Below are 227,779 nucleotides of genomic sequence, written 5' to 3'. Positions count from 1 at the left end.
CCGTCCCGGCCGCCTCGACGAGCAGGGCGACCCGGTTCTGGAGGAGCTCGGTGTGCTCGCCGACGGTGGCACACCCACCGCGTGCCCGGTCCACCACCTCGTCGAGGGAGGCCTGTTCGCGGTCGAGGCCCTCACGCGCGGAGGTACGGGCGGCCGCCCGGTTCTCCGCCTGCTGCCGGTCCTCGGCGCGCCGGCGCTGCTCGCGCTCGGCGGCCGCGAGGGCCTCACGGGCGGCGTGCGTCCCGGCGGCGACGCGGTACGCCTCGGTGTGTTCGCGGGTCAGCGTGTCCACGAGTGCGGCCAGCTCGTGGGCCGTCGGGCCCGCGGCCCCCGCGTCCGACGCGGTCTCGGCGCCGGTCGCTTCGGCCGCCTCGGCGCGGGCCGCAGCGTGCCGCTCCCGTACGACCGCGAGGGCGTGTTCCGCTTCGGTCCGGGCCTGTTCGGCGCGGCGGTGGGCCGCCTCGGCCGCCTCCTCCGTCGCCTGGTCGACGTGCCCGTCGCCGGGGCGGGCCGGTGCGGGGTGGTCCTTTGAGCCGCAGACCGCGCAGGACAGGCCCTCGACCAGTCCCCGGGCAAGCTCCGCCGCGATGTCCCGCAGCCGTCGTTCACGCAGGTCGAGCCAGTGCTCGCGGGTGGAGAGCGCACGCTCGCGGGCCTCGCCGAGCCGGGCCTCGGCGGCCGTCGCCTCGGCTGCCAGGGCATCGCGGCGCCGGGCGGCGTCCAGGCGGCGGCGGGCCGGGTCGAGACGGCCGGCCAGCAGTTCGGCACGGGTCGCGGCCTCCTGCGCCGCCTCGACGCGGGCCAGCAGCCCCTGCCGGGTCATCTCCCAGCCGGCCAGCCAGCCCTCGGTGTCACGCACCAGGTCCTCGTCGGCGGCGGCCTGGCGTTCCAGTTCGGCGCGCTCGCTGCGGATCTCGGCGCTGCGCCGTTCGGCGCGGCGGGCGGCGTCCAGGCCGCCCAGCTCCTCGCGGAGCCTGCGTTCCAGGGCGGCGAGCTGTTCGGCGCCCGCGTCGGCCAGGGCGGCGGGCAGCCGCGCGCGGGAGCGGTCCCGGGCCGCGCTCGCCCGCTCGTAGGCGCGCTCGGCCTCCTCGCGGAGCTCCAGGGCGGGGGCGACGAGGTCGGCCTTGCGGGCGCGCTTCAGCCGCGCGTGGGCCTCGTCGTACGCGGGGCGGCTCTCCTCGATGGCGGCGGCGCGGTGCCGGGTCTCGGCGTACCGCTGCTGGAGGGCGGCCAGTTCGCGTTCGGCGTCGAGGGCGAGCCGGGCCGCCGCCTGGCGGTGCTCTGCGCCGGCCAGCACCGAGGCGGCGATGTCGAGCCGTTCCCGGGCGCTGCTGCGGGCGGTCGCCGCCCATCCGAGGACGGCGTCCGCGAGGCCCGGGTCGCCGGGCTGGGCGTCGGGCAGCGGGCATTCGCGGGCGGCGGGGCCGGCCGCCTGGGCGAGGCGCTGGGCGATGGCGAGGATCTGTTCGTCGCCGGCCCTGACCTGTGACTCGGCGGCGCGGCGCAGCTCGGCGAGGCGCTCCTCGACGGCGGCGAAGCGGCGGGTGTCGAAGAGCCGGCCGAGGAGCCGGCCGCGTGCTTCGGCGTCGGCGCGCAGGAAGCGGGCGAAGTCGCCCTGCGGCAGCAGCACCACCTGGCAGAACTGGTCCCGGCTCATCCCGATGAGCTGGGTGATCTCCTCGCCGATCTCCTGGTGCGAGCGGCTCAGCGCCTGCCAGCCCTGCTCGGGGTCGTGCTCGCGCAGCCAGCTCTGTGCCTTCTCCGTGGTGTGGCCGCCGCCGCGCTTCTTGGGGCGGGGCTGGGCGGGCCGCCGGGTGATCTCCAGGCGCCGCCCGCCGACGGTGAGTTCGAGGCGGACCTCGGTCGGCAGGTCCGCCGGGGCGTGGTCACTGCGCAGGGAGGTGCCGGGGCTCTGCCGGGCGCCGGGGACGGCGCCGTAGAGGGCGTAGCAGACGGCGTCGAGGACGGAGGTCTTCCCGGCGCCGGTCGGTCCGTGGAGCAGGAAGATCCCGGCGGCGGAGAGCGTGTCGAAGTCGATCTCCTGGCTGGCGCCGAAGGGCCCGAAGGCGGTGATGGTGAGGGTGTGGAGCCTCATCGGTTCACCTCGCGCACGCTGTCGTCGACCCGGACGTGGTCGAAGGCGCTGCGCAGCACGGACCGCTCGTGTGCGTCGGTTCCGGTCCCGCCTCGGACATGGGCCACGAAGTCCTCCGCGATGCTCTGGTCGTCGCGGCCGCGCAGCCGCCGGGCGTACGAGGTGTGCGGGTCCTCGGGTGCCCTTTCCGGTTCGAAGACAAGGCTGAGGGTGTGCGGGAACCGCTCGGTGAGGCGGGCCATCGGTTCGGCCGGGCGGACCGGATCGGTGAGGGTGGCCTCCACCCAGGCGTTCTCGTGCCGGTCCAGCGCCGGGTCCTCCAGGAGGGTGTCGAGGCGGCCCCGGAGCCGGGCGAGCGGGCGGGGCACCGGGCAGTCGATCCGCTCGGCGGCGACCGTGCCCGCCGCGTCGAGGTCGATCAGCCACATGGTCTTGCGGTGATCGGCCTCGGAGAAGGAGTAGGCGAGCGGGGAGCCGGAGTACCGGACGCGTTCGGTGACGGTCTGGCAGCCGTGCAGGTGCCCGAGCGCGGCGTAGTCGACCCCGTCGAAGACGCCGGCGGGGACCGCGGCGACGCCGCCGACGGTGATGTCGCGTTCGCTGTCGCTGGGCTCGCCGCCGGCGACGAAGGCGTGGGCGAGCACCACGGACCGGGTGCCCTCCGGCCGCTCGGCGAGGTCGGCGCGGACGCGGTCCATGGCGGCGGTGAGCACGGCCTCGTGCCCGGCGCGTTCCGCCTTGAACACGTCCTTGACCAGCGCGGGTTCCAGATAGGGCAGCCCGTAGAACGCCACGTCGCCGTGGGTGTCCGCGAGGACGACGGGGGTGGCGCAGTGGGCGGGGTCGGTGCGCAGATGGATGCCGGCCCGGCCGATGAGGCCCGCGCCGACGCCGAGCCGCCGCGCCGAGTCGTGGTTGCCGGAGATCATCACCGCGGGTACGCCCTCGGCGGCCAGCCGGTGCAGTGCGTCGTCGAAGAGCTGGACGGCCACCAGCGGCGGCACCGCCCTGTCGTACACGTCACCCGCCACGAGGACGACGTCGACCGCGTGCGCGCGCACCGTGGCCACGAGGTGGTCGAGGTAGGCGGCCTGGGCCTCGATCAGGGGGACCCGGTGGAACGACCGCCCCAGGTGCCAGTCCGATGTGTGCAGAATTCTCAAGACCCGGCTCCGACCCGCATGTTTCGTCTCCTCCGCCCTCGGGGCCGCGCCCGTCGTACCCGCGCACCACAGTACTCAGGCGTCGCCGTACGCCTCGCCGCCCAGTTCCAGTTCCGCCTCGCCCGCCGTGGCGTCGGCCAGCCAGCGGCGGAACTCCTCGACATCGGCGTCCGGCAGCCCGATCTCGATGGTCACGGCCTCCGCGTACCGGACGTCGCGCACGGTCCTGCCGGTGGCCCGCAGCTCGTTCTCCAGCCGCCCGGCCCGCTGGTGGCCGACGGTGACGGTGGCGAGCCGGAACCGCTGCCGGGTGCGGGTGCCGATCGCGTCGAGCGCCTCGCCGACCACGCCTCCGTAGGCCCGGATCAGCCCGCCGGCGCCCAGCTTCACCCCGCCGTAGTAGCGGGTGACGACGGCGACGACGTACCGCATCTCGCGCCGGGTGAGCATCTGGAGCATGGGGACGCCGGCGGTGCCGCCGGGCTCGCCGTCGTCACTGGCCTTCTGTACGGAGGCGTCGGCGCCGATCACGTACGCGAAGCAGTTGTGGGTGGCGGTGGGGTGCTCCTTGCGGACGCGGGCGACGAACTCCTGCGCCTCCTGCTCGGTGGCGGCGGGGGCGAGCGCGCAGATGAAGCGCGAACGGTTGATCTCGCTCTCGTGCACGCCCGCTCGGGCGACGGTCCGGTACTGCTCCTGCATCCGGCCACCCTATGCGCCCGGCGGGAATGGTCGGGAATGGCCGGGACGGACCGCCGGTTGTGCGGATCATGTACGCAGACACGGAGACGATCCGCAGGATTCTTCAGGACACCGGCGACACCTGGGCCGTGGTGGGGCTGTCCAACAACCGCTCCCGCGCGGCCTACGGGGTGGCAGGGGTGCTCCGGCGCTTCGGCAAGCGCGTGGTGCCCGTGCACCCGAAGGCCGAGTCGGTGCACGGCGAGCAGGGCTACGCCTCGCTGGCGGAGATACCGTTCCCCGTCGACGTGGTGGACGTCTTCGTCAACAGCGAGCTGGCGGGCGCGGTCGCCGACGAGGCCGTCGCGGCCGGGGCCCGTGCGGTCTGGTTCCAGCTCGGCGTGATCGACGAGAAGGCGTACGCGCGCACGAGGGCGGCCGGGCTCGACATGGTCATGGACCGCTGCCCGGCGATCGAGATCCCCGCGCTCCCCCGGTAGCCTCCGCTGCCCTGCGCGCTCAGGCCTGGATACCGAGTCCTTCGAGCACCACCGCGCCGGGCAGTGCGGCCAGCGCCTTGCCGGGCATGATCAGCTTGCCCCGGCGGGAGCCGCTGCCGATCAGGACCCAGTCCTCGTCCGCGACGGCCGCGTCGATCAGCAGCGCCCAGGCGGCCGGGAGTCCGACGGGTGTGATGCCGCCGTACTCCATGCCGCTCTCGCCGACCGCCGTGTCCATCGGGGCGAACCGCGCCTTGCGGGCGCCCAGGTGCTTGCGGACGACGCCGTTCACGTCGACGCGGGTGTGGGAGAGGACGAGGCAGGCGGCGAGTGTGACGTCCTCGCCACGCTTGCCCGCCACGACCACGCAGTTCGCCGACCGCTTCAGCAGGTCGGCTCCGTGGTGCTCCACGAAGGCGGCGGTGTCGGCGATCTCCGGATCGGTGTCGACGTGGATGATCTGCTCGGCGGGAACGCCACCCCAGCCCGCGGTGACCGCCGCCGCCACGGGGGCGGTGAGCAGCTCCAGGCGTTCAACTGCTGGGCGGGCGTTGTCGAAGGAGCCGATGGGTGCGCGCATGCGCGTCACGCTAACAGCGTGCCGGGCGGAGCCGCCCGGACATCTCATCTGGCGGGCGGGATGGAGACGGCCATGGTGAGTTCGACCGGCTCCTCGCCCTCGTTCCGGTAACCGTGCGGGTGGTGGGCCTCGAAGGTGGCCGAGGTGCCCGCCGGCACGGTGTACGGGGTGTCGTCGACGACCAGCGTGAGGGTGCCCGCGGTGACATGCAGCAGTTCCACGGTGCCCTCGGGGTGCGGGTCCGACGCGCTCCCGTCGCCGGGCATCAGCCGCCAGGACCAGAGTTCGAGCGGCCCCCGGGCCTCCGTGCCGACCAGCAGGGTGGTGGCGCTGCCCGCCTGTGTGGACCACATGCGGACGGCCTGGGCGGCGGGGACCAGACGGACCGGGGTGCCCTGGTCGTAGTCGAGCAGCGTGGTGATGCTGACGCCGAGGGCGTCGGCGAGCTTGACGGTGGTGCCGACGCTCGGGTTGGTCCGTGCCTGCTCGATCTGGATGATCATGCCGCGGCTGACGCCGGCGCGTGCGGCCAGCGCGTCCAGGGTGAAGCCCCGCTCACCGCGCCAGCGCTTGAGGTTGCGCGCGAGGGACTGGGTCAGCTGGTCGAGATCAGTCACATTCCGTCCAATATTTTGGATGACACGGTAGAAGATACTGAACTACGGTGTGGTGTACCCACCCGTTCACCGCACTGTACTGCGAGGCCTGCCATGACAGCACTGTTCGCCCTGGCCACCAGCCTGTTGTGGGGGCTGGCCGACTTCGGCGGCGGCTTGCTGACCCGGCGTACGCCCGCGCTCACGGTGGTGCTCGTCTCGCAGGTGATCGCCTCAGTGGTACTCGGCGTGATCGTGGTCGCGACGGGCGGCTGGAGCGAGGCGGGCGGGCAGCTCTCGTTCGCGGTCGCGGCGGGGGCCGTCGGGCCGGTCGCGATGCTCAGCTTCTACAAGGCCCTGGCCCTCGGCCCGATGGGCGTGGTCTCCCCGCTCGGTTCGCTGGGCGTCGCCGTGCCGGTGGCCGTCGGCCTGATCGCCGGTGAGCGGCCGGGGCTGCTCCAGTTCGCCGGGGTCGCCGTGGCCGTCGCCGGCATCGTGATGGCGGGCGGTCCGCAGCTGCGCGGGGCGCCGGTGCAGCGCCGGGCCGTGCTGCTGACCCTGGTGGCCGCCTTCGGCTTCGGGGCCGTGATGTCCCTGATCGCGGAGGCGTCCACCACGGTGACCGGGCTGTTCCTGGCCCTGTTCGTGCAGCGCGTCACCAACACGGCCGTGGGCGGGCTGGCACTCTGCGTCTCGCTGCGGCGCGGCGGCCGTGCGCTGCCGGAGGGCGGGGGCGTCGCCGCCGTGCGCGCCGCACTGCCCGCCCTGGCCTTCGTGGGCCTGGCGGACGTCGCGGCCAACGGCACCTACTCGATCGCCGCGCAGAACGGGCCGGTGACGGTCGCCGCGGTGCTGGCCTCGCTCTACCCGGTGGTCACGGCGCTGGCCGCGCGCGGCTTCCTCGGCGAGCGGCTGCGCGGGGTGCAGGCGGCGGGCGCCGGGCTCGCCCTGGTGGGCACGGTGCTGCTGGCGACGGGGTAGAGCCCCGCGCGGCGGCGCCTCAGGCCTCGTCGAGTTCCGCCACGGCCAGGAGCTGTTCGGGCGTCACGCCCGCCGGGATCGGCACCGGGGCCGGCGTGCGCAGGGGCGGCTGCCAGCCCTTCTCGGGATCCCAGCTCCGTACGACGCGGGCGGGCGCACCGGCCACCACCGCGTGGTCCGGGACCTCGCCCCGCACCACCGCGCCCGCCGCCACGACCACGTTGCGCCCGAGGCGCGCGCCGGGCAGGACCACCGCTCCGGTGCCGATCCAGCAGCCGGGCCCGATGGCGACCGGCTCCATCCGGGGCCACTGCTTGCCGACCGGCTGCTGCGGGTCGTCGTAGCTGTGGTTGGTCGAGGTGATGTAGACGTACGGCCCGCAGTACGTGTCCGAGCCGATGGTCACGGTGGTGTCGGCGACGACATGGCTGCCGCGGCCCAGCACCACTCCGTCGCCCAGGGTCAGGATCGGTTCGGAGCCGAGGTCAAGGTCGGGCATGAGCCCCGCCGTCAGGGTGACCTGTTCGCCGATGACGCAGTGGTCGCCCAGCTCGATCCATGGCTCCCCGAAGACGGTGCCCTGCGGAAACGCCAGCCGGGTGCCCTCGCCGATCCGCGCGAACCGGAGGCCGCCGGGGTGCGCGGCGGTGACCGCGCCCGCTTCCCGCACCCAGCGCCAGCAGCGGTGGACGGCCCCGGACAGGGCGCGCCGCCGCCAGGCGGTCAGGGAGGAGAACGCGTTTCTGTTCTTCGGCACGCGCACACGGTAGTCGGCGGGCCGGGGGCCGATCGCCGCACCGGCCTGTGATCTTCACCCCAACGGGCCGCGCGGCCGGATCGGCGTGGCATACCGTTTCCCCGGCGGAACCGGCCGGACGCGATCGGACCACCGCGACCCAGGGCACCGGAGCACGGAGGAACGCGCGATGGCACAGCAGGCTTTGATCAAGGGCATCGGCGGCAAGGAGCCGTCCATCGACGCGGACGCCTTCGTCGCCCCGACCTCGGTCGCGATCGGCGAGATCACGATGGCCGCGGGCTCCAGCCTCTGGTACCAGGCGGTGCTGCGCGCGGACTGCGGTCCCATCGTCATCGGCGCCGACTCCAACATCCAGGACAACTGCAGCGTCCATGTCGATCCCGGCTTCACCGTGACGGTCGGCGAGCGGGTGTCGGTCGGGCACAACGCCGTGCTGCACGGCTGCACCATCGAGGACGACGTCCTGGTCGGTATGGGCGCCACCGTGCTCAACGGTGCGCACATCGGCGCCGGTTCGCTGGTCGCGGCCCAGGCGCTCGTCCCGCAGGGGATGCGGGTGCCCCCGGGCTCACTGGTCGCGGGCGTGCCGGCCAAGGTCAGGCGGCAGCTGACCGAGGAGGAGCTCGAGGGCATCAGGTTCAACGCGGTCGGTTACGTGGAGCTGGCCAAGGCCCACCGCCAGGTCTGCGAGGACTGAGCGCGCGGGCCGGGCCGGCATCCGGTCAGTCGGCGACCGGCACGGTCCCCGGCTCGGGCTCGGCGGCGGCCGTGGACTGCGCGGCCGCCTTCTTGGCGCGGTTCTTCAGGACCAGCATGGAGGCGAGGCCGATGAGGACGGCGATGGCCAGGCCCAGGTAGGAGAACCGCTTGAGCCAGGCTTCGGCGACGACGCCGACCGAGTAGATGACGGCGGTGGTGCCGCCGGCCCAGGCGATCCCGCCCAGCACATTGGCGATCAGGAACTTCCAGTACGGCATGTGCAGCACACCGGCCAGCGGGCCGGCGAAGATCCGCAGCAGGGCGACGAAGCGGCCGAAGAAGACGGCCCACATGCCCCACTTCTGGAACGAGCGCTCCGCCATGGCGATATGGCCCTCGCCGAAGTGCCGGGGGAACTTCCGGCCGAGCCAGGCCAGCAGCGGACGGCCTCCCTTGCGGCCGATGGCGTAGCCGATCGAGTCACCGATCACCGCACCGGCCGTGGCGCAGGCGCCCAGGATCCACGGGTTGATGCCGTCGTGCCCGGCGGCCAGCAACGCCGCGCTGATGAGCACGATCTCGCCGGGCAGCGGGATGCCCAGGCTCTCCAGCCCGATGACACCGCCCACCAGGGCGTAGACGATGATCGCGGGGACGGTCTCCAGCCACTCCTGGATGTGCAACGCCGGTTCCTCCGTAGTGATGTCCTTCGCCCGCCGGACAACTCCTCGGCGCACCGCGGGAAGCCTACCCGGCGGGTCACCGGGCCGGACAGCGCGAAGGGCCGCCCCGCACCCCGACCGGTGCGCGACGGCCCCCGCGGGCCCGGGGTCAGGCGTTCGGACGCAGCGTCCAGACCACGGTCATCTCGCCGGTGACGGCGCCGTCCGCGCGCTGGATCTGTACGGCCACCGGGAATTCGGGGCGCTTGCCCTCGTCGAGTTCGGCGACGACCTCGGCGGCCGGGCGGCCGAGGGTGGCGGTCGCGGTGACCTCGCCCATGGCCAGCTTCTTGTAGCCGATCTCGGCGCTCACGGCGAGCGGGACGGCGCGGGCCAGCTGGTTGCCGAAGGCGGCGATGACGATGGCACCGCTCGCCGACTCGGCCAGCGTGAACATGGCTCCGGCGTGCGGTCCGCCGACGTGGTTGTGGAAGTCGGCCTGGTCCGGCATGCGGACGACCGCGCGGTCGGCGGTGGACTCCAGGAATTCGAGGTTGAGGGTCCGGACCATCGGGACCGTCGCGGCGAGCATCTCGCCCGCGGTCATCTGTTCAGCGCTCATGGACCCGATGTTACTCACGAGTAGAGCGGTTTGACCATGCCTCGCGAGCCACTCCCGTCACTCCTGGCCGCATCCTTCACCGTCCGCTCACGGGGGCGGCCGTAGCAGCCCCGGCGGTACCCCTCTATCGTTACTCGCCATGTGGCCAGGACAGCAGCCGCCCGGGGGCGAGCAGAACCCGCAGGACCAGAACCAGAACCCGTACCAGCAGCCGGGGTACCAGGCGCCGAATCCCTATCAGCAGCCGGCTTCCGGGCAGCAGCCCGGTTACGGCTACCCGCAGCAGGGCCAGCCGGGATACCAGCAGCCCAACCCGTACCAGCAGCCGACCGTTTCGCAGTATCCGGCGCCCGGCCCGCCCGGCGGTCCGCAGCCCGGCGACGACAAGAAGAAGACGACCGTGATCGCCATCGTGGCGGCGACCGCGGTCGTCGTGGCCGCGGCGGTCACGGGTGTCGTCGTGCTGAACAAGAAGGGCGACGACGACAACGGCAAGAACGTCGCGGACGACAAGAAGACCTCCGCGCCGGTCAAGCCGTCGGAGTCGGCGTCCTCTTCCGAGGCCAACCCGCGTGGTGACGCCGACGACCCCAAGCCGCTCGTCGCGGGCTGGAAGGTCGTGACCAACCCCAAGTGGGGCACGCAGTTCGACGTGCCCGGCGACTGGGAGGTCGCGTCCCCCGGCACGTTCTCGTTCTTCGAGGACGACAAGAAGGGCGACGGCTCGCCGCTCATCGGCTTCTCGGCGCCGGCGGACTACAAGAGCAAGTGGTGCGTCGACGACAACGACAAGGACGGCACGGACGAGAACTACAGTCTCGCCGGTACCGGGACGCGCGGCGCCGAGGGTGCCACCGACGCCGCCGTGAACGCCCGCAACGAGGCGGGCACCTGGGCCTGGGGCGCCTATGCACAGCACATGCCGAAGAGCACCATCAAGATCAGCAAGGCCCAGCAGTACACCACGCAGTCGGGTCTGACCGGCCAGCTGGTCACCGCCACGGCCCCCAACGTCACCAAGAAGAAGAAGTGCGACAGCGACGGCAAGACCTTCGCCTTCACCTTCAAGAACAGCAACGGCGCCTTCTCCTCCTGGGTGCTGTACGCGGCCGCCGGCGTCAAGGACGAGCTGCCGGACGCGACGATCAAGAAGATCCTGAGCACCGTGCGGCTGGTGAAGATCACCGAGTCGTGACCCCGGGGAATGCATTTGGCATCGCGGGGTCCGGCCAGCGATAGTCCCTGAGTGACTGCCGCAGCCGACCCCGCACTCCCCTCGGACCGCCCCTTCCCGGCGGGCCGCAATTACCGGCTGCTGACCGCCGCCGCGATCATCACCGCCCTGGGTACCCACGGTGCGCTGATCGCGGCGGCGTTCGCGGTTCTGCAGGCGGGCGGGGACGGCGGCGACGTCGGTCTGGTGGCCGCCGCCAGGACCGTGCCGCTGGTCCTCTTCCTGCTGATCGGCGGGGCGATCGCGGACCGGCTGCCGCGCCACCGGGTGATGGTCGCGGCCAACGCCCTGAACTTCGTCTCGCAGGGCGTCTTCGCCTGGCTGGTGCTGGCCGGTGATCCCCAGCTGTGGCAGATGATGCTGCTCACCGCCCTGTGCGGCACCGGGCAGGCGTTCTTCAACCCCGCGGCCGAGGGCATGCTGATGTCCAGCGTCAGCGGCGAGCAGGCCGGCCGCGCCTTCGCCCTCTTCCGGATGTCCACCCAGGGCGCGGCCATCGGCGGGGCCGCGCTCGGCGGCGCCATGATCGCGGCGATGGACCCGGGCTGGGTGCTGGCCGTGGACGCCGCCGCCTTCGCGGTGGCCGGGGCGCTGCGCGCCTTCCTCGATGTCAGCCACATCCCGTCGCGGGAGCCCGGCGGCGGACTGCTCGCCGATCTCCGCGACGGCTGGCAGGAGTTCACCGGCCGCCCCTGGCTCTGGGCCGTCGTCGCCCAGTTCTCCGTGGTCGTCGCCGCGGTCGGGGCCGCCGAGGCGGTCTACGGGCCGCTGGTCGCACGGGACGAACTGGGCGGCGCCCGGCCCTGGGGCTTCGCGCTCGCGGCGTTCGGCGTGGGCACCCTGGCCGGGGCGCTGCTGATGATGCGGTGGAAGCCCCGGCGGCTGCTGCTGGCCGGAACGCTGTGCGTCTTCCCCCTGGCCCTGCCGTCGGCCGGGCTCGCCGTACCGCTGCCGGTGTCCGGGCTGTGCGTGGTGATGTTCGTCAGCGGGGCGGCCATCGAGGTGTTCGGCGTCTCCTGGATGACCGCCATGCACCAGGAGATCCCGGAGGAGAAGCTGTCCCGGGTCTCGGCGTACGACTGGTTCGGCTCGGTGGCCATGGTGCCGGTCGCCACCGCACTCGCCGGACCGGTCGAGTCGCTGGTCGGACGCGGTCAGGCGCTGTGGGGCTGCGCCGGGCTGATCGTGCTGGTCACCGGGGCGGTGCTGTTCGTGCCCGACGTACGCAACCTGACCCGCAGGACCGCCTCCGTCGAGATGGTCGCGCAGGCCGTGCCCGTGTCAGCCGATGCCGAAGGCGCCGTCGGGCGGCTCGGGTGAGGCGACCGCCTCGTCGTCGCCGACCGGCCGGGCGCCCTTGACGAACGCGGCCGCCGCGTCGCCGTGCTCCACCCGGGCCGGGAACGCGTCACCGGCGCAGCGGCGGATCAGGGCCGCCGTGTCGACCGGTGTCCGGGAGGCGACAAGGACGACATTGCCGAAGCGCCGCCCGCGCAGCACGGCGGGCTCGGCGATCAGCGCCAGCTCCGGGAAGACGGTCGCGAATGTCGCCACCTGCGAGCGCAGGAAGCCGAACGGCGCCCCGTCGGCGAGGTTGGCGGCGTAGATCCCGTCCGTCCGCAGCGCCCGCGCGGCGGCCTCGGCGTAGGGGACCGAGGTGAGGTGGGCGGGCACCCGCGAACCGCCGAAGACGTCCGCGATCAACACGTCCACCGAACCGGGCCGGGTCGCCTCCAGCAGGGCGCGGGCGTCCGCGCCGTGCACGGTGATCCCGCTGTCGTCCGGGAGCGGCAGATGTTCGGTGACAAGCGCGAGCAGCCCCCGGTCCGCCTCGGCGACCACCTGCCGGGAACCCGGCCGGGTCACGGCGACATAGCGGGGCAGGGTCAGGGCGCCACCGCCGAGGTGGAGCACGTCCAGGGGCTCCCCCGGCCCGGCCGCGCAGTCCACGACATGGGCGAGCCGTCGCGTGTACTCGAATTCGAGATGCTCCGGTGCGTCCAGGTCCACATAGGACTGGGGTGCCCCCTCGACCGTGAGCAGCCAGGCCCGCTCCCGGTCCACGTCGGGGAGCAGCCGGGCGGTTCCCTGGTCCACGTCACGGATGACGGGTATCGACTCGTTCACTCCCCCATTGTCCCCTCGCACACCGAGGCCGTGGCCGCGGTCAGCCGTTGACGACCGCGGCCGCGGCCTCGGTGTGCGCCGCCGACTGGGCGAGACCCGCGCGGGCGGCCGCGGCACGGCGAGCGGGGTCGAGGGGATTGCGGCCGAACGCCTTCTTCGCGGCCGCGTCCGGGGTGATGACGACGGTCCGGGCGCCCTGCGCGGCGAGGGCTTCGGCCTGGGCGCGGGGCGAGGCGATGACCTTGCTGCCGGACGCGGTCGGCGCGATGACGACGACCCGCTCGTAGCCGGCGGCCAGATGGGCGTTGGCCGGGGAGTGCACCCCGCCGTCGATCCAGGACCGCCCGCCGAACGCGGCGACGGGCCAGACGGCCGGGACGGCGCAGCTGGCGGTGACGGCGTCGGCCAGATCCACCCCGCTGTCCTTGTCGAACGTGTGGAGTTCACCGCTGAGCGCGTCGACGGCGGTGACGCGCAGCGGGCGGTCCGGCCACCGCGGTGACAGGAGCCTGCCCGCGACGGCCGCGCGGCGCTCGTCGGGGGTGGGGCCGATCCGGGCTTCGCGGGCGAGGCGGCCCAGCCTCCGTCCGTACGCCTCGGGGGTGCGGGAGGACAGCACGGCGCGGGCGTAGCGGAGGAAGGTGACGGCGCCGAGCTTGCCGCCGCGCTCCCCGCCGGCATCGGTCAGCTGGAGTTCGTACAGATCCGGCAGGCTGATCAGCCCGGAGGCGAGCTGCGCCCCGACGACCGCGCCGGCCGAGCTGCCGATGATCACATCGGCGGTGGACAGGTCCAGGCCCGCCTTCGCGAGGCCGTGCAGGATTCCGGTTTCCCAGGCGCTTCCGGTGATGCCGCCGGCGCCGAGTACCAGTGCGGTGTCTGCCATGCCGTCAGTCTCGCGCACGGCTGCGGGCCCGCCTCCCCCGGGGTGCGGGAGACGGGCCCTCAACTGCCTTTTCCACGGAGGCCGTACGGCTCAGAGCAGCCCGGTGACCGTGCCCGCGCCGACCGTGCGGCCGCCCTCACGGATCGCGAAGCCGAGCCCGGCCTCCAGCGGGACGTCCCGGCCCAGCTCCACGGTCATGGTGACCGTGTCGCCGGGGCGCGCGACCGCCGCCTCGCCGAGGTCGACGTCACCGACGACGTCCGCGGTGCGGATGTAGAACTGCGGCCGGTAGCCGGTGGCCACCGGGGTGGTGCGGCCGCCCTCGCGCCCCGACAGGACGTACACCTGCGCGGTGAAGCGCCGGCTCGGGGTGACGCTGCCCGGCGCCGCGACCACATGGCCCCGGCGCACCCGGTCGCGCTCGACGCCGCGCAGGAGCAGCGCGACGTTGTCGCCGGCCTCGGCGGACTCCATCGGCTTGCCGAAGGTCTCCAGACCGGTGACGACCGTCTCGATGTCCGCGCCGAGCACCGAGACCCGGTCGCCGACGCGGACGGTGCCGCGCTCCACGGCACCCGTGACGACCGTGCCCCGGCCGGTGATGGTCAGGACGTTCTCCACGGACAGCAGGAACGGCGCGTCGGTGTAGCGCACCGGCATCGGTACGTACGTGTCGACGGCGTCGAGCAGCGCCTCGACGGCCCCGGTCCAGCGCGGGTCGCCCTCCAGTGCCCGCAGGCCCGAGACGCGCACGACGGGCACGGTGTCGCCGCCGTAGCCGTGCGCGGACAGCAGCTCGCGGACCTCCAGCTCGACCAGGTCGGTCAGCTCGGGGTCGCCGGCGTCCGCCTTGTTGAGGGCGACGACGATGTGGTCGACGCCCACCTGGCGGGCGAGCAGCACGTGCTCCGCCGTCTGCGGCATGATCCCGTCGAGCGCGGAGACGACGAGGATCGCCCCGTCGAGCTGGGCGGCGCCCGTGACCATGTTCTTGATGTAGTCCGCGTGGCCCGGCATGTCCACGTGCGCGTAGTGCCGGGTACTCGTCTCGTACTCGACGTGCGCGATGTTGATCGTGATGCCGCGCTGCGCCTCCTCGGGCGCCCGGTCGATGCGGTCGAAGGGGACGAACGTGCCGGTGCCCCGGTCGCTGAGGACCTTGGTGATGGCCGCGGTCAGGGTCGTCTTGCCGTGGTCGACGTGGCCCATGGTGCCGATGTTGAGGTGCGGCTTGGTGCGCACGTATGCCGTCTTGGGCATGGTTCATTCCTTGGGATGCGAAGCTGGGAAAGAGGACCCCGGGGCCCGGCCGACCCTCCCCTTGCGGGGTCCGCCGGACAGTCGGGGGAGGGTCAGCTTCGGGCGCCGCCGAGGGGCGCTGCGGCAGCGGCGAAAGCCGCTGCGGCTGCTGCGGTGGCAGGGCTCACGGCAGCCTTCGGCGTGGCCGCGACTGCGGACCGCGCTGCGAGGAAGGCGTACCGGAACATGTCCCGATCATCGCCGACCCGGGTCGGCCCGTCGAGCGAATTTCGGCGGGCGGTACGGGGGTTGGGCCCCGGCCCGATCCCAGGCCCCGGCGGCGTCGGGGGGTGTTCCGGACGGATGCGGCTCCCTGGCTCATAACGGTCGCATTACGGCGATCACACACGGGTGTCGGTTAGTCTCCCCGAATGCTCGACCACGCCCCCTCCACCCGGCCCGCCGCCGGCCTCGCCGTGCGCTGCACCCGGGTGCTGCTCTCGCCCTGGTCGCGTCTGTCGCTGCTCGTGGCGGTGCTGCTGGCCGCCGCGACGACGATGCTGCTCCTGGAGCCGCAGCGGATGCTGGCCTCCGGCTGGCCCTCGCAGATGAGCGGCGGGACGGCGGCGGTCCTGCTCTTCGGCCTCGGGTACGGCGTCTGCACGGTGGCCTTCGTACCGAGGCCGCTGCTGAATCTCGCCGCCGGCGCGCTGTTCGGCTCGCAGGCCGGGCTGGCGGCCGCGCTGGCGGGCACCGTGCTCGGTGCGGGGATCTCGTTCGCCCTCGGCCGGGTGCTGGGCCAGGACGCGTTGCGCACCCTGCTGCGCGGGCGGTGGATGCGGGCGGCGGACGGGCAGCTGAGCCGGCACGGCTTCCGCTCGATGCTGGCGCTGCGGCTCTTCCCCGGGGTCCCGTTCGCCGCCGCCAACTACTGCGCGGCCGTGTCGCGCATGGGCTACCCGCCGTTCCTGGTGGCGACCGGTCTGGGTTCGATCCCGAACACGGCCGCGTACGTCGTGGCGGGCAGCGAGGCCTCGTCGCCGACCTCGCCGGCGTTCCTCGCAGCGATGGGCTTCATCGTGCTGACGGGTGCCGGGGCGGCCGTGGTCGCCTGGCGCAGGCGCCACCGGCTCGGCGCCTAGCGCCCGGGGCGCGGGGGTTGTCGTCACCGTGTTCATCCGGGGGCGATACGCTGCCCGCGACCGACAGACGATCTCCGGGCCCGACGGGGCCCTGTCCTCGCACGACCGCAATCCGCACGCCGCCGACGGCCGATGCCGTCGGCCGATGCATGATCACTCCGGGATGGCCCAAGCCCCATGAGCTGGTTCGAATCGTTCGTCCTCGGCCTCGTTCAAGGACTGACCGAGTTCCTGCCGATCTCCTCCAGCGCGCATCTGCGGCTCACCGCGGCATTCGCCGGCTGGCACGATCCGGGCGCGGCGTTCACCGCGATCACCCAGATCGGCACGGAGGCCGCAGTCCTCATCTACTTCCGCAAGGACATCGTCCGGATCGTCTCGGCGTGGTTCAGGTCGCTGACGAACCGTTCGATGCGGAGCGACCACGACGCCCAGATGGGGTGGCTGGTCATCGTCGGCTCCATCCCGATCGGCGTGCTCGGCGTGACGTTCAAGGACCAGATCGAGGGCCCGTTCCGCGACCTGCGGCTGATCGCCACCACCCTGATCGTGATGGGCATCGTCCTCGGGATCGCGGACCGGCTGGCCGCCCGTGACGAGACCGGCGGCAAGCACCGGGCCATCAAGGAGCGCAAGTCCCTCAAGGAACTGGGCGTCAAGGACGGCCTGATCTTCGGGTTCTGCCAGGCGATGGCCCTGATCCCCGGCGTCTCGCGCTCCGGCGCCACCATCAGCGGTGGTCTGCTCATGGGCTACACCCGCGAGGCCGCGGCGCGTTACTCCTTCCTCCTCGCCGTCCCCGCCGTCCTCGCCTCGGGCGTCTTCGAGCTGAAGGATGCGGGCGAAGGCCATGTCTCCTGGCCGCCCACGATCTTCGCGACCTTCATCGCGTTCGGCGTGGGGTACGCGGTCATCGCCTGGTTCATGAAGTTCATCACGACGAAGAGCTTCATGCCGTTCGTCATCTACCGGGTGCTGCTCGGCATCGCCCTGTTCGCCCTCGTGGCGGCCGGCGTCCTGAGCCCGCACGCGGGTGAGTCGGCGGGCTGACCGCCCCTCAGCGGCGGGCCGGTACGAACTCCCGGACGGCCCGGGCCAGCTCCTCGGGCCGGTCCAGCGGGATCAGCGTGCGACTGGCGGAGATCTCGGTCAGCCGTCCCTGCGGGAGCAGCGCGGCGAGGCGTCGGCCGTGCTCGGGCGGCATCACCCGGTCACCGGCCGCCCAGACGACGAGTGCGGGGCGGTCGAAGTCCCGCAGGGACCCGGCCGCTGCCGCCAGTCTGTCCGCGTCGGACCGGGCCGCGCGCAGGGTCCGTACGGTGTCGCGGCGGATGCCGGGGTCGGTGAGGACGGGGTCCATCCAGCGGCGGGTGGCCGCGTCGCCGCGCGCGGTCAGCAGGCCGAACGCGACCGGGAGGCGGCGCGCCGGGCGCAGCCGCATCTGCTGCATGAACAGGCCGAACAGCGCGGGCGGGAGCCGGCCCGCGAGCGCGAGGGTCGTACCCGTCACCCGCGCCGGGTAGTTGTCGAACGCCTCGCAGGAAGCGAGCACGATCCGGCCCACCCGTGCTGCCCCGTCGGCCGCGACCAGCTGGACCAGTGCGCCGCCGGTGTCGTTGCCCACGAGCGTGACGTCACTCAGGTCGAGGCGGTCGAGGAATTCGCCCACCAGCCGGGCCGCAGCGGACAGGGAGAGATCGGCGTCGGCCCGCATCGGTCTGCGGTGCGCGCCCAGCGGCAAGGTCGGGACGAGGCAGCGGTGGCCGGGGGACAGAGCGGCGACCACCTCGTCCCACAGCGAGCCGTCCATCATCAGCCCGTGCAGCAGGACGAGCACGGGGCCCTCGCCACCGGTGTCCTCGTACTCCAGGGTCCCGGCGGAGAGCTCGATCTCCTTCATGACCGTGCGGCCCGGGGCGTCTCGGCGCGGTCGTCCGCCGGGGCGAGCAAATGGCGGCGCAGGAACGACAGCTCGGCCTCGACGGCCTGCTCGTGCTGCTCCATGAAGGGGGCGTAGTGGCCGCCGGGCAGCCGGACCAGCTCACCTCTGGGCGCCCGCCCGGCCGCGCGCACGGCCGGCTCGGCGAGCACCGAGCGGTCCTGGTCGCACACCAGCACCAGCAGTGGGGGCCGCACCCGCGGGGTGTCGCGGCCCGGCCGGTAGAGGGCGATGCCCGGGATCGAGCGGGCGGCGATCTCCTGCTGCCATTCCGGGTACCTGTTGCCCGGGTTGAGGGCGCGGTCGCCCTGAACGCCGTCCGGCGTGGTGAGCATCGCGACGGTGCCCGGCTCGCCGGCGAGCGGCACGAGCAGGGGGCGCCGGCCGAGCAGCCCGCCGAGCGCGTCCAGGAGGATTCTGCCGGTGAGCCGGAGCGTCGCCACGGGCTTCTGAAAGCGGGACGCGCTGCGTGAGGCGGTGGGCCCGTCGGTGTTGGCCGTCTGGGCGACCGCTGCGGCCAGCCGGGGATTGCGGGCCGCGACGCGCAGGACGTGCCCGCCGGAGAGGGAGAAGCCCCAGACGGCGATCCGCGCCGGGTCGGTCTCCGGGAGGGACGCGGCGAAGGCGATCGCCGCCTGCCAGTCCTCCAGCTGGTCCTTGATCCGCACGGTCTGGCGGGGGCCGCCGCCGCTCTCCCCGAGACACCGGTAGTCGAAGGCGAGGACGGTGAACCCGGCGGCGTGGAACCGGGCGGCGAACGGGTCGGTGCCCGGCTCCTTCGTCACGCCACCGCCGGCGGCCATGATCACGCAGCCGCCGTTCGTCCCCGGGTAGTGCCAGGCGGCGCAGTGCGTGCCCCCGACGGTGAAGCGGACCTTCTCGCGCTTGACGGACGTGTCCATGCCGACCTCCCGGTGGGCGTGCGCATGCCTCGCACCTTCGTGCCTCGTTCATGGCTCACGAAGTCGTGCCTCACCAAAAGTGAACCACGTGGTTCACACGCTGTCCATGGCCGCCCCTGCGGGTACGGAGGAAAGCGCGGTGCTACGCGTCGGCCGCCTCCTCCCGTTCCAGCGCGCGGACCAGTGCGTCGAATCCGGCGGCCACGCCCTCGGTGTCGCCACTGGTACGGGCGTCGACCAGGAAGCCGCGCAGTGTGGCGAGCACCATCTCGGCGACCTCCAGCTTGCGGCGGTCGCTCCAGTGAGCGGGGCAGACGGACAGCAGGGTCGGCAGATACTGCTGGGACGCCTCGCGGCCGAGCGCGGCGTAGCGGTCGGAGTCGTACATCGCGAGGCCGATGGCCTGGTCCAGCACCCGCGCCTCCTCGCCGACCAGGACGGGCCAGATCGCGCGGACCCAGTCCCCCAGCGAGCGGCGGACCGGTCCCTCGGTCGCGGCGGCCAGCGCAGCCCGGATGCGCCGCTCGCGCAGCCGGACCACGGCCTGGACGAGCAGGTCGTCGGCCCCCTCGAAGTGGTAGAGCAGCACCTTGTGGGTGGCACCGGCGGCCCGTGCGGCCCGGCGCAGCGAGAAGTCCACGAGCCCGTTGGCCGCCAGGTCCTCGGTGACCCGTTCCAGCAGTTCCCGGCGCCGGGCCTCACCGCGCGGCGATCCGGCCGATCGCCGGTAGCCGATACGGGCCGCTGCGTTCTCGTCGGCAGAGTTGTCCATGGCGACAGCTTCCCCGATGTGCCGCCCGGCCACCGTCGCGGGCCGTCCCGCGCCCCCCGGACGCCGCACTGCCCCCGGCCCGCCGGAGCGGGACAGGGGCAGTGCGGCGTCGGACCCGGGGTGCGGGCGGTCTCACTCGGTCTCGACGAAGGGCGGAAGGTCGGGTTCGACGAACAGCCCCTGGTAGCGCGGTGTCGGTACGGCCTCGACACGGCCCGGGGCCTCGGGCGCCGAGCCCGTCGCGCTCTCGTCCGAGCGCCGCTGAACCTGGCGCGTCGGGGTATCAGCCATCGGGGTCTCCAGTTGCTTCGCAGTTGGTTGTGAGGGCCCCGAGGCGCCGTCCGGTCCTCGGACCACTGCGGCTTCGGGGTGGGGCGCCGTCCCGGTCCCACACCCACCAGGGCACCGGTGTATCCGACGAGGCCTGCTGAGACTATCCGTTGGCGCGGGCCCGGCCGTCGGCGCCGTCGCCGTATCCGCCCGTCATTCGCCTTCCCGGACGCATCGCCGGGCGGCACACCCCGCCGGACGGCCCCTCAGGTCCGCGTCCCGGCCGCCCTCAGACCTCTGTCTCGCCCGGCCCCTCGGAGCCGAACTGCTCGGCCCGCAGGGCGAGATCCTGCAGCACGTCGGCTGAGGTCACGTCCGTCTGCCCCGCGTCATGCACTTGCGCCAGCATCGCGAAGGCCAGCGTGAACGCTCCGACGAGCTGCTCCACCGCTCCCCCGACCTCACGGCCTACCAGGACCACCACGTCCTCGATCGTGGCGTCCTCGGGGATCGCGATCCTCGGCATCGTCTCGTTGAGGAGGGCGGTCACCACGGTCGAATCGGTGCTGGGGTCGTCGCGGTCGGGGTTCTCCTCCAAGAGCCGGCGCATCTCGCCCGCTTCGGTGAGGATGCCGACCACACGCTTCACGACTTCGCTCTGCTCCATCCCGCGAGCATAGGCGCAGCCGCCCCGGCCGACGAGGAGAACACCGTGGGGCGGCATGCCGTGCCGGGGCCCCGGGCGGGCGCCTCCGCCTCGGCACCGGGGCGCGGGCGGCCGTAACGTACGAAGCGGGCCCCGGCCCAGCTCCCGGGCGCGCAGCACAGCCGGGACACGTACACCCGGACTCCGGAGGCAGCCATGAGCACCACCGAGCTTCCCGTCGTCGCCGCGGTCGACGGGTCATCGCACAGCGGCGACGCGCTGGAGTGGGCGGCCCGGGAAGCGGTCCGGCGGGCCCTTCCGCTGATGATCACGCACGTCCGGCTGCTCACCCGGCGCACCGGGCAGGAGGCCCAGCAGCGCGAGGCCCAGGAGCTGCTGGCCCGGTCCGTGCGACGGGTGGACGAGATCGCACCCGGACTGCGCCCCACCACCCTCGCACCGCTCGACTTCCCGTCGGCGGCGCTGGTCTCGCTGAGCCGTGACGCGTCGCTGGTGGTGGTCGGCTCGCGGGGCCTGGGCGGCTTCCGTTCGCTGATGCTGGGGTCCAACAGCCTGGCGACGGCGTCGATGGCGAAGTGTCCCGTGGTCGTCGTCCACGGCGGGCAGCGCGACGAGGACCCCGAGGAGGCCGCTGCGGACGCCTTCCTCGACGTCGTCGCCGGGGTGGCCGCCGACGAGAGCAGTGAAGGGGTGCTGGAGTTCGCGTTCGAGACGGCGGCGGCGCGCCCCGGGGCACGGCTGCGGATCGTGCACGGCTGGACGATGTTCTCGTCGATGCTGTCCGGCGGTCCGGTCTTCGACCGGGAGGCGGCGGCCGGCGCGGCCGAACGCTCCCTGGCCGAGCTGACGGCGGGCTGGCGTGCCAGGTATCCGCAGGTGGAGGTCATGAAGGAGCCTGTCAACGGCTCTGCGGCGCGCACCCTGGTCACGGCGTCGGCGACCGCCGCCCTGACCGTGATCGGACGGCGCAAGGGCGGCGAGTCCCTCGGGCTGGGCCTCTCACCGGTGGCGCAGACGACCCTCACACATGCCCTGGGCCCGGTGGCGGTCGTCCCCTGCTGACGCCCGCCACCTCGTCGCGGGTGCACGGGACTTGGCCCCTGACGCCCATGGGCACACACTGACCCGATGACGCAGCGTGTGGATCTCTCGACCGTGATGGACCGGCTCGCCATCGATGCAGTGATCACCGGCTACGCCGTGGCGGTGGACGACGGCGCGTGGGAGGACTACCTGGCCCTGTTCACCCCGGAGGGCCGCGCCGACTACCGCACGGCGGGCGGCGTCGAGGGGCCCGCTGCCGAGGTCGCCGACTGGCTGGAGCGGACCCTCCGGCTCTTTCCCGTACGCCAGCACCTGATCGTGAACCGCCGGCTGGACCTCCAGGACCTCGGCGGCTACCCGGGCGACCGGGCCCAGGTGCGGGCCGACTACCTCAACCCGATGCGGCTGGAGAGGCGGCCGCAGGACGGCGCCGGGGCGGACGGCTCGACCGCCCCCGATTTCGTCGCGGGCGGGCGCTACGCCTTCGAGCTGCTGCGCACCGACGCCGGCTGGCGCGTCCAGCAGGTCACGGTGCAGGAGAAGTGGCGCAGCCTCACAGGCGGTCTCGCCACCGGCTGACCGGCCCCATCCGCTTGTGCTGCCCCACACTGGGGGAAGAACAGCGGGAACGGATCACCGAGGCATCGGGTCACGAGCGGGTACGAGGAGGCGCGGCATGCGGACCGGGGCAGAGCTGCGCGAGCGGGGCGGACGGATACTCGGCTCGCCCCTGGGGCGCGGCGTCGCCGCACTGACGGCGGGCGCGCTGCCGGCGCTCGCCTTTCCCGCCCCCTCGCTGTGGTGGTTCGCCTACGTCGCCCTGGTCCCCCTGATGCTGCTGATCCGGTCCGCCGGTACGGGGCGCAGGGCGGCGCTCGACGCCTGGCTCGGCGGGACCGGCTACATGCTGGCCGTGCACCACTGGCTGATGCCGAGCCTGCATGTGTTCATCGTGGTCCTGGCTGCCCTGCTCGGGCTGCTGTGGGCGCCGTGGGGTCTGCTGGTGGCGCGGCTGCTCCGGGGGCAGGTGTCCGGCGCGGCGGCGGCCGCCGCCATGGTGGTGGTCCCGTGCGGCTGGCTGATGATCGAGCTGGTCCGCTCCTGGGAGGGGCTCGGCGGGCCCTGGGGGCTGCTCGGGGCGAGCCAGTGGCAGGTGACGCCCGCGCTGCGGCTGGCCTCGGTGGGCGGGGTGTGGCTGGTGAGCCTGATGGTGGTGGCGGTGAACACCGCGCTCACCCTGCTGCTCGTGGCCTCCGCAGCCCGTACGGCGGCCACCGTCTCGCTCGTGGTGGGGGCGCTGGCACTGGGTTCGGTGTGGGTGTGGGCGCCGCAACCCGAGCGGTCGGGAACGGCCCGGATCGCCGTCGTGCAGCCCGGTGTGGTCGAGGGGCCGGGCAGCGTGCAGCGGCGGCTCGCCCGCAGCGAGGAGCTGACGCGCTCGCTGGCGGGGCGGGACCTCGACCTGGTGGTGTGGGGCGAGAGCAGCCTCGGCGTCGACCCGGTCCGGCGGCCCGATGTCGCCGCCCGGATCGCGGCGCTGTCGCGGCTGGTGGGCGCGGATGTGCTGGTGAACGCGGACGCCCGGCAGACGGACGGCTCGGGCCGGACCGGCATCTTCAAGCGGGCCGTGCTGGTCGGACCGCAGGGGCTGACCGGGGACCGCTACGACAAGATGCGGCTCGTCCCCTTCGGCGAGTACATCCCGGCCCGCTCGGCGCTCGGCTGGGCCACCTCGATGGGGAAGGCGGCCGGTGAGGACCGGCTGCGCGGCACCCGCCAGGTGACGATGAGGCTGCCGGGCGCGGACGGCCTGCGCGTCGGCCCGCTGGTCTGCTTCGAGTCGGCGTTCCCCGACATGAGCCGGCAGCTCACCCGGGACGGTGCGCAGCTGCTGATCGCCCAGTCCTCCACCGCGTCGTTCCAGCACGGCTGGGCCCCCGGCCAGCACGCCTCGCTCGGAGCGCTGCGGGCCGCCGAGAACGGCCGCCCGATGGTGCACGCCACGCTGACGGGCGTCAGCGCGGTGTACGGCCCGCACGGCGAGTCCGCCGGGCCCCGGATCGGTACGGACACGAGCGGCGCGGCCGTCTTCGACGTTCCGCTGGCCCGTGGCACGACGCTGTACGTCCGGCTGGGCGACTGGCCGCTGTACGGGGCGCTGGGCGTGCTGGCGGCGTTCTGCGCCGCCGAGGCGGTGCGTTCCCTGCGCAGGCGGGCCGCACAGCCGGCGGGGGCGGTCGCGGCGGTGGTCCCGGCCGGGGAAGCGGAGGCGGTGGGCGAGGCCCTCAGGCGGTCCGGCCAGGTCCGTTGACCGTGACGATGTCGCCCATCGCGTCAACGGTGAGCGCCACGCGTTCGACCTTGTTGGTCACGGCGAGCACCAGCCAGGCCACGCCCCACAGAAAGCAGCTGAACACCGTCAGCAGGGCGTGCAGCACATGGTTGAGGGGTTTGCCGCGCACCATGACGACCTGCGTATCGGAGCGGGACTCCACGCGCCAGCCGCTCGCGATGCGCTGGTTGACGGCCCAGTCGAGGATCAGGGCGCGCTGCATGGCGTCCGGCGGGCGCCCGTCCGCCGAGTAGTAGCCCGGCGGGGGCTGGAGCGCGCCCCAGCCCGGTGGCTCGCGGTGGGGTTTCATCAGGTCACCTCCACGGGGCGGCGGTCCGTCCCACCCAGCCTGCGTCGGCCCCCGTCCGGACGCATCCGGAGGAGCCGGGACCCCGCACACGCCCTAGGCGCAGTCGAGGTCGCGCAGGACGCGCTCGCACAGCTCGTGGGTCTCCAGGGCGTCCCGGGCGCTCGGCGTCCTTCCGGCGCGCACGGCGTCCAGGAACTCCAGCACGCTCTGCTCGATGCCGCGCTGCCGGGCCACCGACACCCAGTCGCCGCGCCGCCGCAGGCTCGGCTGGCCCTTGTGGTCGATGACCTCGGCGAGGTTGACGACCTCGCGCTTGGAGTCCTGGCCGGAGACCTCGAGCCGCTCCTCGGTGGACCCGCTGAGCCGGTTCATCGCCCCGATGGCCGTGAAGCCGTCGCCGGAGAGCTGGAGCACGACGTGGTGCAGCAGCCCGTCGCGGACCCGGCCGCGCACGACGGTGTGCTCGACCGGCCCGGGCACCAGGAAGCGCAGGGTGTCGACGACGTGGATGAAGTCGTCGAGGACCATGGTCCTCGGGTCCTCGGGGAGCCCGACGCGGTTCTTCTGCAGCAGGATCAGGTCGCGCGGGTGCTCGACGCACTGCGCGTACCCCGGCGCCAGCCGGCGGTTGAAGCCGACGGCGAGGCCGACGCCCCGGTCCTCCGCGAGCTCCACCAGCCGCTCGGACTCGGCGAGCGTGTAGGCGAGCGGCTTGTCGACGTAGGTGGGCACGCCCGCCTCGATCAGCCGGCCCGCGATCTCCGGGTGCACCGCCGTCGGGGCGTGCACGAACGCGGCGTCGAGCCCCTGGGCGAGCAGCGAGTCGAGGTCGGTGTGGCGCTGCCCGGCCGGGATGCGGTGGGCCTCGGCGACCGCGGCGAGGGTGGCCGGGGTGCGGGTCTGCAGATGCAGTTCGACCCCCGGCAGGGTGCCGAGTACCGGCAGGTACGCCTTCTGCGCGATGTCGCCGAGCCCGATGCAGCCGACCTTCACAGGGTCTTCCTCTCGCTGGTCAGCGCCGTGCGTCGCGATCCTCGTCGGTGTGGGTCCGCTGCGGTGCCGCCGGCGCGTCCGTCGTCCGGGCAGCATACGTGTGCTGCGGGGGCCGCCAGTCGGCGATCCCGTCGAAGGTGCGCAGGACGAGACCGGGCCCGAGCCGGGAGACTGCGGACATCACGACGTCGCGCATCTTCACGGCCGGCGGGCTGGTCAGCCGCATGAGCCGGGAGACCTGTTCCGCCTTGCGGACGACGGCTGCGGTACGCGGAAGCCGGTCGGCGGTGTACGCGGCGAGCCCGGCGCCCAGGTCCCCGCCCGGGGCAACATGGTGGGCGAGCACGATCCCGTCCTCGATGGCCTGGTTGCCGCCCTGGCCGAGCGTGGGCGCCATGGCGTGGGCGGAGTCCCCGACGAGGACCGTGCGGCCCCGGTGGAAGGCGGGCAGCGGATCGGTCATCTGGTACACGTCGTTGCGCAGGACTCCCTCGGGCCGGGCGGCGGCGATGATCTCCGGGACCGGGTCGTGCCAGTCGCCGAAGCGGCGCAGGAGTTCGGCCTTCTCGTCGTCCGCCGCCCGTGCCCCGGCGGGCGCGACGGCGGCCCCGTAGGCGTAGATCCTGCCGTCCTTGAGCGGCTGGGTGCCCCAGAGCGCGCCGCGCCCCCAGGTCTCGTGCGGGGCGAAGGGGCGGTCAGGTGCCGGGACGACGACGCGCCAGGTGGTGAATCCCGCGTACGCCGGGCCGGGGCTGCCCGGGAAGAGGGCGTCGCGCACGGCGGAGTGGATGCCGTCCGCGCCGACGACGAGGTCGGCCTCGACCGTTCCGTCCGGGGTGGCGACCACGGCGGGGCCGCCACCTGCGGTGCCCGGGTCCACGAGGCGGGCCGGGCAGCCCGTGCGGACGGCGGAGGCGGGGAGCCGGGCGGCGATGCGGTCGATGAGGGTGGCCCGGTGCACCAGGACGAGCGGTCCGCCGAACCGTTCGGCGGCGGCGGTGGCGTCGGTGCGCGAGAGCCAGCGGCCGTCCGGGGTGCGCATCCCGCCCTCGCCCTGCCAGGCGGCCAGGGACCTGATCTCGTCGCCGAGCCCGATGACGTCCAGGGCGCGCTGGGCGTTGGGAGCGAGACCGATTCCGGCGCCGACGGGCTCCAGGGAGCCGGCCCGCTCCAGGACGGTGACCTGCCAGCCCGACCGGTGCAGGGCCGCGGCGGCGGTGAGACCGCCGATTCCGCTGCCGATGACGACCGCACGGGGCATGTCCATGGGAATCCCTCACTCCGCCGCAACTACACCTGTAGTGACACGGCCACCGTACTACAGGTGTAGTTGCGGCGGTAGGTTGGCCCCATGGCCACACGCACCCCCGCTTCCGTCCGGGGCGACCTGATCACCGATGCCGCGCTCGACCTGCTCGCCGAGCGCGGCATGCGGGGGCTGACCCACCGCGCGGTGGACGAGCGGGCCGGCCTTCCCCAGGGGTCGACGTCGAACTACGCCCGCACCCGGCAGTCCCTGCTGGAGGCGACCGTGCGGCGCCTGGCGGAGCGGGAGGCCCGGGTCCTCGCCCCCGACGAGCTCCCGGCCCCCGGGGCGTCCCCGGACGCCTCAGCCGGCCCGGACGGCCCCGCCCTCCCCGGCCCGCTCGACGCCGACGCACTGATCGCCGGACTCGCGCTCGCCCTGCACCGTTATCTGACGCACCACCCGGAGCTGCTCGTGTGCCGGTACGAACTGGCCCTGGAGGCCACCCGGCGCCCCGAACTGCGCACGTTCTTCGACGAGACGGGACGGCAGTTCCGCGAGCCCCTGGTGGCGCTGATGACGGCGGCCGGGTCCCCGGAGCCGGAGCGGCACACGCTGTCCCTGGTGGCCTGGTGCGAGGGGCTGATGTTCTCGTGCGCGGCCGGCTCCTACCACCGCTCCGTGCCGACGGAGGCGGAGCTGCGCACGGGCTTCGGCGAGCTGCTGCGCGGGATGCTGGGGCGCTGACGCGGCGACGGGCGCATCACCCGTGCGGGGCAATCAGGCCCCTCGGACCCACCCGACGGCGGCCCGCACCGCAGAGTTGATCAGGTGCATCGAACCAGAACCACTGTGAAGCTCCTGGTCGCCGTGGCGGTCACGGCCCTGTCGGGCTGTGTCTCCGTCCAGCCGCAGCCGGGCGCCCCGCCGCGTCCGGAGACCAGCCGGCCGGCCCCTGGCCCGGCCCCGCAGAGCGTCGGTCCGCCGGTCCACGACACGCTGGAGGCCGAGGCGAAGCCCTCCTCGCCCCCCGCACCGGCCGCATCCCGCCGGACGGCGCCTCCCCCGGCCGCGCGCCCCGGCGAACCCGGCGTTCCGCACGGGCGCGAGCGGCAGGGGCCCGCTCGTCCGCGGTCGCGTCGGGTCGTGCCCGCCGCCCCTGCCCCGGCCCTGCCGAAGCCGGTCACCGGGGCCGATGTGTGCGCGCTGGGGCGGGGATACGGGCACTGGCCCGCGGGCAGCCCGCAGTCCCGGATCTGCGACCGCGCCTACGGCCGGTAGCGGGACGGACCCGGCGTCCGGGAGGACCGCCCGCCGGACCCGGCACAACGGGCGGCGCCGGGTGCGAGCCACTTCCCCCGCGCGGCCCGCACCGCCCACCGCTCCCGGCTCACCACTCCCGCAGCCGCCGCTCCAGCCGCCCGATCGCCGCCCGGACCCCTCCCCCGTACCCGTCGTCCATGCCGTCGTCGGCCAGGACACCCGAGGCCTCGCGGGCGCGGTCCAGATGGATGCGGGCGGCCACCGGGCGGTGGAGCTTCACATAGTCCGCCGCGAGATTGAGGTGCAGCGACGGAAAGAAGGCCCGCACCGCGAGCGCGTCCTCGTGTCCGGCCGCGCGCGCGTCGGTCAGCGCCTGGGCGGCGGTCAGCGCTCTCAGGTCCCACGCCAGTTCGTCACCGGGGTCGTCCTGGGTGTCGGCCATGTAGTGGGCGAGGGTGCAGCGCTGCAGGGCGTCACCCTCGTCCCCGATCTCCGACCAGAGCGCCCCGAAGCGGTTGCGGGCCTCCTCCCGGTCACCGCCGTGGAGCAGCATGATCGCCTGGCCGATTCTGGTCATGAAGACGTCCCCCGACGTCTCCTGCTGCTCCGTCACCGCGGTCTCCCTCGTACCCGTCCGTCCGCGTCCGGTCGATACGGATGGATTCCGGACGTTCCCACCGGTTCCGAATGGTTCCGGCCGGTTCGACGCTAACCGTCGCGGCGGGCAATCGCACTCAGGCTCGGGCGCGCCCTCAGCCCAGGTCGGGGATGCGCCAGTCGATCGGCTGGTGCCCCTGGTCGGCGACGGCCTTGTTGATCTGCGTGAAGGGGCGCGATCCGAAGTACTTCTTCGCCGAGAGGGGCGAGGGGTGCGCGCCCTTCACCACTACATGGCGCTCCTCATCGATGAGCGGGAGCTTCTTCTGCGCGTAGTTGCCCCAGAGCACGAAGACCGCCGGGTCGGGCCGGGAGGCGACCGCGCGGATCACGGCGTCCGTGAACTTCTCCCAGCCCTTGCCCTTGTGCGAGTTGGCCTCGCCCGCGCGCACCGTCAGCACGGCGTTGAGCAGGAGCACGCCCTGCTGGGCCCACGGCATCAGATATCCGTTGTCCGGGACGGGCAGACCGAGCTCCTCCTGCATCTCCTTGTAGATGTTGCGCAGCGAGGGGGGCGTCTTCACCCCGGGCCGCACGGAGAAGCACAGGCCGTGCCCCTGGCCCTCGCCGTGATACGGGTCCTGGCCCAGGACCAGGACCTTCACCTTGTCGTACGGAGTCGCCTCCAGGGCCGCGAACACCTGCTCCCGGGGCGGGTAGACCGGTCCGGCGGACCGCTCCTCCTCGACGAAGGCGGTGAGCTCCTTGAAATACGGCTTCTGCAGCTCGTCGCCGAGGACGCCGCGCCAGGACTCGGGCAGCAGGTCGGTGTCGGTCACGTGAACAACCTCCGGTAAGCAATCCGTTCTTGATCCCAGAACCTACCGGGGGCCACTGACAACGGGCTCCGGGAGTCCGCTGCCAGTGGCCCGCACCGCTCCTACCAGCTCGCCTTTCGGTACAGCTCCCACATCTGCATGACGGTCTGCGGATCCAGGGCGCGCTCGCCGCCGCCGATGTCCTCGCCCGCGGCGACGTACAGCTTGCCCTGCCACAGCGGCAGCAGCCGGACGTCGTCGACGAGGATCTTCTGGGCCCGCTCGAACTCCTTGCCGACCGCGCCCCGGTTGCTCTGCTTGCGGGACTGGGGCAGCAGCTGCTTGGTGATCTCGTCCTTCACGTACGGCCGGCCCGTGACGCTGTCCTTGCCCACGAACGGCGCGATGAAGTTGTCCGGGTCCGGGAAGTCCGGGAACCAGCCTCGGCCGAAGACGGGGTACTCGCCCTTGGTGAAGCCCTCCTGGAAGGTCTTCCAGGGCCGGCTCTTCAGGGTGATGCGGAACAGCCCGGAGGACTCCAGCTGGCGCTTGAGCTCGTCGAACTCGGGGGCCGTGGAGGAGCCGTACCGGTCGGTGGTGAACCAGAACGTCATGGAGACCGGCTTGGTGATGCCGGCGTCGGTGAGGATCTTCTTCGCCTTGGCCGCGCTCGGGTTGCCGAAGGTGTCGAAGAAGCTGGTCGTGTGGGCGGCGATGCCCTTGGGGACCATGGAGTAGAGCGGCTCGGCGGTGCCCTGGTAGACCTTGGCGACGAGGGCGTCGCGGTCCACCAGCTGGGCTATCGCCCGCCGGACGGCCGGGTTGCCGGCGGCGGGGTCCTCCGGATTGAAGACGAGGAAGCGGATGTCGGCGCCGACGGACTCGACGATCTGGAGATCGCTGTCCTTGTCCTTGTTGTCCTCCAGGCCGACGACGTCCTCGGCGGACAGACCGCGGTAGGTGGCGTCGATCTCACCCTTCTTGAGGGCCGGGACCAGGTCGGAGGACTTCTTGAAGTACCGGATCGTCACGGCGTCGTTCTTGCGGTCGGCGAAGCCCTTGTAGTCGGGGTTCTTCACCAGCTCGGAGCGGTCCCCCTGCTTGTACGCGTCCAGCAGGTAGGGGCCGGATCCGGTGACCTTGCCGTCGGTGCGGATCTTGTGCTTGGAGTAGGCGCTCGGCGCCACCAGCGACATGGCCGGCGTGGCCAGGATGAAGGGGAAGGTGGCGTCGGGCTTCGACAGGTGGAAGATGACGATGTCGTCGCCCTTGGTCTCCACCCGGTCGAGCGAGCCGAGCATGCCCACGGGGCCGCCCTTGACGCCGATCTCCGTGATCCGGTCGATGGAGTACTTCACGGCCTCGGCGTCGAGCTTGTCGCCGTTGGAGAACTTCAGGCCCTTGCGCAGCTGGCAGCGGTAGGCGGTGCTGGTGTTGTCGGTGAACCGGCAGTTGTCCGCCGCGTCCGGCTCGGGTGTCGTACTGCCGGTGGGGAAGCTCACCAGGGTCTGGAACACATTGCGCATCAGCTCCCAGGAGCCGTCCCACGCCGCCGCCGGGTCGAGGGTCGAGGGCTCACTGGTCGTCCCGACGGCAAGCTTCTGGTCCACGTCCGAACCGCCGCCGGGCAGCAGACCGCAGCCGGCCAGCAGAGTCAGGGAAGCAAGGGCTGCAGCGGCCTGCAGACTGGCCCGGTAGAACACGTGCACGCTCCTCGATCAGCCATGGGTCGGCAGACCATACCGCAGCGCCCCGCCAGGTCAATCCGCAGGCCCGGCGGGGCACTTGAGGCAATCGGGGCCAAATGGGATCAGGTGGTGTCAGCCCACTCCGGCATTCAGGAAGATACCGCCGTCGACGACCAGGGTCTGCCCGGTGATCCAGTCGGACTGGCTGGACGTGAGGAAGGCCGCGGCACCGCCGATGTCCTCCGGCACACCGAGCCGGCCCAGCGGGTAGGCGGCGGCCGCCTCCGCCTCGCGGCCCTCGTACAGGGCCTGGGCGAAGCGGGTCTTCACGACCGCGGGCGCGATCGAGTTGACCCGGACGACCGGCGCGAACTCGTGCGCCAGCTGGAGGGTCAGGTTGACCATGGCCGCCTTGCTCATCCCGTACGCGCCGATGAAGGGCGAGGCGGAGACACCGGCGACGGAGGCGATGTTGACGATCGCCCCGCCGTTCTCCTTCTGCCAGGCCTTCCAGGTCTGCTGGGCGAAGCCGAGCGCCGAGATCACGTTCGTCTCGAAGACCTTGCGGGCGACGTTGAGGTCCAGCTCGGCGATCGGACCGAAGACCGGGTTCGTACCGGCGTTGTTGACCAGGAAGTCGACCCGGCCGAACGCCTCCATCGTGCGCTCGACCGCCGCCGCCTGGTGCGCCTCGTCGTGCGCCTTGCCGGCGACGGCGATGACCCGGTCGGAGCCGAGCGCCTCGACGGCTTCCTTCAGCGCGTCCTCGCCCCGGCCGGTGATGCACACCCGGTCGCCGCGGGCGACGAGCGCCTCCGCGATGCCGTAGCCGATGCCCCGGCTCGCGCCGGTGATCAGCGCGACCTTGCCACTGTCCTGCACAGTCATGATGTCCGTAGTCCTTCGGGTCAGTTGAGCGGTCCGCCGGCGACGTACAGGACCTGGCCGGAGACGAAGCCGGCGTCGTCGCCCGAGAAGAAGGCGATGGCGTTGGCGATGTCCTCGGGGAAGCCGACGCGCTGCACCGGGATCTGGGTGGCGGCCGCCGCCTGGAACTCCTCGAAGCCCATGCCGACCCGGGCCGCGGTCTGCGCCGTCATCTCCGTGACGATGAAGCCGGGGGCCACGGCGTTGGCGGTGATGCCGAACTTGCCCAGCTCCTTGGCGAGGGTCTTGGTGAAGCCCTGGAGGCCCGCCTTGACCGCGGCGTAGTTGGCCTGGCCGCGGTTGCCGAGGGCCGAGGAGGAGGACAGCGACACGATCCGGCCGAACTTGGCGTCCACCATGTGCTTCTGGACGGCCTTGGCCATCAGGAACGCACCCTTGAGGTGGACGTTCATCACGATGTCCCAGTCGGACTCGCTCATCTTGAAGAGCAGGTTGTCGCGGAGCACGCCCGCGTTGTTGACGAGGATCGTCGGGGCGCCGAGCTCGGCGGCGACCCGCGCCACGGCGGCCTCCACCTGGGCGCTGTCCGACACGTCGCAGCCCACGGCGAGGGCCCGGCCGCCGGCGGCGGTGATCTTCTCGACGGTGTCCTTGCAGGCCGCCTCGTCGAGGTCGAGTACGGCGACGGCGCGGCCCTCGGCCGCCAGACGTACCGCGGTGGCGGCACCGATGCCCCGCGCCGCTCCCGTCACGATGGCTACGCGCTGCTCGCTGGTGGACATGCTTGGTTCTCCTCGCCCTTGGATCGCGGCTCAGCGGACGTCAGGAAGTTCCCGATAACTGAGCAACCGCTTAGTACCTTCAGCAGACGAGACGCTAGAAGCCCTGGCACCCGGTGTCAACGGCCCACGGGCGCAGCGGCGCATGTCACACCCGGCGGCGCCGCCGCCACGCGGTGTGCGGGCGGCGGCGCGGTGGCCGGATCAGCGCACCAGCAGGTCGAGCAGGCGCTCGACCTCGGCCTCGGGGTCGGTGGTGAGGCCGCTGTGGACGGGGCTGGGCTGGACCACGGTGGAGCGCGGGGCAATCAGCCAGCGGAAGCGCCGTCCGGCGTCGTCACCGGCCGCCTGGCCCGCGTACGGACCGCCGCGGCAGACGCCCTCGACGGCGTGCAGGGCGGCGCGCACCCCGGTCACATCGGCCGCGGGGTCCAGCGCCCGGAGTTTCGCCTCGTCGAGTTCGGTCCGGGCGGCCACGAAGCCCTTGGCCCGGCAGTAGACCACCACTCCGGCGTTGAAGAACTCCCCGCGCTGGACGCGGGGCACCACGCGCACCAGCGCGTACTCGAAGACATCGCGCTCACTCATGCCCGGCCGCCCTCTTCGCTGTTCGCGCGCTCGTGCCTCGGGGCGAGGCGTTCGGTGATCCAGCCCGGGGCCTGGGAGGGCTTGTCGGGGGTGGGGGCGTCCAGCACGATCCGCTCGTGGATGGACGCGGCCCTCGGCAGCAGCGCCTCCACATAGGCGCGGCGGAGCCGGTCGGTCGAGTCGAAGCCCGGCTCGTCCACCAGCCATTCGTCGGGGACGTCGGCCGCGACCTCGGTGAGGAGTTCCTCGGTGACCAGCGGGGCGAGTTCGGCGGCGGCCGCGGCGACATCGGGCCGGAACGGGGCCAGCGCGTGGTCGGAGGCGTTGTACGGCTTGGCGGCGGAGGCCCGGGCGCCGGGCCAGTTGTGGTGCCAGATCATGGTGGCGCCGTGGTCGATCAGCCAGAGGTCGCCGTGCCAGACCAGCATGTTCGGATTGCGCCAGGACCGGTCGACGTTGTTGATCAGCGCGTCGAACCAGACGACCCGCCCGGCCTCGCGCGGATCCACCTCGTAGGCGAGCGCGTCGAAGCCGAGCGAACCGGGGAGGAAGTCCATCCCCAGGTTGAGCCCGCCGCTGGCCTTGAGGAGCTCCTGCACCTCCTGGTCGGGCTCGGCGAGTCCGATGACCGGGTCCAGCTGGATCTGTACGAGATCAGGGACGCGCAGCCCGAGCCGGCGGCCGAGCTGCCCGCAGATCACCTCCGCGACCAGCGTCTTGCGGCCCTGTCCTGCTCCGGTGAATTTCATGACGTACGTACCCAGGTCGTCGGCCTCGACGATCCCAGGGAGCGAGCCGCCCTCACGCAGGGGCGTGACGTAGCGGGTCGCGACGACCTCTTCCAGCACTTTCCCAGGCCACCAATCTCTTCAGCCTCACATTTCGCGGAGGGCTCCTACGGGGCGTAGCGGCTGAAGTCACCGGTCAACCGTGCTGGGGGAATCCGGGGAGTTCCGGCCGGCAGGCCGGAACTCCCCGCTCCCCAGCAGACCGTCAATGCCGCTGCGCCCCTTGCTGCCGGCCTCCGGCATGAGGTGAGCATAGTAACCGAGGGTGATCACCGGCGAGGAGCGCCCGAGCCGCCGGGCCAGAGTCACAACGGACCCGCCGGCTTCCGACATGATCGAGGCGTAGGTGTGCCGCAGCACGTGGAATCCGTCCTTGGGGACGCCGCCCACTGCCAGACGGCCCTGCATCTGCTGCACCGAGACCCCCGCGGGCCCTGACAACGGTTCGCACCACCATGTACCACAACGACGACAGCCAGAGCTTCCTGCTCAGGGTGGCCGTCCCGGCCCCTGCGAGCCGGCCGGCAGGGGTCCTGATTCCTGAGCCCCACAGCTGAGCTCGTGCGTTCTTTCGGTACCCGGGCCGGGACTTGGCGTTCTGGCGTCTCGCGGGGCCCGCCGGTCAGGTGACGGTGGCGACGAGGAGCATGTGGGCGGACATGTCGGTGGTGTCCGGGTGGGGATCGGCGAGAAGTGCTGCTTCAGGGCGGCGGTGAAGAGGCCGGTGGGACCAGCTCACCTCCTGCACGCCCCTGCGCGGGTCCGGACGCGGACCCCAGGTCCTGCTGGGCCTGAAGCAGGTGCACCGCATCGCGCGGGAGGTCGCGAGCAGCCGTCGCTTCCCCCGCGACCCCGATGTGCCGGGCGCCTACCGGTCGCGCGTGGGCCTGCTCGGGCTCGGCCACATCGGCCGGCTCGTCGCGGACCGCCTCGGCCGCTTCGACGTCGAGATCCTCGCATCCGACCCCGTGACCTCCCCGGAAACCGCCGGGCGCGCGGGCGTCCGGCTCGTCGGCATCGAGGAGCTCTTCGCCACCTGTCACGTCGTCAGCCTCCACGCCCCGCTGCTGCCCGAGACCCGGGGCACGGTCGGGGAACGGCTGCTGAACTCGCTGATGCCGGGTGCGACGCTGATCAACACCGCGCGGGGCGCACTCGTCGACGAGACGGCCGCCGCCCGGGTGCTGCGGGCCAGGCCCGACCTCACCGCCGTACTCGACGTCACACACCCCGAGCCCCCGGCGCACGACTCGCCACTCTTCACTCTCCCCAACGTGGTCCTGACGCCCCATCTCGGCGGCGCCCTGGGTGCCGAACGCCACCGCCTGGGGCAGCTCGTGCTCGACGAGCTGCACCGCTTCACCCGGGGCCTGCCGCTCCGGCATGCCATCGACCCCGGCCGCGCCGCCTCGCTGGCCTGACACCCGCCCGGGAAAACGACGCGAGGCGGCCATGCTGTACCCGGAATTCGCTTACGGGCAAGCCTGGTTGTCCGACGTTTCCGAGGACACGCCGCCCCGAGCCGCGACGCAAGCGAAACGTCAGCGAAACGTGAGTGAGACGTCAGCGGGACGTAAGCGCGAAGGAGGAGCGTGAGGCGCGAGCATCAGGATCAGGCGAAACTGCGGCCCCTGCCGCTCCGTTGCACGGCCGCCGGTTCCCGCCCGAAAGGCGCCGAGCCGAAATACGCCGTGCCCGGAAGAGGGCGCGTCCTATTTCCCTGGACGGCCGCAGGGGTGTGTGCCGCTATTCGGCCTGCCCTCTTTCCGGACGGCCGCCCCCGTGAATTGCCGATGAATTGCCGATGCCGCGCCCTTTCCTCTTCCGCCGGGCTGTGACGCCGCGCCCGCACGGTCCGGCACCGGCAAGATTTTGCGCGGCGTGCAAAGTTGCATAGCATGCACCTTCGTGACCACCGACGACCCGCCCGCAGGGCTGCGCGAACGCAAGAAGCGCGCGACGCGCGACGCCCTCGCGGACCGGGCCCTGCGCATGGCGGCGGAGCGCGGGATCGAGCATGTGACCGTGGAAGCGGTCACCGAAGCGGTCGGCGTCTCCGTCCGCACCTTCTTCAACTACTTCCCCTCTCTTGAGGACGCGATCACCCGCCCCGTCCAGGACACCGCCGAGCGGACCCGCCGGGCGGTGCTGAACGCGCCGGCGGAGCTGACCGCGCTCGCCGCCCTCAGCGAGGCCATCGCCCAGGAGCTCGCCCACATCGAGGAGGACCACGAACGCTGGGAGCTCCAGATGGCCGTGGTCCGGAAGAGCCCTTCGCTGCTCCCCGGATTCCTGGCCGCGCGGGGCGCGGACGAGCGCGCGCTGGTCGACGTCGTGGCCGAGCGCCTCGGGCAGGACCCCGACACCGCGCTCTACCCCAGGCTGCTGGCGCACGTGGCGATCGCCGCCGTGCGCGCGGCCGTCGAGGTCTGGGTGGCCTCCGGGCGCACCCGTACGTTCCAGAGCCTGTACCGCGAGGCGTTCGCCTCGCTCGCCGCCGGTCTGAAGGCCTGAAGCACATCCAGGGCCCCTCAGGGCCTTTCACCACCAGAGAATGAGGAACGTCAGCCGATGACCGCTGCCGTCACACCCGAAGCCGGTACCGCCGGCGCACCCGCGGGGGCCGCACCGGCCATGACGCGTCGCCAGATACTCCAGGCCATGTCCGGCCTGATGGCAGGCATGTTCGTGGCCATCCTGGCCTCCACGGTGGTCTCCAACGCCCTTCCCCGGATCATCGCCGATCTGCACGGCACCCAGTCCTCGTACACCTGGGTCGTCACGGCCGAGCTGCTGGCGATGACGGCGACCGTCCCGATCTGGGGCAAGCTGTCCGACCTCTACGACAAGAAGCTGCTCATCCAGCTCTCGCTGTCGATGTTCGTCGTGGGCTCGCTCGTCGCCGGGTTCTCCCACAGCGTCGGGCTGCTCATCGTGAGCCGCGTCGTGCAGGGCATCGGCGCCGGTGGTCTCACCGCGCTCGCCCAGGTCGTGATGGCGGCGATCATCCCGCCGCGCGAACTCGGCCGCTACTCCGGCGTCTTCGGTGCCGTCTTCGCCGTCGGCACCGTCGCGGGCCCGCTCATCGGCGGGGTGCTCGTCGACACCTCCTGGCTGGGCTGGCGGTGGTGCTTCTTCATCGGGGTTCCGTTCGCCCTGCTCGCCATCGTGCTGCTCCAGCTGACCCTGAAGCTGCCCACGATCCGCCGGGAGGTGCGGATCGACTACCTCGGTGCCGTACTCATCATGAGCGGGGTCAGCGCGCTGCTGCTGTGGGTGACCCTCGCGGGCAACCGCTTCGACTGGGCCTCCTGGCAGACCGCCGCCCTGGTGTCCGCCGGTGTCGTCCTGCTCGCCTCGGCCGTCCTGGTCGAGTCCAGGGTCAAGGAGCCGATCATCCCGCTGGACATCTTCCGCAACCGCACGGTGGCGCTGACGACGGTGGCGAGCCTGCTGGTCGGTGTGGCCATGTTCGGCGGCACGGTGTTCCTGTCGCAGTACTTCCAGATCTCGCTGGGCAAGACGCCGACCGTCGCGGGTCTGATGAGCCTGCCGATGATCCTCGGTCTGATGGTCTCCACGACCGTCGCCGGGCAGATCATCTCCCGCCGGGGCAAGTGGAAGAGTTTCCTGATCGCGGGCGGGATCATCATGACGGCGGGCATGGGCCTGCTGTCCACGATCGGCTCGGACTCCTCGTTCGTCGTCCTCAGCCTCTACATGGTGGTCCTCGGCGTCGGTGTCGGCATGCTGATGCAGAACCTGGTGCTGGCCGCCCAGAACGACGTGCCCGCATCGGAGCTGGGCGCGGCGACGTCGGTGCTGTCGTTCTTCCGCAGCCTCGGCGGGGCGATCGGTACGAGCGCGCTCGGCGCCGTCCTCGGCCACCGGGCGGCCGAGGAGATGGCGAAGGGCTTCGGCGGGGCGGCGGACAACGGCGGCGCCGGGCACGGCGTGCCCGACCTCGGCACCCTTCCCGAACCGGCCCGGCAGGTCGTCGAGCACGCATACGGGGTGGCGACGGCCGATGTGTTCCTGATCGGGGCGCCCTTCGCCTTCCTCGCCCTGATCGCGGTGCTGTTCATCAAGGAGAAGCCGCTCAGGACCCAGAGCGGCATGGAGCGGCTCGCGGAGGAGAACGCGGCGGCCGCCTCCTAGATCCCGTGTACGCAAACGCGGACGTGCGCCCCCGCCCGAGCGGTGGGCGCACGTCCGCGTTTGCGTACACGACGCGCCGTCAGCCGCCGGCGGCCTTGCACCATACCGGTGGAGACCGGGTTGGATCGAGCGAATTTTTACCTGTCATGGTGTCGCCATGACTCCCCCCTTCGACGCGTCGGCCGAGGCCGACGCGCCCTCAGCCGACCCCTTTCCGCTCCAGTTCGCCCGCACCCGGCGCTTCTCGCTCGGCGTGCCCCGCCTCTTCACGGTCTCCCCGGACGGGGAACGGGTGCTGTTCCTGCGCGGTACGTCGGGCACCGACCCGGTGAGCCGGCTCTGGATCCACGAGGACGGCCGGGAGCGGCTGCTCGCCGACCCGCTCGGGCCCGCGTTCGCGGGCGGGACGGCGGGCGAGGTGCCCCCGGAGGAACTGGCGCGGCGCGAACGGGCCCGCGAGACCTCGTCGGGCATCGTCTCCTACGCCACGGACGCGGCCGTACGGCTCGTGGCCTTCGCCCTCCGGGGCACGCTCCTGGTGCTCGGCACCGACGGCGGGACTCCACGCCGCATCCCGACGGCGGGACCTGCCGTGGACCCCCGCCCCTCGCCCGACGGCTCCCTGATCGCGTACGTGTCCGGCGGCGCGCTGCGGATCGTACGGGCCGACGGCACGGACGACCGGCCGCTCGCGGAGCCGGACGGCACCGATGTGACGTACGGGCTGTCCGACTACGTGTCGCAGGAGTCCGTCGGCCGCTCGCGCGGTTTCTGGTGGTCGCCCCGCGGCGATGCCCTGCTGGTGGCCCGGGTGGACACCTCCGGCGTCGGGCGCCGCTACATCGGCGACCCGTCCGATCCCGCACGGCCGCCCCGCGAGGTGGCCTACCCGGCCGCCGGTACGGCGAACGCGGAGGTGTCCCTGCATCTGGTGCGGGTCTCCGGGGAGCGGACCGCGGTGCGGCTGCCCGACGCGGCCGGCGAGGGCCACCCCGAAGGGACGTGGACGGACCCGGCGTTCGAGTACGTGGTGGCGGCGGGCTGGGACGAGCGGGGTCCGCTGGTCTCCGTGCAGACGCGTGACCAGCGGTCGGTGCACGTCCTGGAGGTGGACGAGGAGTCCGGCGCGACCCGGACGGTGCACCGCGCGCACGATTCCGCCTGGGTCGCGCTGCGGCCGGGCACCCCGCTGCGCCTCGCCTCCGGGGCGCTCGTCGTACCCGCGCGGCCGGGCGGCGACACGCAGGGGCTGGACATCGGCGGCACGCTCACTCCGCCGGGCCTGGAGGTCCGCGAGGTACTGGGTGAGGCGGATGGCCGCGTGTACTTCACCGCGGGCGGGGAGCCCACGGAGATCGACGTCTGGTCGTGCGCGCCCGGCGAGGGGTGCGTCCGGGTCAGCGCCCCCGCAGGGGTGCACACGGCCGCGGTCGGGGGCGGGACCGGGGTGCTCGACAGCAGGACGCCGGACGGCCACACGGTGACCGTGCTGCGGGACGGGGCCCCGGCCGGCCGGATCGCGGTCCTGGCCGAGGCGCCTCTGGTCACCCCGCGTCCGCTGGACCTGAGCCTGGGCGAACGGGAACTGCGCAGCAGGCTGTACCTGCCGTCGTGGCACCGGCCCGGGGACGGTCCGCTGCCGGTGCTGCTCAGCCCGTACGCCGGCCACGGGATGCAGGTCGTCCTGAAGGTGCGGACCTGGTGGGTGGCGGTGGCCCAGTGGTTCGCGGAGCAGGGGTTCGCGGTGCTGGTCACCGACGGCCGGGGCACTCCCGGGCGCGGGGAGGCCTGGGAGAAGTCGGTGCACGGCGACCGGCTGACGGCCGTCCTGGAGGACCAGATCGACGCGCTGCACGCGGCGGCGGCCCTGCGTCCGGAGCTGGACACGTCCCGGGTGGCGATGCGCGGCTGGTCGTTCAGCGGGTATCTCGCGGCGGCGGCCGTGCTGCGGCACCCGGAGGTGTTCCACGCGGCCGTGGCGGGCGCGGCACCGGCCGACCGGCGGCTCTACGACACCCATTGGGAGGAACGTTTCCTGGGGCACCCGGACGTGCTGCCGGAGAACTACACGCGCAATTCGCTGCTGGACGAGGCCTCGGCCCTGACCCGGCCGCTCATGCTGGTGCACGGACTTGCCGATGACAATGTCGCCGTGGCCCACACGCTGCGGTTCTCCTCGGCGCTGCTCGCCGCGGGGCGGCCGCACACGGTGCTGCCGTTGTCCGGGGCCGGCCATCTGGTCAGCCACGAGCGGACGGCGAGCGGGCTTCTGCTGCTGGAGCGGGACTTCCTGAGGAAGTCCCTGGGGCTTTGAACACGGGGTGCCGGCCGCGCGTACCTCTGGGCGAAGCGTCGGAGCCGGAAGACCGTGAAGGGAAAGAGACAGCATGAGCGCATCGCAGGACCCGGAGATCCGTCTCGGACGCCGGACGGTGGTGACCGTCGCGGGCGCCGTTCCGCTCGTCGCCGTACTCAGTGCGTGCGGCGGCTCGAAGGAACCGTCCGGTTCCGGTGCCGTCAAGCAGTCCGACGACGGCGGGGACGGCGGCACGGGCCCCGCCCTCACGACGACCGCCGACATCCCTGAGGGCGGCGGGAAGATCTTCCCGGACCAGGGGGTCGTGGTGACCCAGCCGGCGGCCGGTGAGTTCAAGGCGTTCTCGTCCAAGTGCACCCACATGGGATGCGCGGTCTCCAGCGTCTCGGACGGCACCATCAACTGCCCGTGTCACGGCAGCAAGTTCGACGTGGCGACCGGCGAGGTCCGGACGGGCCCCGCCACCACGCCGCTGCCCGCCGCCGCGATCACGGTCGAGGGCGACTCGATCAGCCTGGCCTCGTAGCCCGGCCGCCTCGTCACCCGGCCGCGCGTCAGCCCCGGGTGCCCGTCCGCCGGCTCAGCCAGCAGCCGAGCAGGTCGTCGGTGGTGGTCACGGTGGCGACCAGGGCGAGGGTGTTGCGGATCATCGCGGGCGTGTAGTCGGCCGGCACGCCCGCGATGGCGTCGGAGACCACCACCGCCGTGTAGCCGAGGTTCACCGCGTCGAAGACGGCGTTGGGGATCGCCACGTTCGCCGATACGCCGGTGACGACGAGGGTGCGGCAGCCGAGGTTGCGCAGCAGGGCGTCCACGTCCGTGCCCGCTATGGGCGAGAGGCCGTGCAGCCGGCGGACGACGAGGTCCTCCTCCGCGACCTCGATGGGCTCGGCGATCCGCACCGCCGTGGTTCCCGAGTGCTGCTGTACGGGGAGCCGGCCGGCGGCCCGGAAGAGCCGGGCGTTGCGGTTGGCCCCCCGGCCGTCGGGGCGGCGTTCCGCCACGGCGTGCAGGACCTGGACGCCTGCCTCGTGCGCGGCGGTGACCAGCCTGGCCACGTTGCGCAGCGCGCCGGAGGACCTGGCCTCCTTGGCCAGTTCGGGCAGTGCGCTGTCCGGCCCCACCACTCCCTGCTGGCACTCCACCGTCAGCAGGACGGTGGTGGCCGGTTCGGTCTGCTCGGCAAGCTGTTCCCTGGACGGCACGGCTGCCCCTCTCGGTGTCACCACGGGCGCGCGAGGCTAACCGCCATTGCGCGATGAAGGAAGAGACCCCATGATTCCTGACACATAGTCAGCAACCTGGAGGGGGCTTCCCATGGCCGTCACACAGCGACGGGGCCGCCGGATCATGATGACGGACGAGGAACGGGACGCCTGTCTCGCACAGCAGCGCACCTGCCGGGTCGCCACCGTCGGCGCGGACGGCCGGCCGCACATCGGGGCGCTCTGGTTCTGCTGGGACGGCACCTCGCTCTGGCTGTACTCGATCACCCGCAGCCTGCGGTGGTCGCAGCTGAGCAGCGACCCGAGGATCGCCGTGGTGGTCGACGACGGCGTGGAGTATGGGGAGCTGCGCGGCATCGAACTCTCCGGTGAGGCGGTCTTCGTCGGCGAGGCTCCGCGCACCGGTGAGCCCTGCCCGGAACTCGATGTGCCCGAGCGGCTGTTCGCGGCGAAGTACTTCGGCATGGAGACGATGCCGCACGACGGGCGGCACGCCTGGCTGCGGCTCACGCCCGAGACCGTCACCTCGTGGGACTTCGGCAAGCTGGCCGATCTGCCGGGGGTGTGAGGGCGGCGGTGATACGCGACGGGCCGCGTCGGGGTGCCGACCGCCGCGCCTACCCGTCCCCCAGCGGGTCGTCCAGCTCCCGCCCCGCCTCGCGCAGCGCCGCGACGGCCGCCCTGATGGAGGGACGGCGGTCCGCGTCCGCCCGCCACACGGCGTGGACGTGCCGCCGCATCTTCTGCCGCACGGGCACCAGCCGTACGCCGTCGGGCACCGGACCCCGCCCCAGCCGGGGCGCCACACAGACACCCATCCCGGCCGCGATCAGGGCGAGTTGCGTGTGGTGTTCGCCCGCGAGGTGGGCGATGCGCGGTTCGATCCCCTTGGAGCGCAGGGTGAACATCAGCCAGTCGTAGCAGAATTCGCCCTCCGGCCAGGACACCCAGTCGTCGTCGGCGAAGTCCTCGAGATCGACCTCGTCCCGCTCCGCGAGCGGGTGGTCCGCCGGCATCGCGATGTCCGGGGCGTCGTCCAGCAGCCTCGCCCGGGCGAGGCCACCCGGCACCGGGAGCCGCTTGTTGCTCCAGTCCAGCACCACCGCGAGGTCGATGTCGCCCCGGAACACGGCCCGGATGCCGGCCTCGGGCTCCACCTCCAGCGTGCGCACCCGCAGTTCGGGGTGGCCGGTGCGCAGGGCGAGCAGGGTCGCCGGGAAGAGCCCGCGCGCGGCGGTGGGGAACGCGCCGAGCCGGATCTCGCCGACCACCTCGCCCCGCTGGGCCTCGATGTCGGACTGGGCGAGCTCGACCTGCGAGAGGATGCGGGCCGCGTGGTCGGCGAGCAGCCGGCCCGCGTCGGTGAGCCGGACGCCCCGGCCGCTCTTGGCGAGCAGCTGCTGCCCCACCTCTCGCTCCAGCTTCGCCATCTGCTGCGACACGGCCGACGTCGTGACGTGCAGCCCCTCGGCGGCCCCGCTGACGGAACCGAGCCTGGCGAGGGCGTCCAGGGTGCGCAGGCGCTCCAGGTTCAACATGTAAGTGATGCTACGCGAACAGTCATACAAAGTCTCACTTGTGCTACGAGGTGTGCTTGGCCATCGTTGACTCCATGAGCGCCCCGCCCGCACCGCGAACCCAGCCACCAGCCGAGGTCTCCCCCGCGCAGACCGAACGGATCGAACGAACCGATCGGACCGCGCAGGCCCCTGCCCCTCCCCCGGCCGTGACCCTCGCGCCCGCCCGTCGTCCCGCGCTGGACTGGCGGCTGCGCTTCGCGGCCCTCTCGCTCATCTGGGGCTTCAGCTTCCTGCTGATCAAGGTCGGCACCCATGGCTACGCCCCGTTCCAGGTGACGCTCGGCAGGCTGCTGTCGGGGACGGCGGTCCTGGCGGTGGCGATGGCGGTGAAGCGGGAGCGGCCGCCGCGCACGGCCCGCACCTGGGGCCATCTCGCCGTCGCCGCCTTCTTCCTGAACGCCCTGCCGTTCTCCCTCTTCGCCTACGCCGAACTCAGCATTCCGTCCACGCTGGCCGGCATCTGCAACGCGACCTCCCCTCTGTGGGGCATGGCCCTGTCCCTCGTGGCGCTCTCGGAGGACCGGCCGACCCGCCGCCGGGTCGCCGGCCTGGGGCTCGGCTTCCTCGGTGTGCTGACCGTGCTCGGGGCCTGGCAGGGCTTCTCCGGACTGGACTTCAGCGGTACGGCCATGGCGCTCCTGGCCTCCCTCAGCTATCCCGTCGGCTGGATCTACGTCCGCCGCACCCTGGCGGGCAGCAGCGCCTCGACGCTCGCCCTGACCGGCAGCCAGCTGCTCCTGGGCACGGCACAACTGGCCCTGGTGACGCCGCTGTTCACCTCCACCCCCGACGGCTTCCCCCTGCTGCCCACGCTGGCGGTCGTCGCCCTGGGCGCCCTGGGCACGGGGCTCGCCGTGCTCCTCCAGTACGGACTGGTCCAGGAGGTCGGGCCGACCACCGCGCAGATGGTCACCTACTTCATCCCGGTGATCGCCACGGCGGCCGGGGTCGCCCTGCTCGGCGAGCAGTTGAGCTGGAACACCCCGGTCGGCGCCCTGGTCGTCCTGGCGGGCGCCGCCCTCACCCAGAGCCGGCCGCGCGCCGCCCGGCCGGCCCCGCCCGCGCCCCGTCCGCCGCGCTGACTCACCCGTAACTCAACGGGCTGGCCGGTCCCGCCGCAGCCGCCACCGCGTCCGCCAGCGGCCCGATGTCGGCGTCGGAGAGCGGCGACACGGTGATCCGGACGCCCTGGGGCGCGGAGATACGGAACCGCGCCCCGGGAGCCACCGCCCAGCCGGAGTGCAGCAGCCGCGCCACGGCCCCGGTCTCGTCGCTCACCGGCACCCACACGTTCATCCCGCTGCGGCCGTGCGCCTCGACGCCCCGCTCCGCCAGGGCGCGGACGAGCGCGTCGCGGCGATGGGCGTAGGCCGCGGCCACCTCGCGCGGGTCCACCGCGTCCGTGGTCCACAGGTGCACCATCGCCCGTTGCAGAAGCCGGCTGACCCAGCCGGGGCCCAGTCTCTGGCGCCCCGAGACCCGGTCCGCGGTGACCGCGTCCCCGGTCAGCACGGCGACCCGCAGATCCGGCCCGTACGCCTTGGCCACCGAGCGGACGAACGCCCAGCGGTCCGTGGCCCCCGCCAGCGGGTACAGCGGCAGGTCGACGATCGCGTGCCCGTGGTCGTCCTCGATGAGCAGGACCCCCCGGTGCCCGGCGAGGACGGCCCGCAGCTCGGCAGCGCGCCCGGCGGAGAGCGCCGCGCCGAGGGGGTTCTGCGCCCGGTCCGTGACGACGACGGCCCGCGCGCCCGCCCTGAGGGCCGCATCGAGCGAGTCGGGCAGCGGCCCGTCGTCGTCGAGCTCCATCGGGACGGGGCGCATACCGAGGGCCGGGACGAGATCCAGCAGGCCGCTCCAGCCCGGATCCTCGACCGCGACCGCGTCGCCGGGTCTGAGGTGGGCGACGAGCACCCGCTCGATGGCGTCGAGCGATCCCGAGGTGGCGACGACCGGCCCGGCCGGGACACCGTCGGCATCCATCGCGGCCCGGGCGAGCGCGGCGAACTCCGGGTCCACCTGCGCCTGCGCGTACATCCCCGGTGCCTCGGCGTACGCCGCCGTGACCGAGGCGAACGCCTCGCCCAGCGGTGGCAGCAGCGCCGGGTCGGGGTTGCCCTCGCCCAGGTCCCGTACCCCCGGCGGCGCCTCCACGCGCATCGAGCCACGCGCGGTGCTCGCCGGACGCGGTCTGACCCGGCTCCCCCTGCGCCCGGCCGTCTCGATCACTCCCCGCTCGCGCAGGGTGCGATAGGCGGCGGCGACGGTATTGGGATTCACCTCCAGGCGGCTCGCCAACTCCCGCATGGGAGGCAGCACTTCGCCGGGCGACAGCTCACCCGAGCCGACCGCCCGCTCCACACTGGCGGCAATTTCCGATGCACGCCGACCACTGATCCGATACTCTCCTAGCACAAACAACAGTATGCACTAGTGCAATGGAGTATGCAATGCCGGAGACCGCACCCCAGCAGACCACGGCCCCGGACGCCGCAGCCACCTACGAACCGACCGGGCGCACGGTACCGACCCGCTCCCGCGAGCGCGCCTCGTACGACCGGGAACAGGTCCATTCGATCCTCGACGCGGCCTACCTGTGCCACCTCGGCTTCGTCCGGGACGGAGCGCCCGTCGTACTGCCGACGCTCTTCGGCCGGGTCGGCGAGCGGCTGTACATCCACGGCTCGACCGGCTCCCGGCCGCTGCGGACGGCGAGCGGGAGCGAGGCCGGTCTCGCCGTGTGCCTCACGGTGACCCATGTCGACGGACTAGTGCTGGCCCGGTCCGCCTTCCACCACTCGCTCAACTACCGTTCCGTGGTGGTCCACGGCACCGCCTACTCCGTCACCGGCCCCGAGGAGCGGCGCACCGCCCTCGACGCGATCGTGGAGCAGGTCGTCCCCGGCCGCTCCCGGGACTCGCGGCCCGCCGACGCCAAGGAGCTGGCCGCCACCGCCGTGATCAGGCTCGACCTGAGGGAGGTCTCGGCCAAGATCCGCACCGGCGGTCCCCACGACGACGACCGGGACCTCGGCCTGCCCCACTGGGCCGGTGTCATCCCCCTCGCCCCCGGCTTCGGCGCCCCGATACCGGCCGAGGACCTCGATCCCTCGATCGCCTTTCCGGACTACCTGAGCGCGCTCTGAACCACCCCGGGGTGACGGGGCCCCGCCACAGGGCGCCGACCCCGCCACCCTCGCGATCAGGAGTGATCACTTCCGATCAGACGGGGACGGCCTCCTCCCGGCGGGCGGCAGCGGCGCCGCGCGTCTCGGCGACGGCCAGTCCGGTCACCGCCGTGAGCAGCAGCAGCGTTCCGGCGACCGTGGACGCCGTCAGCCGCTCCCCGAGCACCACGACGGCGATGACCGCCGCGCTCACGGGTTCGAGCAGCATGATCACCGACACCGTGGCGGAGCGCACCACCGCGGCCCCCGCGAAGTAGAGCGCGTAGGCGAGCGCGGTGGGGACAGCCGCGACATAGACGAGCAGCAGGAGCACCTGGGCGGTGTGCGCGGTGTGCGGCACGAGCCCCTCACCGGCGGCCATCGGCAGCAGCAGGAGCGCGGCGACACCGAAAGCCCAGGCGCTGGTGGCCAGTGGATCCGTGGCGCCGCCGTCGCGGCCGAGCCACCGGGTCAGCAGGGTGATCGCGGCATAGCCCGAGGCGGAGAGCAGGGCCAGTGCGATCCCGGCGGGCCGCACCGTGCCCGGTCCGCCGCCGAGCACCAGCACGGCGAGCCCGGTGAGCGCCCCGGCCACGGCCGCGATCCCTCCGGCTCCCAGCCGCTCCCCCATGGCCAGCCGGGCGCCGACGGCGATGAGGACGGGACCGGCCCCGAGGGTGACGACGGTCCCGACCGCGAGTCCGGTGGTCCGGACGGCGGCGAAGTACGCGGTCTGGAAGACGGCGAGGCCCGCGCCGGTACCGGCGATGCGCAGCAGCCGCCTGCGCGCGGACTCCGCGGCGGGCGCCGCGCGCCGGGGCCGTAGCACCAGTGCCGCGAGCAGCAGGACGAGTCCGCCGGCGCAGCGCCAGAACGACAGCGCGAGGGGGCCGAGATCGCAGATCTCGAAGACCAGCGAGGCGGCGGCACCGGCGGTGCCCCAGGCCACTCCGGCGATGATCAGATAGCACAGGCTCCGCCCGACGGGCAGGCCGGAAGCAGGAATCGACACGTGACTTCTCCAGAGGAAGACAGGAAGGTGGTCGCTCGGCTCCGCACGGGGGCAGCGACGAACCGCTCGGGGACTGCCCGAGCCCGGTCTTCGTCAGATGCGGCCGCCCGCGCTAGGCGGCGGGCGGCGGAAGTACGGTCAGACGCATGATCGTCACCCTAGGGTGCGGTCCGCCCGGCGGACAAGCCTTCCTCCGCCTCCGCGAACACTCCGCTCCCGGCACCGGAGGCGACCGGTCCGGAGGGTGCCTTCGGTGTCGCGGACTGGGCGATGAGCGCACCGAGCAGGACGAGCGAACCGCCGATGAGCTGCGGGGCGGCCAGATGCTCCCCCAGCAGCACCCAGGCGAGCACGGTCGCGATGACCGCTTCCAGGCAGGCGACGACGCCCGCGACCGCCGGGGACAGCAGCCGCACGGAGATCACGCCGGTGACGTACGCGATGACGGTGGCGAGCAGCACGATCCAGACCAGCAGCAGCCAGGCGGGCACCGCCGTACCGTTCATGACGGTGCTGCCGCCGAGCGTGGACCAGTCCATGCCCCACGGCCGTGCGACCGCGGTGAGGACGGCGGCGCCGATCAGCAGTCCGTAGGCGATGACCCCGACCGGATGCGGGGGCTCGGCCCCGCCCTGCGTCCGCTCCCCGCTGCCCTGGTCGGACAGGACGAAGTAGCCGACCTGGCAGCAGGCGGCGCCCAGGGCGAGCAGCAGACCGACGAGGTCGAAGCTCAGGCCGGACCAGACCTCGACCACGCAGGCCAGGCCGCCCACCGCGAGAACGACGCCGAGGGCGGCGGCCTTGGTGACCGGGCGCCGCTGGACGAAGCGCACCCAGCCGAGGACGAGGGCCGGCGCGAGGTATTCGACGAGCAGCGCGACGCCCACCGGGATACGGGAGATGGCGGCGAAGTAGCAGGCCTGCACACCCGCGACGGCGAGCAGCCCGAATCCGAGCAGCAGGACGGGCCGGCTGCGCACGAGATCGCGGTGGCGCCAGGCCACCGGGAGCATGACGAGCGCGGCGCCCGCCACCCGCAGCCACACCACGTGGAGCGGGTCGAGCCCCGCCTCGATCAACGGCTTGGCCGCCACTCCGGAACCGCCGAATGCGAAGGCCGAGCCGAGAGCGAGTCCCAGGCCGGCGCTTCTCCCCTGAGACGCGTGCATCGGCACATCATGACAGCTGTGGTCAGGAGCGTCACCCCGGTGACGCCTGACCCGGGTAACACTCCGATCTCGGGAAGGCCCCTGACAGCAGCGCCGACGGGGCAGGTACCGCCACGGACGCCGGACCGTTCACTCCCGGCCGGAGACCTCGACGATCCGGTCCATGAGCCGTTCGGCGTCGACACCGGCGCGCTCCAGCACCTCGACGGCCCGGCACGTCCGGTCCCCGGCCAGCACCGTGAGCAGATCGAGGCCGCAGGCGCGGGCCCGCCCGCACTTCAGGGCGCGCCGGTGCGCGCCCGCCATCGCGGAGACGGCGGCGGGAGACCAGCCCTCGACCTCGGGGGCCGGCGGGTCCGTCACCGCGGCGAGCGCACCCGAGTCCTCGACAGCACCCTGCCAGCGGAGCCCGTACCCGATGCTGCGCTGGACGAGATAGCCGAGCACCCTGGCCAGCTGTGGTCCGCCGTCGAACGCGGCACGGACCTCGGGGTCGGCCTCGATGAGCGAGTGCAGCAGATGGGCGGTGTCGATCTGCCGGTCCCCGTCCCGCAGGGCGCGCCTGCGCGCACCCGTCACCACGGCGGCCAGCTCCTCGGTGAGCCTGGCGTCGAACTCAGCACGGTGGTTCGATGCGGGCTGCTGAGGGATCCGCGGTGTCCGGTTCTGCACGCTTCCACCCCATCAGCCCGGCCGGGCCGGGTCGTCCCCGGAGAGACCCATTGACGCATCCCACCCGGGTTGGGCACGCGGGAGCGATACCTCCTCCTTACGGATGAGATCGCGCCATCGCGGGATCCGATTCGGCAGAAAGGCGCGCGCCGCCTTGCTTCACACTTCCGGAGGCAACCGCGAGTACGGTCGCGCACGTCACACAGGCCGGAGGCAATGGTGGCGGGCGGCGGGAGGGGTGCCGGAAGTGAGCTGGCTGGTTTCCCTGCCGGCGCTCGACGGGCGCGACTACGTCTACCGCGTCCACGCACCGTCCGACGCCCTGCTCGCCGACCTCTTCTGGGCCGCGTTCCACTGCCACGACGACGGGCCGCATCCACGGGCCTCCGACCGCTTCGACTCCGCGCTGATCTGGCACACGGGTACGGAGTCAGCAGATCTGACGCTTCATCAGTATTGAATGTTCTCGCCGCTGCGGCTACGTTCCGCGACACCGGAACCCGTCGAGAAGGGGTGGTCGCATGGCCGAAGTCAGTGCAGAGGCGCGGATCGGGGCACCGGCCGAGAAGGTCTGGGCCCAGCTGACGGACTTCAGCAGGTACGGGGAGTGGAACGCCACCCACACCAGCTTCCCCAAGGGCGGCCCGGCCGCACTGGAGCTCGCGGCCACCTACGAGGAGAACCTGAAGCTCATGGGCTTCCCCGCCGAGGTGACGTGGACCGTGTCGGAGCTGGAGACCGGCCGGCTGCTGACCACCACGGGGAAGGGCCCGATGGGCGTCAATCTGCTGATGCGCTATGCACTGACCCCTGACGGGGACGCCACCGCGGTCCGCATCGACGGCGAGTTCACCGGCGCGGCCGTCTCCCTGATGGCGGGCAAGCTCAAGGACTCGGCCACGGCGGCGCTCGTCGAGTCGCTACGCAGACTGGACGGCCTGATCGTGGCCTGACCCCGGGCGACCACCCACCTCGCACGCCCCTCCCCCTGCACACATCCGCACGACGAAGGGCCCCGCAGCAAGGCCGCAGGGCCCTTCAGCACATCTCTGCGCGAGCGTCGCACCGCCGGGCTCAGTGCTCGTCGGCAAGGATGAGGTAGAGCTTCTTGCGAGCGTCGTTGATGACCGTGAGCGCCTTCTCGCGCTGATCGGCCGAGCCGGTCTTCCAGACCTGGCCGAACGCCTCCATCAGGCCGAAGCCGGCCTGCCGGATCTCGTTCACGCTCTCCCAGTCGACGCCGCGTCCGGCTTCCTCCCAGGGCGCCTCGGGCCCCGACTCCGCCTCGGTACGACCGGTGTCGGTGAGCGTGAACAGCTTCTTGCCGCCCTCGCTCGCACTGGTGATCAGGCCCTCGTCCTCCAGCAGCTGGAGGGTCGGGTAGACCGACCCCGGACTGGGCCGCCAGGCCCCGCCACTGCGCTCGCCGATCTCCTGGATCATCTCGTAGCCGTGCATCGGCCGGTCCTTGAGCAGCGCCAGGATCGACGCACGCACGTCACCGCGCCGCGCCCTGCCCCGGCCGCCACCGCGACCCCGTCCGCCCCCGAAGGGGCCACCACCGAAGGGCCCGCCACCAAAAGGCGGCCCGAACTGCCCGAAGGCCGCCCGACGCCCCTCGAAGTCCCCACGCCCGTGCTCACCGGGCCCGCAGGGGCCGTGTCCACGCCCGTGTCCGTGTTCCTGTCCATGTGAACGCATGACCTTCACTCCTTCTTACGTTGATCTCTCACTTATCGCTGATCTGTCGCGATGCCTCAACGATATATCGGAACCGGTCGGATGACAATCCCCTTCGACTTGGGGCGCGGCACATGAATACTGGCTGTCGTCCCGTCGATGCGGTCCGCTTCCGGCCTTGCGAAGCGGACCGGCCCAAGAGCCTGCGAGCGATGACCATGCACGATGACCAAGTGGACGTGACCGCCGAAACCGTCGCGGCCCTGATCCGGGAGCAGTTCACCGAGTGGAGCGGCAAGGCGATCCGGCTCGTGCCGTCGACCGGGACGGTCAACGCCATCTTCCGCATCGGGGACGGTCTCTCCGCGCGCTTCCCGCTGCGTCTCGTCGATGCCGCCGAGGCGCTGGCGACTCTGGAACGCGAGGCCCGGGCGGGCGCGGAACTGGCGCAGGTGTCTCCGGTCCCCGCCCCGGAACCTGTCGCCCTGGGACAGCCCGGCGCGGGTTACCCCATGCCGTGGTCGGTCCAGACATGGCTGCCGGGCACGGTCGCGTTCGATGCCGACCCGAGCGGGTCGGACGCTTTCGCGGAAGATCTCGCGGGCTTCGTCGCGGCCCTGCGGGGCGCCGATACGCGGGGGCGGGCCTTCGGCGGCGAGGGCCGCGGCGGCGTGCTCGCTCACCACGACGACTGGATGGCGAAGTGCTTCGCGCAGAGCGAGGGTCTGCTCGACGTGCCCCGGCTGCGCCGACTGTGGAGCCGCTTCCGGGAGTTGCCGCGCACGGGTGCCGACGTGATGAGCCACGGTGATCTGATCCCCGGCAATGTACTGGTCGCGGGAGACCGGCTCGGCGGCGTACTCGACACCGGCGGCTTCGGCCCCGCCGACCCCGCGCTGGATCTGGTCAGTGCCTGGCACCTGTTGCGGCAGGGCCCGCGGAACGTGTTCCGGAGGACACTGGGCTGCGACGACCTGGAGTGGGAGCGCGGCAAGGCATGGGCGTTCCAGCAGGCGATGGGCGTGGTCTGGTACTACGCCGAGAGCAATCCGACGATGAGCGGGATGGGGCGCCGGACGCTCGACCGCATTCTGGAGCCGGCGGATTGATGCCGCCGCCGTCGGACGGGGCAACGAGGACGATCGCTCACCGCCCGCCGACTCGGGCCCCGGGGAGGCGGCGGTGTGGGCCACGCGCGGGCCACGCCGCCGATCCGTCACCGAGGGGCCCGGCAGTCAGCCGGTCAGCCGGGCGAGCGCCAGCGCGTGTGCCTGGTCGAGGGAGTCGGCGGCACCGCACGGGACGTCCGGCTGCACACCCGTACCCTCCCAGTTCGCGCCGGAGACGGGATTGACCGCGCGGCCGACGGGGACGGTGGCCTCCAGGTGCGGGTGGACGGTCCAGCCCTGGCAGGGATGTGCGCCGCCGCGGCTGGGCTCGCCGACGACCACGGCGCGGCCGAGCTGCTGGAGGTCGTACGCCAGTTCCTCGGCGGCGGAGAACGTGGTGTCGCTGGACAGCACGTACAACGGCTTGCTGCCGCCGAAGCGGGCACCGGGAACGTGCGGCAGGCTCCAGGACTGCTCGCTGCGCTCCCCGTCGCGCCAGTACATGGAGTTGAGATGGGTGCGCTCGTCCAGGAGGTAGCTGCAGACGAAGGCGACCGTGTCCGGGTCGCCGCCCCGGTTGGCGCGCAGGTCCACGATCAGCGCCCGGGCGCGGGAGGCCAGGGTGAGCGCGGCGCTCAGCGGTTCGGCGGCCCACTCCAGCGGAAACAGCATCGGCGCCAGTTCCAGTACGGCGACCCCTCCGTCGAGCAGTTCCACCCGGGGCGCGCCGCCCAGCGAGGTGTCGAAGTCCCGGCGCATGGCGTCCAGGGTGGCCGCTCCCCGCTTCGGGGGCACCGGGTCGACGTGGTGCTTCAGCCTCAGGTGCCGGTCGCCGTTGACGGACTGCAGATCCGCGGTGACCAGAGGGGCAAGCTCCTCGGCGCCGCCGACGTCGTAGGCGCCCTCGGCGAGGCGTCGTCGCAGCAGGCCGGCGAGCTGTTCGGCCGTCTCCGGGAATATGTAGTGCTCGGTCAGCAGCCGGACCGTCTCGTCGATGACAGGGGCGGGCTGAAGCGTCGTCGGAGTTGTCATGGCAGGGAGTAGAGCACCACCCTTGCGAAAGCGTCAATAACTTTAGACACTTTCGGTATGCATGACGACCAGCCTTCCTATCCGCCGCCGCCCGAGGACGTTCTGGAGGTCGGCGCGCCTGAGCAGTTCGCGGCGCTCGCCCACCCGTTGCGCCAGCGGCTGCTCTTCTCCCTTGGCCACCGGCCTGCCACCGTCAGGCAGCTCGCGGCGCGGCTCGACGCGAAGAAGGGCAACGTGGCCCATCACCTCAAAGTGCTCCGCGAAGCCGGGCTGGTGCGCATCGCGGAGACCCGCCAGGTCCGGGGCGGCACCGAGCAGTACTTCCAGCGCGCGGCCCGCCACATGCTCGTCGCCGACCCCCGGGCGGCGGGCACCGCCGCGATGCTCGCCGCGGTGGCCCAGGAGCTGGACCGCTCGCCCGCCGAGCACCACCTGACGCTGCGCCACCTGCACCTCGGCCCCGCACAGGCGAAAGCGCTCGGCGAAACCCTTGCCGCACTCGTCGACGAGGCCGAGGAGGGTGCGGAGGACCAGCCCGTGCACGGGGTGCTGGTGGCGCTCTATCAGCAGGCACCTCCGGCCGGCACCACCGGTTCCGCCTAGCGCGCCTCCACATCACCGCGCGGGCCGCCGGGCAAAAGGCGCATGCGCCCCCACAGGCCGCATGCCATCCTCAGCGCCATGCCGTCCCGCAACCGCCGCCTGCCGCGACACCTCTCGTGGCCACTCACACCGACCGACATCCGTACCGCCCTGGGCGAGCAGGAGTCGGCCCTCACCCACCCCGACTTCGCGGACCACCCGTACGAGGACCGCACCCTGCTGCACGTCGAGTGGAGCCCGCCCGTCTCCTCCAACTACGGCAACGGCATACACCCCGATCTGTGGTCCAGCGTGGCCGTCCGCGTCGGCCCGCTCCCCGCCACCGAACGCGCCGCCGCCCGCCAGGCCCTGCGCGAACACGCCCTTCCCGAACTGGCCGCCTGGATCGACGCGTCCCGGCGTGCGCCTCAGGGCTGGACCCTGTCCCGGCACAGCCGTTCCTGGCGGGTCGAGGGCAGGGCCACCGTCCACCGCGACGACTGGAAGCCCTACCGCCGGCCGGGCGATCAGCCGTGAATCCAGGGCGCCTTGGAAACCGGGGACACCTGCCCCTGCCCGCGAGCGCCCCTGGGCTCGCGGGGCGTGGGCTTCATCCGGGGTCCGGACCAGAACCTGCACGAGCCGGGTGCCGTACGGGCCCTGCCGGCGGCATCGGCCACCGCTCGCGCCGGGGACGCCGCTCGCGCGCGGCCGTAAGGGACACCGTCCGCCCGGACTCCCCGGAGAGCACCCTTTGAGCGAGGCATGCCATGCAGCGACGAGCACTGTCACGTAGCGTGGGGGCGCATGATCGTATGGCTCAACGGAACCCATGGCGCGGGCAAGACGACGACCAGCGCGCTCGTGCAGCAGCTGATCCCCGGTTCGAGGGTGTTCGACGCCGAGAAGGTCGGCGAGACACTCATGGACATCTCCCCGGGGCTGCCCTCGACGGACAACTTCCAGCACTGGCCGCCGTGGCGGCCGCTCGTGGTCGAGACCGCCCGCCGGGTACTCGACTACACCGGCGGCACCCTGGTGATGCCCATGACCGTCCTGGTCGAGGAGTACTGGCGCGAGATCAGCGCGGGCCTCGCCGAACACGCCATTGCGGTACGGCACTTCGTCCTCCACGCCGACCAGGACACCCTTCGCGGCCGCATCGACGGCGACACCGTCCTCGGCCCGTCCCCGTTCCGGCACGCCCACCTGGAGCCCTACGCCGAGGCGGCCCGCACCTGGCTGCACGACGAGGCCGAGGTCATCGACACCACGCACATCACACCCGCCCAGGCCGCCCGGCAGATCGCGGACGCCCTCAGGAACTGAGCCGCGCCGCCCCAGCCCACGGCATCCCGGACCGCCCTGTCACAGCTCACCCCTCGCCGCGCAGCCCGAGGACATAGGCGGCGGTGAGCGCGACGCCTCGGTCCTCGTCCTGGGACAGCCCGGCGAGGGCCCGTGACGCCGTGGGTCCCGGGATGCCGGCGAGCGCCTGGGTCAGCCGGCGGCGCGCGGCCGGGTCCGCGGCGGCGCGGCCGAGGCGGTCGACGAGCCCCGTCGCGATGCGGTCCGCCTGCGCGGGATCGCCCGCCAGCGCGCTCAGCGCGTCGGCCGCGTCCACGTCGTTCGTCCCCCCGGCGACCATGTCGACGAGCGTCGGGACGGCCTCGGCCGCGCCGCGTGCCCCGAGCGCCAGAGCCGCGCACCGGCGGACGACGAGGTCGTCGTGGGCAAGAGCCTCCCGGAGCACGGCGGCCGCCCGGTCGTCCGGGATCTCCGCGACCGCCCGGACCGCGCGCTCCCGGACCTCGGGCTCCGACGAGAGCAGGCCCTCCGCGAGCAGTTCGGGTCCGCCGTCATCCGCGCGCGCCAAGGCCCAGCGCAGGGCCCCGGCCACATGCGCGTCCGACTCGCGCAGCACCGCGTCGACAAGCGCCTCCACCGGTACCTCTTCGGCCGAGGGAGAGGCCGAGCCCGAGGACAGTGCCGCCCGCTGCCGCGTCCCGGCGCTCTTGGACCCCAGCGCCTGGAGGAGGGCGACGACCCGCAGGACGCCCTCCCAGCCGGCGGGTTCCGCGGCACCGATCCGGGAGAGCCGGGTGAGCAGCTCGGTCTCCCGCGCCACCCGCTCCCGTGTCTGGCGGATGAGGTCGTCCACCAGCTCCGACGGCCTGAAGCCGGGGTCGTCCAGCGCGCGGCCCACCTCACGCAGCGACAGCCCCAGGGACCGCAGGCTCTCGATGTGGAAGATCCGCCGGATGTCCTCGCCGGAATACTCGCGGTAGCCGCCGTCCGTACGGCCCGTGGGGCGCACCAGACCCAGCGCCTCGTAATGCCTGAGCATCCGGGCGCTGACCCCGGACCTTCGCGCCACCTCACCGATCAGCACCGCGTGTCACCCCTCCTGGACGGTCGTACCGAGGGCCACGATCCGCTTCGCCTCCTCGATCGCGCACTCGAATCCGGCATCCGGGTGACGCCACAGCCGTTCCGTGGCGATCGCGTGCTCACGTACGCGCGGGTCGGCGTCGGCCGTCGCGGCGCGCAGGCGCGGCATGATCACCTCACCGAGCCCGGTCAGCGCCCGGCTGAGGCTCAGCCGGGTCTCCCGCCCGCCGCGCCCGAGCTGAGTCAGCAGCACACCGGCCAGCGCGGGTTCCTCCCCCTCGGGTACGAGGACGACCGCGGTGCGCCAGGCGGCCCGCGCGACCTCGTCGTCGGCGTCGGTCAGGAGCGCCGGGGTGATCGCCGGCCACGCCCGCCGGTCCCTGGTCTTGGACAGCGTGTGCAAGGCCTGGCTCCGTGCCTGCGCCCGCTCCGAGTCCAGCTCGGCGACGAGCTTCGGGAGCGTCACGTCCGGCGGGAGCCGGGTGAGCGCCCACGTCAGCATGTCGCGTACATGGAACTCGGGCTCGACCGCGCACCGCTCGACGAGCGTGTCGGCGTACCGTGCGTCCGGGTTCGTCCCGGCCGCCATCGCCGCCCGCAGCCGTACCGACGAGCTGCTGTGCGCCAGTCCCCGCAGGGCCAGCGTCGTGTCCGTGTCCTCGTTGCCCGGCATGGTCATCGGGACCACCTCCCTCGGCTGCCCAGTGAAGTGCTTGTCACTGTGACAAGGTCAAGCGGAGCCACGTCCCCGGGGCCGAGGAGCCGCCGACCCGGAATTGGCCTTGGCCCGGGTCCGCGCTCCGTGCGTACGGTCGGGGCCATGAGGATTCGTACCGTCGACGCGTTCACCGACCGCCCCTTCACCGGCAATCCCGCCGGTGTCCTGCTGTTCGGGCCCGAGGGCTTCCCCGAGGACCTGTGGCTCCAGCGGATCGCCACCGAGCTGAACCTCTCCGAGACCGCGTTCGCCCATCCCCTGCCGCCGGGCGGCGAGGCGGACTGGGCGCTGCGCTGGTTCACCCCGGCCACCGAGGTCGACATGTGCGGCCACGCCACGCTCGCCACCGCCCATGTCCTGCACACCACCTCGGCCGCGAGCGGCACGGTGCGCTTCACCGCCCGGTGCGGAGCGCTGACGTCGACCGCGCACCCGGACGGCTCGATCACCCTCGACTTCCCCACCGCCCCGCTGACCCCGGAGGCCGCGCCGAAGGGACTGGCCGAAGCCCTGGGCGCACCGCCGCTGTCCGTGCACGACACCGGTCCGCACATCGGCGATCTGCTCGTGGAGCTGGCCGACGAGGCGGCCGTACGGGCCCTGGCGCCGGACTTCCCCGCACTGGCGACGCTGTCGCGGCGCGGTGTGATCGCCACGGCTGCGGCGGCCCGTCCCGACAGCGGGTACGACTTCGTCTCGCGCGGGTTCTTTCCCGGAGTGGGCATCGACGAGGACCCGGTGACGGGCAGCGCCCACACCGCCCTGGCACCGTTCTGGTCGGCCCGCCTCGGCCGCGACGAGCTCACCGGGCTGCAGGCCTCCGCCCGGTCCGGGCTCGTCCGCACCTCGCTTCGGGGCGCACGCACCCTGCTGACGGGGCACGCGGTGACGGTCCTGGACGGGGAACTGCTCGTCGCTCCGTGACGCTCACGGGGTGGGCAGCCACCCCACCTTGCCGGCCAGCAGCGCGTACCCGACGAACGCGCCGATGTCGAGCAGCGCGTGCGCGGCGACCAGGGGCCCCACGCGCTGCCAGCGCCGGTACAGCAGGACGAAGACGACCCCCATGACCATATTGCCGAGGAAGCCGCCGATGCCCTGGTAGAGGTGGTACGAGCCGCGCAGCACCGAACTCGCCACCAGCGCGGCCATCGGCGTCCACCCCAACTGCCCCAGCCTGCGCAGCAGGTACCCGACGACGATCACTTCCTCCAGCACGGAGTTCTGGATCGCCGACAGGATGAGGACGGGGAACTTCCACCACACGTCGGGCAGCGACTCGGGAACGACCGTCAGGTTGAACCCGGCGGCCCGGGCCACCAGATAGAAGGCGAGCCCGGCGCTGCCGATGACGGCCGCCACGCCGGCGCCGCGCGCCAGGTCCGATCCGGGTCGGGTCCGGTCGAAGCCGAGGGCCCGCAGCCCCGTCCCCTCTCTGACCAGCAGATGCGCGACCAGGGCGACGGGCACCAGGGCCGTCGTGATGCCGAAGAGCTGCCAGGCGAGATCCAGCCAGGGGCGGCCGGGTGCGTAGGAGCTGTTGAGCGTGGCCGCCTGATCCTTCAAACCCCCTGGTTTCGTCAGCGATCCGACAAAACTGATCAGGGCAGACACCCCACTGGCGCCCAGCGAGAGAGCCAGCACCAGGATCGTTTCGGACCGCAGGATCCGTCGTGACACGGCCTCCTGAGGATAAGAATCAGCCACTTGCCCCGCCTCCACCTGTACACCTGCCTTCAGTTGTGCATTCCCGCCCCAAGCCCGTCCCCGTCCCACTAGGGTCTCGAATGCAGGTACGAAGATCATGCGCGACAGGCCGGGGGACGGGCACCATTGCCGATGGTGTGGTCCCCCTTTTCCTTGTTCATCCTCAAGGAGGGGCACCACCGACATGGGACGTCACAGCTTGCCGGACGGCTACACCGCGGACGGAAGCGGGCACCGTCCGCCGCGTCGCCGCCGCACCGTGGTCATCGCCACCCTGCTCGTTCTCGCCGTCGCCGGGGGAACCGCCGTCGCGGCACAGGGCGGCCTGCTGTCGTTCTCGAAGTCCTGCGCGGAGAGCGCCGTGCACCTGTCCATGATGACGTCCCCGGACATCGCCCCCGCCGTACAGGCCGTCGCGGACCAGGCGCGCAAGGACGACCTGAGATCCGACGGCCGCTGCGTCGACGTGAAGGTGGTCGCCCGCGACTCGTACAAGGTCGCCGACGCGCTCGCGAGCGGCACCCGCACCCCCGACTACCAGATGTGGCTGCCCGACTCGGACCTCTGGCTGAGCCGGGCGAAGGGCAACGGCGACGCCATCCCGCTCAGCCCGGGCGATTCCGTCGCCTCCTCACCGGTCACCCTGGCCATGGTCCCCGCCGCCGCCAAGAGCCTCGGCTGGCCGAAGAAGAAGTACTCCTGGGCCGAGCTGACGGCCGCGGCCATGGAGTCCGACAAGGTACGCCTCGGGGCGGCGGACCCGGCCCGCAGCGCCACCGGCCTGCTGGCGCTCAGCAGCATCGGCGCCTCGTCCGAGAAGCAGGGCGGGGACAGCGACACCCGGGTCGCGGCCACCGCGAAGCTGCTCGCCCAGCGGATGTCGGACGGTGACACCCAGGTCCTGGAGACCCTGGCCCAGGACGGCTCGGGCGCCGAGGAGGGCAACCCGTCCCGCAACCAGGCGGTGCTGCTCTCCGAGCAGGCGGCCTTCGCCCACAACGCCGAGTCGACGGGCGGCGGAAGGCTCGACCTGTTCTACCCCGAGGACGGCACGCCCCTGCTCAACTACCCCTTCACACTGGTCAACGAGAAGAACCAGACCACGGACGAGAGCCGGGCGGCGCTGCGCTTCATGACGCTCCTGTCCGAGGACAGCTCCCAGCGCACCCTGGCGGAGCACGGCTTCCGGACCGTCGACGGCACGGCGGGCGACAAGCTGGTCGCCGCGGCGGGCGGCAAGTCCCCCCAGCCGTACGCCACATCGCCGGCCGACGCACCGTCGGACGAGTCCCTTCAGGAGACCCTCGGCATGTGGACGATCACCGTGCAGAGCGCGCGGCTGACCACGGTCGTCGACGCCTCGGGCTCGATGGCCACGATCGTGCCCGGCCGCAACCAGTCCCGGATGGACGTCACCAAGGCCTCCCTGATCCAGGCCCTCAACCAGTTCACCCCGAACGACGAGATCGGCCTCTGGGAGTTCGCCACCACGCTCGACGGCGACAAGGACTACCGCAGGCTGGTGGCGACCGGCCGGCTCGGCGACCCGGCGAAGGGCGGCGGCACCCACCGGGAGAAGCTCGCCGCCGCGTTCGCCGCGCTGCAACCCGTGCCGAACGGTGCGACCGGTCTGTACGACACCGCCCTGGCCGCCTACAAGGAGGCCCAGCGCACGTATGTGAAGGGCAAGTTCAACGCCGTCGTCATTCTCACCGACGGCTCGAACCAGGACGAGCACTCCATCACCCGCTCCGCCCTCATCGCCGAGCTGAAGGCCATCGCCGATCCGGAGCGCCCGGTGCCGCTCCTCGCCATCGCGGTCGGTCCCGAGGCGGACCGCGAAGAGGTGAACGAGATAGCGAAGGTGACCGGGGGCGGCGGCTACCAGGTCAGCGACCCGGCCGAGATCCAGGCGGTGATCCTCCAGGCCGTCATGACCGCCGGACAGAGCGGCCGGGCCGCCGAGGAGTAGCCCCGCGCCCTTCCCCCGGGACGGGCCGGCCCGGGGGAAGGACCTTTCACGGGCTCCTCACGGCGCCGGGACACCCACCGGCCAGGTGTGCACCGGGTCGCCGCCCTGCATCAGCTCTCCGTAGCGCCGGGTCATGGCCGCGAGCGCCGCCTCCCGGTCCAGCCCGGCATCCCGCGCCCGGTGGTAGGTGTCCGCCTGCCAGGACGCCCCGTTCGTCCGCCGCTTGCAGCGCTCCTCGATGATCCCGAGGTAGTGGTCCCGGTCCGCCGGCTCGACGTTCCAGGCGTCGAGCCCCGCGGCGGCCAGCGGCAGCAGCTCGTCGCGGACGAGCTTCACCGCCGGCACCCGGGTCAGCCCGCCGGAGCGGCCGGGCCGGGGCCAGAGCAGCTCGGCGTCGATGCCCCGGCGGCACGCGGTCTCGAAGTTCTCGGCCGCGGCGCTGAAGGGCATCCTGGTCCACACCGGACGCGACTCCTCGGCGAGGGCCCGCACCAGGCCGTAGTACAGCGCGGTGTTGGCGATCACGTCGGCGACGGTCGGCCCGGCCGGCAGCACGCGGTTCTCCACCCGCAGATGGGGGACGCCGTCCGCCAGGCCGTACACGGGCCGGTTCCACCGGTAGACCGTGCCGTTGTGCAGCACCAGCTCCTGGAGCCGGGGCACCCCGCCGTCGTCGAGGACCCGCAGCGGATCCTCGTCGTCGCAGATCGGCAGCAGCGGCGGAAAGTACCGCAGGTTCTCCTCGAAGAGTTCACGGGCCGAGCCGATCCACTGCTCCCCGAACCAGGTCCGCGGCCGCACCCCCTGGTTCTGGAGCTCGGGCGGCCTGGTGTCCGTGGCCTGCTGGAACAGCGGCGGACGCGACTCCCGCCACAGCTCCCGGCCGAACAGGAACGGGGAGTTGGCCCCCATGGCCACCTGGACGGCGGCGACGGCCTGGGCCGCGTTCCACACGTCGGCGAAGCGGTCCGGGGTCACCTGCAGATGCAGCTGGACCGAGGTGCAGGCCGCCTCCGGCGTGATCGATCCCGAGCTGCAGACCAGCCTCTCCACGCCCTCGATATCCAGCGAGAAATCCTCGCCCCGCGCCGCCACCATTTGATCGTTCAGCAGGGCGTACCGGTCGACGTCGGAGAGGTTGGACCGGACCATGTCGTCGCGTCCGAGCGTCGGAAGGATTCCGATCATCATGATCCCGGCATCGACCTCACCGGCCTTCCGGTCCGCATATCCCAGTCCGGTGCGCAACTCCTCGGCCAACTGGTCGAGAACGCGTCCTGACAGATGATGGGGAACTATGTTCACTTCCAGATTGAACATCCCCAGTTCCGTCTGGAAATCACGGCTGGCGATGCGGTCCAGGACTTGTCCATTCAACATCTTCGGCATGCCGTCGGAGCCCGTGAGATTCAGCTCGATCTCCATGCCCATGAGGTTGCGCGGCCGGTCGAACCTCCGCTCCGCCAGAAGCCTCTCCAGCCCCTCCAGGCACTGGTGCAGCTTCCTGCGGTACCTCTGCCGATCGGACAGGTCAAAGGCGCCCGCCACGACCTTCTCCCCCATCGAAGGGTCCCTCCTCGAGTGGGCAGCCCGCGGCCCAGGCCGCTCGCATCACGATCGATAATGCCCAGACGACGTGATCTATAACGCCCCGCCGACGGCGTACAGCCGCTAATCTGAGGACTACGGCCCCGGGCACATTCACTCGGCATGGCGCAGCGTGCAGTTCCCGGCTCGGGCGCCCGGGTAAAGGGCGACGTGTTTCAGCCTACCGCTCTGCGGGAAAAACCCGAGGCGGTGGCTGCGCCGCTCACGTCGAATCGGCATGTTCTCCGCATAATAAAGTCCGGATACCGCCTTGCCGGCAATAGCCGCGACGGCTAGTGGAAACACCGCGTGAACACGTGTCGTATAAACTCCGCGGACGAGGCAGAGAGTTGACGCACCGGCCCAGTCACCGGCCTCCTCTGGCCCCGCACGCCGACAGCGCCGTCTGCACCCGCCCGCGTTCCACCGTGTCTCCGAAGTGAGAGGCGACCCACCATGCCGCTGCATGTTCCCCCGGCTCCCGCGCCCGCTCTGCGCAGCGTTCTCGCGGCACTCGGTTCACCGACCGCGGTCCGCGAGGCCCGGACGCCCGCCCTGCGGACCGTCCAGGGACCTCTGAGCCCCGATCATCCGCTCCCCGTCCATGTCCTGGACAACGTCGCCGGCGGGCTCCCGCCCACCACCCGGCTCGCCGCCTGGCGCTTCCAGATCCGCAGCACGGAGCGGGCGGTGGCCGCGGCGGACACCATGCTCACGCCCGACGGCTGGGCCTTCTCGCACTTCTTCGAGGGTCCCTACATCGCCTCGACCGAGCTGGCTCTGCGGCAGGCGGAGGCCGCGGCCAGGGACTACCAGCCGAGGCTGCTGTCCATTCCCGACCTCTACATGCTGGCTCTGTGGCTGCACGAGGACATCGCGGCCGACGCCTCCGGCGGCTCCCCCGCGCCCACCGATCTGCTGGTGCCGCTGGCCCCCGCACCCCCGGGCATTGCGGCCCACCGTCCGCACCGGGTCGCCGACCTGCTGCCGGTGATCGCCACGCGCATCGCCCCCGGCCCCGGCCCGCTGCTCGGCTCCCCGGCCTGAGGCCAGGTCACCGCTCACTTCCGCACTGTGCCCCGTCGCTCCGGCGACGGGGCACAGTGCGCGCTCGTGGGCGGGGGGCCCGCGCCCATCCGGACTAGTTCTATCCGGCCACCCCGAACCACCCGAAGTGACAGTGCAGTTGCGTTGAACCGTCCGGCCGGGTGATGCGTCATGGGAGGAGAAGAAGCGCTGCTGCGAAATCCCTGCGGATCGACGCCCGTGGGGCAACACTGGGAGCGGACCGATCGATACGGGGGACGGTCATGAACACCTCTTCACACCGCAGGACACTCAACTCAACGCAGCGAAAGAACCCAGCCATGTGCCAGCACCAGCCGCCCTGCCCGACAGCCGACTCAGCCGACCGGGAAGCCGCCCGTCAGGTGGCGCACCATCCGGAACAGGGCTGGAGCCTGCTGTGCAACGGCGTCCTGCTCTTCGAGGACACCGGTGAGCTGCTCCCGGACGGGCAGATCATCGCCCCGCACCGGCCGCTCGCGGCGAGCCGGGTGATGAAGGCCGCCTGACCGCGGCACGGTACGGAAAGGGGCCGGCCCGGAGAAGTCTCCGCACCGGCCCCGACGCATGTCCGCGTCACTTCCCGCCGCTCATGGCTCAGTTGTCGTACTCGTCCAGCGGCGGGCAGGAGCAGACGAGGTTGCGGTCACCGAACGCACCGTCGATCCGGCGCACCGGCGGCCAGTACTTGTCGGCGGCCGAGACCCCCGCCGGGAAGACCGCGGTCTCGCGGCTGTAGCCGTGCTCCCAGTCCCCGCCCAGCGCGGCGGCCGTGTGCGGGGCGTTGGCCAGCGGGTTGTCGTCCGCGCTCCACTCGCCGGACGCGACCTTCTCGATCTCGGCGCGGATGGCGATCATCGTGTCGCAGAAGCGGTCGAGCTCCGCGAGGTCCTCGCTCTCGGTCGGCTCGATCATCAGCGTCCCCGCGACGGGGAACGACATGGTCGGCGAGTGGAAGCCGTAGTCGATGAGCCGCTTGGCGACGTCGTCGATGCTGACGCCGGTCGCCTTGGAGATCGGCCGCAGGTCCACGATGCACTCGTGCGCCACCAGCCCGGCCGGGCCGTTGTACAGGATCGGGTAGTGCGGCTCGAGACGCTTGGCGATGTAGTTGGCCGCGAGGACGGCGACCTGCGTCGCGCGCTTCAGTCCCTCGCCGCCCATCAGGCGGACGTATGCCCAGGAGATCGGCAGGATGCCGGCCGAGCCCCAGGGGGCCGCCGAGATCGGGCCGACGCCGGTCTCCGGACCGGCGGCGGGCTGGAGCGGGTGGTTGGGGAGGTACGGCGCCAGGTGGGCGCGCACCCCGACGGGGCCGACACCCGGGCCGCCGCCGCCGTGCGGGATGCAGAAGGTCTTGTGCAGGTTGAGGTGCGAGACGTCGCCCCCGAAGTGACCCGGCTTGGCCAGGCCGACCAGCGCGTTGAGGTTGGCGCCGTCCACGTAGACCTGGCCGCCGGCGTCGTGCACCTCGGCGCAGATGTCGGCGACGTGCTCCTCGAAGACACCGTGGGTCGACGGGTAGGTGATCATGAGCACGGCGAGCTCGTCGCGGTACTGCGCGATCTTGGCCCGCAGGTCCTCGATGTCGACCTCGCCGTCGTCGGCGGTCTTCACCACGACGACCTTCATCCCGGCCATCACGGCGCTCGCGGCGTTGGTGCCGTGCGCGGAGGACGGGATCAGGCAGACGGTGCGCCCCTCGTCCCCGTTGGCCCGGTGGTACGCGCGGACGGCCAGCAGCCCCGCGAACTCGCCCTGCGAGCCGGCGTTCGGCTGGATGGACACCGCGTCGTAGCCGGTGGCCTCGGCGAGGCGCTCCTCCAGCTCACGGATGAGGGTCAGGAAGCCCTGTGCCTGCTCGGCGGGCGCGAACGGGTGCAGCGCGCCGAACTCGGGCCAGGTGATCGACTCCATCTCGGCCGTCGCGTTCAGCTTCATGGTGCAGGAGCCGAGCGGGATCATGCCCCGGTCCAGCGCGTAGTCGCGGTCGGCGAGCTTGCGCAGGTAGCGCAGCATCGCGGTCTCGGACCGGTGCTGGTGGAAGACCGGGTGGGTCAGGATCTCATCGGTGCGCAGCAGCCCCTCGGGCAGCGCGTCCTCGGTGGTGGCGTCCAGCGCCTCGACGTCGCCCTCCGCGCCGAAGGCGGACCACACGGCGGCGACCTGGGTCCGCGTGGTGGTCTCGTCACAGGCGAGGGAGACGGTGTCGGCGTCGACCAGCCGCAGGTTCACCCCGCGCTCACGGGCGCCGGAGACCACGGAGGAGGCCTGGCCGGGGACCCGGACGGTCAGCGTGTCGAAGTGGGTCCCGGTCACCACGTCGATCCCGGCGGCGCGCAGGCCCTCGGCCAGGATCGCGGCGTAGCGGTGGGTGCGCCGGGCGATCGTGCGCAGCCCCTCGGGCCCGTGGTAGACGGCGTACATCCCGGCCATCACGGCGAGCAGCACCTGAGCGGTACAGATGTTGCTGGTGGCCTTCTCGCGGCGGATGTGCTGCTCGCGGGTCTGCAGGGCCAGCCGGTACGCCTTGTTGCCGTCGGCGTCCACGGAGACACCGACGAGGCGCCCGGGCAGGCTGCGCGCGAACTTCTCGCGTACGGCCATGAAGCCCGCGTGCGGTCCGCCGAAGCCCATCGGGACGCCGAAGCGCTGGGTGGTGCCGACGGCGATGTCCGCGCCGAGGTCGCCGGGCGAGGTGAGCAGGGTGAGCGCCAGCAGGTCGGCGGCCACGGTGACGATCGCGCCCAGCTCGTGCGCCCGGTCGATGACGGGCTTGATGTCCCGTACGGCCCCGGAGGCGCCCGGGTACTGCAGCAGGACGCCGAAGACGCCTCGCTCGGCGATCTCGGCCGGGATGCCGTCGGTGAGGTCGGCGACGACGACCTCGACACCGGTCGGCTCCGCGCGGGTCTCTATGACGGCGACGGTCTGCGGCAGGGTGTCCGCGTCGACCAGGAAGACCCCGTTCTTGACCTTGCCGACGCGCCGTGCGAGTGCCATGGCCTCGGCGGCGGCGGTGCCCTCGTCGAGGAGGGAGGCGCCGGAGGTGGGCAGCCCGGTCAGCTCGGCGACCATCGTCTGGAAGTTCAGCAGGGCTTCGAGGCGGCCCTGGGAGATCTCCGGCTGGTACGGCGTGTAGGCCGTGTACCAGGCGGGGTTCTCCATCACGTTGCGCAGGATCACCGGCGGGGTGAACGTGCCGTAGTAGCCGAGCCCGATCATCGGGGCGAGGACCTGGTTGCGGTCGGCGAGCCGGCGCAGCTCGGCCAGCACCTCGGCCTCGGTCCGGGCGCCCGGCAGCCGCAGCGCCTCGGCGCTCTTGATCACATCGGGGACGGCGGCCGCGGTGAGCTCGTCGAGCGAGCCGTAACCGACCTGGGCGAGCATCTTCGCCTGCGCGGCGGCATCGGGACCGATGTGCCGCTGCTCGAAGGGGATTCCCTGTTCCAGCTGGGAGAGCGAAGTGCGACGGGGGGTCATGATGGAGGCCTCCTGGTCTGTCACGACCTGCGAGGGGCACCACGGCGCGGGGTGCCCGAACGGCCTCCCCCTCTGTCATCTCAACCTGAGAGCTTCACCGGCGCCCGGGGGCACCGGCTTTCACCGTCGGTGAGGGAGAGTCCCGGCCCGGCCTGCGGCCGCGCGAAACCCGCCCTGCTTTCCAGAGTGACCTCGTCCGTGCGGTACGGGGGCCTGAGAGATTCCGGGGAGGATTTGCTCCTTCGGCGCCCCCGGATTCGCTCCGGAGGACTCTCCCGCACAGGGTCAGCAGCCGCCACCAGCGTACCAGCGGGGCCCCGCCGGGAATTCTCGAGTGGCCAACGCCACGGATCTGCACTTCTGTAGTCCCTGTGGACCAGCCGCGACCAGTGGGAGGGACCGTGCAGACCGACATCGATCCGCGCAGCCTGATCGGCCGCAAGGCGTTCGACCGCAAGGGCACCAAGATCGGGACCGTGGACGAGGTGTACCTCGACGACGCGACCGGCGTACCCGAGTGGGCGGCCGTACGCACCGGACTGTTCAGCCGGGACGCGTTCGTCCCGCTGGAACCCAGCGAGTTCGTCGAGGACGCCCTGCGCATCCCCTTCGACCGCTCGCTGATCAAGGACGCCCCCGACTTCGGGGTGGGCCGCCATCTCTCCCCGGAGCAGGAGCTCCAGCTCTACCGGCACTACGGTCTGGACTCCGCCCCGGGCGGGACCGCCCCGGACCGCGACTTCGGCAAGCTGGCCGGCCAGGAGGAGTAGTCCGCGGGATTCCGCACGAGCGGCAGGGGATCGGCCGGCCGCAGCTCCGGATCGTCGATACGGAACGTACGCACCCGGCCGGGCGCCGATTCGGGCTCCTCGAACCGCACGGTCACCCTGCCGACCCCGCTCCCCTGCACCCAGCCGTGTCCGTGCACCTCGTGCCGTACGTCGTGGCCGGCCGGCCAGCGCCGCGCGGCGAGCTGCTCGGCGCTCTCCTGCTCGGGGCCGTCGTCCGCGGGCGCGTCCCCGTCCCCGTCGCTCTCCGCCGCCGCCCCCGCGGCTTCGGGGGCCTCGGCCGCGGTCCGCTCGGCGGCCTGTGCGAACAGGTCCTCCTGGGTGAAGTCGGCGAGCCCGGTGACGCCGACCCCCAGCAGCCGCACGCCCCCGGTGGTGTCCACTGACTCCAGGAGCCGCGCGGCGGCCTCCCTGACCACCGCGGGGTCGTCGGTGGGGCCCCGCAGCGTCTCGGAGCGGGTGAGGGTCGAGAAGTCGTACCTGCGCACCTTCAGCACCACCGTGCGCCCCGACCGGTCGGCGGCCCGCAGCCGCTGCACGCACCGGTCGGCCAGCCGCTCCACCTCGGTCCTGACCCGGACCCGGTCGTGCAGATCCATGTCGAAGGTGTCCTCGACCGACACCGACTTCGCGTCGCGCTCCGCGACCACCGGCCGGTCGTCGTGGCCGAGCGCCATCCGGTGCAGCGAGGCGCCGTGCGCCTTCCCCAGCAGCCGTACGAGCTCCGCCTCGCCCGCCTCGGCCAGGTCGTCGACCGTGGTCATCCCGGCGCGCCGCAGATGGTCGGCGGTGGCAGGGCCGACGCCCGGCAGCGTACGGACCGGCATGGGCGCCAGCAGCTCCCGCTCGGTGCCTGGCTCGATGAGCAGGATGCCGTCGGGCTTCGCCTCCTCGGAGGCGATCTTGGCCAGCATCTTGGAACCCGCGAGCCCGACGGAGCCGCTGAGCCCGGTGACGGCCTCGATCGCGCCCCGCAGCTGTGTGCCGATCACAAGCGCCGAGGCGGTGTCGTCGGCCGTGCCGCCCGCCTCCAGGTCCACGAAGGCCTCGTCCAGGCTGAGCGGCTCCACCAGCGGCGAGAGCCGGCCCAGCAGCTCCATGACCTGGTCGCTCACGCTGCGGTACAGCGCGAAGCGGGGCACGAGATAGGCGGCGTTCGGCGCCAGGCGTCTGGCCTGCGCCATGGGCATCGCCGAATGCACTCCGAAGCGCCGGGCCTCGTACGAGGCGGTGGCGACGACCCCGCGCGGCCCCAGCCCGCCCACGACAACCGGTTTCCCGCGCAGACTCGGCTTCGCCGCCTGCTCCGCAGAGGCGTAGAACGCATCCATGTCCAGATGCAGGATGGTGGGCGCGGCTCTCACATCAGTCGATGCTGCCCTACGGCACTGACAATCGCCCCGCCACGACGGGGCCGCCGCCCCGGATTCCCGGGGCGGGGTCGCGCTCCCACTGCTCAGCCGGCGCGGTTGCGCCGCCGAGCGAGCTCATCGGTGGGGTTGTTCCCAATGAGTGTCTCGCCGGTGTCCACCCGCTCCCCGTGGAGCTGCGACAGGGCCGCGTCCACGTCCCGCCACACCACTCCGACGGCGATGCCGAAGACGCCCTGGCCCCCCTGGAGCAGATCGACGACCTCGGCGGGCGAGGAGCACTCGTAGACCGTCGCCCCGTCGCTCATCAGGGTCATGCGCTCGAGATCCTGGAACCCGCGGTCCCGCAGGTGCTGGACCGTGGTGCGGATGTTCTGGAGCGCCACCCCGGTGTCGAGGAAGCGCTTCACGATCTTCAGGAGGACGACGTCCCGGAAGCTGTAGAGCCGCTGCGTCCCCGACCCGTAGGCCGGACGGACGCTCGGCTCGACGAGGCCCGTACGGGCCCAGTAGTCCAGCTGCCGGTAGGTGATCCCCGCCGCCGCGCACGCCGTCGGCCCGCGATAGCCGATGTCGTCGACCGCTGCCACGCCGTCCCCCGCCACCGCAGCCGGCAGGACCGGCTGCCTGATGGTGTGGCCGGCTGTACTCCCCTGCTGCGGATACGGCCCACCCGCTGCCGTACCGTCGCCGCTGCTTCTCACGCCGACCTCCGTCCTTGACCTGCCCACTCGAAGGTAGGCAGTCACCCGGGGTGCGTCAACGATCGCCACACTCGGCACGCCGAGTGATAATCACCCTGAGGGTGGTTTCCCGTGACCCATGAACGGGAAAGGCTCATCGAATGCGGTGGCGGCGACCCCTGAGGACGTCACTGACTGTTGTTCGTACCGAAGTCCTCCGGCGAGATCTGGTCGAGGAACTCGCGGAACTTCTCCACCTCGTCCTCCTGCTCGTCGGGGATCGCGATCCCCGCGTCGTCGAGCACCCCGTCACTGCCGTAGATCGGTGTTCCGGTGCGCAGGGCGAGCGCTATGGCGTCGGACGGCCGCGCGCTCACCTCGACCCCGCTGGCGAAGACCAGCTCCGCGTAGAAAACCCCTTCGCGCAGGTCCGTGATGCGGACCTCGGTGAGCTCCTGGCCGACGGCCTCGAGCACATCCTTGAAGAGATCATGGGTCAGCGGCCTGGCCGGAGCCATGCCCTGCTGGGCGAAGGCGATCGCGGTCGCCTCACCAGGACCGATCCAAATGGGGAGGTACCGGTCGCCTCCCACTTCACGCAGGAGCACGATCGGTTGGTTGGAGGGCATTTCCACCCGGACACCCACAACGTCGAGCTCGTTCACACAGCAACCCTAGGACGTGCTCGGCAGGTTTGGGTAGTCGGGCTCCCTCCACATCAGTGGAGTCGCACCTGCAGGGCGGTTTGCACGAGGGCCGAATGCAGCCGTACGGAGAGCTCGGCGAGCTCCCTGGCCGTGGCCTCCGCATGTGCTCTGGTCTGCGGATTCCGGTGCCGGCGCAGGGGCGCCACCACCTGCTCGATCAGCCCCGCCTCCCGGTCCGCCGCCGCCCGCATGGCCCGCAGATGGCGCGGTTCCAGACCGAATCGGCCCAGATCCGCCACAAGCCTGGCGACGGTGACCGTCTCGGCGTCGTAGCCGCCCTCGGCCGCGGGTGCGACGAGACCGTAGGACTCCCAGGCATCGAGATCACTCTCGGTGACCTCGGCGGCAGCGAGGAGCTCGGCACGGCCAATCCGGGGCGCCGTGGCCCTCCCCGGACCGAGCGGGAGCCCGCCCCCGGCCGGCTCCCCCTCCTGGGACGGCAGGGCCACCTGCTCGCCCCTGGCGAGGGCGTCCAGGTGCTCCCGGATGACCTTCAGCGGAAGGTAGTGGTCCCGCTGCATGCGCAGCACCTGGGCGAGCCGCTCGACGTCGTCCGCCGAGAACTTCCGGTAGCCGGACGGAGTCCGCTGCGGTTCGACGAGCCCCTCGGCCTCCAGGAAGCGGATCTTGGAGATCGTGACTTCGGGGAACTCGTCCCGCAGCTGCAGGAGCACCGTGCCGATGCTCATCGGGCGGTCGTCGGCGGTGGCGGTGCCGTGTCCGGCACCGCCCGTCCGTGTTCTCAGCATGGACCTTCCCTGACGGGTCAGATGCCGCGCTGGCTTGCGTAGAAGACCAGCCGGTACTTGCCGATCTGCACTTCGTCGCCGTTGGACAGCGCGACGGAGTCGATGCGCTCACGATTGACGTAGGTGCCGTTGAGGCTCCCGACATCCCCGACCGTGAAGGTGCCGTCGGCGTTCCGGCGGAACTCCACATGACGGCGCGAGACCGTCACGTCGTCGAGGAAGATGTCGCTCTGCGGGTGCCGTCCGGCCGTCGTCAGATCCCCGTCCAGCAGGAAGCGGCTGCCGGAGTTCGGCCCCCGCCGCACCACCAGGAGCGCCGAGCCGAGCGGCAGGGCGTCCACGGCCGCCTGGGCCTCGGGCGACAGCGACGGCACGGAGGTCTGACCGGTCGCCTCCGCCTCGTAGGCCTCCAGGCCCGAGATGGAGATGGTCGACGTCGTCTCCGAGGCACGCTCGGGAACCCCGCCCCGCAGCGGCGCACCGCAGTTGGAGCAGAAACGACTGGCCTCGGCGTTACGGTGCCCGCACCTCGTACAGACCGGCATGGACGAAGCCTCCTGCCTCGGGGCGAACCCTCCACCCGGACTCGAGGGTGCGGGTTCTCCGAAACCTATGCGGCCGGGACCGGCAGGGTCAACAGACGACGCGCCGGGATCACCCGAATTGTCACCCCCCGGACCTGCCACCTGATCACGGAAGAGCGGGCGCTCGGAGCCCTGCTCGTCACCTTGGCCATGGCGCGGCGCGCGATGCCGTGCGGCTTCGTCGCGTGCGCTCTTGCCGAACAACTTCCCAAACAACTTCACGGGCGATTCCCCTTGACCGAAACAGACCCGCCCGTGGGGCAGGACGAACCCTGAATGAACACACCTGCCGACCCGGACATCTTCACAACGTCCGTATCCACTCGACAGTTTCCACCACGCACCACGATTACGATGCGGCGACCCCCCGCAACCTTGTGCCCGTGTCCCCCGACGCCCAAGCGTCCCGGGTTCACTGGGTCGACGACCGAGCGTAGTCAGGCCGCTCCGCCGGTCGCAAGGCGTCCACGACAATGTCGTCGGCCTGGACCACATGCACGGTGGCCTGCTCCTTCTCCAGCGTCTGCACGACCCCGCCGGGGATGTTCAGCGCCGGTTCCAGATCCTGCGGCTTGCCGATGACCTTGAAGACGTAGGGGGCGGAGATCTTCCGGTCGTCGACCTTGACGGCGCCCCCGTCACCGGAGAAGTACGTATTGGCCACCACGCGCGCGCCGTTGACCTCGATCGCCTCGGCACCGGCGGCCCGCAGCTCCTGGAGCGCGTCGAGCAGCATGTCCGGCTGCACCGCGTCACCCGGGTCGTTGACCGTCATGGTGATCCCCGGCCCGTGCGCCGCCACGGTGCCCGCGAGAACGCCCAGTTGGCGCTCCTTCTCCACCGTCTGCTTCCGGGCCTCCTCGGCCTGGTCGGAGCTGTTCTCCAGCTCCGTTCGCTGGTCGTCGAGGCGCTGCTTCTCGTCCTCCAGCCGCTGCGTACGGTCGTCCACCTCGTCGAGGATGCGCACCAGGTCCTCCTGGCGGGCGCCCCGCAGTGCGCTGTTGTCGCTGTTCGACCGCACCTGGATGGCCAGGCCCAGGCCGAGGACGAACAGGAGCACCGCGACGATGAGTTGGGCGCGGGTGACCCGGGGCGGCCAGATGCCGGCGGCCAGCCGCTGGCGTCCGGTCAGCTCCTCGGGAGCCTGCGCGGGCTGCTCTCCGGGCTGCTCCCGGCCGTCGTCGAACGCGTCGTTGCTCATCGGCCTCAGGCCCGGAAGACGTGCCGGCGGATGGCCGCGGCGTTGGAGAAGATCCGGATGCCCAGCACGACCACCACACCCGTGGAGAGCTGGGCGCCGACGCCCAGCTTGTCCCCCAGGAAGACGATGAGGGCGGCCACGACCACGTTCGAGAGGAACGAGACCACGAAGACCTTGTCGACGAAGATCCCGTCGAGCATGGCCCGCAGACCGCCGAAGACAGCATCGAGGGCGGCCACGACGGCGATCGGGAGGTAGGGCTCGACCACCGCCGGCACTTCGGGCCGGACCAACAGTCCGACCACGACTCCCACGACGAGGCCCAGTACGGCGATCACGATGTGCCCTTCCCTGTGTCTGCCGCACCACTGCCGGTGTCTGCGGCCTTATAAGGCTCTGCTGTCCGTACGATCAGGCTCGGGGCCGCCGGAAGGCTCAGCTTCTCCTGAACGGAGAGGCTGGTCCGGATGTCGAAGGTGTCCTTCAGCGCCTCCAGGTACTGGCCGTCGGCACTGTCCTGGAAGGCGGCGGCGAGCTTCTTCCCGTCCCCCACCGCGAGCACCGAGTACGGCGGCACGAGCGGCTTGTTGTCGACCAGTATGGCGTCGCCCGCGGCACGGATCGCCGACAGGGCCGTCAGACGCTGGCCGTTGATGGCGATGGCGTCGGCGCCGGACTGCCACAGGCCGTTGACGACCCGTTGCATGTCCCGGTCCCGGACCCGTCCCGTGTCGGAGAAACCGCTGGTCTCGCGGGGCCCGCCGCCGCCCTGGTCGGTGTCCTTCGCGTCGTCGACGACGAGCTTCACCCCTGGGCCCTGTACGGGCGTCGCCCCGGAGAGCAGGGCGACCAGTTCCGTCTGGTCTCCCCCGTGCTCCTCCAGTGCCTTGCGCTGGCGCCGCCCCACGTCGGCGCGGATCTCCTCCACCTGCGCCTCGAGCGTGTCGGCCGCCGACGTCTCCGCGTCGATCCGGTCGATCAGCTCCTGGCGCTCCTTGGCCAGGACCGGCGCCGAGACCCGCGCCTGGGCCGCACCGAGCGTCACGACGAGAGCGGCCAGCACCAGGCAGGCCGCGAAGCCCAGCTTCGCCTTGAGCGTACGGGGCATGCCCGCGCGCCCGTCGGCCGCGCGGCGCGCCGACGCCTCGGCGTAGCCGTCGTCCAGGCTGTGGTCCATCACATTGGTCAGCAGCGACATGGACGCGTCGGGGCGCTTGGGCGCCGGGGCGGTGCTCCGGTCGGAGGGCTGCTGCGACATGCCGCACATCGTCGCATGTCGCAGCAGCTTCCGCCGAATGGCCCCACCGATGTGCCCGCAGCGGGCAGCTGTGGTTACGGGCCCACCCCGGGGATCAGTTGCCCGCGCTGTCCACGACCGCCGACCACTCGTCGAGCAGCGCCTGCGCGGAGGCGTCGTCCGGCCCCTCGGCCCACAGGTGGGTGACCGCTTCCGCCCGGTCGGGCAGGACCATCACCCAGCGTCCGTCGGCCTCGACGACCCGCACACCGTCCGTCGTGTCGACGTCACGGTCCCCGGCCGCCTCCACGACGCGGCGCATGACCAGGCCCTTCACGGCCCACGGGGTGGCCAGGTCACGCCGCAGCACATGGGCGCGCGGAATGCGTGCGTCGATCTGGCTGAGCGTGAGCTGCGTCCTTGCCACGAGTCCGATGAGCCGCACGAAGGCGGCCGAACCATCGAAGACACTGCTGAATTCGGGAACGATGAAGCCGCCGCGCCCGTCTCCACCGAAGATGGTGCCTTCCTCGCGGCCCACCCGGGTCAGATCGTCGGGCGATGTCGTCGTCCACTCGACCTGCGTGCCGTGGTACGCGGCGACCTGCTCGGCAACCCTGGTGGTGGTCACCGGCAGCGCCACCCGCCCGCTGCGCCGCTCGGCGGCGACGAGGTCGAGCATGACGAGCAGGGCCCGGTCGTCCTCCACGATCCGGCCCCGCTCGTCGACGAGCGAGAGCCGTTCGCCGACGGGGTCGAAGCGGACACCGAAGGCCGCCCTCGCCGAGGAGACGATCTCGCCCAGCCGCACCAGCCCGGACCGCCTGGTCTCGGCCGACTCGGTCGGCCTGGACTCGTCGAGACCGGGGTTGATCGTCAGCGCGTCCACACCCAGCCGTCCCAGCAGGCTGGGCAGCACCAGGCCCGCGCTGCCGTTGGAGGCGTCGACGACGACCTTCAGCCCGGCATCGGCGATACCCGCAGTGTCCACGTTCCGCAGCAGCGATCCGGTGTACGAGTCGAAGACGCTCGACGGGAAGTAGATGTCACCGATCTCGCCCGGGAAGGCACGCCGGTACTCCTGGCGGGCGTAGACCCGGTCCAGCTTTCGCTGGCGCGCCTGGGAGAGGTCCGCTCCCCGCTCGTCGAAGAACATGATGTCGACGGAGTCGGGCACACCCGGAGACGTACGGATCATGATGCCGCCGGCACTGCCGCGCGCGGTCTGCTGGCGCGCCACGGGCAGCGGTACGTTCTCCAGGTCGCGGACATCGATGGCGCTGGCCTGAAGGGCCGAGATGACCGCGCGCTTCAGCGCCCGCGCACCGCGGGAGTGGTCACGGGCGGTGGTGACCGTGGAGCCCTTCTTCAGCGTCGTGGCATAGGCGCCGGCCAGCCTGACGGCCAGCTCCGGCGTGATCTCGACGTTCAGGATTCCGGAGACGCCGCGCGCGCCGAAGAGATGGGCCTGTCCACGCGACTCCCAGATCACCGAGGTATTGACGAAGGCGCCGGCCTCGATCGTCTTGAAGGGGTAGACGCGCACATTCCCCTGGATGATCGATTCCTCGCCCACGAGGCATTCGTCGCCGATGACGGCGCCGTCCTCGATCCGTGCGGCACGCATGATGTCGGTGTTCTTGCCGATCACACAGCCGCGCAGATTGCTGTGGTCGCCGATGTACACATTGTCGTGGACGACGGCCTTGTGCAGGAAAGCGCCGCTCTTGACGACGACGTTCGACCCGATGACCGTGTGCTCACGGATCTCCACGCCGGCCTCGACCTTGGCGTAGTCACCGATGTACAGCGGGCCCCGGAGCACGGCGTCGGGGTGGACGTCCGCGCCTTCGGCCACCCATACGCCGGGGGAGATCTCGAAGCCGTCGATCTCCACATCGACCTTGCGCTCGAGCACGTCGGCCTGGGCCTTCACATAGCTCTCGTGCGTGCCGACGTCCTCCCAGTAGCCCTCGGCGATATAGCCGTAGATGGGCTTGCCTTCCTTCATGAGCTGCGGGAAGACATCACCGGACCAGTCCACGGAGACGTCGGCCTCGACGTAGTTGAAGACCTCGGGCTCCATCACGTAGATGCCCGTATTGACTGTGTCGGAGAACACCTGTCCCCAGGTGGGCTTCTCCAGGAACCGTTCGACCTGGCCCGCTTCGTCCACGATCGTGATCCCGAATTCCAGGGGATTGGGGACCCGGGTGAGGCAGACCGTGACCAGGCCGCCCTTTTCCTTGTGGAAGGCGATGAGATCGGTGAGGTCGAAGTCGGTGAGCGCGTCACCGGAAATGACGAGAAACGTATCGTCCTTCAATGCCGCTTCGGCATTCTTCACGCTGCCCGCGGTACCGAGCGGTTTCTCCTCATTGGCATAGGTGAGCTCCATCCCTAGCTCCTCGCCGTCCCCGAAGTAATTCTTCACCAGGGACGCGAGGAACTGGACGGTCACGACCGTCTCGTTGAGCCCGTGCCGCTTGAGCAGCCGAAGCACATGCTCCATGATCGGCCGATTGGCTACGGGCAGGAGCGGCTTGGGCATGCTTGAGGTCATGGGGCGAAGGCGTGTGCCTTCACCACCTGCCATCACGACGGCCTTCATGTCGGAAACGTCCTCCTTGAAGAGACGACGGTCTAGCCGACTTCGCCCGTCGGGGCAATTGGTGTCATCAGCCGCGGGCCGGCCACGTTGCGCGGCACCGCATCAACGAGCTCAATCGGCTACTGCATCCGCCTTGACCAGGCGGCGGACCTGAACCACGTAGAGGATCCCTGCCCACCAGTAGAGCGTTGTACCCCATCCTGCGAACGCCCATCCGAAAACAGTGGCCAGCGAAGCCAGCCAACCACTTCCGTCGCTGAGCAGCAACAAGGGAAATGCGTACATCAGGTTGAACGTGGCCGCCTTGCCCAGGAAGTTCACCTGGGGCGGCGGATACCCGTGACGGCGCAGGATTCCGACCATCACGAGAAGCATGAGCTCACGGGCCAGCAGAGCCGCAGTGAGCCAGAGCGGGAGGATCTCCCGCCAGGTCAGCCCGACGAGGGTGGAAAGAATATAGAGACGGTCCGCTGCCGGGTCGAGCAGCCGTCCCAGGCTGCTGATCTGGTTCCACCGACGGGCGAGCTTGCCGTCGAGGTAGTCACTGACACCGCTGAACATCAGGACCAGCAACGCCCAGCCGTCGCTCTGGGGCCCGCCGAACTCGGGGCGGAGAATCAGCCACAGGAAGACAGGTACGCCGACGAGGCGAGCCATGCTGAGGATGTTGGGGATGGTGAGTACCCGGTCCGTCTGAACGCGAGTCTCCTGGACCTCCACCCGGGGGCCTCCTGTGAAGAACGTGCCAATGATGCCCCCTGACCCTACCCTCAGCCTCGGCCGGCGGGGACACAGGGGTGCCGGGAACGGTCCCGGAACGCAGAAAAGCCCCGTGCCACAAGGGCACGGGGCTTTCCACAATAATTGTTCGGCGGCGTCCTACTCTCCCACAGGGTCCCCCCTGCAGTACCATCGGCGCTGAAAGGCTTAGCTTCCGGGTTCGGAATGTAACCGGGCGTTTCCCTAACGCAATGACCACCGAAACACTATGAAATTCAAAACAACCGGTACCATCACAGCCGTTCGTTATTTCAGAACTAACACAGTGGACGCGAGCAACTGAGGACAAGCCCTCGGCCTATTAGTACCAGTCAGCTCCACCCGTTACCGGGCTTCCACATCTGGCCTATCAACCCAGTCGTCTACTGGGAGCCTTAACCCCTCAAGGAGGTGGGAATACTCATCTCGAAGCAGGCTTCCCGCTTAGATGCTTTCAGCGGTTATCCTTTCCGAACGTAGCCAACCAGCCATGCCCTTGGCAGGACAACTGGCACACCAGAGGTTCGTCCGTCCCGGTCCTCTCGTACTAGGGACAGCCCTTCTCAATATTCCTACGCGCACAGCGGATAGGGACCGAACTGTCTCACGACGTTCTAAACCCAGCTCGCGTACCGCTTTAATGGGCGAACAGCCCAACCCTTGGGACCGACTCCAGCCCCAGGATGCGACGAGCCGACATCGAGGTGCCAAACCATCCCGTCGATATGGACTCTTGGGGAAGATCAGCCTGTTATCCCCGGGGTACCTTTTATCCGTTGAGCGACAGCGCTTCCACAAGCCACTGCCGGATCACTAGTCCCGACTTTCGTCCCTGCTCGACCCGTCGGTCTCACAGTCAAGCTCCCTTGTGCACTTACACTCAACACCTGATTGCCAACCAGGCTGAGGGAACCTTTGGGCGCCTCCGTTACTCTTTAGGAGGCAACCGCCCCAGTTAAACTACCCATCAGACACTGTCCCTGATCCGGATCACGGACCCAGGTTAGACATCCAGCACGACCAGAGTGGTATTTCAACGACGACTCCACAACCACTGGCGTGGCCGCTTCAAAGTCTCCCACCTATCCTACACAAGCCGAACCGAACACCAATATCAAACTATAGTAAAGGTCCCGGGGTCTTTCCGTCCTGCTGCGCGAAACGAGCATCTTTACTCGTAGTGCAATTTCACCGGGCCTATGGTTGAGACAGTCGAGAAGTCGTTACGCCATTCGTGCAGGTCGGAACTTACCCGACAAGGAATTTCGCTACCTTAGGATGGTTATAGTTACCACCGCCGTTTACTGGCGCTTAAGTTCTCAGCTTCGCCAACCCGAAAGTCAGCTAACCGGTCCCCTTAACGTTCCAGCACCGGGCAGGCGTCAGTCCGTATACATCGCCTTACGGCTTCGCACGGACCTGTGTTTTTAGTAAACAGTCGCTTCTCGCTGGTCTCTGCGGCCACCCCCAGCTCAGACAGTAAATGTCATCACCAGTGATGGCCCCCCTTCTCCCGAAGTTACGGGGGCATTTTGCCGAGTTCCTTAACCATAGTTCACCCGAACGCCTCGGTATTCTCTACCTGACCACCTGAGTCGGTTTAGGGTACGGGCCGCCATGAAACTCGCTAGAGGCTTTTCTCGACAGCATAGGATCATCCACTTCACCACAATCGGCTCGGCATCAGGTCTCAGCCCTAATGTGTGACGGATTTACCTACCACACGGCCTACACCCTTACCCCGGGACTACCACCGCCCGGGCTGGACTACCTTCCTGCGTCACCCCATCGCTTACCTAATACAAGTCTGGTTCGTCGGCTCCACCACTACCCTCAACTCCGAAGAGATCAGGCCGGCTTCACGGACTTAGCATCGCCTGATTCAGTACTGGGCGTTTCAAAGCGGGTACCGGAATATCAACCGGTTGTCCATCGACTACGCCTGTCGGCCTCGCCTTAGGTCCCGACTTACCCTGGGCAGATCAGCTTGACCCAGGAACCCTTAGTCAATCGGCGCACACGTTTCTCACGTGTGTATCGCTACTCATGCCTGCATTCTCACTCGTGAACCGTCCACAACTCGCTTCCGCGGCTGCTTCACCCGGCACACGACGCTCCCCTACCCATCCCAGCAGGCGTTGGCCCTTAATGCTGGAATGACACGACTTCGGCGGTACGCTTGAGCCCCGCTACATTGTCGGCGCGGAATCACTTGACCAGTGAGCTATTACGCACTCTTTCAAGGGTGGCTGCTTCTAAGCCAACCTCCTGGTTGTCTCTGCGACTCCACATCCTTTCCCACTTAGCGTACGCTTAGGGGCCTTAGTCGATGCTCTGGGCTGTTTCCCTCTCGACCATGGAGCTTATCCCCCACAGTCTCACTGCCGTGCTCTCACTTACCGGCATTCGGAGTTTGGCTAAGGTCAGTAACCCGGTAGGGCCCATCGCCTATCCAGTGCTCTACCTCCGGCAAGAAACACACGACGCTGCACCTAAATGCATTTCGGGGAGAACCAGCTATCACGGAGTTTGATTGGCCTTTCACCCCTAACCACAGGTCATCCCCCAGGTTTTCAACCCTGGTGGGTTCGGTCCTCCACGAAGTCTTACCTCCGCTTCAACCTGCCCATGGCTAGATCACTCCGCTTCGGGTCTTGAGCGCGCTACTAAACCGCCCTATTCGGACTCGCTTTCGCTACGGCTTCCCCACACGGGTTAACCTCGCAACACACCGCAAACTCGCAGGCTCATTCTTCAAAGGCACGCAGTCACGACGCACCGAGCAAGCTCGATGCGCGACGCTCCCACGGCTTGTAGGCACACGGTTTCAGGTACTATTTCACTCCGCTCCCGCGGTACTTTTCACCATTCCCTCACGGTACTATCCGCTATCGGTCACCAGGGAATATTTAGGCTTAACGGGTGGTCCCGCCAGATTCACACGGGATTTCTCGGGCCCCGTGCTACTTGGGTGTCTCTTAAACGAGCCGTCAATGTTTCAGCTACGGGGGTCTTACCCTCTACGCCGGACCTTTCGCATGTCCTTCGCCTACATCAACGGTTTCTGACTCGTCTCACAGCCGGCAGACCATGAAAAAGAGATCCCACAACCCCGCATGCGCAACCCCTGCCGGGTATCACACGCATACGGTTTGGCCTGATCCAGTTTCGCTCGCCACTACTCCCGGAATCACGGTTGTTTTCTCTTCCTGAGGGTACTGAGATGTTTCACTTCCCCTCGTTCCCTCCACACTGCCTATGTGTTCAGCAGCGGGTGACAGCCCATGACGACTGCCGGGTTTCCCCATTCGGACACCCCCGGATCAAAGCTCGGTTGACAGCTCCCCGGGGCCTATCGTGGCCTCCCACGTCCTTCATCGGTTCCTGGTGCCAAGGCATCCACCGTGCGCCCTTAAAAACTTGGCCACAGATGCTCGCGTCCACTGTGCAGTTCTCAAACAACGACCAGCCACCCATCACCCCGCCCTTCCGGACGAGTGCACTGGGGCCGGCAACCGAAGGACGACCATGACGGCCGTACCCTCAGATACCCAACAGCGTGCCCGGCACAGTCAACCCGTCTACGTGTTCCACGCCGAAGCAGTACTAACGAAAACTTGCCAACCGTGCCGAATAGTCAACGTTCCACCCATGAGCAACCAGCACCGAACATTCGCCGGTGTACTGGCCTCTGACCAGGCAAGCCCGGTAAGAAGTGCTCCTTAGAAAGGAGGTGATCCAGCCGCACCTTCCGGTACGGCTACCTTGTTACGACTTCGTCCCAATCGCCAGTCCCACCTTCGACAGCTCCCTCCCACAAGGGGTTGGGCCACCGGCTTCGGGTGTTACCGACTTTCGTGACGTGACGGGCGGTGTGTACAAGGCCCGGGAACGTATTCACCGCAGCAATGCTGATCTGCGATTACTAGCAACTCCGACTTCATGGGGTCGAGTTGCAGACCCCAATCCGAACTGAGACCGGCTTTTTGAGATTCGCTCCGCCTCGCGGCATCGCAGCTCATTGTACCGGCCATTGTAGCACGTGTGCAGCCCAAGACATAAGGGGCATGATGACTTGACGTCGTCCCCACCTTCCTCCGAGTTGACCCCGGCAGTCTCCTGTGAGTCCCCATCACCCCGAAGGGCATGCTGGCAACACAGAACAAGGGTTGCGCTCGTTGCGGGACTTAACCCAACATCTCACGACACGAGCTGACGACAGCCATGCACCACCTGTCACCCGACCACAAGGGGGGCCGTATCTCTACGGCTTTCCGGGCGATGTCAAGCCTTGGTAAGGTTCTTCGCGTTGCGTCGAATTAAGCCACATGCTCCGCTGCTTGTGCGGGCCCCCGTCAATTCCTTTGAGTTTTAGCCTTGCGGCCGTACTCCCCAGGCGGGGAACTTAATGCGTTAGCTGCGGCACCGACGACGTGGAATGTCGCCAACACCTAGTTCCCAACGTTTACGGCGTGGACTACCAGGGTATCTAATCCTGTTCGCTCCCCACGCTTTCGCTCCTCAGCGTCAGTAATGGCCCAGAGATCCGCCTTCGCCACCGGTGTTCCTCCTGATATCTGCGCATTTCACCGCTACACCAGGAATTCCGATCTCCCCTACCACACTCTAGCCTGCCCGTATCGACTGCAGACCCGGGGTTAAGCCCCGGGCTTTCACAACCGACGCAACAAGCCGCCTACGAGCTCTTTACGCCCAATAATTCCGGACAACGCTTGCGCCCTACGTATTACCGCGGCTGCTGGCACGTAGTTAGCCGGCGCTTCTTCTGCAGGTACCGTCACTTTCGCTTCTTCCCTGCTGAAAGAGGTTTACAACCCGAAGGCCGTCATCCCTCACGCGGCGTCGCTGCATCAGGCTTTCGCCCATTGTGCAATATTCCCCACTGCTGCCTCCCGTAGGAGTCTGGGCCGTGTCTCAGTCCCAGTGTGGCCGGTCGCCCTCTCAGGCCGGCTACCCGTCGTCGCCTTGGTAGGCCATTACCCCACCAACTAGCTGATAGGCCGCGGGCTCATCCTTCACCGCCGGAGCTTTCAACCTTCCCCCATGAGAGAGAAAGTATTATCCGGTATTAGACCCCGTTTCCAGGGCTTGTCCCAGAGTGAAGGGCAGATTGCCCACGTGTTACTCACCCGTTCGCCACTAATCCACCCCGAAGGGCTTCATCGTTCGACTTGCATGTGTTAAGCACGCCGCCAGCGTTCGTCCTGAGCCAGGATCAAACTCTCCGTGAATGTTTTCCCGTAATCGGGTCGACACCACGAGAGCGGAACAATCAGGCCGGAATAAGACCGATCGTCCACTGTGTCCTCGCTGTGTTCATTGCCTACCAAACCCCGAAAGAGTTTGCCAGGACTTTCAAAGGAACCTCCAACCTGCCGAAGCAGGCCGGGGTATCAACATATCTGGCGTTGACTTTTGGCACGCTGTTGAGTTCTCAAGGAACGGACGCTTCCTTCGTACTCACCCCTGCGGGCTTTCCTCCGGGCGCTTCCCTTCGGTCTTGCGTTTCCGACTCTATCAGACTCTTTCGCGTCCGATTCCCGGCCGAAACGGGATTCTGCATTTGCCTCCGTGGAATTCGCTTTCGCGCTTTTCCCTTTCGGCGAGTCCGACTCTATCAGGCCTTTCCTGTCCCTCTGACCAGCCCCTGCAGACATGCGGGTGCCGATTCCGGGTTAGGGTTTGGGCTTAATAGTCGCCGCCGACCCCCGACTCAATGTCGCGTTGGGGTCAGGCAGGAGTACGACAGTACAGGCTGCTGGGAGTCGAGGCAAATCCTTTCCGGTGCACCCCTAGGTCCTCGAACCGGCAGGACTCCGGCGGAACCGGGACTTCTTATGACTTACCCTGCTGAGCAGTACGCCGTCCCCTACACACGACGGCGGCGCCATCGAAGCTCCACTCTGGGAGGCACCCCCATGACCACTGTGACGTCCCCGCTCGCCGGACGCGCCATCGGGCTCGCTGCGGTACCCGACCCGGTGTTCTCCGGCGCGATGGTGGGCCCCGGCACCGCCATCGACCCCGTGCGCGAGCCGTCCGAGGCCGTGTCGCCGGTCGACGGAATCATCGTCTCCCTGCACCCGCACGCCTTCGTGGTCGTGGACAGCGAGGGCCACGGGGTTCTGACCCACCTCGGCATCGACACCGTCCAGATGAACGGCGAGGGCTTCGAGCTGCTCGTGAACAAGGGTGACACCGTCACCCGCGGGCAGGCCGTCGTGCGCTGGAACCCGGCCGCCGTCGAGGCCGCCGGCAAGTCGCCGGTGTGCCCCGTCGTGGCACTGGAGGCAACGGCCGACTCCCTCTCCGATGTCATCGAAGAAGGCGACGTCAAGGCCGGCGAAGCACTGTTCGGCTGGCAGTAACGCGTTCGGCGCAATGAGAGCCGACGGGATACCCACCGCGGGGGCAGCGGCCACCGCACGACCGGAGACGGGTGAAATGGAGACAACGCTGCGAGGCGTAGGCGTGAGCCACGGTGTGGCGATCGGCGAGGTACGGCACATGGGCACGGCAGTGCTCGAACCGCCGGCCAAGCAGATCCCCGCCGATGAGGCGGAGCGCGAGCAGGGACGGGCCCGGCAGGCCGTGGAGGCGGTGGCCGCCGACCTCATCGCGCGTGGCAACCTGGCCGGGGGCGAGGCCCAGCACGTGCTGGAGGCCCAGGCCATGATGGCCCAGGACCCCGAGCTCATGGCTGATGTCGAGCGGCGCATCGCTGTCGGCAGCACCGCCGAGCGCGGTGTGTACGACGCCTTCGCGTCGTACCGGGCGCTGCTGGCCGGTGCCGGGGAGTACCTCGCGGGCCGCGTCGCCGACCTCGACGACGTCCGCAACCGGATCGTGGCGCGGCTCCTCGGTGTGCCGATGCCGGGCGTGCCGGACAGCGACGAGCCGTACGTGCTGATCGCCCGGGACCTGGCTCCCGCCGACACGGCGCTGCTCGACCCGGCTCTGGTCCTCGGCTTCGTCACCGAGGAGGGCGGGCCGACCAGTCACAGCGCAATCCTGGCGCGGGCGCTCGGTGTCCCCGCCGTGGTGGCGCTTCCCGGTGCCGGTGAGCTGGCCGAGGGCACACTGATCGCGGTGGACGGCAGCACCGGCGAGATCTTCGTGAACCCGAGCGACGAGAAGCGGGCGGAGATGGAGAGTGCCGCCGCCGCGCGCAAGGCCGCGCTGTCCGCCTCGACCGGCCCCGGTGCGACGTCCGACGGCCACAAGGTGCCGTTGCTCGCCAACATCGGTGGCCCCGGTGACGTGCCGGCCGCCGTCGAGGCGGGCGCGGAGGGCGTCGGGCTGTTCCGTACCGAGTTCCTCTTCCTGGACGACAGCAAGCAGGCGCCGTCCGAGGAGAAGCAGATCGCCGCGTACCGCGCGGTGCTGGAGGCCTTCCCCGAGGGCCGTGTCGTGGTGCGGGTGCTGGACGCCGGTGCGGACAAGCCGCTCGACTTCCTGACGCCGGCGGACGAGCCCAACCCGGCACTCGGTGTGCGCGGGCTGCGCAGCCTCCTGGACCACCCGGACGTGCTGAGCACCCAGCTGACCGCGCTGTCGAAGGCGGCCGAGGGCCTCCCCGTCTATCTCGAGGTCATGGCGCCCATGGTGGCCGACCGCTCGGACGCCAAGGCATTCGCCGACGCGTGCCGGGCTGCCGGGCTGCAGGCGAAGTTCGGTGCGATGGTCGAGATCCCGTCCGCCGCGCTGCGGGCGCGTTCGGTGCTGCAGGAGGTGGAGTTCCTGTCGCTGGGCACCAACGACCTGGCGCAGTACACCTTCGCCGCCGACCGTCAGGTGGGTGCGGTCTCCCGGCTCCAGGACCCGTGGCAGCCGGCGCTGCTGGATCTGGTCGCGCTGTCGGCCGATGCCGCCAAGGCCGAGGGCAAGAGCTGTGGTGTCTGTGGTGAGGCCGCCTCCGATCCGCTGCTCGCCTGTGTCCTGACCGGTCTCGGTGTCACGTCGCTGTCGATGGGCGCCGCGTCCATCCCCTATGTGCGCGCCACGCTGGCGAAGTACACGCTCGCCCAGTGCGAGCGGGCCGCGTCGGCCGCGCGTGCGGCCGACTCCGCCGAGGAGGCGCGCGTCGCCGCGCAGGCGGTGCTGTCGGGCGAGTAGGCCCGGCCTCGGGGCGACCGAGGTGTGAGGGGGCTTCCCGCCGTCGGCGGGGAGCCCCCTTCGGCGTGTCAGCAGTGCGTCTCGGGGGCGTCCGCGCCGATGTCGAACCCGGCGCAGTACTCCACGCCGGACTCCGGGGCGACGGGGTCGCCCGTGTCCGCGTCGGTGCAGTAGGCGCTGAAGACCTCGCCCTCGGTGAGCGGGAGGAGGCTGCCGGCGGCGAGCCGCCAGCCGTGCACCCGGTCCGGGACGCCGGGGGCGCTCGTGCGCAGCACGACTCCCCCGTGCCGTTCGAGAGCGATGCCGAGGGCCAGCACCGTCACGAACTCGGCGCCCTCCGACGAGTCGAGACGGGCGGGTCCTGTGCTGTCGCGGTCCGTGTGCAGCGCGGCGAGCAGCTGTTCGTTCTCCAGCGGCGTGCTGCACACCAGGTGGTGGGTGCCGGGGCCCGCCGCGTCCAGGGTGCGCAGCAGGAGGTGGGAGGCCCGGTCGAAGGCCGCCCGGCCGATGTCCTGTCCGCAGTCGGCGCAGTCGCCGAGGTCGGCCAGGAGCATCGTGGCGTACTCCCAGGTGGCCCGGCGGATGGCCCTGCCGACGAGGACCGGGATCAGCTCGTCGAGGGGCTGGCCCGTGTAGGCGACGGTGGCTCCGCAGGCCGCGACCTCCGCGGTGAAGCGGCTGCGGCTGGCCGGGGCGTCCGGGGCGAGGCCGGATCGGGCGCAGAATTCCGCGTACTCCTCCGGGTCGAAGAGGGCGACCGTGGTGTGCATGCCCTGCGCGGTCAGGGACTTGAGGAGGCCCTCCACCTGTTCCAGGTAGACGGAGTGGTCGTCGAAGGTGAAGGTGCGGTAGCGGCGCATCGCCGCGAAGTCCTGTTCATCGGTCAGCAGGCCGATGGTGCTCGGGGCTTCGCGGCGCAGCGTGCGTCGCATCGTGAGGCCGGCCCGTCCGTGGACGGTGGTCCGCTTGTTCCTGGTCTGCGCCATGACTTCCCCCAGTGCGCTGTCGATCATTGCTCACTCAGAGTAATCAAGGGCACTGACAGTGGCGGGGTCAGCGGCGTCGGCGGGCCAGTTCCTCGTAGAAGTGGAGGAGTTCGAGGTTGTCGATGGAGCCGGGGTTCACGGCCTTGGCCAGGGCTGTTCCCTGGAGCAGTCGTTTGACCGGGACCTCGATGCGCTTGCCGGTGAGGGTGTGCGGGATGCCGGGGACCTCGATGACCTCGTCGGGGACATGACGGGGTGAGAGGTTCTCGCGGATGGTGCGCTTGATGCTGTCGCGGAGCGCGTCGTCGAGCGTGGCGCCCTCGGCGAGGTGGACGAACAGCGGCATCCAGTAGCCGCCGTCGGGCTCCTCCAGGCCGATGACGAGGGACTCGCGGATCTCGGGGAGCCGCTCGACGGCCTCGTAGATGTCGGCGGAGCCCATCCGGACGCCCTGCCGGTTGAGGGTGGAGTCGGAGCGGCCGTGGATGATCACGGAGCCTCGGTCGGTGATCGTGATCCAGTCGCCGTGGCGCCAGACGCCCGGGTACATGTCGAAGTAGCTGTCGCGGTAGCGGCTGCCGTCGGGGTCGTTCCAGAAGCGGATCGGCATGGACGGCATCGGCGCGGTGACCACGAGCTCGCCGACTTCGCCGGTCAGGGGCTCGCCCGCCGGGTCCCAGGACTGGAGGTCGGTGCCGAGGCAGGCTGCCTGGAGCTCGCCGATGTGGACCGGGAGGGTGGGGACGGCGCCGGCGAAGCAGCTGCAGACGTCGGTGCCGCCGCTGACGGAGGCGATCCACAGGTCGTCGGCGACCTCGTCGTGGAGCCAGCGGAAGCCGTCGGGCGGGAACGGGGAGCCGGTGGTGGCCACGCACTGGACGCGGGAGAGGTCGAAGTCGCGTCCCGGGTGGATGCCTGCCTTGCGGCAGGCCATGACATAGGCGGCGGAGGTGCCGAACAGGGTGGCTCCGGTCTGTTCGGCGACGCGCCACTGGGCGCTGACGTCGGGGTAGCCGGGGCTGCCGTCGTACAGGACGAGTGTGGTGCCGGTGAGGAGGCCGGAGACGAGGAAGTTCCACATCATCCAGCCGGTGGAGGTGTACCAGAAGAAGCGGTCCTCGGGGCCGAGGTCGCAGTGGAGGCCGATCTGCTTGAAGTGTTCGAGCAGGATGCCGCCCTGGGACTGGACGATGGCCTTGGGCAGGCCGGTCGTGCCGGAGGAGTAGAGGACCCACAGCGGGTGGTCGAAGGGGACCTGCTCGAAGACCGGCTCGGTGTCGGCGGCGGTGAGGGCCGACCAGTCGAGGGCCCCTTCGGGGGCGTCCGTGCCCAGCAGCGGGATGTGGACGACCGCGCGCAGGGTGGGCAGTTCGCGGCGCAGCTCGGCGACGGTCTCCGTACGGTCGTGTTCCTTGCCGCCGTAGCGGTAGCCGTCGACGGTGAACAGGACGACGGGTTCGACCTGCTGGAAGCGGTCGAGGACGCTGCGGGCGCCGAAGTCGGGGGCGCAGGAGGTCCAGACGCCGCCGACGGCCGCGGTGGCGAGGAAGGCTGTGATGGCCTGCGGGATGTTCGGGAGGTAGCCGCTGACCCGGTCGCCGGGGGTGACGCCGAGCGCGCGGAGTTCGGCGGCGAGGGAGCCGACCTGGCGGCGGAGCTCGGACCAGGAGGTGGCGGCCTGGGTGTGGGTCTCGTCGACGTGGAGCAGGGCGGGGGCGTCGGCCCGCAGGGGGTCCTCGGCGGTGCGCAGCGCGTGTTCGGCGTAGTTGAGGGTGGCGCCGGGGAACCACTGGGCGCCGGGCATGGAGCGGTCGCCGATGACGGTCTCGTACGGGGTGGAGAAGCGGACGTCGAACCATTCGGCGACGGCCTGCCAGAAGGTGTCGAGCCGCTCGACGGACCAGCGGTGCAGGCTCGCGTAGCCCCCCTCGGCCGGTGCTCCGTGGTGCTCGGCCGCCCAGCTCTGGAAGCGGGTGACGGCCGCGGTCGCGATGCGGTCCGGGCCGGGCTGCCACAGGGGGGCTTCGTCGGCTGCTGAGGTCATGGGGCGGCTCCCTGGCTGTACGGGTACGCGGTGTGTGCGTAGGTCGCGCGCACGGGCTGGGGTGTGCGCGTGAGGCGGCTTCACGGACGATGCCATGTGATCGTCTTTCGCACCAGGGCTGCCCGCCCATGGCCGCGTGTCCCGGTATGTGGCCGGGCCACGTGGAGCGTGGCGGGGACGGTGTCCGGCCACACGGTGAACGGAAGTTGAACGGAACCTGTTCGCGGCCCGGCGGATGGCAGGGTGTGCCGCATGGACGGTCGTGACCTGGTGCGCTCGGTGAAACTCGTCGGTTCGAGGCAGGGGCTGCGCACGGTGCGTTCGGCGTGGCGCCGCTCGCGTGCGGACGCCCGGGCGCTGCCCGCGCGCGGTGCCGAGCGGGCGCGGGTGCCGGGTGTCGTGACGGGGGCCGAGCCGGGGCCGGGGGGCGGGGTGGTGAGGTTCGCCCGTTCGGAGCTGCGCATCCGTGTGGCGGCGGGCGGGGCCGTGTTCTGGGGGTGGGACGGGGCCGATCCGCTGCCCTCGTACGCGCTCGCGGACGGCGGGCCGGACCCGGATCCGCGGGCCGTGCTGGAGCCGGACAAGGACGGCGGCTGGCAGGTGGTGTCGGAGCGGCTGACGGTCGTGGTGTCCCGGCACGGGGCGGTGGAGCTGCGGACGCCGGGCGGGGTGGTGCTCCGCCGGGAGCTGCCGCCTCGGTGGTGGGAACCGGTGGGCGGCGGGCCGGCCCGCTGGGTGCAGCGGTCCGAGGTGCCGGCGGACGCGCGCTTCTTCGGACTGGGCGCACGGGCGGCGGGGCCCCGGCTCAGGGACGGGGTGTACGGGTTGTGGAACACCGATCCGGGCGGGCGGTTCGGGCCGGGCGACGATCCGCTGTACCTCACGATGCCGGTGCAGCTGGTGGTCTCGGACGCGGGGACGCATCTGGCGTTCCACGACAACTCCTGGGCGGGCAGCGTGACGCTGCGCGAGGGCGAGGAGGGGGCGGGCTCCGGACATGACCGGCCGGGGATGTCCGAGGTGCGCACGGACGGCGGGCCGCTGCGCTGCTGGGTGGTGGCGGGTACGCCGGCGCGGGTGCTCCAGGGCTGGTCGGCGCTGACGGGCGCGGCCGCGGTGCCGCCGTCCTGGGCGCTGGGCCCGCAGCACGCGCGCTGGGGTTTCGGGAGCGAGCGCGAGGTGCGGCGGGTCGTGGCCGGGTACCGGGAGCGGGATCTGCCGCTGTCGGTGCTGCATCTGGACATCGACCACTACGACGCGCACCGGGTGTTCACGGTGGACCAGGAGCGGTTCCCCGATCTGCCGGGGCTGGCGAAGGAGTTGCGCGAGGACGGGGTGCGGCTGGTGTCGATCGTGGACCCGGCGGTGCCTTCGGAGCCGGGGAACGCGGTGTTCGACTCCGGTGCGGCGGTGGGCGCTTCGGGCGCGTTCGTGCGGGACGCCCGGGGGCGGACCGTGCGCGGGGAGGTGTGGCCGGGTGCCTGTGTCTATCCGGACTTCACCGATCCCCGGGTGCGGGCGTGGTGGGGCGGGCTGTACGCGGAGCGGCTGGCGCAGGGGTTCTCCGGTGTGTGGCACGACATGAACGAGCCGGTGTCCTTCGCCGCGTTCGGCGACCCGTCGCTCCCCCGGTCGGCGCGGCACTCGCTGGAGGGGCGCGGCGGTGATCACCGCGAGGCCCACAATGTGTACGGCCTGGCCATGGCGCGTGCCGGGTACGAGGGGCTGACCCGGCTGCGGCCGGACGAGCGGCCGTTCCTGTTCTCGCGCTCCGGCTGGGCGGGGATGCAGCGGTACGGGGGCACCTGGTCAGGCGATGTGGCGACCGGCTGGCCCGGCCTCCGGGCCTCGCTGGCGCTGGTGCTGGGTCTGGGGCTGTGCGGGGTGCCGTATTCGGGGCCGGATGTGGGCGGCTTCGACGGCTCGCCGTCGCCGGAGCTGTATCTGCGGTGGTTCCAGCTCGGGGCGTATCTCCCGCTGTTCCGTACGCATGCCGCGATCGACGCGGGCCGCCGGGAGCCGTGGGAGTTCGGGCCGCTGGTGCTGGACGCGGCGCGGGAGGCGCTGCGGGAGCGGGAGCGGCTGCGCCCGTACTGGGTGACGCTGGCACACCTCGCCCGGCTGTCGGGTGCGCCGTATGTGCGCCCCCTGTGGTGGTCGGCTCCCGGCGACCGGGCGCTGCGGGAGTGCGAGGACGCGTTTCTGCTGGGGGACGCGCTGCTGGTGGCGCCGGTGCTGGAGCCGGGCGTGGCCGAGCGGGTGGTGCGGCTGCCTCCGGGGCGCTGGTACGACACGGCGAGCGGTGCGGTGTACGAGGGGCCGGGTCAGGTGGTCGTGGAGGCACCGTTGTCGCGGGTGCCGGTGCTGGCGCGGGCCGGATCGGTCCTGCCGGTGCGGGGTGCGGACGGCGCTGTGGAACTGGAGGTGTGGGCTCCGGCCGAGGGGCGCGGGGGTGGCGGCTCGGTGGTGCGGGACGCGGGTGACGGCTGGGAGCCGGTGGTGGTCGAGCGGTACACGACGCGGCTGGCCGGCGGCCGGGTCGTGGTGGAGCGGGACGGCGAGGAGCGGCTGGTGGATCTGCCCGTCCGGGTGCGCGGGGTGTGAGCGGGGTCCGTCGCCGGCTCAGCGGTAGCGGCCGGCGAACCAGGAGTGGACGGCCTCGGTGTGGAGGGGGAAGGCGAGCGGGGCGGGGGCGCGCAGGATCGCGTACCCGGAGGTCTCGTCGGTCGGTACGGACGGCGGGAGGGTGTCCGCGGGGCGCTCGGGGAGCAGCCCGAACAGGAGCAGATGTCCGGCCGGGTCGCTGAGGGCGTCGGCGAGCCGGACGTCGTCCTGCCGGGCCTCGATGCCGGTCTCCTCGCGCAGTTCGCGTACGACCGCGTGCTTCCAGTCCTCGGCGTGGTCGATGAAGCCGCCGGGGAGGGCGGTGCCGCCGAGGGCGGGTTCGATGGTGCGGGTGATGACGACGAGGCCGCCACCGTCCGGGCCGGTGACGGGCAGCAGGGCGACGGCGACCGGCAGCGGGTTGCGGTAGGCGGTGTCACCGCAGGCGGCGCAGGTGCGGGGCCAGGTGTCCGGGGCCGGGAGCGCGGTGTAGGGGGCGCCGCAGCTGCCGCAGTACGCGTTTCTCACGGGTTTCTCCGGGTTCTTAGGGAACGCTTCGTGTGGGCACCGCGCGCGGAGACGGTGGCGGACACGCGCGGACTGTATCCGATCGTCCTTCCGGAGCGGCCCGGTTCATGGACGATGTGCTCATGACAGGTATCGCTTCCGCTTTCCGTGCCCTGGCGGCCGCTGCCGCCGCCCTGCTCACCGTGACCGGCACCGCTCCGGCGGCGCAGGCGAGGCCCGAGCCGAAGGCCCCGGAGGAGTTCGTCGCGCTGCGTGCGGTCGACCCCACGATCATCCAGGAGATGCGCTACCCCACCGTCCACGACTTCATGGGCGAACCGGTGGACGGTTACCGCGACTCCCTCTGCATCCTGACCCGGCCGGCCGCCGAGGCCCTGCACCGCGCCCAGGTCCGGCTGCTGCGGCGGGGCTACTCGCTGAAGGTGTACGACTGTTACCGGCCCCAGCGGGCGGTCGACCACTTCGTGCGGTGGGCGAAGGACCTCGACGACGACACCATGAAGGGCGAGTTCTATCCCCGGGTCGACAAGACCCGGCTGTTCGCGGACGGTTACATCGCGGAGAAGTCCGGCCACAGCCGGGGCAGCACGGTGGACCTGACGCTCGTGCGGCTGCCCGCCCTGCCGACCAGGCCGTACCACCCCGGTGACGAGCTGGTGCCGTGCTACGCGCCCAAGGGCGAGCGCTTCCCGGACAACTCCGTGGACATGGGGACCGGCTTCGACTGCTTCGACACGCTCTCGCACACCGACGACCCGCGGATCCAGGGCGTGCAGCGCGCCAACCGCCAGTTCCTGAAATCGACGCTCACGGAGCTCGGATTCGTCAATCTGGCCGAGGAATGGTGGCACTACACCTTCAAGCCCGAGCTGTTCCCGGACACCTACTTCGACTTCCCGGTGGCCCGCAGGTCCGTCGCCGGACACTGAGGCGCGGCCCGGGAAGGGGAAACGGGTGGCTGGGACCACCCCCGTGGGTCCCGGCCACCCGTTCTTCTTCTCGGACGCGCACCGCCCGTATCCGGTTGCCGTTCCAGCCATTACGGTGCCCGTATGTCACAGCAGACGTTCGATTCGTACGAAGAATTCTGGCCCTATTACGTCGCGATGCACTCCAGGGCCGCGACCCGCTGGGTGCATCTGACCGGCACCCTGACGGGTCTCGCGGTCACCGCCTACGGACTGGCCCGCGGCCGCAAGCGGTACGCCGCCGCACTGCCGCTGATCGGCTACGGAACCGCCTGGCCGGCGCACTTCCTCATCGAGAAGAACAACCCCGCCACCTTCGGCCACCCCGCCTGGTCGCTGCGCGGTGACGTGCAGATGATCCGGATGATGCTGGCCGGCCGCGACCGTGAGCTCGCGGAGACCGCCGCCAAGTGGCTCGCCGACAACAGCTGACCGTGGCACACTTCTGACGTTCCGTCAGATCCAGTGCCGGGAGGGGCTTTGCCGCGCAAGCGCATACCTGTGGTGGCCGGGTGGTTCACCGAGAACGGTTCCGGGGACGACTTCCGCCTGCTGGGCACCCGCTGTTCGCTCTGCTCGTCGGTCTTCTTCCCCCGCGAGGAGAGCTTCTGCCGCAATCCCAGCTGCACGGGCGGCGAGCTGGCCGAGGTCCCGCTCTCCCGGCGCGGCACGGTCTGGTCGTACACCGACGGCCGCTACCGGCCGCCTCACCCCTACCCCTCGGACCCCGACGTGCCCTGGGAGCCGTACACGCTGGTGGCCGTGGAGCTGGCCGCCGAGCGGATGGTGGTGCTCGGGCAGGCCGCGCCCGGGGTCGGGGTCGCTGATCTGGCGGTCGGCATGACCGTCGAGGTCGTGCCGGGTGAGCTGGGTTCCGGCTGCGCAGACGACGACGGGGCGGACGACGGCGGGGCGGACGACGGCGGGGCTACGGCGACCTGGCACTGGCGGCCCGTCGCCGCCGACGACGTGGACGGTGCCGCATGAGCCGGGACGTGGCCGTCCTCGGGGCCGGGATGCACCCCTGGGGCAAGTGGGGGCGCAGCTTCGTGGAGTACGGCACGGTGGCGGCCCGCCACGCGCTCGTGGACGCCGGGATCGACTGGCGGGACGTGGGGTCCGTGGTGGGCGCGGACACCGTGCGCGGCGGCTATCCGGGGTACGTGGCCGGGGCGACGTTCGCGCGGGCGCTGGGCTGGCAGGGGGCCAGGGTCACCAGCGTGTACGCGGCGTGCGCCTCGGGCGCGCAGGCGGTCAGCACCGCAAGGGCGCAGATCCTGGCCGGTCTGGCGGACGTGGTGCTCGTGGTGGGGGCGGACGCGGCGCCCAAAGGGTTCTTCGCACCGGCGGGCGGGGACCGGCCCGACGATCCGGACTGGCTGCGCTTCCGGGTGCTCGGGGCGACCAACCCCGCCTACTTCGGCCTCTACGCCAGGCGCCGGATGGCGGTCCACGGGGACACACCGGAGGACTTCGCGCGGGTCAAGGTGAAGAACGCGGCGGCCGGCGCGCTGAACCCGAACGCCCGCTACCGGGCGCCGGTGAGCGCCGAAGAGGTCGCGGCGTCCGCCGTGGTCGCCGATCCGCTGCGGCTGCTGGACATCTGCGCCACCTCCGACGGCGGTGCGGCGCTGGTGCTGTCCAGCATGGAGTTCGCCCGGCGGCACGGGGCCGTGGACCCGGTCCGTATCCGGGCCGTGTCGACCGTGACGCCCACCTATCCGAAGGCCGTGCTCGATCTGCCCGACATCGCCACCGATTCGGCGGTCGCCGTGGAGCCCCCGGCCCTGACCTTCCGTGCCTCGATCGCACGGGCGGCGTACGAGGAGGCGGGGATCGGTCCCGGGGAGCTGTCCCTGGCCGAGGTGTACGACCTGTCCACCGCGCTGGAGCTGGAGTGGTACGAGGACATCGGGCTGTGCGGTCCCGGCGAGGGCGCGGCGCTGCTGCGCAGCGGGGCTACGGCGCTCGGCGGGCGCGTTCCGGTGAACCCCAGCGGCGGCCTCGCGTCGTTCGGTGAGGCCGTACCGGCGCAGGCCATCGCCCAGATCTGCGAGCTGACCTGGCAGCTGCGGGGCACGGCCGGGGACCGGCAGGTGCCGGGCGCGCGGGCCGGGATCACGGCCAACCAGGGCCTGTTCGGCCATGGTTCGGCGGTGGTGGCGGTCCGCTGACGCCCGGGTACCCCCTCTAGGTGGTGACGGGTTCGCGGAGGCGGTCCGCCCGGGCCAGCGCGTGTTCGACCACGGCGACCAGGACATCCTTGGCGGACTGCCGGTCCCGGGCGTCACACATCAGGAGCGGCACCTCCGGATCCAGGTCCAGAGCCGCCCGCACCGTCTCGGTGGGGAACCGGTCGGCGCCCTCGAAGCAGTTGACGGCGACGGCGAACGGGATCTCACGCCGTTCGAAGTAGTCGACGGCCGCGAAGCAGTCCTCCAGACGGCGGGTGTCCGCGAGGACGACCGCCCCCAGCGCGCCCTGGGCGAGTTCGTCCCAGAGGAACCAGAAACGGTCCTGTCCCGGGGTGCCGAAGAGATACAGCACCAAGTCCTCGCGGAGCGTGATCCGGCCGAAGTCCATGGCCACCGTGGTCGTGGTCTTCGCCTCGACACCCTCCAGGTCGTCCACCGGACGCCCCGCCTCGGTCAGCCTCTCCTCCGTACGCAGCGGTCTGATCTCGCTGACCGCCCCCACCAGGGTCGTCTTGCCCACTCCGAAGCCGCCCGCCACCAGGATCTTGAGGGTAACGGGCTCGACGGGCCGCCTGCTGCGGCTAGAGCGCCCGAAGGCCATTGATCACCTCGCGAAGAATGTTCACGTCCGGCAGCTCGGCCGGCGGAACGGGACGGGTCACATGCACCAGCTCGTCCTCGACGAGATCGCCGACCAGGACTCGCACCACTCCCACGGGGAGGTCGAGACCGGAGGCGAGCTCGGCGATCGACTGGGGCAGTTCACTGCACAGTTCGACGATCTCCACATGTTCCGGGGAGAGCGTCTGGTCCCGGCCGGGATCGTCGGCCGCGGGTTCCGGGACGACGATCGCGATCAGGTCGAGCCGGTGACGGGACGCACTGCTGGTGCGCCCTCTGGTCATGGCGTACGGGCGGACCACCGGCCCCGCGTCGGCGTCGTACCAGCGCGAGGACTGCGGCCCGTGGGGCGCGTCGTCGGGGCCGAGGGAGGAATCGGCTCTCATGCCGTCCCCTCACCCCCCGGAGGGCAGACCGGTCGTCCGGGGAGCGTTGGCCAGGTGAGCGCCGACCCTCTTGACCATCAGCGTCATCTCGTACGCCACCTGCCCGACGTCCGAGTCGGAGTCGGCGAGTACGGCGAGACAGCTGCCGTCGCCGGCCGCCGTGACGAAGAGGAACGCCTCGTCCAGCTCGACGACGGTCTGGCGGACGCGGCCCGCGTCGAAGTGGCGGCCCACGCCCTTGGCCAGGCTGTGGAACCCGGACGCGACGGCCGCCAGGTGTTCGGAGTCCTCCCGCGTGAGGTCCTTGGACGCGCCGGTGGGCAGACCGTCGCTGGAGAGCACCAGGGCCTTTCGGATGCTGGCGACGCGGGCGACGAGTTCGTCGAGGAGCCAGTTGAGTTCGCCGGACCCCTGGGGTGCGGAGTTGAGTGCTGCGGCGTTCGGTGCGGTCATGGACCGTCCCCTCCCGGAGTGGTTCCTTGTGCTGTGTCACCGGGGCCGGTCGTGTCCTCGGCGTTCTGCAGACGGCCGCGCTGCCAGCCGCGCTGGAGCGAGGCCATGCGGCTGCGTACCTCGTCCGCGTCGCGCTCGATGTCCTCGGCGCTCTCCACCGCTTCCGGCTCGGCCGGCCTGCCGGCCGTCGTCTCGCGCAGTTGCGGGGCGAGGCTGGCCTGCCGGACCCGGCGGGGCAGTCCGCCCACCGTTTCCGGGACGGGGGACGGGGTACGGGCCGCAGGCACCGCGGGTGCGGCCGACGGGGACCCGGTGGGTTTCCGGAAGCCGGTGGGCTGCCGGGGTTCGGTGGGGCGGCGCCGGTCCTGCGTCCGGCCGGTGCCGGGGAGCGGATCGGCGGCCGTGGGGTGGGCCCGGCCGGCCTCGTCGACGCGGCGGCCGCGGTCGGTGACCAGGGTCGGCGGCTTGCGGCGGGGCAGCGGGCGGTTGCCGTCGGGGCGCAGGGCCCGGACGCCGCCGGAGTCGGCGAGCGGGTCGGCGGCCTGCTGGTGCTGTTCGCGGTCGCCGTCGCGGCGCAGTTCGCGGGCGCGGAAGATGCCGCCGCGCTCGCTCTCGGTGTCCTCCAGGTCGGACACCCCGTCGAGCACGGCGCTCAGCTCCGGGCCCGTCACCGCTTCGAGGACCGGATCGCGGTCGAAGTCCAGCGGGCCGACCGGTCCTTCGAGCTCCACCGGGCCGTCCAGGAGGACCGGGTCCACCAGGCCGGTGGGCACCGGCGAGAGGCCGCTCGGCCGGCCCGGGACGCTGTCGTCGCCGTCGCCGCCCCCGGAGTCGGTGCCGGGCCTGCCGCCGGTGATCGCCTTCTCGGACCTGCGGTCGAGCCGGAATCCGGTGCCGTGCGACTCGGGAGCGTCGGTGAGCAGCGGTGCGGGGATGAACACGACCGCGGTGGTGCCGCCGTACGGGGAGGTCTGGAGGGACACCCTGACGCTCTGCCGCTGGGCCAGCCGGCTGACCACGAAGAGGCCGAGCCGGTCGGTGTCGGACAGCTCGAACTCGGGTGTCTCGGCGAGCCGCAGGTTGGCGTCGAGGAGGACGTCGGGGGCCATCCCGAGGCCCCGGTCGTGGATCTCGAGCGTGAAGCCGTTGGCGACCCGCTCGCCGTGCACCTGGACCGCCGTGTGCGGGGGCGAGAACACCGTGGCGTTCTCCAGGAGTTCGGCGATCAGATGGGTGAGGTCGGCGACGGCGGGGCCGCCCACCCCGATCCTGGGCAGCCGGCGGACCTCGATGCGCTCGTAGTCCTCGACCTCGGCGACGGCGGCCCGCACGACGTCCATCAGCTGGATGGGCTTGCGCCACTGCCGGGACGGGGCGGCGCCGGAAAGGATCACCAGGCCCTCGGCGTGGCGCCGCATGCGGGTGGTGAGGTGGTCGAGGCGGAACAGGTCCGCGAGTTCGTCGGTGTTCTCGGTGCGCCGCTCCATCGCGTCCAGGAGCGTCAGCTGGCGGTGCAGGAGCACCTGGTTGCGGCGGGCGAGGTTGACGAACACCTCGGAGACGCCGCGCCGCATGTCGGCCTGTTTGACGGCGGCCTCGACGGCGGCGCGCTGGAGCGTGTTGAGGGCCTGGCCGACCTGGCCGATCTCGTCGCGTTCGTACTGGAGGTGCGGCGACTCGGTCTCCACGTCGACGTGTTCCCCGGCCGCGAGCCGGCGCATGACGCTCGGCAGCCGTACCCCGGAGACCTCGTGGGCGTCCTTGCGGAGCCGGGAGAGGTCGCGGACGAGTTCGCGGCCGATGCGTACGGAGACGAAGACGGAGACGAGGAGGGCGAGGAAGCCGAGGACGCCGGCGAGGCCCGCCTTGATCAGGATTCCGTAGCCGGCGGGCCTGCCGCGGTCCTGGAAGCGGTTGTTCATCTCGGTCGAGTCGTTGGCCAGCCGGTCCAGGGCGGGCGGGGCGACCTCCTGCCAGCGCTGGGCGTCGACCGCGCGGGACGCGTGGGTGGGGCCCTGGGCGATGAGCTTCTCCTCGGCGGAGCGCAGCGGCTCGCTGTCGGGGCCCTGCCAGTACTGCTGGACGCGGCGCCGCTCGGACGCGGGGAGGACTTCGAGATTGATCTCGTACAGCAGAGTGCGCTGGGCGATCAGATCGGATATCTGCCGGAGTTCGGGGGCGGTGAGGCGGCCCGCGAGCAGTCCGGATGCGACCAGCGCGTCTTCCCGGGAGAGCATTTCGCGGGCCCGGGAGATACCGGTGAGGGCGCGGATCTGCTTGTCCATCGACACGTTCTCCATGGTGTGGAGACCGGTCAGGAAGCTGTAGCAGGGGTCGATCAGACGGTTGTAGTAGTCCATCGCCTTCAGCCGGCCGATGGTCCGTTTGTCGACGGAGTCGCGCAGGGTCCCGAGCCCCTCGGCGGCGCCCAGGATCGAGGTGAGCCGGGTCTCGGCGGCCGGGCCCAGTGCGTCGCGGATGTCCTTCTGCTTCGCGCTCCTGCTGACCTGGGCCACGACCCGGTCGGTGGCGGCGCGCTGGCGGCGCAGGACGGGCAGGGCGTCGGAGGCGCGGGGGTCCGCGAGGAAGACGAGGGTCTGGCGGCGCTCGCTCTGGATGACCCGGACGGCGTCCTCCAGGGGGTGGCCGACCTTTTCCACGACGGTGCCGGCGCTCAGCAGTTCACCTGCCTCGCGCCCGGTGAGATAAGTGGCGAAGCCCCATAGGGCGGTGAGGGAGACGAGCGGCACCAGAAGCAACGCCACGATCTTCCTGCGGATGGACTTTCCGCGAAAGCGCATGGCCTCCCCCAGCTCGGCCCCGCGGGGCGGGAATGGTGTTTCGTCAACAAACGGCGTGAGCCTACTACTGACACAGAGACAACTCGAAGGCATGTCCGGACGATTTTCGGCCGCCTTACCGGGAGTTGACCATGAGTTGTCCCGGTATTCCGGGAGATGAAATTCACGAAAGCGACAGAAGAGGTCCTCCGGAGCGGCGAGTTCCGCGTCACTGCGGTTGGCTGGAAGTGTTCGTTACGTGACAGGTGGGGGGGAATCTTCACAGTCCGGTACTCGTCTGTCTGTACGGGGGTAGGGGGACTGCGGGGACAGACCCGGCAGGACGGGACGGGCGGCCCGCGTAGAAAGGGTGTATGCCGGGCAGCAACCCTGAAGTCGGACAGTGGTGGGGAGTTGAAAGTCGTTGGACACGGAAGAGCGCCAGGGCGCGGTGGATTCGGCACCGGCCGGGGCGGCGAGGGACCCGAGGGCCTCGGCGGCCGGGCCGCAGGGCCGGGCGGCCGTTCACCGGCAGCCGCTCTGGGTCGAGGAGCCCGCGCTGCGGCGGCGGATGCCGGATCCGGTGCGTACGGCCGCCGTGCGCGCGGTCCTGATCATGTCGCTGACGATCATCCAGGCCATGGTGGCGTTCCTGGCCGCGCTGTCGGGGTCCTGGCTGTCGTTCCCGATGGTGCTGAGCAGCGTGGCCAGCACGGTGGTCGCGACCTGGTCGGTGCTGGACGTGTGGGTCACCCGCCAGGTGTGGAACCAGCGCAACGGCGTGGTGTCGGTGCCCAGCAGTTCCGCCCGGCAGCTGCGCCGCGAGCGGCGCAGGGCGAGGCGCGCGGCCCGGACCGCGCAGCGGGAGGCCACGCGGATACGCGGCCGGGGCGCCGACCGCCGCCTCTCCCGGGCCTGACGCCTCCCGTCCCGGGGGCTGACGCCTTCCGCCGCTACGGGGACGCCGGGGCGCCCCGGCCGGCGGCTTCGGCCGTGTCGTCCGCCTCGGGCGGCCTCGGCGCCGGAGCGCTCCGCTTGAACATGCGTGTGGCGGTGATCTCTCCGTGCACCGTCTCGGCGCCGGGGTCCTGCTGCGGCAGCCCGGGGCGCAGGTGCTCCTCGACGCTGATGTACTTCAGCCCGGCCCGCAGGTCCGCGTCGTTGCGCAACCTGATCACCAGCGGGAATTCCGCGAGCGCCGTCGTGTCGAACAGCCCGGTGGTGTACAGCAGCTGGACGCCCAGGGCGTCGGACACCGCCCGCTGGAGCTCCAGCAGATAGGTGGCGTTGGCGCGGCCGATGGGGTTGTCGAGGAAGAGCGTGCCCGCATGGCGGTGCTGGTGCCGGTCGCGGCCCCGGTCGTTGCTGCGCAGGGCGGCCATCGTGCAGTAGAGGGCGATGGCCGCGGTGAGCAGCTGCCCGCCGGAGAAGACGTCGCCCATCTGTCCGACGGGGACGCGCTCGGCGCGCAGGACCGCGTCCGGCTTGAGGATCTCCACGGCGATGCCCCGGGGCTCCAGCGCCGCCTGCACGCCGCGCAGCAGCAGGGACATCCCGTCCCGGCGCAGGTCCGCGTTCTTCTTCAGGGCCGCCCGGGTCGCCTCGTCGATGACCTCGCCGAGCCGCTCGGTCAGCGTGGCCTGGTCGGGTTCCTCGAAGCGGATCCGCAGGAATTCCTGCCCGGACCACTCCCCCAGCCCTTCGGGGAGCCGGGACAGCCGCTGGGCGGAGCGCAGCGTGGTGAGCGCGGACTCCACGAGGCCGCGCAGCCGGTCGACGATGGAGTCGCGGTTGCGCTCCAGCTGGGCCAGCTCGTCGGTGAGGACCCGCAGCCGGGGCGCGAAGGCGGCGGCCCACTTCTCCGCGTGCTCGGGGAGCGCCGCCGCGGGCAGCTCGCGGATCTGCTGGCGGGCGGGGGTGCGGACCTGTTCGTAGCGGGTGGAGTTGGCGTGGCGTACGAGGATGTCGCTCGCCTCGCGGACCGCCGCCTCCGCGGCGGACAGGTCGGCGGCGCAGCCGCGCAGGGAGCGGCGGGCCTCGGCGGCCGACTGCCGGGCCTCCTCCAGCGTGCCCGGGTAGGGCTCGGGGGTCTCGGGCTCGTCCTCGGCGCCGTGGTCCCTCAGCAGGTCGCTCAGCAGGGCCGCGGTCTCGTCGAAGCCGCCCGCCGAGTCCTCCGCGGTGCGGTGGGCGTGGAGCAGTTCGGCGTGCGCGGCGCGGGCGGTGTCCAGCGCGGCGGTCGCGGAGGCCAGCTCGGCCGTCGCGGTCCGCAGGAGCGCCTGGGCCTGTTCGGCGTCGGCGGGCACCTGCTCCTCGGGAAGCTCGGTGTGCAGGCTCTCGCCGTCGCCGGGCGCCAGCCGCTCGGCCTCGCCGCGCAGCCGGCCCAGCTGCTCGCTGGCGGCCGACGCACGGGTCTCCAGGAGCTGCACCAGGGACTCCGCGCGGGCCGCCGCCGCCTGCCGGGAGGGCCCGTCGGCGCCGTCGGTGCCCTCCAGGAGCTGGGCGGCGCGGGTGCGGACCTTGTTGGTGAGCCGGTCCAGCTCGGCCAGGGCCGCGCTCTCGTCGCTCTCCGCGCGGGCCTGTTCAGCGCGCAGGTCGGCGCCGACCCCGACCTTCTCGTAGAGCTGGGACGCCGCCCGGTAGGCCTCGCGCAGGGCGGGCAGGGCGTGGCGCGGGGCGTCCTCGCCGAGGTCCGGGACGGTCTCGGGGGCGCCGGCGATCTCGGCGCGCTCGGCGCGCAGGGCGCGGGCGGTGCGGCGGGCGTCGTCGGCGGCGCGCTGGGCGGCCCGGCGGTCCTCGTCGGCGGCCCGGGCCCGCTCCAGACAGACGGTGGCGCGGGCCTCGGACTCCGCGGCCTCGTCCGTCAGTTCGCGCAGCTTCGCCTGCCAGCCCGCCCGTTCGCGGAGCCGGAAGGCGAGACCGGCGAGCGCGTCGGCGGCCCGGCGGGCACGCTGGGCGGCCTCCTGGCGTTCGTCGCGGACGCGGGCGGTGTCGGCGGCAGCCTCGTCGGCCTCGGCCCGGACCGTGCGGGCCTCGGCGAGAGCGGCCTCGGCCGTCTCGGCGGCCGTACGGGCGGTGCGGGCGGCCTCGGCGAGTTCGGCGAGCATGCCGGGCGGGCAGTCCGCGCGCCAGGAGCCGATCCGGGCGGCGAGCGAACGGTCCGCGGTCAGCCGGGCGGCCAGGGTGCGGATGTCCTCGTCGCGGGCGGCGGCCCGGCTGCGCAGGGCGTGCCGCTCCTCGTCGGCGGCGTGCTCGTCGTGCATCGCCGGGTTCGGCGGGACGAGGAACACCCCGTCGGCGCCCGCCGAGGTGCCCGGGTCCGGGACGGGGGCGAGCAGGGCTGCGGCGGTGCCGACGGCCACGGCGGAGCGGGGCAGCAGGGCGGCGGCACCGAGCACCTCGCGGGCCCGGGCGTGGGCGTCCGGGTCGGTGATGACCACGCCGTCGACCAGCTCGGGGCGGGCCGTGAGGACGGCCGCGTGGTCGGCGGGGTCGACGGCCTGGGCGAGGTAGCGCCAGCCGGGCAGGGCGGGGATGCCGTGCTCGCCGAGGTATTCGACGGTGGCCAGGACGTCGGGCCCCGGCGGCAGCAGCCCGCCGTCGCCGAGCGCGCCCAGGATGCGGGAGTCGTCGGCCGCAGCGGTGCGCAGCTCGAACAGGCGCCGCTCGGCGGCCACGACACCCTGATCGAGCAGCTCGCGCAGCTCGTCGGCGTTCCGGTCGAACTCGTCTGCGGTGAGGGGCTGTTCGGCGGTCCGGGACGAGGTGGCGGTAGCGGTCCTGGCGCCGTGCGCGGCGGGTTCGGCCCCGTCGGCGGCGGCCGGGCCCGCGTCCGGCCCCTCCTCGTGTCCGCGCTGGTCGTCGGTGCCCGGCTCCGCTCCGGGGGCGACCGCGCCCTGCCGGGGGCGGGGGACTGCGCCGGTCCGGTCGGCGGGCAGGCCGAGCAGGTCGGCGAGGCGGTGCTCGGCGGCGATCGACTCGGCGGCCCTGAGCTCGGCCTCGTAGGCCTGTTCGGCGGCACGGGCGCCGTCGGCGGCACGGGCCGCCGCCAGCTCGGCCCGGCTCTCGGTGGCGGCGGCCTGCCGGGCGCGGTCGGCGGCGGCTGTGGCGGCCTCGCGGGCGGTGTCCCAGGCGGCCACCGCGGACTGTTCGGCGTCGTTGGCGGCGAGGGCGGCACGGGCGGGGTCCGCGTTGGGCGCGGTGTCGTCCAGCCAGCCGGCCCGGACGGCTTCGGCGGTCTCCTGCTCCACCTCGGCCAGCCGCTGGCGCAGATGGCCGGCCTCGCTGCGGGCGCGCTGGGCCTCGGTCGCCGCGGTGGTGGCGTCCCGGTGGGCGGCCTCGCCCGCGCTCTGGAGGGCGTCGGAGCGCTCCTCCTCCTCGTTGGCCACGCTCTCGCCGGCTTCGGCGGCGGTGTGCAGGGCCCGTACGAGGTCGGCGGCGGCGGTCGCGCGGGCGGCGAGGGCCGGGGCGGCGTCGCGCTCGGCCTCGCGGATCGCGACGGCGACGCGCGCGGACCGGTCGGCGGCGGCGCGGTGGCGGAGCACCGCCTCGGCGGCCTGCCAGGCGGCGTGCAGGGTGCGGGCGTCGCCCAGCTCCCGGCGCTGGGCGGCCGCGCTCTTCTCGGCTGCGGTCAGGGCCAGGGAGGCGTGCCGGTAGGCGAGTTCGGCGGCGATCAGGGCGCTGCGGCTGCGGGCCGCCTCGGCGCCGGTGACCGTGTGGGCGGCGCCGGTGACCTGCTGGGCCAGCTCGGCGGTCCGGCCGCGCTCCTCACCGGCGCGGGCGGAGAGCCTGCGGGCCAGCGTGCGGGTGCGCCGTTCGGCTCCGGCGTGGATGTCACGGGTACGGGACCGGGTGGTGGCGGCCTCGATGATGCGGCCGAGGAGGTCGACGGAGCCCGCGGTGAAGTCGCGCTCGGCGGTGAGCTCGGCGCGGCGGCCCAGTTTGTTGCCGAAGCCGCTGACGAGGTCGGCGAGGCCGTCGGTGTCACGGGTGTCGGTGACGGCACGCAGCAGGAGGTCGGTGAAGTCGGAGTCCTTCTTCACCGCGAAGAGGCCGGCCGCCTCGCCCTCGTCCGCGTTCATCTCCCGCTGGTAGCGGAAGAGTTCGGGGTCGAGTCCCAGGTCGCCGAGGTGCTCGTTCCACCGGTCGTGGATCTCTTCCCAGTGCACGTCGAGGTGCTGGTAGAACTTCCCCGCCTCGGTGAGCGCGTCGCGGAAGCCCTTCATGGTGCGGCGCCTGCCGCGGGCCCCCGAGACGCCTTCGGTGGTGCGGCCGACGGAGGTGGCCTCGGCGACGGGCAGCGAGTCCAGGCTGAGCCCCGGCCCGGGGCGGAACGAGTACCACGCCTCGGCGAATTTGCGGGGGTCGTTGGAGACCTGGCGGCCGCGCCACTCGCTGACCTTGCCGACGACCACGCACTCGCCGGTGAGGGTGTGCTGCCACTCCAGCGCGACATGGCCGCAGTCCTCGGCGAGCAGGAACTTGCGCAGGACGCCGGAGCTGGCGCCGCCCAGGGTGTTGCGGTGGCCCGGCAGCATCACCGAGAAGATCAGCTTCAGCAGGACGGACTTGCCACCCCCGTTCTCCAGGAAGAGCACGCCTGCGGGGGCGGGCCGGCGGGGCGGGCCGACCGGCTCCTCCTCGAAGAACTCCGCCTGCGCCGGTGCGGGGTGGGGCACGGGCTCGCCGACCCCGCGCAGGTCGAGCACGGTGTCGGCGTAGCGCGCACCGGCAGGCCCGATGGAGTAGAGGCGGACCCGGGACAGCTCGTACATGGCGGCGGACTCTCGTCGTTCAGGCGGCGGGGGGAGGGAAGGCGTCGGTGGTGGCGGGGCGGCACGCGCCGGCGGTGGTCAGCCGTGGAACGGCAGGCCGGCGTCGGCCGCCAGCCCCTGGTCGTCGGGGTCGGGGGGCGGCAGCAGGGTCGCCGAGCCGTCGGTGACGGCCACCACGCCCAGTTCGAGGAGTTCGGCCATGGCGGCGCTGCCCGCCATGTCGCGGACCTGGAGCTGGTAGCGGGCGGTGGTCCGGTAGGCGCCTCCGGAGTCGTCGCCGGTGCGCTGGAGGAAGCCCGAGTCGGTGAGGAAGGCGACGGCCTTGCCGACGATGCCGGTGGTGGATCCGGCCAGCCGCCGGGCGTCCTTGGTGGCCCCGGTGGCGCTGCGCCGGGCGTAGACCCGCCAGCCCGCCTCCAGGCCGGGTGCGTCGGTGGCGGGGTCGGTGTTGTCGCCGTGTTCCTCGGCGCGCTCCTCCAGGCGGTGGCACGCCTGGCGGACGAACGCGTCGACGCCGTTGACCGTGATCCGGCCGATGTACGCGTCGTCGGCGAGGTCCTCGGGGCGGGGGAAGGCCAGTGCGGCGACGGCCAGGTGGGCGAGCCCGTGCAGGAAGCGGTCGGCGGAGTCCGACGAGGCGCGGCGGGCATAGTCGCCCATGCGGACGGCGAAGACCGAGTCCTCGCCCGCCGTGACGGCCATGCCTGCGCGGGTGGACACCTCCAGCACGACGAGGCCGAGGCCGGTGGCCACGGCGTCGGCGAGCCGGGCGAAGGGCGTCTCCTCGCGGTAGCGGCGCAGGAGTTCGGCGTACTCGGCGTCGCGGGCGGGCAGCAGCTTGGGCTGGAGTCCGAAGGCGACGAGCCGGGAGGCGTCGGCGGCGTCGGCCGGGGTGACGGCGGCGGCCGGTGCGGGCGTGGTGCGGTCGGCCGGGTGGGCGGCGGCCTGCTCGCTCCACGCGTCGGTGTGCTCTGCGCGGTGGTCGCTCACGACGGTCGCTCCTTGCTGCGGAAGGTCTGCGGTACGGGGCGGGCGGGCCGGGCCCCTGCGGCCGGCCCGGACGGGCGGGGCCGGGCGGCGGATCGCGCCGGCGTGGGCGGGGCCGTTCTCATGGCGTCTCCAAGCGGTCCGCCGCCATGCCGACCGCGTCCAGCAGGGCCGTGCCCACGATGAGGTCGGCGCCGCCGAACTCGTGGTCGTCGAGCGGGGTGCCGTCGTCCACGGAGAAGAGCAGGCGGCGCTCACCCTGGCGGTAGGCGGTGCCGACCGGGGGGCTCGCGGCGTGCACGGCCAGCAGCGCGACCAGATAGGGCAGCTCGGGGTCGCGTCTGCGGGCCTCGGCGAGGAGTCCGGACAGGCGGCGCGGCGCGTCGTGCTCCAGGTCGAGCAGTTCCATGGCGGCGGCCAGCTGCTCCTCGCTGAAGCGGCTGTCGTCCGGCGTGGCGATGAGATCGGGCTCGGGCATCTCGGCGCCCAGGTGCTCGCGCTCCAGGGGCGGGGTGAGCAGCATGTCGACCAGGTCGCCGACCCGTACGGAGGTGGGCGTGCGCAGGCCCGTGCCCTGGGCGAAGAACGCGTCGGTGGCCCGGATGCCCTGTTCGACGGGGAGCGGCAGCAGGGGGGCCAGCAGCTGCCCGTACAGGTCGAGGCCGGTGCGGGCGGCGGGTGCGGCGAAGGACTGCCGGTCCTGCTCGGCGCGGAAGAGCGGTCCGGCCTCCAGCAGCCGGGACTGCAGCTGGGTGTGGCGGCGGATGCAGTCCTTGACGATGTCGACCAGCTCGGCAGCGCGGCGCTTGTGCTCGGGGTCCTCGGCCTCGTCCCGGGCCTTGCGGATGTTGGTGAGGATCGCGTTCTCGTGGCGGTAGCGGTCGGCCACGTGGTCGAGGGCCTCGGCGATCATGTCGGGGACGGCGTTGAGCCAGTCGACCGCGCGGACGTTGCGCCGGGTGGCGTCGAGGGTCTTGCGGAGGGTCTCCGCGTACTGCACGGTCCGGTAACGGGCCTGCTCGGCGGCGAGTTGCGCGTCGGCGAGGCGGCCCCGGCTGATCAGGACCTCCAGCTTCACCTCGGCGGCGATCTGGGCGCTGGTGACGTCCGTGTCCAGGGCGCCGACCAGGACGTTGACCGCTTCGTCGGTGGCGCGCAGATAGACACTGCCGCCGTAGCCGGGGACTTCCTCGATGAGTTTGAAGTCGTAGTCGCGGCGGACGTAGACGCCGTCGGGGCCGAAGGTGCCGTAGACCGCGCGGAAGCCTCGGTCCACGCTTCCGACGTTGATCAGGTTCTCCAGCACCCAGCGGGCGACCCGTTCGTGCTCGGCGACCGGGCGGCGGGGGGCCTGCGCGGCGACGCGCGGGAGGAGTCTGGTCACTATCTGGTCGTGGTCGGCGCCGGTGTCGAAGTCCATGTTGAGCGTGACGAGGTCGATCGCCGCGAGGGCGACCTCGGCCATCGCGTAGACGGTGTACTCACCGGCGAGGTTCGCCTTGCGCACGTCGAGGTCGTGCAACGGCGCCGTGCAGGCGAGCGCGCGCAGCCGCCGCGACAGCCCCTCGTCGGCGGCCGGGCCCGGGGCGGGCCGCGGCCCCGCGCTGAGCTGGGGCGCAGCGTTGTCCGTGTAGGCAGGCGAAGTCACGCTGCACAGATTAGGTCCTCACACTGACAACGGTCGAAACGGCGCAGATGCGGCCGGTTGCCCCGGAGTCGGTCATGCGCCGTGGCGCGGGCCGTGCGGGCCCCGGCGGCCATGGTCTCAGCCGCTCGCCGGCTCCGGTGACGGGGCCCCGTATCCCCCGCCGCCGGGGGTGCGCAGGACGAGGACGTCACCGGCGGCGAGGTCGGCGCTGTCGCAGCCCTCGAGGGGGGTGCGGCCTCCGTCGGCCCGTTCGATGTGCTGGCTGCCCAGGGCGCCGGTGCCGCCGCCCGCCATGCCGTACGGGGGGACGCGGCGGTGTCCGGTGAGCAGGGCCACGGTGACCGGTTCGAGGAACCTGATGCGGCGCTCCACCCCGTTCCCGCCGTGCCAACGGCCCGCGCCCCCGCTGCCCTCCCGTACCCCGAAGCTCTCCAGGAGGACCGGATAGCGCCATTCGAGGATCTCGGGGTCGGTGAGCCGTGAGTTGGTCATATGAGTCTGCACGGCGTCGGTCCCGTCGAAGCCGTCGCCCGCGCCGGATCCGCTCGCCACGGTCTCGTAGTACTGCACCCGGTCGTTGCCGAAGGTGAGGTTGTTCATCGTGCCGGAGCCCTCCGCCTGGATGCCGAGGGCGGCGTACAGGGCCCCGGTGACGGCCTGCGAGGTCTCGACGTTGCCTGCGACGGTGGCGGCGGGATGGGCGGGCGCCAGCATCGAGCCCTCCGGGACCCTGATCTCCAGCGGGGTGAGGCAGCCGCTGTTGAGCGGGATGTCGTCGGCCACCAGGGTCCTGAAGACGTACAGCACGGCGGCCGTCACGACCGACTTGGGCGCGTTGAAGTTCCCGGGCTGCTGGGGCGAGGTGCCGGTGAAGTCGACCACCGCGCTGCGGGCCTCCCGGTCGACGGTGAGCGTCACCTCGATCACGGCACCGTTGTCGGTCTCGTAGCGGCAGGACCCGTCGTGCAGTCCGGCGATGATGCGGCGCACCGACTCCTCGGCGTTGTCCTGCACATGGCCCATGTAGGCGTCGACGGCGTCGGCGCCGAACTGCTCGACCATGGCGCGCAGTTCGGCGATGCCCTTCTCGTTGGCGGCGATCTGGGCGCGCAGGTCGGCGAGGTTGGTGTCGGGGTCGCGCGAGGGGTACGCGGCGGTGGTGAGCAGGGCGCGGGTCTCGGCCTCGCGGAAGGCGCCGTCCCGGACCAGCAGCCAGTTGTCGAAGAGGACCCCCTCCTCGTCGACGGTGCGGCTGAAGGCCGGCATGGAGCCGGGGGTGATGCCGCCGATCTCGGCGTGGTGACCGCGCGAGGCGACCAGGAACTTCAGGACGGAAGCGTCCCCGCTCTCGTCGAACACCGGCGTCACGACCGTGACATCGGGCAGATGCGTGCCCCCGTGGTACGGGTCGTTGATGGCGTACACGTCGCCGGGGCGCATGGTGTGCTCGTTGCGGTGCAGCACCTCCTTGATGGACTCGCCCATGGAGCCGAGGTGCACGGGGATGTGGGGCGCGTTGGCGATCAGGCTGCCGTGCGCGTCGAACAGCGCGCAGGAGAAGTCGAGCCGTTCCTTGATGTTGACGGAGCGGGCCGTGTTCTCCAGGCGCACGCCCATCTGCTCGGCGATGGACATGAAGAGGTTGTTGAAGACCTCCAGCATCACCGGGTCGACGCTGGTCCCCACGGCCTGCACGGCGGGGCGCGGGCGGGCGCGGGTCAGGACGAGGTGGCCGGTGGCGCCGAGGACGGCCTGCCAGCCCGGGTCGACGACGGTGGTGGCGTCGGCCTCCGCGACGACGGCCGGCCCGGTCACGGTGTCCGTGGTCCGGAGATCGGCCCGGCGGTGCAGCGGGGCGTCCTGCCACCGGCCGTCCGCGAACATCCTGGCCGTGTCGTGGGGGCGCGGCGTGGTCGCCCCCTCCCCGTCGCTCTCGGCGGGCCGCAGGGTGGCGTGCTCCCCCGCCGTCCCGGTGGCCTCGACGGAGACGGTCTCCACGACCAGCGGCCGGTCCATGGTGAAGCCGTAGCGGGTGCGGTGCTCGTCCGTGAAGGCCTTGGTCATGGCGGCCTCGGTGTCCAGGGCGACGGGAAGACTCGCATCGGTGCCCTCGTACCGCAGGAGGACCCGGGCGCGGGTGCTGATCGCGCTGTCGGGGACGCCGTCGGCGCGCAGGTCGTCCGAGGTACGGCCGGCGAGGCCGTCGCAGAGCTCCCCCACCCGGCTGCGGGTCGCGGTGTCGAGCACGGCCTCCACGGACTGCTCGCGCATCGCGGTGGCATCGGCGAGCCCGATGCCGTACGCGGAGAGCACCCCGGCCAGCGGGGGCACGAGGACCGTGTCGATGCCGAGGGCGTCGGCGACGGCGCAGACGTGCTGGCCGCCCGCGCCGCCGAAGCCGGTGAGGGCGTAGCGGGTGATGTCGTGGCCGCGCTGCACGGAGATCTTCTTGACCGCGTTGGCCATGGACAGGACGGCGATCTCCAGGAATCCGGCCGCGGTCTCGGCGGCGGTGCGCCGGGTGCCGGTGGCCCGGGCGACCTCGTCGGCGAGTTCCTCGAAGCGTTCGCGCACGATGTCCGCGTCCAGTGGCCGGTCGCCGTCCGGCCCGAAGACGGCGGGGAAGTGCGCGGGCCTGATCCGGCCCAGCATCACCTGGGCGTCGGTGACGGTCAGCGGTCCGCCCCTGCGGTAGCAGGCCGGGCCCGGTACGGCTCCGGCCGAGTCGGGGCCCACCCGGTAGCGCCGGCCGTCGAAGTGCAGGACGGAGCCGCCGCCTGCCGCGACGGTGTGGATGTTCATCATCGGGACGCGCATGCGGGCGCCCGCCACCTCGGTGCCCAGTTCGCGTTCGAACTCGCCCGCGTAGTGCGAGACGTCGGTGGAGGTGCCGCCCATGTCGAAGCCGATGACCCGGTCGTGTCCCGCCTGGGCGGAGGTGCGGACCATGCCGACGACGCCGCCTGCGGGCCCGGAGAGCACCGAGTCCTTGCCCCGGAAGTGCGCGGCCTCCCGCAGGCCTCCGTTGGACTGCATGAACATCAGCCGGATGCCCGGGAGTTCGGCGGCGACCGAGTCGACGTACCGCCGCAGGATCGGCGAGAGGTAGGCGTCGACGACGGTGGTGTCGCCGCGCGGCACCAGCTTGATCAGCGGGCTGACCTCGTGGGAGCAGCTGATCTGGGTGAAGCCCGCCGCCTCGGCCTCGGCGGCGACCGCCTGCTCGTGGGCGGGGTGGCGGTAGCCGTGCATCAGGACGACGGCGGCGCTGCTCAGCCCGTCGGCCCGGGCGGCGCGCAGCCGCTCGGCCACGGCGTCACGGTCCAGGGGGGTGACGGTCCGGCCGTGGGCGTCGATGCGCTCGGGGACCTCGATCACCCGGTCGTACACGGCCTCCGGGAGCAGGATGCGGCGGTCGAAGAGACGGGGGCGGTTCTGGTACGCGATGCGCAGGGCGTCCCGGAAGCCCTCGGTGACGACGAGTACGGTCGGCTCGCCGCGCCGCTCCAGCAGGGCGTTGGTGGCGACGGTGGTGCCCATCTTCACGGCGGCGACCCGGTCGGCGGGGACGGGTTCGTCCGGCTCCAGCTCCAGCATCAGGCGGATTCCGGCCACGGCGGCGTCCCGGTAGCGGTCCGGGTCGTGCGAGAGGAGCTTGCGGGTGACGAGTCGCCCGTCGGGGCGTCGGCCCACCACATCGGTGAACGTGCCGCCACGGTCGATCCAGAACTCCCAGCGCCCGGTCATGCCCCCATAGTGGCGTGCCGTCGGGCGAACGGGGAACAGGGCGCGGCCCGGATCCGGGCGTCGGCGCCGGTCCCGGCGGACGGTGGGCCGGGCGGTGGAAACGGCGCGCCCCCGACGCGCTGCGTTCCCGAGGTGGTGCGGTGGCGGTCAGACCGCCGGTGCGTCCGGTCCGATCCTGCTGCGTACGGCGGACTGCACCTCGGCCTCCTCGGCCGGATCCGCGGCCAGCCGGCGCAGGCGCTCGGCCACCCTGATGTCGCCGGTCTCGGCGTGGCGTGCGGCGACCTCGCGGGTCGTCTCCTCGCAGTCCCACAGGCACTCGACGGCGAATCCGGTGGCGAAGGAGGGGTCGGTGGCGGCGAGGGCCCTGGCGGCCCGGCCGCGCAGATGGGAGGAGGACGTCTCGCGGTAGACGTGGCGCAGGACGGGGGCGGCGCAGGCGATGCCGAGCCGTCCGGTGCCGTCGACCAGGGGCCACAGACGGGGCGCGTCCGGTCCGTCGCCGCGTACGGCGTCGCGCAGGGCGCCGAGGACCAGCGGGGCGTCCTGTGCGCCGCCGCGTCCGGCGAGCACGCCGGCTGCCGAGGCACCGAGGGCGTCGGGCCGCCGGGCCCAGCGGCGCGCCCGGTCCACGGCGGCGTCGCCGCACATCCGCTCGAAGGCGGCGACGGACGCGTCGGCCACGGTGCGCGAGGCGTCGCAGGCCCCGGCCTCGATCAGGTCGAGCACGACGGGGTCACGGACCTCGGCGGCGAGATAGTGCAGGGCGGCACAGCGGGCGCCTTCCGGGCCGCTGCGGGCGGCCTCGACGATCACGGGCCGGTCCTCGGGTCCCGCGACGGCGGAGAGGCACCGGGCGGCGGGCACGTGGAGGGCGCTGCCGCGGCCGAGCCCTTCCTCGGCCCAGTCGAAGACGGCCTGGACGCTCCAGCCGGGGCGGGGCCCGCCGGGTCGCATCTGGCGCTGCCAGCGGTCGAAGGAGCCCTGCTCCGACGCGGCGCGCACGCGGGCGCCGACGGCCGGGCGGGGGTCGTCGGCCCAGAGGCGCCAGGGGCGGGGCTCGAAGGCGTCGCGCACGGTGGCGGCGAGCTCGGCGCGGCCCTCGGCGTCCTCGGGGAAGCGGGCGAGCACGGGCTCGGCGAGGGAGCGCAGCCCGGCGTCGTCGTCGCGCAGCGCCAGCTCGTCCAGCGCCCAGGCCCAGTTGGAGCCGGTCGCGGCGTAGCGCCGCAGCAGGGCCAGCGCGTCGTCCCGTCCGTACGAGGCGAGGTGGCCGAGCACCGCCAGGGCGAGGCCGGTCCGCGAGTCGTCGGTGTCGAGGTGGTCGTCGGGATCGCACAGATGCCGCTCGATCTCCTCGATGCCGCCGTCGAGATCGAGGTACAGGCGTGCGTAGTAGAGGGAGCGGTTCTCGACCTGCCAGTCGTGGCGGGGATCGCTCAGGACGCAGTGGTTGAGAGCCGCCAGGGCCTCGGGGCGCGGTGCGGCGAGTGCGTGGAGCGTGCCGTCGCCGCGGCCCCTCTGCAGCAGGCCGAGCAGGGTGCCGCTCGGCGCTATGAACGGATCGAACATGGGGAAAGCCTCACATCAAGCTGTCGACGCAACCGGGACTGTGCAGTTCCACGTGCCGGGTGGGCACACGGGGACGGGACGTCCCCTAGGCCGCGCAGCAACATGATCGGCCGACCGCCGTCTTCCGCCTGGTGTAGACCATCTTCCTCTGCCTCTCGTCGGGTGGCCCGGATCGGGCCCGCGACGTCATGATGACCCAGCCATTTCGCCACCGCGACCACATTTACGGCGAACCCGTTCAGCGGGCGCCGAAGAGTTCCAGCAGGTCGGCCTTGCCGAACATGCGCGCCGTGTCCAGCGCGGAGGGTGTTCCGGCGGCCGGGTCGGCCCCCGCGTCGAGCAGGGCGCGGATCACCGCGTCCTCCCCCTTGAAGACCGCTCCCGCCAGGGGGGTCTGACCCCGGTCGTTGGCCCGGTCCGGGTCGGCGCCGCGGGCGACGAGAGCCGTGACCGCGGGGGCGTGCCCGTGGTAGGCGGCGAGCATCAGCAGCGAGTCGCCCCGGTCGTTGGTGAGGTTCGCGGGGACGCCGGCGTCGACGTAGGCCGCGAGCGTGCCGGTGTCACCGCCGCGTGCCAGGTCGAAGACCTTGGTCGCCAGCTCCACCACCTCGGGATCAGGGGTTTCGCTCATCGGGGGGACCGCCTTCCGTTAACCGTTCGCGCCGCTGCCCGCGCGCCGGGACGTGCGCTGCGGGGCCGTACGAGTGAATCGACAGGGTACTGCCAGGGCGGGCACATGACCCGGGCCACCCATGGCAAAGGATTACCTCGGGTGACGGCGGAGGGGCATGCGCCGCCGAAAACCCCTCCCGGCCACGCCTTCCCGTCCCCCAGTCCAGTGAAAAAACAGCTTATTCACCCAATTGCAGCTTTTATCATATAGATACTTCCGGTGACCCTGGAAGGACTCATGGTGACTGTCCCCCCAACCAGGAGAACCACTCATGATCCTTTCCATGTCAGGCGTCGTCATCCTCGGCATCATCGTCTTCCTGTTCTTCAGGAAGGACGGCCTCAAGGCGTCGCACGCCCTCGTCACCGCCCTGTTCGGCTTCTACCTGGCCGGCACCGCCATCGCACCGAGCATCACCGCGGGCGGAGCGAGCCTCGCCGGCCTCTTGGGCGGGATCAAGTTCTGACCCTCCGGTACCGCTCCCACCCCCATCAGGAGACAGACGTGGCCCGGCGACCACTCCCCCGCATTCTGAGCAGCGGCAGCGCTTCGATCACTCGCAGTCGCGAGTTCGCGCGCACGGCCGCCGACAGCGCCACCGACGTGCTCCATCCGCTGATCACGGTCACCCGTGGTCTGCGGCTGCTGGCCGGTGCAGGACGGCAGAAGTGGGCCGCGACGCCCAAGGACCGGCGTGGTCCCACGCTGTTCCTCGTCGCGGCCTGCGTGCTCGTGGTCGCGCTCATCCCGTACGGGCCGCTGCTGGCCCTCGTCATGGTGATGGGCGCCGCCGCATGGAAGGGACGGGAACGCACCCCCGTCAGGACCGGCCCCGACGAGGCGGAGACGGGGCGCCTGCAGGCCCTGTACGAGGCGCTCGTGCCGTACTTCTCCGCGGCCGAGGACCCCAGTCCGCTGTTCACCCACGGCGGCGACTGGGAGAAGGTCTTCAGCGGCTTCGAGTTCGACGGCGACGGCCGCGTCTCCCGGCTCCAGATCACGTACCCCGCCTACTTCACCGACAGCGAGGCCGAGTCCCGCGCCCGCATCGAGCAGTTGCTGCACGCCAAGTCGGGGCGCGGCCGGGAGTACCACTTCAGCTGGGACGAGGAGGGCAACCGGCTCGTCATGACCGTCCTGGACGCCCTGCCCACCTCCGTCACCGCCCAGCGCTTCGTCACCGCCCCCGGGGAGACCGTCCTCGGCTTCACGGACGACGGCGCGGTGCAGCGCACCCTGCCGGTGAGCGACGGCGACGAGACCCGCGACGCCCCCGGTGTCGTCTGGCGCACCGGCGCCCGCTCCACCGAACCGCATCTGCTCATCGCCGGACAGCCCGGCAGCGGCACCACCACCCTGCTGCGCTCCATCGCCCTCCAGACGCTCCAGCACGGAGACATCCTGATCATCGAGGGCAGCGGCACCGGCGAGTACGCCTGCTTCACCGGGCGCGAAGGCGTGCTGGCCGTCGAGTGCGGGCTCGCCGGAGCGCTGTCGACCCTGGAGTGGGCGGCCAACGAGACGGAGCGCCGGCTGATCGAGGCCAACCGGGCCCGGCAGGCGGGCGACAGTGTCCCCGAGGACACCCGGCGCCCGCTCTGGATCCTGCTGGACCGCCCCAGCGTGCTCGGCCACCTCGCGGCCGCCGACGGCGGGCCCGACCCGCAGGAGCTGCTCCAGGTCCCGCTGCGGCACGGCCGGGCGGCCAACGTCACGGTGGTCATGACCGAGCAGTTCGACAGCCTGGACGGCCTGAGCGACACCGTCCGCACGCACACCAGGGCCCGGGTGGTGCTCGGCCAGTGCTCCCCCGCCCAGGTCGAGGCCGTGCTCGGCACCGGGCCGCACACCACGCCGACCCCGCAGGTCCCGCCCGGCCGGGGGTACGCCCGGCTCGGCACCGGCCCTGTCCTGCGCCTCCAGGTGCCGGCCACGCCCGATCCGTACGACGACGCGACCAGCGAGGCCCAGCGGCAGGCAGTGCTCGGCCTGCTGCCGGAGCGCCGGACCGCGATCGAGGCGAGCGCGCCCGAGCCGGTGATGGCCCAGACCGTGGCCGCGTCCGTCGCCGTGGAGAGTGTGGCCGTCGCCGACTGACGGCACGAAGGCAAGGGGGCCCGGGGACCATCTGGTCCCCGGGCCCCCTTGCGGTCCGCTCAGGCCACGAAGGTCCGGGGCGCCTCCGCGCCGGCGCCGGCCCCCGAGCCGACGAGGCGGGCGGCGGCCGCGAGGCGCTGGGCGGCCTCCTCCGCGACCGGTCCGCCGACCGTGAACGGCAGCCGTACGTATCCCTCGAACGCGCCGTCCACCCCGAACCTCGGCCCGGACGGCACCCGCACCCCGACCTGCTCCCCGGCCACCGCGAGCCGGGACCCGGACAGGCCGCCGGTGCGCACCCAGAGCGTGAGCCCGCCGTGCGGGACGGCGAACTCCCAGTCCGGCAGTTCCCTGCGCACGGCGGCGACGAGCGCGTCCCGGTTGTCGCGGGCCTGCTCCCGGCGGATCTGGACGGCCTGCTCCCAGCCGCCGGTCCGCATCAGCCAGTTGACGGCCAGCTGTTCGAGGACGGGGGTGCCCATGTCGGCATAGGCGCGGGCGGCCACCAGGCTGCGGATCACATCGGGGGCGGCGCGCACCCAGCCGATCCGCATCCCGGCCCAGAACGCCTTGCTGGCCGAGCCCACGGTGAGCACCGTGCTGCCGCCCGGGTCGAAGGCGCAGACCGGGCGCGGCATCCGGGCGTCGTCGTCGAGGTACAGCTCGATCATCGTCTCGTCGACGACCAGGACCGTGCCCGCCGAGCGGGCGGCGTCCACCAGGGCGCGCCGGCGGTCCTCGTCGGCCAGGGCCCCGGTGGGGTTGTGGAAGTCCGCGACGACGTACGCGAGGCGGGGGGCCGCGTCCCGCAGCACCTGGCGCCACCGGTTCATGTCCCAGCCGCCTAGTCCCTCCTCCATGGCCACGGGGACGAGACGGGCGCCCGCCTCCCGCATCAGCTGGAGGATGTTGGCGTAGCTGGGCGACTCCACCGCGATGCGTTCGCCGCGGCCGGCGAAGAGGTGGCAGATCGCGTCGATCGCGCCCATGGCGCCGGTGGTGACCATGATCTGTTCGGGCATCGTGGCGATGCCCCGCTCGGTGTAGCGGTCGGCGATCATCTGCCGCAGCGCGGGGAGCCCGGCCGGGTAGTCGCCGTGGGTGTGCGCGTACGGGGCGAGCTCCTCCAGGGCGCCCTGGACGGCCCGGGTGAGCCAGGGTTCGGGCGCGGGCAGCGAGGCGCAGCCGAGGTCGATCATCGATCCGAGCGCCTCGGGCGGCAGCGGCTCCAGCCCCCGGGCGGGCAGCGGGTTGCCGGCCGGGACGGCCGTCCAGCTGCCGGCGCCGCGCCGGGACTCCAGGAAGCCTTCGGCCCGCAGCGCCTCGTAGGCCGCGGCGACCGTCGTACGGCTGACGGAGAGGGCCAGCGCGAGTTCGCGTTCGGCGGGGAGCCGGGCGGCGACCGGGACCCGGCCCTCCAGGACGAGCAGCCGGACCCCGTCGGCGAGCGCACGATAGGCGGGCGGCTTACGGATGCCGGGGCCCAGGGGCCGGGGCTGCTGGGCGTTGAGCTGCCGGGCCAGCTGGGCCGCCCCGACCGCCGAAGTCCACTGCGCCATGAAAATCAGTCCACCTTCCTCGGATTGGCCATGGTTGGTGGCCGATCCACCGCCACAGAGTGACATGGAGCAGTCCAACACCACCACACCAGGGGGCACCACTTGTCCATCACCGCCGCCCCGCGCGGAGCACACCTCACCCGACGGCTGGTCCAGCTGTACGCCGGACTGGCGCTGTACGGGGCCAGTTCGGCCCTGCTGGTCGCCGCCGGCCTGGGTCTCGAACCCTGGGGTGTGCTGCACCAAGGGCTCGCGGAGCTCACGGGCATCAGCATCGGGGTCGTCTCGATCATCGTGGGCGCGGTGGTGCTGCTGCTGTGGGTCCCCATGCGGCAGCGGCCGGGTCTGGGCACGGTCTCCAACGTCTTCGCCGTCGGCCTCGCGATGGACGGCACGCTCGCCCTCGTCCCCGAGGTGCACGGCCTTGCCGCGCGGGGAGCGGTCATGGCGGCGGGGATCGTGCTGAACGGCGTCGCGACCGGGCTGTACATCACCGCCCGGTTCGGCCCCGGACCGCGCGACGGCCTGATGACCGGGCTGCATGCGCGGACGGGCCGCTCGGTCCGGCTGGTCCGCACGGCGATCGAGGTGGCGGTCGTGGTCACCGGCTTCCTGCTCGGCGGCTCCCTCGGAGTGGGCACGGTCCTGTACGCCCTGGCCATCGGCCCGCTCGCCCAGTTCTTCCTGCGCGTCTTCGCGATCCCAGGCGACGGCCGCCCCGCGGTCGCCGGCCGGACACCCGGGCAGGCCATACTGCGGCGGTGACTTCCGTACGCCACCCCTATCTGGACCACCCCGCCCCGCTCGCGTTCGCCCACCGGGGCGGGGCGGCGGACGGGATCGAGAACACGGCGGCCGCGTTCCGCCGGGCCGCCGACGCCGGGTACCGCTACTTCGAGACCGATGTGCACGCCTCGTCGGACGGCCGGCTGGTGGCCTTCCACGACGCCACACTGGACCGGGTGACGGACTCCCGGGGGCGGATGGCGGAGCTGCCGTGGAGCGAGATACGGCGGGCCAGGGTGGCCGGCCGCGAGCCGCTGCCGCTGTTCGAGGAACTGCTGGAGGCGTTCCCCCAGGCCCGCTGGAACGTCGACATCAAGGCGCCGGCCGCCCTGGAGCCGCTGGTGGAGCTGATCCGCCGGACGAACTCCTTCGACCGGGTGTGCGTCGGTTCGTTCTCCGAGGCGCGGGTGGCCCGGGCGCACCGGCTGGGCGGCCCGCGCCTCGCCACCTCCTACGGGGTGCGCGGGGTCGTCGGGCTGCGGCTGCGGTCCTACGGCATCCCGGCAGCGCTGCGGGCCGGAGCCGTCTGCGCACAGGTCCCGGAGAGCCAGGGCGGCATCCGGGTCGTGGACCGGCGCTTCGTGCGCCAGGCCCATGCGCGCGGGCTCCAGGTGCATGTCTGGACGGTCAACGAACCGGAACGGATGGCGGCGCTCCTGGACCTCGGTGTGGATGGCATCATGACCGATCACATCGAGACGCTGCGCACGGTGCTGAACGAGCGGGGGGCCTGGGCCTGACGCCCGGCCCGGTGACGTCTCCACGGGGAGAGACGAGGGGGGTGCGGCGTGAGCGCCGAGACCGCGGACACCACTGAACCGACGGACGGCACGGCCGGTCCCGGCGACCGGCGACGGGAGCAGCGCGGCTGGTACTTCTACGACTTCGCCTGCTCGGTCTACTCGACGAGCGTGCTCACGGTGTTCCTCGGGCCGTATCTGACGTCGGTCGCCAAGTCCGCGGCCGACGCGGACGGATTCGTCCATCCGCTGGGCATCCCGGTCCGCGCCGGATCGCTGTTCGCGTACTCGGTGTCGGTCTCGATCGTCCTCGCGGTGGTCCTGATGCCGGTCGCGGGCGCCGCGGCCGACCGTACGGGCCGCAAGAAGCCGCTGCTGGCCGCCGCGGCCTACACGGGTGCCACCGCGACGGCCGCGATGTTCTTCCTGGACGGCGACCGCTATCTGCTGGGCGCCTTTCTGCTCATCGTGGCGAACGCCGCGATATCCGTGTCGATGAGCCTCTACAACGCCTATCTGCCGCAGATCGCCGAGCCGGACGAGCGCGACGCGGTCTCCTCGCGGGGCTGGGCCTTCGGCTACACATCGGGGGCGCTGGTCCTCGTCCTCAATCTGATCCTCTACACGGGCCACGACTCCTTCGGACTGTCCGAGTCGGACGCCGTGCGCATCTGCCTGGCCTCGGCCGGCGTCTGGTGGGGCGCCTTCACCGTCGTACCGCTGCGCCGGCTGCGCGACCGGAAGGCCGCGCCGGGCGGTGACGGGGCGGTCGGCTCGGGATGGCGGCAGCTGAGGGCGACCCTGCGCGACATGCGCCGCCATCCGCTGACCCTGTCCTTCCTGCTGGCCTACCTCATCTACAACGACGGCGTGCAGACCGTGATCTCCCAGGCGTCCGTCTACGGCTCGGAGGAGCTGGACCTCGACCAGACGACGCTGATCACCGCGGTGCTGCTGGTGCAGATCCTGGCGGTGGCCGGGGCCCTGGGCATGGGGCGGCTGGCCCGGGTGTACGGCGCGAAGCGCACGATCCTGGGGTCCCTGGTCATCTGGACGCTGATCCTCTTCGCCGGGTACTTCCTGCCCGCCGGCTCGCCGGTCTTCTTCTACGCGCTGGCCGCGGCGATCGGACTGGTCCTCGGCGGCAGCCAGGCGCTGTCCCGCTCGCTGTTCTCGCATCTGGTGCCGCGCGGCAAGGAGGCCGAGTACTTCTCCGCGTACGAGATGAGCGACCGCGGGCTGAGCTGGCTGGGGCCACTGGTGTTCGGTCTCGCGTATCAGCTGACGGGAAGCTACCGGGATGCGATCATCTCGCTGTTGATCTTCTTCGTGGCCGGTTCCGTACTGCTCGCGCGGGTCCCGGTACGGCAGGCTGTGCTGGCTGCCGGAAATCCCGTTCCTGAACGGATTTAGACGTTGAAGTAAAAGGCCGGTAGTGTACGCCTTTGGCCTGCCCGGAGGACCGTTACTGCGAGTGGAAGACTCCAAACCGTTGGGTGACAACTTCTGCCAAGTGTGACAAACCGGGCATTGGCGGGTACGTGAACCCAGGGAAACCTGAAAATGCAGCGGCACGACGGGCGACGCATGACCGGCAACGGGAATCTTTGCCGCCGACCGGACGTTGACCGGATGACGACGACAGCGACACCTGTCCTGTGGGCGACAAGCCCGGGAGGCACGATTCATGAGTGAGCGAGCTCTCCGCGGCACGCGACTCGTGGTTACCAGCTACGAGACGGACCGCGGCATCGATCTGGCCCCGCGCCAGGCGGTGGAGTACGCATGCCAGAACGGACATCGATTTGAGATGCCGTTCTCGGTAGAGGCGGAAATTCCGCCGGAGTGGGAGTGCAAGGCGTGTGGCGCCCAGGCACTCCTGGTGGACGGGGATGGCCCCGAGGAGAAGAAGGGCAAGCCTGCGCGTACGCACTGGGACATGCTCATGGAGCGGCGCACACGCGAGGAGCTGGAGGAGGTGCTGGCCGAGAGGCTGGCGGTTCTGCGCTCCGGAGCCATGAACATTGCCGTGCATCCGCGGGACAGCAGGAAGTCTGCCTGACCGCGCAGTACCGCACCGATACAGAGCCGCGGGCCGCGACACGTTGTGTGTCGCGGCCCGCGGCTCTGTCGTGTCCTGCGGCTCTCACTTCTTCACGGCGTCAACGGCGGGCGCGGCTCGTCGTCCGGGCGGGTGGGTTCGTCGCGGATGACCTCCCCCTGGACGACCTTTCCGTCCGGGCGGTGGATCCGGGACTGCTGGAAGGCGTCCGAGAAGCCGCCGGGGGCGGCCGCGCTCATCCGCCGTTCGAGCGAACGTTCCGCGTACCTGCTGAGCGCCGAGCGGACCGGCGGGACCAGGAGCACCAGCCCGGCCACGTCCGAGATCATCCCCGGAATCATGATCAGCAGCCCGCCGAGCATCAGGAAGCCGTTGCCCCTGCTGGACGGGACGGGTGCGGCACCGCTCGCACCCGGCTGTCCGGGCATCCGCTGGAGCGTCTCGGTGAGATTGCGGAAGGCCCGGCGGCCCGCCCGCTTCATCACCACGGCACCGAGGACCACCCCGGCAGCCAGGAGCAGCAGGACGGTGAACCCGCCCGCGACGTCCGCCACCACGGTGAGCAGCCAGATCTCCAGCACCGCCCAGGCGGCGATGGCCAGAGGTACGAAGGTCCGGGCGCGGGAGCGCTTGCGGGCGGTCGGGGGCGGTGTGCCGGTCGTCATGCCCCCAGTGTGCCTGGACCGGCGTCCGTACGCGGTAAGGGGGTGACCCGCCCGCGTCAGGGCGTACGGCGGCCGAGCACCCGGTTCGTCCGCGTGGTGACACCCCAGGCCGTCACGCGCCACAGCGCCTCGACGAGGATGTCCCGGCTCATCTTGGAGTCGCCGGCCTCCCGGTCCACGAAGGTGATCGGGACCTCCACCACGTGGTAGCCGGCCTCGACCGCCCGGCGGGCCAGGTCGACCTGGAAGCAGTAGCCCTGCGAGGCGACCTCGTCGAGGCCGATGCCCTGCAGGGTCTCGGTGCGGAAGGCCCGGTAGCCACCGGTGACGTCCCGCGTCCGCAGACCGAGCATCAGCCGGGAGTAGGTGCTGCCGCCGCGGGAGATGATCTCGCGGGACTTGGGCCAGTTGACCACCCGGCCGCCCGGGACCCAGCGGGAGCCGAGCACCAGGTCGGCACCCTTGAGCGCGGTGAGCAGCCGGGGCAGTTCCTCGGGCTGGTGGGAGCCGTCCGCGTCCATCTCGACGAGGACGCCGTAGTCGTGGTCCATGCCCCAGCGGAAGCCGGCGAGATAGGCCGCGCCGAGGCCCTCCTTGCCCTTGCGGTGCAGGACGTGGACCTGGTCGTCGACCGCGGCCAGTTCGTCGGCGAGCTTGCCCGTGCCGTCGGGGCTGTTGTCGTCGGCGACGAGGATGTCGGCCTCCGGCACGGCGGCGCGCACCCGGCTGACGATCGGCTTGATGTTCTCGGCCTCGTTGTAGGTCGGAATGATCACCAAGGCTCTGCCGAGCGGGCCGTACTGCCTCTGACCGCCGTCGTTCACTTACTGCCCCTTACGTCCGTACGCAGATGCACACCATATCGAGCGCGGCGGGGCCGCAGACCGACCCGGTCGGGTGGCGGGGAAAGCGGCGGCGGACAGAAGCGCGGAAGTGCGGACAGAACTACGGATGGGGGCCCGGCGTCCTTCGGGCCGACCTGGGACCCGCCGGCTGCGGGTCGACCTAGAGCCGTTGTCTACTGAACGTCCGGGCCCCACCCGGGTCGCACCCTCCGTCCGGCTGAAACCTTCCCTCGCCCCCGAGGCGCGGGCGCTGAACCTGGCTGTCAGTGGTGGCGCGCCGGTGCGGCACACCACCCCATGACCCAGCGGCGTTCGACGACTGCGTGGAGGTTTAACCGGTCGGACGTCCTGTGGTGGACTCGGCCGAACCTACCGGCCCATGGCCGCATTCTGTCAATAGTTGCCTGACCTGCATCGTTTACCGAACTTGCCTGGTCAGTACTGAAGATCCCCAGGTGACGGGAGAGCTGGGGCACCTTCGATCGGCGGTACGAAATGTCCGCACATCACTCGTTCGGCCTTACGTAGACAGTTTGTCCGAACACCACCGTGCGCAGGCAGACCGGAAGATCGTTTCCGGGGCTGAGGTCGGGCAGCCCCGGCGTCCCGGACCGGGGATCCGTCGACCAGCGGGCGACCCGGTCGTCCGGTGCCTGGACCACCAGCTCCGCGGTGCGCCAGACGGCGTAGTCGGCCGGGGCGCCCGGCACCAGGGTCCCGGCGTCGTCGCGGCCGACGGCCCGCCAGCCGCCCCGGGTGTGGGCGGTGAAGCCGGCCCGGACGGAGATCCGGTGGTCGAGCGTCCGGTGGAAGGCGGCCGCCCGCACGGTCCCCCAGGGGTCCAGCGGGGTCACCGGGCTGTCGGAGCCGAAGGCGAGGGGCACACCGGCCCGCAGGAGGGCCGCGTACGGGTTGAGGGTCCTGGCCCGGCCGGCGCCCAGCCGCTGGGCGTACATGCCGTCCTCGCCGCCCCAGGCGGCGTCGAAGGCGGGCTGGACCGAGGCGGTGAGGCCGAGCTCCGCGAAGGCGGCGACCGTCTCGGGGGTGAGCATCTCCGCGTGCTCGACGCGGTGCCTGGCGCCCCGCACCCGGCCGAGGCCGACCTTCTCGGCCGCGGCCCGGACCCCGTCGACGACGGCGGAGAGCGCCGCGTCCCCGATGGCGTGGAAGCCCGCCTGGAGCCCGGCCTCGGTGCACGCGGCGACATGGGCGGCGATCTGCCCGGCGTCCAGATGGGCGGTGCCGGAGTGCGGGGCGTCCGCGTACGGCTCGTGCAGGCAGGCGGTGTGGGAGCCGAGCGAGCCGTCGACGAAGAGGTCTCCGGCGGCGCCCGCCGCGCCCAGCTCCCGGATGCGGCGGGCGTCCTTCTCGCCGCCCACCTGTTCGGCCCAGTAGCCGAAGACCCGGGGCCCCGGCTGCCCGGCCGCGAGCTTCAGCAGCCCGGCGAAGTCCTCCTCGTCGGAGATGTCGGGGCCGCCGCACTCATGGACCGTGCCGATGCCGAGCGAGGCGGCGTGGCGCAGCGCGGCCCGCTGGGCGTCGGCGCGCTGGGCGGGCGTGACCGCCCCGTGGGCGGCGGCGCGCACAGCGTGGTGGGCGGCGGCGGTCAGCGGTCCGTCGGGGTGATAACCGGCCATGGAGGTGACGCCGGGGACCAGGTCGAGCAGGGCGGTGGTGACGACCGCCGAGTGCACGTCGATCCGGGGCAGGTAGAGCGGCCGGCCGCCGGCCGCCTCGTCCAGCTCGGCGCGGGACGGCGGGCGCTGCTCGGGCCAGCGCGTGGCGTCCCAGCCGTGCCCCAGGACCACCCGTCCTGCCGGGTGCGCGGCCACATGCGCCCGGACGAGCGCGAGCGCCTCGCCGAGCGTGCCGGCGCCGGAGAGGTCCAGCCCGGTCAGGGCCAGGCCCGTCGAGGTGGTGTGGACGTGGGCGTCGGTGAACGCCGGGGTGACCAGGGCCCCTTCCAGGTCGATCACTTCGTCGACGCCGCTCGCGAAGGCGTCGGCGGCCCCTTCCGAGCCCACCCAGGCGACATGGCCCCGTTCCACCACCATGGCGGTGGCGAAGGGGTCGGCGGGGCTGTGGACGTCTCCACCGCGCAGCAGCACGGTGCGGTGTTCGCTCTGGGGGGCGGTGCTCTCGGTCATGGGGACCAGTCTCCCGCCTGCCGGGAGGCGCCCCGTGCCCGGCCCCCTCAGATCTGCGGCGGGCGCGCCTCGTACGGGGTCGACAGGACGACGGTGGTGCGGGTGGAGACACCGGCGAGGGAACGGATCCGCGTCAGCAGGTGCTCCAGCTCCAGCGGGGTCGCGACCCGCACCTTGAGGATGTAGTTCTCGTCGCCCGCGACGCTGTGGCAGGCCTCCAGCTCCGGGACACCGGCCAGCCGCTCGGCGATGTCGTCGGGGGCGCTCGGGTCGAAGGGCTTGACCGAGATGAACGCGGTCAGCGGCAGACCGACCGCCTCGGGGTCCACGACCGCGGCATAGCCCCGGATCACCCCGCGCTGCTCCAGCCTGCGGACGCGCTGATGAACGGCCGAGGTGGACAGGCCGGTGGCCTTGCCCAGGTCGGTGTAGCTCATCCGCCCGTCCTTGACGAGCAACTCCACGATGTGACGGTCCAGCTCCTCCATATGGATCAATCTATGGCCACGAGTCCCTCCAGGCACAGCCACGGGCACTCCGGAGAGGCACCTGCGGCAGGCATGTGACGAATGCCACAGGTTTACGGGTCGGTAGCCGGCCACCTCGCGGTTACCGCCGATGCACGACGGGAAGTGCTTGCTGTGGCCGAGGCCGCGGCGCCTTGTCGGCCCACCCGAGGGGGGAATTTCCCATGCAGAGCCTGAAGCTCACCGGACGTACCGAACCGGAGCCCGTTGATCCTTTCGAGGACACCGCTCCCGACGCGTACGACACGTTCGAGATGTACCGGGTCGTCTGCCCGGACTGCGCGCAGCCCATCGCGCTCCTGGCGGACGAGGACGTGCTGCCCGAGCACGCGCTGTGCCCGACGCCGTGGAACCCGTTCGTGCTCACCGTGTGCGCGGGTACGGGCCGGGCGGCCGCGAAGGCGACGCCCGCCGACGAGACCGCCGACGCCCAGGAGCAGGAGACGGCCCTGCTGCTGACGCTCCCTCAGGGGCTCGACTGGCGGATGCAGCCCTTCTCGCACGCCGGCGGCGCGCGCCCGATCCGGGTGCCGAACCAGCTGCGGCGCGACGCGGCCTGAGCCGCCCTCGGCAGGAATCCGTGACCGCACCGCGGCGGCAGTCCGCCGCGGTGCGGTGAGCGCGCGTCCGCCGTCGCGGCACCCCGGCCCACCGGGGAGGCCCCGGTGAACACGCGCTCGATTCGGCCGGACAGTGACCCCGCCGCGCCCCGTGGCGTTGGCCCTGCATGACCCTGCTGCACTCCACGGCCGGCCCCGGTCGCCGCCGGCTCGCCGCTCCGGCCTCCGAAGAATCGGTTCCGCGCCCCGGTTCCGCACCGTCGCCCCAGCCCGAGCCGCCCCGCGCGGCGCCGCGGCAGCCGCCCCACTCCACCGATCCGCCGATCTACCGGGCCCTGCTGCGGCACTGGGAGAGCACCGGCAGGACCCTGCCGGGCCGTCATGACCAGGAGTGGAACCGGATCATGACGACGCCCGTGTGGTCGGACCGCCCGCTGCGGGTCAGCGCGTCTCCGGGCCCGCGAGGTGGCGGGCGATGACCATCCGCTGAATCTGGTTGGTGCCCTCGACGATCTGGAGCACCTTGGCCTCGCGCATCAGCCGTTCGACGGGGAAGTCCAGCGTGTAGCCGTAGCCGCCGAGGACCTGGACGGCGTCGATGGTGACCCGCATCGCCGTGTCGGTGCAGAACAGCTTGGCCATGGCCGCCTGGCGCGAGAAGGGGCTGCCCGCGTCCCGCAGCCGGGCGGCCTCCAGATAGAGCGCCCGGCCCGCCTCGATCTGGGTGGCCATGTCGGCGAGCATGAACCGCAGGCCCTGGAAGTCCGCGATGGGGCGGCCGAACTGCTTGCGGCCGGTGGCGTAGTCGAGCGCCTCGTTCAGCGCGGCCTGGGCCACACCGATGGCGCAGGCGGCGATGCCGAGGCGGCCGGAGTCGAGGGCGGAGAGCGCGATGGCGAAGCCCTGGCCCTCCTCTCCGATCCGGCGCGCGTCGGGGACGCGTACGCCGTCGAAGTGGAGCTGCGCGGTGGGCGAACCCTTCATCCCCATCTTCTTCTCGGGGACGGCCGCGCTCAGGCCCGCCGCGTCGCCGGGGACCAGGAAGGCCGTGATGCCCCTCGCGCCCTCGGCACCGGTGCGGGCGAGGACCGTGCAGAAGTCGGCGACGCCGCCGTGCGTGATCCAGGCCTTGGTGCCGGTGAGGACCCAGTCCTCACCGTCCCGTACGGCCTTGGTGCGCAGCGAGGCGGCGTCGGAGCCGGAGGCCGGCTCGGAGAGGCAGTAGGCGCCCAGCAGGCCGCCCGTGAGCATCGCCGGGAGGTGCTCCGCCCGCTGCTCCTCGGTGCCGTAGCCGGCGAGCCCGTGGCAGGCGAGGGAGTGGACGCTGACGCCGAGGCCGACGGTGAGCCGGGCGGAGCTGAGCTCTTCGAGGACCTGGAGGTAGACCTCGTAGGGCTGGTCGCCGCCGCCGTGGGCGGAGTCGTACGGCAGACCGAGCAGGCCGGACTCGGAGAGCAGGGTGAAGACGTCGCGCGGGAAGCGGCCCGCATCCTCCTCCTCGGCGGCCCGGGGGGCGATCTCCCGCTGGGCGATGTCGCGGACGAGCGCGATGAGCTGTCTGGACTCGTCGGTGGGCAGTCGGCGTTCCACCAAGTGCGGGGCACGGTCGGACATGACGGCGCTCTCCTCCCTGTCGGGCGTTGCGGCGGTCACGCGCGCGGGGTGTGGGCGGCGCCGCCGTGGGATCTCCGGGCGGGGCCCGAAAACACTGCTGCCCGGCCGATGTTGCCCTCCCGGATCACGAGAGGCGCAGGCAGGCGGCTGTGGCGGCTCGAGTATGCCCGATCGGCCGGTATCCGTCACCGGCTGACAGAACGCCCGCGGCAACGGCCTCCGGAGGCCCGGACGATCACCGAAATTGGTCCGAACCATTGACCCAACTGGTCTAGTCCATCTACGGTTCCCAGCGAACCGGCTTTCCGCGTTCATGCCAACCCATATGCGCGCCGAAAGCCGGTCGTCCACTGGCACGTCCCCTCCCCCACGAGGAGCAACCATGACCGGACCGCATCGCACGGGAACCCGCCTGCGGGCTCTCGCCGCTGCCGCCTGTACCGCCGCCCTGGGCGCCGCCCTGCTGGGCGTCGCAGGCACCGGATCCGCCGGTGCGGCACCCGCCGCCCCGAAGGCCGCCGAACCGGCGGCAGCGGCCGCCGCCCCCACAGCGGCCGGCAGCAAGGTGGTCGGATACTTCACCAACTGGGGTGTCTACGACCGCAATTACCACGTCAAGAACATCGAGACCTCGGGCTCGGCCGACAAGCTCACGCACATCAACTACGCCTTCGGCAACGTCCAGGGCGGCAAGTGCACGGTCGGCGACTCCTACGCCGACTACGAGAAGACCTACACCGCCGACCAGTCGGTCGACGGGGTCGCGGACACCTGGGACCAGGACCTGGCCGGCAACTTCAACCAGCTGCGCAAGCTGAAGAAGCTGCACCCCGATCTCAAGGTCATCTGGTCGTTCGGCGGCTGGACCTGGTCCGGCGGCTTCGGTGAGGCCGCGCAGAACCCGGCCGCGTTCGCCGAGTCCTGCTACAACCTGGTGGAGGACCCGCGCTGGGCCGATGTCTTCGACGGCATCGACATCGACTGGGAGTACCCCAACGAGTGCGGGCTGACCTGCGACACCAGCGGCCGTGACGCGTACGGCAACCTGCTGGGCGCGCTGCGCGCCAAGTTCGGCACGGACAACCTGGTCACCTCGGCGATCACCGCGGACGGCTCGGAGGGCGGCAAGCTCGACGCGGTCGACTACGGCGGCGCGGCGAAGTACGTCGACTGGTACAACCCGATGACGTACGACTTCTTCGGCGCCTGGGACGCGAAGGGCCCGACGGCCCCGCACTCCCCGCTGACCTCCTACACGGGCATCCCCAAGGAGGGCTTCAACAGCCAGGCGGCCATCGACAAGCTCAAGTCGCAGGGCGTTCCGGCGTCCAAGCTGCTGCTCGGCATCGGCTTCTACGGCCGCGGCTGGACCGGCGTCACCCAGGACGAGCCGGGCGGCACGGCGACCGGCGCGGCGGCGGGCACGTACGAGGCGGGCATCGAGGACTACAAGGTCCTCAAGACCAGCTGCCCGGCCACCGGGACCGTGGCCGGCACGGCGTACGCGCACTGCGGCACCAACTGGTGGAGCTACGACACCCCGGCCACCATCGGCACCAAGATGGAGTACAAGAACCAGCAGGGCCTGGGCGGCACCTTCTTCTGGGAGCTCAGCGGTGACACCTCGAACGGCGAGCTGATCAAGGCGATCAGCTGACCTCGACGGGGCAGTGGTGAGGAGGCGGGGAGCCGGGCGGGCTCCCCGCCTCCGTCATGTCCGGATCAGCTCAGGCCAGGCCGAGCTGGGTGACGAACATGGCGATGACGACGACGAGCGTCCAGCCGAGGATGTGCTCCAGCAGCTCGGAGCGGTCGTCGGGCCCGCCGGTCCGCGCACGGCGGCGGGCAGGGGCGGTGGTGGCGGCAGTCGCGGTCATGGCATCTCGTTCGGTCGGCCGGCAGTCGGTGTCCCCCGAGGACCCGACCACAGTGCCAGGCCGACCGGGCCCCGGGGTAGAGACGTGCGTCACTGCCCCCGGGGCTGCGGACCGGGTCAGCGGACTCCGACGGCCGCCAGAGCCCTGCGCTGGGCGGGGGTCGGGTGCGCGGGGAAGTACAGGTAGCAGACGCCGCCTGTGCCGGAGACCACACTGCCGCTCGCGTTGTAGCGCTTGGTGCGGAGCCAGATCGTCTCCCACTCGTGCCGCTTGTAGACGTGGCGCACCGCCTCGTCGTTCGGCGACGCGGGGTCGTTGGCGATCACATCGCCCTCGGCGGTGAAGCCGATCACCGTCATCAGGTGCCCCGAGGTGCCGTAGCCCGCGCCGGTCAGCTCCTCCTTGAGGAACGACTGCGACGTTATGGCCGGGATGCCCGCCCGGATCAGCGTCTCCAGGTCCTTCAGCGAGCCGAGCCGGGTCACCACCGCGCTCATGTCGCGGTAGGTGGCCGCGTAGGCCGCGTTGAACGGCCAGTTGCCGCAGCCCTCGTACTGGTTGTCGTACGTGAAGCGCGCCGCGTGGCAGACCTGCGGGTCCTGGATCCCCGGCTCGACCCAGGAGAGGTCTTCGGCGGAGGGCTTGCGGCCCCAGTACTCGATGATCATCTGCGAGGAGGTGGGGCTGCACCACGCCTCACCGCCGTTGTCGTACTCCGGGTACTGGCCGACATGGACGTTCTGCGAGTAGCGCGGCACCGGCAGCTCACGGGCGAGCCCCGGGGTGCTGGCGGGCACCGTGAAGCGGTCGGGGATGTCCGACGCCATCGCGCCGACGCGCCACACCGTGGGCGTCAGCCGGGTGCCCGGGGTGCGGTACAGGGTCAGCCGGAGCCGGTAGGACAGGAGGCGCAGACCGCTCGCCGCGTCGTCCACCGAGAAGGTGTCGGTCCAGATGGAGCTCTTGCCGTCGCTCTGGTCGTCGACGGACGTACGGCGGATGTCCCCGTCGCCGGCCGCCCAGCGGCCCATGACGTACCAGGGCGTCTCGGTGCCGTCCGAGTAGGCGCCCCGCAGTTCGATCTGGATCCAGGTGCCCGCCGGGGTGTCCGCGTTCCAGGACGCGATCACCTCGGTGGCCGGGACGGCCGAGCGGTGCACGGGCGAGGTCCAGGTGGCGTACTCCCAGGCCGCCGTCGTACCGGTGTGCGGATCGGTGTAGTCCGTACGCCCCAGCGGGTGGCCGAAGACCAGCCCCGCCCGGCGGCCGGCGACGGCGCGCGTTCCGGCGCCGGAGCCGCAGCGCCAGTCGGTGTACGTGGTCCAGGCGTGGTTGTCCACCAGGGAAGCTGCCGCCGGAGGTGTGGGATGCGGGGTACGGGAGGGGGCCGCGGCGGCCGAGGCGGCGGACGACACCGCTCCGGCGCCGGCGGCTGCCGCGATCGCGGCGGCGAGGACGGTTCTGCGTGAGGTCGGAACGGGCATGGGCGAGACCCCCGGTCGTCAGCGGAATGGTGGAGCTGCAGTGGAGCTGCAAGTGCACGACAGTGCGCCAACTATTGCGGGTCGGCCCCCTGTTCGGCCAGCGATTCGGGCCGTGCCGGGCGACCAATATTGGTGTGGACCACTGGCGTGACCTGCGGCTGCTCCCCCGGCCCCCGGCCGGGCGGGTGGCCCTAGGGTGGGCCCATGAACGACCTCTCGCCCCTCGCCGCGCGGCTGCGCGCCCTGCCGCCGTCCTGCGGGCCCGTCCGGCTCGTCGCCGTCGACGGCCACGCCGGATCGGGCAAGAGCACCTTCGCGGGCCGCCTCGCCACCGCGCTCGGCGGCGCGCCCGTGCTCCATCTGGACGACCTGGCCAGCCACGCGGAGCTGTTCGCCTGGACGGACCGGCTCCGCGAGCAGGTGACGGGACCGCTCTCGCGCGGCGAGCCCGCCCGCTACGCCCCCTACGACTGGACGGCCCGGAGCTTCGGGCCGCCCCGCACGCTGGACCCCGCCCCGGTGGTCCTGGTCGAGGGCGTCGGCGCCGGCCGGCGCGCCCTGCGTCCTCTCCTGGCACAACTGCTGTGGATGGATCTGGCCGCCGAGGAGGCATGGGAGCGGGGCCGCCGGCGCGACGGAACGGCGCTCTCCGCCTTCTGGGACGACTGGACGGCCGCCGAGACGGCACATTTCTCGGCCGATCCCTCGCGCCCCTGGGCGGACACTCTGGTACGGCAGTTGCCTGTGGGGTACGAGTGGCTGAAGGGACCCGGCACCACAGCAGGAATGAATCATTCCGTCACACCGTGTGATCATCCTGCATCGCCCTGCTGAGCAGCCCGAAGTCCGCTCGGAAGTGCCTCAACTCTGCTTGACCCGGGGGCGGTACAGGTCTTACGTTCTCAATGTGCGGCTTTTCGGAGCCCCCGCAGACGCGAAGCCCCCGGTTGTTCCCCCGTGATCGGGGGCTTCGTTCTGTGCTCGCCGCATCCGCCGGCCCCGCCCGGCCCCCTTCGCACTCACCCTGGGTCACGACGCGTCTTCGGCCTGCGGCACCCTTAGTCGGACACTCCCTGCGCAGGTACGATGCCTCTCGGTGCGGTCAATTCCCGTCCACGGCAAGTGATTCGGCGCGCCTCGGCGGGCTGTCGGGCGGCGGGACATCCTGGGGGCACGGTTTGTGGGGGACCTGATGGACATCGGCACGCAGGGCGCACAGGCCCCGGCCGACCTCGCGTGGCTGCGCGGCGTGGACGCCTACACCATGGGCGCGTACCCACAGGCCGAAGAGGAATTCCGGACCGCGGTGCGGCACGATCCCGGCATGGCGGACGCCTGGCTCGGATTACACGCGCTGCGGGTCGACACGACGACGGCGCTGCTGCACATGCACCGCCACCGCGACCGCTTCGGCGAGCAGCGCGGCCGGCACCGGCGCACCCTGAACTCCTGGTACTGGCTGGGCTGGTGGGTGCAGCCGGTGCTGGAGAGCCCGCGCGATCTGCTGCTGGCTCACGCCTCGCACTGGCTGGACGGGCGTCATGTGCCGGAGCTGGACCGGGCCCTGGCCGCCCTGCCCCCGGTCGACGCCGACCCTCAGGTCCGCTTCCTGCACGCCTGCCGCTCCTACCTGGTCAAGGACTGGGAGCAGCTCGTCCGCCATACGGAGCAGCTGATCGACGATCCGCTGCTGGGCATCGAGGCCGGGCTCTTCGGCGGGATGGCCCGGGTGCGGCTCGAGATGTACGGGCAGGCCGAGCCCATGCTCTCCACCGCGCTGATGCGCTGCCGCAGCGAGCAGCCGCAGCGCAAGGAGCTGCGCTACTGGCTGGCCCGCGCCCATGAGGGCACCGGCCGCAGCGCGGCGGCCCTGCCGCTGTACCGGGCCGTGCACCGGATCGACCCCGCGTTCATGGACACCTCCGCCCGGCTGGCCGCGATCGCGGACTACGACGGCCTGGACGGCTCCGACGAGGCGTCCGGGCTTGCCGCCGTGTCCCTGACCGGTCTGGGGGCGGACGCCGGTTACGCGGAGGCCCAGCCGGACGGCGAAGCGCTGCTCGGCACCGATCTGGTGGACGGCCGGGACCTGCGGCCGGGCGGCGAGGCGCCGGACCTGCCGGGTGTCGGGGTGTCCCCGCCGCCGGGCGGGGCCCGGGCGAAGACCGCCGCCCAGCCGTTCCCGGCGGGCCCCAGCGATCCGGCGCTGCTCGCCGAGGCGCTGGCTGAGCTGGAGCGGATGGTGGGCCTGGAGCCGGTGAAACGGCAGGTCAAAGCGTTGTCCGCGCAGCTGAACATGGCGCGGCTGCGGGCGGGTCAGGGGTTGCCCGTACAGCCGCCGAAGCGGCACTTCGTCTTCTCCGGCCCGTCCGGCACGGGCAAGACCACGGTGGCCCGGATCCTCGGCCGGGTGTTCTACGCGCTGGGCCTGCTCGGCGGGGACCATCTGGTCGAGGCGCAACGGGCGGACCTGGTGGGCGAGTTCCTGGGCCAGACCGCGGTGAAGGCCAACGAGCTGATCGACTCCGCGCTGGGCGGGGTGCTCTTCGTCGACGAGGCGTACAGCCTGTCCAACACGGGGTACAGCAAGGGCGACGCGTACGGGGACGAGGCGCTGCAGGTGCTCCTGAAGCGGGCCGAGGACAACCGGGACCACCTCGTCGTGATCCTGGCGGGGTATCCGGAGGGCATGGACCGGCTGCTCTCCACCAACCCCGGGCTCTCCTCCCGCTTCACCACCCGGGTGGACTTCCCCAGCTACCGGCCGCTCGAACTCACCGCGATCGGCGAGGTGCTGGCGGCGGACAACGGGGACGTGTGGGACGAGGAGTCGCTCGAGGAGCTGCGCTCCATCAGCGGGCACGTCGTCGACCAGGGCTGGCTGGACGAGCTGGGCAACGGGCGGTTCCTGCGGACGCTGTACGAGAAGAGCTGCGCGTACCGGGATCTGCGGCTGTCGGGGTGTGCGACGGTGCCGAGCCGGGATGATCTGGCGACTCTTCGGTTGCCGGATCTCATGCAGGCGTACGGCGAGGTGCTGTCGGGGCGGCGGCCGGCTGCGGGCTGAAAAGATGTCCTCACTCGCCGGACGGGCTCGATGGGCCCGTCCGGCGGGTGAAGGGTCAGCCGACCAGGGCCGTTGCCCCGTCCTGGTCCGCGGTGCGCTCCTTGGGGCGGCGGCGGGGTTCCGAGACGCGGTGGGACGGGTCGCGTACCTCTCCGACCAGCATTTCCAGGACGTCCTCCATCGCGACCAGGCCGAGTACCCGGCCGGACGCGTCGGCGACCTGGGCGAGGTGCGTCGCCGCGCGGCGCATCACGGTGAGGGCGTCGTCCAGCGGGAGTTCCGCCCGTACCGTCGCCATCGGGCGCCACACGTGCTGCGGCACGGCCCGCTCGCCGTCCTCCAGGTCGAGGACGTCCTTGACGTGCAGATAGCCCATGAACGGGCCGCCGCCCTCGGCACAGACGGGGAAGCGGGAGTAACCCGTCCGTACCGTGAGCTCCTCGATCCGGTGCGGGGTGACGGAGGGGTCGACCGTCACCAGGGACGCCCGGCGCAGCAGCACGTCGGTGACCGGACGGCTGCCGAGTTCGAGCGCGTCCTCCAGCCGCTCCTGCGCCTCCGGCTCCAGCAGCCCGGCCTGGCCGGAGTCCTCGACCAGCCGGTTGAGCTGCTCGCTGGTGAAGACGGCCTCCACCTCGTCCTTCGGCTCGACGCCGAAGAGCCGGAGCACCAGCCGGGCGCAGGCGCCCAGCGCCGCGGTGACCGGGCGGCAGAGGCGGGCGAAGCCGACGAGACCGGGGCTGAGCCACAGCGACGTCTTCTCCGGCGCGGCCATCGCCAGGTTCTTCGGGACCATCTCGCCGATGACGAGGTGGAGGAAGACGACGAAGACCAGGGCCAGCACATAGCCGAGGGGGTGGATCAGCCCCTCGGGCAGGTGGACCGCCTCGAAGACCGGCTCCAGGAGCCGGGCGACGGTGGGTTCGGCGACGGCCCCGAGGGTCAGGGAGCAGACGGTGATGCCGAACTGGGCGGCCGCCATCATCTGCGGCAGGTTCTCCAGGCCGTACAGCACCTGGCGGGCCCGGCCCGAGCCGGCCGCGGCGAGGGGTTCGATCTGGCTGCGGCGCACGGAGACGAGCGCGAACTCCGCGCCGACGAAGAAGCCGTTCGCCAGGACGAGCAGTCCGGCGAAGACCAACTGGACCAGGCTCATCGCGCCGCCTCCAGGACACCGCGCGACGCCGGCTCCGCTGCCGGTCCCGACACCTCGGCCAGGCGTACGAAGCGGACCTTCTCGGCCCGGTAGTGGCCGACCTGGCGGACCGAGATCCGCCAGCCGGGCAGTTCGGCCCGGTCGCCGGGGGCGGGGATGCGGCCCAGCAGATCGGCCACGAGCCCGGCCACGGTCTCGTACGGGCCGTCGGGTACGTCGAGGCCTATCCGGTGCAGGGTGAGGACCCGGCAGCTGCCCTCGGCGTCCCAGGCGGGCCTGCCGTCCTCGGGTGCGGCCGGGGCCAGCTCCGGGCGGTCGGCGCCCTCGGCGTCGTGCTCGTCCCGGACCTCGCCGACGAGCTCCTCGATGATGTCCTCCAGGGTGACGACCCCGGCGGTGCCGCCGTACTCGTCGACCACGACGGCGATGGGCTGCTCGTTGCGCAGCCGCTCGAGCAGTTGCTCGACGGGCAGGGTCTCGGGCACCAGCAGCGGCGGCACGGCGATCCGGCCGGCCGTGGTGCGCATCCGCTCGGCGGCCGGGACGGCGAGCGCGTCCTTCAGGTGGATCATGCCGACGACCTCGTCGATGCGCTCCCGGTAGACGGGGAAGCGGGAGAGGCCGGTGGCCCGGGTCAGGTTGAGGACGTCCGCCGCGGTGGCGGAGGACTGCAGGGCGCTGACCTTCACACGGGGGGTCATGACGTGCTGGGCGGTGAGCCCGGCGAGCGACAGGGTCCGGACGAAGAGGTCGGCGGTGTCCTGTTCGAGGGTGCCCGCCTCGGCCGAGTGCCGGGCGAGCGAGACCAGCTCCCCCGGTGTACGGGCGGAGGCCAGCTCCTCGGTCGGTTCGACGCCGAGCAGCCGTACGAGCCGGTTGGCGACGGTGTTCAGCAGGCCGATCACCGGGCGGAAGACCATGGTGAACCGGTGCTGGGGTCCGGCGACGAACCGGGCGACCTGGAGCGGCTTGGAGACCGCCCAGTTCTTCGGTACGAGTTCGCCGATGACCATCTGGACGGCGGCCGCGAGCAGCATGCCGATGACCACGCTGGTGCCGGCGACGGCTCCCGCGGGCAGGCCGGTCAGGGACAGGGGGCCGTCCAGCAGCTGGGCGAGCGCCGGCTCGGCGAGCATGCCGACCACCAGGGAGGTGATGGTGATGCCGAGCTGGGTGCCGGAGAGCTGGAAGGAGAGTTCGCGCAGGGCGTCGACGACGGTGCGGGCCCGTCGGTCGCCCTCGGCGGCGGCGCGCTCGGCGTCCGCCCGTTCCACGGTGACGAGCCCGAACTCGGCTGCCACGAAGAACCCGTTGGCGAGGATGAGAAGGAATGCCGCGCTGAGAAGCAGCAGGGGGGTGGTCATGCCGCCGCCTCCGTGGAAGGGGCGGCGCAGGTACTACCGGACGATCCGTCCATTGCTGGAGGGAGTCACTCCTTGGGTCGCAGGAAAGCCCCGCGGGCCTCGTGGACCGTCTGGTGCGGGGCGGGGCGCGCACAGGGCGCCGCCGCCCTCCAGAGTAATCAACAAGAGGCCGTGCGGGGCAGGGGGCTCAGCCGTTGTCCGTGCCCGTGCCGCGGTTCTCGGCGAGGGCGCGGAGCGTACGGGCGTCGCGGATGGCCTGCTCCTTGGCGATTCCGGGCTGGATGCCGAGGGCGGGCATGCTGGTCCCGTCGCTGAGGTCGAGGAAGACCCACGGGTCGCCCACCCGGAGGTTGACCCGGACGATCTCCGCCCAGGACAGCCGCCGGGTGCGCGTGAGGTTGACCACGGTCACCCCGTCGTCGTCCGCGACGATCCTGGGGCGGCTGAGCAGCGCCAGGACACCGAGGAAGAGCAGCGCGGTGAAGACGAAGCTCGCCCGCTCTCCCCCGCTGAGCTGTTCGAGGGTGAACGCCACCGCGGTGATGACGGCGAACATCACCGCGCCGACGCTCAGCAGGACCACCCGGGTGCGGGTGGGCCGGAAGGTGACCGGGAGGGCCGGGAGCCCGGCCCCGGGTGCTGCGGGGGCTGACATGGTGTTCTTCCGTCCCCCGCCGTCAGAGCCGGCAGGCGTGGATGGCCGTGGTGAGGATGGCGCGGGCGCCGAGGTCGTACAGGTCGTCCATGATCCGCTGCGCCTCCTTGGCGGCGACCATGGAGCGGACGGCGACCCAGCCCTCGTGGTGCAGCGGGGAGATGGTCGGCGACTCCAGGCCCGGGGTGAGGGCGACGGCGCGCTCCAGGTGCTCGACGCGGCAGTCGTAGTCCATCATCACGTAGCTGCGGGCGACCAGGACGCCCTGGAGGCGGCGCAGGAACTGCTGGACCTTGGGGTCGTCGGCCGGGGCGCCCTTGCGGCGGATGACGACCGCCTCCGACGTCATGATCGGCTCGCCGATCACTTCGAGTCCGGCATTGCGCAGGCTGGTGCCGGTCTCGACGACGTCCGCGATGATCTGCGCGACGCCGAGCTCGATGGCGGTCTCGACGGCGCCGTCCAGGTGGACGACGGAGGCGTTGACACCGGCGTCGACGAGGTGCTTGGCGACGATGCCCTCGTAGGAGGTGGCGATCGTCATGCCGTCGAAGTCCTGCGGGCCCTCGGCGGTGCCGGGCTTGGTGGCGTAGCGGAAGGTGGAGCGGGCGAAGCCGAGCTGGAGGATCTCCTCGGACTCCGCGCCGGAGTCCAGCAGCAGGTCGCGGCCGGTGATGCCGATGTCGAGCCGGCCCGAGCTGACGTAGATCGCGATGTCACGGGGGCGCAGGTAGAAGAACTCCACCTGGTTCTCGGGGTCGACGAGGACGAGTTCCTTGGACTCCTTGCGCTGCTGGTAGCCCGCCTCATGGAGCATCGCCATCGCAGGCCCTGAGAGTGAACCCTTGTTGGGGACGGCGATGCGCAGCATGAGGTCGGGTTTCCTTTGCGAAGGGGTGTCTGGGTACGTGCGGGCGGTGCTTCGGGTGCGAGGCCGTGCTCAGAGATGGGCGTAGACGTCGTCGAGGGAGATCCCGCGCGCGACCATCATCACCTGGACGTGGTACAGCAGCTGGGAGATCTCCTCGGCGGCGGCGTCCTTGCTCTCGTGCTCGGCGGCCATCCAGACTTCGGCGGCCTCCTCGACGACCTTCTTGCCGATGGCATGCACGCCCTTGTCCACCAGCTCGGCGGTACGGGAGGTGGAGGGGTCGCCGTTGGCGGCCTTGAGCTGGAGCTCGGCGAAGAGCTCTTCGAAGGTTTTGTTCGCCATGATGTCCTTAGAATACGGGGTCCCGGACCCGCACTCAGCGCCAGGGTTCGCTGACCGAGCGCAGTGTGGTGGCGGTGGCGACGGCGGCGGTGACCGCTTCGTGCCCCTTGTCCTCGTTGGACCCCTCCAGGCCCGCCCGGTCGAGCGCCTGCTCTTCGGTGTCGCAGGTGAGCACGCCGAAGCCGACCGGGACGCCGGTGTCGACGGCGACCTGGGTGAGGCCGTTGGTGACGCCGTGCGACACGTATTCGAAGTGCGGGGTGCCGCCCCGGATGATCACGCCGAGTGCGACGATCGCGTCGTACCCGCGTCCGGCCAGCACCTTGGCGACGACCGGGAGTTCGAAGCTGCCCGGGACCCGCAGCAGGGTCGGCTCGTCGATGCCCAGCTCGTGCAGGGCGCGCAGGGCGCCGTCGACGAGACCGTCCATGACCTTCTCGTGCCACTGTGCGGCGACGACCGCCACACGGAGGTCACCGCAGTTGCGTACGGACAGTTCGGGTGCGCCCTTGCCGCTCATGTCTCTCCTACCGCTCGTTTCCTGGGATGGCTGCTGGAAGTGCTGGTGGTCCGGCTACTGGTTGCCGCAGGTCGACACCGCGGCGGCGTCGAGCCAGGGCAGGTCGTGGCCCATGCGGTCGCGCTTGGTGCGCAGGTACCGCAGATTGTGCTCGCCGGCCTGGACGGGCATCGGCTCGCGGCCGGTGACGGCCAGGCCGTGCCGCAGGACGGCGGCGGTCTTCTCGGGGTTGTTCGTCATCAGGCGCAGGCTGTGGACGCCGAGGTCCTTGAGGATCTGGGCGCCTGCCGCGTAGTCCCGGGCGTCGGCGGGCAGGCCGAGCTCCAGATTGGCGTCGAGCGTGTCGACGCCGCGCTCCTGGAGCTCGTACGCGCGCAGCTTGGAGACGAGCCCGATGCCGCGGCCCTCGTGGCCGCGCAGATAGACGACGACGCCGCGGCCCTCGTCCGTGATGCGCCGCATGGAGGCGTGCAGCTGGGGGCCGCAGTCGCAGCGCTCGGACTGGAAGATGTCGCCGGTCAGGCATTCGGAGTGGACCCGGACCAGGACGTCGTCGCCGTCGCCGATGTCGCCGTGGACCAGGGCGACGTGCTCGACGCCGTCCACGGTGGAGCGGTAGCCGTACGCGGTGAAGGCGCCGAAGGCGGTCGGCAGCCGGACCTCGGCCTCACGGCGGACGGTCGGCTCGGAGGTGCGCCGGTAGGCGATCAGGTCCTCGATGGAGATGATCGTCAGCCCGTGCTTGCGGGCGAACGGGACCAGCTGCGGCAGGCGCAGCATGACGCCGTCCTCGCCGGCGATCTCGACGATGGCGCCGGCGGGGCGGAGCCCGGCGAGCCGGGCGAGGTCGACGGCGGCCTCCGTGTGGCCGTTGCGCACCAGCACCCCGCCGGTGCGGGCGCGCAGCGGGAAGATGTGGCCGGGGCGGACGAAGTCGCCGGGTCCTGCGGTGCCGCCGGCCAGCAGGCGCAGCGTGGTGGCGCGGTCTGCGGCGGAGATGCCGGTGGTCACGCCGTGCGCGGCGGAGGCGTCGACGGAGACGGTGAAGGCGGTCTTCATCGACTCGGTGTTGTGGTCGACCATCTGCGGCAGTTCGAGCCGTTCCAGCTCGTCGTTCTCCATGGGCGCGCAGATCAGTCCGCGGCACTCGCTCATCATGAAGGCGATGATCTCGGGGGTGGCCTTCTCGGCGGCGATGACGAGGTCGCCCTCGTTCTCCCGGTCCTCGTCGTCGACGACCACGACGGGGCGGCCGGCGGCGATGTCGCGGACGGCCTGCTCGACGGGGTCGAGGGAGAGGTCCTCGGCGGGTGCGGTGTGCTCCCGGTGCAACCAGGTGGGCTGGGCAGTCATGCCGTGGCTCCTTCCAGAGCGGGTGTCCGCGTACGCAGCCACCAGTCGCGCATGCCCCACAGGACGAGGGCCCCGTAGACGACGTAGATGAGACCGGAGAAGGCGAGTCCGCTGTGGAAGTTCAGCGGGACGCCGACCAGGTCGACGAGGAGCCAGGCGAACCAGAACTCGACCATGCCGCGCGCCTGGGCGAGCATCGCCACGAGCGTCCCGGCGAAGATGTACGCGTCGGCCCAGGGGCTCCAGGAGAGCGAGGGGAACGCGGTGAACAGGCCGCCGACCGCGAGGGTGCCGAGGGCGGCGCCGCCGAGCAGGAAGCCCCGCTCGCGCCAGGTGGCGAACCGGACGGCGATGGAGCCGTCCTGGGCCTGCTGCCTGCCCCGGGTCCACTGCTGCCAGCCCCAGACGGCCACGGCGACGACGATGAGCTGCTTGCCTACGCTGCCCGCCTGGTGCACGGAGACGTTGGCGGCGACCAGCACGACGCCGGACAGGAGCTGGGCGGGCCAGGTCCAGACGGAGCGGAGCCAGCCCAGGGTCAGGGCGATCAGACCGATCGTGTTGCCGATCATGTCCGACCAGATGATGTGCTGGTCGAAGACGGTGAAGGCCTCGGAGTTCAGCCAGTGCAGGGCGCTCACTTCGCCGGCTCCCCGGACTCCCGGGCGGAGTCGCCGAGCAGCCGCTCGACGTACTTCGCGATGACGTCCACTTCCAGGTTGACCGGGTCGCCGGGCCCCTTGATGCCGAGCGTGGTCAGGGCGAGGGTGGTGGGGATGAGGCTGATGGTGAAGTAGTCGGGTCCGGCGTCCACGACGGTCAGGCTCACGCCGTCGACGGTGATCGACCCCTTCTCCACCACGTAGCGGGTCAGGTCCGCCGGGAGGGAGATCTTCACGATCTCCCAGTTCTCGGAGACCGTGCGCTCGACGATGCGGCCCGTGCCGTCGACGTGGCCCTGGACGATGTGCCCGCCGAGCCGGCCGCCGAGGGCCATCGGGCGTTCCAGGTTGACGCGTGAGCCGGTGGCCAGGGCGCCGAGGCTGGAGCGGTTCAGGGTCTCGGCCATCACATCGGCGGTGAACTCGTGCTCGCCGAGGTCGACGACGGTCAGGCAGACGCCGTTGACGGCGATCGAGTCGCCGTGCTTGGCGCCCTCGGTGACGACGGGACCGCGCAGGCGGAATCGAGAGGCGTCGTCGAGCTTCTCGACGGCGGTGACCTCACCCAGTTCTTCGACAATTCCGGTGAACACTCAGTTTTCCTTCCGGGCTGGGCCGGGGACGGCGGTGATGCGCAGATCGGGGCCGATGCGTACGGTCTCGGTCACATCGAGGCGCAACGCCTGGGCGATGGTGGAGATTCCGGCGTCGGCGAGGGCTGCGGGGCCGGCGCCGAGGAGGACGGGGGCGAGATAGCCGACGACCCTGTCGACCAGGCCCGCCGCGACGAAGGCACCGGCCAGGGTGGGGCCGCCTTCGAGGAGCAGGGAGCGGACGCCGCGCCCGTGGAGGGCGGCGAGCAGTGCGGGCAGGTCCAGTCCGGGGCCGGTGGCCGCGCGCGGCAGCCTCAGGACGGACGCCTCGGGGAGGTGGCCGGTGTCGGCGTCGTCGGCGACCGCGACGAGGGTGGGCGCGGCGGTGTCGAGGACCCGGGCGCCGGGCCGTACGGCGGTGGCGGCGGTGTCGACGACGACCCGCAGCGGCTGGACGGCGCCCTCGATGCCCCGTACCGCGAGGTGGGGGTCGTCGGTGCGGGCGGTGCCGGAGCCGGCGACGACGGCGTCCGCCTCGGCGCGCAGCCGGTGGACGTCGGCGCGGGACTCGACGGAGGTGATCCAGCGGCTGGTGGCGTCGGCGGCGGCGATCCGGCCGTCCAGGGTCGCCGCGTACTTCCAGGTGACGTGCGGACGGCCCAGGCGCACCGAGGTCAGCCAGGCGGCGTTGACCGCTTCGGCCTCCTCGGCGAGCAGGCCCCGCTCGGCGGTGATCCCGGCGACGCGCAGGGTGTCCGCACCGCCGGTGGCCTGCGGGTTCGGGTCGCCGACCGCGTACACGACCCGGGCGACTCCGGCCTCGATGAGGGCCTGGGCGCAGGGGCCGGTGCGGCCGGTGTGATTACAGGGTTCGAGGGTGACGTAGGCGGTGCCGCCGCGGGCCTTCTCGCCGGCCGCGCGCAGGGCGTGGATCTCGGCGTGCGGTCCGCCGGCGCGCCGGTGGAAGCCTTCTCCGGCGGGTCGCCCTGCCGCGTCGAGGACGACGCATCCGACGACCGGGTTGGGGCTGGTGGAGCCGAGACCGCGGGCGGCGAGCGTGACGGCTCGGCGCATAGCGGTGGTGTCGGCTGCGGTGTCCACCGGGTCCTCCTGCCTCTTCGGGCACGGACTCCGGGGCCTGTCGATGACGACAGATGAAGCGGAACGCAGGGCAGGGACGCCGGATGCCCGAAAAACGGATGGATCGGTCGCCCGAAAACCATCCGCCGACGGCGGCGTACCCGCGAAACGGCCCGCCGCGCACTGCCTCCCATCCGGACTTTAACCGTCGGTCCAGGAATCTCACCTGGTCAACCGGCCGCTGGATGCGGACGGGTCGCGGACTGTAACCGCCGGTTCGGAATTGCACCGACCCCGGAGTGCGCTACTGCTGGTACACGATCAGTGTGCCACGACTGGCCGGGGGCCATACGGGTGAACGCTGTGGAGTGGCTCACAGACAGGCCGTGACAAGGCTCTTTTCGGACACCTCGTCATTAATGGTCCAGACCTATTGACGCACTGGTCTAGTCCTCTTAATCTCTGCGTCACCTCCGAGGAGCGGTTCCGCGGTGTGCGCACACCGGGAACCCAACACGACCCACCCTTTTGTCAGTTGTGTTCTGCCGACCTCCCCAGGAGGAACCGAACGTGCTGTCTCCCACCCGCGCGAGAACCACGCTCCTCGCAGCCGGCGCCACCGTCGCCGCGCTGCTGATGGGATCGCTCTCCGCCACCGTGTCGCACGCCGCCGACCAGGAGTCCTGTCGCCCCGACGGGCTGTACGAGACGCCCGGCGTGGCCGTGCCGTACTGCTCCGTGTACGACTCCGAGGGCCGCGAGAAGATGGGCGCCGACCACCCGCGCCGGGTCATCGGCTACTTCACCAGCTGGCGGACCGGCAAGGACGGCACCCCCGCCTACCTCGCCTCCGACATCCCCTGGGACAAGGTCACCCACCTCAACTACGCATTCGCCCATGTCGACGGCGCCAACAAGATCTCGGTCGGCGCGGACGGGCCGGAAAACGCCTCCACCGGGATGACCTGGCCGGGCGTGGCGGGCGCCGAGATGGACCCGGACCTCCCGTACAAGGGCCACTTCAACCTGCTCACCAAGTTCAAGAAGCAGCACCCGAACGTGAAGACGATGGTCTCGGTCGGCGGCTGGGCCGAGACCGGCGGCTACTTCGACGACAGCGGCAACCGGGTGGACTCCGGCGGCTTCTACTCGATGGCGACCAACGCCGACGGCTCGGTCAACCAGGCCGGAATCAACACCTTCGCCGACTCCACGGTCGCCTTCATCAAGAAGTACGGCTTCAACGGCGTCGACATCGACTACGAGTACCCGACCACGATGAAGGACGCCGGCAACCCGCTGGACTGGACGCTGTCCAACGCCCGCAGGGCCGGACTGGTCAAGAGCTACGGCGCGCTGATGAAGACCCTGCGCGAGAAGCTCGACCGGGCGTCCGCCGCCGACGGGAAGCACTACCTGCTCAGCGTCGCCGCTCCCTCGTCCGGCTATCTGCTGCGCGGCATGGAGACCTTCCAGGTCCAGAAGTACCTGGACTACGTCAACATCATGTCGTACGACCTGCACGGCGCGTGGAACGAGTACGTCGGCCCCAACGCCGCGCTGTTCGACGACGGCAAGGACGCCGAACTCGCCCAGGCGAGCGTCTACTCGACCTCGCAGTACGGCGGCACCGGCTACCTCAACACCGACTGGGCCTACCACTACTTCCGCGGCTCGATGCCGTCCGGCCGCATCAACATCGGGCTGCCGTACTACACGCGCGGCTTCAAGAACGTGCAGGGCGGCACCGACGGGCTGTGGGGCAAGGCAGCCTCCACGGACTGCCCGGCGGGCGCGGGGCTGACCAAGTGCGGTGACGGCGCCGTCGGCATCGACAACCTCTGGCACGACCTGGACACCAACGGCAAGGAGGCCCCGGCCGGCTCCAACCCGATGTGGCACGCGAAGAACCTGGAGAAGGGTGTCGTCGGCGACTACGTCACGGACTACGGGTTCCCGGCGGACACGAAGCTGACCGGCACCTACGTCCGCAAGTACGACTCGACGCTGGTCGCGCCGTGGCTGTGGAACGCGGAGAAGAAGGTCTTCCTCTCCACCGAGGACGAGCAGTCGGTGAAGGCCAAGGCGGACTACGTGGCCGACAAGGGCATCGGCGGCACGATGATCTGGGAGCTGGCGGGCGACTACGGCTACAACGCCGCCAAGGGACAGTACGAGCCCGGCTCCACGCTCACCTCGACGATGTACGACACCTTCAAGTCGGCGGCGCCGTACGGGGCGAAGCGCTCGACCATCGACCTGCCGACGCAGGCGCTGGACATCGACGTGTCCTTCGACCAGTTCCCGCTGGGTGACTCCAACTACCCGATCAGCCCCAAGCTGAAGATCACCAACAACACGCAGACGACGCTGCCGGGCGGCACGGAGTTCCAGTTCGACTACGCGACCTCGGCGCCGGCCAATGCCAAGGACCAGTCGGGCTTCGGCACGACGATCGTGCGCAGCGACCACACGGCCGCGAACAACATCGGCGGGCTGAAGGGCGACTACAACCGCGTCTCGCTGAAGCTGCCGTCCTGGCAGACCCTGGCGCCCGGCGCCTCGGTGGACCTGGACTTCGTGTACTACCTGCCGACGTCGACACCGTCGAACTGGACGGTGACCTTCGGCGGGAAGTCGTACGCGCTCGCCGGGGACCTGGCCCGTGGCACGACGGTGGTCGAGCCGGGCACCGGGGGCGGCACGCCGTCGCCCGACCCCACGGGTGGGACGCCTACGCCGGATCCGACCGGCGGCGCCTGCGCGGCGGCGGCCTGGAGCGCGTCGGCCGAGTACGGGGCGGGGGCGACGGTGAGCCACGGGGCGCACCAGTGGAAGGCGAAGTGGTGGACGAAGGGCGAGGCGCCCGGGTCCACCGGTGAGTGGGGCGTCTGGGAGGACCTCGGCGCCTGCTGATCCCCTCTCCGTGGCGGGGTTCCCCGTGGGGTTGGTGCCCCACGGGGTTCGCTCTGTCCGGTGGGTGGGGGTGGGGTCCCTCCGGGGAGACTCCTCGGAAATGGCGTGTTCACCCGGGTACGCGAGGGACCCGGGTCGTACGCCATTTCCTGCGGGGACTCCCCTGCACGCCCCCACCCGGCCGTCCTTGCGACTGAACGCCGGTTGTCCGACTGCCGCAGACGCACGACGGCCGGTCCGGGGCCGTGCAGGGGAGTCCCCGCAGGACGACGAACATGTTCCCGAGTACCAGTGCGTCGTCGCCGCACGTTCGTCGTCCGAGGAGTCTCCCCGGAGGGGCACCGGACCCCCACCCGGACAGAGTCCGCACCTCACGGAGCACCCGCACCGGACAAGCCCGTCCGGCGATTGAGGACGGAACCCTCAGCCCTCGGGGGCGAACAACGCGTCCTGCGCCGCCTCCCGCGCCACCAGCACCGCGCCCCGCAGGACCGCCGTGCCGCCCAGCGTCCCGGCCCGGACCTCCGTGCGCAGGGGCGACATCATCGCCAGCCGCTCCTCCACCCGCGCGGCCAGCGCCTCACCGCCCGCGTGGCCGACCTCGCCCGCCAGCAGGACGCAGCCCGGGTCGAGGACCGAGGCGACGGCAGCCGCGCCGAGGGCGAGGCGGTCGGCGACGGCGCCGAGGAACGCCTCGCCGTCCCCCTCCCCCGCGAGCGCCGCGCGTACGGCCACCGCCGCGCCCGGCTCCCGGCCGTCGGCGGACACCGTGATGCCGTGCGCGGCGGCCAGTTCGCACAGCGGCGCCGAGCCCACCAAGGAGTGGAAGCCGCCGTCGCAGTTGACGGCCGAGGGAAGCCCGGCCGTGCCGGGCACCGGCAGGAAGCCGATCTCGCCCGCGCCGCCGGAGACCCCCCGGCGCAGCGCACCGTCCAGCATGACGGCCGCTCCGACACCGTGGCCGAGCCAGAGCAGGACGAACGTGTCGTGGTCGCGGGCCGCGCCGACGCGGTGTTCGGCGACGGCGGCGAGGTTGGTCTCGTTCTCCACGAGCACCGTCGCGGGCAGCCGCTGCTGGAGCACCCGCACCAGGCTGCGGTGCCAGGAGGGCAGCCCCGAGGTGTCGCGGAGTTCGCCGCTGACCGGGTCGATCAGGCCGGGGGCGCCGATGCCGACGCTGTGCAGCGGGGCCGTGCCGGCCCGGCGCGCGGTCCGCTCCAGCAGGGCGACGGCGTGTTCGACGGCGTCGTCGGCGGCGGTGTCGCTGCCGATCGGCAGGGTCGCCTCGGCGAGCGTCGCGCCCAGCAGGTCGGCGACGACGACGGCGACACTGTCGGTGCGTACATCCAGGGCCGCCAGCAGGGCGCGGTCGGCGACGATGCCGTAGAGGCGGGCGTTGGGGCCCCGGCGCCGGGCACCGGCCTCGCCGACCACATGGATCAGGCCCGCTCCCTGGAGCCTTTCGACCAGGTCGGCGACGGTGGGCCGGGAGAGTCCGGTGAGGGTCTTCAACTGAGTGGCCGTCAGCGGGCCGTCCTGCTGGAGCAGTCGCAGGGCGAGCCGGTCGTTGATGGCCCGGGCGGTGCTCGGTGATGCGGGCATGCCGGGATCCTTCCAGATCACTGCTCGGCCCGGGATCGGGCGGTCTATTTATCAGGCAGGGTTCCTGATAGTTTACCCGGCGGACAGCGGACACCCAGGGGAGGGCACGGCGGCATGACGACGGATTCCACGGCTACGGTCTTCGGTACACAAGAGGTGAGGCGGGCCAGGTACGCCATCGCCGCGGTCTTCACCGTCCACGGCGCGGTCACCGGAAGCTTCGCCACCCGGGTGCCCTGGATCCAGGAGCACGCCGGGGTCAATGCCGGCCAGCTCGGCATCGCGCTGGCCTTCCCCGCCATCGGCGCCTCGCTCGCCATGCCGCTGGCCGGTGCGATCAGCCATCGCTTCGGTGCCAGGACCGCTCTGCGCGGGCTGCTGGCGCTGTGGACGCTGGCCCTGATCCTGCCCGCGCTGGCCCCCAATCTGCTGACCCTGTGCGCGGCGCTCCTGGCGTACGGCGCGTCGGCCGGCATGTCCGACGTGGCGATGAACGCGCTCGGCGTCGAGGTGGAGAACCGTCTCGACAAGTCGATCATGTCCGGGCTGCACGGCATGTGGAGCGTGGGCGCCCTGATCGGCTCGGCGGCCGGCACGGTGGCCGCCCATCTGGGGGCCGACGCGCGACTGCACCACACCGTCGCCGCCCTCGTGCTGACCGCTCTGGGGCTGACCGCCTGCCGGCGGGTGCTGGATCTGCGCAGCGAGCCGGACCAGGAGCCGCCGCCGCGCTTCGCGCTGCCGCCGAAGTCGGCGCTGATCATCGGGGCGGTGGGCTTCTGCGCGGTGTTCGCCGAGGGGGCGAGCCTGGACTGGTCGGCGGTCTACCTCCGCGATGTCCTGGACAGCTCGGCCGGTCTCGCGGCCGTGGCCACGACCGCGTTCACCCTGACGATGGCGGTGGCCCGGATCGCGGGCGACCGGGTCGTCGACCGCTTCGGCTCGGTACGGACCGTGCGGACGGGCGGGCTCCTGGCGACGGCCGGCGGGATCATGGTGGTCACCGCTCCCCACGCGGCGGTGGCGATGTGCGGTTTCGGGCTGATGGGTCTCGGCATCGCCGTGGTCGTCCCGCTCGCCTTCGCGGCGGCGGGCCGCAGCGGGCCGAACCCGAGCCAGGCCATCGCCGGTGTCGCGACGATCACGTACACCTCGGGGCTCATCGCCCCGTCCGCGATCGGCTCGCTCGCCGAGGCCACCTCGCTGGTCGTCTCGTTCGGCCTGGTGTCCGTGCTGGCGTTCGGTCTGGTGCTCGGCGCGGGGGTGCTGCGGGCCGGTGACCGCAAGGTGCCCGCGTCCGCCGGCGCCGTGCGGGACGCGGCGGCTGCGGAGCCCCGTCCCTGAGCCGCCCCCTGCGGGCGGCCGGGTCCGGACGGGAGGCGCGGGTGCGGCGGCACTAACATGGCGCTGATCATTTCCGCGGTGGGCGCCGTGCCGGGCGAGGTACTGGACTCCGCATCTACACACAGGGAGCAACCATGGGCCTCGGCGTGCGCTGGACCTTGCACGGCGACGGGAAGACGCCCGCACCGGGAGCGGTGGTCCGCCCCGACGAGCGGCTCTCCTGGCCCCGGACCTTCGGGCTCGGTGCCCAGCACGTGGTCGCCATGTTCGGCGCGTCGTTCGTCTCGCCGGTGCTGATGGGGCTCGACCCGAACCTGGCGATCATGATGTCGGGTGTCGCGACGGCCATCTTCCTGCTCGCCACGCGCGGCCAGGTGCCCAGCTATCTGGGCTGCTCGCTCTCGTTCGTCGGGGTCGCCGCGACGATCCGGGCGAGCGGCGGCGACAGTGCCGTGGTCACCGGCGCGGTCTTCGTGGTCGGCGTGGTGCTCTTCCTGGCCGGGCTCGCGGTCCAGCGGTTCGGGGCGCGGATCATCCACGCGGCGATGCCGCCGGTGGTGACGGGCGCGGTCGTCATGCTCATCGGCTTCAACCTGGCGCCGGTGACCGCGTCGACGTACTGGCCGCAGGACCAGTGGACCGCCCTGCTGGTGATGCTGTTCACCGGACTGGCCGTGGTCTGTCTGCGCGGGTTCTTCTCCCGTATCGCGATCTTCCTCGGCCTGATCTTCGGTTACGTCCTGTCCTGGGTCCTGGACCGTGTCTTCGGGAAGATCCACTCGACGGCGGGCGGGGCCGAGGCCGTGGACCACTGGCGGCTGGACCTGTCGGGCGTGGGCAAGGCCGACTGGGTCGGGCTGCCGTCGTTCCACGCACCGAGCTTCGAGTGGTCCGCGATCCTCGTCGCGCTGCCCGTCGTCATCGCGCTGATCGCGGAGAACGCCGGCCATGTGAAGGCCGTCGGCGAGATGACCGGCCGCTCCCTGGACGGCAAGCTGGGCACGGCGATCGCCGCGGACGGCGCCGCCTCGATGCTCTCCACGGCGGTGGGCGGTCCGCCGAACACGACGTACTCCGAGAACATCGGCGTGATGGCCGCGACCCGTGTCTACTCCACCGCCGCCTACTGGGCGGCCGCCTGCTTCGCCCTGCTGTTCGGCCTCTGCCCGAAGTTCGGCGCGGTCGTCGCCGCCATCCCGGGCGGGGTGCTCGGCGGCATCACCGTCATCCTGTACGGCATGATCGGCCTGCTCGGCGCACAGATCTGGCTGAACGCCAAGGTCGATCTGCGCAATCCGCTGAACCTGGTGCCGGCCGCCGCGGGCATCATCATCGGCGTCGGCGGGGTCAGTCTGAAGATCTCCGACAACTTCGAGCTCAGCGGGATCGCCCTCGGCACCATCGTCGTGATCACCGGCTACCACGTGTTGCGCGCCTTCGCCCCGGCCCATCTGAAGACGCAGGAGCCGCTGCTCGACTCGGGCACGTCCGCATACGACAAGGAGCCGCCCGCCGACGGCGCCTGACCCGGGTCAGCCCGTCGCCAGCTGGTACGCGTAGTCGGGGGTGAAGGACCCCGCCGCACCCTTGCAGCCGTCGGACTCGCCCGGCAGCTTCACCCACAGATAGGCGTCGATCCGGGCCTCCCCGGTGTCCGTGGTGGGGGCCCGGCCCAGCGCGCGGCCCGCCGGATCGCACCATTCACCGGCCGCCGGCGCCCCGTTCCCGTTGCGGCTGGTGTCGATGACGGCGCCGAGCCGTGCCGGCCCGCCGAGCGCGGCCAGCACCCGGCGGGCGTAGTCGGCCTCGTCGGCGGTGCGGTGGAAGTTCGACACGTTGGTGAAGATGCCGTCGCCGCTGCTCGCCGCGCCCGCCGCCCGCAGCGCCGCGGCCTGTTTCGAGGCGGCGTGCCAGCCCGAGTGGCCGCCGTCGAAGTAGACCCGGGCCTTCGGGTTCGCCGTGTGCAGGGCGCGGCCCGCCCGGGCCAGCGAGGCGTTGCGGGCCGCACGGCCGGCGTCCGAGAGGCAGTCGGAGAGCGCGAGGGCGTCGGGTTCGAGGATCACGATCACCGGCCCGCTGCCGAGCCCCGCCGCGAACCGCCTGATCCACGCGTCGTACGCCGCGAGGTCGGGCGCGCCGCCATCGGACGCCCCTCCACAGTCCCGGCCGGGGATGGCGTAGGCCACCAGCACCGGGGTCCGGCCGGACCGGGCCGCCGCCGAGGTCACCGCCCTGACCCGGCCGGTGACCTCGGCGGGGTTGTAGGAGGCGAACCAGACGGCGGCGGGCCGCGCCGCTATCCGTTCCTCGATCAGCGGGCGCCTCGGGTCGCTCCGGTGGGCGGCCACCCAGTCCAGTACCTGGGAGCCGGGGTGGCGGTAGAGCCCGCCGGCCGGCGGGGCCGCCGCGTGCGCGGGCGCCCTGGGCGCCGGCCGCGACGTCCTGGGCGCGGTGGTGGTCGCGGGCGCCGGCGGGGTGCGCGGTGCGGCCGTCGGGCTCGGCACGGCCGGCAGCGGCGCCACCGTCGGCGACGCCGTGACGTCGGGGCGGGCGGTGGTCCGCTCCGCCGCACCACCGAGGGCGGAGATCACCCCGGTGGCCGTGCCGACGGCGACCACCGCCGAGGCGACGGCGGCCATGGCCTGGCGGCGCGCCCGGCGACCGCGCTCCCCGGACTCCCTCCGTGCGACCCGGCGTTGGGTACGTACGCCCGACACTCCTCGTTCCCCTCCCCGGCGCCGGTGGTGCTGCCGTCGTTACCCCGTTCCGATGAATCGACGGCTTCCCGGCGCCACGGCGAGCCTACGGCTGGGACGCTGCCGCCATGGCGCAGTTCGAGCAGTTGGAGCACGGCACCGGCCGCCCCGCCGCTGTCGCCGGACCGGCCGGTGCGGGCACGGTGGCCGCACGGCTGCGCGCGTCCGGGCCGCCGGGGGACGGAAGCGGGGACGGTTCGGGCGACGGGATCGAGGTGTTCCACCAGATGTATCTGGCGGCGGCCGAGGAGGTCGCCGGGCCGGGTGCCGGTGCGGCGCCGGGCCGGGAGCCCATCGGGCCGCTGGCCGTCCGGCTGGTGGAGCGTTATCTGGCCGCGGTGGAAGCGGCGGCGGCCGGGCGGCGGGCGCCCGACTGCTGGCGTCCGCTCCTGCAGTACCGGCGCCATCCCGGCGTACGGCCGGTGCAGTTCGCGCTGGCGGGCCTCAACGCGCACACCGGCCACGATCTGGCGCTCGCCGTCATCGACACCTGCCGTACGCTCCGCTGCGCACCGGCGGACCTGGAGGAGGAGTTCGAGCGGGCGGGCGATCTCCTCCTGAGGATCGAGGAGCGGATCGACGACGAGCTGATGCCGGGTCCGGAGACGCTGGAGGTCGGCGATCCGCTTCTCCATCTGCTCGGCAGCTGGAATCCGGAGCGCGCCCGCGAGGCCGCGTGGTCGTCGGTCCTGGTGCTCTGGCGGCTGCGTGATGTCCCCACCCTGGCCGAGGAGTTCAGACGGCGGACGGACGCCGGGGCAGGGCTGGTCGGCCGCTGTCTGCTCACTCCCTGCGGCTGACCGGGCGAGGCACCCTGGTGCGGGAGTCCTCACAAGGAACCCTCGCAAGGAGCCCTCAGAAGGAGTCTCCGTACCAGTGGACGGCGCCGGGGGCCGTGACGGTGGCTCGTACGGAGGCCGCCGCGGCGTGCAACGGCTTGGCCATTCCCACGTGTTCGGTCACCCTGCGGGCATCCGTCAGGAAGGCGCCGCACGCGGCGGTCACATCGGGGCCGTCGGGAAGCCGGACCCTCGCCCGGGTCAGCCCGGCCGCCCGGCCGCGTGCGCCGACGGCGGCGAGCAGGGCGCCCAGGCTCCCGGCCGCGCCCGCGAACTCGCGCACCTCCACCCGGTCCCCCTCGTGCCGGGCCACGATCCAGCCGGCCAGCGCCCCGGACCCGGGGTCCACCGCCACGAGCGACCGCTCCGGGGTGCCGTACCAGGCGGGTACGCGCACCGCCCAGTCACCGGGCTCCCGCAGCGCGGTGAGCGGCCGGACCGCGTTGTACGCGTGGTGCAGCGCGGCCACCTCCACGGCATCCGCCGCACCCGCCCGACGCACGGCGAACGGCCCCGGAGCGGGGACGCCGGCGGCGAGGTTCCCCTCGGTGTACGACGTGGCGAACTCCTGCCAGCCCGAGCCCCGGTAGACGCCCGGCGTTCCGGTGAACAGCAGCGACCAGGCACACCCTTCCGAGGTCATCGAGCGTTCCGCCGCAGCGAGCAACTGCCGTACCAGCCCCCGGCCCCTGGCCTCGGGGCGCGTGGCCACACTGCCGATGCCGCCGACGCGCTGCGGCGTGCCGGCCGCGTCGCGGATCAGCCTCGGCACATGGACGACGACCGCGTCGATCCCGTCACCGGCGGGGTTCTCGGCGACGAACGTACGACGGTGGCGTTCCGGGTCCAGGGCGTGCAGGGCGGTGAGGTGCGGGGCGTCGAAGCAGGAGCGCCACAGAGCGGCCAGGGCGGGGTCGTCGGCGGGGGTCGCCGTGCGGACGACGGCGCTCACAGCACGAGGTTCCCGTCCGTGCGCACGGTGTCGCCGGCCGGGGGCATCGCCTCGCGCCGGGTCCCGTCCTCGACACACGCGGTGTGCAGGACCGACGCGAGGGCGGCCGGGGCGAGGTGGAGGGTGCCGCCGGTGAAGCGGCTGCCGGTGGCCGCGTAGTGGTTGGTGCCGTCGGCGATGCGGATGTGCGCGGTGTCGGGCCCCGCTGCCACGGCGGTGATGCCGGTGAGGTCCCAGACCGCGCTGCCGGGGCCGGCCGCCCGGCCGAGGAACGCCTTGGCCTTGTTGGTGCCGGTGAACCGGGCGCCGCCGGTCACGGTGATCCGCTGGTCGCGCACGCCACTGAGCTCGATGCCGGTGCCGTCGTACGTACCGCCGTCGATCCGCAGGTCCGCCGAGCCGACCGAGAGCGGGGCCGCGTCCCCGGCGCCGGTGACGGTGCAGTCGGTGAGGTGGACGGGGCCCGCGCCGCGCAGCACCAGCCCGTCGGCACCCTTGAACGTGCAGCGCACGAAGTGGACCGGCGCGGTGACCGGGGTCTGCACGAGGACCGTGCCGGCGGGCGGTTCGAAGGAGCAGTCGCTGATCGTCGTCGGCCGGGTCGAGCGGGCCGAGCGCTGGGCGACGGCGAAGGTCTTCGCGGTGCAGCCGCGCACCTGCGCCCCGTCGGCGTTCACGGTGAGGGTGCCCGCCTGGTCGAAGGTGGGGCGGGCGATCACCGTGATGTCCTCCAGGGTCAGGTCGGTGATCTTCGTGTTGGCGGTGAACCAGGAGCAGACGTGTCTGCGTACGGTGATCCGCTTGGCGGAGATCCCCCACTGCGCACCGGAGTTGGCGAGGTCCATCAGTCCGGAGTTGCCGTCGAAGAGCAGGTCGTGCTCGTACTGGCCGTGGGTGGTGAAGGGGTTGCCGCCCGCGTCGTCCCCGTCGCCGTGGCAGTTCACGACGGTGCAGTAGGCGGAGGCAGTGAGGTCGTTGAGATGGCGCACATTGCTGGTCGTGCAGTCGGCGACCCGCCCGTACAGGCAGTAGATCTGCTGGGTGAGATAGCCCGCGCCGCCGTACTCGACGGTGGGCGGGTTCTTCAGCGAGCAGTCCTCGGTACGGAAACGGGTGCACCAGCGGCGCATGACGACCGGCCAGAAGGTGCCGGTGGCGTGGATGCCGGAGACGTCGCAGCCGACGGCGTACTCGAAGCTGACGGGGTGGGAGCCGGTGTACTCGTCGGGTCCGGCGCCCTCGAAGACCATGTTGCGGACATGGGTGTCACGGACGGGCTCGATCCGGGTCCAGGAGAGCCGGCGTCCGGCGGCCAGTTCCCAGCCGTTGAGGTAGCCGATGCGGATGTGGCCGGCGTCGATGATCTCGGTGATCTCGACGAGCTTCTGCAACTCGCGTTCGTCCCCGCCCCCGCCCTCGACCGGGTCGACCTGCACGGCCCACCACTGGCCGACCGCGAAGGCCCTGGCATCGGGGACCGGGAAGGTGTCGGTCAGTTCGATGACGGTGGCGCTCAGGGTGTGTTTGACGGTGGTGTCGGTGGGGGTGCCGCGGAAGGAGAGGAGGGCGCCGAAGGGGTTGTCGTGGGTGTTTTTCTCGATGCCGGTGGTGTGGATGTGGTGGCCGCCGAAGTCGACTTCGATGGTGGAGCGGTTGAAGAGGTGGCGTTGGGTGAACAGGAGGTCGGTGTGGGCCTCGATGCGGTGGACGGTGGGGTCGTTGACGAGGGTCTGGAGGGCGGTGTCGGCGGGGGTGTCGGCGTTGAAGTGGCCGAAGGTGCGGAAGTCGATGGTTCCGGTGTGGAGTTGGTGCCAGCGTCCGGTTTTCGGTGTGTGGGTGGGGGCGATGACGGTGCCGCCGTTGTGCGGGGCGGTGGATTTCTTGTTCCAGCGCAGGGCCATGCCGCCGCCGTCGCCGGGGGTGTGGTAGCCGGCGAGGAGGATGTGGGTGCCGTCGGTCAGGGGGGTGGTGTTGAGGGCGCGCAGGGCGGTGACGGTGTCCAGGTGCAGGACGTCACGGGTGTGGGTGGGTGCGGCCTGGGCCGGGGTGGTGGCCGCGGCCGTACCGGCCATGACCAGACCGGCCAGACCCGAAGCCCGCAGCAGATTCCGGCGGGAGGACGCGGCGGCGTTGACGGACATGACGAAGGTGCTCCTCGCGTGTCGGTGCGTGCTCGGCGGGACCGGCGGGCCGGCCGGGTCAGATCGTGTTGCGGTACGGCGGCATGAAGCGCATCCGCGGCATCTGGTCCGCCAGCACTCCCCCGTCGACGACCAGCCGCGCCCCCGTGAGGTACGCCCCCGCGTCCGAGGCGAGCAGCAGCAGCGCGCCCACGCACTCGTCGGGCCGGGCGTACCGGCCGAGCGGGATGCGCTCGCGGTACGCGGACTCGAACGCCTCCCGGTCGAAGGGGAACTCGCCGTCGATGGGGGTCTCGACCATGCCGGGGGCGAGGGTGTTGGCGGTGATGCCGTGCGGGGCGAGTTCGATCGCCAGGGTCTCGGTGAGCAGCTGGGCGGCGGCCTTGGAGGCGTTGTAGTGGGCGAGGCCCGCTTCCGCGACCAGGGCGTTCTTCGAGGTGATGGTGATGATGCGGCCGGGGACGGCGTCGGCCGTCATGTGTTCGGCGATGCGCTGGCTGAGGAAGAACACGGCGTCCACGTTGACCCGCATGATGTGCGCCCAGCCGGCGGGGGTGATCTCGTTGAAGCGTTCCAGGGCCGCGGTGCCCGCGTTGTTGACCAGGATGTGCAGCGGTCCCGCCTCGGCCCGGACCGTGTCGGCGAAGCCGGCCAGCGCCTCGGTGTCCGCGAGGTCCTGCCCGTGGACACGGCAGCCCCGGCCGAGCGCCTCCACGGCGGCGGCGGTCTCGGCGATGCCCTCGGCGCCGGGCAGGTCGACCAGGACCAGGTCGGCGCCCGCCTCGGCGAGGCCGACGGCGAAGGACCGGCCGAGGCCGCGGGCCGCCCCGGTGACGACCGCGGTGCGGCCGGTCAGGTCGAAGCGGTCGGTGCCGGTGGGCGGGACGGCTGCGGTCATGGCGGGGTTCCTTCGGACGGAGAGGGACGAGAGGTGGGCCGCCGCGCGGGACACAACGAGGTGGAGCGCGGCGGCCCGGCTGCGGGCCCGGTGCCGGGGACGGGGGGTGACCCGGGCTCCGGGCCCGCAGGCTGGGGGGACGGCCGGTCAGCCGTTCAGGCCCAGGAGATCGAGCGAGGGCCGGTGGATGATCTCCTCCACCGCGTCCGCGTCGAGCGGCGGCAGTCCGGGGATGCCGGGGATCCGGGCGATCTCCCGCAGCCCCTTCACCGAGTCGTCGACCGTCGTGAACGGGTAGTCGCTGCCGAACAGCACCTTGTGGAAGACCCCGTAGTCCTGGACGAGCCGGAGGCTGTGCCAGAGCTGGAAGGGCCGGTAGTGCAGGGCGCTGAGGTCGGCGTACACATGCGGGTGCTTGCGGATGACCGCGATGCACTCGCCCTCGAAGGGGTGGCCGAGATGGGCGAGGACCATCCGCAGCTCGGGGTGGCGGATGGCGACCGCGTCCAGATGGCGGGGCATCGCCCACTCCAGCGGTGCGCTGGAGACGAACGTGGTGCCGGTGTGCACCAGGAGCGGCAGCCCGTTGCGTTCGGCGTACGTGTACAGCTCGTCGTACTCCTCGGCCGCCGGGTCGAAGCCCGCGTACATCGGCATCAGTTTGATGCCGCGCAGGCCGAGCTCCTGGTGGCCGTAGCGCAGTTCCTCCTGCCAGCCGGGCTGGGTGGGGTCGAGCGCCAGGTAGCCGATCAGCCGGTCGGGGTGCTGCCCGACGTACGCGGCCACGGCGGCGTCGTCGACCCAGAGGCCGCTGCGGCGCGCCTTGCCGCCGACGACGATCGTGCGGGTGGAGTCGGGTGCGGTGGCGGCGTACTCCTCCCACTTCACCGTGAGGTCGACCTCGCCGGCGTGGGCGCGGGCGGAGTCGGAGCTGAACGGGTCGGTGAAGTCGTGGCTGTGGCGGAAGAGATGGGAGTGGACGTCGACGATCATGTGCGGTTCCGCTTCTCCCAGCCGTCCGCGAACATGTTCCAGAAGCGGTGGCTGGGCGGGTGCTCCTCGAAGACCTCGTCGACGAGTTCGACGCCGATCCCCGGGGCGGTCGGCAGACCGATGCGGCCGCCTTCCATCGGGAGGGTGCCCTTGAGGGCGTCGAAGACGAACGGCTCCAGGAGCCCGTCGAAGGTTTCCAGGATCTTGAAGTTGGGGATTCCGAGCGCCGCGTGCACCGAGACGGTGGTGCAGAGCGGGGAGTTGGAGTTGTGCGGGGCGACCAGCATGCCGTGCGTGTCGGCGATGGCGGCGAGCTTTCTGACCTCGGTGAAGCCGCCGGCCATGGACAGGTCGGGCTGGATGATGTCGACGGCGTGCGTGGCGAAGAGCTGCTTGTACTCGTAGCGGTTGTGGAAGTGCTCACCGCCGGAGAGGGGGAACGCGGCGCGCCGGCGCAGTTCCGCGTACCGCTCGATGTGGGTCCAGGGCATCGGCTCCTCGAACCAGCCGATGTCGAAGGGCTCCAGCTCCCGCACGAGCCGGGCGGCGGTCGGCATGGCGAAGCGGGCATGGCCCTCGATGAAGAGGTCGATGTCCGGTCCGATGGCTTCGCGGACGGCGGCGACGAGGTCGAGGGAGCGGCGCAGTTCGGCCCGTTCCAGCTCGTGCAGCCCGGGGCCGAAGGGGTCGAACTTGAGGGCGGTGTAGCCCTTGGCGACGGTCTCCTTCGCCTTGGCGGCGAAGATCTCGGGCTCGCGTTCGCCGGTGTACCAGCCGTTGGCGTAGACGCGGACGTCGTCGCGGCAGGCCCCGCCGGTCAGCCGGTAGGCGGGTACCCCGAGCGCCTTGCCCATCAGGTCGTACATCGCCTGGTCGAGGCCGGACAGGGCGATGCCGCCCATGTCGCCGCCGCGCAGGAAGTCGCCCTGGTAGACGCGGAGCCACAGCTCCTCGACGTCGAAGGGGTCGGCGCCGATCAGATGGCGTCCGGCGATGGCCTCGGTGAGGGCGCAGACCTCGCTCACCCGGTAGGGGTGGGTGATCTCGCCGACGCCGGTCAGGCCCTCGTCGGTGTGGACCCGGACATAGCCGAAGTCGCGCCAGGAGGTGCCGAGCATCAGGGTCTCGACGCGGGTGATCCGGCCGGCGGGTCCTGCGGGCCGGGTGCGGTTGACGGTGAGCATCAGCGGGTCGCTCCGCCCATGGTCGAGGTGTGGGCCAGGTCGCGGGCGCCGCCCTCGGCGAGGACGGCCGTGACGGCGGCCTCGGTGCCTTCGATCAGGCGGTCCACGTCGGCGTCGGTGTGCGCGTAGCTGATGTGGCTGCGCTTGAGGTTGAGGGGCAGCTCGAACAGCCCGTGGTCCAGGAGTCTGCGGCGGTAGCCGACGAACATGGAGGCGTCGTTGTGCAGCAGGTCCGCGTAGGTGCGGGGGGCCTCGCCCGGCATGAAGTAGCTGACGAAGACGGAGCCGTAGCCGGTGACGACGGCGGGCACGCCGAGGCGCGCGTAGAGGCCGGTCAGTCCGGTGCGGACGCGGTCGCCGAGCCGGAAGACGTGCTCGTGGACGGGCTCCTCGCGGAGCTTGCGCAACGTGGCGAGGGCGGCGGCGACGACGGACGGGTGGCCGTTGTACGTGCCGGCGAAGAAGGCGGGGGCGCCGGGGCGGGTGGAGAAGAGGTCCATCAGGTCGGCGCGGCCTCCGATCGCGCCGACGGGGGCGCCGTTGGCGATGGCCTTGCCGAGGGTGGTGAGGTCGGGGGTGACGCCGGAGATCTGCTGCCAGCCGCCCAGGGCGTGCCGGAAGCCGGTGATGACCTCGTCGAAGATCAGGACGCTGCCGGCCCGGGTGGTCTCCTCGCGCAGCGTCGTCAGGAACTCCTGGTACGGCAGGAGCGCGCCGACGTTGTGCGGGACGGGTTCGACGATGACGGCGGCGATGTCGGGGCCGTGCTCGGCGAAGGTGCGCCGGACGGCCTCGCTGTCGTTGAACGGCAGGACGAGGGTGGCTTCGAGGACCTCGGGCAGGATGCCGGTCGAGATCGGGTCGTGGCCGCCGACCTTCGAGGGCTCGGAGATGACGTTGAGGCTGACCGCGTCGTGCCAGCCGTGGTAGCAGCCCTGGAACTTGACGACGAGGCGGCGGCCGGTGGCGGCGCGGGAGACGCGCAGCGCGTGGAAGGTGGCCTCGCTGCCGGTGCTGGTGAGCAGCACCTTCTCCAGGGAGGGGATCAGCTCGGTGAGCTGTTCGGCGAGGAGGACCTCGCCCTCGGTGACGCCGACGCCCATGTGCCCGAGGGTCGCGCCGGCCTCGGCGGTGGCGCGGGCCACGTCCGGGTCGTTGTGTCCGAGCAGCGGCGGGCCGAACGCCGAGTGGAAGTCGGTGTACTCGCGTCCGTCGGCGGTGCGGAACCGTGCGCCGTCGGTCGCGGTGACCACCAGGTCGGTCAGTCCGGGAACGCTGCGCTGACCGCTGTTGACGCCGCCGGGTACGACCTGGCGGGCGCGCTCGGCGAGCCGGGCCCCGGATTCCTTGCCGGCCGGGCCTGAACTCATATCGCTTGCTCCTTGCGTCGAGAGTCGTCGGTTCTCGTGGGCCCTGCCCGGCCCGTGAGTCCCTGGCGCCATCCGCCCGGCAGTCGCCGCAGGAAGGGGTGATCCGTGGTGCTCGGTGCTGCGTTTCGCTTTTTCAGAACGCTGTTCTGTAGAGCAGAACAGTGCCTGGATATTACGTCCGCCCCGAAAACCGGTCAACCCCCTTCCGCCCTGCCGACGCCCGAATCCGGGGCACTTGTTGAATCGGAGGCACCCTCCGCAGCTTCGAAGGCACTACGCTGTTCTGCTATGACGAACAGTGCTGCCCCAGAAGAACCGAAGTACTGGGTCAAGAGCGTGGCCAGGGCAGCGGACATCCTCGAAGCGCTCGCCGCGCCCTCGCAGGGCAACGGCCTGAGCGTCACGGAGGTCGGCCAGGCCTGCTCCATCTCCAAGAGCGCGGCCTTCGGCATGCTCCAGACCCTGCGCGCCTACGGCCTCGTGTCGGACGACGGCGAGGGCATGAACCGCCGCTACCGGCTCGGCATGAGCCTGGCCCGGCTCGGCGACCGCGCCAGGTCCCAGGTCTCGCTGCGCGGTGTCGCCCACCCCGTCCTGCGCGATCTCTCCCGGGCCACCGGCATGGCCTCCCGGCTCGCCGTCCCCGAGGACGGCCACGCGGTCGTGGTGGACCAGGTCGAGCTGGACCAGCGCGTCCGGCTCGATCTGCGCATGGGCCAGCGCGAACTGCCGCACTGCACGGGACTGGGCAAGGCGCTGCTCTCCGCCGTGCCGCAGAGCGAGGCCGCCTCGGTCGTCGAGCGGTTCGGGCTGCCCCGGCGCACCTCCCGCACGATCACCGACCCGGCGACGTTCCTGGCGCATCTGCGCGACATCGCCCGGGTCGGCTACGCCCTGGACGACGAGGAGGACGCCGAGGGCATCATCTGCATCGGCGCGCCGGTCTTCGACGACCGGTCGGTGTGTGCCGGGGCCGTGTCCATCACGGGGCTCAAGCTCGGACTGCCGGCCTGGCGCTACCAGGAGCTGGGCGGTCAGGTGCGGGACGCCGCCCGCCGGATCAGCGTCTCACTGGGCTGGGTCGAGGAGCCGGAGACCGGCACCCCGGATGCCGGTTCCGCCCATTCCGACGGATTCGGGTCTTGACCGATCGGCTTCGGCCGCCGTAGGTTCCCTGCCAACCGGGGTGACATTCAGCCGTCACCGGTGATTTACCCCCTCCGGTCCGCTTCCGGCGCCTGCCCATCACGCCGTGAACATCCGACGACCGGACCCTTTTCAGCCATCCGCCACTCGGCAGTCCACCGCAGGAACGCTCCCTCACTCGTCGCACTTCTCGGAAGGCGAAGTCCGCATGAGCGTTCCGCACCACCCCATCGCCGCGTCCTCCCGCCGGAATCTGCTGCGGGCTTCGGGTCTGGCCGGTCTGGTCATGGCCGGCACGGCCGCGGCCACCACCCCGGCCCAGGCCGCACCCACCCACACCCGTGACGTCCTGCACCTGGACACCGTCACCGCCCTGCGCGCCCTCAACACCACCCCCCTGACCGACGGCACCCACATCCTCCTCGCCGGCTACCACACCCCCGGCGACGGCGGCGGCATGGCCCTGCGCTGGAACAAGAAATCCACCGCCCCGCACAACGGCGGCACCGTCATCGCCCCCACCCACACACCGAAAACCGGACGCTGGCACCAACTCCACACCGGAACCATCGACTTCCGCACCTTCGGCCACTTCAACGCCGACACCCCCGCCGACACCGCCCTCCAGACCCTCGTCAACGACCCCACCGTCCACCGCATCGAGGCCCACACCGACCTCCTGTTCACCCAACGCCACCTCTTCAACCGCTCCACCATCGAACTCGACTTCGGCGGCCACCACATCCACACCACCGGCATCGAGAAAAACACCCACGACAACCCCTTCGGCGCCCTCCTCTCCTTCCGCGGCACCCCCACCGACACCACCGTCAAACACACCCTGAGCGCGGCGATGCCGGACCTGTCCGACCTCTTCGAGGTCGGTGACTCCTCGAAGTTCGCCGTCGGCCAGTGGTGGGCGGTGGAGATCAACGCCCTGTCGGGGACGTACGAGAAGGAGATCCAGCGCCTCGTCCAGGTCACCGACGTCGTCGACGCGACGCACATCCGGGTCAACTACCAGATCGGCTGGGACCTCGCGGCCGGCCGCACCCTGACCTGGACCCGGGTCGAGCCCGTCGAGCGCGCCCACGTCCGCAACATGGTCTTCGAGGGCTGGGGCGAGGACGAGATGACCGGCTCGCACCCGGTCGCCTACGAGTACGCGGTGCGCTGCGACGTCTCCGGCATCGAGGCCGTCGGCACCTTCTGGCCGGTGGTGATGCGCCGCTGGTGCACCTACTACCGCACCGAGCAGTGCTCGCTCACCAACCCGAAGTCGGTGACCTACGGCGGCGCGGGCTATCTCACCCAGCAGATCTACTGCCTGTACGGGCACGTGGAGGACTGTCACACCTCCAACGCCCGCCATCTCAACGACTTCACGGCTTCCGCCTACTGCTATGTCACCAACTGCCACGGAGACGGTGACGACGAGGGCCCGTTCGTCACGCACGGCCAGTTCGAGCACGACCTCGTCTACACCGGCAACTCCGGCCTGATGACCTTCGCCAACTCCGGTGCGGCCTGGGGCGGCAGGGCCAAGCGGATCACCGTGCGCCGCCACGCCTGCTCCTGGTTCGTCGCCCGGGTCAAGATCACCGATCTGACCCTGGAGGACGTCCTGGTCGTCGGCAAGAAGTCGCTGGAGGGCTCCGGAATGCTCTGGGTCAACGCCGACGGGGTGCAGATGCGCGGCTGTACGGCGACGGGGCCCCTGATCGTCTCCCGGGCCTCGGACCTCTCCGCCCGGCCCGACGTCATCGCCGACTCCTCGTTCGCCTTCGCGGCGGGCGCCGAGATCACCCAGGCCGGTGTCACCGCCCCGCTCACCCTCCGGCGCACCACCCTGAAGGGCGTCGACGCCGCGGTGTTCAACGGCACCGGGCCGCTCGTCCTGGACCAGTGCACCCTGACCGGATCCAAGGACGCCGCCCCCGTCTCGCTCGCCCACGCCGACATCACCGTGCTCGGCGGCGAACTCCGCGACACGGGGCTGAAGCTGACCTCGGCCAAGGACCAGCGGCTGCGCGTCGACGGCACCCGGCTGTCCGGCACCAACAAGGACGGCGCCCTGCTCGCCCGTACCGGCGCCGGACGCACCGTCGACTGGCAGCTCAGCGGCCTCGACTCGACCGCGCCCGACGGCACCGCACATGTGCTGCTCACCGAGGGCACCAACCGCTACCGGGCCACCGGCTCCACCTTCACCGGCGGCCGGCTCGAACTGCGGCCCTCGGCGTTCGGCGACAGCGGCCATCTGCTGCACACCGGCTGCGTCGAGGACGGCACCGAGCGCACCGCCGTGCCGGACGAGGGCGACCGCGTCGCCCACACCGCGGCCACGCTGCGCTTCTGACCATCCCGCCCGTCCAGCACCACCGAGCACCAGGGATTCCCGTGTCCACGCATACCCCGATCACCGGCCGGCCCGTCCGGGTCGCCCTCGTCGGCGCCGGCAACCGCGGTCTGACGTACACCGAGTGGATCAAGGCGCACCCCGAGCGCGCCGAACTCGTCGCCGTCGCCGATCCCCGCCCCGCCGCGCGGGCCGCAGCGGGCGCGCCCGTCGAGTTCGACGACTGGCGGCCGCTCGTCGATCACCGCATCGCGGACGCGGTGATCGTCGCCACCCAGGACCGCTTCCACGTGGAGCCGGTGCTGGCGCTGGCCGAGGCCGGTTACGCGATCCTCGCCGAGAAGCCCCTCGCCCCGACGGAGGAGGAGACCCGCCGGATCGTCGAGGGGGTGGAGCGGGCCGGGGTGCTGTTCGCGGTGTGCCACGTCATGCGGTACACCCCGTACACCGACCTGGTGAAGGAGGTCGTGGACTCGGGCGTGCTCGGACAGCTGGTCTCCCTCGACCATCTGGAGCCGGTCGGCTGGTGGCACTACGCCCACAGCTACGTACGCGGGCCGTGGCGCAGCGAGAAGGACTCGTCCCCGATGCTGCTCGCCAAGTCCTGCCACGACCTGGACTGGATCACCTATGTCATGGGCGGCCGGATCGAGCAGGTCACCGGTTTCGGCGGCCTGAAGCACTTCACGCCGGAGAACGCGCCGGAGGGTTCCGCCGGCCGCTGCCTGGACTGCGCGGTCGAGCACGGCTGCCCGTACAGCGCGCTGAAGCTGTACGTGCCGACGCTGCGCGAGAAGGGCGCGGTCTGGCCGGTCACCCATGTCACCGAGGCGACCGACGAGGCCGGTCTCGTGCGGGCGCTGCGCGAGGGCCCGTACGGGGTCTGTGTCTACCGGAGCGACAACGACGTGGTGGACCACCAGGTCCTCGCGATGCGGTTGTCGGGCGGGGTGACCGCGACCTTCCAGATGGTGGCGTTCACCGAGCAGACCCACCGGCAGACCCGGATCTTCGGCTCGCACGGCTGGCTCGTCGGCGACGGCGAGCAGGTCACCGTGCAGGACTTCAGGACCGGCGGGTCCACCGTCCGCACACTCGGCGCGTCCGGGTCGAACGCGGCCGACGGGCACGGCGGCGGGGACGCCGCGCTCGTCGAGGCGTTCGTCACCGCCCTCGCCACCGGTGACGCCGGAGCAGTCCGCTCCGGCCCCGCCACCTCGCTCGGCAGCCATCTCGCGGCGTTCGCCGCCGAACGCGCCCGGCACACCGGCACCGTCCAGACGGTCCCGGTCTCATGACTTCCCCGACCTCCCGCCCCGCCCTCACGTCCTCGGAGGACCGTCTCATGTCCCGTCTTCTCCCCCGTCGTTCCAGAGTCCGCGCGCTGGCCGCGCCCGTCCTCGCCACCGCGCTCGCGGCCGGTGTGCTGGCGGGCTGTTCCGGCAGCGGCGGCGACGGCGACACCGTCACCATGTGGACCTACCCGATCATCTTCGACGAGGCCAGGAACAAGGCGTACTGGGACGGCCTGGTCAAGGCGTTCGAGAAGGAGCACGCGGGCGTCACGGTGAAGGTGGAGACCTTCCCGTGGGCCAACCGCGACACCGCTCTGGCCACCGCCATCGCCGCGGGCAAGGGCCCCGACGCGGTCTATCTGATCCCGGACCAGCTGCCGAAGTACGCCAGGAGCATCGTCCCGGCCGACGACTACATGCCGGCCTCCGCCAGATCCGACTACACGGACTTCGCGCTGAAGTCCGTCACGGTCGACGGCAAGGCACTCGCCACCCCGGTCCTGACCAGCGCCAACCCGCTGATCTGCGACAAGCGCGTGTTCACCGCGATCGGCGAGAAGAACTACCCGACCAGTTGGGCGGACCTGGAGGCGCTGGCCCCCAGGCTGAAGGCGAAGGGCTACTACGCCACCAGCTACAGCGGTGACACCCAGCAGACCCTGAACATGACCTTCTACCCGCTGCTGTGGCAGGCCGGCGGCGACGTCTTCTCCGAGGACGGCAAGAACGTCACCTTCAACGACGCGGCCGGCGTCAAGGCGCTGACGTACCTCAAGAAGCTCGTCGACGGCGGCTACACGGACAAGGACCTGGTCACCACCACGCCCAAGCTGGAGCAGACGCCGACCGCCAAGGGGAAGGTGGCCTGCACCTGGCAGAACACACCGGCGGACGTCGAGCCCTTCTGGGGCAAGGAGAACATCGTCGTCCGGCCGCCCCTGAAGGACACGGCGTCGGTGGGCTACGGCACCGTGGGCGCCCTGTCGATGCTGAAGGGCGCCGACAGGAAGAACACCGGCGACTGGCTGAACTTCGTCGCCGAGTCCAAGAACGCCGCCGGACTCCAGAAGGCCGCCGGCTACTTCCCGGCCCGCACCTCCGGCGGTGACCTCTACCCGGACGACGCGCTCCAGACGGCGGTCGGCGCCACGCTGCCGAGCATGGACGTGGGCCCGCTCCAGGACAAGGCCCGTGAGGTCCAGGGCGTCCTCGCGCCCGAGATCCAGGCGGCGCTGCTCGGCAAGAAGAGCCCGAAGGACGCGCTGGACGCGGCGCAGAAGGCCGCGCAGGCGGTGCTCGGCCGCTGACCCGCGGTCGCGGGCCGGCCTCCGGCCCCGCCACCCCACTCCCCGGACCCCCGCCATCCCCCGTACCGCAAGGAGATCCCCGTGGCAGTCGTCGCGGAACCCACCCGCCGGGGCCGTCGCAGCGGGCCGCAGGCGCGCCGCGAGGCCCGGATCGGCCTGCTCTTCGTCCTCCCGTGCTTCCTGCTCTTCCTGGCCTTCCGGTTCGGCCCGGGTGTCGCCGGTGTGCTGATGAGCTTCACCGACTACTCCCTCACCGGCGGCGGCAGCTTCGTCGGGCTCGACAACTTCACCCGCCTGTGGGCCGATCCGCTGTTCTGGCAGGCGCTGAAGGTCACCGTCCTCTACACCGTGCTCGCCGTGCCGGGCACGCTCGTCGCGTCGGTGTCACTGGCGCTGATCACCCGGCGCGCGTTCCGCGGCGCCAGGTTCTTCCGCTCGGTGTTCTTCCTGCCCGTCGTCACCTCGCTGGTGCTGGCCGCCACGGTCTTCGTGTGGATCTTCTCGACGGGCGGCCCGTGGTCCACGCTGATGGGCTGGTTCGGGATGTCCGAGGGCTCCTGGCTCACCGACGACGTGCTGGTGCTGCCCGCACTCGCGCTCGTCGGCGTCTGGTCCCGGTTCGGCTACGGAATGCTCATCCTGCTCGCCCGGATGCAGGACATCCCCCGGGAACTGGAGGAGGCCGCCCTCACCGACGGGGCGGGGCCCTGGCAGCGGTTCCGGTACATCGTGCTGCCGCAGCTGAAGCCCGCTCTGTTCTTCCTCGCGGTGATCGAGACGACGGCCTCGTTCCAGGTGTTCGACGCGGTGTACACGATGACCGGCGGCGGGCCCGCCAACGCCAGCTACACGCTCGTCTTCCAGCTCTACGACGCGGGCTTCAAGTACTTCGACCTGGGTTACGCCGCCGCCATCGGTGTCGCGCTCTTTGTGCTGACCGTGGTGGTCGCGGTGATCCAGCGGCTCGTGATCGGGAAGGACCAGTGACCATGACAGCGGTACCGCAGGAGACGAAGGCCCCGCCCGTGGACAGGACGCCGGCGGCCGGCGGCCGGGCCGCGCGCCGGGCGGAACGCAGGCTGCGCAAGCGCGCCGAGCAGGACACCGTCCCGTACGGCATGCGCCCCACCCGGACCGGCCGCGTCACGCGCGGAGTCCTGCTGACGGTCGCCGCGCTCGTGACGGTCTTCCCGTTCTACGCGATGGTCGTGCTGTCCCTGAAACCGTCGGCGGCCGTCGACTTCCCCGGCAGTCTGCTGCCGTGGCCGCTGACCGGCGAGGCGTACGACACCGTCATGGGCGCCCAGGACGTGCCGCGCTGGCTGCTCAACACACTGGTCTACTCGGTCGTCTCGGTCGTCGGTGTGCTGCTGCTGGCCTCCCTCGCCGGGTACGCCTTCGCCAAGAAGCGGTTCCCTGGCCGGGAGACGATGTTCTGGTCGTTCCTGTCGATGGTGATGGTGCCGTACCACGTCACGATGATCCCGACGTTCGCGATGATCGCGAAGCTGGGCGGGGTCGACACCTACTGGGGACTGATCGTGCCGACCCTGGCCAACGCCCAGGCGGTGTTCCTGATGCGGCAGTTCATCCAGGGGCTGCCGGACGAGCTGTTCGAGGCGGCCCGGCTCGACGGCTGCAACGAGTGGCAGATCTTCTACCGGATCGTGCTGCCGCTGCTGAAGCCCATCCTCGCCACTCTCGGCGTCTTCGTCTTCCTCTGGCACTGGAACGACTTCCTGTGGCCGCTGGTCATCGGCCAGTCCACCGACATGCGCACCCTCACCGTCGGCATCGCCTCGCTCCAGCAGCAGAACGTGCCGCTCAACGTGGTGCTCTCCGGCTCCGTCATCGCGTTCGTGCCCATCTTCGCCGCGTACATGGTGGGCCAGCGCTACTTCACCGAGGGCGTCACCGCGTCCGGAATCAAGGGATAGTCACACATGTTCACCGATGAGGCCGCACTCGAAGAGCGGCTCGCCACCCCCTCCCCCGCGCTCGTCGCGGACCTCGGCCGGATCGAGGGCGATCTGCTGGTGCTCGGCGCGGGCGGCAAGATGGGGCCCAGCCTCTGCCGGCTGGCCCGCCGCGCCCTGGACGCCGCCGGCCGCACGGACGTCACCGTCCACGCGGTCTCCCGCTGGTCCGACAAGGCGGCCGCCGGGGAGCTGGAGGCGGCCGGGATCCGTACCCTCTCCTTCGACCTGATGGACCCGGACGCCGATCTGTCCGCGCTGCCCGACGCCGGGAACATCGTCTTCATGGTCGGCGCCAAGTTCGGCTCCGCAGGCGCGCCTTCACACGCCTGGGCGGTGAACGCCGCGATGCCCGACCGGGTGGTCCGGCGCTGGCCGGCCGCGCGGATCGCCGCGTTCTCCACCGGCAACGTCTATCCACTGGTGCCCGTCTCGTCGGGCGGCTGCACCGAGAGCGACCCGGTCGGGCCGGTCGGCGAGTACGCCATGTCGTGCCTGGGCCGGGAGCGGATCTTCGGCCACGCGGCGCTGACCCGGGGCACCAGGGTCGCCAACGTCCGCCTCAACTACGCGGTCGACCTGCGCTACGGCGTCCTCGCGGACATCGCCCACCGCGTGCGGGCCGGCGAGCCCGTCGATGTGACGACCGGTCACGCCAACGTGGTCTGGCAGGGGTACGCCAACGAGGTCGCCCTGCGCGCGCTGGGGCACGCCACCGGTGGCGAACCCTTCACCCTCAATCTCACCGGCCCGGAGACCGCGTCGGTGCGCCGCCTCGCGCAGTGGTTCGGCGAGGAGTTCGGCAAGGAGCCGGTCCTGGCCGGCACCGAGGCGCCCACCGCGCTGCTCTCCGACGCGAGCCGCTGCCACGCCCTGTTCGGCTACCCGGACGTCGCGCTGCGCACCCTCGTCACCTGGCAGGCCGACTGGCTGCGCCGCGGTCTGCCGCTGTCCGGCAAGCCCACCAAGTTCCAGGTACGCGACGGAAGGTTCTGATCCACTCCATGTCCGCCTCCCCCCGCCCGGCCGCTCCCGCGCTGGAACTCCTCGCCCACGGTGCGGCGATCCCCGCCCATCCGCTCGCGCTGCACGCGGACGGCACGTTCGACGAACGCCGCCAGCGCGCCCTGACCCGCTACTACCTCGCCTCCGGCGCGGGCGGTGCGGCCGTCGCCGTGCACACCACCCAGTTCGAGATCCGCGAGCGCGAGGTGGGCCTGTTCCGGCCCGTGCTGGAACTGGCCGCCGAGACGATCGACGCCGAGGCCGGCCGCCCGTTCGTGAAGGTCGCCGGTGCCTGCGGCTACACCGCCCAGGCCGTCGCGGAGGCCGAGACCGCCGCCGCGCTCGGCTACGACGCGGTGCTGCTCAGCCCGGCCGTGCCCGGCGCCGACGAGAAGGGCCTGCTGGACCGGGCCCGGGCGGTCGGCGAGGTGCTTCCGGTGATCGGCTTCTACCTCCAGGAGGCCGTCGGCGGACGGTACTTGTCGCCCGCCTTCTGGTCGGCGTTCACCGACCTGCCGCACACCGTCGCCGTGAAGATCGCCCCCTTCGACCGCTACCGCACGGCCGATGTCGTACGGGCGGTGGCCGCCGCCGACCGGGCCGGCGAGGTCGCCCTCTACACCGGCAACGACGACGACATCATCGGCGATCTGCTCACCCCGTACGAGACGGCGGCCGGCACCCCGCGCTGGTTCGCCGGCGGGCTGCTCGGCCAGTGGGCGGTGTGGACGGGGTCCGCCGTGGCCCTGCTCGACGACATCCGCCGGGCCCGCGCCGGGGACCACGCGGCGATGGTCCGCTGCCTGGCCCGCCGGCCCGAACTCACCGACGCCAACAGCGCGGTCTTCGACGTGCGGGGCGCCTTCCGGGGCTGTATCGCCGGGGTGCACGAAGTGCTGCGCCGCCAGGGCCTGTTGGCGAACATCCGCTGCCTGGACCCGGCCGAGACGCTCTCGCCCGGACAGGCCGACGAGATCACCCGGGTGGCCGCGGCCTACCCTTGGCTGACCGATGACGCCTTCGTTGCGGAGCACCTCGATGCCTGGCTCTCCTGACCCCGCCGACCGCTCCGCACGAGTGGTCGTCGCCGTACCCCCGCATCTGCGCGCCCAGTTCTTCACCGCCGAGGTGTGGCGGGAGCTGGAGCGGGCGGCCGAACTCACCGTCCTCGACGACCACGGCGACCGGGCGGCGCTCGCGGCGGCCCTGCCCGGCGCCCGCGCGCTCATCCTGTCCTGGCGGGCGCCGAAGGTGGACGCCGCGCTCCTGGCCCACGCCGACCGGCTGGAGCTGGTCGCGCACACCGGCTCGGCGGTCGCCCCCTATGTCACCGAGGACGTGTTCCGGCGCGGCATCCTCGTCACCCAGGCGGGCGACGAGATGGCCCGCCCGGTCGCCGAGGTGGCGCTCGCCTTCACCCTCTCGCTGCTCCACCGCATTCAGCGCTTCGACCACGCCCTGCGCGGCGGGCTGGAGTGGGCGGCGGCGAGCGAGGCCCCGCCGCGCCACGAGATCCACGGCAGCGAGATCGGGGTGCTCGGCGCCTCCCGCACCGGACGCGCCTACATCCGGATGGTGCGGGCGATGGGGGCCCGGGTCAGCGTCACCGACCCGTACCTCTCCGGCGCGGACGCCGAGGCGCTGGGCGTCACGCCCGTACCGCTGGAGACGCTGCTCTCGCGCAGCCGGATCGTGGCCGTGCACGCCCCGGTCACCGAGGAGACGCACCACATGATCGGCGCCGCCCAGCTGGCGCTGATGCCGGACGGGGCGGGCCTGGTGAACACCGCCCGGTCCTGGCTGGTCGACGAGGACGCGCTCCTGGCCGAACTGTCCATGGGCCGGCTGGACGCGGCGATCGACGTGTTCGACGCCGAGCCGCTGCCCGCCGGCCATCCCTTCCGCGCACTGCCGAACGTCCTGCTCACCCCGCACCAGGCGGCGGGCAGCGTCGAGTGCCGGCAGCGGCTGGGCACCAGCGCCGTCAACGAGGTGCTGCGGCTGCTCGCCGGGCGCCCGCCCGTCCACGCGGTCACCGTCGACGCCCTCGTCCGGCTGCGCTGACCCCCTCCCCGTACGTACCCCTCAGGAGATCCTTCCGCCATGCGACTCATGCGCATCGGTGAACCGGGCCACGAGCGCCCGGTCGCCGTCTCCCCCGAAGGCCGCCACCACGACCTGTCCGGCGTCACCGACGACATCGACGGCGCGTTCCTCGCCGCGCTGGCCGACGACCCGGGGCTGGTCCCCCCGCTGTCCCGGCTCCCGGAGGCAGACATCACCGGCCGGCGGATCGGCGCGCCGGTCGCCCGGCCCTCCGTGCTGCTGTGCATCGGGCAGAACTACGCGGCGCACGCCGCCGAGTCCGGCTCCGCGCCGCCCGAGCAGCCGATCCTTTTCTACAAGTCGCCGAACACGGTCGTCGGACCGTACGACGACGTGCTCATCCCGCGCGGCTCGAAGAAGACCGACTGGGAAGTGGAGCTGGCCGTGGTGATCGGCCGCCGGGCCTCCTACCTGGACTCGCCGGCCGACGCGGCGGCCCATGTCGCGGGCTACGCGGTCAGCAACGACGTCTCCGAACGGGCCTTCCAGCTGGAGGAGTCGGGCGGCCAGTGGTCCAAGGGCAAGAGCTGCGCGACGTTCAACCCGCTCGGCCCGGTGCTGGTGACGGCCGACGAGGTGGCCGACCCGCAGCAGCTGCGGCTGCGCAGCTCCGTCAACGGCGAGCCGCGCCAGAACTCCTCCACCGCGGACATGGTCTTCGGTGTGGCGCATCTGGTGCACCATCTCTCGCAGTACCTGGTGCTGGAGCCGGGCGATGTCATCAACACCGGTACGCCCGAGGGCGTGGCGCTGTCCGGCCGCTTCCCGTATCTGGGCGCGGGCGATGTGATGGAGGTCGGGATCTCCGGTCTGGGCCGGCAGCGCAGCGTCTGCCGGCCCGCGTGACGCCGGTCAGTCCTCCGGGAGTTCGACCGGGGCGATCTCGTCGAAGACGTCCCCCGGGCCGGGGTTGGTCGCGTCGGTCGCGCCGCCGAACTGGGTCATCACGCCCCAGACGGCGTTGAGCGCGGTCTGCACGGCTCCCTCGGCCCAGCCGGCGGTCCAGGAGATGTCGTCGCCGGCCAGGAAGAGGCCCCGCTTGTCGGCGGGCAGCCGGTCCTGCATGAAGTGGGTGAACAGCCGCCGCTGGTAGCGGTAGTGACCGGGCAGGTTGGCCTTGAACGCGCCCATGAACCAGGGCTCGTTCTCCCAGGAGACCGTCACCGGGTTACCGGTGATGTGCTTGCGGATGTCGACGTTCGGATAGATCTCGCCGAGCGACTTCAGCATCACGTCCATGCGCTCGGTCGCCGAGAGCGGCAGCCACTTCAGGCTGTCGTCGCACCAGGTGTAGGAGAGACAGATGCTGGCCGGCCGGTCCGGGCCGTCGTCCAGGAGGTACGTGCCCCGGGTCATCCGGTCCGTCAGCGTCATCGACATGGTGTCGCGGCCGGTGGTCTCGTCCTTGTCCAGCCAGAACGGCCGGTCGACGGGCACGAACAGCTTGGACGACTCCATGTAGTGGGTGCGCTCCATCGCCGTCCAGTGGTCGATCGGGAAGAGCGCGTCGTCGCAGGCGATCTTGGAGAGCAGCAGCCAGGACTGGCCGGTGAAGACGGCCGCCCGGAAGGTGCGGATGTCGCCGGAGGCGTCGGTGACGGTGATCCGGTTGCCGGCTGTGCGGTGGAGCCGGGTGACGGCGCCGCGCGGCTGCCCGCCGTGCAGCGAGGCCAGCGAGGTGCCGAGCGGCCAGTGGACGATCTTCTCCGGCTCGCGCTCCCACAGGCGCAGCGGGAGCTGCTGGCTGCCGCCGACGATGGAGCGGTGGTGGTCGTCGGCCTCGGTGTAGACGACCCGCAGGATCTCCAGGATGGAGTTGGGGAAGTCGGTGTCCCAGCCGCCGGTGCCGAAGCCGACCTGTCCGAAGATCTCGCGGTGGCGGAAGGACTTGAAGGCGTCGGAGTCGCAGAGGAAGCCGTAGAAGGTCTGGTTGTCGAGCTTCTCGACGAGCCGGGCCCAGATCTCCCGGATCCTCGGCACGTCGCGCTCGCGCATCGCGCGGTTCATGTCGGAGAAGTCGGCGCCGTCCTCCAGACACCTGTTCCAGGCGTCCATCACGTCGCGGTAGACCTGCGGGAGGTCGTCGATGCTGGTGGCGTAGTGCGACTGGCCCTTGAGGTCGACGACGGTCGAGGGCGTGGCCGGGGAGAGCGGGTTGGGGAACGGCTTCGTCTCGAGGCCGACCAGGTCGATGTAGTGCTGGAGCGCGGTCGAGGAGGGCGGGAAGCGCATCGCGCCCATCTCGGCGGTGAGCGGCTCGCCGTCCGTGGCGTGGCCGTCGAACTCGACGGTGCGCAGCCGGCCGCCGATGCGGTCCGCCTCGTAGACGACGGGCCGCAGCCCCATCTTCATCAGCTCGTACGCCGTGACGATGCCGGAGAGCCCGCCGCCGATGACGGCGACCTCGCTGCCGTGCTCGGTCGCCGGTATCTGCCCGAGCCCCGCGGGGTGCGCGAGGAAGTCGTCGTACGCGTACGGGAAGTCCGGCCCGAACATGGTGATCGGCGGGGCCGCGTCGGTGTGCTGGACGGCGGGGGGCACCGTGGACGTCATGGGGTACGGACTCCTTGCGAAAGGGCGGGCGGGGCGGGTGAGCGGGGCGGGCCGGTTCAGGCGAGGGAGCCGTACAGGCCGGGGCGGCGGTCGCGCAGATACGGGTTGGCGGCCCGGGACGCGGTCAGGAGCGCGGGGTCGACGTCGCCGGTGACGAGTTCGCTCCCGCGTCCCGCGCGGGCACCGACGGTGCCGTCGGGTGCGGCCAGGCAGCTCAGTCCGGTGAAGTCGAACGCGCCCTCGGTGCCGGCCCGGTTGACGTAGGCGATGTAGAGCTGGCTCTCGAAGGCGCGGACCGGGACGACGGAGGCGGCGACGAAGTCGAAGGGGTGCATCAGCGCGGTCGGCACCAGCAGCAGATCGGTGCCGGCCAGGGCGTGCGCCCGGACGTTCTCCGGGAACTCGACGTCGTAGCAGGTCAGCAGCCCGATCCGGAGGCCGTCCAGCTCGGCCTGGACGACCGGCAGGTCACCGGGGGTGAACCAGTGCTGCTCGAAGTCGCCGAAGAGGTGGGTCTTGCGGTAGTGGGCGAGCGCGGTCCCGTCGGGGCCGATGAGCTGCGCGGAGTTGTACAGGAGGCCGCCGTCGCGTTCGGGATAGCCGTAGTGGACGGCGAGCCCGTGGCGTACGGCGACGGCGGCGACGGCGCGTGCTCCGGGCCCGTCGGCGGCCTCGGCGAGCCGGGGCACGTCGTCGCCGATGGCGTACCCGGTGAGGAACATCTCGGGGGCGACGAGCAGCCGGGCGCCGTCGGCCGCAGCGCGGCGGGCGGCGTCGTCGAGCACCTCGATACTGCCGGCCACGGAGCCCGGGACCCCGGAGCTCTGGAGCAGGGCGGTACGCAACGGCGGCATGGCTGACCTCGGAGGATGCGGGCGGGGCGGGGACGTATCGACGGTACGTTCCGCCGTTCCCCCCGGACAAGCCTCGACCGTTGCGCATGGACGGCTGATCCGTTGCGCCGAATCGACGAAGGGCGGCGATTCATTGCACGGGCGCCCGCCGGAGGGCCCGCTATCCCGGCGACCCCGACGAATACCGCCGCAGCAGCGGCGACAGCACCAGAACGGACTTCGTCCGCTCCACATACGGCTCGCCGGCGATCCGCTCCAGCACCTGCTCGAAGTGGCGCATGTCCGCCGCGAACACCTGGACCAGGGCGTCGGCGTCGCCCGTGACCGTGGACGCCGACGCGACCTCCGGATAGCGGGCGAGCCCCTGCTTGATCGACTCCGGGGAGGTGTTGCGGCTGCAGTAGATCTCGATGTACCCCTCGGTCTCCCAGCCGAGCGCGGCCGGGTCCACCCGTACGGTGAAGCCGGTGATCGCCCCTTCGGCGCGCAGCCGGTCCACCCTGCGCTTCACCGCAGGGGCGGACAGCCCGATGATCGAGCCGATGTCGGCGTAGGAGCGGCGGGCATCTTCGGCGAGGGCATGGACGATGCGTTCGTCGAGGTCGTTCAGTCGCACGTCGTACGGGTCACTTCTCTGCGATGGCGAGGGCCCCGAGGGGCGCGGCGCGGCTGCTTCCGAGGGCAGGATGCCGCCTTCGGAAGTAGACCACGGCCCGCCCCTCGGGGCGCGCTCACCGCAGGTGGTGCCGGGCCGGACGGGCCGGTCAGAAGGGGAAGCGCGAGCGCCCGTGCTGCACGGATATCCACTTCTGGGTGGTGAAGGCCTCCAGCATCGAGTCGCCGTTGAGCCGGCCGAGCCCGGAGCTCTTCTCGCCGCCGAAGGGCACGATCGGCTCGTCATGGACGGTGCCGTCGTTGATGTGGATCATGCCGGTGCGGATGCGCCGGCCGACCCGGACGCCGCGCTCGACGTCCCCGGTGTGCACGGCGCCGCTGAGGCCGTACGGGGTGTCGTTGGCGATCCGGACCGCCTCGTCCTCGCCGTCGAACGGCACGAGGAGCGCGACGGGTCCGAAGATCTCCTGCTGGAGCACGGGGGAATCGGCGGCGAGACCGGTCAGCACGGAGGGGCTGACGAGGTTGCCCTCGGCGCGCCCGTGCAGCAGGGCGGTGGCCCCGGCCTCCACGGTCTGGTCGACGAGGGAGCTGATCGCCTCGGCCTGGCTGGAGTTGATCAGCGGGCCGATCTGGGTGGCGGGGTCGGCCGGGTCGCCGACGGTCAGCGAGGCGACCTTGGCGACGAACTTCTCGGTGAACTCCCGCTCCACCGCCCGGTCCACCAGGATCCGGTTGGCGGCCATGCAGACCTGCCCCTGGTGCACGTAACGGCTGAAGACCGCCGCGTCGACCGCGTAGTCGACATCGGCGTCGTCGAGCACGATGAGGGCGCTGTTGCCGCCGAGTTCGAGCACGCAGCGCTTGAGGCTCGTGGCGCACACGGTCGCGACGTGCCGGCCGACCTTGTCGGACCCGGTGAAGGAGATGACCTGCGGGACGGGGTGCTCCAGCAGCGCGTCACCGATCTCCGCGATGTCGGTGACGACGACGTTCAGCAGCCCGGCGGGCAGCCCGGCGTCCTCGAACACCTTGGCCACCAGCGTGCCGCCGCAGACCGGGGTGTTCTGGTGCGGCTTGAGAACGACGGCGTTGCCCAGCGCCAGGGCCGGGGCCACCGACTTCAGGGACAGCAGGAAGGGGAAGTTGAAGGGGCTGATGACCCCGACGACGCCGACGGGCACCCGGTAGACCCGGTTCTCCTTGCCCTCGGTGGGCGAGGGCAGGATCTGCCCGGTGGACCGCAGCGCGAGCTGGATCGACTCGCGCAGGAACTCCTTGGCCAGGTGCAGTTCGAAGGCCGCCTTGAGCCGGGTGCCGCCGAGTTCGGCGACGATCGCGTCCCCGATCTCGCCCTCGCGGTCCTCGACGATCCGCAGGGCCTTCTCCAGCACGGCCCGCCGGGCGTACGGGTTGGTGTCGGCCCACGCCGGCTGGGCGCTCTCGGCCGCGCGGTAGGCCTGGTCCACCTCGTCGGCCGTGGCGACCGTGATGGAGGCGAGCTTCTCCCCGTCGAACGGGTTGAAGTCGATGATGTCCCAGGAGCCCTTGCCCGGCCTCCACTCTCCGTCGATGTACTGATGGGCCAGGTCGGTGAAGAAGGACATGAGATCCCTTACCGCAGAGTGGCGGGCAGCTGATGGGGATTCATATTACTTATATTCCACCGGAGTCGGTACGATCCACCGGCCTGTCGGGGCGCCATATCCGGCCATGCCGACGGGGCCCGGCGGCCAGGAACGCCGGTGCCCCTCCCGGCGCGAACGGCCGGGAGGGGCACGGTGGTAGCGGTGCTCCGCACTCAGCTCCAGCTGGCGTGCAGCGGCTTGCCCTCGGCGTATCCGGCGGCGCTCTGCACACCGACGACCGCCTTCTCGGCGAACTCCGCGAGGGAGGCCGCACCGGCGTAGGTGCAGGAGGAGCGGACGCCCGCGATGATCGAGTCGACCAGGTCCTCGACACCGGGCCGCGCCGGGTCCAGGAACATCCGCGAGGTGGAGATGCCCTCCTCGAACAGCGCCTTTCGGGCGCGGTCGTAGGCGGACTCGTCGGACGTGCGGTTCTTCACCGCGCGCGCGGACGCCATGCCGAAGGACTCCTTGTAGAAGCGTCCGTCGGCGGACTGCTGGAGGTCGCCCGGGGACTCGTACGTCCCGGCGAACCAGGAACCGATCATCACATTGGACGCGCCGGCCGCGAGCGCCATGGCGACGTCGCGCGGGTGGCGGACCCCGCCGTCGGCCCAGACGTGCTTGCCGTACTTCTTCGCCTCGGCGGCGCACTCCAGCACGGCGGAGAACTGGGGCCGGCCCACGCCGGTCATCATCCGGGTGGTGCACATGGCGCCGGGGCCCACACCGACCTTGATGATGTCCGCGCCGGCCTCGATGAGGTCGCGCACACCGTCGGCGGCGACGATGTTGCCCGCCACGATCGGCACCTGCGGGTCCAGGGCGCGGACCGCGCGGACCGCGCTGATCATGGACTCCTGGTGGCCGTGGGCGGTGTCGACGACCAGGGTGTCGGCGCCGGCGTCGAGGAGCTGCTTGGCCTTGCCGGCCACATCGCCGTTGATGCCGACGGCGGCGGCGATCCGCAGCTTGCCGGAGGCGTCGGTGGCGGGCGTGTAGAGCGTGGCGCGCAGTGCGGCCTTACGGGTGAGGATGCCGACGAGACGGCCCTGCGCGTCCACCGCGGGGGCGAGCTTGCGGTTGGCCCCGTCGAGCTTGTTGAAGGCGTCGCGCGGGTCGATGTCCGCGTCGAGCAGCACCAGGTCCTTCGACATGACCTCGGAGAGCTGGGTGAAGCGGTCCACCCCGGTCAGGTCGTGGTCGGTGACCACGCCGACGGGACGCCGGTCGCCGTCGACGACGACCCCGGCGCCGTGCGCGCGCTTGGGCAGCAGGGACAGCGCGTCGGCGACCGTCTGGCCGGGGGACAGCTCGATGGGGGTGTCCAGCACCAGGTGGCGCGTCTTCACCCAGGAGATGACCTCGGTGACGACCTCGATCGGGATGTCCTGGGGAATGACGACGAGCCCGCCGCGCCGGGCGACCGTTTCGGCCATCCGGCGGCCCGCGATGGCCGTCATGTTCGCGACGACGAGCGGGATGGTGGTGCCGGTGCCGTCGGGCGAGGACAGGTCGACGCCCTGGCGGGATCCGACCGCCGACCGGCCCGGGACCATGAAGACATCGTCGTAGGTGAGGTCGTAGGGGACCGAGGGGGACTCTGTGAATCGACCGGTGCCGGGCTCAAGAAAACGCATAACACTCATTTTTTCATACGAAATGGCGCAGGTCGTTTCCACGAAGACACAGCAAATGACTCCCGCCTTCGTATGTTCCTCCAGGGAACAAGCTCGGGAGTCCCGGGCAAGTGGAACCTGCCTTGCCCACAGACCCTACCCGAACGACTTTCAACCATTCGCGATCATCTGCTCTGGACCCGGTGACAGGGGGTCAGGTAGCTTCAAACCCGCAGGTCCCGTGGGTCACGACAACGCCCCGGAGAACGGACGGATCGGTGCCAACTTCCGTCACCCGTACGACCGGAGAGGATCACGACCCGCCCGTGGAGAGCGAACTGCCCGACATCTACTGCCCGTTCCCTCAGCGGACCAACCCGCACGTCGGGCACGTACGGGAGCACCTCGACCGCTGGACCCGCAACACCGGTCTGGTGCACCGGGATTCAGCCAGGGAACGCTTCGAACAGGCGGACTTCGGGGCCTTCGTCGGCATGGTGTACCCGACCGCCGACAGCGAGAACCTGGACCTCGTCGCCGACTGGTTCGTCTGGCTGTTCCTCGTCGACGACCAGCTCGACGACGGCCACCTCGGCCGCAGCCCCGAGCGGGTGCGCGATGTGGTCGCCCTGATGCAGAACGTGGTCGAGGGCAGCCGCACGGGCATCCTGGAGAACGAGGAGCTGCCCGCCGCGGTGGTCGCCCTCATCGATCTGTGGGAACGCACGACACCGACCGCGGCGGTCCACTGGCGGCGCCGGTTCGCCTGGCATCTGATGACGTACCTCACGACGGCCACCACCTGGGAGGCCGGCAACCGGGCCGAGGGCGTGGTCCCGGCCGAGGCGACGTACATCGAGAAGCGCCGCCACACCGGAGCGATACATGTCTGCATGGACCTCATAGAGATCGTGGCCGGCATCGAGGCGCCCCAGTCCATCCACAACGACCCCCGGTTCATCGCCGCGCTCGAAGCCTCCTGCAACGTCGTGTGCTGGGCGAACGACGTGTACTCGTACGAGAAGGAACAGGTGCTCGGCGAGATCCACAACCTCGTCCACCTGGTCCGGCACCACCGGGGCTACGGCAAGCAGCAGGCGCTGGAACACGTCTGCGCGGAGATCGCCGCCGAGACGGAGCGGTTCATGGCCGCCGAGGCCGAGCTGCTGGCCGCCTACCCCCAGCTCGCCCCGATGCTGGAACCGTATCTGGACGGGATGCGCAGCTGGATGCGCGGGAATCTCGACTGGTCGCGCCAGACACCGCGCTACAACCCGGACGACGTCGGCCAGTACGAGCGGCCGGAACAGTATCTGGAGGCCACGGTCCTGGGCGTCAAGCAGGACTGAGGGAGCGGGACACGGAAGAGGGGCGGGCGGCTCATGAGCCGCCCGCCCCTCTTCCGTGTCCCGCTCCCTCAGTCGCCGTCCGGGTCGGCCCGCTCCAGCGCGGGGCGGCGCGGCGCGGCCGACTCGGTCAGCAGATAGTCCGCCGCCGCCGTGTCCGTCACCAGGCTGGTGACCAGGCCGGACCGCAGGACCGCCCCGATCGCCGCCGCCTTGCGCTGGCCGCCCGCGATCGCGACCACCTCGGGGATCCGGCGCAGCCGGTCCGCCTCGACCGTGATGCAGCGCTCGCCGAGGTCCCGGCCGACCCGGCGCCCGTCCGCGTCGAAGAGATGCGCCGACATCTCGGCGGCGACACCGAGCGAGGCGTAGTGCTCGCGCTCCTCGTCGGAGAGCATGTCGTGCACGGTCGAGATGCCCGGCTCCCAGGAGCCGATGGAGACGGCCGCGACCGTCACCTTGTCGAAGTACTCGAAGGCGCGGGCGATGCCGGTCTGGTGGCGCAGCGCGGCGGCCGTGGCCGGGTCGGGCAGCAGCATCGGCGCGTAGATCGGGTGGGCCTCGCCGCCGGAGACCTGGGCGGCCCTGCGGACCGCCTCCACCGAGCCGCGCTCGGCGGTGCCCGCGTCGTACACCCCGGTGAGCTGCACGACCGTGCACGGGGGCAGCCGGTCCAGGGCGGCGGCCATGTGGATGGTGGACCGCCCCCAGGCGAGCCCGAGGACATCGCCCTCGTTCACCAGTTCGCCGAGCAGATCCGCCGCGACCTCGCCCAGGTTCTCCGGGTCGGCGGCGTCGTCCTGCTCCTCGGCCGGGGACTCGACGACGACCGCGTGGCGCAGCCCGTAGCGGGCGCGGAGCGCGTCGGAACGCTCGGCGTCCAGCTCGGCGGGGACGCGGATCTCGATCCGTACGAGGTCACGTTCCAGGGCCGTCTCCAGGACCCTGGCCACCTTGAAGCGGCTGACCCCGAATTCCTCGGCGATCTGGATCTTGGATTTGCCCTCGAGGTAGAAGCGGCGGGCCATGGCCGCCGCCTGCACCAGCTCCGCGGGCCCCATCCGCAGGGCGGACCGGCCCGCCGACATTGCAGACACCGCGTTCTCCTCACTGCTGTTCACGCTCTCGATACGCCGTTCATCCTGTCAGATACGGCGATCCCTGATCGGTCCCGTCGGACCGCGTTCATCTGCGCTTGGTCCGCCCGACCCGCGGGCGGCGGCCCGCGGTGTCAGTGGCCGCAGGCCCAGCCCGCCGAGGCGATGGCCCCGTCGGCGCGGTCCCGCAGGGCCCGGACGGCCGCGGCCGGGTCCTCGGCCCCGTACACGGCGGAACCGGCGACGAAGACATCGGCGCCGGCCTCCGCGCACCGTTCGATGGTGGACTCCGAGACACCGCCGTCGACCTGGAGCCACAGTTCGAGTCCGTGTTTGGAGATCAGCTCACGGGTGCGGCGGATCTTCGGCAGCATGATGTCCAGGAAGGCCTGGCCGCCGAAGCCCGGCTCCACCGTCATGATCAGCAGCATGTCGAGCTCGGGGAGCAGGTCCTCGTACGGCTCGATGGGCGTCGCGGGCTTGAGCGCCATGGACGCGCGGGCGCCCTTGGCGCGGATCTCGCGCGCCAGCCGGACGGGCGCCGCAGCAGCCTCCGCGTGGAAGGTCACCGATCCCGCCCCCGCCTCGACGTACTGCGGGGCCCAGCGGTCCGCGTCCTCGATCATCAGATGGCAGTCCAGCGGGGTGTCCGTGGCCCGGGCGAGCGATTCCACGATCGGGACGCCGAGCGTCAGATTGGGCACGAAGTGGTTGTCCATGACATCGACATGGAGCCAGTCGGCGCCTTCGACGGCCTTCGCCTCCTCGGCGAGGCGCGCGAAGTCGGCGGACAGAATACTGGGGTTGATCTGGGCCATGGGCCAAGCCTGCCATGTTCTCGGTCACTTCCCCGCCTCGGTGCGCCCCAAAGCCTCACGGGATCATTACGGTTCGCGCATTCCCGGCGTTTTCGCCCCCGGACCGGGGGCGCGGCCGGTGATCGGGGCGCTCAGGCGGTACGGCGCAGCAGCGCCAGGTACATCGCGTCCGTCCCGTGCAGATGCGGCCAGAGCTGTACGTCGGGTCCGTCGCCGAGCGCGGGCACCCCGGGCATCAGCGGGCGCGCGTCCACCCATTCCGCCTCGACGGGGGCGCCGCCCCGGCCCTTGAGCACGTCCTCGACGACCACCCGGGTCTCCGCGAGGTGGGGCGAGCAGGTCGCGTACCCGACGACCCCGCCGATCCGTACGGCCTTCAGCGCCTCGCGCAGCAGACCGCGCTGCAGGGGCGCGAAGCTCTCCAGGTCCTCCTTGCGGCGGCGCCACCGGGCCTCCGGGCGGCGGCGCAGCGCGCCCAGGCCCGAGCACGGGACGTCCATCAGGATCCGGTCGAAGGTGTCGGGCTGCCACGGCGGGCGGGTGCCGTCGGCGGTGATCACCTGGTACGGGCCGGGGTTGCCGGCCAGCGCCCGTTCGACGAGGCGGGCGCGGTGCGGCTGCTTCTCGGCGGCGAGCAGGGCGGCGCCGCGCTCCGCCGCGAGGGCGGCGAGCAGGGCGGCCTTGCCGCCGGGGCCCGCGCAGCCGTCGAGCCAGCGGGTGTCACGGCCCTCGACCGGGGCGTTGGCGAGGGCGGCTGCGACGAGCTGGCTGCCCTCGTCCTGGACCCCGGCCCGGCCTTCCCGCACGGAGGCCAGGGCGCCGGGCTCGCCGCCCTCGGCCATCCGCACGGCATAGGGCGACCAGCGGCCGGGCAGGCCGTTCTCCTCGCCGAGCGCGTCGAGCAGTTCGTCCGTGGTGGAGCGGCCGGGGCGGGCGACGAGGGTGACCTCGGGCCGTTCGTTGTCGGCCTCGAGCAGGTCCTCGATGCCGGCGCGGCCGCCGCCGAGGGCGTCCCAGAGCGCCGAGACGACCCAGCGGGGGTGCGAGTGGACGACCGCGAGGTGGTCCTCGGCGTCGTCCTCGTACGAGGGGGCGACCCGCGCCACCCAGCCGTCGAGGTCGTCGGCGGACACCTTGCGCAGCACGGCGTTGACGAACTTGGCGCGCCCCTCCCCCAGCACCACCCGGGCCAGCTCCACGCTCGCGGAGACGGCGGCGTGCGTGGGGATACGGGTGCCGAGCAGCTGGTGCACGCCCATGTTCAGCACGTCCAGGACGGGCGGGTCGACCTCGCGCAGCGGCCGGTCGATGCAGGCGGCGACGATCGCGTCGTACGTGCCCTGCCGGCGCAGTGTCCCGTAGACCAGCTCGGTCGCCAGGGCCGCGTCCCGGTTGTCGAAGTCGCCCGTGGCGCGGGCCTTCTTCAGCAGCGGGGGGAGGACGAGATTCGCGTACGCGTCGCGTTCGTCGACGGCCCTCAGGGCCTCGAAGGCGAGGAAGCGGACCGGGTCCTTCTTCGGGCGGCGGTGCAGGGTGGCGGGACGGCGACGCGGCTGGTCGTTCACGTGAAAGGTGCTCCGCTGATGGTGAGAGGGCGAACCCTCCCAGCCTACGTCCCCGGGCCGGCCCGCCGTCCCGCCCGTCCCGCTGTCCCCCTGTCCCGCCGTCCCGTCGGGCAAGTCCTAGAGCCCGACGAGCTCGCCGGGCTCGATGCGCACCCCGCGCGCCCAGTCCGCGGCGCGCATCGGCTTCTTGCCCTGCGGCTGGACCCAGAGCAGTTCGACCGCGTGCGATCCGGTGCCCACGAACACGTTGTTCTTGGCGGCGGACAGCTCGCCCGGCGCCAGATCGGCCCGGTCGACGGCGGGGACGGCCTGGATCAGCTTGAGGCGCTCGCCCCGGAAGAGCGTCCAGGCGCCGGGGGCCGGGGTGCAGCCGCGCACCACGCGGTCCACGCGCAGGGCGGGCGCCGACCACTGGACCTGGGCGTCCTCCGCGGTGATCTTCGGGGCGAGGGTGATGCCCTCGGCGGGCTGCGGCACGGCGTGCAGGGTGCCGTCCTCGATGCCGTCCATGGTCGCGGCGAGCAGCCCGGCGCCGGCGAACGCCAGTCGGGTCAGCAGGTCGCCGCTGGTGTCGGTGGGCCGGACCTCCTCGGTGAGGACGCCGTAGACCGGTCCGGAGTCGAGGCCCTCCTCGATGAGGAAGGTGGAGGCGCCCGTCACCTCGTCACCGGCCATGACCGCGTGCTGCACGGGTGCGGCGCCGCGCCAGGCCGGCAGCAGCGAGAAGTGCAGATTGACCCAGCCCCGGGCCGGGACGTCGAGTGCGGTCTTGGGGAGCAGGGCCCCGTAGGCGACGACGGGGCAGCAGTCCGGCGCGATCTCCCGCAGCCGCGCCAGGAAGTCCTCGTCCCGCGGCCGGGCCGGCTTGAGCACCTCGATCCCGGCCTCCTCGGCGCGCTGGGCGACGGGGCTGGCCACCAGCCGGCGCCCGCGCCCGGCGGGCGCGTCGGGCCTGGTCACGACGGCGGCCACCTCGTGGCGGCCGGAGGCGATCAGGGCGTCCAGTGCGGGTACGGCTACCTCGGGGGTGCCTGCGAAGACGAGCTTCATGGGTGGCTGACTGCCTCTCAGGCCGAAACGTTACGGTGACGAGCAACGCACCAGTCTATGGGCCTCGGCCCCGGGGGGCGTACGCAGAGTCGCGCGCCCCTCGCAGATGCGTATACGCCCCCGGAGCGTGACCAGATCCCCGGGTGAGGCGTTGGTCAAGAGAGATTGACCGAAGCGAGCCGCCACGGTGCGGCCCGATCCCTTTCAACGCCGGTTCGAGAGGCTTCTTCATGGCCGACCACGCAACCCACGACGCCCAAGCGCGGGCCAGCCTGCATCTTCTGGTGCGGGACATCGAGCGGGTCCGGCGGCAGGTGGACGCACTGCGCACGCTCACCGCCCAACTGGGCAACGTCTACCGTCCGCGCCGCTCCGGCCCCTCCACGGGCTTCGTCGTCTACGGCAGGGCCCCGGCCCCCACCGTCAGGCTGGCCCAGGAACTGCGGGACAGCGTCGAGACCCTGGTCACGGCGGCAGTGGACTTCGACCGTTCGCTGGGCTTCTCCTGGGACGCGGTGGGCTCCGCGCTCGGGGTCACCAAGCAGGCGGTCCACCGCCGCTACGGAGCACGGCGCGCCGCCGCCCAGCCGGTGACGGCCGAGGCGGCGTCCGAGGTCGTGGCGCAGCGCCCGGTGCCGGTGGTCCCCGGGTCCCCCGCCCCCGCGCTGCCCTCGGTCCCCGCGGCCCGCTCGATGCCGCCCCAGCCGTCGGCGGACCGGGACGTACGCCCGGGCGCCTTCCCGGGCCCCCGCAACGGCTGACCTGCCCGGGGCTGTCCCCCACCGGGACAGCCCCGCCCACACGGCACATCCGAGCGGCGCACCGCCGAGCCCGGCACAACCGATCCCGGCAAAATCAGCGTCCGGCGACTGAGGACAAGCCGCCCCAGCGGGCGCCCCCGCGCCGCCCGGGCCACACCCGGCAGGACGGCGCGCCCCGTCACCCGATATCCGGCGGGTCCACCCGAATCCGCACCGCACCCGCGCCGCCACCACCGCCCCCCCGGGCCGTCCGCGCGGCCTGCGCCGCCTTCAGCGCGGCCGCCAGCGCCGCCCCGCTGCCCGGCGGCACCCGGACCAGGGCCCGCTCCCAGCTCTCCCCCGGCGGCGCGTCGGACGGCCGGCGCGGCCGTCCCGGCTCACCGCGCGGCACCGGCACCGGTCCCAGCACCTCCGCGTCCGGCGGCAGCTCCGCCGCCGCCAGGAACGCCGCCAGGGCCTCCGGCGCCCCCGTCACCGACGCCATCCGCGACACCGGCGGAAAGCCCAGCTCGGCCCGCTCCGCCAGCTCCCGCCGGGCGTGCCCGACCGGGTCCCAGCGCACCAGGGCCTGCACCGGCCGCAGGGTCGGCTCGGCGACGATCACCACCGTGCCGCCCTCCGGCTGGCCCCGTACCAGCGCGGCGGCGGCCGTCCAGCGGCGCAGCGCCTCCTCACCGGCCCGCAGGTCCGGGCGGCCGACCATCGCCCAGCCGTCCAGCAGCAGCGCCGCCGCGTACCCGCCCTCGGCGACCGGCTCCGCCCCCGGCGTGCTGACGACCAGCGCGGGCTGGTCCGGCACCGAGTCGAGCACATGGTCGCGGCCCGACGTCCGCACCGGCACGGCGGGAAAGGCCCGTCCCAGCTCCTCCGCCGTGCGGCGGGCACCGACGATCTGGGCGCGCAGCCGGTGGGAGCCGCAGGACACGCAGTGCCAGGACGTCTCGGCCCGGCCGCACCAGGCGCAGTTCAGATCCCGCTGGTCGGGTGCCTCCAGGGGCCCGGCGCAGTGCCGGCACCGGGCGGGCTCCCGGCAGCGCTCACAGGCCAGCCGGGGCGCGTACCCCCGCCGCGGCACCTGCACCAGGACCGGCCCGCTGCGCAGTCCGTCGCGCACGGTCTGCCAGGCGAGGCTGGGCAGCCTGGCCGCCCGGGCGGCCCCGTCCCGCGCGAGCTCGCCGTCGCCGACGGTACGGATGAGCGGCGCCGCGATCCGCAGCTGTTCCCGGTCCGCGCGCAGCGGCAGGGCCCAGCCGCTCTCGACCAGCTGCGCGGCCTCCACGGTGCAGTTGGTCCCGCCGAGCAGGAAGCCGCACCGGGCGCGGGCGGCCCGCAGCTCCAGGACCTCGCGGACATGCGGGAAGGGGGCGTTGTCGTCGCTGTGGCTGGAGTCGCCGTCGTCCCAGACGGCCACCAGGCCGAGATCGGCGACGGGGGCGAACATCGCGGCGCGGGTCCCCACGACCGCCCGCACGGAACCGCGCCGCACGGCGAGCCACTCCCGGTAGCGCTTCTCGGGGCCCGAGCCGGCCGTCAGCAGCGCGTGCCGGCCCTCACCGAGCAGCTCGGTGAGGGCGGCGTCGACCCGTCCGGCGGTCCGCCCGTCGGGCACGACGACCAGCGCGCCGCGCCCCGATGCCAGGGTCGCCGCGACGGCCGCGGCCGTCTCGCGCGGCCAGTGCGGCCCCGGCAGGGCGGTCCACACGGCCCGGGGGGCGCCTCCGGCTGCCAGCGCCGAGAGGAACGCCGGGCCCTGCTCGTACCGCTCCCAGGTCCCGGCCGGCGGGGGTGCCGGCGGGGGCAGCGGCTGGGGGGACGGCTTGGACTCGGCCCGGGCGTTGCGCGGCGGTACGGCGAGCTGGAGGACGTCCGCGAGGCTGCCCGCGTACCGGTCGGCGACGGCGCGGGCGAGGCCGAGCAGCTCCGGTCCCAGGACCGGTTCGGGCGAGACGACGGAGGCGAGCGCCGCCAGCGCGCCGCTGTAGTCGGACTCGGCCAGCCGCTCGACGAGGAATCCGTCGATCAGCCCGCCGCCCTCGCGGCGCCCGCCGCGCACATTGCGCCCGCCGGCCCCGAACCGCACCCGCACCCGCACACCGGGCTGTGCGTCGGCGTCCAGTTCCTCGGGCACCGCGTAGTCGAAGTACTGGTCGAGATGGAGCGCGCCCTTGTTGACCAGCACGCGGGCGACGGGCAGCTCAGGAGCGAGCGCGGCCCCGCGCCAGGTGCGCGGCTTGGCACGCGGCACCTTGGCCCGGCGCACGGTCTCCCGGATCAGCGCAAGCTGCTCCGGCGCCCCGGCATCGGGTTCATCGGATCGCTCGTTGTCGCCGCTCACAGCCAAATTCCTACCAGACACCTCTGACAGCGGAACCCGCCGCCCGCACCCGCCCGGCCGGGCCCCGGCAGGCAAACGCCGGAGCCCGGACACCGTGACGGCGTCCGGGCTCCGGCGGAAAGACAGCCGTGCGGGCCTACAGGCCGGCGGCGGCGCGCAGCGCGTCCACCCGGTCGGTGCGCTCCCACGTGAAGTCGGGGAGCTCGCGGCCGAAGTGACCGTACGCGGCGGTCTGCGCGTAGATCGGGCGCAGCAGGTCGAGGTCGCGGATGATCGCGGCCGGGCGGAGGTCGAAGACCTCGCCGATGGCGTGCTCGATCTTCTCGGTCTCGACCGCGGCGGTGCCGAAGGTCTCGACGAAGAGGCCCACCGGCTCGGCCTTGCCGATCGCGTACGCGACCTGGACCTCGCAGCGGGCCGCGAGGCCGGCCGCGACGACATTCTTGGCGACCCAGCGCATCGCGTAGGCGGCCGAGCGGTCCACCTTGGACGGGTCCTTGCCGGAGAAGGCGCCGCCGCCGTGGCGGGCCATGCCGCCGTAGGTGTCGATGATGATCTTGCGGCCGGTGAGGCCGGCGTCGCCCATCGGGCCGCCGATCTCGAAGCGTCCGGTCGGGTTGACCAGCAGGCGGTAGCCCTCGGTGTCCAGCTTGATGCCGTCCTCGATGAGCTGCGAGAGCACGTGCTCGACGACGAACTCGCGGATGTCGGGCGCCAGCAGCGAGTCGAGGTCGATGTCGCTGGCGTGCTGCGAGGAGACGACGACCGTGTCGAGACGGACGGCCTTGTCGCCGTCGTACTCGATGGTGACCTGGGTCTTGCCGTCGGGGCGCAGGTACGGGATGGTCCCGTTCTTGCGGACCTCGGAGAGGCGGCGCGAGAGCCGGTGCGCGAGGTGGATCGGCAGCGGCATCAGCTCGGGGGTCTCGTCGCAGGCGTACCCGAACATCAGGCCCTGGTCGCCGGCGCCCTGCTTGTCGAGCTCGTCCTCATCGCCCTCGACCCGCTTCTCGTACGCGGTGTCGACGCCCTGGGCGATGTCGGGGGACTGTGCCCCGATGGACACCGAGACGCCGCAGGAGGCGCCGTCGAAGCCCTTCTTGGAGGAGTCGTAGCCGATCTCCAGGATCTTGTCGCGCACCAGCTGGGCGATCGGGGCGTAGGCCTTGGTCGTGACCTCACCCGCGACATGCACCAGACCTGTGGTGATCAAGGTCTCGACGGCGACACGCGACGTCGGGTCCTCACGAAGGAGTGCATCGAGAATGGTGTCGCTGATCTGGTCAGCGATCTTGTCGGGGTGACCCTCGGTGACGGACTCCGAGGTGAAGAGACGGCGGGACACATCGCTCCCTGGGGTTGCAGCGGCTGCTGGCTGATCATTGGGCGGACGGGCCCGGGAGCTGCGCCCGGTACGGTCCTGGACCAGTTTATCGGTCGGCTCCGGCCCCCGGACAACGTGTCTCGCCCTTTGGGAGTTCTGTGACATGCCCCACCGGCGCCCCGGGACCCCTCAACGGCCGTCCGGCAGGCGGCCGGTGCCCGCGCGGCAAGGGGTCCGCGGCGCGGGGCGACGACACACGAAATTCACCCGAGACGCGGCGACACGAGGTCCCACAGCGTGTCGGCGAGGGCCTCCTTGGGCCCGTACGGCACCGGAGTCTCCGTGCCGTCGGCAGCGAGGACCACCGCCTCGTTCTCCTCCGAGCCGAAGGTCTTGCGCTCCCCCACCTCGTTGACGACGAGCAGGTCGCAGCCTTTGCGGCGGAGCTTCTCCCGGCCGTTGGCCAGGACGTTGTCGGTCTCGGCGGCGAATCCGACGACGATCTGCCCGGGCGTGGCGCGGTCCTTGGAGACCTCGGCCAGGATGTCGGGATTGCGGACGAGCGCGAGGGGGGCGGGCTCCTGGCCGTCCTTCTTCTTGATCTTCCCCTGGACGTACTCGGCGGGGCGGAAGTCGGCCACGGCCGCCGCCATCACCACGACATCGGCCTCCGCCGCCGCCTTCAGCACGGCCTCGCGCAGCTGTACGGCGGTGCCGACGCGCACGACGTCGGCGCCGGACGGGTCGGGCAGTCCGGTGTTGGCCTCGACGAGCGTGACCCTGGCCCCCCGGGCGACGGCGGTGCGGGCGAGCGCGTACCCCTGCTTGCCCGAGGAGCGGTTGCCCAGGTAGCGGACCGGGTCGAGGGGCTCGCGGGTGCCGCCCGCGCTGATCACCACGTGCCGGCCGGCCAGGTCGGGGGCGACGGGGCCGCGGGCCAGGACGCGGCGGCAGACCTCGAAGATCTCCCCCGGGTCGGGCAGCCGGCCCTTGCCGGTGTCGACGCCGGTGAGGCGGCCGACGGCGGGCTCGATGACGACGGCGCCCCGGCGGCGCAGCGTGGCGACGTTCTCCTGGGTGGCGGGGTGCTCCCACATCTCGGTGTGCATGGCGGGTGCGAAGACGACCGGACAGCGGGCGGTGAGCAGGGTGTTGGTGAGCAGGTCGTCCGCGAGGCCGTGGGCCGCCTTGGCCAGCATGTCGGCGGTGGCGGGGGCGACGACGACGAGATCGGCGTGCTGCCCGATGCGGACGTGGGGGACCTCGTGGACGTCGTTCCAGACCTCGGTGGAGACGGGGTGGCCGGAGAGCGCCGACCAGGTGGCCGCGCCCACGAAGTGGAGCGACGCCTCGGTCGGGACGACCCGTACGTCGTGGCCGGACTCGGTCAGCCGGCGCAGCAGCTCGCACGCCTTGTACGCGGCGATGCCGCCGCTGACCCCCAGAACGACCTTCGGCTTGTCCACTGCGTCTCCCCGCACTCGGATACGTACGCGCTCCGTACACCCCCATGCTGCCTCACGGCCGGGGGCGCGGGCCCGTCGCCCCGGACACACCCCGGGCCCGGCGGTGGTGACCGCCGGGCCCGGGGTGAAGGTGCGTTTTCGCTGCTTACTGCGCGGGGCCCTCGATGGCCTCGGACGTGAGCAGGCCCGCGTTGATCTCGCGGAGCGCGATCGAGAGCGGCTTCTCGTGCACGTGGGTGTCGACGAGCGGACCGACGTACTCGAGGAGTCCCTCACCGAGCTGCGAGTAGTACGCGTTGATCTGGCGCGCGCGCTTGGCGGCGTAGATCACGAGGCTGTACTTCGAGTCGGTTGCTTCGAGGAGCTCATCAATCGGCGGGTTGATGATGCCCTCGGGCGTGGTGATGGAAGAGGACACTCTCTGCCTTCCGAAGGGGGTGAAGATCAAAGAAATCTTTGACAGTCAGGGGCTTGGTGGCCGGTGCGCCCGTGTCGTCGCGATTCGTCAGTGTGTCTCGTCGCTGTCGGCACGGTGGCCGGAAGCCTCCAGCATCAAGGCTAGCAGCTCACGGGCCACATCCTCGACGGAGGTGTTGACCAGCGTCGTATCGAACTCCGATTCGGCGGCCAGTTCGACCCTGGCTGCGGCGAGCCGGCGCTCGATCACCTCGGGTGCCTCGGTCCCCCGGCCGGTGAGCCGGCGTACCAGCTCGTCCCAGCTCGGCGGGGCGAGGAAGACCAGCTGCGCGTCGTCCATGGACTGCCGAACCAGCCGGGCGCCCTGGAGATCGATCTCCAGCAGCACCGGCTCGCCGGCCTCCAGCCGCTCCGCCACGGCGCGCCGGGGCGTGCCGTAGCGGTTGCCGGCGAATTCGGCCCACTCCAGCAGCTCGCCGTTGGCGATCAGCTTGTCGAACTCCTCGTTGTCCACGAAGAAGTAGTGGACGCCGTTGCGTTCGCCGGGGCGGGGCTTGCGGGTCGTCGCCGACACGGAGAGCCAGACCTCGGGGTGGACCTTGCGCATATGCGCGACGACCGTGCTCTTGCCGACCCCCGAGGGGCCGGAGAGCACGGTCAGCCGCGGACGTACGTCCGGGGGTACGGGGGACGTCCCCCGGGATGTTGCAGCCATGGAGCGATTATCCAGGTTCTCAGGAGTGCCTGAGAACGTCAGGCGGCGCTGCCGCCGAACTCACGCTCCAGGGATGCGATCTGGTTGGAGCCAAGACCCCGGACCCGACGGCTCTCGGAGATGCCGAGCCGCTCCATGATCTGCTTGGCACGGACCTTGCCCACGCCAGGCAGGGACTCCAGCAGGGCGGAGACCTTCATCTTCCCGATGACGTCGTTCTCCTGGCCCGACTTGATGACCTCGTGGAGGGAGGCGCCGGAGTGCTTGAGTCGATTCTTGACCTCGGCCCGCTCCCGGCGAGCCGCGGCGGCCTTTTCGAGCGCGGCTGCGCGCTGTTCAGGGGTAAGGGGCGGAAGAGCCACGCCTACGTCACCTCGGATGTCGATCTGTCGGATACGGACCGGTGAGGCGACTGGATCGCCCCTCACCTGGTGAGCCGCGAACAACCTGTGCTCGTTGGCTCTCGACGGAGACTAGCGGCCAAGGCCGCCCGAGTCAGCGAGAACAGACGAAAAGTCCTGGTCAGCCTCAGCCGACCAGGACATTTCTGGCATAACAACCGAGTTTTTTGGTCAGGATTCCGTCAACACGCTGTTACGTGGCATGGTCAGCGGTCCGAGACGGCTGCGCGGACCTCGTCCGCGAACCGTCCGGCGGCTTCGCGCAGCCCTGACGCGTCCGGTCCGTGGCGCAGCACGCCCCGGCTCACGCTGGGCACCACATTGTGTACGGCGTCGCCGAAGACACCCGGCAGATCCGCGGGCGTCGCCCCCTGCGCGCCGATGCCCGGCGCGAGCAGCGGCCCGTTGATCGCGAGGTCGACGCCCGCGTCCCCGAGCGTGGCGCCGACGACCGCGCCGACCGAGCCGAGCGGGGTGGCCCCCTCGTTCTCCGCCTTCATGTGGTCCAGCATCAGCTGGGCCAGCGGGCGGCCGTCGGCCGCGGTGGCGCGCTGCACCTCGGCGCCCTCCGGGTTGGAGGTGAGCGCGAGGACGAAGACGCCCGCGCCGGAGACCGCCGCCGCGTCGAGCGCCGGCCGCAGCGAGCCGAAGCCGAGGTACGGCGAGACGGTGACCGCGTCCGAGAACAGCGGCGAGTCCTTGTCCAGGTACGTCGAGGCGTAGGCGGCCATCGTGGAGCCGATGTCGCCGCGCTTGGCGTCCATCAGGACCAGCGCACCCGCCGCTCGTGCCTCCTCGACCGCCTTCTCCAGGACGGCGACACCGCGCGAGCCGAACCGCTCGAAGAAGGCGGACTGCGGCTTGAGCACGGCGACCCGGTCGGCCAGCGCCTCGACGACGGTCCGGGTGAACCGCTCCAGGCCCGCCACGTCGTCGTTCAGCCCCCAGGAAGTGAGCAGGGAGGCGTGCGGGTCGATGCCGACACAGAGCGGGCCACGGGTGTCCATGGCGTGGCGCAGCCGGGCGCCGAAGGGTTCCAGGGTCATTTCGCTGCCTTCCGGGTTTCCGCGCCGACGGCGTCGGCCAAGGTGGCGTACGGGGAGGCGGCCAGGCGTGCGGCCAGGCCCTTGTGGATCGCGCGGGCGTAGAACGGGCCCTCGTAGATGAAGGCGCTGTAGCCCTGGACGAGGGTGGCCCCGGCCAGGATGCGCTGCCAGGCGTCCTCGGCGTTCTCGATGCCGCCGACGCCCACCAGGGTGATCCGGTCGCCCACACGCCCGTAGAGGCGCCCCAGGACCTCCAGGGAGCGTTCCTTGAGGGGTGCGCCGGACAGTCCGCCGGTCTCCTTGACCAGGGCGGCCGGGGACTTCAGGCCGAGGCCCTCGCGGGCGATGGTGGTGTTGGTGGCGATGATGCCGTCCAGGCCCAGTTCGACGGCGAGGTCGGCGACCGCGTCGACGTCCTCGTCCGCGAGGTCGGGGGCGATCTTGACGAGCAGCGGGACCCGGCGGCCGGTGACGGTCCGGTCGGCCGCCTCGCGCACGGCGGTCAGCAGCGGCCGCAGCGACTCGGTGGCCTGGAGGTTGCGCAGTCCGGGGGTGTTGGGCGACGAGACGTTGACCACGAGGTAGTCCGCGTGGGCGGCGAGGCGCTCGGTGGACTTCACGTAGTCGGCCGCCGCGTCGGCCTCGGCGACCGCCTTGGTCTTGCCGATGTTGACGCCGACGGTGGTGCGGAAGACCGGGTTGCGGGCGGCCAGGCGCTCGGCCACGGCGGCGGAACCCTCGTTGTTGAAGCCCATGCGGTTGATGAGCGCGCGGTCCGCGACCAGGCGGAACAGCCGCTTCTTCGGGTTGCCCGGCTGCGGCTCACCGGTCACGGTGCCGATCTCGACGTGGTCGAAGCCGAGCATCGCCATGCCGTCGATCGCGACGGCGTTCTTGTCGAAGCCGGCGGCCAGGCCGAAGGGGCCGTGCATCCGCAGGCCGAGGGCCTCGGTGCGCAGCTCCCGGTAGCGGGGGGCGAGCGCGGCGGCGACGAAGGTGCGCAGGACGGGGACGCGGGCGGCGAGGCGGATCCAGCGGAAGGCCGCGTGGTGGGCCTGCTCCGGGTCCATGCGCTTGAAGACCAGCTGGAAGAAGAGTTTGTACATCACGGTGTCCTCATGAAGAGGGGGACACCGTTTCCGGTGTCCCCCTGGGAGCGGGCTAGTCGCGGGCCGCGGTCAGATGTTCCGCGTGTTCCTGGAGTGAACGCACGCCCACGTCTCCGTGGTTGAGGGCGTCGATGCCCTGGACGGCCGCGGCGAGCGCCTGAACCGTGGTCAGGCACGGCACGGACCGGGCGACGGCCGCGGTGCGGATCTCGTAGCCGTCGAGCCGGCCGCCGGTGCCGTAGGGGGTGTTGACGATGAGGTCGACCCCGCCCTCGTGGATGAGCTGGACGATGGTCCGCTCGCCGTCCGGGCCCTCGCCCTCGGACAGCTTGCGCACGACCGTGGCGTTGATGCCGTTGCGCTTGAGGACCTCGGCGGTGCCGGAGGTGGCCAGCAGCTCGAAGCCGTGGGCGACCAGCTCGCGGGCCGGGAAGATCATCGAGCGCTTGTCCCGGTTGGCCACCGAGATGAAGGCGCGGCCCTTGGTGGGCAGCGGGCCGTACGCCCCGGCCTGCGACTTGGCGTACGCCGTGCCGAAGACCGAGTCGATGCCCATGACCTCGCCGGTGGAGCGCATCTCCGGGCCGAGGATGGTGTCGACACCGCGGCCGTGGATGTCGCGGAAGCGCGACCACGGCATGACGGCCTCCTTGACGGAGATCGGCGCGTCCAGCGGCAGGGTGCCGCCGTCGCCGCTCTTCGGCAGCAGGCCCTCGGCGCGCAGCTCCGCGACGGTCGCGCCCAGCGAGATCCGGGCGGCGGCCTTGGCGAGCGGCACCGCGGTGGCCTTCGAGGTGAAGGGCACGGTGCGCGAGGCGCGCGGGTTGGCCTCCAGCACATAGAGGATGTCCCCGGACAGCGCGAACTGGATGTTGATCAGTCCGCGGACGCCGACGCCCTTGGCGATGGCCTCGGTGGAGGTGCGCAGCCGCTTGACGTCGTGGCCGCCGAGCGTGATGGGCGGCAGGGCGCAGGCGGAGTCGCCGGAGTGGATGCCGGCCTCCTCGATGTGCTCCATGACGCCGCCGAGGTAGAGCTCGGTGCCGTCGTAGAGCGCGTCGACGTCGATCTCGATGGCGTCGTCGAGGAAGCGGTCGACCAGGACCGGCCGGGTGGGGCTGATCTCGGTGGACTCGGCGATGTACGAGGAGAGCCGGGTCTCGTCGTACACGATCTCCATGCCGCGGCCGCCCAGGACGTACGACGGGCGGACGAGGACGGGGTAGCCGATCTCGTCGGCGATCGCCTTGGCCTCGTCGAAGGTGGTGGCGGTGCCGTGCTTGGGGGCTGGCAGGCCGGCCTCGGCCAGGACCCGGCCGAAGGCGCCGCGGTCCTCGGCGGCGTGGATCGCCTCCGGGGAGGTGCCGACGACGGGCACGCCGTTGTCCTTGAGCGCCTGGGACAGGCCCAGCGGGGTCTGGCCGCCGAGCTGGACGACGACACCCGCGATCGGGCCGGCGAGGGACTCGGCGTGCACGATCTCCAGCACGTCCTCGAGCGTCAGCGGCTCGAAGTACAGGCGGTCGGAGGTGTCGTAGTCGGTGGAGACGGTCTCCGGGTTGCAGTTGACCATCACGGTCTCGTAGCCCGCGTCGCTCAGCGCGAAGGAGGCGTGGACGCAGGAGTAGTCGAACTCGATCCCCTGGCCGATGCGGTTGGGGCCGGAGCCGAGGATGATCACCGCGGGCTTGGTGCGGGACGCGACCTCGCTCTCCTCGTCGTAGGAGGAGTAGAAGTACGGCGTCTTCGCGGCGAACTCGGCGGCGCAGGTGTCCACCGTCTTGTAGACCGGGCGGATGCCGAGCGCGTGCCGCACCTCGCGGACGACGTCCTCGCGCAGGCCGCGGATCTCGGCGATCTGCACGTCGGAGAAGCCGTGCCGCTTGGCCTCGGCCAGCAGCTCGGGGACGAGCTTGTCGGCGGCGGCCAGCTCGTCGGCGATCTCCTTGATCAGGAAGAGCTGGTCGACGAACCAGGGGTCGATCCTCGTGGCGTCGAAGACCTCTTCCTGGGTGGCGCCGGCCCGGATCGCCTGCATGACGGTGTTGATGCGGCCGTCGGTCGGGCGGACCGCCTCGGCCAGCAGCGCGGCCTTGTCGCCGGGGTCTCCGGTGAAGGCGAACTGCGAGCCCTTCTTCTCCAGGGAGCGCAGGGCCTTCTGGAGCGCTTCGGTGAAGTTCCGTCCGATCGCCATGGCCTCGCCCACCGACTTCATGGTGGTGGTGAGGGTGGAGTCGGCGGAGGGGAACTTCTCGAAGGCGAAGCGGGGGGCCTTGACGACGACGTAGTCGAGGGTCGGCTCGAAGGAGGCCGGCGTCTTCTCGGTGATGTCGTTGGGGATCTCGTCGAGCGTGTAGCCGACGGCCAGCTTGGCGGCGATCTTGGCGATCGGGAAGCCGGTGGCCTTGGAGGCGAGCGCCGAGGAGCGGGAGACGCGGGGGTTCATCTCGATCACGATGACGCGGCCGTCGGCCGGGTCGATGGCGAACTGGATGTTGCAGCCGCCGGTGTCGACGCCGACCTCGCGGATGATCGCGATGCCGATGTCGCGCAGCCGCTGGTACTCACGGTCGGTGAGCGTCATCGCCGGGGCGACGGTGATCGAGTCACCCGTGTGGACGCCCATCGGGTCGAAGTTCTCGATGGAGCAGACGACCACGACGTTGTCGTTCTTGTCGCGCATCAGCTCCAGCTCGTACTCCTTCCAGCCGAGGATGGACTCCTCCAGGAGCACCTCGGTGGTCGGGGAGAGCGTGAGGCCCTGTCCGGCGATGCGGCGCAGCTCCTCCTCGTCGTGGGCGAAGCCGGAGCCGGCGCCGCCCATGGTGAAGGAGGGGCGGACGACGACGGGGTAGCCGCCGAGGGTGTCGACGCCGGCGATGACGTCGTCCATGGAGTGGCAGATGACGGAGCGGGCGGACTCGCCGTATCCGATCTTCGCCTTGACGGCCTCGACGACGCCCTTGAAGAGGTCGCGGTCCTCGCCCTTGTTGATGGCCTCGACGTTGGCACCGATCAGCTCGACGCCGTACTTCTCCAGCACCCCGTTCTCGTGCATGGAGATCGCGGTGTTCAGCGCGGTCTGGCCGCCGAGGGTGGGCAGGAGCGCGTCGGGGCGCTCCTTGGCGATGATCTTCTCGACGAACTCGGGGGTGATCGGCTCGACGTACGTGGCGTCGGCGATCTCCGGGTCGGTCATGATCGTCGCCGGGTTGGAGTTCACCAGGATGACGCGCAGGCCCTCGGCCTTGAGGACGCGGCAGGCCTGGGTGCCGGAGTAGTCGAATTCGGCGGCCTGGCCGATGACGATCGGGCCGGAGCCGATGACCAGGACGGACTGGATATCGGAGCGCTTAGGCACGCTGGCCCTCCATCAGGGATACGAAGCGGTCGAAGAGGTACGCGGCGTCGTGCGGGCCGGCGGCCGCCTCGGGGTGGTACTGGACGCTGAAGGCGGGCCGGTCCAGGAGCTGGAGCCCCTCGACGACCTGGTCGTTCAGGCAGACGTGGGAGACCTCGGCCCGCCCGTAGGCGGTGTCGGAGACCTTGTCGAGCGGGGCGTCGACGGCGAAGCCGTGGTTGTGCGCGGTGACCTCGACCTTGCCGGTCGAGCGGTCCTGCACGGGCTGGTTGATGCCGCGGTGGCCGTACTTCAGCTTGTACGTGCCGAAGCCGAGCGCGCGGCCCAGGATCTGGTTGCCGAAGCAGATGCCGAAGAGCGGGGTCTGCCGTTCCAGGACGCCCTGCATGAGGGAGACCGCGTGGTCGGCGGTGGACGGGTCGCCGGGGCCGTTGGAGAAGAAGACGCCGTCGGGACCGACCGCGTACACCTCCTCCAGGGTGGCGGTGGCGGGCAGGACGTGCACCTCGATGCCGCGCTCGGCCATCCGGTGCGGGGTCATGCCCTTGATGCCGAGGTCGATCGCGGCGACGGTGAACTTCTTGGTGCCGATCGCGGGGACGACGTACGCCTCCTTGGTGGCGACCTCGGCGGAGAGGTCGGCGCCGCTCATCTCGGGCGCCCGGCGCACCTTGGCGAGCAGGGTCTCCTCGTCGGCGAGGGTGTCACCGGAGAAGATGCCGACGCGCATGGCGCCGCGCTCGCGCAGGTGGCGGGTGAGGGCGCGGGTGTCGATGCCGCTGATGCCGACGACGCCCTGGCGCTCCAGCTCCTCGTCGAGCGAGCGCCGCGAGCGCCAGTTGGAGGGCACCCGTGCGGGGTCGCGCACGACATAGCCGGAGACCCAGATCCGCTGCGACTCGGGGTCCTCGTCGTTGACCCCGGTGTTCCCGACGTGCGGGGCGGTCATCACGACGACCTGGCGGTGGTACGAGGGGTCGGTCAGGGTCTCCTGGTAGCCGGTCATGCCGGTGGAGAAAACCGCCTCGCCGAAGGTCTCCCCCACAGCCCCGTAGGCGCGGCCGCGGAAGGCGCGGCCGTCCTCCAGGACGAGTACGGCGGGAGCCAGGGCCCCCCGGGTGGAGATCGTCATCGTGCGGTGCCTTCCGTAGTGCTGGTGAGGTGGTTGACGGCCTCGACCCAGGCGGGGTGCTCGGCCGAGCAGTCGGAGCGGAAGCCGGAGTCGATCAGCTGGTCGCCGAGCGCCCAGGTGATGATCAGCAGGCCGCCCTCGGGCAGAACCTTGCCGGCGAGGGCCTTGTCGATGCGGGCCTCGCGCAGGTCGGCGGCGGGGACGAAGAAGTCCGTCGCGCCGGGCCGTACGACGTCGAGGCCCTGCTCGGTGAGGGTGAGCTCGACGCGGCTGCGGGTGCCGAGGCCGTGGGCGACGACCCGGTCGAGCCACTGCCCGGCGGTGGTCGAGGCGTGGTAGCGGCCGGTCAGCGTGAGCAGCTTCTCGCCGTCCGCGAAGCCGTCCGGGGTGGTCGAGGGGGCGGCGAGGCCGGACTGGAGGCTGCCGCGCCACTTCCAGCCCTGGCGCATCAGCCAGTAGACGAAGGCGATGAACACGAGGAGGCCGATCACCCAGCTGATGCGGGCGGACCAGTCGGTCACCTCCGCCGACTTCTGCTCGGCGGCCAGTTGGTACAGGGTCAGTGTTGTCACGCGAGCTTCCCGTCGACGACCGTGGCACGGCCCCGCAGGAAGGTGTGGGTCACTCGGCCCGGCAGCTCGCGCCCCTCGTAGGGGGTGTTGCGGCTGCGGGAGGCGAAGCCCGCGGGGTCCACCACTCCACGGTATGCCGGATCGACCAGGGTGAGGTTGGCGGGCTCGCCCTCCGAGACGGGGCGGCCGTGTCCGTCGAGGCGGCCGATGGCCGCGGGGCGCGACGACATCCGGTCGGCGACGCCCGCCCAGTCGAGCAGGCCGGTCTCGACCATCGTCTGCTGGACGACGGAGAGCGCGGTCTCCAGGCCCACCATGCCCATGGCGGCCGCGGCCCACTCGCAGTCCTTGTCCTCGTGCGGGTGCGGGGCGTGGTCGGTGGCGACGCAGTCGATGGTGCCGTCGGCGAGGGCCTCGCGCAGGGCCAGCACGTCGGCCTCGGTGCGCAGCGGCGGGTTCACCTTGTAGACGGGGTTGTAGGACCGGACGAGCTCGTCGGTGAGGAGCAGGTGGTGCGGGGTGACCTCGGCGGTGACGTTCCAGCCCTTGGACTTGGCCCAGCGCACGATCTCGACGGAGCCGGCGGTCGACAGGTGGCAGATGTGCACCCGGGAGCCGACGTGCGCGGCCAGCAGCACGTCGCGGGCGATGATCGACTCCTCGGCGACGGCGGGCCAGCCGCCGAGGCCCAGCTCGGCCGAGACGATGCCCTCGTTCATCTGGGCGCCCTCGGTGAGGCGGGGCTCCTGGGCGTGCTGGGCGACGACGCCGTCGAACGCCTTCACGTACTCCAGGGCGCGGCGCATGATGACCGCGTCGTCGACGCACTTGCCGTCGTCGGAGAAGACCTTCACTCCGGCGGCCGAATCGTGCATGGCGCCGAGTTCGGCGAGCTGCTTGCCCTCCAGGCCGACGGTGACGGCGCCGATGGGCTGCACGTCGCAGTAGCCGGACTCCTTGCCGAGCCGCCAGACCTGCTCGACGACACCGGCGGTGTCGGCCACGGGGAAGGTGTTGGCCATGGCGTGGACGGCGGTGAAGCCGCCGACCGCGGCGGCCTTGGTGCCGGTCAGGACGGTCTCGGAGTCCTCACGGCCGGGCTCGCGCAGGTGGGTGTGGAGGTCGACCAGGCCGGGCAGCAGGACCTGGCCCGCCGCCTCGATCACGGTGGCGTCGCCGGCCTCGATGCCGGTGCCGACGGCCGCGATGGTCTCGCCGTCGATCAGGACGTCCTGGGGCTCGCCGCCGAGGACCTTCGCGCCGCGGATAAGGATCTTGCTCATGGTTACTTGTTCTCCTCGGTACGGGCGGGGGCGGCGGGGGCTGCGGGCTCGGAGCCGCCGAGCAGCAGGTAGAGCACGGCCATGCGGATCGAGACGCCGTTGGCGACCTGCTCGACGACCGTGCAGCGGTCGGAGTCGGCGACCTCGGCGGTGATCTCCATGCCGCGGACCATGGGGCCGGGGTGCATGACGACGGCGTGCTCGGGCATCCTCGCCATCCGCTCGCCGTCCAGTCCGTAGCGGCGGGAGTACTCGCGCTCGGTCGGGAAGTAGGCGGCGTTCATCCGCTCGCGCTGCACACGCAGCATCATCACAGCGTCCGACTGCGGCAGCACCTCGTCGAGGCTGTAGCTGATGTCGCAGGGCCACTGCTCGACGCCGACGGGGACCAGGGTGGGCGGCGCCACCAGGGTGACGTGGGCGCCCAGGGTGGTGAGCAGGTGGACGTTGGAGCGGGCGACCCGGCTGTGCAGGATGTCACCGACGATCGTGATCCGGCGGCCGTCGAGGTCCTTGCCGAGCCCGGCGTCGGCCCCGACGAGCCTGCGGCGCATCGTGAAGGCGTCCAGGAGGGCCTGGGTGGGGTGCTCGTGGGTGCCGTCGCCGGCGTTGACGACCGCGCCGTCGATCCAGCCGGATGTGGCCAGGCGGTACGGGGCGCCGGAGGCGCCGTGCCGGATGACGACGGCGTCGGCGCCCATCGCCTCCAGGGTCAGCGCGGTGTCCTTGAGCGACTCGCCCTTGGAGACGGAGGAGCCCTTGGCGGAGAAGTTGATGACGTCGGCGGACAGCCGCTTGGCAGCCGCCTCGAAGGAGATGCGGGTCCGCGTCGAGTCCTCGAAGAAGAGGTTGACGACGGTACGGCCGCGCAGGGTCGGGAGCTTCTTGATCGGCCGGTCCGCGACCCTGGCCATCTCCTCGGCGGTGTCGAGGATCAGGACGGCGTCGTCGCGGGTGAGGTCGGCGGCCGAGATGAGGTGACGCTTCATCTGGGTGTTCTCCGGGGTTGCTGGAGGATTCAGGCGTGCGGGCGTGCGGAAGCCGCCGTACGGCACTCGGGGGCCGTACGGGAGGCAGCTACCGCTCTACCGCCGGGGTGGCCTGCCCGACCCCGAGCAGCACGGCGTCGCGGCCGTCCTCCTCGGCGAGCTGGACCTTGACCGTCTCCCGCAGCGACGTGGGGAGGTTCTTGCCGACGTAGTCGGCCCGGATCGGGAGTTCGCGGTGCCCGCGGTCGACGAGGACCGCCAGCTGCACCGCGCGGGGCCGGCCGATGTCGCCCAGCGCGTCGAGCGCGGCGCGGATCGTGCGGCCGGAGAAGAGGACGTCGTCGACGAGGACGACGAGCCGGCCCTCGATCCCCTCGCCGGGGATCTCCGTGCGGGCCAGGGCGCGCGCGGGGCGCAGCCTCAGGTCGTCCCGGTACATGGTGATGTCGAGGGAGCCGACCGGGATCGTGCGGCCGGTGATCTCCTCGAGCTTGTCGGCGAGCCGGCGGGCGAGGAAGACGCCGCGCGTGGGGATGCCGAGGAGCACCACGTCGTCGGCGCCCTTGGCGCGTTCGACGATCTCGTGGGCGATGCGGGTGAGAACCCGGGCGATGTCGGGAGCCTCGAGAACGGGGCGTGCCGCATTGCCGGTGGCGTCGTGCTGTGCGTCCATAAGAAACGGACCTCCTTCTCCGCCTCTCGGGACGGATCTTAAAGGACGTCGAAATTGCGTCATCCACGTTACCAGGGCTCGTACGGGGCCCTGGCCCCACCCCCGGGAGGCGCCGGTACGGACCGTTCAGCTTGACGCACCCAAGTAACGCTGCGTAACCTCACAGTGAGTTACCAGCCACGCGGCGGAGCCGCAAAACGTTCCAGCGTCCGGGGAGCCTTATGTCCAGCGAATACGCAAAACAGCTCGGGGCCAAGCTCCGTGCCATCCGCACCCAGCAGGGCCTCTCACTCCATGGCGTGGAGGAGAAGTCCCAGGGCCGCTGGAAGGCCGTCGTGGTCGGTTCGTACGAGCGCGGCGACCGTGCCGTGACCGTGCAGCGCCTTGCCGAGCTGGCGGACTTCTACGGGGTCCCGGTGCAGGAGCTCCTGCCCGGTACGACGCCCGGCGGGGCCGCCGAGCCGCCGCCGAAGCTCGTGCTCCAGCTCGAGCGCCTGGCCCATGTCCCGCCGGAGAAGGCCGGACCCCTCCAGCGCTACGCGGCGACGATCCAGAGCCAGCGCGGCGACTACAACGGCAAGGTGCTGTCGATCCGCCAGGACGACCTGCGCACCCTGGCCGTGATCTACGACCAGTCGCCGTCCGTCCTCACGGAACAGCTGATCAGCTGGGGCGTGCTGGACGCCGACGCACGCCGCGCCGTCGGCCACGACGAAGGCTGACCAGCAGAAACGTACCGCCGGGTCGGCGGGGCCCTTTCCGGGCGCCCCGCCGGACCCGGCGTTTCCGTTTTTCCGGGGCGGACACCCCCGGAAAGCCGGACCTGCCGGGCCCGAAAGGACCGGACATGCCGAAGGGCCCGCGGTCGGTCGACCGCGGGCCCTTCGACGGCAGAAGCGCCGCCGGGCTACTGCTCCCGGCGAAGGTTCGGCTTGAGGTCCTTGAAACGGGCCAGCAGGCCGTTCACGAAGGACGGGGAGTCATCGGTGGAGAACTCCTTGGCGATCTGGACCGCCTCGTCGATCACCACCGCGTCCGGGGTCGCGTCCACCCAGATCAGCTCGTACGCACCGAGCCGCAGGATGTTCCGGTCGACGACCGGCATGCGGTCGATCTCCCAGTCCACGGCATAGGTGACGATGAGGTCGTCGATGCGGTCCGCGTACTGCGCGTACCCCTCGACGAGCTCCATCGTGTACTCGGTGACCGGCGGCTGACGGGTGTCGGACCGCGAGTGGCGTACCCAGTCCGCGAGGACCGTCTGCACGGACTCACCGCGCTGGTCGGCCTCGAAGAGAATCTGGAAGGCGCGCTTGCGGGCCGTATTCCGGGCAGCCACGGTTAGCTGTTCACCCGGCCGAGGTAATCGCCCGAACGGGTGTCGACCTTGATCTTCTCACCGGTGGTGATGAAGAGCGGGACGCCGATCTCGTAGCCGGTCTCCAGCGTGGCGGGCTTGGTGCCACCGGTGGAACGGTCGCCCTGGACGCCCGGGTCCGTGTGCTGGATGGTCAGCTCGACAGCGGCCGGCAGCTCGACGTAGAGCACCTCGCCCTCGTGCTGGGCGACGGAGGCGGTGAAGCCCTCGATCAGGAAGTTGGCGGCGTCGCCGACGGCCTTGCGGTCGACCATGAGCTGGTCGTACGTGTCCATGTCCATGAAGACGAAGTACTCGCCGTCCATGTACGAGAACTGCATGTCGCGCCGGTCAATGGTGGCCGTTTCGACCTTCACGCCGGCGTTGAACGTCTTGTCGACGACCTTGCCGGACAGCACGTTCTTGAGCTTGGTGCGCACGAAGGCCGGGCCCTTGCCGGGCTTGACGTGCTGGAACTCGACGACGGACCAGAGCTGGCCTCCGTCGAGCTTGAGCACCAGGCCGTTCTTGAGGTCGTTCGTGGAAGCCACGGTTGCGGAATCTCCTGGACTGAAGCTGGTGGAACGGCCAAGGATGCGCGCTAGAGCGCGAGCAGCTCCTTGGTCGTAATGGTGAGTAGCTCGGGTCCGCCGTCCGCCTCGGGGCGCACGACGAGCGTGTCATCGATCCGGACCCCGCCCCGGCCCGGGAGGTGGACCCCCGGTTCGACGGTGACCGGCACACAAGCGTCCAGTTTACCCATGGCAGCGGGTGCCAACTGCGGGTCCTCGTCGATTTCGAGCCCCACCCCGTGCCCGGTCCAGGGTGCGAGCCCCTCACCGTGGCCCGCGGAGTCCAGGAGGTGGCGGGCCGCGCGGTCCACGTCGCGGTAGGCGGCGCCGGGCACCAGGGCCTCGCGTCCGGCCCTCTGAGCGGCGAAAACCAGGTCGTAGAGCTCGATCTGCCAGTCGGCGGGAGCCGTGCCGATGACGAAGGTGCGGCCGATCTCGCACCGGTAGCCGCGGTAGTTGGCGCCGAGGCAGACGGAGAGGAAATCTCCTTCCTCCACCCGTCGGTCCGAGGGCCGGTGACGGCCCCGGCCGGAGTTGGGGCCGGTGGCGACGGACGTCGCGAACGCGGGCCCGTCGGCGCCGTGGTCCACAAGGCGCCGCTCCAGCTCCAGGGCGAGATGGCGCTCGGTGCGGCCGACCAGGATCGATTCGAGCAGCTCGCCCAGGGCCTGGTCGGTGATCTCGGCCGCGATCCGCAGGCAGCCGATCTCCTCCTCGTCCTTGACGATGCGCAGCTGCTCGACCGTGGCACCCAGATCGGCCAGCCGCAGCTTCGGGGCGACCGAGCCCATGGCCCGGTGCCGGGCGACCGTCAGATCGTGCTCCTCGACGGCCAGGGACTCCGCGCCGCTGGCCGTGGCCAGATCGGCGGCGGCGACCACCGGATCGCCACCGGTCACCGGCAGCAGGTCCACCCGGAGCTGGTCGTCGGTGCGCCCGTCGGCCGGGTCACCGGTCGGGGAGCGCGGGCAGAGCAGGACGTCCTCGGCGGGGCCGAGCAGCAGCACGGCGCCCGGGGGCGCTCCGCCGGCGAGGTAGCGGACATTGGCGGGGCGGGAGACCAGGGCGGCCGCGGATCCGACGGCGGCGCACCGGTCGCGGAGCAGCCCGCGTCGGACGGCGTACACCTCTGACATGCATCGAGCGTAAGAGCGCGGCGCCCGGCCCGCCCGGTCAGCGCACCCGACCGGGGGGGGCGGAAGCCCGGAGAAGCCCGTCGGGGCGCCGTGCCCCGCCGGTTCACCAGGCCGGCGGGCTGGCCAGGGAGCGGGCGAGTATGTCGTCCAGGACCCGGGCGGTGGTCTCCACGTCGTACGTGGAGTTGTCGATGATCGGGAGGCCCGAGCCGTACCAGCCGGCCATGCGGCCGTGGATCCGGGCGACCTCCTCGTCGGAGAGCCTGCGGTTGCCGCTGCGGGCGGCGTTGCGCTCCAGGACGATCTCCAGGCCCGGCAGCAGGACGACCGGCAGCAGACCGGGGCCGACGTGCCGCTTCCAGCCGCCGAGGCCGACGACGGGCCGGTCGGGAAAGACCGCGTCGTCGAGGATGCAGGAGATCCCGTTGGCCAGGAAGTTACGGGCGGCGAAGCCGCAGGTGCGGCGGGCCAGCCGGTACTGGGCCTCGGACTGGTCGTTCCACCCCGCCTGGGGGTCGGCGAAGCCGGAGCAGACCCACTCGCGGACGTCGTCGAGGCTGACATGGGCGGTGGGGACCCGGCGGCGGCTGGCCCACAGCTTGGCCACGGTGGTCTTCCCGGCGCCTGCCGGGCCGATCAGGAGCACGGCCAGGGTCGCGGCGCCGGTGCCGGGCTCGGCGGGCGGCGCCGGCAGCGGCACGGGCCCGCCGGGCGGCAGCTGGATGTGCCCGGTGGTCTCGCGGGAGACGGGTGCGGGCGCCTGGTGCGGCGCGGGTCCGCTCCAGCCCTGGCCGCCCTGCTGGGCGGGGGGTGCGGCGGGCGGCGGACCGGGGTGGGCGGGCGGGCCGGCCGGCGGCGGGACCGGCGGGCCGGGGTGCTGGGCCTGGTGCGACCAGCCGACGGGTCCGTTTCCGGGTCCCTGGGGCGGCGGCAGCGGGGCCCCCACTGCGTGCTGCATCCGGTGGCACTCCGTCTCGTACAGGCAACTGGCGCTGGTGGAACGGCAACCGTACCTTCCCCGGCCGCCACACAGGGAACGGCCGGGGAGGGTCCGCAGTGCCCGGAAGGCCGTTCGGCCTTCCCGGACGGGGTGCGTCAGTCCGTGAGTTCGTCCGCGAGCGCGCGCAGGGCGAGACGGTAGGACCCGATGCCGAATCCGGCCACGGTACCGGTGGCGACCGGGGCGACCACCGAGGTGTGGCGGAATTCCTCCCGTGCGTACGGGTTCGAGATGTGCACCTCGATCAGCGGGGCGGTGCGCTGGGCGGCCGCGTCCCGCATCCCGTACGAGTAGTGCGTGAAGGCGCCCGGGTTGAGAACGACCGGAATTGAACCGTCCGCGGCTTCGTGGAGCCAGCGGATCAGCTCCCCCTCGTCGTTGGTCTCCCGGACGTCGACGTCGAAGCCGAGCTCCTTGCCGAGGGTGCGGCAGGTCTCGACGAGCCCGGCGTAGGAGGTGGCGCCGTAGACGTCGGGCTCGCGCGAGCCCAGCCGGCCGAGGTTGGGGCCGTTGAGCACGAGGACCCGGCGGGTCACGCGGACACCTCCCCGTAGGCGGCCAGCAGCACGGCCGGGTCGGGGCCCTCCAGCACGGTGGGCTTGCCCAGGCCGTCCAGGACGATGAAGCGCAGCAGGTCGCCGCGGGACTTCTTGTCGACCTTCATGTTCTCCAGCAGCTTGGGCCACTGGTCGCCGCGGTAGGTCAGCGGCAGGCCGACGGACTCCAGGACCGCGCGGTGCCGGTCGGCCGTGGCGTCGTCCAGGCGTCCGGCGAGCCGGCCCAGCTCGGCGGCGAAGACCATGCCGACCGAGACGGCGGCGCCGTGGCGCCACTTGTAGCGCTCGTTCTTCTCGATCGCGTGGGCCAGGGTGTGGCCGTAGTTGAGGATCTCGCGCAGTCCGGACTCCTTGAGGTCGCTGGAGACGACCTCCGCCTTGACCCGGATGGCCCGCTCGATCAGCTCGGAGGTGTGCGGTCCGGCCGGGCCGCGCGCGCCCTGCGGGTCGGCCTCGACGAGGTCGAGGATCGCCGGGTCGGCGATGAAGCCGGCCTTGATGATCTCGGCCATGCCGGAGACGTAGTCGTTGACCGGCAGCGAGTCCAGCGCGGCCAGGTCGCAGAGCACCCCGGCGGGCGGGTGGAAGGCGCCGACGAGGTTCTTGCCCTCTGCGGTGTTGATGCCGGTCTTGCCGCCGACGGCGGCGTCCACCATGGCGAGCACGGTGGTGGGGACGGCGATCCAGCGCACCCCGCGCAGCCAGGAGGCGGCGACGAACCCGGCGACGTCGGTGGTGGCTCCGCCGCCGACACCGACGATGACGTCGGTGCGGGTGAAGCCGGTCTGGCCGAGCGCCTTCCAGCAGTAGGCGGCGACCTCGACGGTCTTGGCCTCCTCGGCGTTGGGCAGCTGGATCGCGATGGCCTCGTAGCCCTGGTCGGCGAGGTCCTGGCGGACCGCCTCACCGGTCTCCGCGAGCGCCTCGGGGTGCAGTACCGCGACGCGCTTGGCGCGGTCGCCGATGAGCGTGGGCAGCTCGCCGAGCAGCTGGCGGCCGATCAGCACCTCGTACGGGTCGGTGCCCGCGCTGCCGGCGATCTGGATGCGGGTGGGTCCCTGCTCCGTCATGCGTGTGTTCTCCCGGCCGGACGAGGGTGCGTCCGGCAGCTCCAGTGCGTCGAGGACCGCCTGGGCGACCTCTTCGGGTGTGCGCTCGTCGGTGGCGACGACCGTGCGGGCCACCTCCGTGTAGAGGTGGCGGCGGGCCTCCATGAGCTCGCGCCACTGCCGGCGCGGGTTCACGGCGAGCAGCGGGCGCGCGGTGTTGAGCCCCACGCGCTTGACGGCCTCGTCGACGTCCATCGAGAGATAGACGACCGGGCGCCCGGCGAGCAGTGCGCGGGTCCCCTCGTCGAGGACGGCTCCGCCGCCGAGGGAGAGCACTCCCCCGTGCTCGGCGACGGCGGCCCGTACGGCCTGCCGCTCCAGCGCGCGGAAGTGGTCCTCGCCCTCGTCGTAGAAGATCTCGGAGATCGGTTTGCCCGCCGCGGCGACGACATCGGCGTCGGTGTCCCGGTAGCCGGTGCCCAGACGGGCGGCGAGCAGTTCACCGACGGTGGACTTGCCGACGCCCATCGGCCCGACCAGGACGATCAGCGGACCGCTCATCGGATCTGCAGGTGGTCGAGGTACGACTGCACGTTGCGGTGGGTCTCGGGCACGCTGTCGCCGCCGAACTTCTCCGCGACGGCGTCGGCGAGGACCAGCGCGACCATCGCCTCGGCGACGATGCCGGCCGCCGGAACGGCGCAGACATCGGAGCGCTGGTGGTGTGCCTTGGCGGGTTCGCCGGTGACCACGTCGACGGTGGCCAGGGCGCGGGGCACGGTGGCGATCGGCTTCATGGCGGCGCGGACGCGCAGCAGCTCACCGGTGGTCAGCCCGCCCTCGGTGCCGCCGGAGCGGCCGGAGGCGCGCTTGATGCCGTCCTCGGTCACCAGAATCTCGTCGTGCGCCTTGGACCCCGGTACGCGGGCGAGGTCGAAGCCGTCGCCGACCTCGACGCCCTTGATGGCCTGGATGCCCATGAGCGCGGCGGCGAGCCGGGCGTCGAGGCGGCGGTCCCAGTGCACGTGCGAGCCGAGGCCGACCGGCACCCCGTACGCGAGCACCTCGACCACGCCGCCGAGCGTGTCGCCGTCCTTGTGGGCCTGGTCGATCTCGGCGACCATCCGCTTGCTCGCGTCGGCGTCGAGGCAGCGCACCGGGTCGGCGTCGAGCCTGTCGACGTCGGAGGGGACGGGGTAGACGCCGTAGGGCGCCTTGGCCGCGGCCAGCTCGACGACGTGACTGACGATCTCGATGCCGGCGGTCTCCTTGAGGTACGACCGGGCGACGGCTCCGAGCGCGACGCGCGCGGCGGTCTCCCGGGCGCTGGCGCGCTCCAGGACCGGCCGGGCCTCGTCGAAGCCGTACTTCTGCATGCCGGCGAGGTCGGCGTGGCCGGGCCGGGGACGGGTCAGCGGGGCGTTGCGGGCCTGGGCGGCCAGTACCTCGGGGTCGACCGGGTCGGCCGACATGACCTGCTCCCACTTGGGCCATTCGGTGTTGCCCACCATCACGGCGACCGGGGACCCCATGGTCAGCCCGTGCCGGACACCGCCGAGGAAGGTGACCTCGTCCTTCTCGAACTTCATCCGCGCACCGCGGCCGTAACCGAGCCGCCGCCGGGCGAGCGCGTCCGCCACCATCTCCGTGGTGACCGGGACACCGGCGGGAAGACCCTCCAGCGTCGCCACCAGTGCGGGGCCGTGCGACTCCCCCGCGGTCAGCCAGCGCAACCTGCTCAACGGTGCTCCTCATGCTCGCGCCTGAAATCCAACGGCGCGACCGGGTGCGCGGCCCTGGCCCGCCGCCCCCGATCCTCCCACGGCCGGGGACCTCGGCCCGCCGCCGGTCCAGCAGACGGACGCCCCCGTCCCGCGCCGACCCGGCCGAACCAAACGGGAAATTCATTGCATTCACTGATCCACATGTCATACATGGCACATGCAGAGACAAATCGAAAAGCGCTTGACGGCTTATCAGAAGCCTGTGAAAATCTCGTCACAATAATTACACACAATTGACTCACAAGGATGATCCGCATGCGTAAATCGCTGATATCTCTCGCCGTGGGCGCCACTCTGACCCTGTCGGTCCCGCTCGGCGGCACCGCGTACGCCGACGCCCAGGGAAACTCGGACTGGCGCTACCTGACCTGCACCTCGGGCGGCGCGCGGGGCGAGCTCGGATACCGCTGGTGGAGCAACGGCACCATCGACTCCATCGACCTGGAGCTCACGGCACTGGATATTTCCTCGGACGGGCACCACCCCGAGGTCCGTTTCATCTCCCACAATTACGGCGGAGGCGTCAAGTACTGGAGCTGGCACTCCTACGACGGCGGGGCTCCGGGCGGTCGCGCTTGGTACACCACCGCGCAGAGCGACGCCGGCCTTTACAGCATAGGCATCCAGGTCGCCAACAAGGAGGGCAGCAAGATCGTGACCTACAAGACCTGCTTGGTCAGCGAAGCCGCCTGAGCATCCCGCGGTCCGACACGGGCGCCGTGTCCACCCGGGTGGGTACGGCGCCCGTGTCAGACGGAGACGTCCGGCGTGCGCCCGGCCAGCGCCGCCTCCCCCGCGGCGCGCATGACGGCGAGCGGGGCGTCCAGCCCCGTCATCTGCCCGACCTGGAGAACCGCTTGGTGCACCAGGAGGTCGAGGCCTCCGACGACTGCGCCGCCGCGGTCGGCCCAGGCGGCGGCGAGACGGGTGGGCCACGGCTCGTACAGCACGTCGAAGAGCGTGCCGGGCCGCTCCGGCACGGCCCCGGCCAGCTCGTCGGCGGCACCGGCGGGGGTGGTCGCGATGACGAGGGGCGCGGTCAGCGCATGGTCGGCCTCGGCCCAGTCGGCGATCCGGACGTCGACGCCGAGGCGTTCCCCCCAGCCGCGCATCTCGTCAGCGCGGGCCGCACTGCGCACATACGCGGTGACGGGACCGGCGCAGATCCCGGACAGGGCGGCCAGCGCGGAGGAGGCGGTGGCGCCGGCGCCGAGGATCGCGGCGGACTCCACCTTCTCGACGCCGCGTTCCCGCAGGGCGGCGGCCATGCCGGGGACATCCGTGTTGTCCCCGGTGCGGCGGCCGTCCGCGCCGAAGACCACGGTGTTCACGGCCTCGACCGAGGCTGCGGTCTCGCTGACCCCGTCCAGCAGCGGAACGATCGCCCGCTTGAGCGGCATGGTCAGCGACAGCCCGGCCCACGCGCCGTCCAGATCCTCGACGAACCCGGGCAGCGCCCGCTCGTCGATCTCGAACCGGTCGTACGTCCAGTCGCCGAGACCCAGTGCGGCGTACGCGGCCCGGTGCAGGACGGGGGAGAGCGAGTGGGCGATGGGCGAGCCGAGGACGGCCGCGCGGTGGCGCCCGTCAGTCGAGGGCATCAAACTTTTCCTTGAGCTTCAGGAACTCTTTGTAGGTCTTGGCAAACTCGGTCTTGCGCTCACCATCGGTGGCCACGAAGTAGATCCAGCCGTCCTTGGTCGGGTTCAGGGCGGCAGCGAGGGCTTCGTTTCCGGGATTCCCGATGGGGCCGGGAGTAAGACCCTGCCTGGTGTACGTGTTGTACGGATCCTTGTTCTTCCGGATCTCTTCCAGGGTGATATTGATCTTGCTCTGCTTGTTCAAGTAATTGAACGAGGAGTCGAACTGAAGGTACTGGTTCGTCTCCGTATTCGTCGGCTTGAGACGGTTGTAAATGACTTCCGCCATCTTCCGGAAGTCATCGTGCGTCTTGCCTTCGGCCTGGACGAGGCTGGCTGCCGTGAGCATTTCCCAGGGGCCGTTCAGGTTGTGCTTCTTGGCTGCACCGGCAAGGTCGAGCTTGTCGTACTCCTCGTTGGACCGCGAGACCATCTTCTTGAGAAGTGTCTCCGGCTTGGTCTCCTTCGTCACCGGATACGCGGCTGGATAGAGGAATCCTTCCAGTGGGTCCTTGATGTCCTTGCTCTTGCTCGCCCAGTCGGGCAGGCCCAGGTCGGACTTCTTAGACTTGGCGACGCTCTCGGTCGTGCCCTTGGTGAGGCTCAGCCGCTTGTCGACCATCGCGTAGACGACGCTGTTCCGCGTCCCCTCGGGAATCACCAGAAGATTCTGGCTCTTCGGGTCGACCATCATCTTCACGGCCTCGGACGCCGACATCTCCGAGTGCAGGAGGTAGACCCCGGCCTGGATCGACTTGCCCTTGGGGTTCTCGTTCTGCGCGGAGACGAAGGCGTCGACGCTCTTGACGACGCCGGCCTTCTTCAGGATGTTGCCGATGTCGTAGCCGTAGGCGCCCTTGGGGATCTCCACCTCGACCGAACCCGAGCCGCTACCCGCGTAGTCCGGGGCCGCGCCGAACTTGTCCTTGTAGAAGGAGTAGCCGACGTAACCCACTCCGCCGAGGCCGCCGACCAGGACGAGGGAGACGACCAGACAGGCGCAGCCGCTGCGGCCCTTCTTCTTCTTGCCCTTGCCGCGGCGCTCGCCGCCCCCGTCGCCCCGGCGGGACTCGCGGGAGTCGTCGTCCTCGTCGTAGTCGTCGTCCTTGCCGCCCTTGCGGCCGTCCTCGTCCACGCCGGTGAAGAACGGGTGGGTCTCCTCCGGCTGGGCCTCGGGGTCCCAGTCGGGGTTCGGCTCGGGGTCGGGGGCCCGGTCCGGGGCGGGCGCGGCCTCGCGGCGGCCCGGGGGCTGCGGCGGCGGGTAGGCCTCAGGGGTGCCGTAGTAGTCGTTCGTCTCGCCGTAGCCGTACGCGGCGACGGGCTGGCCCTCGTACGGCATGGCGGCCTGCTGGCCGGTGTCCCATCCGCCGTTGTACGGGGGCTGCTGGGCGTACGGGTCCTGCTGGCCCCCGTACCCCTGCTGTTGCTGATACTGCGCCTGCTGCTGGGCGTACGGGTCCTGCTGCTGTTGCTGCGCGTACGGGTCGTGCGGCTGCTGCTGTTGCTGGTAGGGATCCTGCTGATAGGGGCCCTGCTGCTGGGCGTACGGGTCCTGCGCATAGGGCTGCTGCTGGCCGCCGTACTGACTCTGGCCGTGGGCAGGCTGCTCGCCTCCCCATCCCTGGTCCCCGTACAAGGGGTCCTCGGGATGCCACGGTTCGGAGCCGGGGCCCCGGCCATACTCAGTCATCGATCCCCTTGAGCCGCGAGACGACATTCCGTCTCTTTGCTGTGCGGTGTTTTTTCGAACACCGCCGCATCGCGCGGAACGTTACCGTATCGCGATCAGACAACCACTTCGACGGCTTCGCCGGGTGGATTGCCCGAAGCCCGTTCGGACTCCAGAGCGTTCTGAAGGATCACCACAGCGGCAGCCTGATCAATGACGGATCGGCCTTTTTTGGACTTCACGCCCGATGCGCGCAGCCCTTGACTGGCCGTCACTGTGGTCATCCTCTCGTCCACCAATCGCACCGGAATGGGTGCAACCGCACGGGCGAGCACATCGGTGAAAGCGCGGACCTTGGCCGCGGCCGGCCCCTCCCCGCCACCGAGCGAGCGGGGCAGTCCGACGACGACCTCGATCGGCTCGTACTCCGCGACGATCTGCCCGAGCCGCCGGTGGGCGGCCGGGACATCACGTCCCGGCACGGTCTCCACCGGCGTGGCGAGAATCCCGTCGGGGTCGCACGAGGCGACCCCGATCCGGGCGTCCCCGACATCGATCGCCAGCCGGCGACCTCGGCGCATCTGCGTCATCTCCGGCGTCACGCCGTCTCGGTGACGAGGCGTTCGACGGCCGCGACGGCGTCGCCGATGGCCTCCGGGTTCTGGCCGCCGCCCTGGGCGACGTCCGGCTTGCCGCCGCCACCGCCGCCGAGGGTCTTGGCGGCGGTACGGACCAGGTCACCGGCCTTGAGACCGCGCTCGCGGGCGGCCTCGTTGGTGGCGATGACGGTCAGCGGGCGCCCGTTGGCGGTGGTGAACAGGGCCACGACGGCCGGCCGGCCGCCCTGGATGCGCCCGCGCACGTCGAGGACGAGCTTGCGCAGATCGTCGGTGGAGGTGCCGTCCGGCACCTGGCCGGTGACCAGGGCGACGCCCCGGACGTCCTGGGCGGAGTCGACCAGACCGGCGGCGGCCGCGAGGACCTTCTCCGCGCGGAACTTCTCGATCTCCTTCTCGGCGTCCTTCAGCTTGCCGAGCATCCCGGCGATCTTCTCCGGAAGCTCCTCGGGACGGCCCTTGACCAGCTCCTGGAGCTGGGCGACGACCGTGTGCTCCCGGGCGAGGAAGTTGTACGCGTCGACGCCGACGAGCGCCTCGATGCGGCGGACGCCGGAACCGATGGACGACTCGCCGAGCAGCTTCACCAGACCGAGCTGGGCGGTGTTGTGGACGTGCGTGCCGCCGCACAGCTCCTTGGAGAAGTCGCCGATGGTGACGACGCGGACGCGCTCGCCGTACTTCTCGCCGAACTCGGCGATGGCACCCTGCTTCTTGGCCTCGTCGATCGACATGACCTCGGCCTGGACGTCCAGCTCGCGGGCCAGCACCTCGTTGATCTTCTGCTCGACGTCGGTGAGGACCGTGCCGGGTACCGCGGCGGGCGAGCCGAAGTCGAAGCGGAAGCGGCCCGGGGAGTTCTCCGAACCGGCCTGGGCCGCCGTCGGGCCCAGCGCGTCGCGCAGCGCCTGGTGCGTGAGGTGGGTGGCGCTGTGGGCGCGGGCGATGGCCCGGCGGCGGGTGTTGTCGATGGCTGCGAAGGCGGACGCGCCGACCGTCACCTCTCCGACCTGGACCGAGCCCTTGTGGACGGAGACGCCCGGGACCGGCTGCTGGACGTCGCGCACCACGATGACGGCGCCGGTGTCGAGCCGGATGCGGCCCTGGTCGGCGAGCTGGCCGCCGCCCTCGGCGTAGAAGGGGGTGCGGTCGAGGACGACCTCGACCTCGTCGCCCTCGGAGGCAGCGGGCGAGGGGACCCCGTCGACGAGGAGGCCGACGATCGTGGACTCGCCCTCGGTGGCGGTGTAGCCGGTGAACTCGGTGACGCCGGAGTTGTCCGCGACCTCGCGGTAGGCGGACAGGTCGGCGTGGCCGGTCTTCTTGGCCTTGGCGTCGGCCTTGGCCTTGTCGCGCTGCTCCTGCATCAGACGGCGGAAGCCGTCCTCGTCCACGGAGAGGCCCTGTTCGGCGGCCATCTCCAGGGTGAGGTCGATCGGGAAGCCCCAGGTGTCGTGGAGCAGGAACGCCTTGTCGCCGGCGAGGACCCGCCCGCCGGCGGCCTTGGTCTCGGTGACGGCGGTCTCCAGGATGTTCGTGCCGCCCTTGAGGGCCTTGAGGAACGCGGCCTCCTCGGCGAGCGCGACGGTCTCGATGCGCTTGCGGTCGGTGATCAGCTCCGGGTACTGCTGTCCCATCGTGTTGATCACGACGTCGACCAGCTCGCTCACGACGGAGCCGGTGGCGCCCATCAGCCGCATGTTGCGGATGGCGCGGCGCATGATGCGGCGCAGCACATAGCCGCGGCCCTCGTTGCCGGGGGTGACGCCGTCGCCGATGAGCATGACGGAGGTGCGGATGTGGTCGGCGACCACGCGCAGCGAGACGTCCGTGGCGTCGGCGGCGCCGTAGCGCACCCCGGTCAGCTCGGTGGCCTTGTCCATGACGACGCGCAGGGTGTCGGTCTCGTACATGTTCTGCACGCCCTGCAGGATCATCGCGAGGCGTTCGAGGCCGAGGCCGGTGTCGATGTTCTTGGACGGCAGGTCACCGAGGATCGGGAAGTCGTCCTTGCCGTCGCCGGCGCCGCGCTCGTACTGCATGAAGACCAGGTTCCAGATCTCCACGTACCGCTCGTCGTTGACGGCCGGGCCGCCCTCGACGCCGAACTCGGGGCCGCGGTCGTAGTTGATCTCGGAACAGGGGCCGCAGGGACCGGGGACGCCCATGGACCAGAAGTTGTCCTTCTTGCCCAGGCGCTGGATGCGCTCGGCGGGGACGCCGATCTTGTCCCGCCAGATGGCCTCGGCCTCGTCGTCGTCGAGGTAGACCGTGATCCACAGGCGCTCGGGCTCCAGGCCGAAGCCGCCGTCCGCCACGGAGCTGGTGAGCAGCTCCCAGGCGTACTCGATGGCGCCTTCCTTGAAGTAGTCGCCGAAGGAGAAGTTGCCGCACATCTGGAAGAAGGTGCCGTGCCGGGTGGTCTTGCCCACCTCTTCGATGTCCGGCGTACGCACGCACTTCTGCACGCTGGTGACGCGGGGGGCGGGCGGCTTGACCTCACCGAGGAAGTACGGCTTGAAGGGCACCATGCCGGCCGGGACCAGCAGCAGAGTCGGGTCGTCCGCGATGAGCGACGCCGAAGGGACAACGGTGTGACCGCGCTCCTCGTAGAAGCTCAGCCAGCGGCGACGAATTTCTGCCGACTCCATCAGTGGTCCTCATTCCGGTTGTACGAGTTGTAGGGGAGCTTGCGGTACGTGGCGGGCGGGCGCCCGTCCCGCTCCGCCGCTTCGACGGCGAAGTGGCGCCGCACGGGGAGATCGGGGTCGACCGGTGCCTCCAGGCCCAGCGCCTCGCCGAGTTCGGCCTCGCGCCTGACCATGCCTTCGCGGACGTCCAGCGCGAAGTCCTTGAGCCTGTGGCCGGCCACCAGCGCCTTGTCGGCGGCCTGCGCCGCGAGGCTCTCGGGGGTCAGCTGCTTGATCTTGCGGTTGACCTTGGTGGTGGCCCAGACGCCGGCTGCTGCGCCGGCGGTGAACCAGAACGTACGGCGGAACATCGCTGCGTCAGTCCTTCGGTCCGCGGGGTTTCTGTCCGTTGCGCTTCCGTCCGCGCGCGGACGGCACGGTCCGGCCGACGATCACCGAACGCCGGGAGCGCTTCTCCGGCTCGGGTGCGCTCTTGCGGCCGATGGCCTGCCGGACGCCGTAGCCGAACGCGGCGACCTTGACCAGCGGCCCGCCGAACGTCGAGGCGACGGTGGTGGAGAGTGCCGAGGCGTTGGAGGTGACCTCCTGGACGTCCGTCGCGATCGCGTCGACCTTGTCGAGCTGGGTCTGCGCGGAGCGGACGGTCGCAGAGGCGTCGGCCAGCAGCGGGACGGCCTGTTCGGTCACGTCCGCCACGAGTTTGGTGGTCGCCCTGAGCGTCTGGGCGAGCCTCACCAGCACGACGGCGAGGAACGAAACCAGGATCGCCCAGAAGACGGCCACCAGGATCCCGGCCACCTCACCACCGGACACAGTGCACCGCTCTCTGGCTTGTCGTCTGTCTCTGTCTTGTCTGCTCGTTCGGCGACGGCCGTCGCGGCGGCCGGTCACCGTCCCCGAGCCTATCGCGCCGGGACTCGCGCCCTGTACCGCATGACCGGCGGGCCCCGCGGGAGTTGTGGCGACGAGATTGTACGGAGAGCTTTCAAGCCAGTACTCTGCGTGTTTCATGCGACGCTCTCAGCGCCCCTCTCCGCCCCCCGACGACTCCGGCTCCCCCTCCGCCGGCCAGGACGGTCCCGTGCGCACACCCCGGGGGAACCTCCCGGCGGAGCTGAACAGATTCGTGGGACGCGAGGACGAGCTGGCCGAACTCGCCCGGCTGCTGGAGGAGTCCCGCCTGGTGACCGTCGTCGGGGTGGGCGGCGTGGGCAAGACCCGACTGGTGACCAGAGCCGCCGCGCTTTTGGAGAAACGGTACTGCGACGGGGTGTGGCTGGTGGAGCTGTCCGCCGTCCACGACGCCGGGCTGCTCGAACACGCCCTGGTGGACGCCCTGGGCCTCACCGACCACACCACCAGACCGCCCCGCGCCGCGCTCGTCGAGCACTGCGCCAGGCACCGTCTGCTCCTGGTGATCGACGGCTTCGAGCATCTCGTCGACGCCTGCGCCGAGTTGGTACGCGATCTGCTGCGCCGGGCCCCCCGGCTGCGGGTCCTGGCGGCCGGCCGGCTGCCGCTGGAACTCGACGGCGAGGCCACCTACCCGCTGGCGACCATGACGGACAACGACGCGCTCCGGCTCTTCGCCGAGCGGGCCGCGGCGGTACGCCCGGACTTCCGGCTGACCGACCGCACCCGGGGACCGGCCGGGGAGCTGTGCCGTCGGCTGGACGGGATCCCGCTCGCTCTGGAGCTGGCGGCGGGCCGGCTGCGCGCCCTGTCGACCGAGCAGGTGCTGCAACGGCTCGACGACCGCTTCCGGCTGCTGACCGGCGGCAGCCGCAGCGCGCTGGCGCGGCACCAGACGCTCCGTACCGCCATCGGCTGGAGCCATGAGCTGTGCGCCCCGGAGCAGCGGCTGCTGTGGGCCCGGCTCTCGGTCTTCGCCGGGCAGTTCGACCTGGAGGCGGTCGAGTACATCTGCAGCGGCCCCGAACTGCCAGCCGACTCGCTGCTCGACGTGCTCTCCGGGCTGCTCGCCCAGTCCGTCGTCCTGCGCGAGGACTCCGCGGTGGGCACCCGCTACCGGATGCTGGACACCGTGCGCGAGTACGGCGCCGAGTGGCTGACGGCCACCGGCGACACCGACCGGCTGCGGCGGCGGCACCGGGACTGGTTCCTGGGGCTGGCGACCTGGTGCGAGCTCGACTGGTTCAGCCCCCGCCAGGCCGAGGTGGCGGCCCGGGTGGAGAGCGAACTGCCCAATCTGCGACGGGCCATGGAGTGTTCGCTGGAGAGCCCGGAGGAGGCGCACCTCGCGCAGTACCTGGCGGGCACGCTCTGGTTCCTGTGGGTCGGCTGCGGGCGGCTCTCGGAGGGCCGGCACTGGCTGGACCATGTGCTGGAGGAGGAGACCGCGCACGACACCTCGCGGCTCAAGGCCCTGTGGGTGCTCGGCTATGTCGCGGTGCTCCAGGGCGACCCGGTGGGCGCGATCTCGGCGCTGACCGAGTGCCGGGACGAGGCGGAGCGGGCGGGCGATGCCACGGCGGCGGCCTACGCGGTGCACCGCACGGGCTGCCTGGCGCTGGTCACCGACGACATGGAGCGCGCCCAGGACCTGCTGCACGACGCGCTGGGCCGTTACCGGGAGCTCGGCGAGCTGAACAGCAACGTGCTGATGGCCCAGGTGGAGCTGGCGATGGCGATCGGCTTCCGGGGCGATCTGGACCGGGCCGTCGTCATCTGCGAAGAGGTACGGGACATCTGCGAGGACCACGGCGAGCGGTGGGCCCTGAGCTACGCGCTCTACGTCCTGGCCTTCGCCACCCTGCAACGGGGCCGTCCCCAGCGGGCCCGGGAGCTGCTCGGGGAGTCGCTGGCCATCACCCACGCCTTCCACGACCTGCTCGGCACCGTCCTCGCGCTGGAGCTGCTGGCCCTGGTGACGGTGGTCGAGGGCGACGCGGACGAGGCGGCGCTGCTCCAGGGGGCGGCCGACCGGATCTGGCCGTCGGTGGGGCTGCCGCTGTTCGGTTCCGCGCACTACGGGGCGCCGAGGGCCCGGTGCGCGGAGCTGGCCCGCCATGAGCTGGGCGAGGCGCGGTACGCGGCGGGACTGCGCGCGGGCCGGGAGCTGGGAGCGGACGCGGTGGTCGCCAGGGCGCTCACGGGACGGCCCGGCGGGCGGCGGGGCGGGGCGGAGGGCGGGGCCGAGGACCGGCCCGGGTCCGTGCCGGCGCCGGGGAGAACGCGAAAGCCCGCCGCCTCCCCGACATCGGGAAGGGGCGGGCCTGAGCGCCGGTGAAGAGCGGCTACGCCTGGATCAGCGGGCGTAGTACTCGACGACGAGCTGCTCGTCGCAGATCACGGGGATTTCCTTGCGGTTCGGGTCCCGGTCCAGGCGGAAGGCCAGGGCCTTCAGGTTCACCTGCAGGTAGCGCGGGGTCTCACCGTCGGTGTCGTAACCACCCTCGCGGGCCACCTGGAAGGGGTACTTCTCGCGGCTGCGCTCGCGGACCATGACGATGTCGTCCGGACGGACACGGAACGACGGCTTGTCGACCTTGCCACCGTTGACCTCGATGTGGCCGTGGACGACCATCTGGCGGGCCTGGTAGATCGTCTTGGCGATACCGGAACGCAGGACCAGCGCGTCGAGGCGGCGCTCGAGCTCGACGACCAGCGCCTCGCCCGTCTTGCCCTCGGCCTTCTTGGCGCGGTCGTAGGCGCGCGCCATCTGGCGCTCGCTGATGTCGTACTGCGCGCGCAGACGCTGCTTCTCGAGCAGACGGACCTTGTAGTCCGAGTTCTGCTTGCGCCCACGGCCGTGCTCGCCCGGCGGGTAGGGGCGGGCCTCGAAGTACTTGACAGCCTTCGGCGTCAGCGCGATGCCGAGCGCGCGGCTCTTCTTGACCTTGGGACGCGACTGATTAGGCACGTTCTCCAGACCTCCGTTGTAGGTTAGGTTAGGCTCACCTTACTCAAGGAGATCGCATGTCTCGCCCTGGGAACACCACACACGTCACGGACAGCACTGACAGCGTCGACGCACTTGAGGGCGTCGATACGACGGAGGACCGATCAGATCGTGGTCAGCCGCGTCCCAGCGGGCTTGAAAACACACGGATGCCGTCAGCAGCCGAGCGCACACGAACTCTCGTACAGAGTACCTGCTCGGCGGTACTGCTCATCCCCGGGCTCGAAAGCGCGGGCTCGGACCAGCTCACACCGCTCTCCCGCAGCGTCGGTCCGGACGGGGACCTGTTCCTCGAGTTCCCCGCCGCGTCCCCGGCCGTGCGGGCCGCGACACACGCCCAGGACGACGACCTGTCGGCCGTGCTGGAGATCACGGACGTCGCCCCCGTCGCCGTACCCCACCGTATCCGCGGCCGCGCCCGCGTGAGCGGCTGGCTGACCTGCGTGCCCGGCATGGCGGGCCCCGGCCGGACGCTGCTGCGGCTGGAGACGGGCGAGGCGTACGTCGACGACCTGTGGGGCGTGGAGGGCGTGGACGCGGAGGACTTCCGGGACGCGCTGCCCGACCCGCTCGTCGACCACGAGGCGGAGCTGCTCCAGCATCTGCACGCGGCCCACGGCGAGCAGCTGGACACGCTGTGCGGACTGCTCGGCGAGCGGGCCGCCCGGGTCTGCGCCGCGCAGCGCCCGGCCGTGGTGCCCGTGGCGCTGGACCGGCTCGGGCTGCGGGTGCGCTTCTGCGAGCCGGAGGGCGGCTCCTGCTTCGACGCGCGCTTCGAGTTCCCCGAGCCCGTGCGCGATGTCGTCGAGCTGAGCTACGCCATGCACAGGCTCTTCGAGGCGGCCGCGCACTGAGGGCCGGACCGCCCTAGGACGTCTCCGCCGTGTCCGTCGTGCCCTTGGCGTCCTCGGGGCCCGTCCGGCCGAGCCGCTCCCTGACCCGGTCCGCCACGTCCGCGTAGCGCGCCTCCGCGCCGTAGCGGGTGGGCCGGTAGTACCGCTTGTCGCGGACGGCGTCCGGGGCGTACTGCTGGGCGGCGATGCCGCCGGGCACATCGTGCGGGTAGACGTAGCCCTGGGCGTGGCCCAGCTTGGCCGCGCCCTTGTAGTGGCCGTCGCGCAGATGGGCCGGGACCGGGCCGGCCAGCCCCTTGCGCACATCGTCCTGGGCGGCGGAGATCGCCAGCGTCGCCGCGTTCGACTTGGGTGCCAGCGCCAGGGCGATCGTGGCATGGCTGAGGGTGAGCGCCGCCTCCGGGAAGCCGATCATCGCGACGGCCTGGGCCGCCGCGACCGCGGTGGGCAGCGCCGTGGGGTCCGCAAGGCCGATGTCCTCGCTGGCCGAGATCATCAGCCGCCGGGCGATGAACCGGGGGTCCTCCCCCGCCTCGATCATCCGGGCCAGGTAGTGCAGTGCGGCGTCCACGTCGGAGCCGCGGATCGACTTGATCAGCGCGCTCGCCACGTCGTAGTGCTGGTCGCCGTCCCGGTCGTACTTCACGGCCGCCCGGTCGACGGTCTCCTCCAGCGTCAGGAGGGTGATCTCCTCCTCGTGCTTGGAGAGCGCGGCGCCCGCCGCGGCCTCCAGCGCCGTCAGCGCCCGGCGGGCGTCACCGCCGGCGATGCGCAGCAGATGCTCCTCGGCGTCCTCGGGCAGGCTCACCGCGCCGCCGAGGCCGCGCTCGTCGGTCAGCGCCCGGCGCAGCAGTCCGCGCAGGTCGTCGTCGGTGAGCGATTCCAGCGTCAGCAGCAGGGAGCGCGAGAGCAGCGGGGAGATGATCGAGAAGTAGGGGTTCTCGGTGGTCGCGGCGATGAGCGTCACCCAGCGGTTCTCCACGGCCGGCAGCAGCGAGTCCTGCTGGGCCTTGGAGAAGCGGTGGATCTCGTCCAGGAAGAGGACGGTCTCCTTGCCGTAGCCGCCGGTGGCGCGGCGGGCGCCCTCGATCACGGCCCGCACTTCCTTGACGCCCGCGGTGATCGCGGAGAGCTCGACGAAGCGCTTGTTGGTGGCCTTGCTGACCACGTACGCCAGAGTCGTCTTCCCGATGCCGGGCGGGCCCCAGAGGATCACCGAGGAGGGGCCGGCCGGTCCCCCGCTCCCCTCGCCGACGAGGCGGCGCAGCGGCGAGCCCGGCTTGAGCAGATGCTGCTGGCCGACGACCTCGTCGAGGGTACGCGGACGCATCCGGACAGCGAGGGGGCTGCTGGACGGGTCCTTCTCCTGGCGGTCTTCGGCTGCTGCGGTAAAGAGGTCGGGCTCCACGTTTCGAAGCCTATGTCACCGCACTGACATCGCCGCCGGGCCGGTGGCCGGAGCTGCGGCGAAGGCGCCGGTCAGCTGGTCCAGAAGTCCCACCAGCGGGTCAGGATCAGCATGCCGATGATCCCGATCCACAGCACCGGGGGCACCCAGTGGAACTCGGTGAGGCCGTTGCGCAGCCAGTTCGGCGCCGGGATGATCCGGTGCTTGATGTTGTGCGTGGTGATGTAGCAGAACATGAAGATCGTGGCGACCCAGGCCAGGCAGCACCACAGGCAGAGCGAGCCGATGCTGTAGAGCGACTGGTACTGCAGCCAGGTGCAGAAACCGACGCCGAACAGCGTGCCGGCGTTCATGCCGAGCCAGTACCAGTCGCGGAAGCGGGCCCCGGCGAGCAGGGCCAGCCCGATGCCGATGATCACGGGGTAAGTGGCGAGCCCCAGCATCGGGTTGGGGAAGCCGAAGGCGGACGCCTGCTCGCTCTTCATGATGTTGCCGCAGGCCACCACCGGGTTCAGGCTGCAGCCCGGGACGAAGCCGGGGTCCTCCAGCAGCTTGAACTTGTCGATCGTGATGACCCATGCGGCGAGGAGTCCGGCAGCGCCCGTGATCATCAGCAGCAGTGCCAGCGCGCGACTGCCGCCGGTGGTCCGCTTCCCGCCGTCCTCGTCCTGGTCGAAGGAGGGATGGTCAACCGCTGCAGTCGTCATATCGCCGTTCCGTCAGTGAGTGGCCTGCTGGGGCACGGTCATTGTGCCGCAACCTTCCACCGCGCTTCCGTTCGATGCGCATAAAAACGCGCCTCCGGAAGGGAGGCGCGGGGCTGTGGCCGCTGTGACGAGGGGGCCGATCGCTCCGTGCGGCGTCAGTGGGACCGCCCGGCCGAAACCGCCCGGCCGGATGAATCGGCGTGCACCGGATTGACGCCCGCGACCTGTGCGCACCGGTCGCGGGCGGGCGTCAAGGCCCGCCCGCGACCCGGGTGTTCACACCAGGCGCGTCCGCACCGTCTCGGCCACCTCGGACAGGGGTACGGGCGACTGCTCGCCGGACTCCATGTCCTTGAGCTGGACGAGCCCCTCGGCCAGATCGCGTTCGCCGGCCACGATCGTGAACCGGGCGCCCGAGCGGTTGGCGCTCTTCATCGCGCCCTTGAGCCCGCGGCCCCCGAACGCGAAGTCCGCGGCCACCCCCTCACGGCGCAGCTGTGTGACGACGCCGAACAGGACCCGGCGCGCCTCCTCGCCGAGCGGGACGGCGAAGACGCTGGTGGTGGAGGGGAGTTCGAGCTCGATGCCCTCCGCCTCCAGGGCGAGCACGGTGCGGTCCACGCCGAGGGCCCAGCCGACCGACGGGAGCGCCGGGCCGCCGATCATCTCGGAGAGGCCGTCGTAGCGGCCGCCGCCGCCCACCGCCGACTGGGAGCCGAGTCCGTCGTGGACGAACTCGAAGGTGGTGCGGGTGTAGTAGTCGAGACCGCGGACGAGCTTCTCGTCGTCCTCGTAGACGACCCCCGCCTCGTTGAGCAGGTCCCGGACCTCCTCGTGGTACGCCTTGCAGGCGTCGCACAGGTAGTCGCGCAGCACCGGGGCTCCGGTGAGCTGCCGCTGGACCTCGGGGCGCTTGTCGTCGAGGACCCGCAGCGGGTTGATCTCGATGCGGCGGCGGGTCTCCTCGTCCAGGTCCAGCTCGCGCAGGAAGCCCTGGAGCGCGTCGCGGTAGACGGGGCGGCACTCCTTGTCGCCCAGCGAGTTCAGCAGGATGCGGAACTCGCGCAGGCCCAGGGCACGGTACGCCTGGTCGGCCAGGATGATCAGCTCGGCGTCCAGGACCGGGTCCTCGGCGCCGATCGCCTCGGCACCGACCTGCGAGAAGTGGCGGTAGCGGCCCTTCTGCGGGCGCTCGTAGCGGTAGTACGAGCCGGAGTACCAGAGCTTGACCGGGAGGTTGCCGAGCTTGTGGAGGTTGGCCTCCAGGGCGGCGCGCAGGACGGACGCGGTGCCCTCGGGGCGCAGCGCCAGCTCGGAGCCGCCCTTGGTGGTGAGGGTGTACATCTCCTTGGTCACGATGTCGGTGGACTCACCGACACCGCGGGAGAACAGGGCGACGTCCTCGAAGCCGGGCGTCTCGATGTATCCGTAACCGGAGTTCTTCAGCGGAGCGGAGATCGCCTCGCGCACCGCGAGGTACTTCGCGGAGTCGGGCGGGGTCAGGTCGTACGTGCCCTTGGGGGCCTTGAAGGTGCTCACGATGTCGCTCTCGTCACATTCCTCGTCGGGGCGCGGCCATACCGCTCAGATACGGGTTGGTGGCGCGCTCGCGGCCGATGGTCGTCTGGGGGCCGTGGCCGGACAGCACCACGGTCGAGTCGTCGAGCGGCAGGCACACACGGGCCAGCGACTCGAGGAGCTCGGCGTGGTCGCCGCCGGGCAGGTCGGTGCGTCCGACGGAGCCGGCGAAGAGCAGGTCGCCCGAGAAGAGGACCTGCGGGACATCCGCGGCCTCGGGCATCCTGAACGTCACCGACCCCTTGGTATGGCCGGGCGCATGCGAGACGCCGAACTCCATGCCCGCCAGCAGCAGCCGGGCGCCGTCGCTCAGCTCCTTGACGTCGTCCGGCTCCCCCACCGTCAGCTCGCCCATGAGCGGCATCCCGATGGAGCGGCCGAGTGCCTTCTCCGGGTCGCTCATCATGTACCGGTCCTCGGGGTGGATCCAGGCGGGGACGTCGTGCGCGCCGCACACCGGGACGACCGAGGCGACGTGGTCGATGTGCCCGTGGGTGAGGACGACGGCGACGGGCTTCAGCCGATGCTTCTTCAGCGCTTCCTCGACCCCTGCGGTGGCCTGGTGGCCCGGGTCGATGATCACGCACTCCTCGCCTGCGGCGGGGGCGACCAGGTAACAGTTGGTCCCCCAGGCCCCGGCGGGGAACCCGGCAATCAGCACGATCGTCCTTAATGGTCGTCCGACGAGAGGGCGGCTGCGAGGTCGCAGCAGTTCAGAGCCTACCGGCGCTCCTCATTCCACAGCTAACCCATATACGGTACGGGGCAACCCAGGCCCGATCACACGACGTACAAGGAGATCACCCGGTGGTCAGCAGCGATCAGCGGCGGCGGCAGCTCGCCAGGGAGAAATTCGAGCGGCAGCAGCAGCGCCGGGAGGAGGCCCGGCGCCGGAACCGGCGGCTGACGATCGTCATCGCCTCGGCCGTGGCCGTGGTGGCGGTCATCGGTGGTGCCACGTACTTCGCCACCAGCGGCGACGACGGCAAGAAGAGCGACAAGGCCGACGCGGCGGCGAGCCAGAGCCCGTCCGCCGAGCCGTCGCCCTCGGCGAGCGAGAAGAGCGCGCCCGAGCCCGCGATGAAGATCGACAAGAAGTCGAAGTACACCATGTCGCTCAAGACCAGCCAGGGCGACATAGCGTTCACGATGGACGCGTCGAAGACCCCGCACACGACGAACTCCTTCAAGTCGCTGGCCGACAAGAAGTTCTTCGACGGCACGAAGTGCCACCGGCTGACCACGGACGGCATCTTCGTCCTGCAGTGCGGCGACCCCAAGGGCGACGGCACGGGCGGTCCCGGTTACACGATCCCCGACGAGAACCTGACGGCCCTGGGCAAGGCGGGCGCCGACGGCACGGTGACCTACCCGGCCGGCACGGTGGCGATGGCCAACACCGGCCAGGCCCACACCGGTGGCAGCCAGTTCTTCCTGGTCTACAAGGACAGCAAACTGCCGCCCAGCTACACGCCGTTCGGCACGATGGACAAGGACTCGCTGAAGGCCGTCGAGGCCATCGGCAAGGCGGGGGTGACCGGCGGCGGTGCCGACGGGGCCCCCAAGAAGGCCGTGAACATCTCGAAGGCTGCCGTCGACAAGGCGTGAGCCCCGGTGGGCCCGGCACGATCCGTGCGGCGGACACGCGGCGCGGCCGGATAATTTCGGCCGCGCTGAGTGCGGACAGCCGGGCGGCCCGTCGCCTAGATTGGCGTTGTGCAGGGCGGGCGCTGCCCGCCCCAGGAAACTGTGGACGATGCCAGGGGGGCGAACCCTCTCGCGGGCATCAGGTGGAGGAGGCGCTGTGAGCAGCGACCCGTGGGGCCGAGTCGATGAGACAGGCACCGTGTACGTGCGTACAGCCGACGGCGAGCAGGTCGTCGGATCGTGGCAGGCCGGTTCACCGGAGGAGGCCCTGGCCTACTTCGAGCGCAAGTACGAGGGCATTGTGGTCGAGATCGGCCTCCTCGAACGGCGGGTGAAGACCACCGATCTGTCCGCGAAGGACGCGACGACCGCCATCGAGCATCTGCGCGGACAGGTCGACGAGCACCACGCCGTCGGCGATCTGGACGCGCTGCGCAAGCGGCTGGACGCGCTGGTGGCGACGGTCGAGTCGCGGCGCGAGGAGCGCAAGGCCCAGAAGGCGAAGCAGACCGACGAGGCGAAGCACGCCAAGGAGGCTCTGGTCGCCGAGGCCGAGGAGCTGGCGCAGAGCGAGCAGTGGCGCTCCGCGGGCGAGCGGCTGCGGGCCCTCGTGGACACCTGGAAGGGCCTGCCGAGGCTCGACCGCAAGTCCGACGACGAGCTGTGGCACCGCTTCTCGCACGCCCGCTCGGCGTTCTCCAAGCGCCGCAAGGCGCACTTCGCCTCGCTGGACGCCCAGCGCGAGGAGGCCCGCAAGGCCAAGGAGAAGCTGGTCGTCGAGGCCGAGTCGCTCTCCGGGTCCACGGACTGGGGCACGACGGCCGCCCGCTACCGCGACCTGATGACGGAGTGGAAGGCCGCGGGCCGCGCCCAGCGCGAGGCCGAGGACGATCTGTGGAACCGTTTCCGCGGGGCCCAGGACGTCTTCTTCGCCGCGCGCAGCGAGGTCTTCGCGGAGCGTGACGCGGAGCAGGGCGAGAACCTCAAGCTCAAGGAGGAGCTCGCCACCGAGGCCGAGAAGCTGGTGCCGGTGAAGGACCTGAAGGCGGCCCGTGCCGCGTTCCGGGCCCTCAACGAGCGCTGGGAGGCCATCGGACATGTCCCGCGTGACGCCCGCCCGAAGGTCGAGGGGCGGATGCAGGCCGTGGAGCGGGCGCTCCAGGAGGCCGAGGAGTCCGAGTGGCGCCGCACCAACCCGGAGGCGCGTGCGCGTGCCGCAGGTCTGACGGGGCAGCTCCAGGCGGCCGTGGACAAGCTGCGTACGCAGATCGACACGGCCCGCGCCTCGGGCAACAACGCCCGTGCGGACAAGCTGGCCCGTGAGCTGGAGGGCCGGCAGGCGCTCCTGGACCAGGCGCTCAAGGGCCTGGAGGAGTTCGGCGGCTGACGCCGTCGTCCGGTACGACGAGGAGGGCCCCGGTACGCATCGCGTACCGGGGCCCTCCTCGTCGTCGTTACGGCCGGCGGGCCGAGGTCACCCGGTAGACGTCGTAGACGCCCTCCACGCCCCGTACGGCCTTCAGGACGTGCCCGAGGTGCTTGGGGTCACCCATCTCGAAGGTGAAGCGCGAGGTGGCCACCCGGTCGCGGGAGGTCTGCACGGCGGCGGACAGGATGTTGACGTGCTGGTCCGACAGGACCCGTGTGACGTCCGACAGGAGCCGCGAGCGGTCCAGCGCCTCGACCTGGATGGCGACCAGGAAGACGGAGGACTGGGTGGGCGCCCATTCGACCTCCAGGATCCGTTCGGGCTGCTGGGAGAGGGAGTCGACGTTGACGCAGTCGGCCCGGTGCACGGAGACGCCGCTGCCCCGGGTGACGAAGCCGATGATCGGGTCGCCGGGCACGGGTGTACAACAGCGCGCCAGCTTGACCCAGACGTCCTCGACGCCCTTGACGACGACACCGGGGTCGGTGTTGGCGCGGCGCTTGTTGCGGCTGCGGGAGGGCGGGGTGCTCTCCTCGATGTCCTCGTTGGCCGCGTCCTCGCCGCCGAGCGCCTGCACCAGCTTCTGCACCACGCCCGCCGCCGCGACATGGCCTTCGCCGATCGCCGCGTACAGGGACGAGATGTCGGGGTAGCGCATCTCGTGGGCGAGGGTGACCAGCGAGTCGCCGGTCAGGATCCGCTGGATCGGCAGGTTCTGCTTGCGCATGGCCCGCGCGATGGCGTCCTTGCCCTGCTCGATCGCCTCGTCGCGGCGCTCCTTGGAGAACCAGGCGCGGATCTTGTTGCGCGCCCGGGGCGACTTGACGAAGCCGAGCCAGTCGCGGGAGGGGCCCGCGCCGGCCGCCTTGGAGGTGAAGACCTCCACCAGGTCGCCGTTGTCGAGGGTCGATTCGAGCGGCACGAGCCGCCCGTTGACCCGCGCCCCTATGGTGCGGTGGCCGACCTCCGTATGGACGGCGTAGGCGAAGTCGACGGGGGTGGCGCCGGCCGGCAGCGCTATCACGTCGCCCTTGGGCGTGAAGACGAAGACCTCGTTGCGCGAGAGGTCGAAGCGCAGCGACTCCAGGAACTCGCTGGGGTCCTCCGTCTCCTTCTGCCAGTCCAGGAGCTGGCGCAGCCAGGCCATGTCGTTGACGGTGTCCTGGCCCCGGCCGGTGTTCTTGGGGATGTCCGTGCGCACCTTGGAGGCGCCGGCGACGGCCTCCTGCTTGTACTTCCAGTGCGCGGCGATGCCGTACTCGGCGCGGCGGTGCATGTCGAACGTACGGATCTGGAGCTCGACGGGCTTGCCGCTGGGGCCGATCACCGTGGTGTGCAGCGACTGGTACATGTTGAACTTGGGCATCGCGATGTAGTCCTTGAACCGGCCGGGGA

202 protein-coding genes, 3 rRNA genes and 2 riboswitches (2 of these 207 running past the window's edge) are annotated in these 227,779 nt (G+C 71.7%); of the genes, 71 read left to right on the top strand and 134 right to left on the bottom strand.

Going from position 1 to position 227,779, the window contains the following annotated elements; genetic code table 11:
* The 3 genes from RLT58_RS30990 to RLT58_RS30980 all read right to left on the bottom strand — a co-directional run.
* On the bottom strand, window positions 1-2,095 hold the 5' portion of the coding sequence (locus tag RLT58_RS30990; RefSeq protein WP_311313657.1) for an AAA family ATPase. It extends 956 nt beyond the left edge of the window; 2,095 of the gene's 3,051 nt are visible here — the first part of the coding sequence; the start codon lies at window positions 2,093-2,095; its stop codon lies off the left edge, out of view.
* Window positions 2,092-3,258, bottom strand: a complete 1,167-nt coding sequence (locus RLT58_RS30985) for an exonuclease SbcCD subunit D (RefSeq protein ID WP_311313656.1) — start codon at window positions 3,256-3,258, stop codon at window positions 2,092-2,094. The genes RLT58_RS30990 and RLT58_RS30985 overlap by 4 nt, the downstream gene beginning before the upstream one ends.
* Window positions 3,259-3,333: 75 nt before the next feature.
* Window positions 3,334-3,960, bottom strand: coding sequence for a YigZ family protein (locus RLT58_RS30980; RefSeq protein WP_311313655.1), 627 nt, complete (start codon window positions 3,958-3,960; stop codon window positions 3,334-3,336).
* Window positions 3,961-4,028: 68 nt separating this feature from the next.
* On the opposite strand from RLT58_RS30980, the gene RLT58_RS30975 reads away from it, so the two are divergent.
* On the top strand, window positions 4,029-4,439 hold the full coding sequence (locus RLT58_RS30975) for a CoA-binding protein (protein WP_311313654.1): 411 nt from the start codon (window positions 4,029-4,031) through the stop codon (window positions 4,437-4,439).
* A gap of 19 nt (window positions 4,440-4,458) precedes the next feature.
* On the opposite strand, the gene RLT58_RS30970 is transcribed toward RLT58_RS30975, so the two are convergent.
* Together RLT58_RS30970 and RLT58_RS30965 are read right to left on the bottom strand one after the other, a co-directional pair.
* Window positions 4,459-5,019: a YbaK/EbsC family protein gene (locus RLT58_RS30970; protein WP_311313653.1), complete on the bottom strand. Its 561-nt coding sequence runs from the start codon at window positions 5,017-5,019 to the stop codon at window positions 4,459-4,461.
* 44 nt (window positions 5,020-5,063) lie between these two features.
* Window positions 5,064-5,636: a helix-turn-helix domain-containing protein gene (locus RLT58_RS30965; RefSeq protein WP_311313652.1), complete on the bottom strand. Its 573-nt coding sequence runs from the start codon at window positions 5,634-5,636 to the stop codon at window positions 5,064-5,066.
* Window positions 5,637-5,729: 93 nt separating this feature from the next.
* Between RLT58_RS30965 and RLT58_RS30960 the strand changes: the two genes are divergently transcribed.
* The gene (locus tag RLT58_RS30960; RefSeq protein WP_311313651.1) at window positions 5,730-6,596 is read left to right on the top strand and encodes an EamA family transporter; all 867 of its coding nucleotides are present in this window, start codon (window positions 5,730-5,732) and stop codon (window positions 6,594-6,596) included.
* Window positions 6,597-6,615: 19 nt separating this feature from the next.
* On the opposite strand, the gene RLT58_RS30955 is transcribed toward RLT58_RS30960, so the two are convergent.
* Window positions 6,616-7,353: an acyltransferase gene (locus RLT58_RS30955; protein ID WP_311313650.1), complete on the bottom strand. Its 738-nt coding sequence runs from the start codon at window positions 7,351-7,353 to the stop codon at window positions 6,616-6,618.
* Between the two features lie 169 nt (window positions 7,354-7,522).
* Between RLT58_RS30955 and RLT58_RS30950 the strand changes: the two genes are divergently transcribed.
* On the top strand, window positions 7,523-8,053 hold the full coding sequence (locus tag RLT58_RS30950; RefSeq protein ID WP_311313649.1) for a gamma carbonic anhydrase family protein: 531 nt from the start codon (window positions 7,523-7,525) through the stop codon (window positions 8,051-8,053).
* Between the two features lie 25 nt (window positions 8,054-8,078).
* Here RLT58_RS30950 and RLT58_RS30945 read toward each other — a convergent pair whose 3' ends face one another.
* Window positions 8,079-8,738, bottom strand: coding sequence for a DedA family protein (locus RLT58_RS30945; RefSeq protein ID WP_311314709.1), 660 nt, complete (start codon window positions 8,736-8,738; stop codon window positions 8,079-8,081).
* A 148-nt stretch (window positions 8,739-8,886) separates the two neighbouring features.
* Window positions 8,887-9,324, bottom strand: coding sequence for a DUF4442 domain-containing protein (locus RLT58_RS30940; RefSeq protein WP_311314708.1), 438 nt, complete (start codon window positions 9,322-9,324; stop codon window positions 8,887-8,889).
* A 154-nt stretch (window positions 9,325-9,478) separates the two neighbouring features.
* Here RLT58_RS30940 and RLT58_RS30935 point away from each other — a divergent pair, with 154 nt between their 5' ends.
* Both RLT58_RS30935 and RLT58_RS30930 read left to right on the top strand, forming a co-directional pair.
* A complete protein-coding gene (locus RLT58_RS30935) occupies window positions 9,479-10,534 on the top strand; it encodes a DUF8017 domain-containing protein (protein WP_311313648.1) in 1,056 nt (351 codons plus the stop codon).
* A 51-nt stretch (window positions 10,535-10,585) separates the two neighbouring features.
* On the top strand, window positions 10,586-11,893 hold the full coding sequence (locus RLT58_RS30930) for an MFS transporter (RefSeq protein ID WP_311313647.1): 1,308 nt from the start codon (window positions 10,586-10,588) through the stop codon (window positions 11,891-11,893).
* On the opposite strand, the gene RLT58_RS30925 is transcribed toward RLT58_RS30930, so the two are convergent.
* The 3 genes from RLT58_RS30925 to tuf form a co-directional block, all read right to left on the bottom strand.
* Entirely contained in the window at window positions 11,855-12,700 is an 846-nt protein-coding gene (locus RLT58_RS30925) for a spermidine synthase (RefSeq protein ID WP_311313646.1), read from the bottom strand. The genes RLT58_RS30930 and RLT58_RS30925 overlap by 39 nt on opposite strands.
* Window positions 12,701-12,740: 40 nt before the next feature.
* Window positions 12,741-13,586, bottom strand: coding sequence for a patatin-like phospholipase family protein (locus RLT58_RS30920; RefSeq protein ID WP_311313645.1), 846 nt, complete (start codon window positions 13,584-13,586; stop codon window positions 12,741-12,743).
* Between the two features lie 90 nt (window positions 13,587-13,676).
* Window positions 13,677-14,846, bottom strand: a complete 1,170-nt coding sequence (gene tuf, locus RLT58_RS30915) for an elongation factor Tu (protein WP_311313644.1) — start codon at window positions 14,844-14,846, stop codon at window positions 13,677-13,679.
* A 410-nt stretch (window positions 14,847-15,256) separates the two neighbouring features.
* On the opposite strand from tuf, the gene RLT58_RS30910 reads away from it, so the two are divergent.
* Window positions 15,257-15,967, top strand: coding sequence for a TVP38/TMEM64 family protein (locus tag RLT58_RS30910; protein WP_311313643.1), 711 nt, complete (start codon window positions 15,257-15,259; stop codon window positions 15,965-15,967).
* A gap of 177 nt (window positions 15,968-16,144) precedes the next feature.
* Window positions 16,145-17,017 carry an undecaprenyl-diphosphate phosphatase gene (locus RLT58_RS30905; protein WP_311313642.1) on the top strand — a complete coding sequence of 291 codons (873 nt, stop codon included), beginning with the start codon at window positions 16,145-16,147 and terminating at the stop codon, window positions 17,015-17,017.
* Window positions 17,018-17,024: 7 nt separating this feature from the next.
* On the opposite strand, the gene RLT58_RS30900 is transcribed toward RLT58_RS30905, so the two are convergent.
* The 5 genes from RLT58_RS30900 to RLT58_RS30880 form a co-directional block, all read right to left on the bottom strand.
* A complete protein-coding gene (locus tag RLT58_RS30900) occupies window positions 17,025-17,867 on the bottom strand; it encodes an alpha/beta fold hydrolase (RefSeq protein WP_311313641.1) in 843 nt (280 codons plus the stop codon).
* Complete coding sequence (locus RLT58_RS30895; RefSeq protein WP_311313640.1) at window positions 17,864-18,808, bottom strand: alpha/beta hydrolase; 945 nt, start codon at window positions 18,806-18,808, stop codon at window positions 17,864-17,866. Before RLT58_RS30895 ends, RLT58_RS30900 begins: the two co-directional genes overlap by 4 nt.
* 142 nt (window positions 18,809-18,950) lie before the next feature.
* A complete protein-coding gene (locus RLT58_RS30890) occupies window positions 18,951-19,580 on the bottom strand; it encodes a TetR/AcrR family transcriptional regulator (RefSeq protein ID WP_311313639.1) in 630 nt (209 codons plus the stop codon).
* 132 nt (window positions 19,581-19,712) lie between these two features.
* Window positions 19,713-19,871 carry a hypothetical protein gene (locus tag RLT58_RS30885; RefSeq protein ID WP_311313638.1) on the bottom strand — a complete coding sequence of 53 codons (159 nt, stop codon included), beginning with the start codon at window positions 19,869-19,871 and terminating at the stop codon, window positions 19,713-19,715.
* A 268-nt stretch (window positions 19,872-20,139) separates the two neighbouring features.
* Window positions 20,140-20,517: a hypothetical protein gene (locus RLT58_RS30880; RefSeq protein WP_311313637.1), complete on the bottom strand. Its 378-nt coding sequence runs from the start codon at window positions 20,515-20,517 to the stop codon at window positions 20,140-20,142.
* Between the two features lie 195 nt (window positions 20,518-20,712).
* Here RLT58_RS30880 and RLT58_RS30875 point away from each other — a divergent pair, with 195 nt between their 5' ends.
* The 3 genes from RLT58_RS30875 (at window position 20,713) to lnt (ending at window position 23,872) form a co-directional block, all read left to right on the top strand.
* Window positions 20,713-21,579 carry a universal stress protein gene (locus RLT58_RS30875; RefSeq protein WP_311313636.1) on the top strand — a complete coding sequence of 289 codons (867 nt, stop codon included), beginning with the start codon at window positions 20,713-20,715 and terminating at the stop codon, window positions 21,577-21,579.
* A gap of 66 nt (window positions 21,580-21,645) precedes the next feature.
* Window positions 21,646-22,140 (top strand): nuclear transport factor 2 family protein, encoded by a 495-nt coding sequence (locus RLT58_RS30870; protein ID WP_311313635.1) that lies wholly within the window; start codon window positions 21,646-21,648, stop codon window positions 22,138-22,140.
* Between the two features lie 97 nt (window positions 22,141-22,237).
* Window positions 22,238-23,872 carry an apolipoprotein N-acyltransferase gene (gene lnt, locus RLT58_RS30865; RefSeq protein ID WP_311313634.1) on the top strand — a complete coding sequence of 545 codons (1,635 nt, stop codon included), beginning with the start codon at window positions 22,238-22,240 and terminating at the stop codon, window positions 23,870-23,872.
* Here lnt and RLT58_RS30860 read toward each other — a convergent pair.
* From RLT58_RS30860 to RLT58_RS30850, 3 genes are all read right to left on the bottom strand, one after another.
* Window positions 23,847-24,203: a DUF8108 domain-containing protein gene (locus RLT58_RS30860; RefSeq protein ID WP_311313633.1), complete on the bottom strand. Its 357-nt coding sequence runs from the start codon at window positions 24,201-24,203 to the stop codon at window positions 23,847-23,849. The genes lnt and RLT58_RS30860 overlap by 26 nt on opposite strands.
* 93 nt (window positions 24,204-24,296) lie before the next feature.
* The gene (locus RLT58_RS30855; protein ID WP_311313632.1) at window positions 24,297-25,196 is read right to left on the bottom strand and encodes a Gfo/Idh/MocA family protein; all 900 of its coding nucleotides are present in this window, start codon (window positions 25,194-25,196) and stop codon (window positions 24,297-24,299) included.
* 19 nt (window positions 25,197-25,215) lie between these two features.
* Window positions 25,216-26,463, bottom strand: coding sequence for an FAD-dependent monooxygenase (locus RLT58_RS30850; RefSeq protein ID WP_311313631.1), 1,248 nt, complete (start codon window positions 26,461-26,463; stop codon window positions 25,216-25,218).
* An 84-nt stretch (window positions 26,464-26,547) separates the two neighbouring features.
* On the opposite strand from RLT58_RS30850, the gene RLT58_RS30845 reads away from it, so the two are divergent.
* Together RLT58_RS30845 and RLT58_RS30840 are read left to right on the top strand one after the other, a co-directional pair.
* Entirely contained in the window at window positions 26,548-27,189 is a 642-nt protein-coding gene (locus tag RLT58_RS30845) for a TetR/AcrR family transcriptional regulator (RefSeq protein ID WP_311313630.1), read from the top strand.
* Between the two features lie 84 nt (window positions 27,190-27,273).
* Entirely contained in the window at window positions 27,274-27,723 is a 450-nt protein-coding gene (locus tag RLT58_RS30840) for a hypothetical protein (RefSeq protein ID WP_311313629.1), read from the top strand.
* 109 nt (window positions 27,724-27,832) lie between these two features.
* Here RLT58_RS30840 and RLT58_RS30835 read toward each other — a convergent pair whose 3' ends face one another.
* From RLT58_RS30835 to RLT58_RS30800, 8 genes are all read right to left on the bottom strand, one after another.
* The gene (locus RLT58_RS30835; protein ID WP_311313628.1) at window positions 27,833-28,318 is read right to left on the bottom strand and encodes a hypothetical protein; all 486 of its coding nucleotides are present in this window, start codon (window positions 28,316-28,318) and stop codon (window positions 27,833-27,835) included.
* Between the two features lie 139 nt (window positions 28,319-28,457).
* Window positions 28,458-29,141 carry a uracil-DNA glycosylase gene (gene ung, locus RLT58_RS30830; RefSeq protein WP_311313627.1) on the bottom strand — a complete coding sequence of 228 codons (684 nt, stop codon included), beginning with the start codon at window positions 29,139-29,141 and terminating at the stop codon, window positions 28,458-28,460.
* Window positions 29,142-29,242: 101 nt separating this feature from the next.
* Window positions 29,243-30,823, bottom strand: a complete 1,581-nt coding sequence (locus tag RLT58_RS30825) for an ABC transporter substrate-binding protein (protein ID WP_311314707.1) — start codon at window positions 30,821-30,823, stop codon at window positions 29,243-29,245.
* A gap of 117 nt (window positions 30,824-30,940) precedes the next feature.
* Window positions 30,941-31,696 (bottom strand): SDR family oxidoreductase, encoded by a 756-nt coding sequence (locus tag RLT58_RS30820; RefSeq protein ID WP_266776194.1) that lies wholly within the window; start codon window positions 31,694-31,696, stop codon window positions 30,941-30,943.
* Between the two features lie 20 nt (window positions 31,697-31,716).
* Entirely contained in the window at window positions 31,717-32,478 is a 762-nt protein-coding gene (gene fabG, locus RLT58_RS30815; protein ID WP_311313626.1) for a 3-oxoacyl-ACP reductase FabG, read from the bottom strand.
* Between the two features lie 201 nt (window positions 32,479-32,679).
* Window positions 32,680-33,063 (bottom strand): DUF3037 domain-containing protein, encoded by a 384-nt coding sequence (locus RLT58_RS30810; protein WP_311313625.1) that lies wholly within the window; start codon window positions 33,061-33,063, stop codon window positions 32,680-32,682.
* On the bottom strand, window positions 33,060-33,911 hold the full coding sequence (locus tag RLT58_RS30805) for a HipA family kinase (protein ID WP_311313624.1): 852 nt from the start codon (window positions 33,909-33,911) through the stop codon (window positions 33,060-33,062). Before RLT58_RS30805 ends, RLT58_RS30810 begins: the two co-directional genes overlap by 4 nt.
* Before the next feature lie 69 nt (window positions 33,912-33,980).
* A complete protein-coding gene (locus RLT58_RS30800; RefSeq protein ID WP_399131701.1) occupies window positions 33,981-34,268 on the bottom strand; it encodes a site-specific integrase in 288 nt (95 codons plus the stop codon).
* 383 nt (window positions 34,269-34,651) lie between these two features.
* Between RLT58_RS30800 and RLT58_RS30795 the strand changes: the two genes are divergently transcribed.
* From RLT58_RS30795 to RLT58_RS30775, 5 genes are all read left to right on the top strand, one after another.
* Entirely contained in the window at window positions 34,652-35,272 is a 621-nt protein-coding gene (locus RLT58_RS30795; RefSeq protein ID WP_399131700.1) for an NAD(P)-dependent oxidoreductase, read from the top strand.
* 487 nt (window positions 35,273-35,759) lie between these two features.
* Entirely contained in the window at window positions 35,760-36,365 is a 606-nt protein-coding gene (locus tag RLT58_RS30790) for an acyl-CoA-like ligand-binding transcription factor (RefSeq protein ID WP_311313623.1), read from the top strand.
* 57 nt (window positions 36,366-36,422) lie between these two features.
* Entirely contained in the window at window positions 36,423-38,009 is a 1,587-nt protein-coding gene (locus RLT58_RS30785; protein WP_311313622.1) for an MDR family MFS transporter, read from the top strand.
* A 157-nt stretch (window positions 38,010-38,166) separates the two neighbouring features.
* Complete coding sequence (locus tag RLT58_RS30780) at window positions 38,167-40,323, top strand: S9 family peptidase (protein ID WP_311313621.1); 2,157 nt, start codon at window positions 38,167-38,169, stop codon at window positions 40,321-40,323.
* Between the two features lie 73 nt (window positions 40,324-40,396).
* Complete coding sequence (locus tag RLT58_RS30775; protein ID WP_311313620.1) at window positions 40,397-40,852, top strand: Rieske (2Fe-2S) protein; 456 nt, start codon at window positions 40,397-40,399, stop codon at window positions 40,850-40,852.
* Window positions 40,853-40,880: 28 nt separating this feature from the next.
* On the opposite strand, the gene RLT58_RS30770 is transcribed toward RLT58_RS30775, so the two are convergent.
* Complete coding sequence (locus tag RLT58_RS30770) at window positions 40,881-41,531, bottom strand: cysteine hydrolase family protein (RefSeq protein WP_311313619.1); 651 nt, start codon at window positions 41,529-41,531, stop codon at window positions 40,881-40,883.
* Window positions 41,532-41,643: 112 nt separating this feature from the next.
* Here RLT58_RS30770 and RLT58_RS30765 point away from each other — a divergent pair, with 112 nt between their 5' ends.
* Window positions 41,644-42,120, top strand: coding sequence for a pyridoxamine 5'-phosphate oxidase family protein (locus RLT58_RS30765; RefSeq protein ID WP_311313618.1), 477 nt, complete (start codon window positions 41,644-41,646; stop codon window positions 42,118-42,120).
* Between the two features lie 49 nt (window positions 42,121-42,169).
* Here the strand turns inward: RLT58_RS30765 and RLT58_RS30760 are convergent, their stop codons facing one another.
* Window positions 42,170-43,090 carry a LysR family transcriptional regulator gene (locus RLT58_RS30760; protein ID WP_311313617.1) on the bottom strand — a complete coding sequence of 307 codons (921 nt, stop codon included), beginning with the start codon at window positions 43,088-43,090 and terminating at the stop codon, window positions 42,170-42,172.
* 74 nt (window positions 43,091-43,164) lie between these two features.
* Here RLT58_RS30760 and RLT58_RS30755 point away from each other — a divergent pair, with 74 nt between their 5' ends.
* Complete coding sequence (locus RLT58_RS30755) at window positions 43,165-44,214, top strand: DMT family transporter (protein WP_399131699.1); 1,050 nt, start codon at window positions 43,165-43,167, stop codon at window positions 44,212-44,214.
* 1 nt (window position 44,215) lies between these two features.
* Here the strand turns inward: RLT58_RS30755 and RLT58_RS30750 are convergent, their stop codons facing one another.
* Entirely contained in the window at window positions 44,216-45,547 is a 1,332-nt protein-coding gene (locus tag RLT58_RS30750; RefSeq protein WP_311313615.1) for an aminotransferase class I/II-fold pyridoxal phosphate-dependent enzyme, read from the bottom strand.
* Window positions 45,548-45,582: 35 nt separating this feature from the next.
* Here RLT58_RS30750 and RLT58_RS30745 point away from each other — a divergent pair, with 35 nt between their 5' ends.
* Window positions 45,583-46,278 (top strand): pyridoxamine 5'-phosphate oxidase family protein, encoded by a 696-nt coding sequence (locus tag RLT58_RS30745; RefSeq protein WP_311313614.1) that lies wholly within the window; start codon window positions 45,583-45,585, stop codon window positions 46,276-46,278.
* Between the two features lie 76 nt (window positions 46,279-46,354).
* Here RLT58_RS30745 and RLT58_RS30740 read toward each other — a convergent pair whose 3' ends face one another.
* The 3 genes from RLT58_RS30740 to RLT58_RS30730 form a co-directional block, all read right to left on the bottom strand.
* A complete protein-coding gene (locus RLT58_RS30740; protein ID WP_311313613.1) occupies window positions 46,355-47,311 on the bottom strand; it encodes a DMT family transporter in 957 nt (318 codons plus the stop codon).
* A 158-nt stretch (window positions 47,312-47,469) separates the two neighbouring features.
* A complete protein-coding gene (locus RLT58_RS30735; protein WP_311313612.1) occupies window positions 47,470-48,480 on the bottom strand; it encodes an EamA family transporter in 1,011 nt (336 codons plus the stop codon).
* A gap of 129 nt (window positions 48,481-48,609) precedes the next feature.
* Window positions 48,610-49,152: a Clp protease N-terminal domain-containing protein gene (locus tag RLT58_RS30730; RefSeq protein ID WP_311313611.1), complete on the bottom strand. Its 543-nt coding sequence runs from the start codon at window positions 49,150-49,152 to the stop codon at window positions 48,610-48,612.
* A 247-nt stretch (window positions 49,153-49,399) separates the two neighbouring features.
* On the opposite strand from RLT58_RS30730, the gene RLT58_RS30725 reads away from it, so the two are divergent.
* Together RLT58_RS30725 and RLT58_RS30720 are read left to right on the top strand one after the other, a co-directional pair.
* Window positions 49,400-49,612: a hypothetical protein gene (locus RLT58_RS30725; RefSeq protein ID WP_311313610.1), complete on the top strand. Its 213-nt coding sequence runs from the start codon at window positions 49,400-49,402 to the stop codon at window positions 49,610-49,612.
* 61 nt (window positions 49,613-49,673) lie between these two features.
* The gene (locus RLT58_RS30720; protein WP_311313609.1) at window positions 49,674-50,105 is read left to right on the top strand and encodes a type II toxin-antitoxin system Rv0910 family toxin; all 432 of its coding nucleotides are present in this window, start codon (window positions 49,674-49,676) and stop codon (window positions 50,103-50,105) included.
* Between the two features lie 121 nt (window positions 50,106-50,226).
* Here the strand turns inward: RLT58_RS30720 and RLT58_RS30715 are convergent, their stop codons facing one another.
* Entirely contained in the window at window positions 50,227-50,853 is a 627-nt protein-coding gene (locus RLT58_RS30715; protein WP_311313608.1) for a PadR family transcriptional regulator, read from the bottom strand.
* 191 nt (window positions 50,854-51,044) lie between these two features.
* On the opposite strand from RLT58_RS30715, the gene RLT58_RS30710 reads away from it, so the two are divergent.
* Entirely contained in the window at window positions 51,045-51,941 is an 897-nt protein-coding gene (locus RLT58_RS30710) for an aminoglycoside phosphotransferase family protein (protein WP_311313607.1), read from the top strand.
* Window positions 51,942-52,067: 126 nt separating this feature from the next.
* Here the strand turns inward: RLT58_RS30710 and RLT58_RS30705 are convergent, their stop codons facing one another.
* The gene (locus RLT58_RS30705; RefSeq protein WP_311313606.1) at window positions 52,068-52,973 is read right to left on the bottom strand and encodes a S41 family peptidase; all 906 of its coding nucleotides are present in this window, start codon (window positions 52,971-52,973) and stop codon (window positions 52,068-52,070) included.
* Window positions 52,974-53,030: 57 nt separating this feature from the next.
* On the opposite strand from RLT58_RS30705, the gene RLT58_RS30700 reads away from it, so the two are divergent.
* From RLT58_RS30700 to RLT58_RS30690, 3 genes are all read left to right on the top strand, one after another.
* Window positions 53,031-53,576, top strand: a complete 546-nt coding sequence (locus RLT58_RS30700; protein ID WP_311313605.1) for an ArsR/SmtB family transcription factor — start codon at window positions 53,031-53,033, stop codon at window positions 53,574-53,576.
* Window positions 53,577-53,654: 78 nt separating this feature from the next.
* The gene (locus RLT58_RS30695) at window positions 53,655-54,092 is read left to right on the top strand and encodes a hypothetical protein (protein WP_311313604.1); all 438 of its coding nucleotides are present in this window, start codon (window positions 53,655-53,657) and stop codon (window positions 54,090-54,092) included.
* Window positions 54,093-54,362: 270 nt separating this feature from the next.
* Window positions 54,363-54,884, top strand: coding sequence for a P-loop nucleotide/nucleoside kinase family protein (locus RLT58_RS30690; protein ID WP_311313603.1), 522 nt, complete (start codon window positions 54,363-54,365; stop codon window positions 54,882-54,884).
* Between the two features lie 46 nt (window positions 54,885-54,930).
* Here the strand turns inward: RLT58_RS30690 and RLT58_RS30685 are convergent, their stop codons facing one another.
* Together RLT58_RS30685 and RLT58_RS30680 are read right to left on the bottom strand one after the other, a co-directional pair.
* A complete protein-coding gene (locus RLT58_RS30685) occupies window positions 54,931-55,947 on the bottom strand; it encodes a HEAT repeat domain-containing protein (protein WP_311313602.1) in 1,017 nt (338 codons plus the stop codon).
* A 6-nt stretch (window positions 55,948-55,953) separates the two neighbouring features.
* The gene (locus tag RLT58_RS30680; RefSeq protein WP_311313601.1) at window positions 55,954-56,625 is read right to left on the bottom strand and encodes a HEAT repeat domain-containing protein; all 672 of its coding nucleotides are present in this window, start codon (window positions 56,623-56,625) and stop codon (window positions 55,954-55,956) included.
* A gap of 141 nt (window positions 56,626-56,766) precedes the next feature.
* Here RLT58_RS30680 and RLT58_RS30675 point away from each other — a divergent pair, with 141 nt between their 5' ends.
* Window positions 56,767-57,588 carry a PhzF family protein gene (locus tag RLT58_RS30675; RefSeq protein WP_311313600.1) on the top strand — a complete coding sequence of 274 codons (822 nt, stop codon included), beginning with the start codon at window positions 56,767-56,769 and terminating at the stop codon, window positions 57,586-57,588.
* Between the two features lie 3 nt (window positions 57,589-57,591).
* On the opposite strand, the gene RLT58_RS30670 is transcribed toward RLT58_RS30675, so the two are convergent.
* Entirely contained in the window at window positions 57,592-58,371 is a 780-nt protein-coding gene (locus tag RLT58_RS30670) for a CPBP family intramembrane glutamic endopeptidase (protein ID WP_311313599.1), read from the bottom strand.
* Between the two features lie 184 nt (window positions 58,372-58,555).
* Here RLT58_RS30670 and RLT58_RS30665 point away from each other — a divergent pair, with 184 nt between their 5' ends.
* Window positions 58,556-60,343 carry a substrate-binding domain-containing protein gene (locus tag RLT58_RS30665; protein ID WP_311313598.1) on the top strand — a complete coding sequence of 596 codons (1,788 nt, stop codon included), beginning with the start codon at window positions 58,556-58,558 and terminating at the stop codon, window positions 60,341-60,343.
* A gap of 57 nt (window positions 60,344-60,400) precedes the next feature.
* Here the strand turns inward: RLT58_RS30665 and RLT58_RS30660 are convergent, their stop codons facing one another.
* Window positions 60,401-61,906 (bottom strand): glutamate-cysteine ligase family protein, encoded by a 1,506-nt coding sequence (locus RLT58_RS30660; RefSeq protein WP_311313597.1) that lies wholly within the window; start codon window positions 61,904-61,906, stop codon window positions 60,401-60,403.
* Window positions 61,907-62,386: 480 nt separating this feature from the next.
* Here RLT58_RS30660 and RLT58_RS30655 point away from each other — a divergent pair, with 480 nt between their 5' ends.
* A complete protein-coding gene (locus tag RLT58_RS30655; RefSeq protein WP_311313596.1) occupies window positions 62,387-62,977 on the top strand; it encodes a hypothetical protein in 591 nt (196 codons plus the stop codon).
* Window positions 62,978-63,297: 320 nt separating this feature from the next.
* Window positions 63,298-63,504 (top strand): DUF5999 family protein, encoded by a 207-nt coding sequence (locus RLT58_RS30650; RefSeq protein WP_018522503.1) that lies wholly within the window; start codon window positions 63,298-63,300, stop codon window positions 63,502-63,504.
* Between the two features lie 88 nt (window positions 63,505-63,592).
* Here the strand turns inward: RLT58_RS30650 and gcvP are convergent, their stop codons facing one another.
* Window positions 63,593-66,478, bottom strand: a complete 2,886-nt coding sequence (gene gcvP, locus RLT58_RS30645) for an aminomethyl-transferring glycine dehydrogenase (protein ID WP_311313595.1) — start codon at window positions 66,476-66,478, stop codon at window positions 63,593-63,595.
* Between the two features lie 191 nt (window positions 66,479-66,669).
* Window positions 66,670-66,766, bottom strand: a riboswitch (glycine riboswitch).
* Between the two features lie 113 nt (window positions 66,767-66,879).
* On the opposite strand from gcvP, the gene RLT58_RS30640 reads away from it, so the two are divergent.
* Window positions 66,880-67,248, top strand: coding sequence for a PRC-barrel domain-containing protein (locus tag RLT58_RS30640; protein ID WP_311313594.1), 369 nt, complete (start codon window positions 66,880-66,882; stop codon window positions 67,246-67,248).
* Here the strand turns inward: RLT58_RS30640 and RLT58_RS30635 are convergent.
* The 13 genes from RLT58_RS30635 to RLT58_RS30575 form a co-directional block, all read right to left on the bottom strand.
* Window positions 67,173-68,630 (bottom strand): DNA polymerase IV, encoded by a 1,458-nt coding sequence (locus RLT58_RS30635; RefSeq protein ID WP_311313593.1) that lies wholly within the window; start codon window positions 68,628-68,630, stop codon window positions 67,173-67,175. The genes RLT58_RS30640 and RLT58_RS30635 overlap by 76 nt on opposite strands.
* A gap of 92 nt (window positions 68,631-68,722) precedes the next feature.
* The gene (locus RLT58_RS30630) at window positions 68,723-69,340 is read right to left on the bottom strand and encodes a MerR family transcriptional regulator (RefSeq protein ID WP_311313592.1); all 618 of its coding nucleotides are present in this window, start codon (window positions 69,338-69,340) and stop codon (window positions 68,723-68,725) included.
* A gap of 167 nt (window positions 69,341-69,507) precedes the next feature.
* Window positions 69,508-69,984, bottom strand: coding sequence for a bifunctional nuclease family protein (locus RLT58_RS30625; protein WP_003946924.1), 477 nt, complete (start codon window positions 69,982-69,984; stop codon window positions 69,508-69,510).
* Window positions 69,985-70,037: 53 nt separating this feature from the next.
* Window positions 70,038-70,775: a transcriptional regulator FtsR gene (locus tag RLT58_RS30620; RefSeq protein ID WP_311313591.1), complete on the bottom strand. Its 738-nt coding sequence runs from the start codon at window positions 70,773-70,775 to the stop codon at window positions 70,038-70,040.
* A gap of 17 nt (window positions 70,776-70,792) precedes the next feature.
* Entirely contained in the window at window positions 70,793-71,581 is a 789-nt protein-coding gene (locus RLT58_RS30615) for an FHA domain-containing protein (RefSeq protein ID WP_311313590.1), read from the bottom strand.
* Window positions 71,582-71,771: 190 nt separating this feature from the next.
* Window positions 71,772-72,560: a DUF881 domain-containing protein gene (locus tag RLT58_RS30610; protein WP_311313589.1), complete on the bottom strand. Its 789-nt coding sequence runs from the start codon at window positions 72,558-72,560 to the stop codon at window positions 71,772-71,774.
* Between the two features lie 5 nt (window positions 72,561-72,565).
* Window positions 72,566-72,898 carry a small basic family protein gene (locus RLT58_RS30605; RefSeq protein ID WP_003970459.1) on the bottom strand — a complete coding sequence of 111 codons (333 nt, stop codon included), beginning with the start codon at window positions 72,896-72,898 and terminating at the stop codon, window positions 72,566-72,568.
* On the bottom strand, window positions 72,895-73,818 hold the full coding sequence (locus RLT58_RS30600; RefSeq protein WP_311313588.1) for a DUF881 domain-containing protein: 924 nt from the start codon (window positions 73,816-73,818) through the stop codon (window positions 72,895-72,897). Before RLT58_RS30600 ends, RLT58_RS30605 begins: the two co-directional genes overlap by 4 nt.
* Window positions 73,819-73,912: 94 nt before the next feature.
* Window positions 73,913-76,408: a sugar phosphate nucleotidyltransferase gene (locus RLT58_RS30595; protein WP_311313587.1), complete on the bottom strand. Its 2,496-nt coding sequence runs from the start codon at window positions 76,406-76,408 to the stop codon at window positions 73,913-73,915.
* Window positions 76,409-76,519: 111 nt separating this feature from the next.
* Complete coding sequence (locus tag RLT58_RS30590) at window positions 76,520-77,128, bottom strand: cardiolipin synthase ClsA (RefSeq protein ID WP_266776362.1); 609 nt, start codon at window positions 77,126-77,128, stop codon at window positions 76,520-76,522.
* Window positions 77,129-77,274: 146 nt separating this feature from the next.
* Window positions 77,275-77,391: ribosomal RNA gene (gene rrf / locus RLT58_RS30585) — 5S ribosomal RNA — on the bottom strand.
* Between the two features lie 78 nt (window positions 77,392-77,469).
* Window positions 77,470-80,593 (bottom strand): 23S ribosomal RNA (locus tag RLT58_RS30580).
* A 300-nt stretch (window positions 80,594-80,893) separates the two neighbouring features.
* Window positions 80,894-82,419: ribosomal RNA gene (locus RLT58_RS30575) — 16S ribosomal RNA — on the bottom strand.
* The 16S, 23S and 5S rRNA genes sit together here, the layout of an rRNA operon.
* 687 nt (window positions 82,420-83,106) lie before the next feature.
* Between RLT58_RS30575 and RLT58_RS30570 the strand changes: the two genes are divergently transcribed.
* A complete protein-coding gene (locus tag RLT58_RS30570) occupies window positions 83,107-83,556 on the top strand; it encodes a PTS sugar transporter subunit IIA (protein WP_311313586.1) in 450 nt (149 codons plus the stop codon).
* A 76-nt stretch (window positions 83,557-83,632) separates the two neighbouring features.
* Entirely contained in the window at window positions 83,633-85,303 is a 1,671-nt protein-coding gene (ptsP, locus tag RLT58_RS30565; RefSeq protein WP_311313585.1) for a phosphoenolpyruvate--protein phosphotransferase, read from the top strand.
* 68 nt (window positions 85,304-85,371) lie between these two features.
* Here the strand turns inward: ptsP and RLT58_RS30560 are convergent, their stop codons facing one another.
* Window positions 85,372-86,289, bottom strand: a complete 918-nt coding sequence (locus RLT58_RS30560) for a DUF8829 domain-containing protein (RefSeq protein ID WP_311314704.1) — start codon at window positions 86,287-86,289, stop codon at window positions 85,372-85,374.
* 67 nt (window positions 86,290-86,356) lie between these two features.
* Window positions 86,357-88,333, bottom strand: a complete 1,977-nt coding sequence (locus RLT58_RS30555; RefSeq protein ID WP_311313584.1) for an acetoacetate--CoA ligase — start codon at window positions 88,331-88,333, stop codon at window positions 86,357-86,359.
* Between the two features lie 252 nt (window positions 88,334-88,585).
* Here RLT58_RS30555 and RLT58_RS30550 point away from each other — a divergent pair, with 252 nt between their 5' ends.
* Window positions 88,586-90,937 carry a glycoside hydrolase family 31 protein gene (locus RLT58_RS30550; protein WP_311313583.1) on the top strand — a complete coding sequence of 784 codons (2,352 nt, stop codon included), beginning with the start codon at window positions 88,586-88,588 and terminating at the stop codon, window positions 90,935-90,937.
* Between the two features lie 18 nt (window positions 90,938-90,955).
* Here the strand turns inward: RLT58_RS30550 and RLT58_RS30545 are convergent, their stop codons facing one another.
* Entirely contained in the window at window positions 90,956-91,465 is a 510-nt protein-coding gene (locus RLT58_RS30545; RefSeq protein ID WP_311313582.1) for an NUDIX domain-containing protein, read from the bottom strand.
* A gap of 122 nt (window positions 91,466-91,587) precedes the next feature.
* Here RLT58_RS30545 and RLT58_RS30540 point away from each other — a divergent pair, with 122 nt between their 5' ends.
* From RLT58_RS30540 to RLT58_RS30525, 4 genes are all read left to right on the top strand, one after another.
* Window positions 91,588-92,394 (top strand): M15 family metallopeptidase, encoded by an 807-nt coding sequence (locus tag RLT58_RS30540; protein WP_311313581.1) that lies wholly within the window; start codon window positions 91,588-91,590, stop codon window positions 92,392-92,394.
* Window positions 92,395-92,517: 123 nt separating this feature from the next.
* Window positions 92,518-92,865: an Mpo1-like protein gene (locus tag RLT58_RS30535; RefSeq protein ID WP_311313580.1), complete on the top strand. Its 348-nt coding sequence runs from the start codon at window positions 92,518-92,520 to the stop codon at window positions 92,863-92,865.
* A 48-nt stretch (window positions 92,866-92,913) separates the two neighbouring features.
* The gene (locus RLT58_RS30530) at window positions 92,914-93,420 is read left to right on the top strand and encodes a Zn-ribbon domain-containing OB-fold protein (RefSeq protein ID WP_311313579.1); all 507 of its coding nucleotides are present in this window, start codon (window positions 92,914-92,916) and stop codon (window positions 93,418-93,420) included.
* The gene (locus RLT58_RS30525; RefSeq protein ID WP_311313578.1) at window positions 93,417-94,607 is read left to right on the top strand and encodes a lipid-transfer protein; all 1,191 of its coding nucleotides are present in this window, start codon (window positions 93,417-93,419) and stop codon (window positions 94,605-94,607) included. The genes RLT58_RS30530 and RLT58_RS30525 overlap by 4 nt, the downstream gene beginning before the upstream one ends.
* 16 nt (window positions 94,608-94,623) lie before the next feature.
* Here RLT58_RS30525 and RLT58_RS30520 read toward each other — a convergent pair whose 3' ends face one another.
* Genes RLT58_RS30520 through RLT58_RS30505 form a run of 4 tightly spaced genes read right to left on the bottom strand, consistent with a single transcriptional unit; the run spans window position 94,624 to window position 98,889 of the window.
* Window positions 94,624-95,229, bottom strand: a complete 606-nt coding sequence (locus RLT58_RS30520; RefSeq protein ID WP_311313577.1) for a GTP-binding protein — start codon at window positions 95,227-95,229, stop codon at window positions 94,624-94,626.
* A complete protein-coding gene (locus RLT58_RS30515; protein WP_311313576.1) occupies window positions 95,210-95,635 on the bottom strand; it encodes a DUF742 domain-containing protein in 426 nt (141 codons plus the stop codon). The genes RLT58_RS30520 and RLT58_RS30515 overlap by 20 nt, the downstream gene beginning before the upstream one ends.
* A 9-nt stretch (window positions 95,636-95,644) precedes the next feature.
* On the bottom strand, window positions 95,645-96,088 hold the full coding sequence (locus tag RLT58_RS30510) for a roadblock/LC7 domain-containing protein (RefSeq protein WP_311313575.1): 444 nt from the start codon (window positions 96,086-96,088) through the stop codon (window positions 95,645-95,647).
* Window positions 96,085-98,889 (bottom strand): sensor histidine kinase, encoded by a 2,805-nt coding sequence (locus RLT58_RS30505; protein ID WP_311313574.1) that lies wholly within the window; start codon window positions 98,887-98,889, stop codon window positions 96,085-96,087. The genes RLT58_RS30510 and RLT58_RS30505 overlap by 4 nt, the downstream gene beginning before the upstream one ends.
* A 403-nt stretch (window positions 98,890-99,292) precedes the next feature.
* Between RLT58_RS30505 and RLT58_RS30500 the strand changes: the two genes are divergently transcribed.
* Entirely contained in the window at window positions 99,293-99,787 is a 495-nt protein-coding gene (locus RLT58_RS30500) for a hypothetical protein (protein ID WP_399131698.1), read from the top strand.
* A gap of 34 nt (window positions 99,788-99,821) precedes the next feature.
* On the opposite strand, the gene RLT58_RS30495 is transcribed toward RLT58_RS30500, so the two are convergent.
* The 6 genes from RLT58_RS30495 to RLT58_RS30470 all read right to left on the bottom strand — a co-directional run bounded on the left by RLT58_RS30495 (window position 99,822) and on the right by RLT58_RS30470 (window position 113,221).
* The gene (locus RLT58_RS30495; protein WP_311313573.1) at window positions 99,822-104,639 is read right to left on the bottom strand and encodes a hypothetical protein; all 4,818 of its coding nucleotides are present in this window, start codon (window positions 104,637-104,639) and stop codon (window positions 99,822-99,824) included.
* Window positions 104,640-104,717: 78 nt separating this feature from the next.
* Window positions 104,718-105,629 carry a hypothetical protein gene (locus tag RLT58_RS30490; protein ID WP_311313572.1) on the bottom strand — a complete coding sequence of 304 codons (912 nt, stop codon included), beginning with the start codon at window positions 105,627-105,629 and terminating at the stop codon, window positions 104,718-104,720.
* 118 nt (window positions 105,630-105,747) lie between these two features.
* Window positions 105,748-107,274 (bottom strand): hypothetical protein, encoded by a 1,527-nt coding sequence (locus tag RLT58_RS30485; protein WP_311313571.1) that lies wholly within the window; start codon window positions 107,272-107,274, stop codon window positions 105,748-105,750.
* Between the two features lie 117 nt (window positions 107,275-107,391).
* The gene (locus RLT58_RS30480) at window positions 107,392-111,021 is read right to left on the bottom strand and encodes a hydantoinase B/oxoprolinase family protein (protein ID WP_311313570.1); all 3,630 of its coding nucleotides are present in this window, start codon (window positions 111,019-111,021) and stop codon (window positions 107,392-107,394) included.
* Window positions 111,022-111,168: 147 nt separating this feature from the next.
* Window positions 111,169-112,590: a HEAT repeat domain-containing protein gene (locus tag RLT58_RS30475; RefSeq protein WP_311313569.1), complete on the bottom strand. Its 1,422-nt coding sequence runs from the start codon at window positions 112,588-112,590 to the stop codon at window positions 111,169-111,171.
* 238 nt (window positions 112,591-112,828) lie between these two features.
* A complete protein-coding gene (locus RLT58_RS30470; RefSeq protein ID WP_311313568.1) occupies window positions 112,829-113,221 on the bottom strand; it encodes an ankyrin repeat domain-containing protein in 393 nt (130 codons plus the stop codon).
* A gap of 313 nt (window positions 113,222-113,534) precedes the next feature.
* Between RLT58_RS30470 and RLT58_RS30465 the strand changes: the two genes are divergently transcribed.
* A complete protein-coding gene (locus RLT58_RS30465) occupies window positions 113,535-113,729 on the top strand; it encodes a hypothetical protein (RefSeq protein ID WP_018103962.1) in 195 nt (64 codons plus the stop codon).
* Between the two features lie 38 nt (window positions 113,730-113,767).
* Entirely contained in the window at window positions 113,768-115,360 is a 1,593-nt protein-coding gene (locus RLT58_RS30460; protein ID WP_311313567.1) for a P-loop NTPase family protein, read from the top strand.
* 59 nt (window positions 115,361-115,419) lie between these two features.
* Here RLT58_RS30460 and RLT58_RS30455 read toward each other — a convergent pair whose 3' ends face one another.
* A complete protein-coding gene (locus tag RLT58_RS30455; RefSeq protein WP_311313566.1) occupies window positions 115,420-116,919 on the bottom strand; it encodes an SCO1417 family PLP biosynthesis transcription factor in 1,500 nt (499 codons plus the stop codon).
* A 102-nt stretch (window positions 116,920-117,021) separates the two neighbouring features.
* Here RLT58_RS30455 and RLT58_RS30450 point away from each other — a divergent pair, with 102 nt between their 5' ends.
* From RLT58_RS30450 to RLT58_RS30435, 4 genes are all read left to right on the top strand, one after another.
* Entirely contained in the window at window positions 117,022-117,684 is a 663-nt protein-coding gene (locus RLT58_RS30450; RefSeq protein WP_311313565.1) for a membrane protein YczE, read from the top strand.
* On the top strand, window positions 117,681-118,445 hold the full coding sequence (locus RLT58_RS30445; RefSeq protein ID WP_311313564.1) for a glycerophosphodiester phosphodiesterase family protein: 765 nt from the start codon (window positions 117,681-117,683) through the stop codon (window positions 118,443-118,445). Before RLT58_RS30450 ends, RLT58_RS30445 begins: the two co-directional genes overlap by 4 nt.
* Window positions 118,446-118,493: 48 nt before the next feature.
* The gene (locus RLT58_RS30440; RefSeq protein WP_311313563.1) at window positions 118,494-119,858 is read left to right on the top strand and encodes an MFS transporter; all 1,365 of its coding nucleotides are present in this window, start codon (window positions 118,494-118,496) and stop codon (window positions 119,856-119,858) included.
* A gap of 274 nt (window positions 119,859-120,132) precedes the next feature.
* Window positions 120,133-120,507 (top strand): RNA polymerase-binding protein RbpA, encoded by a 375-nt coding sequence (locus tag RLT58_RS30435; RefSeq protein ID WP_003959706.1) that lies wholly within the window; start codon window positions 120,133-120,135, stop codon window positions 120,505-120,507.
* 92 nt (window positions 120,508-120,599) lie between these two features.
* Here the strand turns inward: RLT58_RS30435 and fxsA are convergent, their stop codons facing one another.
* From fxsA to RLT58_RS30415, 4 genes are all read right to left on the bottom strand, one after another.
* Window positions 120,600-121,172, bottom strand: coding sequence for an FxsA family membrane protein (fxsA, locus tag RLT58_RS30430; RefSeq protein ID WP_311313562.1), 573 nt, complete (start codon window positions 121,170-121,172; stop codon window positions 120,600-120,602).
* A 56-nt stretch (window positions 121,173-121,228) separates the two neighbouring features.
* Window positions 121,229-121,996, bottom strand: a complete 768-nt coding sequence (locus tag RLT58_RS30425) for a polyprenol monophosphomannose synthase (RefSeq protein WP_311313561.1) — start codon at window positions 121,994-121,996, stop codon at window positions 121,229-121,231.
* A 527-nt stretch (window positions 121,997-122,523) separates the two neighbouring features.
* Window positions 122,524-124,164 (bottom strand): amidohydrolase, encoded by a 1,641-nt coding sequence (locus RLT58_RS30420; protein WP_311313560.1) that lies wholly within the window; start codon window positions 124,162-124,164, stop codon window positions 122,524-122,526.
* Window positions 124,165-124,211: 47 nt separating this feature from the next.
* On the bottom strand, window positions 124,212-124,652 hold the full coding sequence (locus tag RLT58_RS30415; protein ID WP_136327380.1) for an Lrp/AsnC family transcriptional regulator: 441 nt from the start codon (window positions 124,650-124,652) through the stop codon (window positions 124,212-124,214).
* 203 nt (window positions 124,653-124,855) lie between these two features.
* On the opposite strand from RLT58_RS30415, the gene RLT58_RS30410 reads away from it, so the two are divergent.
* Window positions 124,856-125,251, top strand: coding sequence for a hypothetical protein (locus tag RLT58_RS30410; protein ID WP_311313559.1), 396 nt, complete (start codon window positions 124,856-124,858; stop codon window positions 125,249-125,251).
* 441 nt (window positions 125,252-125,692) lie between these two features.
* Here the strand turns inward: RLT58_RS30410 and RLT58_RS30405 are convergent, their stop codons facing one another.
* The gene (locus RLT58_RS30405; protein ID WP_311313558.1) at window positions 125,693-126,865 is read right to left on the bottom strand and encodes an acyl-CoA dehydrogenase family protein; all 1,173 of its coding nucleotides are present in this window, start codon (window positions 126,863-126,865) and stop codon (window positions 125,693-125,695) included.
* Between the two features lie 382 nt (window positions 126,866-127,247).
* Here RLT58_RS30405 and RLT58_RS30400 point away from each other — a divergent pair, with 382 nt between their 5' ends.
* Window positions 127,248-128,522: a glycoside hydrolase family 18 protein gene (locus RLT58_RS30400; protein ID WP_311313557.1), complete on the top strand. Its 1,275-nt coding sequence runs from the start codon at window positions 127,248-127,250 to the stop codon at window positions 128,520-128,522.
* A 70-nt stretch (window positions 128,523-128,592) separates the two neighbouring features.
* On the opposite strand, the gene RLT58_RS30395 is transcribed toward RLT58_RS30400, so the two are convergent.
* Together RLT58_RS30395 and RLT58_RS30390 are read right to left on the bottom strand one after the other, a co-directional pair.
* A complete protein-coding gene (locus RLT58_RS30395) occupies window positions 128,593-128,742 on the bottom strand; it encodes an SCO1431 family membrane protein (RefSeq protein WP_311313556.1) in 150 nt (49 codons plus the stop codon).
* Window positions 128,743-128,858: 116 nt separating this feature from the next.
* Window positions 128,859-130,226, bottom strand: a complete 1,368-nt coding sequence (locus RLT58_RS30390) for a C39 family peptidase (protein WP_311313555.1) — start codon at window positions 130,224-130,226, stop codon at window positions 128,859-128,861.
* Window positions 130,227-130,430: 204 nt separating this feature from the next.
* Here RLT58_RS30390 and RLT58_RS30385 point away from each other — a divergent pair, with 204 nt between their 5' ends.
* Both RLT58_RS30385 and RLT58_RS30380 read left to right on the top strand, forming a co-directional pair.
* Entirely contained in the window at window positions 130,431-131,060 is a 630-nt protein-coding gene (locus RLT58_RS30385; RefSeq protein WP_311313554.1) for a uridine kinase family protein, read from the top strand.
* 358 nt (window positions 131,061-131,418) lie between these two features.
* Window positions 131,419-133,293 carry an AAA family ATPase gene (locus RLT58_RS30380; RefSeq protein WP_311313553.1) on the top strand — a complete coding sequence of 625 codons (1,875 nt, stop codon included), beginning with the start codon at window positions 131,419-131,421 and terminating at the stop codon, window positions 133,291-133,293.
* Window positions 133,294-133,348: 55 nt separating this feature from the next.
* Here the strand turns inward: RLT58_RS30380 and RLT58_RS30375 are convergent, their stop codons facing one another.
* The 10 genes from RLT58_RS30375 to ribD all read right to left on the bottom strand — a co-directional run bounded on the left by RLT58_RS30375 (window position 133,349) and on the right by ribD (window position 141,910).
* Window positions 133,349-134,449 carry a hemolysin family protein gene (locus RLT58_RS30375; RefSeq protein ID WP_311313552.1) on the bottom strand — a complete coding sequence of 367 codons (1,101 nt, stop codon included), beginning with the start codon at window positions 134,447-134,449 and terminating at the stop codon, window positions 133,349-133,351.
* On the bottom strand, window positions 134,446-135,813 hold the full coding sequence (locus RLT58_RS30370; RefSeq protein WP_311313551.1) for a hemolysin family protein: 1,368 nt from the start codon (window positions 135,811-135,813) through the stop codon (window positions 134,446-134,448). The genes RLT58_RS30375 and RLT58_RS30370 overlap by 4 nt, the downstream gene beginning before the upstream one ends.
* A 187-nt stretch (window positions 135,814-136,000) precedes the next feature.
* On the bottom strand, window positions 136,001-136,468 hold the full coding sequence (locus RLT58_RS30365) for a PH domain-containing protein (RefSeq protein WP_311313550.1): 468 nt from the start codon (window positions 136,466-136,468) through the stop codon (window positions 136,001-136,003).
* 22 nt (window positions 136,469-136,490) lie between these two features.
* Window positions 136,491-137,339, bottom strand: coding sequence for an ATP phosphoribosyltransferase (gene hisG / locus RLT58_RS30360; protein ID WP_311313549.1), 849 nt, complete (start codon window positions 137,337-137,339; stop codon window positions 136,491-136,493).
* Window positions 137,340-137,408: 69 nt separating this feature from the next.
* Complete coding sequence (locus tag RLT58_RS30355) at window positions 137,409-137,681, bottom strand: phosphoribosyl-ATP diphosphatase (protein ID WP_018524273.1); 273 nt, start codon at window positions 137,679-137,681, stop codon at window positions 137,409-137,411.
* 34 nt (window positions 137,682-137,715) lie between these two features.
* On the bottom strand, window positions 137,716-138,201 hold the full coding sequence (ribH, locus tag RLT58_RS30350; RefSeq protein WP_266776450.1) for a 6,7-dimethyl-8-ribityllumazine synthase: 486 nt from the start codon (window positions 138,199-138,201) through the stop codon (window positions 137,716-137,718).
* 54 nt (window positions 138,202-138,255) lie between these two features.
* On the bottom strand, window positions 138,256-139,554 hold the full coding sequence (locus RLT58_RS30345; RefSeq protein ID WP_311313548.1) for a bifunctional 3,4-dihydroxy-2-butanone-4-phosphate synthase/GTP cyclohydrolase II: 1,299 nt from the start codon (window positions 139,552-139,554) through the stop codon (window positions 138,256-138,258).
* A complete protein-coding gene (locus RLT58_RS30340) occupies window positions 139,551-140,195 on the bottom strand; it encodes a nicotinamide mononucleotide transporter family protein (protein WP_311313547.1) in 645 nt (214 codons plus the stop codon). Before RLT58_RS30340 ends, RLT58_RS30345 begins: the two co-directional genes overlap by 4 nt.
* On the bottom strand, window positions 140,192-140,809 hold the full coding sequence (locus RLT58_RS30335) for a riboflavin synthase (RefSeq protein WP_311313546.1): 618 nt from the start codon (window positions 140,807-140,809) through the stop codon (window positions 140,192-140,194). The genes RLT58_RS30340 and RLT58_RS30335 overlap by 4 nt, the downstream gene beginning before the upstream one ends.
* Window positions 140,810-141,910, bottom strand: a complete 1,101-nt coding sequence (gene ribD / locus RLT58_RS30330; protein ID WP_311313545.1) for a bifunctional diaminohydroxyphosphoribosylaminopyrimidine deaminase/5-amino-6-(5-phosphoribosylamino)uracil reductase RibD — start codon at window positions 141,908-141,910, stop codon at window positions 140,810-140,812.
* Window positions 141,911-142,065: 155 nt separating this feature from the next.
* Window positions 142,066-142,196: riboswitch (FMN riboswitch) on the bottom strand.
* A 263-nt stretch (window positions 142,197-142,459) separates the two neighbouring features.
* On the opposite strand from ribD, the gene RLT58_RS30325 reads away from it, so the two are divergent.
* Window positions 142,460-144,805, top strand: a complete 2,346-nt coding sequence (locus RLT58_RS30325) for a chitinase C-terminal domain-containing protein (RefSeq protein WP_311313544.1) — start codon at window positions 142,460-142,462, stop codon at window positions 144,803-144,805.
* A 423-nt stretch (window positions 144,806-145,228) separates the two neighbouring features.
* Here the strand turns inward: RLT58_RS30325 and RLT58_RS30320 are convergent, their stop codons facing one another.
* The gene (locus RLT58_RS30320) at window positions 145,229-146,407 is read right to left on the bottom strand and encodes an ROK family transcriptional regulator (RefSeq protein WP_311313543.1); all 1,179 of its coding nucleotides are present in this window, start codon (window positions 146,405-146,407) and stop codon (window positions 145,229-145,231) included.
* A gap of 114 nt (window positions 146,408-146,521) precedes the next feature.
* Here RLT58_RS30320 and RLT58_RS30315 point away from each other — a divergent pair, with 114 nt between their 5' ends.
* Together RLT58_RS30315 and RLT58_RS30310 are read left to right on the top strand one after the other, a co-directional pair.
* A complete protein-coding gene (locus tag RLT58_RS30315; RefSeq protein ID WP_311313542.1) occupies window positions 146,522-147,751 on the top strand; it encodes an MFS transporter in 1,230 nt (409 codons plus the stop codon).
* A gap of 134 nt (window positions 147,752-147,885) precedes the next feature.
* Window positions 147,886-149,277, top strand: coding sequence for a uracil-xanthine permease family protein (locus RLT58_RS30310; protein WP_311313541.1), 1,392 nt, complete (start codon window positions 147,886-147,888; stop codon window positions 149,275-149,277).
* A 6-nt stretch (window positions 149,278-149,283) separates the two neighbouring features.
* On the opposite strand, the gene RLT58_RS30305 is transcribed toward RLT58_RS30310, so the two are convergent.
* The gene (locus RLT58_RS30305; RefSeq protein WP_399131697.1) at window positions 149,284-150,468 is read right to left on the bottom strand and encodes a glycoside hydrolase family 6 protein; all 1,185 of its coding nucleotides are present in this window, start codon (window positions 150,466-150,468) and stop codon (window positions 149,284-149,286) included.
* Window positions 150,469-150,575: 107 nt separating this feature from the next.
* On the opposite strand from RLT58_RS30305, the gene RLT58_RS30300 reads away from it, so the two are divergent.
* Window positions 150,576-151,307 carry a DUF5995 family protein gene (locus RLT58_RS30300; RefSeq protein ID WP_311313540.1) on the top strand — a complete coding sequence of 244 codons (732 nt, stop codon included), beginning with the start codon at window positions 150,576-150,578 and terminating at the stop codon, window positions 151,305-151,307.
* A gap of 55 nt (window positions 151,308-151,362) precedes the next feature.
* On the opposite strand, the gene RLT58_RS30295 is transcribed toward RLT58_RS30300, so the two are convergent.
* The 6 genes from RLT58_RS30295 to RLT58_RS30270 form a co-directional block, all read right to left on the bottom strand.
* Window positions 151,363-152,298 (bottom strand): GNAT family N-acetyltransferase, encoded by a 936-nt coding sequence (locus tag RLT58_RS30295; RefSeq protein ID WP_311313539.1) that lies wholly within the window; start codon window positions 152,296-152,298, stop codon window positions 151,363-151,365.
* Window positions 152,295-154,439: a putative phage tail protein gene (locus tag RLT58_RS30290; protein ID WP_311313538.1), complete on the bottom strand. Its 2,145-nt coding sequence runs from the start codon at window positions 154,437-154,439 to the stop codon at window positions 152,295-152,297. The genes RLT58_RS30295 and RLT58_RS30290 overlap by 4 nt, the downstream gene beginning before the upstream one ends.
* Window positions 154,440-154,497: 58 nt before the next feature.
* Complete coding sequence (locus RLT58_RS30285; RefSeq protein WP_311313537.1) at window positions 154,498-155,337, bottom strand: SDR family NAD(P)-dependent oxidoreductase; 840 nt, start codon at window positions 155,335-155,337, stop codon at window positions 154,498-154,500.
* A 147-nt stretch (window positions 155,338-155,484) separates the two neighbouring features.
* Window positions 155,485-156,330, bottom strand: a complete 846-nt coding sequence (locus RLT58_RS30280; RefSeq protein ID WP_311313536.1) for an amidohydrolase family protein — start codon at window positions 156,328-156,330, stop codon at window positions 155,485-155,487.
* Window positions 156,327-157,514, bottom strand: coding sequence for a mandelate racemase/muconate lactonizing enzyme family protein (locus RLT58_RS30275; RefSeq protein WP_311313535.1), 1,188 nt, complete (start codon window positions 157,512-157,514; stop codon window positions 156,327-156,329). The genes RLT58_RS30280 and RLT58_RS30275 overlap by 4 nt, the downstream gene beginning before the upstream one ends.
* The gene (locus RLT58_RS30270) at window positions 157,514-158,884 is read right to left on the bottom strand and encodes an aspartate aminotransferase family protein (RefSeq protein WP_311313534.1); all 1,371 of its coding nucleotides are present in this window, start codon (window positions 158,882-158,884) and stop codon (window positions 157,514-157,516) included. Before RLT58_RS30270 ends, RLT58_RS30275 begins: the two co-directional genes overlap by 1 nt.
* 288 nt (window positions 158,885-159,172) lie before the next feature.
* On the opposite strand from RLT58_RS30270, the gene RLT58_RS30265 reads away from it, so the two are divergent.
* The 10 genes from RLT58_RS30265 to RLT58_RS30220 all read left to right on the top strand — a co-directional run bounded on the left by RLT58_RS30265 (window position 159,173) and on the right by RLT58_RS30220 (window position 170,924).
* Window positions 159,173-160,030, top strand: a complete 858-nt coding sequence (locus tag RLT58_RS30265; protein WP_311313533.1) for an IclR family transcriptional regulator — start codon at window positions 159,173-159,175, stop codon at window positions 160,028-160,030.
* 208 nt (window positions 160,031-160,238) lie between these two features.
* Complete coding sequence (locus RLT58_RS30260; RefSeq protein ID WP_311313532.1) at window positions 160,239-162,389, top strand: putative phage tail protein; 2,151 nt, start codon at window positions 160,239-160,241, stop codon at window positions 162,387-162,389.
* A 41-nt stretch (window positions 162,390-162,430) separates the two neighbouring features.
* A complete protein-coding gene (locus RLT58_RS30255; RefSeq protein WP_311313531.1) occupies window positions 162,431-163,687 on the top strand; it encodes a Gfo/Idh/MocA family protein in 1,257 nt (418 codons plus the stop codon).
* A 47-nt stretch (window positions 163,688-163,734) separates the two neighbouring features.
* The gene (locus tag RLT58_RS30250) at window positions 163,735-164,991 is read left to right on the top strand and encodes an ABC transporter substrate-binding protein (RefSeq protein WP_311313530.1); all 1,257 of its coding nucleotides are present in this window, start codon (window positions 163,735-163,737) and stop codon (window positions 164,989-164,991) included.
* 81 nt (window positions 164,992-165,072) lie between these two features.
* Window positions 165,073-165,978 (top strand): carbohydrate ABC transporter permease, encoded by a 906-nt coding sequence (locus RLT58_RS30245; RefSeq protein WP_311313529.1) that lies wholly within the window; start codon window positions 165,073-165,075, stop codon window positions 165,976-165,978.
* 2 nt (window positions 165,979-165,980) lie between these two features.
* Complete coding sequence (locus tag RLT58_RS30240) at window positions 165,981-166,928, top strand: carbohydrate ABC transporter permease (RefSeq protein WP_311313528.1); 948 nt, start codon at window positions 165,981-165,983, stop codon at window positions 166,926-166,928.
* Between the two features lie 6 nt (window positions 166,929-166,934).
* On the top strand, window positions 166,935-167,963 hold the full coding sequence (locus RLT58_RS30235; RefSeq protein WP_311313527.1) for an NAD-dependent epimerase/dehydratase family protein: 1,029 nt from the start codon (window positions 166,935-166,937) through the stop codon (window positions 167,961-167,963).
* An 8-nt stretch (window positions 167,964-167,971) separates the two neighbouring features.
* Window positions 167,972-169,027: a dihydrodipicolinate synthase family protein gene (locus RLT58_RS30230; protein ID WP_311313526.1), complete on the top strand. Its 1,056-nt coding sequence runs from the start codon at window positions 167,972-167,974 to the stop codon at window positions 169,025-169,027.
* A complete protein-coding gene (locus RLT58_RS30225; RefSeq protein ID WP_311313525.1) occupies window positions 169,011-170,036 on the top strand; it encodes a hydroxyacid dehydrogenase in 1,026 nt (341 codons plus the stop codon). The genes RLT58_RS30230 and RLT58_RS30225 overlap by 17 nt, the downstream gene beginning before the upstream one ends.
* A 39-nt stretch (window positions 170,037-170,075) precedes the next feature.
* Window positions 170,076-170,924, top strand: a complete 849-nt coding sequence (locus RLT58_RS30220; protein WP_311313524.1) for a fumarylacetoacetate hydrolase family protein — start codon at window positions 170,076-170,078, stop codon at window positions 170,922-170,924.
* Between the two features lie 6 nt (window positions 170,925-170,930).
* Here RLT58_RS30220 and RLT58_RS30215 read toward each other — a convergent pair whose 3' ends face one another.
* From RLT58_RS30215 to RLT58_RS30195, 5 genes are all read right to left on the bottom strand, one after another.
* Window positions 170,931-172,631: a flavin monoamine oxidase family protein gene (locus tag RLT58_RS30215; RefSeq protein ID WP_311313523.1), complete on the bottom strand. Its 1,701-nt coding sequence runs from the start codon at window positions 172,629-172,631 to the stop codon at window positions 170,931-170,933.
* 56 nt (window positions 172,632-172,687) lie between these two features.
* Complete coding sequence (locus RLT58_RS30210; protein ID WP_311313522.1) at window positions 172,688-173,485, bottom strand: carbon-nitrogen hydrolase family protein; 798 nt, start codon at window positions 173,483-173,485, stop codon at window positions 172,688-172,690.
* 160 nt (window positions 173,486-173,645) lie between these two features.
* Window positions 173,646-174,101, bottom strand: a complete 456-nt coding sequence (locus RLT58_RS30205; RefSeq protein WP_018103925.1) for an Lrp/AsnC family transcriptional regulator — start codon at window positions 174,099-174,101, stop codon at window positions 173,646-173,648.
* Between the two features lie 148 nt (window positions 174,102-174,249).
* Window positions 174,250-175,707, bottom strand: coding sequence for an aldehyde dehydrogenase family protein (locus tag RLT58_RS30200; RefSeq protein WP_311313521.1), 1,458 nt, complete (start codon window positions 175,705-175,707; stop codon window positions 174,250-174,252).
* A gap of 194 nt (window positions 175,708-175,901) precedes the next feature.
* Window positions 175,902-177,368, bottom strand: coding sequence for a GuaB1 family IMP dehydrogenase-related protein (locus tag RLT58_RS30195; protein ID WP_311313520.1), 1,467 nt, complete (start codon window positions 177,366-177,368; stop codon window positions 175,902-175,904).
* Between the two features lie 305 nt (window positions 177,369-177,673).
* On the opposite strand from RLT58_RS30195, the gene RLT58_RS30190 reads away from it, so the two are divergent.
* Window positions 177,674-178,696 carry a terpene synthase family protein gene (locus tag RLT58_RS30190; RefSeq protein WP_311314701.1) on the top strand — a complete coding sequence of 341 codons (1,023 nt, stop codon included), beginning with the start codon at window positions 177,674-177,676 and terminating at the stop codon, window positions 178,694-178,696.
* A 68-nt stretch (window positions 178,697-178,764) separates the two neighbouring features.
* On the opposite strand, the gene RLT58_RS30185 is transcribed toward RLT58_RS30190, so the two are convergent.
* The 4 genes from RLT58_RS30185 to fmt form a co-directional block, all read right to left on the bottom strand.
* Window positions 178,765-179,781: a sugar-binding transcriptional regulator gene (locus RLT58_RS30185; protein WP_136318269.1), complete on the bottom strand. Its 1,017-nt coding sequence runs from the start codon at window positions 179,779-179,781 to the stop codon at window positions 178,765-178,767.
* A 143-nt stretch (window positions 179,782-179,924) separates the two neighbouring features.
* A complete protein-coding gene (rpe, locus tag RLT58_RS30180) occupies window positions 179,925-180,608 on the bottom strand; it encodes a ribulose-phosphate 3-epimerase (protein WP_311313519.1) in 684 nt (227 codons plus the stop codon).
* Between the two features lie 131 nt (window positions 180,609-180,739).
* Complete coding sequence (locus tag RLT58_RS30175; protein ID WP_311313518.1) at window positions 180,740-182,173, bottom strand: RsmB/NOP family class I SAM-dependent RNA methyltransferase; 1,434 nt, start codon at window positions 182,171-182,173, stop codon at window positions 180,740-180,742.
* A gap of 117 nt (window positions 182,174-182,290) precedes the next feature.
* Window positions 182,291-183,223, bottom strand: coding sequence for a methionyl-tRNA formyltransferase (gene fmt / locus RLT58_RS30170; RefSeq protein ID WP_311313517.1), 933 nt, complete (start codon window positions 183,221-183,223; stop codon window positions 182,291-182,293).
* Window positions 183,224-183,453: 230 nt separating this feature from the next.
* Between fmt and RLT58_RS30165 the strand changes: the two genes are divergently transcribed.
* On the top strand, window positions 183,454-183,984 hold the full coding sequence (locus RLT58_RS30165; RefSeq protein WP_311313516.1) for a hypothetical protein: 531 nt from the start codon (window positions 183,454-183,456) through the stop codon (window positions 183,982-183,984).
* Window positions 183,985-184,162: 178 nt separating this feature from the next.
* Here the strand turns inward: RLT58_RS30165 and RLT58_RS30160 are convergent, their stop codons facing one another.
* From RLT58_RS30160 to pyrR, 14 genes are all read right to left on the bottom strand, one after another.
* Entirely contained in the window at window positions 184,163-186,319 is a 2,157-nt protein-coding gene (locus RLT58_RS30160; RefSeq protein ID WP_311313515.1) for a primosomal protein N', read from the bottom strand.
* A gap of 136 nt (window positions 186,320-186,455) precedes the next feature.
* The gene (gene metK, locus RLT58_RS30155) at window positions 186,456-187,664 is read right to left on the bottom strand and encodes a methionine adenosyltransferase (RefSeq protein ID WP_311313514.1); all 1,209 of its coding nucleotides are present in this window, start codon (window positions 187,662-187,664) and stop codon (window positions 186,456-186,458) included.
* Window positions 187,665-187,906: 242 nt separating this feature from the next.
* Window positions 187,907-189,109, bottom strand: coding sequence for a bifunctional phosphopantothenoylcysteine decarboxylase/phosphopantothenate--cysteine ligase CoaBC (gene coaBC, locus RLT58_RS30150; RefSeq protein WP_311313513.1), 1,203 nt, complete (start codon window positions 189,107-189,109; stop codon window positions 187,907-187,909).
* 145 nt (window positions 189,110-189,254) lie between these two features.
* On the bottom strand, window positions 189,255-189,527 hold the full coding sequence (gene rpoZ, locus RLT58_RS30145; protein ID WP_003970369.1) for a DNA-directed RNA polymerase subunit omega: 273 nt from the start codon (window positions 189,525-189,527) through the stop codon (window positions 189,255-189,257).
* Between the two features lie 87 nt (window positions 189,528-189,614).
* Complete coding sequence (gmk, locus tag RLT58_RS30140) at window positions 189,615-190,241, bottom strand: guanylate kinase (protein ID WP_311313512.1); 627 nt, start codon at window positions 190,239-190,241, stop codon at window positions 189,615-189,617.
* Between the two features lie 38 nt (window positions 190,242-190,279).
* Window positions 190,280-190,603 (bottom strand): integration host factor, encoded by a 324-nt coding sequence (locus tag RLT58_RS30135; protein WP_018524251.1) that lies wholly within the window; start codon window positions 190,601-190,603, stop codon window positions 190,280-190,282.
* A 245-nt stretch (window positions 190,604-190,848) separates the two neighbouring features.
* On the bottom strand, window positions 190,849-191,688 hold the full coding sequence (pyrF, locus tag RLT58_RS30130) for an orotidine-5'-phosphate decarboxylase (protein WP_311313511.1): 840 nt from the start codon (window positions 191,686-191,688) through the stop codon (window positions 190,849-190,851).
* Window positions 191,685-192,794 (bottom strand): quinone-dependent dihydroorotate dehydrogenase, encoded by a 1,110-nt coding sequence (locus RLT58_RS30125; RefSeq protein WP_311313510.1) that lies wholly within the window; start codon window positions 192,792-192,794, stop codon window positions 191,685-191,687. Before RLT58_RS30125 ends, pyrF begins: the two co-directional genes overlap by 4 nt.
* 55 nt (window positions 192,795-192,849) lie before the next feature.
* A complete protein-coding gene (gene carB / locus RLT58_RS30120) occupies window positions 192,850-196,158 on the bottom strand; it encodes a carbamoyl-phosphate synthase large subunit (protein ID WP_311313509.1) in 3,309 nt (1,102 codons plus the stop codon).
* Window positions 196,151-197,290, bottom strand: coding sequence for a glutamine-hydrolyzing carbamoyl-phosphate synthase small subunit (carA, locus tag RLT58_RS30115; protein ID WP_311313508.1), 1,140 nt, complete (start codon window positions 197,288-197,290; stop codon window positions 196,151-196,153). Before carA ends, carB begins: the two co-directional genes overlap by 8 nt.
* A complete protein-coding gene (locus RLT58_RS30110) occupies window positions 197,287-197,862 on the bottom strand; it encodes a PH-like domain-containing protein (RefSeq protein WP_311313507.1) in 576 nt (191 codons plus the stop codon). The genes carA and RLT58_RS30110 overlap by 4 nt, the downstream gene beginning before the upstream one ends.
* Window positions 197,859-199,145, bottom strand: a complete 1,287-nt coding sequence (locus RLT58_RS30105; RefSeq protein WP_311313506.1) for a dihydroorotase — start codon at window positions 199,143-199,145, stop codon at window positions 197,859-197,861. Before RLT58_RS30105 ends, RLT58_RS30110 begins: the two co-directional genes overlap by 4 nt.
* A 2-nt stretch (window positions 199,146-199,147) precedes the next feature.
* Window positions 199,148-200,134: an aspartate carbamoyltransferase catalytic subunit gene (locus tag RLT58_RS30100; protein ID WP_311313505.1), complete on the bottom strand. Its 987-nt coding sequence runs from the start codon at window positions 200,132-200,134 to the stop codon at window positions 199,148-199,150.
* A gap of 88 nt (window positions 200,135-200,222) precedes the next feature.
* The gene (gene pyrR, locus RLT58_RS30095) at window positions 200,223-200,807 is read right to left on the bottom strand and encodes a bifunctional pyr operon transcriptional regulator/uracil phosphoribosyltransferase PyrR (protein WP_311313504.1); all 585 of its coding nucleotides are present in this window, start codon (window positions 200,805-200,807) and stop codon (window positions 200,223-200,225) included.
* Between the two features lie 221 nt (window positions 200,808-201,028).
* Between pyrR and bldD the strand changes: the two genes are divergently transcribed.
* On the top strand, window positions 201,029-201,529 hold the full coding sequence (bldD, locus tag RLT58_RS30090; RefSeq protein ID WP_311313503.1) for a transcriptional regulator BldD: 501 nt from the start codon (window positions 201,029-201,031) through the stop codon (window positions 201,527-201,529).
* A 185-nt stretch (window positions 201,530-201,714) separates the two neighbouring features.
* On the opposite strand, the gene nusB is transcribed toward bldD, so the two are convergent.
* The 7 genes from nusB to aroC form a co-directional block, all read right to left on the bottom strand.
* Window positions 201,715-202,146 carry a transcription antitermination factor NusB gene (gene nusB / locus RLT58_RS30085; protein WP_024490948.1) on the bottom strand — a complete coding sequence of 144 codons (432 nt, stop codon included), beginning with the start codon at window positions 202,144-202,146 and terminating at the stop codon, window positions 201,715-201,717.
* Between the two features lie 2 nt (window positions 202,147-202,148).
* Window positions 202,149-202,715 (bottom strand): elongation factor P, encoded by a 567-nt coding sequence (gene efp / locus RLT58_RS30080; protein ID WP_311313502.1) that lies wholly within the window; start codon window positions 202,713-202,715, stop codon window positions 202,149-202,151.
* Between the two features lie 50 nt (window positions 202,716-202,765).
* Window positions 202,766-203,872, bottom strand: a complete 1,107-nt coding sequence (locus tag RLT58_RS30075; RefSeq protein WP_311313501.1) for an aminopeptidase P family protein — start codon at window positions 203,870-203,872, stop codon at window positions 202,766-202,768.
* Between the two features lie 103 nt (window positions 203,873-203,975).
* Entirely contained in the window at window positions 203,976-204,830 is an 855-nt protein-coding gene (locus RLT58_RS30070; RefSeq protein WP_311313500.1) for a Pro-rich N-terminal domain-containing protein, read from the bottom strand.
* Window positions 204,831-204,967: 137 nt separating this feature from the next.
* Complete coding sequence (gene aroQ / locus RLT58_RS30065; RefSeq protein WP_311313499.1) at window positions 204,968-205,408, bottom strand: type II 3-dehydroquinate dehydratase; 441 nt, start codon at window positions 205,406-205,408, stop codon at window positions 204,968-204,970.
* The gene (gene aroB / locus RLT58_RS30060; RefSeq protein ID WP_311313498.1) at window positions 205,405-207,039 is read right to left on the bottom strand and encodes a 3-dehydroquinate synthase; all 1,635 of its coding nucleotides are present in this window, start codon (window positions 207,037-207,039) and stop codon (window positions 205,405-205,407) included. The genes aroQ and aroB overlap by 4 nt, the downstream gene beginning before the upstream one ends.
* Complete coding sequence (gene aroC, locus RLT58_RS30055) at window positions 207,036-208,220, bottom strand: chorismate synthase (protein ID WP_311313497.1); 1,185 nt, start codon at window positions 208,218-208,220, stop codon at window positions 207,036-207,038. Before aroC ends, aroB begins: the two co-directional genes overlap by 4 nt.
* Window positions 208,221-208,517: 297 nt before the next feature.
* Here aroC and RLT58_RS30050 point away from each other — a divergent pair, with 297 nt between their 5' ends.
* Window positions 208,518-208,955, top strand: coding sequence for a hypothetical protein (locus RLT58_RS30050; RefSeq protein WP_311313496.1), 438 nt, complete (start codon window positions 208,518-208,520; stop codon window positions 208,953-208,955).
* A 56-nt stretch (window positions 208,956-209,011) separates the two neighbouring features.
* On the opposite strand, the gene RLT58_RS30045 is transcribed toward RLT58_RS30050, so the two are convergent.
* The 6 genes from RLT58_RS30045 to RLT58_RS30020 form a co-directional block, all read right to left on the bottom strand.
* On the bottom strand, window positions 209,012-209,863 hold the full coding sequence (locus RLT58_RS30045; RefSeq protein ID WP_311313495.1) for a shikimate dehydrogenase: 852 nt from the start codon (window positions 209,861-209,863) through the stop codon (window positions 209,012-209,014).
* A complete protein-coding gene (gene mltG / locus RLT58_RS30040; RefSeq protein ID WP_311313494.1) occupies window positions 209,850-211,592 on the bottom strand; it encodes an endolytic transglycosylase MltG in 1,743 nt (580 codons plus the stop codon). The genes RLT58_RS30045 and mltG overlap by 14 nt, the downstream gene beginning before the upstream one ends.
* A 95-nt stretch (window positions 211,593-211,687) precedes the next feature.
* Entirely contained in the window at window positions 211,688-212,161 is a 474-nt protein-coding gene (ruvX, locus tag RLT58_RS30035; RefSeq protein WP_311314700.1) for a Holliday junction resolvase RuvX, read from the bottom strand.
* Between the two features lie 8 nt (window positions 212,162-212,169).
* On the bottom strand, window positions 212,170-214,839 hold the full coding sequence (gene alaS / locus RLT58_RS30030) for an alanine--tRNA ligase (RefSeq protein ID WP_311313493.1): 2,670 nt from the start codon (window positions 214,837-214,839) through the stop codon (window positions 212,170-212,172).
* On the bottom strand, window positions 214,839-215,189 hold the full coding sequence (locus RLT58_RS30025; RefSeq protein WP_311313492.1) for a DUF6167 family protein: 351 nt from the start codon (window positions 215,187-215,189) through the stop codon (window positions 214,839-214,841). The genes alaS and RLT58_RS30025 overlap by 1 nt, the downstream gene beginning before the upstream one ends.
* Window positions 215,190-215,196: 7 nt before the next feature.
* Window positions 215,197-215,637, bottom strand: a complete 441-nt coding sequence (locus RLT58_RS30020) for a DUF948 domain-containing protein (RefSeq protein WP_311314699.1) — start codon at window positions 215,635-215,637, stop codon at window positions 215,197-215,199.
* A gap of 211 nt (window positions 215,638-215,848) precedes the next feature.
* Between RLT58_RS30020 and RLT58_RS30015 the strand changes: the two genes are divergently transcribed.
* Window positions 215,849-218,089: an ATP-binding protein gene (locus RLT58_RS30015; RefSeq protein WP_311313491.1), complete on the top strand. Its 2,241-nt coding sequence runs from the start codon at window positions 215,849-215,851 to the stop codon at window positions 218,087-218,089.
* An 18-nt stretch (window positions 218,090-218,107) separates the two neighbouring features.
* Here the strand turns inward: RLT58_RS30015 and rpsD are convergent, their stop codons facing one another.
* The gene (rpsD, locus tag RLT58_RS30010; RefSeq protein WP_136327444.1) at window positions 218,108-218,722 is read right to left on the bottom strand and encodes a 30S ribosomal protein S4; all 615 of its coding nucleotides are present in this window, start codon (window positions 218,720-218,722) and stop codon (window positions 218,108-218,110) included.
* Window positions 218,723-218,910: 188 nt separating this feature from the next.
* Between rpsD and RLT58_RS30005 the strand changes: the two genes are divergently transcribed.
* Window positions 218,911-219,615, top strand: a complete 705-nt coding sequence (locus RLT58_RS30005; protein WP_311313490.1) for a DUF2470 domain-containing protein — start codon at window positions 218,911-218,913, stop codon at window positions 219,613-219,615.
* 13 nt (window positions 219,616-219,628) lie between these two features.
* Here the strand turns inward: RLT58_RS30005 and RLT58_RS30000 are convergent, their stop codons facing one another.
* From RLT58_RS30000 to RLT58_RS29985, 4 genes are all read right to left on the bottom strand, one after another.
* Window positions 219,629-221,023, bottom strand: a complete 1,395-nt coding sequence (locus RLT58_RS30000; protein WP_311313489.1) for a replication-associated recombination protein A — start codon at window positions 221,021-221,023, stop codon at window positions 219,629-219,631.
* A 71-nt stretch (window positions 221,024-221,094) separates the two neighbouring features.
* Window positions 221,095-221,730, bottom strand: a complete 636-nt coding sequence (locus RLT58_RS29995; RefSeq protein ID WP_311313488.1) for a vitamin K epoxide reductase family protein — start codon at window positions 221,728-221,730, stop codon at window positions 221,095-221,097.
* Between the two features lie 276 nt (window positions 221,731-222,006).
* Complete coding sequence (hisS, locus tag RLT58_RS29990; RefSeq protein ID WP_311313487.1) at window positions 222,007-223,269, bottom strand: histidine--tRNA ligase; 1,263 nt, start codon at window positions 223,267-223,269, stop codon at window positions 222,007-222,009.
* Between the two features lie 13 nt (window positions 223,270-223,282).
* A complete protein-coding gene (locus RLT58_RS29985; protein ID WP_311313486.1) occupies window positions 223,283-223,969 on the bottom strand; it encodes an MBL fold metallo-hydrolase in 687 nt (228 codons plus the stop codon).
* A 146-nt stretch (window positions 223,970-224,115) separates the two neighbouring features.
* On the opposite strand from RLT58_RS29985, the gene RLT58_RS29980 reads away from it, so the two are divergent.
* Both RLT58_RS29980 and RLT58_RS29975 read left to right on the top strand, forming a co-directional pair.
* Entirely contained in the window at window positions 224,116-224,916 is an 801-nt protein-coding gene (locus RLT58_RS29980; protein ID WP_311313485.1) for a peptidylprolyl isomerase, read from the top strand.
* Between the two features lie 196 nt (window positions 224,917-225,112).
* A complete protein-coding gene (locus RLT58_RS29975; RefSeq protein ID WP_311313484.1) occupies window positions 225,113-226,342 on the top strand; it encodes a DUF349 domain-containing protein in 1,230 nt (409 codons plus the stop codon).
* Between the two features lie 67 nt (window positions 226,343-226,409).
* Here RLT58_RS29975 and RLT58_RS29970 read toward each other — a convergent pair whose 3' ends face one another.
* Window positions 226,410-227,779, bottom strand: partial view of a RelA/SpoT family protein gene (locus tag RLT58_RS29970; protein ID WP_311313483.1) — the 3' portion only. 1,201 nt of this gene lie beyond the right edge of the window; 1,370 of the gene's 2,571 nt are visible here — the last part of the coding sequence; its start codon lies off the right edge, out of view; its stop codon occupies window positions 226,410-226,412.

Source organism: Streptomyces sp. ITFR-16, from assembly GCF_031844705.1.
Taxonomy (GTDB): Bacteria; Actinomycetota; Actinomycetes; order Streptomycetales; family Streptomycetaceae; genus Streptomyces.
Note: the sequence above shows the minus strand (reverse complement) of the source record. Positions and strands in the feature narration are given on the sequence as shown.

What these genes read in the sequence shown, in the direction of transcription:
- RLT58_RS30980 (WP_311313655.1), bottom strand. Translation starts at nt 3,960, where the DNA reads ATGCAGGAGCAGTACCGGACCGTCGCCCGAGCGGGCGTGCACGAGAGC.
- RLT58_RS30975 (WP_311313654.1), top strand. Translation starts at nt 4,029, where the DNA reads ATGTACGCAGACACGGAGACGATCCGCAGGATTCTTCAGGACACCGGC.
- RLT58_RS30970 (WP_311313653.1), bottom strand. Translation starts at nt 5,019, where the DNA reads ATGCGCGCACCCATCGGCTCCTTCGACAACGCCCGCCCAGCAGTTGAA.
- RLT58_RS30960 (WP_311313651.1), top strand. Translation starts at nt 5,730, where the DNA reads ATGACAGCACTGTTCGCCCTGGCCACCAGCCTGTTGTGGGGGCTGGCC.
- RLT58_RS30950 (WP_311313649.1), top strand. Translation starts at nt 7,523, where the DNA reads ATGGCACAGCAGGCTTTGATCAAGGGCATCGGCGGCAAGGAGCCGTCC.
- RLT58_RS30940 (WP_311314708.1), bottom strand. Translation starts at nt 9,324, where the DNA reads ATGACCGCGGGCGAGATGCTCGCCGCGACGGTCCCGATGGTCCGGACC.
- RLT58_RS30935 (WP_311313648.1), top strand. Translation starts at nt 9,479, where the DNA reads ATGTGGCCAGGACAGCAGCCGCCCGGGGGCGAGCAGAACCCGCAGGAC.
- RLT58_RS30920 (WP_311313645.1), bottom strand. Translation starts at nt 13,586, where the DNA reads ATGGCAGACACCGCACTGGTACTCGGCGCCGGCGGCATCACCGGAAGC.
- tuf (WP_311313644.1), bottom strand. Translation starts at nt 14,846, where the DNA reads ATGCCCAAGACGGCATACGTGCGCACCAAGCCGCACCTCAACATCGGC.
- RLT58_RS30910 (WP_311313643.1), top strand. Translation starts at nt 15,257, where the DNA reads ATGCTCGACCACGCCCCCTCCACCCGGCCCGCCGCCGGCCTCGCCGTG.
- RLT58_RS30905 (WP_311313642.1), top strand. Translation starts at nt 16,145, where the DNA reads ATGAGCTGGTTCGAATCGTTCGTCCTCGGCCTCGTTCAAGGACTGACC.
- RLT58_RS30900 (WP_311313641.1), bottom strand. Translation starts at nt 17,867, where the DNA reads ATGAAGGAGATCGAGCTCTCCGCCGGGACCCTGGAGTACGAGGACACC.
- RLT58_RS30895 (WP_311313640.1), bottom strand. Translation starts at nt 18,808, where the DNA reads ATGGACACGTCCGTCAAGCGCGAGAAGGTCCGCTTCACCGTCGGGGGC.
- RLT58_RS30890 (WP_311313639.1), bottom strand. Translation starts at nt 19,580, where the DNA reads ATGGACAACTCTGCCGACGAGAACGCAGCGGCCCGTATCGGCTACCGG.
- RLT58_RS30885 (WP_311313638.1), bottom strand. Translation starts at nt 19,871, where the DNA reads ATGGCTGATACCCCGACGCGCCAGGTTCAGCGGCGCTCGGACGAGAGC.
- RLT58_RS30880 (WP_311313637.1), bottom strand. Translation starts at nt 20,517, where the DNA reads ATGGAGCAGAGCGAAGTCGTGAAGCGTGTGGTCGGCATCCTCACCGAA.
- RLT58_RS30875 (WP_311313636.1), top strand. Translation starts at nt 20,713, where the DNA reads ATGAGCACCACCGAGCTTCCCGTCGTCGCCGCGGTCGACGGGTCATCG.
- RLT58_RS30870 (WP_311313635.1), top strand. Translation starts at nt 21,646, where the DNA reads ATGACGCAGCGTGTGGATCTCTCGACCGTGATGGACCGGCTCGCCATC.
- lnt (WP_311313634.1), top strand. Translation starts at nt 22,238, where the DNA reads ATGCGGACCGGGGCAGAGCTGCGCGAGCGGGGCGGACGGATACTCGGC.
- RLT58_RS30860 (WP_311313633.1), bottom strand. Translation starts at nt 24,203, where the DNA reads ATGAAACCCCACCGCGAGCCACCGGGCTGGGGCGCGCTCCAGCCCCCG.
- RLT58_RS30850 (WP_311313631.1), bottom strand. Translation starts at nt 26,463, where the DNA reads ATGGACATGCCCCGTGCGGTCGTCATCGGCAGCGGAATCGGCGGTCTC.
- RLT58_RS30845 (WP_311313630.1), top strand. Translation starts at nt 26,548, where the DNA reads ATGGCCACACGCACCCCCGCTTCCGTCCGGGGCGACCTGATCACCGAT.
- RLT58_RS30820 (WP_266776194.1), bottom strand. Translation starts at nt 31,696, where the DNA reads ATGACTGTGCAGGACAGTGGCAAGGTCGCGCTGATCACCGGCGCGAGC.
- fabG (WP_311313626.1), bottom strand. Translation starts at nt 32,478, where the DNA reads ATGTCCACCAGCGAGCAGCGCGTAGCCATCGTGACGGGAGCGGCGCGG.
- RLT58_RS30810 (WP_311313625.1), bottom strand. Translation starts at nt 33,063, where the DNA reads ATGAGTGAGCGCGATGTCTTCGAGTACGCGCTGGTGCGCGTGGTGCCC.
- RLT58_RS30785 (WP_311313622.1), top strand. Translation starts at nt 36,423, where the DNA reads ATGACCGCTGCCGTCACACCCGAAGCCGGTACCGCCGGCGCACCCGCG.
- RLT58_RS30780 (WP_311313621.1), top strand. Translation starts at nt 38,167, where the DNA reads ATGACTCCCCCCTTCGACGCGTCGGCCGAGGCCGACGCGCCCTCAGCC.
- RLT58_RS30775 (WP_311313620.1), top strand. Translation starts at nt 40,397, where the DNA reads ATGAGCGCATCGCAGGACCCGGAGATCCGTCTCGGACGCCGGACGGTG.
- RLT58_RS30765 (WP_311313618.1), top strand. Translation starts at nt 41,644, where the DNA reads ATGGCCGTCACACAGCGACGGGGCCGCCGGATCATGATGACGGACGAG.
- RLT58_RS30760 (WP_311313617.1), bottom strand. Translation starts at nt 43,090, where the DNA reads ATGTTGAACCTGGAGCGCCTGCGCACCCTGGACGCCCTCGCCAGGCTC.
- RLT58_RS30755 (WP_399131699.1), top strand. Translation starts at nt 43,165, where the DNA reads ATGAGCGCCCCGCCCGCACCGCGAACCCAGCCACCAGCCGAGGTCTCC.
- RLT58_RS30745 (WP_311313614.1), top strand. Translation starts at nt 45,583, where the DNA reads ATGCCGGAGACCGCACCCCAGCAGACCACGGCCCCGGACGCCGCAGCC.
- RLT58_RS30735 (WP_311313612.1), bottom strand. Translation starts at nt 48,480, where the DNA reads ATGCACGCGTCTCAGGGGAGAAGCGCCGGCCTGGGACTCGCTCTCGGC.
- RLT58_RS30720 (WP_311313609.1), top strand. Translation starts at nt 49,674, where the DNA reads ATGGCCGAAGTCAGTGCAGAGGCGCGGATCGGGGCACCGGCCGAGAAG.
- RLT58_RS30715 (WP_311313608.1), bottom strand. Translation starts at nt 50,853, where the DNA reads ATGCGTTCACATGGACAGGAACACGGACACGGGCGTGGACACGGCCCC.
- RLT58_RS30710 (WP_311313607.1), top strand. Translation starts at nt 51,045, where the DNA reads ATGACCATGCACGATGACCAAGTGGACGTGACCGCCGAAACCGTCGCG.
- RLT58_RS30705 (WP_311313606.1), bottom strand. Translation starts at nt 52,973, where the DNA reads ATGACAACTCCGACGACGCTTCAGCCCGCCCCTGTCATCGACGAGACG.
- RLT58_RS30700 (WP_311313605.1), top strand. Translation starts at nt 53,031, where the DNA reads ATGCATGACGACCAGCCTTCCTATCCGCCGCCGCCCGAGGACGTTCTG.
- RLT58_RS30695 (WP_311313604.1), top strand. Translation starts at nt 53,655, where the DNA reads ATGCCGTCCCGCAACCGCCGCCTGCCGCGACACCTCTCGTGGCCACTC.
- RLT58_RS30690 (WP_311313603.1), top strand. Translation starts at nt 54,363, where the DNA reads ATGATCGTATGGCTCAACGGAACCCATGGCGCGGGCAAGACGACGACC.
- RLT58_RS30680 (WP_311313601.1), bottom strand. Translation starts at nt 56,625, where the DNA reads ATGACCATGCCGGGCAACGAGGACACGGACACGACGCTGGCCCTGCGG.
- RLT58_RS30675 (WP_311313600.1), top strand. Translation starts at nt 56,767, where the DNA reads ATGAGGATTCGTACCGTCGACGCGTTCACCGACCGCCCCTTCACCGGC.
- RLT58_RS30665 (WP_311313598.1), top strand. Translation starts at nt 58,556, where the DNA reads ATGGGACGTCACAGCTTGCCGGACGGCTACACCGCGGACGGAAGCGGG.
- RLT58_RS30660 (WP_311313597.1), bottom strand. Translation starts at nt 61,906, where the DNA reads ATGGGGGAGAAGGTCGTGGCGGGCGCCTTTGACCTGTCCGATCGGCAG.
- RLT58_RS30655 (WP_311313596.1), top strand. Translation starts at nt 62,387, where the DNA reads ATGCCGCTGCATGTTCCCCCGGCTCCCGCGCCCGCTCTGCGCAGCGTT.
- RLT58_RS30650 (WP_018522503.1), top strand. Translation starts at nt 63,298, where the DNA reads ATGTGCCAGCACCAGCCGCCCTGCCCGACAGCCGACTCAGCCGACCGG.
- gcvP (WP_311313595.1), bottom strand. Translation starts at nt 66,478, where the DNA reads ATGACCCCCCGTCGCACTTCGCTCTCCCAGCTGGAACAGGGAATCCCC.
- RLT58_RS30620 (WP_311313591.1), bottom strand. Translation starts at nt 70,775, where the DNA reads ATGCTGAGAACACGGACGGGCGGTGCCGGACACGGCACCGCCACCGCC.
- RLT58_RS30610 (WP_311313589.1), bottom strand. Translation starts at nt 72,560, where the DNA reads ATGAGCAACGACGCGTTCGACGACGGCCGGGAGCAGCCCGGAGAGCAG.
- RLT58_RS30600 (WP_311313588.1), bottom strand. Translation starts at nt 73,818, where the DNA reads ATGTCGCAGCAGCCCTCCGACCGGAGCACCGCCCCGGCGCCCAAGCGC.
- RLT58_RS30595 (WP_311313587.1), bottom strand. Translation starts at nt 76,408, where the DNA reads ATGAAGGCCGTCGTGATGGCAGGTGGTGAAGGCACACGCCTTCGCCCC.
- RLT58_RS30570 (WP_311313586.1), top strand. Translation starts at nt 83,107, where the DNA reads ATGACCACTGTGACGTCCCCGCTCGCCGGACGCGCCATCGGGCTCGCT.
- ptsP (WP_311313585.1), top strand. Translation starts at nt 83,633, where the DNA reads ATGGAGACAACGCTGCGAGGCGTAGGCGTGAGCCACGGTGTGGCGATC.
- RLT58_RS30560 (WP_311314704.1), bottom strand. Translation starts at nt 86,289, where the DNA reads ATGGCGCAGACCAGGAACAAGCGGACCACCGTCCACGGACGGGCCGGC.
- RLT58_RS30555 (WP_311313584.1), bottom strand. Translation starts at nt 88,333, where the DNA reads ATGACCTCAGCAGCCGACGAAGCCCCCCTGTGGCAGCCCGGCCCGGAC.
- RLT58_RS30550 (WP_311313583.1), top strand. Translation starts at nt 88,586, where the DNA reads ATGGACGGTCGTGACCTGGTGCGCTCGGTGAAACTCGTCGGTTCGAGG.
- RLT58_RS30540 (WP_311313581.1), top strand. Translation starts at nt 91,588, where the DNA reads ATGACAGGTATCGCTTCCGCTTTCCGTGCCCTGGCGGCCGCTGCCGCC.
- RLT58_RS30535 (WP_311313580.1), top strand. Translation starts at nt 92,518, where the DNA reads ATGTCACAGCAGACGTTCGATTCGTACGAAGAATTCTGGCCCTATTAC.
- RLT58_RS30525 (WP_311313578.1), top strand. Translation starts at nt 93,417, where the DNA reads ATGAGCCGGGACGTGGCCGTCCTCGGGGCCGGGATGCACCCCTGGGGC.
- RLT58_RS30520 (WP_311313577.1), bottom strand. Translation starts at nt 95,229, where the DNA reads ATGGCCTTCGGGCGCTCTAGCCGCAGCAGGCGGCCCGTCGAGCCCGTT.
- RLT58_RS30515 (WP_311313576.1), bottom strand. Translation starts at nt 95,635, where the DNA reads ATGAGAGCCGATTCCTCCCTCGGCCCCGACGACGCGCCCCACGGGCCG.
- RLT58_RS30510 (WP_311313575.1), bottom strand. Translation starts at nt 96,088, where the DNA reads ATGACCGCACCGAACGCCGCAGCACTCAACTCCGCACCCCAGGGGTCC.
- RLT58_RS30505 (WP_311313574.1), bottom strand. Translation starts at nt 98,889, where the DNA reads ATGCGCTTTCGCGGAAAGTCCATCCGCAGGAAGATCGTGGCGTTGCTT.
- RLT58_RS30495 (WP_311313573.1), bottom strand. Translation starts at nt 104,639, where the DNA reads ATGTACGAGCTGTCCCGGGTCCGCCTCTACTCCATCGGGCCTGCCGGT.
- RLT58_RS30480 (WP_311313570.1), bottom strand. Translation starts at nt 111,021, where the DNA reads ATGACCGGGCGCTGGGAGTTCTGGATCGACCGTGGCGGCACGTTCACC.
- RLT58_RS30475 (WP_311313569.1), bottom strand. Translation starts at nt 112,590, where the DNA reads ATGTTCGATCCGTTCATAGCGCCGAGCGGCACCCTGCTCGGCCTGCTG.
- RLT58_RS30470 (WP_311313568.1), bottom strand. Translation starts at nt 113,221, where the DNA reads ATGAGCGAAACCCCTGATCCCGAGGTGGTGGAGCTGGCGACCAAGGTC.
- RLT58_RS30465 (WP_018103962.1), top strand. Translation starts at nt 113,535, where the DNA reads ATGATCCTTTCCATGTCAGGCGTCGTCATCCTCGGCATCATCGTCTTC.
- RLT58_RS30455 (WP_311313566.1), bottom strand. Translation starts at nt 116,919, where the DNA reads ATGGCGCAGTGGACTTCGGCGGTCGGGGCGGCCCAGCTGGCCCGGCAG.
- RLT58_RS30435 (WP_003959706.1), top strand. Translation starts at nt 120,133, where the DNA reads ATGAGTGAGCGAGCTCTCCGCGGCACGCGACTCGTGGTTACCAGCTAC.
- fxsA (WP_311313562.1), bottom strand. Translation starts at nt 121,172, where the DNA reads ATGACGACCGGCACACCGCCCCCGACCGCCCGCAAGCGCTCCCGCGCC.
- RLT58_RS30420 (WP_311313560.1), bottom strand. Translation starts at nt 124,164, where the DNA reads ATGACCGAGAGCACCGCCCCCCAGAGCGAACACCGCACCGTGCTGCTG.
- RLT58_RS30415 (WP_136327380.1), bottom strand. Translation starts at nt 124,652, where the DNA reads ATGGAGGAGCTGGACCGTCACATCGTGGAGTTGCTCGTCAAGGACGGG.
- RLT58_RS30410 (WP_311313559.1), top strand. Translation starts at nt 124,856, where the DNA reads ATGCAGAGCCTGAAGCTCACCGGACGTACCGAACCGGAGCCCGTTGAT.
- RLT58_RS30405 (WP_311313558.1), bottom strand. Translation starts at nt 126,865, where the DNA reads ATGTCCGACCGTGCCCCGCACTTGGTGGAACGCCGACTGCCCACCGAC.
- RLT58_RS30400 (WP_311313557.1), top strand. Translation starts at nt 127,248, where the DNA reads ATGACCGGACCGCATCGCACGGGAACCCGCCTGCGGGCTCTCGCCGCT.
- RLT58_RS30395 (WP_311313556.1), bottom strand. Translation starts at nt 128,742, where the DNA reads ATGACCGCGACTGCCGCCACCACCGCCCCTGCCCGCCGCCGTGCGCGG.
- RLT58_RS30390 (WP_311313555.1), bottom strand. Translation starts at nt 130,226, where the DNA reads ATGCCCGTTCCGACCTCACGCAGAACCGTCCTCGCCGCCGCGATCGCG.
- RLT58_RS30385 (WP_311313554.1), top strand. Translation starts at nt 130,431, where the DNA reads ATGAACGACCTCTCGCCCCTCGCCGCGCGGCTGCGCGCCCTGCCGCCG.
- RLT58_RS30380 (WP_311313553.1), top strand. Translation starts at nt 131,419, where the DNA reads ATGGACATCGGCACGCAGGGCGCACAGGCCCCGGCCGACCTCGCGTGG.
- RLT58_RS30375 (WP_311313552.1), bottom strand. Translation starts at nt 134,449, where the DNA reads ATGAGCCTGGTCCAGTTGGTCTTCGCCGGACTGCTCGTCCTGGCGAAC.
- RLT58_RS30370 (WP_311313551.1), bottom strand. Translation starts at nt 135,813, where the DNA reads ATGACCACCCCCCTGCTGCTTCTCAGCGCGGCATTCCTTCTCATCCTC.
- RLT58_RS30365 (WP_311313550.1), bottom strand. Translation starts at nt 136,468, where the DNA reads ATGTCAGCCCCCGCAGCACCCGGGGCCGGGCTCCCGGCCCTCCCGGTC.
- hisG (WP_311313549.1), bottom strand. Translation starts at nt 137,339, where the DNA reads ATGCTGCGCATCGCCGTCCCCAACAAGGGTTCACTCTCAGGGCCTGCG.
- RLT58_RS30355 (WP_018524273.1), bottom strand. Translation starts at nt 137,681, where the DNA reads ATGGCGAACAAAACCTTCGAAGAGCTCTTCGCCGAGCTCCAGCTCAAG.
- ribH (WP_266776450.1), bottom strand. Translation starts at nt 138,201, where the DNA reads ATGAGCGGCAAGGGCGCACCCGAACTGTCCGTACGCAACTGCGGTGAC.
- RLT58_RS30345 (WP_311313548.1), bottom strand. Translation starts at nt 139,554, where the DNA reads ATGACTGCCCAGCCCACCTGGTTGCACCGGGAGCACACCGCACCCGCC.
- RLT58_RS30320 (WP_311313543.1), bottom strand. Translation starts at nt 146,407, where the DNA reads ATGCCCGCATCACCGAGCACCGCCCGGGCCATCAACGACCGGCTCGCC.
- RLT58_RS30315 (WP_311313542.1), top strand. Translation starts at nt 146,522, where the DNA reads ATGACGACGGATTCCACGGCTACGGTCTTCGGTACACAAGAGGTGAGG.
- RLT58_RS30310 (WP_311313541.1), top strand. Translation starts at nt 147,886, where the DNA reads ATGGGCCTCGGCGTGCGCTGGACCTTGCACGGCGACGGGAAGACGCCC.
- RLT58_RS30300 (WP_311313540.1), top strand. Translation starts at nt 150,576, where the DNA reads ATGGCGCAGTTCGAGCAGTTGGAGCACGGCACCGGCCGCCCCGCCGCT.
- RLT58_RS30290 (WP_311313538.1), bottom strand. Translation starts at nt 154,439, where the DNA reads ATGTCCGTCAACGCCGCCGCGTCCTCCCGCCGGAATCTGCTGCGGGCT.
- RLT58_RS30285 (WP_311313537.1), bottom strand. Translation starts at nt 155,337, where the DNA reads ATGACCGCAGCCGTCCCGCCCACCGGCACCGACCGCTTCGACCTGACC.
- RLT58_RS30280 (WP_311313536.1), bottom strand. Translation starts at nt 156,330, where the DNA reads ATGATCGTCGACGTCCACTCCCATCTCTTCCGCCACAGCCACGACTTC.
- RLT58_RS30275 (WP_311313535.1), bottom strand. Translation starts at nt 157,514, where the DNA reads ATGCTCACCGTCAACCGCACCCGGCCCGCAGGACCCGCCGGCCGGATC.
- RLT58_RS30270 (WP_311313534.1), bottom strand. Translation starts at nt 158,884, where the DNA reads ATGAGTTCAGGCCCGGCCGGCAAGGAATCCGGGGCCCGGCTCGCCGAG.
- RLT58_RS30265 (WP_311313533.1), top strand. Translation starts at nt 159,173, where the DNA reads ATGACGAACAGTGCTGCCCCAGAAGAACCGAAGTACTGGGTCAAGAGC.
- RLT58_RS30260 (WP_311313532.1), top strand. Translation starts at nt 160,239, where the DNA reads ATGAGCGTTCCGCACCACCCCATCGCCGCGTCCTCCCGCCGGAATCTG.
- RLT58_RS30250 (WP_311313530.1), top strand. Translation starts at nt 163,735, where the DNA reads ATGTCCCGTCTTCTCCCCCGTCGTTCCAGAGTCCGCGCGCTGGCCGCG.
- RLT58_RS30240 (WP_311313528.1), top strand. Translation starts at nt 165,981, where the DNA reads ATGACAGCGGTACCGCAGGAGACGAAGGCCCCGCCCGTGGACAGGACG.
- RLT58_RS30235 (WP_311313527.1), top strand. Translation starts at nt 166,935, where the DNA reads ATGTTCACCGATGAGGCCGCACTCGAAGAGCGGCTCGCCACCCCCTCC.
- RLT58_RS30230 (WP_311313526.1), top strand. Translation starts at nt 167,972, where the DNA reads ATGTCCGCCTCCCCCCGCCCGGCCGCTCCCGCGCTGGAACTCCTCGCC.
- RLT58_RS30225 (WP_311313525.1), top strand. Translation starts at nt 169,011, where the DNA reads ATGCCTGGCTCTCCTGACCCCGCCGACCGCTCCGCACGAGTGGTCGTC.
- RLT58_RS30220 (WP_311313524.1), top strand. Translation starts at nt 170,076, where the DNA reads ATGCGACTCATGCGCATCGGTGAACCGGGCCACGAGCGCCCGGTCGCC.
- RLT58_RS30215 (WP_311313523.1), bottom strand. Translation starts at nt 172,631, where the DNA reads ATGACGTCCACGGTGCCCCCCGCCGTCCAGCACACCGACGCGGCCCCG.
- RLT58_RS30210 (WP_311313522.1), bottom strand. Translation starts at nt 173,485, where the DNA reads ATGCCGCCGTTGCGTACCGCCCTGCTCCAGAGCTCCGGGGTCCCGGGC.
- RLT58_RS30200 (WP_311313521.1), bottom strand. Translation starts at nt 175,707, where the DNA reads ATGTCCTTCTTCACCGACCTGGCCCATCAGTACATCGACGGAGAGTGG.
- RLT58_RS30195 (WP_311313520.1), bottom strand. Translation starts at nt 177,368, where the DNA reads ATGCGTTTTCTTGAGCCCGGCACCGGTCGATTCACAGAGTCCCCCTCG.
- RLT58_RS30185 (WP_136318269.1), bottom strand. Translation starts at nt 179,781, where the DNA reads ATGTCGGCGGGCCGGTCCGCCCTGCGGATGGGGCCCGCGGAGCTGGTG.
- rpe (WP_311313519.1), bottom strand. Translation starts at nt 180,608, where the DNA reads ATGGCCCAGATCAACCCCAGTATTCTGTCCGCCGACTTCGCGCGCCTC.
- fmt (WP_311313517.1), bottom strand. Translation starts at nt 183,223, where the DNA reads ATGAAGCTCGTCTTCGCAGGCACCCCCGAGGTAGCCGTACCCGCACTG.
- RLT58_RS30165 (WP_311313516.1), top strand. Translation starts at nt 183,454, where the DNA reads ATGGCCGACCACGCAACCCACGACGCCCAAGCGCGGGCCAGCCTGCAT.
- gmk (WP_311313512.1), bottom strand. Translation starts at nt 190,241, where the DNA reads ATGGCTGCAACATCCCGGGGGACGTCCCCCGTACCCCCGGACGTACGT.
- pyrF (WP_311313511.1), bottom strand. Translation starts at nt 191,688, where the DNA reads ATGACCCTGGAACCCTTCGGCGCCCGGCTGCGCCACGCCATGGACACC.
- RLT58_RS30125 (WP_311313510.1), bottom strand. Translation starts at nt 192,794, where the DNA reads ATGTACAAACTCTTCTTCCAGCTGGTCTTCAAGCGCATGGACCCGGAG.
- carA (WP_311313508.1), bottom strand. Translation starts at nt 197,290, where the DNA reads ATGACGATCTCCACCCGGGGGGCCCTGGCTCCCGCCGTACTCGTCCTG.
- RLT58_RS30105 (WP_311313506.1), bottom strand. Translation starts at nt 199,145, where the DNA reads ATGAGCAAGATCCTTATCCGCGGCGCGAAGGTCCTCGGCGGCGAGCCC.
- RLT58_RS30100 (WP_311313505.1), bottom strand. Translation starts at nt 200,134, where the DNA reads ATGAAGCGTCACCTCATCTCGGCCGCCGACCTCACCCGCGACGACGCC.
- pyrR (WP_311313504.1), bottom strand. Translation starts at nt 200,807, where the DNA reads ATGGACGCACAGCACGACGCCACCGGCAATGCGGCACGCCCCGTTCTC.
- bldD (WP_311313503.1), top strand. Translation starts at nt 201,029, where the DNA reads ATGTCCAGCGAATACGCAAAACAGCTCGGGGCCAAGCTCCGTGCCATC.
- RLT58_RS30075 (WP_311313501.1), bottom strand. Translation starts at nt 203,872, where the DNA reads ATGTCAGAGGTGTACGCCGTCCGACGCGGGCTGCTCCGCGACCGGTGC.
- RLT58_RS30070 (WP_311313500.1), bottom strand. Translation starts at nt 204,830, where the DNA reads ATGCAGCACGCAGTGGGGGCCCCGCTGCCGCCGCCCCAGGGACCCGGA.
- aroB (WP_311313498.1), bottom strand. Translation starts at nt 207,039, where the DNA reads ATGAGCGGTCCGCTGATCGTCCTGGTCGGGCCGATGGGCGTCGGCAAG.
- RLT58_RS30050 (WP_311313496.1), top strand. Translation starts at nt 208,518, where the DNA reads ATGCGTAAATCGCTGATATCTCTCGCCGTGGGCGCCACTCTGACCCTG.
- RLT58_RS30045 (WP_311313495.1), bottom strand. Translation starts at nt 209,863, where the DNA reads ATGCCCTCGACTGACGGGCGCCACCGCGCGGCCGTCCTCGGCTCGCCC.
- mltG (WP_311313494.1), bottom strand. Translation starts at nt 211,592, where the DNA reads ATGACTGAGTATGGCCGGGGCCCCGGCTCCGAACCGTGGCATCCCGAG.
- ruvX (WP_311314700.1), bottom strand. Translation starts at nt 212,161, where the DNA reads ATGACGCAGATGCGCCGAGGTCGCCGGCTGGCGATCGATGTCGGGGAC.
- alaS (WP_311313493.1), bottom strand. Translation starts at nt 214,839, where the DNA reads ATGGAGTCGGCAGAAATTCGTCGCCGCTGGCTGAGCTTCTACGAGGAG.
- RLT58_RS30025 (WP_311313492.1), bottom strand. Translation starts at nt 215,189, where the DNA reads ATGTTCCGCCGTACGTTCTGGTTCACCGCCGGCGCAGCAGCCGGCGTC.
- RLT58_RS30015 (WP_311313491.1), top strand. Translation starts at nt 215,849, where the DNA reads ATGCGACGCTCTCAGCGCCCCTCTCCGCCCCCCGACGACTCCGGCTCC.
- RLT58_RS30005 (WP_311313490.1), top strand. Translation starts at nt 218,911, where the DNA reads ATGCCGTCAGCAGCCGAGCGCACACGAACTCTCGTACAGAGTACCTGC.
- RLT58_RS29995 (WP_311313488.1), bottom strand. Translation starts at nt 221,730, where the DNA reads ATGACGACTGCAGCGGTTGACCATCCCTCCTTCGACCAGGACGAGGAC.